This window comes from Roseibium sp. ROS1 (genome assembly GCF_054658215.1).
In genome coordinates this window covers 502,598-714,279 of the sequence record NZ_BAAGIG010000004.1, presented here as the reverse complement: position 1 = coordinate 714,279, position 211,682 = coordinate 502,598, and the positions used below count along the sequence as shown (strand labels likewise).

Here is a 211,682-nt window from a genome sequence, read left to right as displayed (position 1 = left end):
TCAGACCCAATCGGCTTCCTTGTTTGAAAGATCAGCGTACCTGCGTAACTCCTTAAAACCATCAGACATCAAAAACATCCGATGATCGCAAGGCCAACGCCGCCTACGCTTCCCTTCCTTCAATAATCAAATTGTCAAAGAACCATTCGCCAGTCAGCAAATGCGGCCTAAAAGCCTTCAACCAAAGACGCCGAACCACTTCCCTGTTGCCAGGTCGATGCGGCAAAGTTGTTTGGTAGAACCAACAGCGAGGAGCGCCGTGTTGGCGGCGCCGCCGTCGATGGAGGGCGTTATACGCATGGCCTGAAGATGAGTCAACACTCTTTGTCAAAAAAGATTCACACAAGCCAAAACGTACGGATTCCCTTATCTAAATCATCGATTTAGTCCCGGAGCCTTGTCTTCTCCCGCGATTTTTTTCGATTTCTTTTTGTCTTTTTTGCTCCGGGAATACGGGAATGCCCACAGCCTCCCGTATGAGCCCCCTTATAAAGAAGACACGTAGCCCTATTGCGACCACAGAACCGACAAATTCTGCTCGTAACCCACCACCTCGAAGCGGTTCCCCTGGTGGGCATCCGTGCAGAAACAATTGACGATTTAAATCAAACACTGCATGTAGCAGGATCTGTTATGTTTAGCACCGCTGAAACATACTGGCCGTGGCCCAGGGCTGCGGGCTTCGGATTCACGCGATAGCTTAAAAGGACCGGACAGGTATTAATGCATTTGGGGCCCTTCCATAGCGCGCAGACCCTACGTATAGAGTTAGGTGAAGAGCCGCCGCTGCGCGGCTACGAAGGCCGCAGTGGCATGTCCGACCGTCGGCAGGTGTCTTTGCGCTGGTTTGCAGGTACCGTCCTGACAGGCGTGACATCACTTGTATTGATGGGTGGAGCCCTCATGGCGGCACTCGACGGTCAATATAGTGTGGAAGCCGCACCCTCGTCCGGTGCATTTCTGAACGGCTTTGCCCTGTCCAGCGGTGGCGCCAAGGGCGATCGCGTCCTGCGCACCGCAGCCGAATACTCCAGCAAGCATGTCATCGACGTTAATGTGGTCACCCGCGAAGGTGACAGGGATCATATTCGGGTCCAGCCGCATGTCTTCGTCAGCGCAACGCTTGCAACCCGCAAGGATCCGGAACTCGCGGAGCGCATTCCCCCGTTCAATCCGTTGAACATGTTCGCTGACAATAACGACGATGATGGCGGCATCAGTGTTGCCGAAACCGGCACTCCGCTTCCAGCCGATTCCATCTATGGCGCAAAGCTGGAAAGCGAAGTCAGCATTTCGCTTGCCCCCTTCCCGACTTCCAGCGGGGACATAGACCTCGACCGGACGCCGTCCGAAACCGAAGTTGAGCTTGCCGTTCGCGAAACCGCGCGCACTCTTTCTATTGACGCTGTCGAAATGGCGGCAAAATCCCTGGTTGATCCGGGCCGCTTCGATTTCAATCTGGCCCTGCAGCCTGATCTGGAACGCTACGCCGTGCGCATCACGCCGGAGAATGTTTCCTTCGTGTCCAAACAGGATGAGGACATCCGCTTTGCCGGAATGGACGAAAGCATCGTTCCCGTAACCAAGGACCAGGATCTGGTCGACGTCATGATGGATTATGACGCGACCGAAGATGAAGCACTTGCAATCTCGACCGCCTTCTCAAGCCTGTTCGGCATTTCGGACCTGACTGAAGGACAAAGATTGCGGATCGCCTACGCACCGTCGCCGGACGATCTGGAGCGGATGCGTCCTGAACGCGTCAGCCTTTATGAGAATACGGAGCACCGCGCTACGGTCGCCCGCTCGGACAGCGGCGCCTATATTGAGGCCAAGGAACCCAGCACGTTCCTTGCTGATGCCTTTGAAGAAGCCGACCGTGTTTCCTACGGTGGCCCGACCCCCGCAATCTACGACAGCCTCTACCAGACGGCTCTCGAACAGGACATGCCTGAAGAGATCATCAACGATCTGGTGCGGATGTTCTCCTTTGACGTCGACTTCAATGCGCGGGTTCAGCCGGGCGATGCCCTTGAGCTGTTCTTCACCGACGGCGACGACAACAGCCCGCCGAAGATCCTGTATGCCGCGCTCAACACCGGCAACACCACACGGGAATTCTACCGGTTCCGCACGCCAGACGACGGCGTGACCGATTTTTATGATGACACCGGTCAGAGCGCCAAGAAGTTTCTTATCCGCAAACCGCTCAATGGCGGCAAGTTCCGCTCCGGTTTCGGCATGCGCCGCCACCCGATCCATGGCTACACCAAGATGCACCGCGGTGTGGACTGGTCTGCGTCGCGCGGAACGCCGATCATGGCGGCCGGGAACGGCACAATCGTCAAGGCCGGCTGGAGCTCCGGCTATGGCCGCCGTATCGAGCTGCAGCACACGAACGGCTACACCACGACCTATAACCACATGAGTGGTTTTGGCAGCGGCATCCGTGAAGGATCCAAGGTCACGCAGGGCCAGATCATCGGATATGTCGGCTCCACCGGCCTGTCGACAGGCCCGCACCTGCACTATGAAGTGCTCGTCAACGGCCGTTACATGGATCCGATGCGTATCAAGCTGCCGAAGGGCCGTACGCTGGATGGTGAAATGCGCACAGCGTTCGAAACCGAGCGCTACCGCGTCGACACCTTGCTGGACCGTGTCCGCAAGCCGTCGCGGATCGCTGCCATCAACTGACACTCCTGAAAAACAAAGTTCGGCCGGGGCCTTGGTGCCCCGGCCGAACTTGTTCATGCCTGCACTCCAGACAGGCTTCGATCATTCAGTCACCGCCTGAGGGACCGGCACCAGCTTGACGCCGGCGACAATCAACCTGCCGCTCATCCAGCTTCCGAAACTTCCTTCTGTCGTGCCTGGTCGCGGCGCAGAGCCATGTAGATCGCCGGGATCACCAGAACCGTCAGGATCGTCGATGATGCCAGACCGAACAGCAGCGAGATCGCCAGCCCCTGAAAAATCGGATCGGTCAGGATAACTGCAGCGCCGATCATGGCGGCAAGCGCTGTCAACAGGATCGGCTTGAAGCGGATTGCCCCGGCTTCCAGCAGAACGTCCAGAAGCGGTTTGTCGGGCGTGCGCGAATGCTGGATAAAATCGACCAGCAATATGGAGTTGCGCACGATGATGCCGGCAAGCGCAATGAAGCCGATCATCGATGTCGCCGTGAATGGCGCAGCAAACAGCCAGTGCCCCAGCATGATGCCGATCAGCGTCAGCGGAATTGGCGTCAGGATCACGAGCGGCAGTTTGAAGGAACCGAACTGGGCCACCACCAGGAAGTAGATGCCCAGGATCGCCACCATGAAGGCACCTCCCATGTCCCGAAAAGTGACCCAGGTGACTTCCCACTCGCCATCCCAGAGCAGGGTTGGCCGCGTTTCGTCTTCGGGCTGACCATGGAACGAGATCACCGGTTCCCCGTCAGGTCCCCAATCCATGTCCTGGATCTTTTGTCCAACAGCCAGCATCCCGTAAACCGGTGCTTCGAACGCACCAGCCAGTTCGCCGGTTACCATTTCAACCGCACGCCCGTTGTGACGGAACACCGGAAAGGATGTCTTTTCCCTGCGAACCGTCACCACGTCGCCAAGCTCGATCACGCCCCGGCCTCCGGGCAATGCATTGGCCGGCACCGGCGTTGCAAGCACCGCTTCACCGATCACCATGTCGCCCTTTGCTAGATGGATCCGGATCGGGATTGGATAACGCGCCCGGCCCCGGTGCGAATAACCGACCTCCGTTCCACCATAGAGGCGCCGGACGGTGTCGAAGACATCGCCCTGCTCGACCCGGTGATATTCAAGCCGGTCCTGATCGATGGCGATGCGCACCCGGTCGGCCTGGGTTCCAAAGGAATCGTCGACATCCACGATGAACGGCACGTCCTCGAAGGCCTGGCGAACCTTGCTTGCAACCGCGCGCCTGGTTTCGGCATCGGGCCCATAGATTTCCGCAAGCAGCGTCGCCAGAACCGGCGGCCCCGGGGGCGGCTCCACCACCTTCAACACAGTACCGGCGGGTAGGTCGAGACCTGCCAGCATCTCGCGGATATCCAGCGCGATGTCATGACTGGTCCGGTCCCGCTCCCCCTTCTCGGTGAGATTGATCTGCACGTCACCCTGTTCAGGCAGTGCCCGCAGATAGTAGTGGCGAACCAGTCCGTTGAAATTGAAAGGCGATGCAGTGCCGGCATAAGTCTGGAACGACAGGATTTCAGGCACCTCTCCCAAACGGGCGACAATTTCCTGAAGAACCCTGTCCGTGTCCTCGACCGAAGACCCTTCCGGCAGATCGGCAAGCACCTGCAGCTCCGCCTTGTTGTCGAATGGAAGCAGTTTCACCGTAACGTCGGTGGTATAGAACAGCGCAAGCGAACCGATTGTGCAGACGCCGACAATCAGCAGAAAGCCCCAGGCGCGCAGACGCGAACCGATCAACGGTCTGGCGACCTTCGCGTAAATACGACCCAGAGCCCCGCCATGTGCCGCAGGCGCATGGGAATGGCCTCCGCCGCGGCCAGCGAATTTCATCATCAGCCAGGGTGTCAGCATCACGGCAACAAAGAACGAAAACAGCATCGCTGCCGAAGCATTGGCGGGAATCGGCGCCATATAGGGGCCCATCAAGCCTGAAACGAACAGCATCGGCAAAAGGGCGACGATGACCGTCAGCGTTGCGATGATGGTCGGATTGCCGACTTCCGCCACCGCTTCCACCGCGGCTTGCGTCCGGCTGCGATCATCCGACATGCCCCAGTGCCGGGCGATGTTCTCGATCACCACGATGGCGTCGTCCACCAGGATGCCGATGGAAAAGATCAGGGCAAACAGGCTGACACGGTTGATGGTGTAGCCCATCAGATAGGCTGCAAAGAGCGTGAGCAGGATCGTCGTCGGGATCACCACCAGCGTCACCAGCGCTTCGCGCCAGCCGATCGCCAGTGCGATCAGGACGACAATGGAGACTGTCGCAAGCCCAAGATGGAACAGCAGTTCATTGGCTTTTTCATTGGCGGTCTCACCGTAGTTCCGGGTGATCTCCATATCCACGCCTTCGGGAAAGAGATCTCCGCGAATTGCTTCAAGCCTTGAAACGATTTCATCGGAAATCACCACCGCATTGGTGCCCGGTCGTTTGCCAATGGCCAGCGACACCGCCGGGGCCACGGTCAATGCTCCATCTTGCTTGCGAATATGGGCGACCCTGTGCTCTGCCGGTTGAGTGGCAAGGTCGATGCGGGCGACATCACGCACATAAACGGGCCGGGCATCACGAGCGGTCAGGAAGAGATTTCCGATCTCTTCGGCCGATTGCAACGTCTCCCCTGCGACCAGAACGCGCTGCTCTCCGGCTTCGCGAACATAGCCTGCGCGGAAGGACTTGTTGGCGCCCTCGATCTTGGCAGCCAGCTGCTGCAGAGTGATGCCGTAAAGCGACAGTTTTTCCGGGTCAGGTTCAACGCGAATGGCTTCCGGCTGCTCCCCGACGATGAACGTGAGACCGATGTCCGAGAGTTTGGCGATTTCGGTCTGAAGTTCACGCGCAATCCGGGTCAACCCGTTTGCCGTCCACCGTTCGGCGCCCCCTGGTGTCGGTGTCAGCGTAACGACGACAATGGCGACATCATCAATACCCCGGCCAACAATCAACGGCTCCGGAATGCCGACGGGGATCCGGTCCATGTTGGCGCGGATCTTTTCGTGCACGCGCAAGATGGCAGCGTCCGCGTCGGTCCCGACGAGAAACCGTGCCGTTACCAGCACACGGTCGTCCTGGGTCTGGGAATAGATATGCTCGACACCATCGATCGCCTTGACGATCGTCTCCAGCGGTTCCGTCACCAGTTTGACCGCATCATCCGCATTGAGGCCGTTGGCTTCCACATGAATATCGACCATCGGCACGGAGATTTGCGGTTCTTCTTCACGTGGCAGGGCAACAAGAGCAATCAGCCCGAGGGCAAGGGAAGCCATCAGGAACAGCGGGGTGAGCGGTGACCCGATGAAGGATCGGGTCAGCCATCCGGCAAGACCGAGTTTCATGGCACCAACACCCGATCACCGGCACGCAGTCCTGTCAGGATTTCGACCAGAACCGTCCCGTCGTGAAGAACATTTGCGCCTGGAACCACGGCGACATCCTGGGTCCCAGCCGCAACGGCAATCTGCACGTAATCGACACCATGCCGGATCGAAAGAGCAGCTTCCGGCACCGCAATAACCTGACGCTCGCCGACGGGCACATGAACAAGGGTTCGTTCGTTGACGAAATAGTCTCCCAGGCCATCGACATCGACATCCGCCGTCACCCGGCCTTCGGTAATTTCGGGATAGACCTTCACGATCGTTCCGAAGGTTTGCCGGGTTGCGGTGCTCCCGGTCTCCGCAGCCTCTGGCTTGGGGTCAAGACCACGTCCACCCAGCAGGACTTTCGCCCCTGAGGTTATTTGGGCGGCATGACGCTCCGGAATGGAGAGACGCAGGAAGTATCGGCCGCTGGCAATCCGGGCGACCTCCTCTCCCGGCAGAATGACCGAGCCTTCCGTGACCGGCACTGTCAGAACGCGTCCGGCATTGGGGGCCAGGATCTCGCCTTCGCTGGCACGCTGGCGTACGACCGCCATCTCCGATTCCGCCGCGACGGTCTGGTTGGTGACCACATCGAATTGTGTGCGCACCTGGTCCAGCCGGCTTTGTGCCGCGCTGCCACGGGCAACCAGTTGCTCCACACGCTCCAACTCGGTGCGGGCATTGTGAAGCTGGGAGCGCAGAACCTCGATCCGGGCCTCCGCAGCCCCCAGCTCGAGTGCAATTTTCTCGTCAACGACCAGGGCAATGACCTGGTCAGCTGACACGACATCGCCCTCGCGCACGGAAATTGTCTTGATGGTTCCGCCAATGCGGGCGCGGGCTGGAACAACCGTTCGGCTTTTGACCTCGGCAAATACCGCCTTGGTTTCCGGTACGGTGATCGGCTCGGCCAGAAATTCACCGGCACGAGCCACCGGCGCGGCACCCGACGCTGCAGCCAGCGTCAAAAGAAAGAAAATGAAGATACCGCGTCTCATATTGTCCTCCACCTTACGAGAAGGCCACTCCCGGTTTCATGCCGAGCTTCTTGAAAATGATTGCTGCCGGACAAAAGCCGGTGACGGATGCCTGCATCAGGTTCAAGCCGACAAAGGCGTTGAGCAGATACCAGTAGGGCGAAACGTAAAACCCCAGCGCCAGGGACAAGAGCACCATGGCACCTGCAAACATCATGACTGCACGATCGACTGTCATCTGAGTCTCCTTGATCGGATCAGCCGCCCTGGGGTTTCACCAAAGCGCGGCTCTTGTTTCACATTTATGAATATATGAATACCACAGCTTTTCGCAGGCCCGTTTGACAAAACGCAAATGCCCGGGCCAATCGAGTCACAAAACGAAAAACCCGCGGAAGTGTCCTTCCGCGGGTTTCCTTTTCATTTCTTTCAGCTTGCCTCAGTTCAGGCGGCTGCGCTTTCGGAGCCTTCCACCTGGAACATCAGGCGGTCTGACCCAGCCGTGACATCCACCGTCTGGCCGTCGAGGATTTCGCCGGCAAGCAGCTTTTCGGCGAGAGGATCCTGAACGTCCTTCTGGATCACCCGTTTCAGCGGCCTCGCTCCATAGGCTGGGTCGTAGCCCTTCTGAGCCAGCCAACCGAGAGCGCCGTCGTCCAATTTCAGCGTGATCTTGCGATCGCTGAGGAGAGCCCGCAGGCGCTCCAGCTGGATCTTGACAATATCGGCCATCTGCGCCCGCTGCAGGCGATGGAACAGCACGATCTCATCGAGACGGTTCAGGAACTCCGGACGGAAATGACCCCGCACGGCGCTCATCACCTCGTCGCGAACCGCATCCGTATCCTGACCTTCCGGCTGGTTGACCAGATACTCGGCCCCCAGGTTCGAGGTCATGATGATCAGCGTGTTGCGGAAGTCGACCGTCCGGCCCTGACCATCGGTCAGCCGACCGTCGTCCAGAACCTGCAACAGCACGTTGAACACGTCGCTATGCGCCTTTTCGATTTCGTCGAAAAGCACGACCTGATACGGGCGCCGCCGAACGGCTTCCGTCAACGCACCACCTTCCTCGTATCCGACATAGCCGGGGGGCGCGCCGATCAGACGGGAAACGGAGTGCTTCTCCATGTATTCCGACATGTCGATCCGCACCATTGCGCTGTCGTCATCGAAGAGGAACGACGCAAGTGCCTTGGTCAGCTCGGTCTTGCCGACACCGGTCGGTCCGAGGAACATGAACGAGCCAATCGGCCTGTTCGGATCCTGCAGACCGGCACGCGCCCGGCGCACCGCAGTGGAAACCGCATGAATGGCTTCTGCCTGGCCAATGACCCGGTTCGCCAGCATGTCTTCCATCTGAAGCAGCTTTTCGCGCTCGCCTTCCAGCATCTTGTCGACCGGAATTCCGGTCCACTTCGAAACGACCTGGGCAATATGAGCCGGCGTCACGGCCTCATCGACCATGGCATCGGCATCCTCTGAAGCTTCCGCTTCGGCGAGTTTGCGCTCCAGCTCCGGAACCACGCCGTAGGCAAGCTCACCAGCCTTGGCCAGATCACCGCGACGCTGCGCGATCTCCAGGTCGATGCGGGCCTGTTCCAGCTGTTCCTTGATCTTCTGTTCAAGGTTCAGCTTTTCCTTCTCGCCCTGCCAGCGGTTGCTGAGTGCCTGCGACTTTTCTTCCAGATCCGTCAGCTCCTTCTCGAGCCTGGACAGGCGATCCTTTGAAGCTTCGTCGCTTTCTGCCTTCAGCGCCTCGCGCTCGATCTTGAGCTGGATGATCCGGCGATCCAGTTCGTCCAGTTCCTCCGGCTTGCTGTCGACCTGCATCCGCAGCCGGCTGGCGGCTTCGTCCACAAGATCGATCGCCTTGTCCGGCAGGAACCGGTCGGTGATGTAGCGGTTGGAAAGAGACGCTGCCGACACGATGGCACTGTCGGTGATACGGACCCCGTGATGGAGTTCGTACTTCTCCTTGATCCCGCGAAGGATCGAAACCGTGTCCTCGACCGTCGGCTCGCTCACGAACACCGGCTGGAACCGGCGCGCCAGAGCGGCGTCCTTTTCAACGTGCTTGCGGTATTCGTCCAGCGTTGTCGCACCGACACAGTGCAGCTCACCGCGCGCCAGAGCAGGTTTCAAGAGGTTCGAGGCATCCATGGCCCCATCCGCCTTGCCGGCTCCAACCAGCGTGTGCATCTCATCGATGAACAGGATTACCTTGCCCGCGGCCGCCTGGACTTCGGACAGAACACCCTTCAGGCGTTCCTCGAACTCACCCCGGTATTTCGCGCCGGCAATCAGCGAGCCCATGTCGAGCGCAAGAAGCTGCTTGTCCTTGAGCGATTCCGGCACATCGCCATTGACGATGCGCAGCGCAAGGCCCTCGGCAATCGCGGTCTTGCCGACCCCTGGCTCACCAATCAGAACCGGGTTGTTCTTGGTACGGCGCGACAGGACCTGAATGGTCCGGCGGATTTCCTCGTCACGGCCGATCACCGGGTCGAGTTTGCCTTCCCGGGCAACCTGGGTCAGATCCCGAGCGAATTTCTTCAGCGCGTCATACTGGTTTTCGGCAGTCGCGGTATCGGCCGTCCGGCCCTGGCGAAGCTGGTTGATTGCCTCGTTCAGTCCGTTTGGCGTAATGCCGTGCCGCTTCATCAGCTTGCCGGTTTCGCTGTCGCTGTCCATGGCAAGGGCGAGCAGAAGCCGCTCCACGGTGACGAAACTGTCTCCGGCCTTGTCGGCGATCTTCTCGGCCTGCTCGAACAGACGTGCGGTTGCCTGGCCCATGTAAAGCTGTCCGGACCCACCGGAAACTTTCGGCATCTTGTCCAGAAGGCCCTCAAGATCGCCCTTCAATGCCTTGGCGTTGCCGCCGGCACGGTCGATCAGGCCACTGGCCATGCCTTCGGGATCATCCAGAAGAACCTTCAGGATGTGTTCAGGTGCGAATTGCTGATGGCCCCGCCCCAAGGCAAAGGTCTGAGCGGACTGAACAAAACCGCGCGCACGCTCAGTGTATTTTTCAAAGTTCATAAGTTACCTCCTACCCGTCCGCACCACCCGAAGCGTGGGGAACGATCTGGAATACGGACCCCTGATACGGGCATCCGCACAGCCTTTTGCAGTGCTGCTCCTCTAATATAGTGTTGCATATTCACCACAAAAGCCCCTGCGGCATCTTATTCTGTGCCGTCCGGAACGGATGTCTGCAAGCCAAACAAAAAACGGCGCCCATCATGGACGCCGTTTTATCTGTTTCAGCTTTATCGAGGCTGACCATCTACCGGATCATTCTCCGGCAGGTGCCTCGGCCGGAGCCTCTTCAGCCGCCTTGGCACGACGCGGGCGTGCAACCCGGCGGCGCGGTTTCGGCTGATCCTCTTCGTCGGAACCGCCAGAAGCTTCAGCACCGTCCGCGGCTTCCGCCGTGGCCTGGCCTGCGTCAGCCTGATCACCGGAGGCCCGGCGCGGCGTGCGCGCACGAGGTGTCCGGGGGCGGCGGCGCGGCTTTTCGTCCGCTTCGTCGTCGCCGGCTTCGGCTTTCTCTGCCTTCTGGGAAGCGCCGTTGACCTTACCTTCCTGATCGATGACAGGCATGTCGTCGATGAAAGGCTGCGGGCTGTCGGCATCCATCAGGTCGTTGTCCGAGGAGGACACGTCCTGGGAAGACCGTTCTGCGCCATTGGAGTGGCCTGAGCCATTCGTTGCCGCGGCTTCGAAACCGTCTTCGGCTTCGTTGCGGGAAGAGGCATGCGCCATCGGCTGCTGTTGCGGCTGCGCGGCAGCCACAATGCGCAGATAGTGCTCCGCATGCTGGTTATAGTTCTCGGACATCACCCGGTCGCCGGATGCCTGGGCATCCCGTGCAAGCTGCTGGTACTTCTCTGCAACGTGCATCGCAGTACCGCGGATTTTCACATCAGGACCGTTTGATTCGTAAGTCCGGGTTAACGGATTTGGGCCCTTGCGGCCCCGTCCGCGCATACGCTTATTGCTTTGATTACCTGGTCTCATCCTGCCGTTTTCTCTTAAGGAACGGCGGTCAGCTTGACGCTGACCCAACATCGGAATTGCCTAAAACCGACACGAAATACCTGCCGAAACCAACAATGCTGGTTAGCGGCTGTCATTGAAAACATACGCAGCGCGCTAAAGGCCGATGGCCAACGCGATTGTCTTTTTCTTCGACAGTCCGAAACACCGGATAGTCCGATTTGCAACGGTTTCCAAAACGCTGAAGTTGCGCCGGTTCCCAGCTGCCGGATGCGCATGCCCCGCTAAACGCTGATAACATTTCCGGTCTCGGCAAGAGGAACGTACCCGTTTCCGTTGCGATTTCCAAGTGCTTTTTCGCCTTTGGATCAAATCCGCAAAATTAGAGCCTGCGCCCCACCACAACACGGTCGTTTCCGGAAAGATCTTTAATGATTTCAATCTCTACAAAGCCATGATGACGCAGCTGTTTTTCCAGATCCTCTCCTTGATCGAAGCCGATTTCGAGAGCGATCCAACCGCCCGGGCGCAGCAGCTTCACAGCATCCGCGACGATACGAACATAGGCTGTCAGGCCGTCCTCACCGCCATCAAGAGCAAGCTTCGGGTCATGCTGAATCACTTCGCGCGACAGTTCGGCGAGGACAGCGCTGCGGATATAGGGCGGGTTGCTGACAACCCAGTCGAAGCCGCTTTCCGGCCGCAGCGCAGAGGTATAGTCCGCCCGCACGGGAAGAAACCGGTCTTCCACGCCGTGCAGAGAGGCGTTGCCTGCAGCACATTCAAGCGCCTGTTCCGACAGGTCCACCGCGATCATCCGGCTTCGGGGCAACTCGGCCAGCAACGTGACGGCGATCGCTCCCGTACCCGTGCCGATATCGCAGATAAACGGCGCTTCTTCAGGAGCACATCTTTCAAGCACGGCATCGATCAGGGTTTCAGTGTCCGGCCGGGGCTCCAGCGTTGCCTCGTTCAAATGAAATCGCCGGCCGTAGAAATCCCGTTCTCCAAGTATCCGGCCGACGGGCATCCCATCCAGGCGTTTTTGCGCATGGGCCTCTGCAAGTTCGGCCGCACCAGGTGCTGCCTCTTCCTGTTCTCGAAAGACAAGATCCGACAGGGGCAGCTCGAGCGCCGCGCTGACCAGAAGCCTTGCATCCAGTTCCGGTGTCGGCAAACCGGCCACCCGAAACCGGTCGCGCACGGACCGGTAAAGCTGGCCGATGGTCACCTCAGGCCTCTTCGGTTGCCAGAAGATTGGCCTGGTGGTCCAGGATCAACGGCTCGATGACTTCGCCGAGCGCTTCCCCCGAAAGGATCTGCTCCAGCTTGTAGAGCGTCAAACCGATACGATGATCTGTTACGCGACCCTGCGGGTAGTTGTAGGTGCGGATCCGCTCGGACCGATCGCCGGACCCGACCTGCAACCGCCGGGCTTCGGTCCGCTCGCTCGCAGCCCGCTCGCGCTCCTCGTCATAGATGCGCGCCCGCAGAAGCTGCATGGCTCGCGCCTTGTTCTTGTGCTGCGAGCGTTCGTCCTGAACGGCAACGACGATACCCGTCGGCAAGTGCGTGATGCGCACTGCAGAATCGGTCGTGTTGACGTGCTGCCCACCTGCGCCGGATGCGCGATAGGTGTCGATCCTCAAGTCGCTCTCCTGAACGTCGATATCGACGTCCTCCGCCTGAGGCAGCACGGCAACGGTTGCCGCCGACGTATGAATACGTCCGCCCGACTCGGTTGCGGGCACCCGTTGCACCCGGTGAACACCGGACTCGAATTTCATCTTGGCAAAAACGTTGTCGCCGGAAACGGACGCGATCACTTCCTTGTAGCCGCCGACTTCACCTTCGCTGGCAGACAGGATTTCCACCTTCCAGCCCTGAAGTTCGGCATAACGCTGGTACATGCGGAAGAGATCACCGGCAAAGAGAGCCGCCTCGTCGCCGCCGGTCCCTGCCCGCACTTCCAGGATGGCATCGTTGGAGTCCGCCTCGTCCTTCGGCAACAGCCCGATGCGTACATCCTGGGCCAGTTCTTCGACGCGCTCTTCCAGCTCGTCGCGCTCCATTTCGGCAAGTTCGCGCATTTCCGCGTCGGAGGACGGATCCTGCAACAGTGACTTTGCACCGGCCAGATCCTGTTCCGCCTTGATCAACGCACGGATTTTGCCGACCAACGGCTCCAGTCCGGCATATTCCCGCGACAGCTTTACATAAGCGCCCGGATCCGGATTGGCGGACATCATGTGTTCGAGTTCAGCGAACCGGTCCAGCAGGGTATCAAGTTTGTGACGCGCCAGCATACGCGCTGATTCTCCAGAAATTATCGCTTTGACGGTGAGTTACGCCCGTTAGCGCTAAAGGGCAACATCGGTTTCGGCGGCAAAGCGCTTCAACACTTCCCGTATGTTGCTGTCATCGTGTCCCGGCTCCAGTCGCGGCAGCAACCTGGCGGACAGGCGGCCTGCATCAAGGGTCCGAAGCATGGCTTTCACCGGCCCAAGAGACGCGGGCGACATGGAAAGGTCCCTGAAGCCCAGGCCTATCAACGCCATGCCTTCAAGTGGACGGCCAGCGAGCTCTCCGCAAAGGGTCACGGGCACATGAGCCTTATTTGCGGCATCCACGATGGATTTCAAGGCCCGGAGGAAGCCGACACCCAATGTGTCGAACCTGTCGGCAACACGCGTGTTGCCCCGGTCGACGGCGCAGAAGAACTGGAACAGATCGTTGGAACCGACAGACACGAAGTCGACATGGCTCATCAACTCTTCCAGTTGGAACAGCAGCGAAGGCACTTCCACCATCACGCCCAGACGGATGTTTTCCGGCGTGGCGTGACCATGGCGGCGCAGGTGTTTGACTTCCTTGTCCACCAGCGATTTGGCCTGCAGGAATTCATCGACCACGGCAACCATCGGGAACATCAATTTCAGGTCCCGCCCGGCGGCCGCATGCAGCAAGGCCCGGATCTGGGTTCTGAGCAGGCCCGGCCGATCAAGGCCGAGGCGCAGTGCGCGCCAGCCCATCGCCGGGTTTTCCTCCTGGATCGAGCGCAGGTACGGCAGCACCTTGTCACCGCCGATATCGAGCGACCGGAACGTTACCGGCCGGCCCGCCGCCGCATCGAGAACCTGGCTGTACTGGGACTGCTGCTCCCGCATGCGCGGGAAAGAAGACGCCACCATGAACTGCAGTTCGGTGCGGAACAGGCCTACCCCGGCCGCACCAGCCTCATCCAGGTGCGGCAGGTCGACCAGAAGACCCGCATTCATCTGAAGCGAGATGTCGACACCGTCCCGCGTGACGGACGGCTTGTTGCGCAGGCGCCGGTACTGGGCCTGTCGCCGCGCACGGAAGCGGACTTTTTCCGCATAGGCGTTTTCCAGATCGACGGCCGGGCGCAAGTGCACTTCGCCGGTGTCGCCATCCACGATGATCGCGTCGCCGCCATCGGCCAGGCTGACGATATCATCCACGAGTCCGACCGTCGGGATGCCGAGCGCCCTGGCAACGATGGTCACGTGGCTTGTCGGGCCGCCTTCTTCCAGCACAAGGCCGCGAATGCGGTCGCGGCCGTAGTCCAGCAGTTCTGCGGCACCCATGTTGCGGCCAACGACGATCGCATCCTGGGGCAGTTCATCCAGACCCGGGCCGTGTTCGCGGCCCATGAGTTCGCGGATAAGCCTGTGGGCAAGGTCGTCGAGGTCGTGCAGGCGCTCACGCAGATACGGATCGGTCTGGCGCAGCATCCGGGCGCGCGTGTCGCTCTGGACCTTTTCGACGGCAGCCTCGGCGGTCAGGCCGTTGCGGATCGCTTCCTCGATCTTCCGGATCCAGCCGCGGTCGTAAGCGAACATGCGGTAGGCTTCCAGCACCTCGCGGTGCTCGCCGATGGCCGCTATTTCTCCGCTGGCCAGCAGATCGTCGATCGAAAGCCGCAGCCGGTTGATGGCAGCTTCCAGACGCCCCTTTTCCCGGTCCGTATCTTCCGCGATCAGGTTCGTGACGACGACACGCGGTTCATGCAGCACTACATGACCGAGGCCGACACCTTCGGCAAGACCAACACCGTTGGAGGTGATCGGCCGGGAAAGATCCAGACCGGTGGCTTTCTGGGAAATGGCTTCCAGTTCGCCGGCGGCCACCATTTCGGCGATCACCATGGCCGTCGTCTGCAGCGCTTCGACTTCGTCTTCCAGATAGGTCCGGTGAGACTTGTTCTGGACGACAAGAACGCCAAGCGTGCGGCCGGCTCTCAGGATCGGCACACCGAGGAAGGAATTATAGGCCTCTTCACCCGTTTCCGGCAGATAGGCAAAGCCCGGGTGGGCACTGGCGTTGGGCAGGTTCAGCGGCCGGGCTTCGGCCGCGATCAGGCCGACAAGACCCTGGCCGACGCGCAGCGAGGCATTGTGGACCGCTTCGCTCTTCAGACCTTCGGTCGCATAGAGTTCGAGAACACCATCGGCGCGCAGGATATAAACGGAACAGACTTCCGCGACGACGTTCGAGGCGATCAACACCACGATCTTGTCGAGTCGCTCCTGCGCCGTGATCGGCTCCGCCATGACTTCGCGAAGCCGGCGGAGCAGAAGGCGCGGTCCGGCTAGGTTGCTGCGCATAGCGCCCCCGTTGATCCCGCTTCAAACAGGCCCCTTTTCTACAGGGGCCTGCCTCCCGGATGAACTATCCGTCCAACCCGTATAGCGAATGCAGAGTCCGCACCGCAAGTTCTGCATATGCTGAATCAATAAGCACAGAGATCTTGATCTCGGATGTGGTGATGGCCCGGATGTTGATACCCTTGGACGCGAGGCCGCGGAAACACTGGGCCGCGATGCCTGCATGCGAGCGCATGCCGATGCCGATGACGGAGACTTTCACCACGTCACGGGCGCCTTCAAGGTTCTGGAAACCGATGACGCCGCGATTGTCTTCCAGCACCTTGTTGGCGCGTTCGAAATCGCCTTCGGGAACCGTAAAGGTGATGTCGGTGGTCTTGCCATCCGGCGAAATGTTCTGGACGATCATGTCGACGTTGATGTTGGCATCCGCCAGCGGACCGAACACGGATTCGGCGACACCCGGCTTGTCGGCAACGTCACGAAGAGAGATCTGGGCTTCGTCCTTGGCATAGGCAATGCCGGTGACAACCTGCTGTTCCACGAGTTCATCCTCGTCGCAAATAAGAGTTCCAATCGGAAGGCCGTTCTCGCCGACCTGGGGCGCATCCGGATCGTCAAAGCTGGAGCGCACGAATGTTCTGACGCCATGGACCATGGCCATTTCCACGGAGCGCACCTGGAGCACCTTGGCGCCGAGCGAGGCCATTTCGAGCATTTCCTCGAAAGACACCCGGTCAAGACGCCGCGCCTTGGGTACGATGCGCGGATCGGTGGTGTAGACGCCGTCGACATCGGTATAGATATCACAGCGGTCGGCCTTGATGGCAGCGGCGATGGCAACGGCGCTGGTGTCGGACCCGCCGCGACCCAGGGTCGCGATCCGGTTGTCCGGCGCCACACCCTGGAAGCCCGCGAGCACAGCCACCTGGCCCTGCTCGAGACGCTCGCTCAGGAAGCTGCCCTCGATATCGCGGATGCGGGCCGCACCGTGGTTCTCGTCGGTCTTGATCGGCACCTGCCAGCCTTGCCACGACCGGGCGTTGACGCCCATGTCCTGCAGCACGATGGCCAGGAGACCGGACGTCACCTGCTCGCCGGAAGCAACCACGGCATCATATTCGCGGGCATCGTGGAGCGGTGATGCCTCACGGCAAAACTCCACCAGCTTGTTGGTCTGTCCGGCCATGGCCGAAACTACCACCGCGACCTGATGGCCGGCGTCCACTTCCCGTTTGACATGGCGGGCGACGTTACGGATGCGATCGAGATCGGCAACCGAAGTCCCGCCAAATTTTAAAACCAGTCGGGCCATACCACTCGTATTCTTTATAGTCGTGTCTGGAAGCGCTGTTGCGCCTCTGGGATCGGCGCACATGCATACAGGCTGCGTTCCTTTGCTGCAACTGGGTGTCTTGACAAATAGTCTCAGACCTTGGAACGACTTCGAACCGTTGAATGACCAGGCGAAGCGCCAAACCGCTTCACGCTCTTGAAAGGACCGTCCGATGACTGGCAGGGCTCAGGAAACCAGAAGCACGATCGACAGCGAGGAAGTCGCGCGCTTTTCCGCCATGGCAGAAGAGTGGTGGGACCCGACGGGCAAGTTCAAGCCCTTGCACAAGTTCAGCCCGGTGCGGCTGGGTTACATCAAGGAACATGTCTGCCGGCATTTCGGCCGCGACCCGAAGACCACGGACGCGTTCAAGGGGCTGCGCTGCCTCGATATCGGCTGTGGCGGCGGCCTGTTGAGCGAACCGATGGCACGTCTCGGTGCCGATGTGGTCGGCGCGGACCCGTCCGAAACCAACATCGAGATCGCCCGCCTTCACATGAAGACCTCCGGCCTCGAAATCGACTACAGGGCAGAAACAGCGGAAGCATTGGCAGCGGCGGGGGAGACCTTCGACGTTGTGTTCAACATGGAAGTGGTCGAGCACGTCGCCGACGTACCTCTGTTCCTGGAGGCCACCGCGCAAATGGTCCGTCCGGGTGGGCTGATGTTCGTCGCGACCATCAATCGCACGCTGAAAGCCTATGCACTTGCCATCGTCGGCGCCGAATACGTCCTGCGCTGGTTGCCGAAGGGCACACATTCCTACGAAAAGCTGGTCCGCCCTTCCGAAATCGAAGGCCCGCTTCAGACCGCCGGGCTCACCATGATCGACCGTTGCGGCGTCACCTACAATCCGCTGACAGACACCTGGGCCAGATCGCGCGACATGGACGTGAACTACATGCTGCTGGCGGAACGGACGAAAGACAGCTGATGAGCGATCCGATCCTGTTCGTACCGGGCCTTCTGTGTACCGAAGCGCTCTACGCCCCGCAGATAGTTGCCTTTGCCGACCGCCCGATCATGGTGGCAAACCACCGCGAACACGACAGCATCAAGGCGATCGCCGCCAGCATCCTGGAAAAAGCACCGGAGCGGTTTTCCCTTATCGCGTTGTCCATGGGCGGCTATGTCGCCATGGAAATCATGCGCGAAGCGCCGGAGCGGGTCGGCAAGCTTGCCCTTCTGGACACCAACTCCCGGCCGGATACGCCCGACCAGTCGGAGCGCCGGCAGTTCCTCATCGACCTGACCCGCAAGAAGGCCTTTTCCAAGGTTCCCCACCTCCTTTACCCCGGGTTCGTTCATGAAAAGCGCGAGGAAGACGAAGAGCTGAAGGCAATCGTCGTCGAGATGGCGCAGGAAACCGGGCCCGAGGCCTTCATCCGCCAGCAGACCGCGCTTATCAACCGCATCGATTCCCGCCCCCGTCTCGGCGAAATCGCATGCCCCACGCTTGTGCTGGTCGGTGATGGCGACCGGCTCACACCGGTTGAAATCTCGCAGGAAATCCACGACCACATCCCCCAAAGCGAATTGGCGGTGATCCAAGGCAGCGGCCACCTGTCGCCTCTCGAAGCCCCTGAAAAGGTAACGGCGACACTGCGCGATTTTCTCAATCGCCCTTAATCCCGCAAATCGGCTGCACAAACCTGCGGCACAAATGCCTTTTACGTAAGAATCGGTATGCGATTTGATCCGTGTCAAAGCTTGGCCTTGATGCAAAGGTACAGTTACGTCACCTTTGGAGCGGGGTCCTGCGCTGGCAATGACAGAATGCGCAGGTCCGGGGACGGCAAGCCGGCGAAGAACGCCATGGCCAGCCGCAGGACGTCACACGAACAACCGGAGGATCTTTCATGCCGACGAAAAGCAATACAGGTGCCTTCGACTTCAGCGCCATGATGGCCGAATGGCCCAAGCTGCCGGAATGGCCGGCACCAACCGAATGGCCAATGCCTGCCTTTTCCAACTGGGCGTTTGCCGAGCGCGAAGACCGAATTGAAGCCAAGGCCATCGCAAGTTTCCAGAAAGTGGGCAAGACCATGTGGTCCCATGCCGAAAAGGCGTTTGATGACCACATGAATTTCGTCAGCCACCGGCTGCACCAGGACATGGAATGCGCCAAGTCCCTCAGCCAGTGCGCCGCGCCGGAAGAAACCATGGCAACCCTGCAGGATTTCTATTCCAGAATGGCGAGCGAATATCAGGACCATTTCGAAAAGCAGGCTGCCCTCTTCCGCGACAGCTTTTCAGAAAGCGCTGCCGTGGTTGAAGAGCTCAATGAAACGGCGATGGAAAGCGTCAACGAGATGAGCAAGGCTGCAGAAGAAAGCCTGGAAGAAACCAAGGCTGCGCTGAAACCGGCGCAGGCGCGGCGCAAGCCGGCTTCAGCGAAACCCTGACATCCTCGCCAGACCGGCCCTACACCGTTTAACCTGCTTCATCCACCCGGGCTGAAGCAGGTTTTCATTTTGGCTGTCACGAAAAAATTCCAGGCGCCTGGCTCCACCGGCACCCGGTTAATCCGCGGCGAAACTGCACAATTCGGAAGCCAGGAAGACGCCTGCGCCCCAAACAGATCAGCAAAGCGCGCTTTGAAGGGCCCGCTTACGTCCGTTTGAGCAGCGTCCGGGCCGTTTCCACGGCAATCTGCAACCGCTTGGGGTTGGACGGCTTCGGAATGACTTCAGCCCCTCCGTAGCGATTCTTCAGGTCCACCTTGTCCGTATTACCGGTATGAAAGATGATCGGCACTTGCTGAGCATGCAGCGTGTCGGCCAGCGGATAGACAACGCCATCGGCCAGATCGACATCCAGAAGTGCCAACTCTGGCGGCTCGGAAGACACGCAGGAACGTGCCTCGGCAACGGTCGCGAATGGCCCGACAACCTGCAAGCCCATGCCAGACAGGATATCTTCCAGCATCCAGGCGATCAGCGGCTCATCTTCCGCCACCATTACACGTATCGTATCGGGCATGTTCATCTCAGTCATCGACATCGGGAACCTCGGCACAGCATCATGATTATAAATGTTTGTTTCAATATTCAACACCGACAACCCGAAAAAGTTCCCAAGTCGATGTAAATTTTAAATATCCAAAATAATTAACAATGATTAACACTACGTAAGAAATTTCTTGGAACAATCCCACTACATAAACGCAATATATCTTCTTTTACGTTATCTTCATCTGAGACTACCGAAAGAGAAACGCCTCTTTCCCGGCAAACTAAACTTCCAGTGAAACGGCTGAGAAATCGCAACAGCAGGGAAATTGCAGAGGCCGGCAACCCGGGCGCGAAGCTCCCGCCCCTTTCCTGGGTACGCTCCGAACTTCACGCTGAAAGCCGCCTGAACTCAGTTCTTGTCGTCAGGCAGTTCAGGAAGTGCGAACACCTGGATGCCCTCGTCAAGCAATGCCTCGACATCCTTGGGCGTTGTCTCGCCATAGATGCTGCGTTCTTCAGCTTCGCCATAGTGGATCTTGCGGGCTTCCGCCGCAAAATTCTGACCGACGTTTTCCGAACTTTCGACGATACGCGCACGCACCAGCCGAAGAGCTTCGAGGATTTCCTTCTGCTGCACATCCTGCGGCAACAGGGCGGACGGGCGCATTTCGGTCGAGGCAGCTGCCGTCGGCGCATCGGCCTTGTTGGCAGCGGCTGCGGCCACCGACTGCATTTCCGCCTGCGCGGCACCGACAAGCGCTTCCCGCTTGCGTGCGGTTGAAACTGCCGGCGCCATCAAACCTTTCTGAACGCTGGTTGCTCCGCAGATCGGGCAGACAACCAGTTTTCGCGCACACTGCGCGTCGAAATCATCGGAATTGCGGAACCAGCCTTCGAAGGAATGTGCACTGTCGCAAACGAGCGTGTATTTGATCACGCCGAAATCTCCTTCAGGCCATCCGCGTGACAGCAGACGAAATCCCGCTCGTTGGCGATCGCAGGGATGCGCGCCCGCGCATCGGCAACCTTCTGGGTGTCGATCTCGGCGAGAGCGTAGCCGGGATCATCATTGTCTATCTCGGCGATCACGGCACCCCAGGGGTCGACAATCAGGCTGTGACCATAGGTTTCACGCCCGTCTTCATGCGTGCCACCCTGTGCAGCCGAAATCACGTAGGCACCATTTTCAATGGCGCGGGAGCGCTGCAGTACGTGCCAATGCGCCTGCCCGGTCTGGCGGGTAAAGGCTGCCGGCCCCGTCAGAACCTGTGCACCCTGACGAGCCTGGGTCCGGAAAATTGCCGGAAATCTTATATCGTAACAGACAGCCATGCCGACCTTGGCAAAGGGCAGATCCGCGATGACCGTCTGTGTTCCAGGTTCATAGGTTGCGGACTCGCGCCAGCTTTCGCCATTTGGCAGGTCCACGTCGAACATGTGGATCTTGTCGTAGGTCGCAAGGATCTTGCCGTCAGGCCCGATCAGAAAGGCACGGTTGGCGACCTTGCCGTTGCCGGCAAGCACGGCCAGAGACCCCAGATGCAGATAGATGCCCAACTCGGCTGCAAGCGCACGCGCTCTTTTCAGGAACAGGTCGTCTTCGGCATCGGAAATCCGCTCCAGCAGTTCTTCGCGGCTGCGTACCAGAACATTGGACATTTCAGGCGTTTGAACGAATTGCGCGCCATCCTTTGCCGCTGCCCGGATCAGGCTTTCCGCAGCATCGGCGTTGTCCGAAATCGTCTTGCCGCTGCGCAGCTGAATGCATGCTGCCGTGAATGAGGTCATCCGACCGCTGTCTCCGTCCTGGTAGGTAAGGTTGTTCGTTCAGTAAATCAGGACGCGAGCAGTGCGTCCAGTTTACCCGCACGTTCCAGATCGTGAAGATCGTCGCAGCCGCCCACATGGGTTTTGCCGACGAAGACCTGCGGGAAGGTTGAATGACCATTGGCCTTCTGCACCATTTCCTTGCGCAGGCCTGGATCGAACGTGGCATCGTGTTCCGTGTAGGCGACGCCTTTCTTGTCCAGCAGCCGCTTGGCCGCCGTGCAGAAGCCGCAGAGCTGGCGCGTATAGATCACCACTTCAGCCATCAGGTTTTTTCCTTGCTTTTTGGCAGCTGCACGCTTTTTCCCGCACCGCCGCACACCAAATCCGGGCGTTATATGCGAGCGCGCGGCGAAAACTCAAGAGGAAGCCTGTCGGGATCAGGTCGTGTTGCCCGAGCGCAAAGCAGGGTCGACTTGCGCGAATGTGAGCACGTCGACGGAAGCTGCCCCTGAAGAAAGCAGGCATTTACAGCAGGCCGACACCGTTGAGCCGGTCGTCAGCACATCATCGATCAACACAACGTGACGCCCCTGAACCAGATCGGCCCGGCCACCATCGACCTTGAAAGCCGAGTGGACATTCTTGTGGCGGTCCTTGGCTGACAGGCCAACTTGCCGGCGTGTACGCTTTTGCCGCCTGAGGACCTGCGGTTCGAACTGACCACCGCATTCGCGGGCAACTTCCTTCGCCAGATCTGCCGCCTGGTTGAACCGGCGCTGCAGCAGTCGCATCCAGTGCAGCGGCACCGGCACCAGCAGGCTGTCGCTGCTCAGAAGTTCGCTGCCGGAACGCGCCATCCAGCGTGCCATCGGACGGGCAAGTTCCCGCCGCCCGGAAAACTTCAGTGCATGCACCATCTGCCGGGCAGGACCATCATAAAAGGCCACCGCCCGCAACCTGTCGAAGACAGGTGGCGAGGCGATCGCCTGCGGACTCCAGGCACCGTCACCGACATCATAGGAGAAAGGAATACCGAGCCGCTGACACCAGGGCCGCTCCAGGAACGGCATCCGGGACCAGCATTCCGCGCACAATCCTGTCTGCTCGGACACCCGCGCATCGCAGCTGAAGCAGCGCTGCGGCAGCACGAAATCGAGCGCAAATCGCGCCGCGACTTCCGGCAGGCCGGCAATGTTCATCGCAAGGCTTCGCAAAACCGCTCCCCAATGGCACCCGACAGGAATAATTCTTCAAACTGAGGAATACCTTGGCACTGAAAACACAAATCTGGCCAGCCCAAACAAGCAGGAACCGGCCTGAACTTTCTGGAAGCCTGCTCCGCAAGCCGCCTGGCGCGACCCTTGCGCCTTTGACCTTGGCGGGCGGATACCATATGTGACCGCGATAAGTTCGATGACAACCGGGATTGCCGTGACCGCACAACCAGATCTCTTCGACCGCTCCTTCTTCCGCACCTGCCGCCTGCGGGCGCTGATGGCTGCAAAACCGGGTGCGGACTTTCTGCTGAAAGCCGTCAGCGAAGATCTGCAGGACCGCCTTCTGCTGGTCAATCGGCGGTTTCCGGTTGCTGTCGATCTCGGTGGGCACTGCGCTCACGTGAGCGAAGCAATCCGGCAGTCCGGCAAGGCTGACCTCGTGTTGCGCGCAGATCTGTTTGCTGCCGACCCGAGCCTTGCTGCACCCGACCTTGTCTTCGATGACGCCCTGATCCCCTTTGGCGACCAGTCGGTGGATCTGATCGTCTCCGCTCTCAACCTCCAATTCGTCAACGACCTGCCGGGCACACTGGTACAGCTCCGCCGTGCCTTGAAACCGGACGGCCTTTTTCTGGCAACCTTGCCCGGAGCCGGCACCTTGAGCGAACTGCGCGACAGCCTCACGCGGGCTGAGCTGGAAGTAAAAGGCGGTGCGGCTGCAAGGGTGTTGCCGTTTGCCGACACGCGCGACCTCGGCAGCCTGCTTCAAAGGGCAGGCTTTGCGCTGCCGGTCACCGATCTGGACACTCTGACGGTGCGCTACGACACGATGTTCGCACTGTTGGCGGATCTCAGGGCCATGGGTGCAACATCCGTGTTGAAAGACCGCAGCAGAAAGCCGCTGTCTCGACAGGTACTGCTGCGTGCGGCCGAACTTTATGCGCAGAACCACGCCGATGCGGACGGCAGGATCCGGGCGACATTTTCACTGGTAACCCTGTCGGGCTGGGCGCCGCATGAAAGCCAGCAGAAACCATTGCGCCCAGGCTCGGCCAAGACACGGCTCGCAGACGCGCTTGGCGTTCAGGAACGGAAAATAGGCGACTAGGCGTAGCCTAACGGCCCGGATCAGCTGGAACCGAGCACACCTTGCAGAGCAGTCGAAATTGTTCCGAAGATATCGGTGCGCATGGCAGTACCGATAGCGGTCATGGCGACCAGGACGACAATGCTTATGAAACCGACAATCAGGCCGTATTCAATCATGGTCGCGCCGTGCTCGTCATCTCCGAAAGCTCTTCCCCGGCGAAAGGCGTGCAACATGCGGTCTGCGACGGTTTGAAATCGAAACGGCATGTGCCCCCCGGGGGTTTGAACAAACGGGCTTAGACGGCATCCAGGAGATGGGGTATCAGAGGTTCATCAGCGGCAGGCATCGGATAATCCCTCAGCCTGACAGCCCGCACCCATTTCAACGCCTGGCCTTCCTTGCCGAGTGGAGTTCCATTCCACCTGCGGCAAATGAACAATGGCATAAGTAGGTGAAAATCTTCGTAAGAGTGGCTGGCAAAAGTAAGTGGCGCCAGACACGCTTCGTTAACTTCAATGCCGAGCTCTTCCTCCAGCTCGCGTATCAGCGTCTCCTCGGGACGCTCGCCTTGCTCGACCTTGCCGCCGGGGAATTCCCACAGTCCGGCCATGGATTTGCCTTCGGGCCGTTGCGCCAGAAGAATGCGGCCATCCGCATCCACAAGGGCGCAAGCGGCGACGAGCACGATCTTGGTCATTGGCAAATTGTCCAATCCTGAAACGCTGAATTAACGCGCGGTTAAGCACGTTTGCGGGCAGTACCGTCAGAACTGCTAGGGATACTCAGCTCCGGTAGTCGCCATTAATGGCGACATATTCCTTGGTGAGATCACAGGTCCACACCGCCGCCTGGCCACTGCCGAGACCGAGATCGACCCGGATGACAATGTCTTCCTGCTCCATAACGGCAGAAGCCGCCGCTTCGCTGTAGTCTGGATCGCGTTCACCTTCCACGGCCACCCGCACATCACCGAACCAGATGGCCAGCTTGTCGCGGTCGGCCGGCTCACCAGCCTTGCCGACAGCCATGACGACGCGGCCCCAATTGGCGTCTTCGCCGGCGATTGCCGTCTTGACCAGCGGCGAATTGGCAATCGACAGCGCGATCCGCTTTGCGGACCCATCGCTTTCGGCACCTTCAACCCGCACTTCCACGAATTTGCGTGCGCCTTCGCCGTCGCGGACGATCTGATGGGAAAGGTCCAGCATGACGTCGCCAAGAGCGGCCCTCAGCACATCGACGCGCGGATCATCGAGCGAGGCAACGCTCTCCACGCCCTTTTTGCCGGCTGCACCGGTCGCGAACAGAAGAACCGTATCGGAGGTGGACGTATCGCTGTCGACGGTCACCGCGTTAAAGCTGCCGTCGACTTCCCCGCTGAGCAGAGCCTGGAGAACTGACGGCGCGATCGGAGCGTCGGTATAGATGAACGACAGCATGGTGGCCATGTCCGGCGCAATCATCCCTGCGCCCTTGGCAATGCCGTTGATCGTCACGGTAACACCATCCAGTTCAACGCTTGCAGTGGAGACCTTCGGATAGGTGTCAGTGGTCATGATCGCCTTGGCGGCATCCAGCCAGCTCGCGCTGCCCTGGTTGGCCTTCAATTCTCCGATGACACCGGAAAACTTGTCCGCCGGAAGCGGTTCGCCGATCACGCCGGTTGATGCCAGGAAGATTTCACCTTCGCTGCAGCCAAGCTCCCTGGAGACGATTTCGGCAGACAGTTCAACAGCTGCCTTGCCCTTCTTGCCGGTAAAGGCATTGGCATTGCCGGAATTGACCAGGAGCGCGCGGGCCTTGCCGCCACCGACCCGAGCCTTGCACCAGTCAACCGGCGCGGAAGAACACTTGGAACGGGTGAAAACCCCTGCGACGGCCGTTCCCTCGGCAACCGTTGCCAGCAGGACGTCGGTCCGGCCCTTGTACTTGATCCCGGCAGAGGCGGTCGCGAACTGAACACCCTCGATCTCCGGCATCTCGGGATAGGACTTGGGTGCAAGGGGAGATACGGTGGTCGACATCAAGGCGGTCCCGGTCAGATGATACAAAGTTCCGGATCAACGGGCGCTCAATCGAGATCGTTTGACCGTCCGGACATTGATCCATTCAAATGCGTGCGAACACCTTGTCAGCGCTCGCCTGAACACTGGATGCTCTTGCCGTAAGCATGGGACAAAGGCAAGCCTTTTCAAGCCCTTTCGGGCGTGGTGCACAAGGGCTGCAAAAAAGCCCGGCAGTCAGACTGCCGGGCTTTCTGGTTTCAGGCAGCGTTTGCCTTATTCGGTCTTGGCCGCACCGTCTTCGGCTGCAGCACCTTCTTCTTCGGACTTGGCCAGGGCTTCATCGAGGATTTCGACTGCAACCTGATCCTTCAGCTCGGCCATGCGGGCGTCATAGCGCTCGCGCATCAGCTGCTGGCGCAGACCATTTGCGACTTCCTCGAACGCCGGCTTTTCCTGACGACGCTTGTCTTCAAGCTTGATCACGTGCCAGCCGAACTGGGTTTCGACAGGCTCCTTGGTATAGGTGCCCGGCTCCAGCGCAAAAGCCGCGGCCTCGAACGGCGGAACCATCTGACCCTTGACGAAGTATCCCAGGCTGCCGCCATTGGGACCGGACGGACCAGTAGATTTTTCACGAGCCAGTTCAGCGAAGTCCGCGCCACCGTCCAGTTCGGCAATAAGGGCTTCAGCTTCAGCCTTTTCCTTCACCAGGATGTGACGGGCGTTGATTTCTTCCGGACCTTCGAAGTCGGCGAATTCCTTGTCGTATGCCGCCTGAACCTCTTCGTCGGTCACTGCACCGTCGATTTTCTGGGCAAGGTAAGCGTTCCGCAAGGCACGCAGTTTCAGGAAGTCGAGCTGGCGCTCGAAGTCCGGATCCTTGTCCAGGCCATCTTCACGAGCGGCATGCGCCATCAGTTCCATGTCGACCATGACGTCCAGAAGAAGCTTGCGCCACTGTGCCGGCGGGAACCGCTGCAATTCCTTGCCGAGGTCCTGCGCAGCAAAGGCGAGATCGGCTTCGGTGATTTCCGTGTCGCCAACTTTCGCGACCACATCGTCCGGTTCTGCAGCGGACAGAACGGTGGATCCGAGCGACAGCGCCAGGAGAGAAACGGCAAGCGCCTGAGCCGGCCTGCGCATCGAAATTCGGAACATGAGTAGTCCTTTACGTATCGGAACAGTAATCTTTCTTTCCCCTGTCTTGCAGGGGCGTGGCTACATTGCGCATTCCTGCGGCGTTGACAAGCATTCAGCCCCCTCTTATCTGTCGGGCGTCCTGGCCGTAGCGCCGGGAAGGCATCTTTTCGGCCGCGAATGCCGGCCAGCGCTCTGCGCCAGGCGGCAACGTGGACAGCAATTGAGACGATTTCATGGGCAGGCGCCTCTTTGCCAGTTGGCGCCGCCCGGTAGGGAAGGACCGCCACATGGCTGGCCTTGGCGCTTTAGCACGTAAGATTTTCGGTTCGGCGAACGACCGGAAGGTGAAGACATTTCGGGCAAAGGTCGAACAGATCAACGCCCTGGAGTCTGAGATCCAGGCTCTTTCGGACGACGCTCTCAGAGCCAAGACCGACGAGTTCCGAAACCAGCTGAAAAACGGCGCAAGCGTCGATGACCTCTTGGTTCCCGCGTTCGCCACCGTCCGCGAAGCGGCCCGCAGGGCACTCGGTCAGCGACACTACGACGTGCAGCTCATCGGCGGCATGGTCCTCAATTCCGGACAGATTGCAGAAATGCGCACCGGTGAGGGCAAGACACTTGTGGCAACCGCCCCGGTCTATCTCAACGCCCTGACCGGAAACGGCGTTCACGTCGTTACCGTCAACGACTACCTGGCACAGCGCGACAGCGACTGGATGGGTCAGGTCTACAAATTCCTCGGCCTCAGCGTCGGCTGTATCACCCACGGCCTGAGCGACGAAGAACGCCGGGCAGCCTACGCCGCTGACGTCACCTACGGCACGAACAACGAATTCGGCTTCGATTATCTCCGCGACAACATGAAGCATGACCGCCAGTCCATGGTTCAGCGCGGACATGCCTATGCCATCGTCGATGAAGTGGATTCGATCCTGATCGACGAAGCCCGTACGCCTCTGATCATTTCCGGTCCGCTGGAAGACCGTTCCGAATTCTACAATTCGGTCGACGCCTTCATTCCGCACCTGACTGAAGAAGATTACGAGCTCGACGAAAAGCAGCGTTCAACGACCTTCACCGAAGCTGGTAACGAGAAGCTGGAAAAGCTGCTCGGCGAAGCCGGCCTGCTGAAAGGCGATTCGCTCTATGACGTCGAGAACGTCGCCATCGTGCACCATCTGCAGCAGGCGCTGAAGGCGCACAAGCTGTTCCAGCGCGACAAGGATTACATCGTCCGCAACGACGAAGTGGTCATCATCGACGAGTTCACCGGCCGCATGATGCCGGGCCGCCGTTTCTCCGAAGGCCTGCACCAGGCCCTGGAAGCCCGCGAGAAAGTGCGCATCCAGCCGGAAAACCAGACGCTGGCCTCCATCACGTTCCAGAACTACTTCCGCATGTACGGCAAGCTGGCCGGCATGACCGGTACCGCGTCAACCGAAGCCGACGAATTCGCCGACATCTACAAGCTGGAAGTGGTCGAGATTCCGACCAACGTTTCCGTGAAACGTATCGATGATGACGACGAGGTCTACCGGACCGTTCAGGAAAAATTCCAAGCCATCGTCAAGCTGATCGACGACTGCAAGCAACGTGCCCAGCCTATCCTGGTCGGCACCACGTCGATCGAGAAGTCCGAATATCTTGCCGAGATGCTCAAGAAGCATGGCTACAAGCAGATCGATCTCAGCGATCCGGCTGCCTTTGCCGCCGCGCAGAAGAACGAAGGCGGCAAGACCAAGGTCTTCGCGGTTCTCAACGCGCGCTACCACGAGCAGGAAGCTTTCATCGTTGCCCAGGCTGGTCTGCCGGGCGCCGTGACCATTGCCACCAACATGGCCGGCCGCGGTACGGACATTCAGCTCGGCGGCAACGCCGACATGCAGATCGCCATGGAACTGGGCGACATGCCGGAAGGTGAAGAGCGCAGCGCCAAGGAAGCGCAGATCCGCGCCGAAGTCGAGGACATGAAGCAGAAGGCGCTTGCGGCCGGCGGTCTTTATGTCATCGGCACCGAGCGTCACGAGAGCCGCCGCATCGACAACCAGCTTCGTGGCCGTTCCGGCCGCCAGGGCGACCCGGGCCATTCCAAGTTTTTCCTGTCCCTGCAGGATGACCTGATGCGCATCTTCGGGTCCGAGCGCATGGATTCCATGCTGCAGAAACTCGGACTGGAAGAAGGCGAAGCCATCATCCACCCATGGATCAACAAGGCGCTTGAAAAAGCTCAGCAGAAGGTCGAGGCACGCAACTTCGACATCCGCAAGAACCTGCTGAAATTCGATGACGTGATGAACGACCAGCGCAAGGTGGTCTTCGATCAGCGTATCGAGCTGATGGACAGCGAAGCGATCCAGGACGCGGTTTCCGACATGCGTCACGACGTGATCGACGATCTTGTATCCGCGCACATTCCCGAGCGCGCCTATCCGGAGCAGTGGGATACCGAGGGCCTTCAGGAAGAAGTCCGCAAGTATCTGAACCTGGATCTGCCGATCAAGGATTGGGCGGCCGAGGAAGGTATTGCCGACGAAGAGGTCAAGGACCGCCTGCGCAAGGCGGCCGACGCCGGCATGGCGCAAAAGGTTGCCAAATACAGCCCGGACATCATGCGTCAGGTCGAAAAGGCCGTGCTGCTGCAGACGCTCGACAACCTGTGGCGCGAGCACCTGGCCAATCTCGATCACCTGCGGTCTGTCGTCGGCTTCCGTGGTTACGCCCAGCGCGACCCGCTGCAGGAATACAAGACCGAAGCGTTCACGCTGTTTGAATCCATGCTGACCCAGCTGCGCCAGATGACGACCGCGCAGCTGATGCGGGTCGAACTGGTAACGGAACAGGCACCGCAGATGCCGGCCGAGCCGGAAATGCATGCTCATCACATCAATCCCTTGACCGGGGAAGACGAGATGGCCATGGCGGACGCCCAGCTTCCGGTACCTCCGGCGCAGCGTGATCCGGAAGACCCTTCGACCTGGGGCAAGGTCGGCCGCAACGAGGCCTGCCCTTGCGGCTCCGGCAAGAAGTTCAAGCACTGCCACGGCGTGCTTGTCTGACGGCAGTCGGAACAATTGACCATCAAGAAGGCCAGCCTCGTCAAAGGGCTGGCCTTTTTCGTGAAATTCCGGCAGGTTGCCGCCGACTTCAACCGGCTAACGAATGTTCATGCACACCAAAGCGGCTAACACTGTCTATGTCACCCGGCGGGAAAACGCCCGCCCGCAGGCACCGCTGCTCAGCGTCATCGTACCGGTCTTTAACGAAGAGGAGGTCATCCTCCACTTCCTGCGGGCAACCCGGCCGGTGCTCGAGCGAAGTGGCCTTCGTTACGAATATGTTTTCATTGATGACGGCAGCCGGGACCGGACCGCGGACATCCTGTCGGAGGAGCTTGCAAACGGCCTGCCGGGACGGCTTCTGGGCCTTTCCCGCAATTTCGGCAAGGAAGCCGCACTTTCCGCAGGGCTCGAGGCGGCGAAAGGAGACATCGGTGTCATCATCGACGCTGACCTGCAGGACCCGCCGGAGCTCATTTTGCAGATGCTGGACGGATGGCGCGCGGGCTATGATGTCGTCTACGGCCTCAGGGTCGACCGGTCTTCCGACACGCTCATGAAGCGGTCCACGGCGGGCATGTTCTACAGCCTGTTCAACCGCCTGGCCAATATCGACATGCCCGCGAACGCCGGCGACTTCCGTCTGATCGACCGCTGCGTTATCGATGCATTGCTGCGCCTGCCGGAACGCAATCGCTTCATGAAGGGGTTGTTTGCCTGGGTCGGGTTTCCGGCCATGGCACTGCCCTATGAGCGCCCTCCTCGCCTGGCGGGGGCTGGCAAGTTCAATTACTGGAAGCTCTGGAACTTTGCGCTGGACGGCCTCACGGGCTTCACAACGCTCCCGCTACGGGTCTGGTTCTATGGCGGCGCCCTGATCTCTGTCGGCGCCTTCACCTATGCGCTTTATCTGACGTTACGCGTCCTCATCGAAGGCATCGATCTCCCGGGCTACGCATCGCTGATGGTCGCGCTTCTGTTCTTCTCGGGTGTACAACTGCTGTCGATCGGCATGATCGGCGAATATGTGGCGCGGCTGTTCAACGAAGCGAAACAGCGGCCGGTCTTCATCGTTCAGGATGTCATCGAAGGCGGCAACACACCTCAATCCGCAAAGCAAACGGACGACGCCGCCAATGGCGCCTGAAATTCGCCATGGCAAGTTGAAGACGGAAACCGCTGCCGCCGGCAAATTCGCCGTGATCGGCGTGCTGGCGACGCTGACCCATGCCATTGTGGCGGGCAGCTTGCTGCAATCTGGAATGCTTCCGGCCTATCCGGCCAATGTCTGCGGCTTCCTGGTCGCCTTCTGCGTCTCTTTCACCGGTCACTATTTCTGGAGCTTCTCGCACCTGCGCCGGAAGGGCTCCGCAATCAGAAGCATGGTGCGGTTCCTGGTGATTGCAGTCTCCGGCTTCCTGCTGAACACCACCGTTCTGGCCCTGTGGCTGACCCTGACCCCCTGGCCTGATCTCATCGGCCTCCTGTTTTCCATCGCGATCGTGCCAGCCCTTTCCTTTGCCGGAGCCCGGCTCTGGGCCTTCTCGCACCATCCAGCCGAGACCTGACCCTTGATACGTCTGATCGAAAACGCTCCTTCAAGGGCGGCCCTCTATTACGCTGGCGGCCTCTGCCTGCTTTATGCCCTGATACCGACCCTGACTTTTCCCAACCCGCCACTTGACGTGGTTGAAGGCTTTGCCTGGGGCCGGGAACTTCAGCTCGGCTATACCAAACATCCACCGATGCACGCCTGGCTTCTGGAGCTCACCTATCGTCTCACGGGAGGCCTCAGTGGCGGGTACTGGCTGAGCGCGCTTTCGGTTGCCCTTGGCTATCTGTTCATCTGGCGGCTCGCTCGCCGTCTCGGACTTTCCGGCCAGCAGTCCTTCTGGTCTCTCGTGCTGACCAGCGTAACCTTCTACTTCACGCTGCCCCTGCCGGAATTCAACCCGAACATCCTGCAGATCCCCATCTGGGCAGGCATGATGCTGCTGTTTCACCGGGCAGTGGACAAAGGCCGCCTGCTCGACTGGGTCCTGCTTGGCATCCTCGCCGCCTTCGGCCTTTACACGAAATATTTCGTGCTGCTCCTGATCGGTGCAATCGGACTTTACGCGCTGGTCTTCGCCGATGCCCGGCGGCATATCCTGCGCCCGGGCCCCTGGGTGACGATAGCCGTCTGCCTTGCCCTGCTGGTGCCACACGCGGCATGGCTTCTGGAAACGGATTTCCTGACGTTGCGCTACGCCGCCAGCCGCAGCAATCCGGCAGACGGTTTTGTCGACCATCTGTTCAATCCGCTGAACTTCCTGGCAGCTCAGATCGGCAATCACGCCGGCTTGTTTCTTGTGGTTCTGGCCGGTCTTGGCTGGCACGGCCTGAAACAGGTTCGACTGCTCAGGCACGAAGTTGCAACGCCCCTTGCCACACCTTCCGACCGCTTTCTGCTCTGGTTTGCCGTTCTGCCGCTTGCAGTTGTTCTGATTGCATCAGCCGTTACCGGCAACGAGTTCGAACACATGTGGGGCACGCCCATGTTTGTGCTGTCCGGCATCCTGGCGGTGCGGTTTCTGGCGCTACCGCAACTCTGGCCCTTTCCCGCCCGCGCCCTCGTTGCCGCCGTTGCGATCCAGGCGATTTTCCTGGGCATCCTGTTCGGGCAGGCGGTTCTGGAGCCGCACTGGAAACATAAGCAGACCCGGCTCCACTATCCCGGCAAGGCGATCGCCGAAGACATGGCACACGTCTGGAAGGAGCACATGGGCACCGATCTCGCCTATGTGGCCGGCGATATGTGGTCGGCAGCCAACGTCACCACACAGGCCGCCAGCCGCCCGTCGATGTTCTATCTGCATGACCGGACCCTCAGCCCCTGGATCGACCCGAAAGATGTCCAGGAAAAAGGTCTGATGATCGTCTGGCGAGGCGACCAGGAAACACCGATTGAGGAAATCCGTCGCTATTATCCGGATGCTGTCCGCGAAGGGTCCCGAACGTTCGCCTACCAGACCTCCGGCAGCATTCCCGGCGTCACGGTCAACTGGGTCATCGTCCCGCCTGGCAAGGTGGTTTTCGAACCGGCGAATTAATCGCAAACGCTGGCACAAGCCGTCTGGAAACCGGACGAAAACAACACTAACTTGGCGCCATGATCAGTATGGCGGAAATCGACGGCGTGGAAGACTGGTTGATCGACCAGTCTCTTGGCTCGCCCGATCTGGGGTCGATGTTCGGAGAGATGTGCGAGCGCCTGCGCGCATGCGAGGTTCCTGTGGACCGCGCCATGATCGGCTGGTCGACCCTTCATCCCCTGATCGAGGCGGAAGCCGCCATCTGGGAAAACGGCACCGAAATCCAGCGCGAGCAGATTGCCCACAATGCCGAAGAAACAGACGAGTGGCTGCAAAGCCCCGTCCGTGCCGTGCTGGTCAATCAGGAGTCCGTCCTGCGACGGCGCCTCACGAATGCCAATGCACCGCTCGAGTTTCCCTTGCTCGTTCGGCTGAAGGAAAGCGGGTACTCCGATTACATCGTCATCGCGACCGAATTCGACCTGCCGACCATCAAGGACCAGATTGCTACCTCCGGCATCGTGATCAGCTGGGCAACGCGGGAAACCGACGGCTTTTCCGACGATGCACTGACCGCAATCCGCTACATTCAAAAACGATTTGCCCTGGCCGCGCGCGCCACCATTCAGGGGCAAATCAACCAGACGATCGCAGAAACGTATCTCGGCAAGATCGCCGGCAACAAGGTGCTCAGCGGCCAGATCCGCCATGGCGACGGCCAGACCGTCGATGCGGTGATCTATTTCAGCGACATGCGCAATTCGACCGCGATTGCGGAACTGCTTGGTCCCGATGGCTACCTGTCGTTTCTGAACACCTATTTCGACGCGACAGCCGGTGCGATTCTGGCAAAAGGCGGCGAAGTGCTCGATTTTATCGGCGATGCCGTTCTGGGCGTCTTTCCCATAGGCGCACAAAGCCTGGACAAGGCGGTCGCACAGGCACTTTCGGCCGCGGATGAAAGCCGGAAGCGTCTGAAAACGATCAACGCCGACCCGGCGCTGCCACACGTTCTAAAGGCCGGCATCGCCCTGTCCGTCGGCTCCGTCATGTTCGGCAATATTGGCGTCCCGCACCGGCTCACCTTTTCGGTGATCGGCCAGACGGTCCATGCGGCTGCACGGATCGAAAGCCTCACCAAGACCGTCGGCGCCGACGTTCTGATGACCGAAGACGTCGCCCGCTTCGCCAGCGAACGATCAAAACCGGCCGGGTCGTTCGAACTGAACGGCTTCACCGACCCCCAGCCCCTGTTTACCCTGGACCGGCTTTTCTGAAAGCCGCCCGTCCGGCAGGTAGTTCCTCATCCCACCGACAAGCAAAGACCGACATGACCGATCTACGTCCCGACGCCCCTTCCCATCTGCCTTTCAGAGACCAGGAAGCCACCGGCCCTGACAACGGTGCTCCGGTCGTGCTGCTGCACGGCTTCGGCGGCGACCGGCAAACCTGGCTCAACATACAGACGGCACTGGCTTCGAAGAAACGCTCCATAGCGTTCGATCTGCCGGGGCACGGCGAGGCGTTGGACTGGCCGCGGATCGGCAATGCGGGGGTTTCCGCAAAAGCTGTCGGGCAGTCTCTGGAGGCGCTCGAGCTGACGAGGGTCCATCTGGTCGGCCATTCCATGGGCGGCGCAGTGGCCGCGCTGATTGCCCTGCGCAATCCTGATCTGGTGGCCAGCCTTACCCTGCTGGCGCCGGGCGGCTTCGGCTCCGAAATCAATCACCGCCTGTTGCGTCGCTATGCGGCTGCAACGGATGCCGACACCATGGAAACTCTGCTGGAGCAGTTCTTCGGCTGGGAGTTCAAACTGCCGAAATTCCTCGCCAGAACGGCCACCGAAAGTCGTGCGCGCCCGGGCGCGGCCGCGACACTGGAGGCAATCGCGGACGAGATCATCGACGGCAGCGTTCAAAAGACCCTGCCGCGCGACGAACTGGCAGCCCTGCCCATGCCGATCAAGGTCCTCTGGGGCACACAGGACCGTGTCCTGCCGACGCGCCAGGCCCACAAGTTGCCGGGTGTCGTTGCCACGCACATTTTCGAACGAACCGGTCACATGCTGCATCTGGAACTGCCCAAGGAAGTGACCCGGCTCATCCTTCAGAACGCTGGCTGCTGACGCGGACCAACATCTGGAACTCCAGAAAGTTTCCCCGCGATCTGGCCCCCCGGCGCGGTTTGGGATAGGTAGCAGGCCGAAACCCGGCCGGTCGGACGGCGGGGCCTGTATGAACCGAGCCGGAGCGCGCATGTCAGCCGAAATGTCAGCAGCCAACGATGTCATCGTCACGGCGGTGTCGGGCTATGAGCCGAAACACATGGCTGCCTGGTACAATTCCCTGAAGGCAACGGGGTATCGCGGCCGGACGGTCGCGGTTGCTTACAATGTCAGCGAAGCCCTTGTTGATTACATGAAGCACATGGGCTCGCTCGTCATCACCTTCGATCATGACGCCGGCAAGAAGCGCTACTCCTACTCGCAGCTTCGGGAAGAAATCGCCGACCATACCGATGGTGGCAAGCTTTACACCGACAGGCGCTGGACCTGGAACAAGCGCGTCCTGCGCTTCAAGGACAAGATCTACGACCGGCGCTTCTTCCATGCCAGTCACCTGGTGAAACAGCATCTCGATGCGCTTGGCGAGCCTGTGCGCTTCGTCGCGTTCTCGGATGCCCGGGACGTCATCTTCCAGTCGGACCCGTTCGCCTGGATGGAAGAGAACCTTGCTCCGGGCAAGGATCTCCTCATCGGTGAGGAAAGCATCACCCATGAAGACCCCTGGAACCGCCGGAACGTCCTGAAAACCTACGGCCGCCACGCCTATGACCGTGTGGCCAGGGTCCCCGTGTGCTGCGCTGGCTATTTCGCCGGCCGCTACGAGGCGATGATGGATTTCATGCTGGCGGTCTATTACTTCGACCAGACCAAACGGAGCGGTGATCAGGCCGCCTTCAACCAGCTGCTGACCTTTTGCGGCTGGAAGGAAAAGGCCGAGAAGGTGAACTGGCAGGTTCCCTGGCTGCTGCACGCGGTCAGTGCGAATGTCGGTCCGGACGCGCCGGGGTTCTGCATGCCTCGGGAAACCGTGCCGGTGTTCGAGGACGGGCTGGTCAAAACCTTCGACAAGCAGCCCTACGCCATCGTGCACCAGTACGACCGCAACAAGGAAATGACTGCCTATTTCATGGAGAAATTCGGCAAGGTCGAATAACAGCAGGCGCTAACCGCGGACAATGGAAGCGCTTCGCCCTCCTGTTACCCGCCGGCACCTATCCTTTCGGAACCTGTTGTTCAGGCTTCCGGCAGCAGATCATCACGCCACGGCTCACCGATCACCCGGCGGGCCATCATGTGCGAGCGCGGTGAATTGATGCTGTCGACGGCGATTAGCCGGCCATCGTGCAGGTAGGCGACATAGAACTTGTTGTCCTGGGTCGAACCCACGACCTTTGTGTCGTCATACCCCTCCGACAGACCGGCGATCTGCAGCTTGATGTCGTACTGATCGGACCAGAACCACGGCAACGGGTCGTAATCGACTTCCTGACCCAGCAGCGCCTGGGCAACCGCCTTTGCCTGGTCGATGGCGTTCTGGACGCTTTCCATGCGCACGGACCGCTGGTAGCGGTTGGAATAGAAACGCGTACAGTCACCCGCAGCGAAGATGTCAGGATCGCTGGTCTGGCCGCATCCATCCACCAGGATCCCGTTGTCGACCTCCAGGCCCGCCTCTGCGGCCAGGTGATCATTGGGCTCTGCGCCGACGGCAACCAGAACCAGTTCCGCCGGAACCGTCTCGCCTGTCGACAACCGGACACCGGTGACACTGTCACCACCCTCGATTGCCTCGATGCCCGTGTTCAGGCGCAATTCGATGCCGCGGGCCTTGTGCAGGCCGGAGAAATAGTCGGAGACCGCCTGGCTGACCACGCGCTTCATCGGACGATCCTGCGCCTCGATGACGGTGACCGACTTGCCCAGGCTTTTGGCGACGGCAGCGACTTCAAGACCGATGTACCCGGCCCCGATGATGGCGACACTGCTGGTCTTTTGCAGAATGTCCCGGATCACGTTGACATCGGCAATCGAGCGCAGCGTGACCACGCCCTTCTTGTCGGCACCCTCCAGCGTCAGCAGCCGGGCATTGGTGCCGGTTGCCAGAACAAGCTTGCCATACGGCAGCGTATCGCCGTTTGCCAGTGTCAGGCGCTTCGCGCCACGGTCGATCGCAACCACTCTGGTATTGGGAATGTGGTCGATATTGTTGGTGGTGAAGAAAGCCGGCGGGCGCAGCCACAAGCCTTCGGCGCCGATCTCGCCGGCCAGGAACTTCTTGGAAAGCGGCGGTCTTTGATAAGGCGGATGCGGTTCGTCGCCGATCAGCCGCAGCGGGCCTTCAAATCCGCCCTGCCGCAGGGATTGGGCGACCTGGGCTCCGGCTTGTCCTGCTCCGATGATGACGATGTCTTCCTGCATTCCGCTTCGCCCTCTTTGCGCTTGGCCGGTCCGGCGGATGGTGTGCCGGCCGATCGTTTGAGTGCATGGCTAGCACGAAGAAACGCAGGCCGCCAGAATGGCGAAACGCCGCGTCGGTGCGGACACGGCGTTTTTTCGATTTTCTTTGTTTCAAGCGTTCCGGTTCGGGATCAGGCGCTGCGCACGCCTTGCAGGAATTCGGCAACTTCCTGCCGGATCAACGCGCCCTGCTCGCCAAGCGATTCTGCGAGGTGCTCCACTTCGGAACCGTTGGACCGTGCAAGCTCGGCAGCCGAACCGACGGCCTCCATGCTCGACACCCCTTGTTCGGACCGCGCCGAGGCACTGGAAACGTTGTGCGAGATCGCCTGGACGGCTTCGTCCTGCTGCTGCACGGCCGATGCCACAGCCGAGGCAAGGCCCTCCATGTCGGAGATGATCCGGTTGACGTCCTCGATCGCCTGGACCGCCTGACCGGAAGACCCCTGGATGGCCTCGATCTGGGTCGCAATATCCTCGGTGGCTTTCGAGGTCTGGTCGGCAAGCTGCTTCACTTCGGCAGCAACCACCGCAAACCCCTTGCCTGCTTCGCCCGCGCGGGCAGCCTCGATGGTCGCGTTCAGCGCCAGCAGATTGGTCTGGTTGGCAATGTCGCGGATCAGCCCCATGACTTCGCCGATCCGGTCTGCCGCGCTGGAAAGTTCCTGCATGGTGGCAACCGTTGAAGATGCACTCCGCACCGCCTGCTGGGCCACTTCCGTCGACTTGTTGGCCTGGCCGGCGATCTCGGCGATGGACGCGGCAAGCTCTTCCGCGGAATGAGCTGCGGAAGTGACGTTTTCCGCCGCCGTGCGCACCGCTTCGGCTGCTTCCCCGGACTGGTTGGCAACATCGTCGGCCGACTGTTCCATCGACTGGGACGTCTGCCGCAGCTCGCCGTTGGCTCGGTCAAGACTGTCGAGTGCCGCGGACACGGTCCCCTCGAACCGGCCGATCAGTGTATCGAGACGGGCAACGCGTTCTTCGCGCCGCCGGTTTTCCTGATCCTGCGAGGCCGCAAGTTCAGCCCGCTCGACCGCATTGTCACGGAAGACCTGAACCGTGCGGCTCATGGAAGCAAGCTCGGTGCTGCCACTGTCGTCCGGCAGGTCGAGGTCGGTCTGGCCGCTGGCAAGGGCTTCCATGGCCGACTGCAAACGCGCCAGCGGGCGCGCCACCGATTGGCCGATCACAAGCGCGATGGCCGGAAGCAGCAGAAGCAGAACCACGATAGCCCCGCCGATTGCATAGGTTGCGATCGACCGGGCCATCTCAAGCTGACCGGCGGCTTCACCTTGAGTGGTGTTGGCGGCTTCGCTGAGGGACGCGATGTGCGGTGGAACAAGTTCAAACAGGTTTTCCAGCAGTTCCGAATGCTCGCCCCGCTCTGTCTTGGCGACTGTGTAATCGTCGAAAGTCGTCTTGTATTTGGCCATGTTGTCGGCCAGCTCCGCCTTGATGGCGTCGGAGATATAGACTTTCTTCAAGAGCTTTTCGAAATCGTTGAACTCGCCCTGGAAAACCTCCAGCGCCGCCTCGGTATTGTTGAGCGTGAACTCCCGTTCCGCCAGCTGAACGGCCAGGATCGCGCGGGCCAGCTTTTCGAAATCCGGCCCGCCGCCGAATTTCATCTCTTCCGACAGGCGATGCTTGACCGCCCCTGCATATTCGTTGAGCCCCGCCAGATAGCCCTGCGTAGTGTCATACCCGATCTTCTGCTGGGCAGTGTCCAGCATCTCGAAGGCACCTCTTGTGCCTTCCAGCGTATCCTTGACGTCGGCGATTTCCGAAGCGTAGGCCGCTGCGGCCGGGTTGGTTGCGATCGTCTCCAGAACTGCGCTGGCTTCTTCAAGCTTGGCGTTGAAACTCTGGAATGTCTCGACGGATGGCGTGCTGTGGTAACGCTCTTCAATCGAGCGCAGCGCTGCGGCGCTTTCCGACAATGTGCTGACCTGTCCGGCCAGTGTCGAACTGCTGCTCATGCGCGCGAAGGCCGAATTGAGCTCACCCTGGCTCCAGAAGAAGACACCGCCGATCGCAAGGAGCCCCACAATGGTGAAAAGGCTTAAGGCCAGAATTCTGGCTTTGACTGACAAATTCGCGAAGATCCGAAAAGGTGATTGAGATCTGAAGGCCACCAGCGTATGTCCCCTGGATCAACGGATGTGCCATCGGGGTCGATGTTTACATCCATGAGTTGATCGATCTGGAAGTGTTCGTGCTTCTGGCCTGCGTTTCTTTCACGACAGAACGTTCGAACACTCATGTTTGCGCCGTATATTTGACTATAAATGCCAACTTACGGTTAACATGCGTGTAACCCCACCGACTCGACGCAATCTAACCTTGCGTCATCTTCGACTTTGTCATTGAGGCTGCAATTGAATCTCCTCGCCAGAGCCGCACCGGCCATTTTTGTTTTGCTGTGGTCTACGGGCTTCGTCGGTTCTAAACTCGGCGCACCCTACATCGATCCGATGGTGTTTTTGACGGTCCGCTTCGTTGCGGTTTTGCCGGTGCTGATTCTGCTGGCGATGTTCTTGTCGAAGTCCTGGCCGAAAGATCCCGCTGCCATTGCCCATTGCATCTTCACCGGCATGCTGGTCCACGGCATCTATCTCGGTGGTGTGTTCTGGGCAATCAAACAGGGCATGCCGGCTGGAGCGTCCTCGATCATTGTCGGTCTTCAGCCCGTGCTGACCGCGCTCATCGCGGTGGCTTTGCTTGGCGAAACCATTTCCCGCAGACACTGGCTCGCCATGGCCATCGGAGCGATTGGTCTTGCATTCGTTCTTGGTCCGAAACTCGACCTTGCCGGATCGGGCATCACGCCGGTGACGATATTCGTGGTCCTCATCTCCGTTGCGGCCATCAGCCTGGGAACAGTCTACCAGAAGCGTTTCGTACAGCAGACCGACCTCATGGCGGCAACTGTCTGGCAGTACGTCGGCGCTTTGCTTGTCACAATTCCGCTGAGCCTGACCGAAAGCTGGCAGATCACCTGGTCAGGTGAGCTGATCTTTGCGATGGCCTGGCTCGTGCTGGTCTTGTCCGTCGGCGCGATCCTGCTCCTGATGCTGCTGATCCGCGAGGGCGCGGTCTCCCAGGTCGCCAGCCTATTTTATCTGGTGCCGGTGGCAACAGCGGTGGAAAGCTATTTCCTGTTCGGTGAATCCCTGACGCCGGTTCAGATCGGTGGAATGGTTCTGGTCATCAGCGCGGTATTGACCATCCGCAAGAAGCCAGCAAGGAGCTAGGGGTGGTCCCCGGAAGCCGTCTTGCGGAAAATCCGGTCAGGCTTCTGTATCCAGCGCCAGCGCAAGCTGTTCCTGACGGCGGCGCCAGTAGCGCCGTTGACGGGAGATTGCCGCGTTGAGTTCACCGCCCAGAATGAACACGAGCGCGCAGATATAGAGAAAGATCAGCGCGGTCATGATCCCGGCCAGACCGCCATAAGTGGAGACGTAATTGGCGAAGCTGGCGAGATAGGCGCCGAAGGCACTGCCGGCAATGATCCACATGAACAGTGTGGCGAGCACTCCGGGCCACAGGTCGCGGAAAGTGCGATGCCCCGCCGGAAGCAGCCAGTGGGTGATGAAAAGGCCGATGATCAGCAGCGATCCGGCCAGTGTGTATCGGGCAACGTTGATTGACAACAGGAAAGTCTCGACCTGCGGCACGAAGACCTTCAGCCCCTCGAGGGCGAGCGGCGCCAGAACCACCAGAAACGTATAGGCAAGCAGAATGCCGGCACCCAGCAGCACAAGCCCGATCGATTGCAGCCGCAACAGCACGATGGAGCGGTTTTCATGCTGCCGGTAGGCCCGGTTGAGCGCGGTACGCAGCGCCTCCACCCCGTTGGAGGAAAACCACAAAGCGGCAACGGCGCCGAAGGTCACAAGGTCGCCGCGGCGAATGGTCAGGACATTCTGGATCTCCCGCACGACAGGCGATGCAACGCTTGCCGGCCAGGCATCGAACAGCAGTTCCGACACCGTGTCGGCAGCACCGGTCATGCCGAGAAAGGCCGCGAGCGAGGCGATGAAGATCAGCAGGGGAAATATCGCCAGCAACCCCGACAGTGCCACGTGACTGGCCATTGCAAAGCCGTCATCCCGGGCGAAGTGACCGATGGCGTCTTTCAGGACGGCGTAGATCACGAGAACTGTCTGTCTGGCGCTCATGACCCAAGATGTGGCCTGCGCTGACACAATTCGTCAAGCCTGGGTAGTGAAAACCGCATCCGCCAAAAGGTCTATAAATTCACGCTCGACAAATGAGGGTGTGCAACGCAACATAGCTTCAACAAGAAGCGCTGCTGCGCAACAAATGAAAACGGAGATCGCCATGTCCACCGCAGCCCTGCCGGCCGCAGAAACACCCGCAAGCCTTACCGAGCGAACGGAAGCTGCCGTCGCCACGCTCGATCATCTGCTCAATCTTGCAGCGCAGCGGGTGCGCGACCGCGTGAGCGAGGATGGGCGCATCTCCTCCCGCCTGATGGAAGAAGAGCAAAGGGCAACCCACGGACTGGCCTGGTTCGCAACCTATGTGGAATCTCTGCGCCAATTGGATGCCTACCCGAAACGTCTGACCGCGGAAGGCCGCTACGGCGCTCTTGAGGACTACATCGTCCAGCTCGGATTTGCGGAGTACCTTGCGCAGATCTTTGGTGGCATTCCGATGAACCAGGGTGAAATCGTTCGCCTGGCGGATCTTGGCGTTTCTTCCGAAGAAGCTCTTGGCTTCCAGACAGCCGAAATCCTGTCGCTGATCGATACCGGAAGCCGTCCGGAAATCCGCAGCGAGATCACCCGCCTGATCCGCGACCAGGCGGGCCATTCCACCTTCGGCGACCCAGGTCTGGACGAGACCATGGAGCAGATCCGCAACGAGATGCGCCGCTTTGCCGAAGACAACGTTGTGCCCAACGCGCACGAGTGGCATCTGAAAAACGAATATATTCCGCTTGAGATTATCGAGCAGATGTCCGAGCTCGGCGTCTTTGGCCTCACCATACCGGAAGAATATGGTGGCCTCGGACTTGGCAAGGAGGCCATGTGCGTCGTCTCCGAAGAACTGTCCCGCGCCTATATCGGTGTCGGCTCGCTCGGCACCCGGTCCGAAATAGCGGCGGAACTCATTCTGTGCGGCGGAACGGAAGAGCAGAAGCAGCACTGGCTACCGAAAATCGCATCCGGCGAGATCCTGCCGACTGCCGTCTTTACCGAACCCAATACCGGCTCGGACCTTGCCTCGCTGAAGACCCGCGCCGTGAAGGACGGCGACGTCTGGAAGGTGTCCGGCAACAAGACCTGGATTACCCATCCGGTCCGTGCCGATATCATGACCCTGCTGGCCCGCACCAACCCGGATGAACCCGGCTACAAGGGCTTGTCCATGTTTATCGCGGAAAAGCCGCGCGGCACCGATGAGGAGCCCTTCCCGGCAGACGGCATGAGCGGCGGCGAGATCGAAGTTCTCGGCTACCGGGGCATGAAGGAATATGAAATCGCTTTCGACGGCTTCGAGGTGAAGGGCGAGAACCTTCTCGGCCAGGTCGAGGGCGAAGGTTTCAAGCAACTGATGCAGACCTTTGAAGGCGCCCGCATCCAGACTGCTGCCCGCGCATTGGGCGTCGCCCAGTCTGCACTGGACCTGGGCCTGAGATACGCCGAAGAACGCGTCCAGTTCGGCAAGGAACTGGTCAACTTCCCGCGTGTTGCCGACAAGCTGGCCATGATGACTGCCGAACTGATGATCGCCCGCCAGCTGACCTATTTCTCGTCCTGGCAGAAGGATTCCGGCAAGCGCTGCGATCTGGAAGCAGGCATGGCGAAACTGCTTGGTGCCCGCGTTGCATGGGCCGCGGCGGACAATGCGTTGCAGATCCACGGCGGCAATGGCTTTGCTCTGGAATATGCAATTTCCCGAGTCCTGTGCGACGCCCGCATCCTGAACATCTTCGAAGGTGCGGCGGAAATTCAGGCTCAGGTCATCGCGCGCCGCTTGCTTGAGACGCGCGGCAACGCCTGATCGTCATCAGATCGCCCTTTGTCGCGATGGCCGTGTGCCTGCGCGTGGCGAAGCTTGTCAGATCCCTCGCTCATTCCCTCGTCCGGGGCGCTGTCCCGGGCCTGGGCCCAAGCTTGCTTTGCAGGCGGCCGATGACGGCCAAGACAATCACCACCATGAGTGTTGCAAGACCCGCCAATCCGATCTGACCGACGCCGCAGGCCGTGCCGATGGCACCTGCCAGCCACATTGATGCACCTGTGGTGACGTTCTGCACCGAGCCGTTGCGGGAGAAGATCAGACCGGCGGAGAGGAACGCCACGCCCGCCGTCACGGCTTCGACCAGACGGAGCGGATCCACATTGACGTTGCTCGCCCCGGAAAAGGGAAGATCGGCAAGCGCCTGACTGATCAGGAGAAACAGACACGAGGCGAATGCGATAAGCATATGCGTCCTGAGCCCGGCATCCTTGCCACGCTCTTCCCGCTCGAACCCGATGATACCGCCCAGAACGATGGCCGCAATCATCCGCAGAACCAGAACGTCCAGCGGAACCGCACCGAAGCCGAGGTCCATCTCTGCGGCAAGCCGGTCTACCATGGTCGTTCCTTGTTGCGGGTCGGTCAGCATAAGAGAGCAACGCCGCAACAAGTCTTTCGTTCCGGAAGGTGACCGGTGCTGGCTGCCGCCTACTCCACGGTAACCGTGATCTTTTCCGACATGACCGGCGGATTGTGCGGAATGTGCGACCAGTCACCCAGCACCAGTTGCAGCGTGTGTGAACCGGCTGGCAGTTCAATCGTGGTTTCGGTTTGCCCACCACCGAAATGCTTGTGATTGTCATCCGCCGGAATAGCTTCGTTCAGCTCCTCGCCCTCGATACTCTCATCGATGATCAGATGATGGTGGCCGGTGTTTTCCTTTTCCGTGCCGGCGGGGGCAACGCCCATTCCGGAGAGGCCGAACTGGATGGTCACCGGACTTTTGACGGTGTCGCCATCCTTCAGGTTTACGAAGTAGAGCTTCACGCCGTCCGGTGCCGGAGTTTCTCCAGCCTGGGCGACGGCACCTGTGAGGGCAAGCACGGCAGCACCGAGCCCGATTGCAAGTTTCTTCATGATCTTCTCCCTTTCAAGGACGGAATTCTGCATTGTTCCTCACGACCACTCTTCACTTAGGGCGCCGCGCTCTCTTCCGGTAGGCCCTGCAATCCGTTTCCCGTACCGGTAGGCTTGCGAACTGTCGAAATTGTCACAGATATCCTCAGGAACGCTTCCGGTGGTCCGGCGTTCACTCCAGACGGACCCAAAACTGCAGGAGTGCGACATGAAGGATGCGATCCGACTGAAACATGATGGTTGGGTAGTCGTTGCCGACGGAACCAAGGCTTTGTTCCTGACCAACGCGGGCACGGAACACGTGCCGGACCTCAAGGTCTTTCGGAAAGAAACCCAGGACAACCCTCCCAACCGCGAGCAGACCGCTGACCGTCCCGGTCGTTTGAGCGACGGACCGCAGGGGCATCGAAGCGCAGTTCAGGAAGCCGACTGGCATGCCCTGGCTGAAGACGATTTCGCCGCGGACCTTGCCCAGATGCTTTACAAGCGCGCCCACAAGGGCAAGTTCGACGAAATCGTACTGGTCGCAGCCCCGTCAGTTCTCGGCCAGGTCCGCAAGCGCCTGCACAAGGAAGTCAGTGACCGTGTCGTCGCGGAGATCGACAAGGATCTCACCAATCATCCTGTCGATCGCATCGAGAAACTTGTCTTCGGAAGATAATCATCTTCTTGCGCAGACGCTCAGGGCGTTAGGCCGCCACCGTCCGAACGTCCCTGCCACGATGCGCCTTGCAAGACCAGGCTCGGAATTTTTTCACCCTAGAGAACAGTGGCCGCCAATTGCGGCCGCTGGAACAGGCAGGACCATGACCGCTGATCCGGACTTGGACCGGCCCCTGACGTCCATTGTCGACAGGGTCGGAGACATCACGAAAGAAGGGCAGGTTTCGCTTGACCGCGTGGTCGGCGCTTTCGAGAAAACCGGATTTGCGACGATGCTGATCGTGCCCGCGGCCGCCGTCGTGACACCGCTGAGCGGCATTCCCCTGTTTTCAAGCCTGTGCGGAGTGACCATTTGCCTGATCGCGGCACAATGGCTGATGAAACGCGACCGGGTCTGGCTTCCCCACTGGCTGGGTCAGCAAAGTCTTGAGGGCGACAAGGTGCGGGTGGCGATGAACAAGCTGCGGCCCGCCGCACGCTGGCTCGACAAACATTCCCGCGCGAGAGCACGGTTCCTCTTCCGGCAACCTCTTCGGGCCTTGTTGCCGCTCTCCTGCCTCCTGTTCGGCGCCTTGATGCCCTTTCTCGAACTGGTACCATTCTCGTCATCGCTTCTTGGCGCATCTGTTTGCCTGATTGCCTTCTCTCTCCTCACCCGGGACGGGTTGTTTGCCCTTGCCGCGCTTTTGCCCCTGGCCATCGTTGTCTGGGCACTGACGGCCTTGTTCTGAGGAAGGCCTCCCGAACAGGTTCGCAGGATCAACCGAGCGCCTGAAGCGCGATGGCACCGCCATAGATGCCAAGCAGACTGACACTTTCAAAACCGATCCCGCCGGGGCCTGACTTCTGCCGTACCAGCAACCCCAGAAGCAGAACCGCCGTCATCACCAGCCCGATCGCCAGCCAGAAATAGTCCTGAGGGGAGACGGCTTGATACAGCGAGCCGTCGCGATAGGCGACATCGGAAAGCGTCAGGAACAGAGTGTCGAAGGTGTTGCCGCCAACAATGCCGCCGATGGCGAGCTGCAGGGCACCACGATGCACGGCTGCCAGCGTCGTCACCAGTTCGGGCAGCGAGGTGACAACGGCTGTCATCAGCGCACCGACAAGCGAGGCGTTGAGATTGAAACGGTCCGTCAGCGCGCCAGCCACCTCCGCCAGCACCCAGCCCATCGAGGCGAGGATAAGCATCAGCGCTGAAAACCCTGCGATAAGCCGCAAGTTACCGCGCAGGTCGTGCTGTTCCTCATCCGGGCTGTCCTCGTGGGTTTCGGACGTATTCACGACACGCCACATGGGCCGCTCCCGCACGTGCCGCTGAGCCAGCAAACCGCTGCCATAAACGATAACCAGGGCGTAGGAGGCTGGATGAACGCCCAGCAACGTGATTTCCGGGGTGGTGTAGGCGACCAGGGGAATGGCCAGCAAAAGCATCAGCAGGGCACATTGAAAAAGGCTGGAAACGTCAGCGGCCACATGCTCCAGGTTGCCGCGCCGGTAAACGATGTCAGCGATGGCCAGAAAGGCAGTCTGCGCGGCGATACCGCCAACGCCATTTGAAAAGGCCAGCGACGCACGGCCGTCCAGCGCAGCAGTTACAGACACCACGGTGCCCGAGAGCGACGTGGCCGCCCCCAGCAGGACACCGCCAACCAAGGCCTCGCCCAGCCCTGTCCGGTCGGCGATACGGTCAGCTTGACCGGTCAGATGAATGCCGCAAACCAGTATAACTCCACCGGCACCTGCAAAAAGCGCAAGCAAGACCCACAGCGGCAGGCTGTCGAAACCCATAGTGACCTTGTCCCCTCTTGGCATTTGCGGAAGTTGTCCGGACTTCAAAGGGAAAACGGCCACCCCACCAGGAAGTTCCCACCTGAACGTTCTCCCTTGGAACCCCCGGAGGGGAACGAATAAGGGTCTTGCGCGTTAACCGCTGAAGAGCAGTCGAGCCTGGCTGCCAAGTGGCAACATCGCGAGGTAGTGAAGATGATCTATCACGGCTTTAACGACGATGCAGACCGGCACCTTGCCATCCTGCGTGAAAGGATTAGAGACAAGGAAGCCTCCAGCTGGAAGCACCTTGCTCTTGGCTTCGGATTCAGCGGCATCATTTTTTCGCTGATCGCCCTGATATTCCTGCTCAGCTATTGACCGCACGCCCAAGGCAGCCTGGACGTTTTCAGGAACACTACTGCCGCTCGAACGTTGTTCTGAAGAGTGATGAGGCCGAACCGCCCTCAGCGCTTGCAACGACGTACAATCCAGCGAGGTAGAGATGACTTATCAAAGGCAGACCAACGCACAGGACAAGGAAGTCGTTCTGGGAGAAAAGGAAGCCAAGCAGGGCCTCGAACTTCACGAGATGCGTTACGTCCTGGCGATCGGCACCGCAGGCGCGGTAATCGCACTGGCGGTTGTCGGTTACATCCTGCTTTGAGTTCACCAGTCCGGAAGGGTAGAGCCCTTCGAAGGACCAAACAAAAGGGACGAACCTCGAAAAGGTCGTCCCTTTTGTTTTTCAGGCGAGAGGATCAACTCCCGCTCACAGAAGGTGACCCGGCAGATCGCCGGGCAGACCGATTAACGGCAAGCCGCCACATATTCGCGGCCATAGGAATCGCGGTAGATACACTTGCCCGGTTCCGTTGCCCTTCCGACAAGCGCACCGGCAGCCGCGCCGACGGCGCCACCAACAAGCGCTCCGCCTGCCTTACCGGTCGTTGCAGCACCGATCGCCGCGCCTGAGGCACCACCGATCACCGCGCCCTTTTGCGTGTTGTTGCAAGCGGTCAGACCAGTCAAAGCGACCGCAACCAGCATGATTTTCCACATGATCAACTCCCTTCGTGTTGCATTAGGCAGAACGGGAGAGCAGCGGAAATGTTCCAGAAAAAGATGGGAAACTGCCGCCAAGACCAACGCAGAGATCCGTCGTGCGGAGGAACTTCTGTCACCCTCGAACGTTTGCCCGGTATCGGGCAGCCGGCGATCCAGCAGAGGATTTCCCGGCTGCCACTTACAGGAGGATCCGACATGACTGACAGGACCAGGGACGAGATCGCCCGTATTCTGAAAGACAACACGCGCAGCAAGGCTGATCGCGTAGACGAGCTTCTGCGGATGCGAGAGGACGCACGTGCCCTGCAACGGGCGGCGACGGAAAGCCCGATGGGTAATGAGACCCCGGATTCGTCGGGCCTTCGGGACATCGACAGGGCATTGGAGCGCCTCGGCCATAGCGACCTGACCGAGGCTGAGGAAAACAGCGCCGCAACCCTTTGACCGGCGACCCTGCGCGGCCCTTCCAGCCCGGCCTGGAAGGGCGAAACGTTGAAGCTGCCGGCAAGAAAACCTATCTCTAAAGGCGAACACAAGCACAGGCGGCCCCATGAACACCACCTTTGAAGACCTTGGCTTTGACCCCGAGATCCTCGGTCCGGAGGAAGAGCAGAAGAAGACAATCCGTCAGAAATTGATGACGACGGTCCGCAAGGCCGCGCGTCAGGTGCCGTTCATGGAAGATGTCGTCGCCGGCTATTTCTGCGCGCTCGATCCCTCGACACCCAGCAAGGTGCGGGCCACCGTGCTCGCATCGCTGGCGTATTTCGTGCTGCCTTTGGATGTAATTCCAGACTTTCTGATCGGCATCGGCTTCGGCGATGACGCGACCGTGCTTCTGGCCGCCCTCGCGATGATACGCAGCCACATGCGACCGGATCACTACCAGGCTGCAAAGGATGCCTTGAAGGACGGCGAAATCTGACCGCCTTTCTAGAGGTGGTCGCGTCCGGGCTGATCGTCTTTTGCCGGCTTGTACGTCACTTGACCGGCCGCTTTGGTTCCGTGCCAGCAGCCTGACGTTCTCCCGGCAATCAGCCAGTAAATTCCACCGCCGATAAATCCGGCCGCCAGCGCAACCGCACTTCCCGGCCGGAAAGCACTGTCCGCGGCTTCGGCTCCAAGTGTCCAGACTGCAAAGGCGATCACCCCGGCGGCACCGACGTGAAACAGGAAACTGCGCAGCCGTGCAGCTTCGGCCAGAACGATTGCAACGGCAGCCGGGGCCAGGGCCGTGGCACCGACCACACTTGCACCCACGAGACCGCTTCCGACCATTGTTGCAAAGGCAATCGGATCGGCTTCGGGATGCCCGGCCCGGAAAAAGCCCCAGGCAAGGAACAGGCCGCACGCCAGTACCGCGAAGATGAAACCGAACGCGATCCTGAGAAGCTGCAACATGAATTTCCCGCCGTCCAAACCGCTGTCCCTCCTTGATATGCGCGAGCTGACTGCTTACTTGACCATCTGCCGGTCGGATTGCAACCTTCCAGAACCGGCAGTTGCCCGACTGGCCATGATCAGACCAGCCGGAGCCTTAGCCCCTGAAAATGTGACCCGGCATGTCGAAAACGGTGTTTTCGCTTGACTTTTTGCCGGTTTCGCAAGACGTTGGGGGATGGCGTTAGGCCATATCCATCTCAGCACCTTGGTACCAGCGTTCCGAGGATTTTTGTGCATGGAGCATATCAAAGCCCTAGCGCCACGTTGAAACGAAAGAGGAGTTTGCGACCATTCGCCGTCCGTTCCGCGCCCCGCCTCCTACGAAGGAAGGCCCGCGCACAAACCACGAAATTCGCGTTCGCGAAGTCCAGTTGATTGATCATGAAGGCGCCAACCGTGGCGTCATCCCGACAGAAGAGGCGATGGGCATCGCCATGGATGCCGGGTTGGATCTTGTTGAAATCCAGCCGAACGCAAATCCGCCTGTCTGCAAGATCCTGGACTATGGCCGGTACAAGTACCAGGCTCAGAAGAAAGCAGCAGAAGCCCGCAAGAAACAGAAGACCGTCGAGATCAAGGAGATCAAGATGCGTCCGAACATCGACACCCACGACTACGAGGTGAAGATGAAGAGCATGTTGCGGTTCTTTGGCGAAGGCGACAAGGTGAAGGTCACACTCCGTTTCCGGGGCCGCGAAATGGCCCACCAGGACCTGGGCATGAACTTGCTCAACAAGGTCCGTGAGGAAACCAACGAAATCGCCAAGGTTGAATCCGCGCCGAAGCTTGAAGGCCGCCAGATGGTTATGGTTCTGGCTCCGATCAAGTAAGCTTCATCGCGTTTTGAATGTCCGAAAACCCCGCTCCGGCGGGGTTTTCTCGTTTTCGGGCGGCAGAACAGCTCATTTCCTCAAAAATCCCGTCCGGCATGTCACATCCAGCGCCGCTGCCTTGTCATTACCTGCGAACACCACGTGTGCGCAGGAGACGAAAATGATGATGGACAATGGGAATGCAGCAGCAGGGCTTCAGACCAAGCTTGCGAATGACCGGCAATTGATTGACGTCGCCGTCGTTTTTCACAGCGGATACGGTCACACAGAACGTCAGGCAGCGGCTGTCAGGCAGGGCATAGAGGATGTCGACGGTGCACGCGCATTGCTTCTGACTGCCGATGAAGCCAGCACGCGCTGGAACGAACTCAATGCGGCCAGCGCAATCATCTTCGGCACGCCAACCTACGTCGGCGCAGCCTCCGCCGCCTTCAAGACCTTTCAGGAAGCCAGCTCGCAGGAAATCATGTCGAAGGGCTATCTCTGGCGGGACAAGATTGCGGCCGGCTTCACCAATTCCGGTTCGCGTTCCGGCGACAAGCTGGCGGTGCTCATCCAGTTGGCCCTGTTTGCAGCCCAGCACGGCATGCACTGGGTCAGCCTGGACCTGCCGCCAGCCAATTGTTCCTCGCAAGGATCGGAAGACGATCTCAACCGGCTCGGCTTCTGGCTCGGGGCCGCGGCACAGTCGAACACCGACGAAGAGCCGCAGACGGCTCCCCCGGCCGCGGATCTGGCAACCGCCCGCCATCTGGGCAGGCGTGTGGCGAAAACGGCCTTGCAGTTTGCAGCCGGACGGGTGCAAGCACGGCCCGAACCGGCGTTGACGTGATAGGCTGTCGTGATCATGACGGATACACCGGCCCTTGAAGACGACACCGCTTTGCGCAGGCGACTGACCCGCATCGCCTACCGCATGCTGGGATCAGTCTCCGACGCGGAAGACGTGGTTCAGGAAGCCTGGCTGCGCTGGCTTGCCGCCGACCGGGAAAAGGTGCGCGAGCCTGTCGCCTTCCTGAAGACCATCGTCACACGGCTTTGCCTCAATGAATTGAAATCCGCACGCCGTCGCCGCATGTCTTACGTTGGCCCCTGGCTTCCAGAGCCTCTGCTGACGACATCAGATGCCGAAGTCGCCGACGACATCACATTGCCCGTGATGGTGGCTCTGGAGCGGCTGTCACCGCTCGAAAGGGCCGCCTTTCTGCTGCATGACGTTTTCAGCATGGGTTTCGAGGAAATTTCGACCGCCATCAACCGGGAACCGGCAGCCTGCCGCAAGCTCGCCAGTCGCGCCAGGGCAAGGCTCCAGGAAGCAAGACCACGCTTTTCCGCCACGCCGGAACAGGGCCGAAAGCTGGCGACCGCCTTCTACGAAGCATCGCGCAGCGGCGACATGGAGAAACTCCAATCCCTGCTGGCCGAAGACATCGTCGTCTACGCCGACGGTGGCGGCAAGGTGCCTGCAACGTCAGCTCCGACATTCGGGCACGAACGATCCATGAGCCTCTTTGCGGCACTCGCCCGCTATTTCAGAAAGGCTCCGTCACGCCTGATCCGGTTTGCTAACATTGACGGACTGCCCGGTTTTGTAACCGAGGAAGATGGCGGCATTGTCCAGACAACCGCATTACAGATCCGGGACGGCAGGATCATCGCCGTCTATGTGACCCGCAACCCGGAAAAGCTCAGGCATCTTGGCGCAGATCAGGAGGACACGATACGTCCGCCAATTGACCTGAACTGATCAGCACAAGTGGAAATCAGCTTCGCGGCGTTATCCGATCAGCCGGTTCACATCAACAACCGGCATTCCTGCGTTGTGCGCTGCCTCAAGCCCCTGATGACTGTCCTCGAACACGAGGCATTGTTCGGCTGCGACACCGAGCCGGGAAGCGGCCTCCAGGAAGAGATCCGGCGCCGGTTTGGCATGGGCAACGTCATCAATCGTGACAACCGTATCGAACAACGGCAGCAGTCCCGTCTCCTTCAAGGACGCCAGCACCACTTCCTGCGGTCCACCAGAGGCGACCGCCATCGGCAACTTGCCGTGAAACCTGCGTGCAATGGCGCTTATTACCTCGATCTCGCCGACTTCACCGATCCGGGCCAATACTGCCGTGCGCATCTCCCGAACGGCCAGCGGGCGATCCACCGTAACTCCGTGCTCGGCTTCGTAGTCATCAAGCAGCACATGTTCCGACATTCCCGCCCGGGCGTGGTACCAGTCCGGTTCCATATGATGACCGGCGGCCCTGAACGCGTCCTGCCAGGCACCGGCATAGAGCGTTGGTGTTTGCACCAGCGTGCCATCACAATCGAAAATCAGGGCCTGCGCCCGTTGGAGAAGCGTCTCCAGTTCATTCATGTCATTGGGCTTTCGATGAGAATTGCACGGAAGTCGTTGACGTTGGTGAGGGTTGGCCCCGGCACCACCTGATCGCCAAGAGCCGCGAAGAAACTGTGGCTGTCATTGTCGCCAAGCATGGCGACCGGGTCGAGGCCAAGCCCCCCTGCACGCTCAAGAGTGCTTGGGCCAACAACCGCCCCTGCAACATCCGCCGCCCCGTCGACACCGTCTGTGTCACAGGCAATCCCGTAAAGACCGTTTGCCCCCTTGAGTGCGACCGCGAGAGCAAGGGCAAATTCCGCATTCGGACCACCACAACCCTTGCCGCGCCGCGTCACCGTGCATTCACCGCCGGACAGAAGCAGGACGGGCCGCCCACCCGGTTTCATCGCCTGCTGGCGTTCGATCGCGAGTCTTGCCTGCTGTTCAGCCACTTCGCGCGCCTCGCCTTCAATGGCGTCCCCCAGGATCTCGACTTCCATACCTTCGTCGGCTGCCAGGCTTGCCGCTGCTTCCAGCGAAAGCGATGGTGCCGCGATGATGCGGTTTTCCACCCTCGACACTCTTTCATCTTCCGGCGGCAGCACTCCGGTGGCGCTGTCCAGCACAGCGAGAACAGATGCCGGCACAGATATGCCAAAGCGTTCGATAACCGCACGCGCGTCCGCTGGCGTTGTCCGATCACCGACCGTCGGGCCTGAGGCAATAAAGGCCGGATCGTCACCGGCAACATCGGAAATAATCAACGCCGTCATCCGGGCAGGATAGGCTGCCGCTGCAAGCTGGCCACCCTTGACCAAGCTGACGTGCTTGCGGACCGTGTTCATGTCGGTGATTGGCGCGCCTGATGCCAGCAGGGCTTCATTCAAGGCCTGCAGGTCAGCCAGCGAAATATCTCCGGCCGGCGCCTCCAGCAGCGCCGACGCCCCGCCTGAAATCAGCGCGATCACGCGATCCGCTTCTTCAAGCGAAGACAACAGACCGAGAAGGCGCTGTGTTGCCTGAAGCCCACGCCCGTCCGGCACCGGATGTGATGCCTCGACGATTTCGATCCCCCGGCAAGGCCTGGAGTAGCCGTAGCGAGTGATGACCAGTCCCTCTGAAGCCCCCCAGGCTGCTTCAACCGCTTCGGCCATGCGTGCCGACGCCTTGCCGGCACCGATCACGACCGTCCGGCCGTCAACCCTTTCCGGCAGGAATGCGGGAACGCACTTCATCGGGTCGGCCGCTGCAACGGCCGTCTCGAACAGACGCCGCAACAGGGCCTCACGCGAACAATCTGTCATGCATCGAGCCCCAGGGTCGATTGCCGTTTGATCAGCTCGACCGGATAATGTTTCGTGTCGGGTGGCCTGACGCCGTCGACAATCCAGGCCAGCATCGCTTCGGCAGCATTGCGGCCGAACAGCGCAGTATCGCAGCGCACCGAGCTGAGCCTGGGAAAGGCCAGTGAGCATTCCTCGATATCGTCGAAGCCGATGATCCTGAAATCCTGACCAACCTTGATGCCAAGCTCGGCAAAGCCGCTCAGCATGCCAAGCGCAACCAGGTCACTGAAACAGATCGCCGCTTCCAGGCCTTCGTGTTCCTGAAGGATCTTCAGCGCGATTTCACGGCCGAACTGCCTCGATGGCCGTCCGTGAAAAATGGTCGGCGCAAGGCCGTTCGCCTGCATCACGCTTCGATAGCCGGACATGCGCTCCAAGGTGATCGGACGATCCGCCAGACCACCGGCAAAGGCGATCTTCTGACATCCCGTATCGATCAGGTGCCGTGTCGCAGCTTCGCCTCCAAAGGCGTAGTCATGCGAAGCGAAGGGAAACAGGTCCGTGCGCTCGTCCAGCTGACGCAGCACCTGCATGGTGGGAATTCCGGCCCGCTCGATCCGCTCGAACGGGCTTTCGTCGCCGCCATAGGTCGGCGAGATGACGAAGGCCGACACGCCATGCTCGATCATGCTGTCGATCACCTGGGCCTGGATTTCCGGGTCCTCATCCGTGTTGGCGATGACGGTCGAGTATCCCTTGCTGGCAAAGGTCATCTGCGCACTGGCGGCAAATTCGGTGAAGAAGGGGTTGCGCAGGTCGTTGATGATCAGGCCGATGAGGCCGGATGCAGCGCCCCGCAAGCCGGCAGCAGACCGGTTGTAGACATAACCAAGCTCATCAATGGCCTTTGTCACCTCTTCCCGGGTTGACTGTTTCACCAGCGACGAATTCTGGAGCACCAGCGAGACGGTCGATTTGGAAACGCCCGCCTGCCTTGCAACATCCAGAATTGTCGGCCGCTTCTTCATGAAAGGTCTATCCGATCCCGTGCAGTTTCAGGAGCAGCCCCATGCGCTCCTCGGCGATCTCCGGCTTTGACAACAAACGCGCCTGATCCGCAAGCCGGAAGACTTCCGCATAGTGGGCAATCTCACGCGAAGACTGAAAACCGGCCGGCATGATGAAGTGGCTCTGGGCATCGTTCAGCCAGGCAAGAAACGCGATTCCGGCCTTGTAGAAGCGGGTCGGTGCCTTGAATATTTCCCGGCTCAGCGGAACGGTTGGCGCGAAGAGCTGGTGATAGGTATCCATATCCCCTTCCGCCAATGCCTCAAGCGCCTGGCTCGCCACGGGGGCAATCGCCGCAAAGGCCCCTAGCAGAGCATGCGAATAGTGCTTGCCATCGCCGGCGATCAGATCTGCATAGTTGAAGTCATCGCCGGTATAAAGCCGCACACCGTCGGGCAAGCGTGCACGGAAGGATTCTTCGTGTGCCTGATCGAGCAAGGAGATCTTGATGCCGTCGACCTTCGCTGCATGGCTTTCGATGATGGCGAGGACGGCGTCGGACGCTGCCGAGACATCCTTAGACCCCCAATAGCCGGTCAATTCCGGATCGAACATATCGCCCAGCCAGTGCAGGATGATCGGCTCCCGCGCCTGACGGATCAGCCGGCCATAGACGTCGGCGTAATCGTCCGACCCGGCCCCGATGGCGGGAAACGCCCGCGATGCCATCAGGATCGCCTGACCGCCTGCCGCCTCGATGGCCTCCAGCTGGACCGTATAGGCCGCAACGATGTCGTCCTTCGTCTTGAGATTTTCCAGCGGCACCTGATCGGTGCCTGCCCCGCAGGCAACACGCGGCTTCAGCGGATGCGCCTTCGCCTCTTTCATGGTGCGTTCGATCAGTTCCTTTGCCGTTGCCCAGTCAACGCCCATGCCGCGCTGCGCGGTGTCCATCGCCTCGGCCAATCCCAGCCCCTGATCCCACAGCCAGTGCCGGAATTTCAGCGTATTTTCCCAATCGACAGCCGGAGAACCAACCCAGGGATCGCGCTCGCGCAGCGGATCGGACACCACATGCGCTGCGGCAAAAGCGGTGCGGGTTAGCGGCACGCGCGGGGCACGCGGGGTCAGGGCTTCTCCGATGAGGCTGTAGGGTTCCAGACGGTTTTCGTAGGTGGGCAGGGTCAGCATGATACGCTCCGGAAACTTGGCGGCCTGTCAGGCCGAGACGGGAATATCGAGGACAAGAATGCCGTCGATCCCGCCGATGGCATTGGCGACCAGCTTGGCGCCGAGCGCCTTGTGGTCCGGATGGGTCTGGTAGGCTTCCAGTGCCTCCCAGCTTTCGAAATCGACGGTGAAACCGTGCATGTAGCCCCGTTCGATCTGTTCCGGGCTTTCGCTGCGGCCCGAAACGATCTCGCCGATGCCGGACACCTGATCGCGGATGCTTCTGAGTTCCTGAAACAGGCTTTCGATCAACTCTTCGGCAACGTCCGGCTGAAACTTGATGAGAACGATATGGCGGATCATGACAGCGCCCCGTGATCTTGGCGGATCATGTCGGAGGCTTTCTCGCCGATCATGATGGCCGCGGCATTGGTGTTGGATGAGATGACCGTCGGCATGATCGAGGCATCGACCACACGTAACCCCTCGATACCGTTGAACCTCAGGCGCGGATCGACCACGGCCTTGTCGTCGGAGCCCATGCGGCAGGTACCTGCCGGGTGATGGGAGGTCTTGGAGTGTTCGCAGATGAAGCGGAAGTAGTCTTCGTCGGTCTTCACTCCTGGCCCCGGCAAGTGCTCGGCCTTGATGAAGGGCTTCAGCGGTGCCTGCGCCAGAATTTCCTGCGTCAGCTTCAGGCCCCGGATCGACATTTCCCGGTCCTGGCTGTCCTGCAGGTAATTCGGGTCGATTAACGGAGCATCTGCGGGATTGGAGCTCTTCAGGCGCACGCTGCCCCTTGAGCGCGGACGAAGATAACAGGAGTTGAGCGTCACGCCGCCGTCCGGCATGGCGGCAACGCCGGATTCGATCCCCGTCCCCAGACCCAGATGGAACTGAAGGTCCGGCGAACGCGCATCGGGGTTCGCGTACCAGAACCCGCCCGTCTCGAACAGGCTGGAGGACACCGGCCCACGCCGGGTGAGCAGATATTGAAGGCCGGCCAGCACAGAGAAATGCGGCTTGGCATAGCGGTCGTAGGTATGCGGGCCACTGACTTCGCAAATGCAGTAGAGATCCAGATGGTCCTGCAGGTTGGAACCGACCTCAGGCTGGTCATAAGTGATACCGATGCCGAGCTTTCTGAGCTCGTCCGCGGGACCGATGCCGGAAAGCTGAAGCAGACGGGGCGAGCCGATGGAGCCGGACGACAGAATGACTTCAGAGCCCGCCGTCAGCCGGGTGCCGTCAATGAGTTCGACACCGGTCGCCCTGCCGCCTTCCACCACGATACGGCGCACCTGGGCACCGGTCTTGATGTGGAGATTGGGCCTGCCCTTGTTGGGCGCCAGATACGCCATGGCGGAGGAAGACCGGCGGGCATTGCGCTGTGTCAGCTGGTAGTAGGCAACACCGTCCTGCTTCTCGCCGGTCACATCCTCGTTTTTCGGAATGCCAAGCGCAGCAGCGGCTTCGAAATAGGCTTCGCAGATCGGCAGCGGGGCACAGGGCCTGGAAACGCCGAGCGGGCCGCCCTTGCCATGGTAGCGGTTGTCGTAGGTGTCGTTGTCCTCGGCCTTGCGGTAGTAGGGCAGAACATCTTCATAGCCCCAGCCCTCGCAGCCCATCTGACGCCACTCGTCATAATCGAGCGCATTGCCGCGGGTATAGATCTGCGCATTGATGGCCGAACCGCCACCAATCACCTTGGCCTGGGTATAGCGGAACACGCGGTTCTGCATGTGTTTTTGCGGCACCGTGTGCCAGCCCCAGGAGCCGATCCCCTTGGTCATTTTCGCAAAGCCGGCAGGCAGGTGATAGAACGGATGCCAGTCGCGCCCGCCTGCTTCCAGCAGCAGCACGGAAACGTCCGGGTTCTCGGTTAAACGCGCGGCAACAACCGAGCCGGCGCTGCCACCACCGATGATGATGAAGTCGTAGCCTGTATTCATCTGAAGTCTCTCAGAACAACTCGCTCTAAAGCCGGGGGATCGACAGTCCGCCGTCCACCGCGAAGGTCGAACCGGTTGCAAAGGCCATTTGGCCATCGACAATCGGCACGATGATTGAGCCGATATCGGCGGGCTGCCCCCACCTGGCAGCAGGCACCAGACCGCCTTCGATCCGGGCCGTGTATTTGTCTTTCACTCCGGCGGTCATGCCGGTTTCGATAATGCCTGGCCTTAGCTCGAAGACACCGATGCCATGCGGCGCAAGCCGGACGGCGAAAAGCTCCGCCATCATGGCGGCGCCTGCTTTCGACAGGCAGTATTCCGCCCTTTCGATCGACACCATCTCCGCACTGACGGAGGTGATGAAGCTCATCGAGCGATAGCTGTCTGACGACTGATCCAGCATGCGTCTCGCCACTTCCTGCGCCAGGAAGAAGGCCCCACGCAGGTTGACACCCATGACGAAGTCGAAACTGTCGGGCGCCAGATCCAGCATGTCGCCCCGGATCCTGGCCGGAACGCCCGCGTTGGAAACAAAAGCCGTCACCGGCCCGAGATCCGCCTCCACCCGGTCGAGCAGCGTCTTGCAATGGTCGATGTCCAGAAGGTCATGCCGGAAATAGCGGCCCTTGCCACCCAGGCTGTTCAGGGCTTCGACCACCTCCGGCGCGTTGGCTTCTTCCTGAGCGGCGATGGCAACCGTGTGACCGGCCTCCGCGAGAGCCCTCGAAATGCCGAGACCGATGCCGCGCTGGCCGCCGGTGACAAGTGCGATCCTGTTCATGCCGCCAGGTCCTTCTTGATCGTTTCGGCGGCGCGCAGTGCCAATGCCGCGACCGTGAGGGCCGGATTGACGGCAGCCGAGGTTGGCAGCGCTCCCGCATCGGCCACAAACAGGTTCGGATGATCCCAGGACCGGCAGTCCGGATTGAGCACGGAGTTAGCCGGATCATCGCCCATGCGCACCGTGCCGCACTGATGCGAGGGCACCCTGCCGTCGAACAGGCGCGACAGCACCAGCGGGAAACCAGCCTCGCGCAGGGTCTTGCGGGTCTTCTCGACCAGCTTCCTGTGCGCCGTCATGTTGGACCGCTGCCAGATGAGCTGGATCTTGCCGTCTTTCAGGACAACCCGGCTTTCAGGATCGGGCAGATCCTCGGAAATCAGATAGAGATCAAGGGCATGCCCGGAAATCCAGCGCGCAGCGAATTTCGGCAACTGCGGCACCTGGATCTTCAGGATATCCGGCGTTACCCGCCCCAGCAGCTGGACGTTGCCCAATGGCTTGCCGTCTTCGCCGTCATCGAGATACCAGTCATTCAGGCCGAAGGTCTTCTGATAGACGGAAGTATTCCGGAACCGCGGATCAATGGCGATCATCGCCGTCGCATTGTGGTTCATGAAACAACGGCCGACATAGTCCGAGAGGTTGGCAACGCCGGACCGCAACAAGAGCGCCGCGGACTGGACCGCCCCCGCACACAGGGCAACGACCCCCGGCGTCAGGCAGATCTCTTCACCGTCCTTGCGGTAGTGGACTTCATCGATACGGCCGGACTTGTAGCCCGTCCGGAGCGCGGTGACTTCGGCACCGGTGACAAGGGTGACGTTGTCATGAGCCATTGCGGCTTCCAGCGCACAGGTTTCCGCATCCATCTTGCCGCATCTGAGGTCGGGGTAACCGTCCCAGCCGGTATGCCCGGCATCCAGCCAGCGGTCGATATCAACCCCCAGGGGCAGGCTGAACGGGCGAACGCCCGCCTGCTCAAGGCGCCGCCGGGCAATCCGGATGGCTTCCTCGTCCGGGATGGGCGGAAACGGATAAGGCCTGCCATGCGGCGGTTCAGTCGGATCGGAAGCGGTATCGCCCCGAACCTGGAAAAGCTGTTCGGCGGCGTCATACCAGGGCGACAGCTCGTCATAGGCAATCGGCCAGGCAGGTGAAACACCGTCATAATGCTCCAGCGCGCTGAAGTCCTCTTCCCGGTAACGGATCAGCACCGCGCCGTAGAGCTTCGAGTTGCCACCGACATTGTAGTAGTTGCCGGGCTCGAACGGATTACCCTGTCCGTCGAGCCAGGTTTCCGGTGCCCGGAAGGCGCTGTTGGTATAGATGCGCCAGGGGTCCCGGGCCGGAGCATCGTCCGGGATCCGGTATCCCCGTTCCAGAATCGTGATCTTGGCCCCGGTCGGAGCAAGGCCCGCGGCAAGGGAAGCTCCTCCCATGCCGCTGCCGATGATCACAATGTCGGGCGCCGTATTCATGGGTCAGGCGATCCGCTTTTCGGTCTTCGGGTCGAAAGCGACCGCCTTTTCCATGTTGAAGGCAAACGGGAACACTTCTCCCGCCTTCACGGCAACGTCGGCACGGAAGCGGCCGGTCACGTCCTTGCCGCCGATCTGGCTGACGACGAACGTGTCGGAACCTGCCGGCTCGGTGACTTCCACCGGAGCATCGACGATGTGAACCGCCTTTGAATTGCGGTCGGCACCATCCTTGTCGGTAATGGCTTCCGGCCGAATGCCGAGGATGATGTCCTTGCCGATGCTGGAAGAGAGCGCGTCGGAGGCAAACGGAATGGCCGCCGTCTTGCCGTCTGCCAGCGAGACTTCCGCAGCCGGCCTGCCGTCCGCCGAGACCACCTTGGCCGGGAACAGGTTCATGGAAGGCGATCCCATGAAGCCCGCCACGAACATGTTGGCCGGATTGTCGTAGATCTCTTTCGGCGTGCCCAGCTGCTGGACATAGCCACCGAACATGACAGCAATCCGGGTCGACAGCGTCAGTGCCTCGATCTGGTCATGGGTCACATAGACAATTGTCGTGCCGAGCTTCTGGTGCAGCTTCTTGATTTCCGTGCGCATGTCGACGCGCAGCTTTGCATCCAGGTTGGACAGCGGCTCGTCGAACAGGAACACGTCCGGCTCGCGCACCAGTGCACGCCCCATGGCGACACGCTGGCGCTGACCACCGGAAAGCTGGCCCGGCTTGCGGTCGAGCAGATGGCTGATCTGAAGGAGATCGGCCACCTGGCCGATCCGCTTTTCGCGTTCCGGCTTCGCAATGCCGTGCATTTCCATGCCGAAGGAGATGTTCCCGGCAACGGTCATGTTCGGGTAAAGCGCGTAGGACTGGAACACCATTGCGATGTTGCGGTCCGCCGGCTTGACGCCGTTCATGCTCTTGCCCTTGATCGCGATCTCGCCGGAGGTGATGTCCTCCAGGCCGGCAATCATGTTGAGCAAGGTGGACTTGCCGCAGCCGGACGGGCCGACGAGCACGAGGAACTCGCCCTCTTCGATGGAGATGTCGGTTTCATGCAGGACCCTCAAGGATCCATAAGACTTGGTCGCCTGCTTGATGTCGAGAAAGCCCATTGTCTTATCCTTTTACTGAGCCTGCCATCAGACCACGCACGAAGTAGCGGCCCGCGACGATGTAGACGAGAAGGGTTGGCAGCGCGGCCATGATCGCGCCGGCGAAATGCACGTTGTATTCCTTCACCCCGGTGGAGGATTGCACCAGGTTGTTGAGGGCAACGGTCATCGGCTGGCTGTCGAAATCGGAGAAGGACGCACCGAACAGGAAGTCGTTCCAGATGTTGGTGAACTGCCAGATGATGCAGACCACCGCGATCGGACCGGACGATGGCAGCAGGATGCGCCAGAAGATCCGGAAGAAACCGGCACCGTCGATCTGCGCCGCCCGGACAAGCTCTGTCGGAAAGGCCGCATAGTAGTTGCGGAAATAGAGCGTCGAGAAGCCGATGCCGTAGACGAAGTGTACGAAGATCAGACCCGGCACCGTGCCGGCGATGCCCATCAGACCCAGCATGCGAGCCATCGGGATCAGCACCATCTGGAACGGAATGAAGCAACCAAACAGCAGCAAGCCGAACAGGATGGTCGCACCGCGGAACGTCCATTTGGTGAGAACGTAACCGTTCAGCGCGCCGACCAGCGTCGACAGGGCGACCGCCGGAACGACCATGATGATGGAGTTGAGGAAATAGGGCCGCAGACCCGTTGCCTCAACGCCCACCTGGGCACTCGACCAGGCGCTTTGCCAGGGAGCGATGGTCCACTCCTGCGGCAACGCCATCATCCCGCCCGAAGTGATTTCGGTCAGCGGCTTCAGCGAGTTGACCACCATCACGTACAGCGGCAGCAGGTAGTAGATGCAGAACAGCGCGAGCAGCAGGTACAGGATCACCCGGGCCGGACGCAGGGAGGAAGACTTGGACATCGTCGACATCACTTTTTCTCCCTGAGTTCTGACCAGAGGTAGGGCACGATGATCGCTGCGATCGTCATCAGCATGATCACAGCGGAAGACGCACCGATGCCCATCTGGTTTCGGGTGAATGTGTAGGAATACATGAAGGTTGCCGGCACTTCGGTTGCGGTGCCCGGTCCGCCGCCTGTCAGGGCGATCACCAGGTCGTAGGACTTGATCGCCATATGGGCGAGCACCACGAAGGCCGACATGAAGGCAGGACGAAGCTGTGGGATCACGATCCGGCGATAAAGCGCGAACGTGGAAGCGCCGTCGATCTGGGCAGCTTTCATCATCTCGCTGTCGATACCGCGCAGGCCCGCAAGGAACATCGCCATGACGAAGCCCGACGTCTGCCAGACCGCAGCGATCACGATGGTGTAGATCGCGAAATCCCGGTCCTTGATCCAGTTGAAGGTGAAGGTTTCCCAGCCCCAGCCGCGCACGACGGCCTCGATACCGATGCCCGGGTCGAGGAACCATTTCCAGGCAATTCCGGTCACGATGAAGCTGAGCGCCATCGGATAGAGGTAGATCGTGCGGATGAAGCCTTCTGCGCGGATCTTCTGATCGAGAAGGATCGCCAGCAGCAGACCCAGGACGCAGCAGATGGTGATGTAGAGAACGCCGAAAACCACAAGGTTCCAAACGGCCGTATCCCACGCACGGATCTTGAAGAGGTTTTCATAATTCTGCCAGCCGACCCAGCCGAAGGTGGGCAGAATACGGCTGTCCGTGAAAGACAGGTAAAGCGTGAAGGCGATGAAGCCGTAAACGAAGATTGCCACGATGGCGATCGTCGGGCTGAGCACGAGTTTGGGCAAAGCATCACGCAGTCTGTCAACAACGGAACCGCGCGGGTTCGCCGTTTCAGAGAGAGACATCTTGAGTTCCCCGACCTAGAGCACTTTTGCCGGCGTTCCAGCGAACGCGCGCGGCAGCTCTGAGACTTTGGTTCCGGCCGGCTTCGGGCGGTTGCTTGCAACCGCGAGACGGTCCGCCGAACCGGTGGGAGAGCGGTGACGGATCACCGCTCTCCGCGCGGTCGTTACTTGTTGATCTGAACGGCGGTAACGAGTTCTGCAACAGCGGTTTCGCTGTCGTATTCCCCGTTGAAATGCGCCGTGATCACGTCATACATGGCGTTCTTGACGGCAGCCGGGTTGGCGTGACCATGCGCCATGGAGCCGTAGAGGTTGCCGCTGTCGGCAGCCTTTTTCAGATCCACCATGCCCTTCTTGCCGCAGGCGTCAAAGTCATCGTTCGGCACGTCGGTCCGGGCCGGAACGGAGCCTTTGACGACGTTGAACGCGGACTGGAAGCTCGGTGACAGGATAGCGGTTGCCAGGGCAGCCTGCTCCTTGCCGACTTCCGGACCCTGCGCGAACATCGCGAACTGGTCGGCGTTGAAGGTCACCTGGTCCTGGGTGCCCGGGAAGCGGAAGCAGAGGAAGTCTTCATCCGGCTTCTTGCCGGCATTCAGGAATTCACCCTTCGCCCAGTCGCCCATCATCTGGAAGGCTGCATCGCCATTGATGACCATGGCGGTCGCAAGGTTCCAGTCACGGCCGGAGAAGTTGTCATCCACATAGGAGCGGATCACGGCCATGCGGTCGAACGATTCCTTCATGGTGTCGGAGCCGAGCGCTTCCTCGTCCAGGTCGATGAAGGCCTTCTGGTAGAACTCGGGACCACCGGTCGCCATCACGACTGCGTCGAAGATGGTCGCGTCCTGCCAGGCCTGACCGCCGTGCGCGATCGCGGTCTTGCCGGATGCCTTGACCTTTTCCAGAGCGGCAACGAATTCGTCCCAGTTCTGCGGCGGCTCGATACCAAGCTCGTCGAGGATGGCCTTGTTCGCCCAGACCCAGTTGGTGGAGTGGACGTTCACCGGAGCGGAGACCCACTTGCCGTCATACTTGGAGAATTTCTGCAGGGCTTCCGGAACCACGTCGTCCCAACCTTCCATGCCGGCCAAGATGTTCAGGTCGGCAAGGGCGCCTTCCTTGGCCCAGTCGGTGATGTCGAAGCCGAGCATCTGTACGGCGGTGGGCGGGTTGCCGGAGGTAACGCGTGCGCGCAGCACGGTCATGGCCTGGGTACCGCCGCCACCTGCAACCGGCATGTCCTGCCAGCCGATGCCCTGGCTTTCCAGGTCCTGCTTCAGAACGTTCAGAGCGGCAGCTTCACCGCCGGAAGTCCACCAGTGCAGAACTTCAACATCGGCGGCGGACGCCAGGCTTGTGCTCATTGCAAGGGCGGCGAGGCCCAGCTTCAGAGATTTCAAAGACATCGATATTCCTCCCATAAGGTGCCTAAAGGCGTTTCGAGTGCCGGAGCCCGGCAATCGAGTGTCACGCAACGTTTATTGTAACGTTGCAAACCGGAGTGGTGTCAACGATTTTCATCACTCCCGAAAAACAAAGAGTTTCGTTTGTCTTACATACTATTAAGGCGGATGTTTCGGTGCTGCAGTGCAGCACATTATTGTGTTGTAACGTTACAAAAGCCCTGATTAGACTTGGCTTGCTTTTTGAGCTAGAAGGCTTCGGCTGAAGTGAACGGGCATGACGCGAAAAACCTTTGAACCCAACAGCGGTCGCGCCGCCGAAAAGCTGCCGCGTCCCACTTTGCGCACGGTGGCGCAGGAGGCAGGCTTCGCGGTGACCACGGTTTCCCGCGCCCTTGCCGGAGACCCCAGGATCGCGGAGACGACGCGCGAACGCGTTTCCGAAGTTGCCCGCCGTCTCGGCTACGTTCCCAATCGCGCGGCACAGCGCCTGCGCACCGGCCGTACCAAGGTCATCAGCCTTCTCCTGAACACACGGCACGAGTTTCTCAGCTTCACATCCGAGTTTCTCGGCGGCATGTCCGAAGGCCTTGCCGGAACCGGCTACGCGATCACCATTACAGCAGACGGTCTTGCCGACGACCGGCTTGAGGCAATCCGCAACATCCGCAGGCACTCGCTGGCAGACGCCATTGTCTTTACCCGCACCGAATGCTTTGACGAGCGGGTCCGCTACCTGCTGGAGCACGACTTCCCCTTTGCCACCCATGGCCGGACGGACTTCACCACGCCCCACCCTTACGTCGACTTCGACAACGAGGTTTTCGCTCGCATGGCCGTGGAGCGACTGGTTGCAAAGGGGCGCAAACACATTTGCATGGTCATGCCGAACGAACGCTACACCTTCGGTCAGCACCTTCGGTTCGGCGCCCGCCAGGCAGCCATTTCCCATGGCGTTCAATTGACGGTTCCCGATCGCGTTGACCTCGACAGCGAGCCCGACGAGATCGCAGCGACCCTGCGCTCCCTCCATGCCGGCCCCAACGCGCCCGACGGTTATGTCTGTGTCGGTGAGGTCATGGCCCTGGTCACCCTGGCCTATCTCAACGACATCGGTCTGACACCCGGTATGGAAATCGACGTCGTCGCCAAGCGCGCCTCGCCCATTTCCAATCATTTCCGCCCGAGAATCGAGACCATCGACGAGGACCTGCGCGCCACTGGCAGAGCCATGGCCAAGGTTCTTCTCGCGAGGATCGACGGCGCCCCCATGGAGGATATGCAGATCCTCCTGAAGCCCGAAGGCGCCTTCTCGATTTCGGACTAGCCTGCTCATCACGCCACCCAGGGTGCCCGGGTCTTGCCGATGCGCATGGTCACGGTCTTGGCTTCCAGGAACTCGTCCAGTCCGTATTTGCCAAGTTCCCTGCCCTGGCCGCTTTCCTTCACGCCGCCGAAGGGCAATTCCGCAAAACCATCCATCCAGGTGTTGGTCCACACCGTGCCCGCATGCGCCCGGCGGGCGAATTCCAGACAGGTGTGAACATTCTCGCTCCACACACCGGCGGACAGACCGTAGTCGGCATCGTTGACGAGATCGATCGCCTCATCCAGCGTCTTGAAAGTCAGCACCGAAAGCACCGGCCCGAATACTTCTTCGCGGGCGATCGGCATATCGCTTTTTACATCCGCAACGATCGTCGGCTGGTAGAACTGTCCGGCAAGGCCGGGAACCGTCAGGGCTTCCCCACCCAGGTGGACAGTCGCTCCGGCGTCCGCGGCATCGCGCACATATTTGTCGATTTTGCTCTGGTGGTCGGGCGTGATGATCGCGCCGACCTTGGTCGATGGGTCCAGAGGATCGCCGAAGGGCACCTTCCGCGACAGATCCACTGTCGCCTTCAGGAACGCCTCGGCGATGTCTTCGTGCACAATGATCCGGGATCCGGAGTTGCAGCATTCGCCGGCATTGAAATAGACGCCGAAGACAACCGCGTCGACGGCGCTTTCGAGGTCGGCATCCGGAAAGATGACCTGCGGGTTCTTGCCACCAAGTTCCAGCGAGACCTTCTTCAAGGTTCCGGCCGCCGCCTTGACGATGGCCTTGCCGACGCCGGTCGAGCCGGTGAAGGTGACCATGTCGACACGCTTGTCGGCGGTCATCGCCGTGCCAACCGGATCGCCATAGCCAAGGACGATGTTGACGACCCCGGCCGGAATACCGGCTTCGATGCACAGTTCACCCAGAATGACCGTCGTTGCCGGGGTCATTTCGGAAGGTTTGATAACCGCGGTGCAGCCGGCAGCAAGCGCGAAAGGCAGTTTTTGCGACACGATCAGGAACGGAAAGTTCCACGGCGTGATGATGGAGACGACACCGACCGGCTCCTTGAGAACCAGGCCGAGCATGTCGCTGCCGAGTGAATTGTAGCTTTCGCCGTGCATGGTGCGCGCCAGCGAAGCGGCAAAGCGCCAGATATCGGACGCGCCTTCGATTTCCGCCATGGCCTGGCTGATCGGCTTGCCGGATTCCAGCGTTTCCCAATAAGCGATCCGCTCCCGGTCCCGGTCGATCAGATCGGCGATCTTCAAGAGAAGCGTTGCCCGCTCCTTGCCGCTGGTGCGCGACCAGCGTCCCTTGTCGAAAGCAAGCCGCGCGGCGGAAACCGCCGCATCAACATCACGGGCACCGCCCTTCGCCGCCTTCGTGACAACGCTGCCATGGGACGGAGACACACGATCGAAGGTGGACCCGTCAGCACTCTGACGCCAGTCGCCATCGATCAGGTGACGGGCGACGAAGGGTTCGGCCGGGAGTTTTGCTTCGCTGATGGAAACGACGTTCAGGTCACTCATGACTTAACTTCCAGGAAATTCGGTTTGCGCTTTTCACGGAAGGCGGTAACGCCCTCGTTGCGATCTTCTGTCGGACTGATCATGCCGGAGCCGAGCGCCTCGATCATGGCACTGCGATCTTCGCCGACGGCTGCATGGATCATGTATTTGGCCACTTCCACGGCCCGGGACGATTTGTCGGCCAGCTTCTCGGCCATCTCGAACGCAGCAGAAGCCGGATCGACGGATATCTCGACTGCAAAGCCCGCCGCATAGGCACGCTCTGCGGAAATGCGCCGGCCGAACAGGGCCATTTCCTTCACCATCGGCTCACCCAGCAAACGGATCAACCGCTGCGTGCCGGACCAGCCCGGTACGATGCCGACGGATGCTTCCGGCAGCGCCAGCGTCGCCCTTGGCGCCATCACGCGGATATCGGCGGTCGCTGCAAACTCCAGTCCGCCACCAAAGGCGTGCGCGCCAAGTGCAGCCACCGTCGGCTTGGAAAGCCGCGCCAACCGATCAAAAACCCGGTGGCCTTCGCGCACCCAGTGGCGGGCAAAGTCGTAAGGCGACAGCTCGGACCATTCGAGAATGTCCGCACCGGCACAAAAGGCCTTGCTCTCCTCCGCTGTAATCACCACCGCAAGGATCGACGCATCGCGCTCCAGCTCATCGCAAAAGGGCTCAACCGCCTTCAGCATGTCGAGCGTGAACGCATTCAGCTTGGCCGGATTGTCCAGCTTCAGCTCGGCGATTGCCCCATGACGGATGAGATGCAGCGCGCTCACAGGCTCAGCTCCATCGCACCCCTGGACAGAAGCGCTTTCGGCATCTCGACCAGATCGTTTGCGAGCCGCACCCGGCCCTTGGAAGCATCGACGATGTCACGTGCCGGATCGATACCCGGCATGATCTCCGTCGCCACCAGGCCTGCATCGGTCAGGTGGATAACGCAGCGCTCGGTCACATAGATGACGTCCTGGCCGAGTTCCTTTGCCCTGCGGCCGGAGAAAGTGACATGCTCGACCTCGTCCACCATCTTGGTGAACTTGCCCGGCGTCCGCACCTTCAGCGCGTCCTCCGTCAACTCCAGATCGGCACCCGCCTCGAAAAGACCCGAGAACACGATCTTGCGCGCATTCGCAGTGATGTCGACAAACCCGCCGCAACCTGCGGTCAGATAGGGCTTCTTGCCGAGCTTGGAGACATTGACGTTGCCATCCAGATCGATCTCCAGGAAGGACAGGAAGGAGACATCGAAACCGCCGCCCTGGAAGTAGGTAAACTGCTGCGGCGACGGCATGTAAGCATCGGCGTTGGAAGCGCAGCCGAAGGCAAAACCCGTCAGCGGCATGCCGCCGGTCGCACCTTGCTCGATCGCCCAGGTGACGGCCTGTTCCTGACCGGCTTCCAGCAGCACGCGTGGCACCATCGCCGAAATGCCGAAGCCGAGGTTTGCCGTCTGGCCGGACTTGAGTTCCATTGCTGCCCGGCGGGCGACAACCTTCTCGATGCCGTGCTCGGCAAGCGAGAAGCTGGACCACGGCCGCATGATCTCGCCCGAGATCGCCGGGTCGTAACCGGTTTCAGTGGTCTGGCGCTGGTCCGGATCGACAACGATGAGATCGACCAGATGACCGGGCACACGTACATCGTGCGGACGCAGCGAGCCCGAGGCCGTCACGCGCTTCACCTGCGCGATCACCAGGCCGCCATGATTCCGCACGGCAATCGCCTGCTCCAGGCCGCCGAGATAGGCGCCTTCGTGTTCGTAGGTGAGGTTGCCGCGTTCATCCGCAGTCGTTGCCCGAATGATCGCGACATCCGGCACGATGTTCGGAAAATGCAGCCAGGTTTCGCCGCCAAGCTCCAGCCGGGACACGATGGGCCGGTCTGCCGCGACATCGTTCATGGCACAGCCCTGACGGATCGGGTCGACGAAGGTGTCCAGCCCAACCTTGGTCATGACGCCCGGGCGGCGGGCCGCAACATCTCTGTGCATGTCGAACAGGATGCCGGAAGGCACGTTGTAGGCAGCTACCCGGTTCTCCACCAGCATCTGCCAGATCGCCGGCATCGGCAGGTTGGACGGACCGGAGGGGTAGGACCCTGCAATGATGGTCGACAGCAGACCATCCTTGGCAAGGTGGTCGATCCCCTTGATGCCGTACATGTCGCCGGCGGCAATGGGATGGAGCGTCGTGAGGTTTCTCGGGTGCCCTTCACTATCGAACCTTGTGCCAATGGCCTCAAGGATCTTGTCCGGGCACCCGAGACCGGAGGAAGAGGAAACGGTGATGACCGCGCCGTCCTGAATGCGGGCGGCGGCATCCGCCATGGAAACGATCTTGGAGGTCATGTTCAGAAGCCTCCATAATTGACGGCAACAGCCTTGCCGGACTGCGCGGCCTCGCGCACGGCAAGGGCGACCGCCAGCGACTTGACTCCGTCGACACCATCGGCCGAAGGACGCCCCTTGCCGTTGACCGCATCGGCAAAGAGGCCGAGCGCGCGGTGGTAGAGGTTATGCTTGTCGTAGGAGATCTCGTGTTCGCCATCCGCATCGACCAGACGAACTGCTCCGACAGGTTCCTGAGTCATGACGTTGCGGGCGAAGATCGACCCATCCGTGCCGTGAAACTCGATGCCGGTTCCCGCGAATTTATGCGTGAAGCTTTCATGCGACTGCACCATGGCACCCGACGGCATCGACCAGACGGACATCACGCTGTCCTCGACCCCTTCTCCGAGGCCTGAGGCTGCTGCCTTGGCAACGACTTCCTGCGGATCTTCACCCAGGTGGAAGCGGATGGTGTCCGCGTCATGCACGGTTATATCGGGAATGACGCCACCACCGGCAGCCGCATCGTTGATGCGCCAGCCGCGCAACGCGTCCGGCAGGTTGACCGCGTGGAAGACGCGTGCGCTCAACACCTTGCCGATGCGGCCGGAAGCGATCAGCTCGCGGATGGCCAGATGAGACCCGGCATTGCGCAAATGATGATTGGTCGCAAAGACCACACCCTTGCCGGCGGCAGTGCGAACCATTTCACCGGCCTCATCCAAGGTCATGGCCAGCGGTTTTTCGCACAGCACATGCTTTCCGGCAGCGATCGCGGCCAGCGCCTGCGCATGGTGCTTTTCGTTGGTGGTGGAAATATAGACCGCGTCGACACTGTCATCCGCAAGGAGCGCATCCAGATCCGTGAAGCTGTCGGCAATACCATGCTCACGGGCATACGCCTCGCCGCGGGCCGCATCCGAACTCAGGACGGACTGGATGTCGGCATTCTGCGAGCGGATGGCATCGATCATGTAACTCGACGCAATTCGGCTTGCACCGATAAGGGCCCAACGCATCCATTCCTCCCGAATAACTCTTAATTTTGGAACGTTCCAATTTCTTGATCGGAACAATTACTGGAACGTTCCAAATGAGTCAAGAGTGGAATTTTGCAAGGACGTGAAATTGGAGAGACAGACGAGATCGATGATCGAGTTAGACAACAATCAGCAACACGTTCGCATTGCTCAAAGTCTCCAGACATCTCCGCCTTATCAACGGCTTAAGGCAGCTAGGCTCTCGCCGGCTCAGCACTGCATCAGAAATTGCCCCCACTTCCCCCCTGCGTCACCCCGGGCGAGCATCGCGAGACCCGGGGCCCACTCATTTCCAGAGCGTTCGCAAGGTGCAGCAACCATCAAGACGATGACATCGGCTTCAGCAAGCGGCTTCGCGAGTAGGCCCCGGATCTGCGCTTCGCTTGTCCGGGGTGACTCAGGTGGTGAGGTGGTTCCGAATATGATGAACTTGGAAACGTTCCGCAGGTGGATGGTCAGCACCTCAGGAAACGACCTCGATGCGCGGAGTGACTTCCCCGGCTTCTTCCACGTTTTGCGGAAACCGCAATTCGACGGTCGTGCCCTTGCCCGGCTCGGAGAAGATATTTGCCGTGCCGCCGCTTTGGCGAACGAAGCCATAGACGACAGCAAGGCCCAGCCCCGCGCCGCCCTCGCTGGTCTTGGTGGTGAAATAGGGCTCGAAGGCCTTGTCGACCTCTTCCCGGCTCATGCCGATGCCCGTGTCCCGGACGGCAACCACGACCGCGTCCCCGTTTGAAAATGTGGCAACCTGCACTTCGCCGCCGTCGGGCATCGCCGCTGCCGAATTCAGGCAGAGATTGAGTACCGATTGCTCGAACAGTTCCGGATCCAGCACCAGCGGTGGCAAGCTGTCGTCCAGATCCAGTTTCAGACTGCATTTCTCGCCAATGGCGATTTCCAGAATGTCCGCCATGCCGCGCAGCAACGAGGACATACCAATGCGGCTGAGGTTGGCAGGTTGCTGACGGCCAATTGTCAACATGCTGCTGGCAAGCGACCGACCTCGATCCGCCGCCTTGCGAATGCGGGCAATGTTGCGGGCCTGACGATCACTGAAGCCGCCGTCCCGCTCCAGCAGTCCGAGGCTTCCGGTAATGATGCCGATGGTGTTGCCGACCTCGTGGCTGAGCTGGTGCGTCAGGCGCATGATGCCATCAAGCCTTTGAGCCTTGGCTGCCTCCGCCTCCTGCCGGTCCAGCAAAGTCACATCCCGGGCGAGCAGCACGACACCATCATCGCTTTGCCGCGACAGCGAGATTTCCGTCACCGACCCGTTCTCGGAACGATGACGCACGGAAAAGGGTGCGCTCAGCGGCCTGCCGTCGGGCGCACCCGGAAGCAGCTCGGTCCGGATTTCCGGGACCGGCTCCAGAAACTGGACAAGAGGCAGCTTGCGGGCAGCACCCTTGTGACCCAGCAATTCGATGACCCGCCGGTTCATGGTGACCGGTTTGCCGGCAGCGTCGAAGATGGCAATGCCCTCATTCATGCTGCGGAAGGTGGAACGGATCGTCCTGGCAGCGGCCTCCGCCGTGCGCCGCAGACGTGTGACCCGGTCAACGCTTTCCTTGAAGGCGAGAAAGGCCTGCTGCAGGTTCAGAAGCTCGGTTTCATCCCCCTGATAGACGGGCGGGCCGACATCCTTCTGCCCCTTGGCAAGGGCGTTCATGCCGCTGGACAGCGAAACGATGCCTTTCGAGACCCGGATGACCGAACGGATCGACATCACCGCCATGGTCAACACCAGCAGTGAAGCCACGGCAACGATCACCAGAAGCTGCTGCAGGGTGGCCGAGGTCGACTGGAAATCCCGGTTGAGGGTTTCCGTCACGATGCCCGACTGGGTTTCCGTCGCAAGGGACAGCTCCCGCGCCACCGTGTGCAGTCTGGCAATTGCGCTGCGCACGGCGAACATTTCCAACAGATAGCTGGTCTGCGCCTCGAAAACCCGCTCATAGGGCCTGAGGTCCGACGGCGGCAATGAAGCCGCGGTAGGCTCCGCCACGTAGCGCCGCTTCAACTCGCCCAGCTGAAACAGGCTTCCCGCACTCGACACGGAATGCACGATGGCATTGAGGCGCTGACGAGGTTCCTTCTGGCTGGCCGTGTCGGCAACGGCGATCATGCCGAGCGCGGAAGAGACTTCTTCCTTGTAGTGCTGGGCGGTTTCGGCCTTGGCAGACAGCGCGAGCGTCTGCGCACGGATCTGCCCGAGCAGTTCGAAGATCCGCGTGTTGGCGGCCCGGTAGGTCTCCTTGCCCGGCGGATAGTCAGGAAGTGAACTCAACAACTGGTCGACCTGCTCCACCAGCAGCCGGCTCTTGCCAGAAACGGTGTAGGGCGAGGTCGCATTCATCAGGAAAGGCGCACTGGAGACGAGGTCAGACACCTGCCTGGAGACCAGCGCGGCATCAGCCAGACTGGTGAAGGCCTGCAGCCCGTAAGCGGCGGTTTCCTCACGCGCCTTCAAAAGCCCGTAGATCGCGATGGCCGACAGCGTGAAGGCGACAGCGCAGATCAGCGCGATGGCGGCAGGCAGCCTGAAGGCAATGGATGAAAGAACCGGCCGGCTGATCATTTAAGGTGCATGGGCTGGATCCTGATGCAGGATGTAGCCCTTCCCCCGGCGGGTCTTGATATGTTGCGGCAGGTCCGGGTTTCGCTCGATCTTGCGGCGAAGCCGCAGGACCAGAACATCGACGTTGCGATCGATCAGCCTGTCCGTTTCCGCGCCCAGCTGTTCCAGGATCTTGGTCCGGCTCACCGGTTCGTTCGGCGTCGATGCCAGGATCTCCAGCAGGGAAAATTCCGACGACGTCAGCGTCCGGGTCGGGTGAGACGTGCAAACGGCCTTGCGATTGACGAGATCGATCACCCAGTCGCCCAGAAGCAGCGCGGTCGGCTCGTGCTGAACGCTGATGGTGTCCTTGTCGCTGCCGCGCAGGGACGGATGCATCCGCCGGAGCACCGCCTTGATCCGGGCGGTGAGTTCAATCGGCTCGAACGGCTTGACCACATAATCGTCCGCGGCGGTTTCAAGGCCAAGCACACGCTCTGCGGCGCTACCGGCGGCCGTCACCATGACAATGCCGATATCGGTCTGCGACCGCAGCTTCTGCGCAAACACCCGGCCGGACATGCCCGGCAGGTTATGATCGACCAGAACCAGATGAAAGGCATGCTCCGGCAGGATCCGCGCAGCCTCTTCCGCCGAGCGCGCGGCAACCGGCGACCAGCCTTCGGCTTCCAGAAGATCCGATATCAGTTCCGCCATATCCTGATCGTCCTCCACGATCAGGATCTTGATGCCTTCGTTCAGCAAACCTATGTCCTCCCGAGTGACATCATAGGCATAGAGCCGTATTATGCAAAGCCTTGGTTTTTCAATTGCTTGTCACATTTGTAAGGCTTGTAATATTTGTAACTCTTTTCTTTTACCAGCGAAACAACAGTAACCAATCTCCTGTTGCGAACACTGCCTCTTCTGCCATGGTAATAGCTGTCCGGGGCCTGGTTCCGGACTGGGAGGAAACATGAAATTCATCGCGTCACTCGGAGCGGGTGCGGCCGTATGGCTGTCGCTGTCGCTCAACGCTGCTTCGGCGCAGGACCTGAATGTCCTGTGTGCCGTGCAGGTCGAGTGGTGCCAGATGATGGAGGCTGTCTTCGAGGAAAAGACCGGCCTTGATGTTTCCATGGAACGCAGAAGCACCGGCGAGATCCTCGACAGGGTCCGGGCCGAGCGCGCCGCACCAAAGATCGACGTTTGGTGGGGCGGCACCGGTGACACCCACTTGCAAGCAGCAGGCGAAGACCTGCTTGAACCCTACCAGCCGAAAAACTTCGAGGACACGCTGCCCTGGGCGCAGAATTTCTTTCTGATGTCAGGCGGCAAGGCGGCAGGCATTTATGCAGGCGCACTCGGGTTTGGCTACAATTCCGACTTTCTGGCTGAGCATGGCGTTGCCGCTCCGTCCTGCTGGAAAGACCTGACCGCACCGCGGTACAAGGGCCTTGTTCAGATGCCCAATCCGAATTCCTCGGGAACCGCCTATACGATGCTGGCAACGCTCGTTCAGCTGCTGGGGGAAGACGAGGCTTTCGAATATCTGGCGGCGCTTGCGAAAAACATCGACAGGTTCACCACTTCGGGCGCAGCACCGGTTCAGGCAGCCGCCCGTGGTGAGACAGGCATCGGCATCTCCTTCATCCACGACGCGGTGACGCAGAAACTTGCCGGCGCGCCCATGGTCATCGTCGCTCCTTGCGAAGGCACCGGCTACGAGATCGGCGCCGTCAGCATCGTCAAGGGCGCCAGGAACCCCGAGGCTGCCCGCCTGTTCGTCGATTTTGCGCTGAGCCCGGAAGGACAGGAAACCTGCGCGGCCTCAGGACAGAATCAGATACCCGCAAACGCGAAAGCGTCGCTGCCACCGGCAGCCCCCGATATTTCACTCATTCGCATGGTCGACTACGACTTCGCCACCTTCGGTTCACCTGACCAGAGGCGAAGACTGCTCGACCGTTTCGACAAGGAGGTGCTGCAGACGGCAACCCCTGTAGCCATCCAGTAAAGGACGAGATTGCCCCTTCGCCAGCGAAGGAAAATCCGGAGTTCGTCATTTGAAATTCGACCGGCAACGGACCCGTGGAGGCGGATCCGAACGGGCAAGCTTTGCCTCATGCCGGTCAACACATCAGCCCCCGGGCTGAAACAAACGCCTGCCCGTCCGGGCAGGTAACAGGCTGAAAGCCAAAAGTGGAGGAAACCATGTCTTTGAAATCACTTTCCGTCGCACTGCTTGCAACGGCAGCAACCTACTCGGTTGCTCCGGCCATGGCAGCGGGCGACCTCAATGTCATTTGTTCGGCGGATGTCGTGATCTGTGAACAGCTGCAGGGCGACTTCGAAGCCAAGCATGACATCAAGGTCAACATGGTGCGCCTGTCGTCAGGCGAAAGCTACGCAAAGATCCGAGCCGAATCCCGCAATCCGAAGACCGATATCTGGTGGGGCGGCACCGGCGACCCGCATCTTCAGGCAGCTTCTGAAAACCTGACCCAGGAATACAAGTCGGAAAAGCTCGCAGACCTTCATGAGTGGGCTCAGAAGCAGGCGGAAAGCTCCGGCTTCAAGACCGTTGGCGTTTATGCCGGTGCTCTCGGCTGGGGTTACAACACCGAAATCTTCAAGGACAAGGGCCTTGCCGAACCCGCCTGCTGGGCAGACCTCCTGAAACCTGAGCTGAAAGCTGAAATCCAGGTCGCCAACCCGAATTCTTCCGGCACCGCCTATACAGCGCTTGCTTCCCTGGTTCAGATCATGGGCGAAGACGAGGCCTTCGACTATCTGAAGGAACTCAACAACAACGTGTCCCAGTACACCAAGTCGGGTTCTGCACCGGTGAAGGCCGCTGCCCGCGGCGAAACCGGCCTCGGTATCGTCTTCATGCATGACGCCATTGCACAGGCTGCTTCCGGCTTCCCGGTCAAGGCAATCGCACCGTGCGAAGGTACCGGTTATGAAATCGGCTCCATGTCCATCGTCAAGGGTGCCCGCAACCTCGACAATGCGAAGGTCTGGTACGACTGGGCCCTGTCCCCGGAAGTTCAGTCCCGCATGAAAGAGGCAAAGTCCTTCCAGCTGCCGTCCAACAAGGCTGCCGAAGTTCCGCCGGAAGCACCGAAGTTCGAAGACATCAAGCTGATCGACTACGACTTCACCACCTACGGCAACCCGGATACCCGCAAGAGCCTCCTGGAGCGTTGGGACCGTGAGATTGGCGCCATCGCCAACTGACCCCAACACCCGAAGAAGTCCGCACACGGCTGCCTAAAAGCCGGGTGCGGGCTTCGCCCGGACAGACTGCGCAGCAAGGCGGACGTACGTTCGCTGAAAGCTGCCGCCACAAGCATCTGACACTTCAACGGCAGTGCCGCGGCACGTCCGCACTTCCGGCCGGCTTCGCCAGCGCATCGCAATAGGCATGAGGCGGGGCACGACCATTATTGAAAAACCATAAATACAGGGGTGGCCATGCTGAGTGGCAACAAACGGCTGAACGCTCTACTCGGGCTGGGGATCGGCGCCTTTCTGATCGTACCCTGGTACAGGGTCGAACGCGGCTTCTTTTCCTTTGAGTGGCCATCGGACTTTCCGTTCTCATCCGATCTCGCGCCCGGTCTTCTGCAGATCTTCGCGGAAGGTCGCGTGTGGCTTGTGCTGGCACTGGCCCTCTTCCTGATCGGCGGCAGCGCGCGCTTCATGGCGGACGCCAACAAGCGCGGCCGATTGCTCGTCGTCACCGGCACCATCGGCATTCTGTACATGGCGCTTCAGGGCCTTGCGATCAGCTTCACCGGCTGGGCCTGGACCTTTCCCGAAACCGCCTTCGGAGCCTTGCCGCTTGGCCAGCCCGCCATGGGGGCAGGTGCCATCCTCACCTCGCTGATCTTCGTCCTTTTCATCGCCTTCGGCCTTGCAGAACGGGGCTTCATGAAGGGCGATGCCTTTGTCGTCGGATCGATCTCCATCCTGATCTTCCTGGTGACGGTGTTCATCTTCTATCCCATTGGCTCGATGTTCGCCGGTTCGGTGCAGGATTTCGACGGCTCCTTCAAGCCGGACGGCTTCATCCGCAACATGCAGGATCCCGCGATCTGGAGCCTTGATTGTGTCATCGGCGGCAATCGCTGCGGCGTCGCATGGCGCACGCTGTTCCTCGCGGTGATGACCGGCCTCGGCTCGACCATTCTCGGCCTCGCCTTCGCACTGGTCGCCACACGCACGCGCTTTCCCTTCAAGAAGGGCCTGCGGCTTCTGACCGTCCTGCCGATCATCACCCCGCCCTTCGTGATCGGCCTGGCGCTCACCTTGTTGTTCGGCCGCTCCGGCGTCGTTACCGAAGCACTCGACACGCTGTTCGGCATCGAACCAAGCCGTTGGCTCTACGGGCTGACAGGCATCTGGATTGCTCAGGTCCTGTCCTTCACGCCAATCTCATTCCTCGTCCTGATCGGTGTTGTCGAAGGTGTCAGCCCATCGATGGAAGAAGCCTCGCAAACGCTGCGGGCCGACCGCTGGCGCACGTTCTGGCGCGTCTCTCTGCCGTTGATGAAACCCGGCCTTGCCAACGCTTTCCTGATCGGCTTCATCGAAAGCATGGCCGATTTCGGCAATCCGCTGGTGCTCGGCGGCAGTCATGGCGTGCTCTCGACCGAGATCTTCTTTGCCGTCGTCGGCTCGCAGGTCGACCCGTCCCGTGCCGCCGTGCTCGCGATCATCCTGCTCAGCTTCACACTGACCGCCTTCCTTGCACAGCGTCTGTGGCTGTCAGGCAAGAACTTCGCAACCGTCACCGGCAAGGGCGACAGCGGTGCCCATGCGGGCCTGCCGAAGAGCCTCTCCGTCACCGTCTATGGCATTGTTCTTCCCTGGATGGGCTTCACCATCGTCGTCTACGGCATGATCCTGTTCGGCGGCTTCGTGAAGACCTGGGGTCTCGACAATTCCCTGACGCTGGAACACTACGCCAGGGCTTTCTCGGTCTCCTTCCAGGATGGTGCTCTCGTGTGGACCGGCGTTGCCTGGAACTCCTTCTGGACGACCATGGAAATCGCCCTGATCTCCGCGCCCCTGACGGCGGCAGTCGGCCTGCTGACGGCCTATATCATCGTGCGGCAGAAATTCGCCGGCAAGAACGCCTTCGAATTTGCCCTCATGATGAGCTTCGCCATTCCCGGCACCGTCATCGGCATCAGCTACATCATGGCCTTCAACCTGCCGCCCATCGAGATGACCGGCTCTGCCCTGATCCTGGTTGCCTGCTTCGTCTTCCGGAACATGCCCGTTGGCGTGCGCGGCGGCATTGCCGCCATGAGCCAGCTCGACAAGAGCCTGGACGAAGCTTCGCTGACGCTTCGGGCCAACAGCGCCCGGACCCTGCGCAAGGTGATCCTGCCGCTGTTGCGGCCGGCCATCACCGCCGCGCTGGTCTATTCCTTCGTCCGGGCAATCACATCCATCAGTGCGGTCATCTTCCTGGTCAGCGCGGAATACAACATGGCGACCTCCTACATCGTCGGCCTCGTCGAAAACGGCGAATACGGCATCGCCATCGCCTATTCCTCCATGCTGATCTTCGTGATGATCACGGTCATTGCGGGCTTCCAGCTGCTGGTCGGCGAACGCCGCCTGCGCCGGGAAAACCGCGTCTCCGGCATGGCCAAATCCAATAAAATCCGTATCGCGCAGGAGAAAACTGCATGACTGACCTCAAACCCGGCTCCGTCGTTTTTGAAAACGTCCGCAAGGACTTCGGCACCTTCACCGCCATTCCGGACCTGTCGATCACCATCGAACCCGGCACTCTGGTGACCCTGCTCGGCCCCTCAGGCTGCGGCAAGACGACCACCTTGCGCATGCTGGCAGGTCTCGAACACCCGAGCGCGGGCAGGATCCTGATCGGCGGACGGGACGTCACCATGGTTCCGGCACATGAACGCGACGTCTCCATGGTGTTCCAGTCCTATGCGCTCTTCCCGCACATGAACGCGCTCGACAATGTTGCCTACGGCCTGGAATCCTCCGGATACAAAAAACGCGAGGCGCGCGAGCGGGCGGAAGAAGGCCTTGCCCAGGTCGGTCTTGGCGGCATGGGTCACCGCCTGCCGGCAGAGCTTTCCGGTGGTCAGCAGCAGCGCGTCGCGGTCGCTCGTGCTCTGGTGCTGAACCCACAGGTGCTTCTGCTGGACGAACCCCTGTCCAACCTTGATGCCCGGCTGCGCCGGCGCGTCAGGACGGAAATCCGCGAGCTGCAGCAGCGGCTCGGTTTCACCGCCGTCTACGTCACCCACGACCAGGACGAAGCCCTTGCGGTGTCCGACCGGATCGTGGTCATGAAAGACGGCAAGATCGCCCAGGAGGGCGCTCCGCGCGAACTCTACGAAGAACCTGTTTCAGAGTTCATCGCAGACTTCATGGGCGAGGCGAATGTCGTCACCTGCGAAGTCGTCGGGCGTGAAGGCGACGAAACACTGATTGATGTCGGTGGCCTGCAGCACCGACTGCGCGCCCGCCAGACCGCCAACGGCAAGGCCAAGCTGGCGGTACGGCCCGGCTCGGTCGTCCTGAACCCGGAAGGCGCTTCCGGCCTTGGCGGAGAGATCCTGACCGCGGCCTATCTCGGCGATCATGTCGAATACGAGATCGAGACCCAGGTCGGAAACTTCTTCGTCATCGATCATTCGGTCGAAAGGTCATTTGCCCCCCACACAGCCGTTTCCCTCGGCTTCCGCAACCGCGGCCTCGCCCTGATCGAGGCATGAGATGACACTGGTTACTGAAGACATGTCCCCATCGACCGATGCGCTGACAGCAAGGTTCGCCGCAGCTCGGGAAATCGCCGAAGAAGCCGGTTCCCTGGCACTGGACTATTTTCGGCGGCGCAAGGACCTCACCATAGAGATCAAGGGCGGCCTGCAGGATGTCGTTTCGATCGCTGACAAGAACGTTGAAACCCTCATCCGCGACAGGCTGCACACCTCGTTTCCCGAAGACGGCATCCTGGGTGAGGAACACGGCGTCGAACAGGGCAGCAGCGGGTTCACCTGGGTGGTTGATCCGATCGACGGCACCTCCGCCTTCGTTCACGGTCTGCCGAGCTGGTGTGTTTCCATCGCCCTTCTCAACGGCACGGATCTGGTCATGGGTGTTATCCGCGTGCCTTGCGACGACGAGAGCTTCGCAGCCGTCAAGGGCGGCGGCGCAACACTTAACGGCGAACCCCTCCGGCTTGATTCATCCAGAACCCTGCAAAACAGCCTGACCGGGATCGGCGCCAACCACGCCGTGCCAGCGGAAATGATTGGCGCGCTTATCGCCGGTCTGATGGCGCGTGGCGGCAACTACATCCGCACCGGATCGGGCGCGCAGATGCTGGCCTCCGTGGCCGCGGGCAGGCTCGCCGGTTTCTACGAACCGTCCATGCATGCCTGGGATTGCCTTGCCGGCTATTGCCTGGTCGCCGAAGCCGGCGGCAGCTACCGCCCCTTCCCGGTGGCGGGGGATGCCATCCTGGACGGTGGTCCGGTTCTCGCGGCCGGTCCGGGAACGTTTGACGATCTGTCGGCTCTGGCAACGGAGTGCGAGCGTTTCCTGAAAAGCTGACGTTTCAGGGAAATCCTGCAAACATCTCCAAAGGCGTGTCTCGGAAGAGGTACGCCTTCTTTTCATTCAGGACCTTTTGAACGACCTCAAAACATCACGCGCCGCAATTTTCCGGTCGATTTTTCAAACTCGAGCCATTCCGGGCGAACCTCTGTTAGAACTTCGATTTCCGCCCAACCACAGCCTGAAAGCGGAACGCAGATGGCCCGGCGCCCGGGGCTGTCCGTTTGCTCGTCCGCATTCAGCAGCAAGAACTTCAGGCCGAGTGCATCCGTCGCCGCAGCCGTCTTGTCCGCAGACAGGTAAAGCGGCGCAGCGGGGTTTGCAGCTATCATGTAATCAGGCTTCGCCTCTACTTCCGGCGGCCCGAAGCCGACAAGATAGCGAGTGGCGTTTTCGAAGATACGGACATCCTTGCGTTCCAGGTCTTCTGAAATACGCTCGATAGCGTTGAGCGCGGCCCAATCGCAATTGCCGCCACACTCTTCTCCGCTGGCGCGGGCAAACTCCGGCACATCCCGGTTTATTGCCGCCAGCAGTTCTGCAGACGTCCGAGGCAGACCAAAGGCAGCAAGATGCTGCGCAGCGTCTTCACGTGTCTGGTTTGCACCTATTGCGGAAAAGCTCTCCAGAACGGCCATCCGCTGCAGCAATTCAGAAGAAATCCGACCGTCATGAAGAAAACTGCCGGCGGTGTTTCCCTCTGCATCAAAGACCAGGACCCGATCGACAGCCAGAACGATGTTGCCACCTTTCGGAAAAGGCAGACGGTCACCGTTTGCCAAGATCAAACGTCTTTGACCGTCGCCGTCTGACAGCTTCATCTGGAGACCGCCGAACTCGACCGCACCCGTGACGGGAGAAGGCAACGTGTCCGCAGCGGCGCCTCCCGCGAGAAGGCAGGGGCTCACCACGGCCAGAAGTCTCAAAGTTCTTGCGTAGATACCTATCGCGTGGCCCTCTCTCATATTCGTATGCGCTCGCCGGCAGCGGGAAAGGTCGCACCAACAAGAGGGTCGATCAAGCCGATTGCCCTGCCATATCTGACTGCCGTCGATACTGTTCGCGGAACGCGCCCGGTGTCAGACCGGAAAGGCGTGAAAACAGGCGAACGAAGGATGGCGGGTCGTTGTAGCCGACGGCAAAGCAGATATCCGAGACGGGCCGATCCGTTTCGATCAGGAGATCCCTCGCACGTTCAATGCGAAGCTCCTGGAGATACTGTTTCGGGGCAAGTCCCGTTGCCAGCTTGAAGCGCCTTTGAAAGGTCCGCGCCGGCAGCCCGCTGGTGCGCACCATATCGGCAACGCTCACGTCGTCACCCGACCGGGTTTCCAGGAAATGCTGCACTTTCAAGATGGAAGCATCGCCGTGCCGAAGTTCAGGCAGGAAGCGCCTGAACCGGCGCTGGTCGCGGCGGCGAAAGTCGACAATGAAATGCCGCGCCGTGGCAACGGCCACCGGGTACCCCAGAAACCGCTCGATGAGCGCCAGCGCAAGATCGACCCAGGCCATGAGGCCTCCGGCCGTGATCAGATCGGAATATTCGATCAGCAGCCTGTCCGTATCGAGCCTGAGGTCCGGATAGGTTGCTGACAAACGCTGTTCCAGTCCCCAATGGGTCGTAACCTTGCGCCCCTCCGCCAGACCGGCCGCCGCAACGAATGTCAGCCCGGTACAGGCCGAACAGACAACAGCGCCGCGACCGTGCAAATGCTGGAGAAAAGCAGGAAGAGCCGGAACCTCTTCCAGACGGACAGTTCCTGCCGAGGGCGGCAGGACTACCGCGTCATATCGGTCCACTGCCGCAGAAAAATCTTCCAACAGATCCAGTTTCATCCCGGTATCGCTGATCCGCGCCGCATGGCCCAGAATATCCTGGAGCCCGTAGACAGCGGATTTCAAGGAACCCGGATAAGCGAGAATGGCGATCGACAGCGATTGATCCATTTGGCTGATTTAGCACATTCTTTGTCATTTGCGCCAATCGCCCCGAAAGATGCTCGAAGCTAGGTTTCTCCAAAGTACAAACACATGGAGACCCCTATGCTCGGCACTCTCGATAAATCTGCATCCCGTCTTGCACGAGGCAACCTGACCGTCACGGCCCTGTCGGACGGCTATCTCGACATTCCCGCAGCCTATTTTTCCAACGTGACACAGACCGAACAGGACGCCGTCAGCCCGAGCACACGCTTTGGCGCCAATACCTGGTTGATTGAGACCGGCACCCGCAAGATCCTGGTCGACACCGGATCGGGCGAATATCTGAAGGAACGATTTCCGGCCAGCGGCACGCTGACATGGCAGGCTCCGGAAAAGACCGAAGAGCGCGCAGCGGTGACCGATATCGTCATTACCCACATGCATGCCGATCATATCGGCGGACTGTCACTGAACGGCAGCAGTCTCTTCCCGAATGCAGAGATCCACGTTCAGGCCGCCGAGTGGGACTTCTGGACCGACGCAGCCCTGCTGACCTCCGTGCCGGAAGACAAACGGCCACTGGTGGGTCTCATTCAGGCGCTTGCGAAACCGGTCGGCAATCAGCTGCGGCTTCATCGTGGCGATGCCGACATTGGCGATGGCATCACCCTGCTCTCAGCGCCCGGCCACACCCCTGGCCATCAGGCCTTGCACCTTTCTTCAGGCAACAAGGAAGCCATTCTGCTCGCGGATGTCGTGGTGTCGGATGCGCTGCAATTTACCAATCCGGACGTCCGCTATGCGCTCGACAGTGACCCGGATCTGGCCGTGAAAACAAGAAGGGCTCTGTTCGACAGGCTGTCGGCAGACAGGATTCCCTTTGCCGCGACCCACCTGTCTACCGACAGGTTCGGATATCTGGAAACACGCGACAACGGTTTCGCTTTTGTGGAGATTTGAACACAAGGCGACTTTTCAACCACGCCAAGTCCTTTCGTGGTTGCGCAGGCCTTTCCGCCGCGGTCTTCTCAAAAAACAAGTCCCGGCTCGAGGCCGGGACCTGGCACTGCGGGAGGCAGGGTGTGCGAACGGCTTAACCGATGCTGACCCAGCCATCCTTTTCGGCCGACGCGAAGATAGCGTCGAGGATCTTCATGTTCTGGACGGCATCTTCCGCGCCATAAGGCAGTGGCGCTTCACCGGTGATCGCCCGGCCAAACACGTCCGCCAGTTCGGCATATTGATCGCAAGGCGCGATGATATCCGACTGCATCGCCGCATCGCCGAGCAGCGAACCGTCGTCAAGCCGGATCTGAACAGCTTCGCCCTGCGGCGCGTTGAACGGGATGACGATTTCCAGCCGCTTCTTCGTACCGACCAGATGAATGCGCTGATAAGGCGTCAGCTGGGTCGAGACGGTGAAGTTGAGATGCCGGTTATCGCCGAAGTCGAGCAGGGCACTGGTCATGCGGTCGGTGCCGAAGGCGGGATCCCGGTCGATCAGCGAAACGACCCGCTGAGGTTCGGCATCGAAGAAATACCGGCCGGCCAGCATCGTGTAGCAACCGATGTCGAGCAGCGCACCCCCGCCGATATCCGCCTTGTTGCGGATGTTGCCCGGGTCATCGTTGTAGTAGCTGAAGAAGGTCTGGATCGCTTTCAGCTCCCCCAGATCGCCGGACCGCACAATCTCGCGCGCCTTGATCCACTGCGGGTGGGCCCGAACCATGAAGCCTTCGGCAACCAGCTTGTCCTTCGGCAGGTCCAGAAGCTGCTTTGCCTCTTCGGCATTCAGCGCGACCGGCTTTTCGCAAAGCACGTGCTTGCCCGCGTTCACCGCCTGGATCGTCACGGGCACATGCATGTGGTTGGGCAGCGGATTGTAGATCGCGTCGATCTCCGGATCTGCGAGCAGCTCCTCGTATGATCCGTAGGCCTTCTCGATGCCGAGACCCTTCGCTGCTTCCTTTGCCCGGTCGAGATTTCGCGAAGCAATCGCATAGGCGGTGCCGGTCTTCGACCGCTGGATGCCCGGAATGACCTTATCAAGACCGATTTTCGCGGTCGAAACGATCCCCCACCTGATAGTCTTTTCCGTCATGCCGGCATCCTTCCCATGATTTTGAGGTACGCACGCCAGATGACATAAAACGATTTAACTCCGCAAGGGCAGAAAGGCCGGAGAAAGGCCTGCTCGCTAGTGAAAAGCTGATTTGAAACCGGCCTCATCGGCTGGACGCGGACAGCATTCACACAAACTCGCCCCCCGGACAAGCGTAGCGGAGATCCGGGGAGACTATCGAAGGTCTTTCACCGCGATTTCACACAGCAGCGCCGCGCCCGTGAAGGGAGCATTGTCCCCGCTCAGAATTTTTCCGGCACGTAGAGATGTTCCGGCAGGACCTTGCGCTCATAATCGGAATTGTAGACCCGTTCCGGCAGCTTGATCGGGTCGTGCGGGATATCTTCGTAAGGGATCATCGACAGGAGGTGGCTGATGCAGTTGAGGCGCGCCTGCTTCTTGTCGTTGCCTTCCACGATGAACCAGGGTGCTTCGGGAATATTGGTCCGCTCGAAGGTTTCTTCCTTGGCCTTGGTGTAATCCTCCCAGCGCACGCGGGATTCCAGGTCCATCGGTGACAGTTTCCACTGCTTCAGCGGATCGTGGATGCGCATCAGGAAGCGCAGCTGCTGTTCTTCATCCGTAATGGAGAACCAGTATTTGATCAGCCGCACGCCGGAGCGCACGATCATGCGTTCGAATTCCGGCACATCGTGGAAGAACTCCTCCACCTGGCTATCACTGGCAAAGCCCATGACGCGCTCGACGCCGGAGCGGTTGTACCAGGAGCGGTCGAACAGCACCATTTCTCCGGCGGCTGGCAGATGCGGCACGTAGCGCTGGAAGTACCACTGGGTCTTTTCACGGTCGGTTGGTGCCGGCAGCGCAACCACACGGGCGACACGCGGATTGAGCCTTTGCGCGATGCGCTTGATGACCCCGCCCTTGCCGGCAGCGTCGCGCCCCTCGAAGATGATCACGATCTTCTCACCGGTATGCTGCACCCAGTCCTGCAGCTTCACCAGTTCGGCCTGCAGACGCAGCAACTCATGGAAATAGGTGTTCCGGTCGATGGTCGACTTGTGCTTCTTCGCGGAGATGAAGGCGAGATCCTTGGCGACGAGAAAATCGTCGATCTCCATCTCCAGCTCTTCGTCCAGGCTGTCTGCCCATTCCGCTTCAACCCAGGTTTTTGCACTTTCTTCGGTCATCAATCGGTTCCTTTGAAATACATCCCGGAGGTACGCCCAGGTTCGTCAGCGCATTCAACCGGACGCAGAATGCCCAAGGACTGTGAACAGGTTATCCATGAAAGTTTTTTGACAGTCGCGCCTGTTCCCCTGTCATTCTTTCTAGCAGCAACGCTTTCGCACTCAAATTACCCTTGCAAATGAACGAACGTTCATTTATTTTTTGCAATAGGGAGAAACAAGATGGCAAGTGCAGCCGCAAGACCGCAAAGCCGATCCAGGACGGGCGCGAAAGGCCAGGAGACTGCCGCACGTGTGCGCACGGCAGCCCTGAAACGCTTTGCCGCCAACGGTTATGCCGCTGTCTCCATGCGCGAAATCGCCGCCGATGTCGGCGTTCAGCCAGGCGCGCTCTACAACCATTTTCCGACCAAGCAGGACATCCTGAAGGACCTGATGCTCGCCCACATGGGCGAACTCCTTGCTGCCTGGGACGAAGCGGCTTTTCCGGCTGACATGGACCCGCTGGAGCGTTTTGTCCGCTTTCACATCCGCTATCACCTGGAACGGGCGGACGAGGTGTTCATTTCCTACATGGAACTGCGCAATCTCGAACCGGACAACTTCGACATCGTCGAAGCGGAGCGCCGTCGCTACGAGGGCATCCTGACGGGTATTCTGGAAACCGGCTCCGCGGCAGGCCGCTACAGCGTCCGCGAACCGAGGGTCGCCACCCGCGCGATCATCGCCATGCTGACTGGCATTCCGAGCTGGTACCGCCAAGGCGGCCGCCTGTCGAAACTGGATATCGAAGAGATTTACCTGGACCTGGCGCGCAAGGCCGTTGCGCCGGAGAACCGGGACATTCCGGCCCCTCAGGCGTGAAACCGGACGCGTGGGGAGCAAGCAACTGAACTCAATCGACCGTCCACAAGGTTGATCCAAGGGAGACCGGGTGACATGAGCATCCTGAAATCGAGCCTATCGCCGAGAAGCGAACAGTTTGCAGCAAACCGCGCTGCCCACGAAGCGGCCATGGACACCGTCAAGGCAGCAGCCCAGACAGCCCTGGACGGTGGTGGCGAGACCGCCCGACAGCGTCATGTGTCCCGCGGCAAGATCCTGCCGCGCGAACGAGTCTCCCGCCTGCTCGATCCCGGCTCCCCCTTCCTGGAAGTCGGCATGCTGGCCGCCCACGAGATGTATGAGGGCGCGGCTCCCGCAGCCGGCATGATCGCGGGCATCGGCCGGGTTGAAGGCCGCGAGGTGATGATCCTCGCCAATGACGCGACCGTCAAAGGTGGCACCTATTATCCGATGTCGGTCAAGAAACACCTGCGCGCCCAGGAAATTGCCTCGGAAAACAATCTACCCTGTATCTATCTGGTCGACAGCGGCGGCGCCAACCTGCCCAACCAGGACGAGGTCTTCCCGGACCGCGACCACTTTGGCCGCATCTTCTTCAACCAGGCCAACATGTCGGCAAAAGGCATCGCCCAGATCGCGGTCGTCATGGGCTCCTGCACCGCGGGCGGCGCTTATGTGCCGGCCATGTCGGACGAAACCATCATCGTCAAGAACCAGGGCACCATCTTCCTGGCCGGCCCGCCGCTGGTAAAGGCCGCCACCGGCGAGGAAGTCACGGCGGAAGATCTCGGCGGCGGCGATGTTCACACGCGCCTGTCCGGCGTTGCCGATCATCTTGCCCGCGACGATGCCCACGCACTGGCGCTCGCCCGCCGCGCCATCGCCAGCCTCAACCGCACCAAGACCCCATCCGTCGCGCTGCAGACCCCGGAAGACCCGCTCTACGATCCGGACGAAATCCTCGGTGTCGTTCCGGCCGATCTGAAAACGCCCTACGACATCCGCGAAGTGATCGCCCGCACCGTCGACGGATCGCGCTTCGATGAATTCAAGGCCCGGTACGGCACCACACTGGTCTGCGGCTTCGCCCATATCCATGGCATGCCGGTCGGCATTATCGCCAACAACGGCGTTCTGTTTTCCGAAAGTGCGGTGAAAGGGGCCCACTTCGTCGAGCTCTGCTCCCAGCGCAAGGTTCCGCTGGTGTTCCTGCAGAACATCACCGGCTTCATGGTCGGCCGCAAATATGAAAGCGGCGGCATTGCCAAGGACGGTGCCAAGCTGGTGACGGCGGTCGCCACCACCTCGGTCCCGAAGATCACCATGCTGGTGGGCGGCTCCTTCGGTGCCGGCAACTACGGCATGTGCGGCCGGGCCTATTCGCCGCGCTTCCTGTGGACCTGGCCCAATTCCCGCATTTCGGTCATGGGCGGCGAACAGGCCGCCGGCGTGCTTGCCACCGTCCGCCGCGACGGTATCGAGCGCAAGGGTGGCAGCTGGTCGGCGGATGAGGAAAAAACCTTCAAGCAACCGATCATCGATCAGTTCGAACAGCAGGGTCACCCGCTTTACGCGACTGCCCGGCTCTGGGACGATGGCATTGTCGACCCGCGCAAGACCCGGGACATTCTGGGCCTTTCCCTGTCGGCAGCCCTCAACGCCCCGATCGAAGACACCCGCTTCGGTCTCTTCAGGATGTGATCCGATGTCCATCGACGAGCTGAAAGCAAGATACCCCGGCGCCGAAACCTTCAAGTTCGGCGACAATGCGGACCTGTGTGCCCAGCTCATCGCCCTTGTCCGCGCCGGCAGGAAAACCGCCACATGCGGTGCCTTGCAGAGCTATGAGGACGGTGGTGAGGTCCTGCCCGTTCATGGACGGCGGGACATTGCACTGAACTGGGACGACACCCCCGCGCTGGTGATCGAAACACTGGAAGTGTCCGTCGTGCGCTTCTGCGATGTCGGGGAAGACTTCGCCCTGGCGGAAGGCGAGAACGATGACCTCGCCGGCTGGCGCAGGGACCATCAGGTCTTCTTTGAACGCAACGGCGGATTTGACCCGGAAATGGACCTTGTCTGCGAACGCTTCAAGGTTGTTGAAGATCTGCAGCCGGAGCTCAAGCCGTGAGCAGGATCGAGACACACATCGGCGACATCACCCGGCTCGACGTGGATGCCATCGTCAACGCGGCCAACTCATCGCTGCTCGGCGGCGGTGGTGTCGACGGGGCGATCCACCGTGCGGCAGGTCCGGAGCTCCTGGCCGAATGCAGGACGCTTAACGGCTGTGAAACAGGCAACGCAAAGATCACCAGTGGCTACCGCCTGCCCGCCCGCCACGTCATCCACACGGTCGGCCCCGTCTGGAAAGGCGGCACGTTGGGCGAAGCGGACCTTCTTGCCTCCTGTTATGAAACCAGCCTGCGTCTTGCGGCAGAAACCGGCTGCAGAAGCATAGCCTTCCCGGCCATTTCCACCGGCATTTACGGCTATCCGGCCGGCAGCGCCGCGTCGGTCGCGGTGGAAACTGTCAAACGGGTTCTGGAGGACCTGCCGGAAATCGAAACCGTCACACTGGTTGCCTTCGACGAGGCAAGCCATGCCCATCTTCTGGCAGCACTCGGGAGGAAACCTCATGAAGGGTGAAGTCCGCTCGATGGTGGAATGCGGCCCGGATATCGAAGCAGCGTTCCGTGACCAGCATCCCGACATACTGCTGACGCAGCCCCTGACGGCCATCCTGGTTGCGCTCGACGAAGGCAATATCGACAAGGGCGACACCCTCTCCGTCGGCGGCCTGAAGGTGAGCGTGCTGGCAACCGGACGAAGCGCGCTCCTTGCCGACGGGAGCCGGAACTCCATCACGGTGTTCAGCGAGCTGCCCATACAACATATGCCGGATCTTGCTCCGGACCGAACTGCCGATACCCCCGGCGCACTAGTCACTCCCTGGGAGGAGAACTGAGAAATGTTCAAGAAGATCCTCATTGCCAACCGCGGCGAGATTGCCTGCCGGGTGATGGCAACGGCCAAGAAGCTCGGCATCAAGACCGTTGCGGTCTATTCCGATGCGGACGCCAGGGCCAAACACGTTGCCATGGCCGACGAGGCTTTCCGCATTGGACCGGCACCGGTCTCGGAAAGCTATCTGAAGGCTGACAAGATCATCGAAGCCTGCAAGCTGAGTGGCGCCGAAGCCGTGCATCCGGGCTACGGCTTCCTGTCGGAAAATCCGGATTTCGTCGACGCCCTCGACAGGGCCGGCATAGCCTTCATCGGCCCGAGCGCCTCTTCCATCCGCGCCATGGGCCTGAAGGATGCCGCCAAGGCACTGATGGAAAAGGCCGGTGTGCCGGTGGTGCCCGGATATCATGGCGAGAACCAGGACGCGGACTTCCTGAAGGAGCAGGCCGACCGCATCGGCTATCCGGTGCTGATCAAGGCCCGTGCCGGCGGTGGTGGCAAAGGCATGCGCCGGGTCGATGACCCGAAGGATTTTGCAGACGCCCTGAAAGGCGCGCAGCGCGAAGGCGAAGCGAGTTTTGGCGATGGCCGGGTGCTGATCGAGAAATACCTGACCAAGCCGCGCCATATCGAGATTCAGGTTTTCGGCGACAGCCACGGCAATGCCGTGCATCTGTTCGAGCGCGACTGCTCGCTGCAACGTCGCCACCAGAAGGTAATCGAGGAAGCCCCTGCCCCCGGCATGCCGGTAGAAATGCGCCGCGCCATGGGGGAGGCCGCCGTGACCGCGGCCAAGGCCATCGACTATTCCGGCGCCGGCACTATCGAGTTCATCGCCGACGTTTCCGAAGGCCTCAGATCCGACCGGTTCTATTTCATGGAAATGAATACCCGGCTGCAGGTCGAGCACCCGGTTACCGAGCTCATCACCGGCGAAGACCTGGTCGAGTGGCAGCTTCGCGTGGCCTCCGGCGAAACCTTGCCAAAGCGCCAGGAAGATCTTTCCTTCAACGGCTGGGCCTTCGAAGCCCGGCTGTATGCGGAAGATGCGCCGAAGGGCTTCCTGCCGGCCATCGGCACGCTGGAGCATCTGGCCCTTCCGGAAGACAGCGCGCGGGTCGACAGCGGCGTGCGCTCCGGAGATGAAATCACCCCCTATTACGATCCGATGATCGCCAAGGTGATCGTCCACGGCCCGACCCGCCAGGCGGCACTCGGCAAGCTGCTGGCAAGCCTTGAGGCAACGGAAGTTGCCGGCTGCGTCACCAACGCCGGCTTTCTGGCGGCCCTGTGTCGCCATGAAGGTTTTGCCGCGGGCGATGTCGACACCGGCCTCATCGACCGGGATCTGACCCAGCTGATAGAAGAACCCTGCATCCCGGTGGACGCGATTGCCCTTGCCGCTCTCACGGCGCTCGGCCTGACCAGGCCGGCAAGTGGCAACGATCCGTTCGACACGCTGGCCGGATGGCGGATCTGGAGTGCATCGCGCCAGTACGCACTACTTGAAATTGCAGGCGAGCGCCGGGATGTCGAGGTCCATGCCCTCGGCCATCAGCGGTTCGCGGTCCAGCTGGAGGAAGGCTCACGCGAATATGCTCTGGTGAAGGTTGAAGGCGGTGCGATCACCTACGACTGTGACGGCCACCGTGCCCGGGCGGTCGTGGTGGAGGACCGCAAGGGACTGACGGTCTTCCTCGGCGGCCATGCCTTCCCGGTTGCCTTGCCGGACACGCTCAGCGCAGACGAGGAAGCCGGTGGCGCGGACGACAAACTCGTTGCACCGATGCCGGGCCTTGTGAAGGTGCTGAACGCCAGGGCAGGCGAAGCGGTGACCAAGGACCAGCCGCTGGTGATCCTGGAAGCCATGAAGATGGAACACACGCTGAAAGCCCCGAGGGACGGCGTCATCGGCGAGGTTCTGGTGGCAGAAGGTGAACAGGTGACCGACGGCACCGTTCTGCTGGCGCTCGCGGAGGAAGCCGATGCTGCCGCATGACGCCTCAAGCTATGACGACCTTTCCGGCAAGTTCAAATGGGAGATCCCGGACCGGTTCAACATCGGCGTTGCCATATGCGACGACTGGGCGGCACGCGAGCCGAACCGCGAGGCGCTGGTCTATACGGACGAGGACGGCAGCGCCACCAGCTACACCTATGATGACCTTCGGCGGCTTTCCAATCAGCTTGCCAACCTCCTGACCGCCCGAGGCGTCCAGCCAGGTGACCGGATCGGCGTCCTGATGCCTCAAAGGCCCGAAACCGCCTTTGCCCATATTGCGGCCCTGAAACTCGGCGCGATCACCATTCCGCTTTTCACCCTGTTCGGGGAAGAAGCACTTGAGTATCGGCTGAAGGATTCCGGCGCGAAGGCGGTGATCACGGATGCAAGTGGCGCTGCCAAACTGGCGACCATCCGTGACCGGTTGCCGGAACTGACGACCGTCCTTTGTGCAGATGAAGACGTCCCGGGGGCAGAAAGCCTCCATCATCACATGGCCGGACACGAAGGCACATTCCACCCCTTCGACACAGGCCCCGATGACCCGGCAATCATCATCTACACCTCCGGCACCACCGGACAACCCAAGGGCGCCCTGCACGGCCACCGGGTGCTGCTCGGCCATCTGCCGGGCGTCGAGATGAGCCATGATCTTCTGGGCCAGCCGGGTGACAGGATCTGGACCCCGGCGGACTGGGCCTGGATCGGCGGCCTGCTCGACGTTCTGATGCCCGCGCTCTTCCTGGGTGTGCCCGTGGTAGCGTGCCGGTTCAGAAAGTTCACCGCTGAAGCAGCCTTCCAGCTGCTGCAGGACCAGAAGATCCGCAACACCTTCCTGCCGCCAACCGCGCTGAAGATGATGCGTCAGGTGGAAGCCCCGGAAAACCGCTGGCAATTCACCCTGCGGTCCGTTGCCTCCGGTGGCGAGACACTTGGCGCGGAGCTGATCGACTGGGGCCGCCGCACATTCGGTCTGACGATCAATGAATTCTACGGCCAGACCGAGTGCAACATGATCGTTTCCAGTTGCGCCAGACTGATGGAAGCGCGCCCCGGCATCATGGGCCGCCCTGTTCCGGGTCATGATGTCAGCGTCGTCAGCGACACGGGCGAGGAACTGCCTGCCGGATCACTCGGCAACATTGCCGTCAAACGTCCTGATCCTGTGATGTTCCTGAACTACTGGAACAACATGGAAGCGACGGAGAAGAAATTTGCGGGCGACTGGCTTTTGACCGGCGACACGGGCATCAAGGACGACACCGGGTGGATCCGCTTCGTCGGACGGGATGACGACGTCATCACGTCATCAGGATACCGCATCGGCCCGGGAGAGATCGAGGATTGCCTGATCAAGCACCCGGCGGTCGCCATGGCCGGTGTCGTCGGCAAACCCGACAGCCAGCGCACGGAGATCGTCAAGGCGTATATCGTCTTGAAAAGCGGCATTGAACCGACCGACAAACTTGCCGGGGAGATCGCCGACTTCGTCAAGACGCGCCTTGCAGCCCACGAGTATCCGCGCGAAGTCGCTTTTGTCGACGCCCTGCCCCTGACCACCACCGGCAAGGTCATCCGCCGTGAACTGCGCGCCCGTGCCGAGCAGGAAGAGTGATCGTGTCAAACACCGTTTAACGAATGCATCCGCGATTTGCCTGGTGCCGTCCCCGGACGAAGCGCAGCGAAGAACCGGCCTCACCTTTAGGCCTCACGAGAAGCTAGAGAAGAAAACATGTCTGAATTCGTCACCCTGTTTGAAATGGGCCCGCGCGACGGTCTGCAGAACGAGAAAACCTTTGTGCCGACGGCCCAGAAGATCGACCTCGTGGACCGGCTTTCTGCCTGCGGCTTCCGCAAGATCGAGGTGACCAGTTTCGTCAGTCCGAAATGGGTACCGCAGATGGCCGACGCCCAGGAGGTTATGGAAGGCATCTACCGGCACCCGTCCGTGACCTATGCGGTGCTGACACCCAATGTGAAGGGTTATACGGCCGCCAAGAAAGTGTCGGCGGATGAAGTCGCCATTTTCGGTTCGGCCTCGGAAGGCTTTTCCAGAAAGAACATCAATTGCTCGGTTGCCGAAAGCATCGAACGCTTCAAGCCGCTTCTGGAAAAGGCACATGAGGACGGCATCCCGGTTCGCGGCTATGTCTCTTGCGTAACCGACTGCCCCTACGACGGTGCAACGCCACCGGAGAAGGTTGCGGAGGTCGCCAAAACGCTGTTCGATCTCGGCTGCTACGAGATTTCCCTCGGCGATACCATCGGCGCCGGAACGCCGGAGACCATCGGCCGGATGCTGGACGCCGTGCTGACCGCGATCCCTGCGGACAAGCTTGCCGGCCATTTTCATGATACCAAAGGCCGGGCGATCGAGAACATCGAGGTCAGCCTCGAAAAGGGCTTGCGCACCTTCGACAGTGCGGTCGGCGGTCTGGGCGGTTGCCCCTATGCACCGGGTGCCAAAGGCAATGTCGCAACCGAAGCCGTGCTAGACCTGATGACCCGCAAGGGCTTCGAGACCGGCATCGACCGGGCAAAGCTTGCTGAAATCGCCGACTTTGCCCGCACCCTCAGGAGTGTTGACGCATGAGCTTCGAGACAATCTCCCTTGCCGTTGACGACCGGGGCGTCGCAACGCTGACACTCAACCGCCCGGACAAGCACAATTCGCTTTCCGCCACGATGATCTCCGAACTGACGGAAGTTGCCGCACAATTGGCGGAGGACGACACTGTCCGTGTCGTTGTCCTGACGGGTGCTGGCGCCAGCTTCTGCGCGGGTGGCGACCTTGGATGGATGCGCGAGCAGTTCGAAGCTGACCGCGAAACCCGCATGACTGAAGCGCGCAAGCTTGCCATGATGCTGCAGAGCCTCAACGAATTGCCGAAGCCACTGATAGGCCGTGTGCAGGGCCAGGCCTTTGGCGGCGGCATCGGCATGATGAGCGTCTGCGACACCGTGATTGCCGTCGACAGCGCCAAATTCGGCCTGACGGAAGTACGTCTCGGCCTCATCCCGGCAACCATCAGCCCCTATGTGCTGGCCCGCATGGGCGAAGGCAAGGCACGCCGGGTATTCATGTCCGCCCGCCTGTTCGGCGCGGAAGAAGCCCGGGATCTCGATCTTGTGGCGAAGGTCGTGAGCGAGGCGGACCTCGATGCGGCGATCGAAAAGGAAATCAAACCGTATCTTTCCGCTGCCCCTGCTGCGGTAGCCGCCTCCAAGGCGCTGGCCCGCAGCCTTGGCCCGGAAATTACCGAAGAAATCATCGACGACACCATTCGCCGTCTCGCCGAGACCTGGGAAACCCCCGAAGCCCGGGAAGGCATCTCCGCATTCTTCGAAAAGCGAAAGGCGAACTGGGTCGGTTCATAGTTTGCAGCGGCTGATGCCAGTACCGGGTCTTCAGACAATCAAACTCCCCACTCCCTCATCCTGAGGAGCGCGCTGGCGCGCGTCTCGAAGGATGGACCACACAGAACAAGCAGCCCATGCTTCGAGACGGACCTGACAGTCCTCCTCAGCATGAGGATGAATTTGTGGTGAGCTTCAACAAAGCGCTGGAAACAGAAAAACCGCCCTCAATGGCCGGCACTCCGCCTGGCGTGTTCGATCAGGGCCGCGATACGCGCCACTTCCTTCTGTTCCGACTGCGGCGGTTCCTGCGGCGGGCCGCCGTACATGCGTTCACGCCGCTGGCGGATCTTCTTGCGCTGATATTCACTGATCCCGTCAGGAAGCTCCATACCGGCCCTGTCGATGTTGATCAGCACCCGCTGCAGGTCCGGCACCAGTTCGGATGAAATGGTGAAGGTTGCTCCGTCCGGGCGCTTGAAGACCAGTGTCGTGGTGGTTTCAGCCCCATTCAGCAGAACCGCTGATCTCGGCCCCAGCGAGCCGATCGTCGACTGGAACCAGGCAGCCCAGCCGGAAGCGTGCCACAGGCGGATGTCGATCTTTTTCAGATCCTCATACATCACCCGGACGCGCCGGCCGAACTGGGTGAATTCGAAACCGTTGCTGAAGAAACGGACCCAGGATGTCTCCTGTCGTGCGGACACGGTGAACAGCACCGGTGCAATCGAGGCAGGACCCAGGCAAAGCAGCGCCATCAGGGCTGCGCCTCCGCTCCAGTCTGCCATCCCGATGAAAGCTATGGAAAAGAAAGCGGCACCAATCACAAACCCGATCATGTCGAGTACCAGAACCGGCGGATGACATACCGGCTTTACGGCACCGGACGGTACGTTCGGCCGCGGCAAGGCGGCATAGATCCCGGCGGCCGCGATAATGCAGAGCAGGCTGCTGAGCACCGACATGAAAAAATATCCGCCGACTATACCCAGCACGCAGAGGCCGAGAGGCAATATCCGGCGAAGTAATTCAAGTTTTGCTGTTTTGCCCACACCGCTCTCCATGCATTCAGACAGTGGAACCGATACGAACTAGGGGGAGACTTCTGATTCTTGCATTGAATCAACTGAAGCGTTTTAAATCAAGAATGCTGACAAACAATCCAGAAACAATGTAAGCGTTCGGCAAATGGTTCCCGCGAAATGCCCAGAAGAACCAAGAGGAACGATCAGCACTCGCCAGTCCGGCGAGCCTCACGATGCCTTGCGTTCTCGTTCCATGAAGCTGAACATGTTGCGCACCTTGCCGAATTTTGGCGTATCCAGCTCCAGGAACTGATGCATGAGCGTATCTATGTCCTGAGGCGTGAACGGCTTTTTCAGGAAACCGGATATCCCGACGAAGGCCGCGGACCGCTCCAGATAGCTCGTGTCGTTGGTGGACATCATGTAGATGCCGATCTTGCTAGACAGGTCCCGGATCGAACCGGCAAGCTCGATACCGTCGACATCCGGCATGTGAAAATCCGTCAGCACCATCCGGAACTTGCCCGATGCTAGTGTACGAAGTGCCGCCTGCGCGCTGTCGGCTTCCGAGATTTCGAAGTCGAACCGGCTGGCCTCCAGAACCTTGCGCGTCAGTTTGCGCATCGTACCGCTGTCGTCGACGATCAGGATCGGATAGGTCGTCGTCATCGTCATGTAAGTGGCGACGATCTCCGACACATCCTCCTGGGTGAAAGGCTTTTTCAGGAAATGATAGGCCCCCAGCTGCTGAAGCATGTTGGCATTGCGCTCATCAAGGCCGCTTGAAATCGCGACCGTCAGACAATCTGCAGACTTCGTCTCGCTCATCGCGGCGATTACGTCCGGACCATTCAGCCCCGGCATGTTGATGTCGATGAAGGCGATGTCGATCTGTTTCTTCTTCAGAACCTCGACAGCAGAACGACCGTTATCGACATCATCAACCTCGATGTACCGCTTGGAACGATGAACGGCGATGCCGTTGTTGATGACTTCACGAGCGATGCCGCTGTCGTCAGCGACAAGAATGCGGATCATTTTATGCAGCAATTCTCATCACCTTGTGTGCGGCTCTCGCATCGTCACTTGAGGCCATGTCTAAATTAACAAGTACAATAAGGAAACAATTGTATATTTTCTGTTACTGAAGCTCGTCAGGCATTTTACAACCTTTGATATACATAGACTTACATGAATATTCATTCACTCGAATCCAAAATTCTTACAAATAGGATGTAAAGACCGAAACCACATCTGGGAAAACCCCACAAAATATGAGGAAACAGGCTCAACCCGGCGTCACAGGATTCCCGCAGTCGCATTATGGTTCAGTGATTTCCGTCGAATTGGAGCAACCTGTGGCCAGCTTTTTCAAAACACGGGATCCAACCAGCCTGTTTCTGAAAATCAGACGAGGCCAAAACAAGCACCTGCTGGACGATACGATTGTCTCGTGAGGACAAGGGCGCCCACAACCTGCCAAACCAACTCTACGTCAATTTGTAGCGTCAGAATTGGACAATCACCCCGCCTTTTGCAAGGACTGCCGACGAGCCATCAATGTGGCACTTCCCGTCCGACAAACAGAAACCGGATCAGCAGCAGGGCAACACAAGTTCGCCAGCATCAAAGCTGTCACTGCGACCTGTGCAGCCCGTGAATCTGGTGGCAGGGCCAACGATCGCAAAGCTGTTTCTGAAGTCTCGTGACAGCTTGCTCAATTCAGAGGAAAGCATCAGAGAAGGGATAGCCCTGTCGGGCGCACCTGAAGAAAGGAACCTGGGCCTGGAAAGTGGTGCCGCTGAAGGGACTCGAACCCCCGACCCCATCATTACGAATGACGTGCTCTACCATCTGAGCTACAGCGGCGTTCTCCGGCAGATGCCGGGCATCGCGCGATTTGGCGCGGACACTCAGGTCAAGCCCGAGTGCGCCGCTAATTACCGGAGCTTGGCGTCAGATGCAAGAGCCTAAAACCGGTTCTTTCAGGAAGATCACATCTTCCCTTTTCCGGAAGCCAGGCAAACACATGCTCGTCAGCACATTCCGACTATCGCCGCAGCAGCGCTTCAGTTGAAAAAGCGCGGCCGTGGCGTCTTGGCGCTCTCGTCCTCGTCGTCCTCATCCGGGCCCGGATCGTCCGGCATCCGCGACAGGGGAAATTCGATTGGCCGGTTGAGATCCTCTTTGGAACTTCCGGACTTTGTTTCGCCTGTCTTGGCCTCCCCGGCTTTGGCAGCCGATGGCTTTGCATCCGCCGATTTCGGAGTTTCCTCAACCTTGGCCTCAGATGTTGCCTCTGGCTTGGAAGGCGTCTCGGAACCGTTCCGGGTGTCGGTCTTGCCGGTCACACCAGCTTTCGCTGTCCCGGCGTCTTTGCTTGTCACCACGGCAGGTTTGTCGTCTGCCCCGGCTTCGGCTTTTACCGCGCTTTCCTTGGCTGCCGTCTTCTCAACGGTCGCAGCCTTGTCCGAAGGCGCCTTGGTAGCTTCGGCGTCGGGCAGGTCCTTCAGCGCAGGGCTGTATTTGACATCGTCCGTCGTCCCTTCGTAGCCCTGCTTTTCCAGTGGCACAGAGGCAGCGGAAGGTTCCGCGGCGGCTGACTTGGCGCTGCCGGATGTGGCGTCAACCGTCTCGGGTCCCGCAGGCTTGGCAGTGGCAGGCCTGGTGACGGGTTCGGCTTCCAGCACCACCGCGTCGTCATCCACATCTGCAACCGGCCGAACCGGCTCGGCTGGAGTGGCGGACGGCAGGGCCGGCGCCTCGAACAGGCTGTCCTCAAGCAGCGGACCGTCCTCGTCGGACAGACTGCCCGGCGTTGCCCACTGGAACGCATCGAGCTTGCCGGTGACCGGTGACACCGGCTGCCATTCGGCGGAAATGATGCCGTCGGCCATCCAGACCTTGTCGAGCGGCGCACTGACAGCACGGGCCAGCCAGTCGCGTGTGCGGCCCCGGTCACCGTGTTCGGCTTCCTCCACTTCCGCCATCAGCAGAAACGCCTGACGGGTAGGTTCGGACTGCAGGACCTTTTTCAGCTGCTTACGCGCTTCTTCGAACTCGCGCGCCTCCATGGCTGCGCGGGCGATGGCCAGTGCACCTTCGGGAGTGTTTGCCCGCTGTGCGGAAAGCGATTTCACCCGCTTCAAACGATCGACAGCCGAATCGCCGGTACGCACATGGGCATAGGTTTCAGCCAACTCCGGATGCGGGAACAAACGCCAGGTCGCCTCCAACACTTTGGAGGCCTTGCGAATATCGCCCCGGCGCGTTGCCAGACGAGACGTCAGCACGGCGGCCGGCACAAGGTCGAGTGCCAGGCCATGAGCTTCCTTGGCCAGCGAATAGGCCCGTTCCGGCTCGCCATCCTCCAGCTTTGTCGCAAGGGCCGTCAGGATGACGGCGCGCTGACGCCGATAGGTTTTCTTGTCCAGCATCTTTGCGGCGTAGTTGCGCTCCAGGGTCTTGAGCGCTTCGTCCCAATGGTGGGCAACCGCCTGGTAGCCGAGCACGGCCTTGCCGGCCCACTCCAGACCCGGCGATGTCTTGGCAGCTTCCTCCGCGTAGTGGCGTGCTGCCACCGGCTCCCTGTGTCGCTCGGCCTCGATGAAGAGGCCGTGCAGACCAAGCGCCTTGGTGGCCGGATCTTCCAGCATTGCCTCGAAACGCTGACGCGCTTCGTCGTCCTTGCCGGCAAGCTGGGCCGTCTGTGCAAGCAGCAGCTTTGCCGCGGGTTCATCATCCAGCAGCTTGTCGGCGTCCAGCGCGTAGCGGCGCGCCAATTTGGCGTTGCCCGTGCCCAAAGCGATCAAGCCTTGTGACAGCGCATTGTAGCCCTTGTCTTTCCGGCGGCGCCGAAAGAAGCGGCTGGCAATCTGCGGTGATTTCAGGACGACGCGGATCACCCAGACAATCGCCAGGAAGATCGCCAGGAAAATGGCTGCGGCAAGGGCAACAATCGCAGGCGACTGCTCCCAGATGTCCGTCCCGACCTGCTGGCCGCCTTCATAAACCGGCCAGGAAATCTGGATCGTTCCAGGCAGGTCCGCCATCCAGGCAAAGCCCATGGCAACGGCAAACAACAGCGCGAAAAAGAACAGAACGCGGATCATTCAGTTCGCTCCCTGCGACGGCCGGCTCCTGCCGGCACATAGTTCCATTGACGGGCGGGCGAGTGGCCGGCCTGCATTCAGCTATCCTTCGCAGCAAGCGCGTTGAGCACTTCCTGCGAGGCCTTGTCCGTCAGGTCATCAACCTCGACGCGGGCTTCGGCGCGCGTTGCCCAGTCGGCAGCAGCAGCCTGTCCCTGTTCTGGCAGATCCTTGTAGGCGGCAAGTGCCGACTTGAGGTCTCCCTTCCGGACGGCGTTTTCCATGCGCTGCAGGGCAGCTGCCGGCCCATCGCCTTCACCTGAGCCCGAACGACGAACGGTGAACAGCGACTGTGCACTGGTCATCAGGCTGTCGAGTACATCACCGGACCGGTCCGGTTCGGAAAACGTCTGGTAGACAGAGCGCGCAACCGGTGGGAACTGGGCGATCAGCACGGGCACCGGTTCGACACCGGTCTTGGCGTTGGCCTCCAGTGCAGACAGGTCGAGCCCGCCCGGCAGCCCCGCCTTGACGGCGGCCAGCTCGGTTTCATAAGGGCGGCCGGAATCCACGGCTGACTTCAGCGCGGAAACGGACAGAGCCCTGGCAGCAACTTCACGCGCCGTCGCATCGCCCATCGTTGCCTCAACCGCGGCAAGGCGCGTTGAAAGCGCGTCCAGTTCAGAGCGCAAACCTTCCAGCGCTGCCGTGTTGGCCGCGCCGACAGACTTGATGTCGGCAGCCAGCGAAGACAGGGTCTCGGTTGCCCGTGCCTGGCTGTCGGCAAGGGTCTTCAGGGAAACGTCCGACGTCGATACGGCTGTCTGCGCTGCCTTCGCGGTCGCTTCGGTATTGGAAAGTCGGGTTTCCACCTCGGAAAGGGTCGTCTTCAGGTCCGAAAGCTGGCCCTCGAGCCCGGTTACGGAACCCGAAAGCTTGTCGGCTTCGGAAGATGTCGACGTGGTGTCGGTTTCCAGCTTGGCAAGGCGGCTTTCAAGCGGCGCCAGATCCACCTGGCTATCGCCCTTCACTTCCTCTTCCAGCGCGGCCAGACGGCTTTCAAGCGGCTGGAGATCGGCTGGGGTTCCTTCGCCGGTGCCAGCCCCTGCCGAAGCGACGGTGCTGCGCAGTCCTTCGACATCCTGCTTCAGGGCATCGACCGCGGCGCTCAGATCGGACGACGATGCATCCTGCAGTTTGGCTTCAAGCGCGCTGACTTTGCTTTCCAGAGCAGAAACAGCACCGGAGCTGCCCTGGCTGGAGACCGAAGACGTCACGTCGCCGAGTTTTTTCTCCAGATCGGAGATCTTGCGTTCGGCGGCACTGAGCGCGCTGGTGAGCTGCTGGTTCGGCTCGGGCGACAGTTTGACGAGCCCGGCCTGGTAAAGGCCGAAGCCGCCGCCAAGCACCAGGATACCGCCGATAACGGCCGCAATCAGAACACCGAATGCCCCGACACCGCCGCGGTCTTCAGCGGCTGGCGGATTGGAAAAGCTGGTTGATCCCCCTGGACGGGAGCTGCTGCTTGTCGAGGAAGTTCCAGGCTGGCTGGTGGCAGACGTCGATGAGCTTGCCGGAGACGGCGGTTTGCCGGTCGCAGATGACGACCCAGTTGCGCTGGCTCCTGTGGGCTTTCCGGCTGTGGAAGACCCGGCAGTGGTAGACGACGAAGAAGAATAGCCTGATCCGGTCGAGGACGAGGTCGATGCAGACGAAGAGGGCGACGATGTGCTGCCCGAACTGCCGGTGCTGCCGGATGACGTTGTATTTCCGGCTGACGTTGAGCTGCCGGACGCAGTCGTGCTGCCGATACCGCCTGTCTTGGTTGCACCCGCAGTCGTGCCGCCAGACCCCGTCGTGGCGCTCGTCGTTGAGCTCGTACCAGAGGCTGGCTTCGTGTCTGTCGGCTTGGCACCGACCTTCTCTGCGGTCAGATCAATCGTTACCGGCCGCTTGCTGCTGCCGGAGGAAGACGCAGTGCTGCTGCCCGGCTTGTCCTTGCCGCCGGTGCCGCTGCCGCCCGATGAAGATGTCCCGCCCGGGGATTTCTTGTCCGTCGTCATCTCATCTCCTCCTGAACCCTGCCGGTCCCAAGACCTTCACTATACACACCTCTTTGCGAAGCGGTACCGCCGCAGCAAAGACTTTTGCGCGCTGCAAAAGAACGACTCCCCCGGATCTGGTTAACACTGTGTTAAAGCCAGATCCATCAAGGCGCTTTCGTTCGGCGCAGCTGCAATACGCACCTGGCTTACCTCAAATAGGGGCTCGGCCGACTGCCGCGAAAGGGCATAAACAGGCAACCTGGAAAAAATATGTTCGAGACCGTGCCTGCGAACCAGCGCCAGAAAAGCTTCGGCCGTGCGTTTGGAATAAATGAAGACACCATCAAAGGCATTCTGGCGAAGGCCGTCAACCACGGCAGAAGGCAGGCATTCCGCCGGCTCCATGCGGTAAAGCACGACGGTGCGACAGGAAATGCCCCCTGCGGCGAGAAGTCCCTCCAGATCCCCCGCCCGATCCTCGGCAGCAGGATAAAGGACGACCCCTGAGGGCAACCCGCTCCGATTATCGAGAATCAGCTGAGCCAGCGCAGCGATATCACCGCTGGCCGAAAGTACACTTGAAAAGCCCGCTTCCCGGCAGGCGAGTGCGGTTGCGTCGCCCACCGTGAAAACCGGCAAGCTCCGCAAGGCATCGATCCGGCCCTGCGCTAACAGGACGGCAACCGACCGCCGGCTGGAAAACGCCAGCGCCGACACGCCATCCAGCCCGAATTGTGCCGACCGCACCTCAACGGTTTTCAGAACGGGAGCTTCATCGGCAACATGCCCCAACGCCCGCAGTTTTTCAGCGGTCCGCCGGCAATCCGGCTGGGGGCGTGTCACCAGAAAGCGCATGACCGGGTCAGGCTCCTGCCAGAAAGTCCGGTCCCATCCGGGTTTTCAGATCTTCCCCGACAGACCGGCCGATCCGCGCGGCCTCTGCCGCAGGCCCACTGCCCGATGCCTCATGCGCGGCCGATCCGTCCGGCTTCAGCACAATCCCTCGGAAGTGCATCGTATCGCCTTCGAGCGTCGCCAGCCCGCCGATGGGCGTGCGGCAAGACCCGTCCAGAACAGCTAGGAAGGCGCGCTCCGCATCAAGGCGGATCTGCGTTGCCGCGTCGTGAATTGCCGCCAGCATTTCAAGGGTAGCCTTGTCGTCCGCCCGGCTTTCGATGCAGATCGCACCTTGGCCGACAGCCGGCAGAAACTGGTCGGTTTCCAGAAGGCTGGTGATTTCCGCTTCCAGGCCCAACCGGCGTAGACCGGCCGCCGCCAGAAGTGTTGCGTCCACCTCGCCCTCTGCCAGCTTGCGCAGGCGTGTCTGCAGGTTGCCGCGGTACATCACCACTTCGATATCCGGGCGCAGCCGCTTGATCATTGCCTGGCGCCGCAGCGAACTGGACCCGACGACGGCGCCCTGCGGCAGATCGGTCAGGGTCTTTGCCTTGGGCGACAGGAACGCATCGCGCACATCTTCCCGCGGCAGGAAGGCCGTCAAAGCCAGACCATCCGGCAGGACCGTCGGCATGTCCTTGGACGAATGAACGGCAAGATCGATCCGCCCGTCCAGAAGCGCTTCCTCGATTTCCTTCGTGAACAGCCCCTTGCCACCGACTTCCGACAGCGGCCTGTCCTGGATCCTGTCGCCGGAGGTCTTGATGACCACGATCTCGAACGCGTCTTCGGCCAGATCATGGGCCGCCATCAGCCGGTCGCGGGTTTCGTGGGCCTGTGCCAGCGCCAGCGCGCTGCCCCTTGTTCCGATACGCAAAGGATTTGATTGCAAGGTTTACCGTCCAGATGCTACGCCCGGCAGAAATGACGGGCACCGATTTATGTCTTTTCGGATGTCCTAACACAGGCCACCGCACTTAGACCAATGACCTCAGTCAAAACAGATGACAATGCGACCAATCTGACGGTCCTGGGCATTGAAACCAGCTGCGACGAAACCGCAGCAGCGGTGGTGTGCGGCCCTGCGCACAAGCAGATCCTCTCCAATACGATCCGTTCGCAGATCGACGAGCATACAGAATTCGGTGGCGTGGTGCCGGAAATTGCCGCCCGTGCCCACATCGAGATCCTCGACCGGATCGTTGCCGAAGCCATGAACGAGGCCGGTTGCGGCTGGGACGATATCGACGCGATTGCCGCAACTGCCGGTCCCGGCCTCATCGGCGGTGTCATCGTCGGCTTCATGACTGCCAAGGCGATCGCCATGGCAGCGGGCAAGCCGATCGTCGGCGTCAATCACCTGGAAGGCCACGCCCTGACCGCGCGCCTGACCGACGATCTCGAGTTCCCGTTCCTCTTGCTGCTCGTCTCCGGCGGCCACAGCCAGTTCCTGCTGGTGCGCGGCGTCGGGGACTATGAACGTCTCGGCACGACCATCGACGATGCCATTGGCGAAGCTTTCGACAAGACAGCCAAACTGCTGGGCCTGCCCTATCCCGGCGGCCCGCATGTTGAAAAAATGGCTGCCAAGGGCGACGTCACCCGCTTCCGCTTGCCGCGTCCGCTTCTGGATCGCCCGGGCCTCGACATGTCCTTCGCCGGACTGAAGACGGCCCTTCGCACCCAGGCGAAAAAGCTTGAACCTGTCGATGAACAGACGATTGCCGACCTCTGCGCGGCGTTTCAGCGATCTGTGTCCGACGTTTTGGCAGCCCGCACCCGTTCCGCACTCAATCTCTTCCGGACACGCCACCCGGGTGTCAAACCGGCAATCGTTGTGGCTGGTGGCGTCGCGGCGAACCAGGAAATCCGCAACAGTCTTCTGGCTGCGGCAGAAGAGGCAGATGCCCGTTTCATCGCGCCGCCCATGCGCCTTTGCACCGACAATGCAGCAATGATCGCCTGGGCCGGTATCGAGCGGCTTCGACTTGGCCCCGTGGACGACATGAGCCTGTCACCCAGGCCTCGCTGGCCGCTGGATTCAGCCAATGCCGGTGTGCTCGGCGCGGGTAAAAAGGGTGCCAAGGTCTAGGGTGTGGACCTGTAAATCATCACTCAATTTCCCACCGACCCTTTTGCGCGATCAAAGACCCTGTTAGGAAACTTCAGCCTTCCAACAAGGACTGTTCTGAGAAATGCGCGTCTACCACAAGGCCTATGTCTACCTGACCTGCGGCACGGACCTTCTGGTCTTCGACGAACCGGATACGCCTCATCTGGGCCTGCAGGTTCCGGGTGGCACCATCGATCCGGGCGAAAGCTTTCTGCATGGCGCCATGCGGGAATTTGCCGAGGAAACCGGCCTCGAACTGGACGTGGCCTTTGATCATTTTTCCAGTCAGGATATCCCGTTCGAAACGATCCCTCCCGTCGGACAGTACCGGCCCGCACCCAACCGTCCGCTGCTTGGCCGACACATCCGCCGCAACTACCATGTCCGCCTTGGTGCCCGGCCGAAGAGCGAGTGGGAGCATTACGAAATGCATCCCAGCAGCGGCGGCGAACCGATTCGCTATCGTTTCTTCTGGGTTGACCTCTTTGGCGAACGGGCAAGCGTTGAGGAAAACTTCTTCGCAGCCTTCGGCGCGCCCCTCGATGCCCTGCGCAAACGTGTGACACGCCTCGCCAACGCGGCATAAACAACAGTTCTTTCAAGGACCTGCCCGTGCTGATCTACCAAAAGGCCTATGTCTACCTGACCTGTGGAACAGAGCTTCTCGTGTTTGTGGAACCCGATTTCCCGAATGCCGGCCTCCAGGTTCCCGGAGGCACGGTCGACCCCGGCGAAAGCTATCTGCAGGCTGCCAGGAGAGAATTTGCCGAGGAGACCGGACTTTCGTTGGATATCGCGCTCGAATCGTTCGCCGACCAGGACCATATCTTCAAAGATGTTCCCCGTTGTCTCGACGGCTTGCATCGCCGGCGGCATTTTCATGGCCGAATTCGTGAAAAGCCCGCGACAGAATGGGAACATTTCGAAATGTCACCGAACGCAGGCGGTCCCCCGATAAGGTTCCGTCTGTTCTGGATTGACCTGTTCACCATGGATGCGCCGACCGAGGCCCGCTTTTTTGAAGGGTTTGGAGCGCAACTTGAAACATTACGGACGCGCGTGGAAAGGCAGAGCAATGGGCGCCATTAGGTCTATCGGCGTCGTTGGCGGCGGCGCCTGGGGCACGGCCCTGGCCCTGACCGCGGCCCGTGCCGGCCGGGAAGTGCGCCTTTGGGCGCGTGATCCCGGTACGGTCTCCGATATCAGGTCCCGTCGACAGAACCCGAGGTATCTGCCGGGAATCACCTTTGACGAGGAACTGGAAGCGACATCTTCGCTGGAAGAGGTTGCCGACGCCGATGCCATCTTGCTGGTGACACCCGCCCAGACAACCCGTGCGATGCTGGCTGCCCTGAAACAGACGGGCAAGGTGCGCGGCCCCGTCGTGCTGTGCGCCAAGGGCATCGAACAATCCTCCGGCAAGCTCTTGTCGAAGGTCATGAGCGAGGAACTGCCCGGCGTCGAACCCGGCGTCCTGTCCGGCCCGAGCTTTGCCGACGACGTCGCCAAGGGCCTGCCGACTGCCGTCACCGTTGCCGCCAATTCGGCCAAGACCGCGCTCAGCCTGTGCGAAGCGATGCAATCGCCCTGTTTCCGGCCCTATGCCTCGATCGACATTCTCGGTGCCCAGATCGGCGGCGCCCTCAAGAATGTGCTCGCGATCGCCTGCGGGGCCGTGGTTGGCCGCAAGCTCGGCGCCAGTGCCCAGGCGGCGCTGACCGCCCGCGGCTTTGCCGAACTGTCTCGCCTCGGCACCGCCATGGGCGCACAGGGTGAAACCCTGACAGGCCTTTCCGGTCTGGGAGACCTTGTGCTCACCTGTTCGTCCAGCCAGTCGCGCAACTTTTCCTTCGGGCTGCGGCTCGGCGAAGGCTTCATGGCTTCCGAACTGATTTCGGCAGGCGGCAAGCTCGCGGAAGGCGCCTATTCCGCCCGCGTCGCAGTCAAGCTGGCCCGCAAATACGATGTCGAAGTGCCGATCTGCGAGACCGTCGCCAGAATGATCGACGAGGACCTGACCATCGACGACGCCCTCAACACCCTGATGGCACGCCCGCTGAAATCGGAAACGGCAGGGCTTTAAGCCTCTCGCAAGGAAACCGGCCTTTGGCGTAGACGTATGCCGGCACCTGGTTCTCTTTCCGCTTGTGATAGGGGATTGGCATATGAGCGATATCCTCATCCCCTCGGCGTCACCCCGGACAAGCGAAGCGCAGATCCGGGGCCCACTCGCCGCGCCGCTTGCCGAAGCAGACAAGGTGCCCTGAAGAGGCACAACCCATTCCGGCTCTCTGGAAACGAGTAGCCCCGGGTCTCGCGTTGCTCGCCCGGGGTGACACTTGTGCTTGCTGCCTGTCTTTAGTCCAAAGTCAGTTGCCCTGCCACGAAGGGGAGAACAGCTCCCCCACTCCCTCATCCTGAGGAGCCGGGCAACGCCAGGCGTCTCGAAGGATGGGCCGCTTGCACAGGGTGTGATGCACCTCTCCTTTCTTTCCCCCATTGAGTTTCCCCCGCCCCGGCCCTAGGTTCGACGCAGATTCGACCAACCCGGGGAATTCTTCATGCTTTATGCCCTGATCTGCACCGACAAGCCCGGTGCCCTGCAGACGCGCCTCGACAACCGCGCCGCCCATCTCGACTTCCTGAAAGGCCTCGGCGACAGCCTCAAGGCAGCCGGCCCGTTCCTTGACGACGACGGCAACATGACCGGCTCGCTGGTGGTGATCGAAGCCTCCAACCGCGACGAGATCCTGGCGATCTCCCAGGAAGATCCCTACGCCCGTGCCGGTTTGTTCGAAAGCGTCGAGATCCGCCCCTGGAACTGGGCAATCAAGAACCCGGAGGCAAACTGAGTGCAGTACTGGCTGATCAAGTCCGAGCCCGACAAATGGTCATGGGAACAGCAGAAGGCCCGTGGCGACAAGGGTGAGCAGTGGGACGGTATCCGGAACTACCAGGCACGCAACAACATGCGGGCCATGGAAATCGGCGACAAGGCGTTCTTCTACCATTCCAACATCGGCAAGGAAGTCGTCGGCATCGTTGAGGTCTGCAGCGACATCCATCCGGACACCACCATCGATGATCCCCGCTGGGAATGCGTGGACTTCAAGGCCGTCCGTGACATGCCCAAGCCAGTGACCCTGGCCGACGTCAAGGCCGAACCGCGCCTTGCCAAGATGTCGCTGGTCACCTCCATGCGCCTGTCGGTTCAGCCGGTCACGGAAGAGGAATGGAAAATCGTCTGTGAAATGGGCGGCCTGAAAGAGCCTGCCTAACGTCCTCTCCTGAGAGATCCGCCCTGAATGGCCCTTATCAAGGATCCGGCAGCCTTCATCCGGAAGGAGACCAAGGTCAAACCTGTGCCGCATGCAGAGGAAATCCTTCTGCATGTGGCCGATGAGGCCATGGATCTGTGGCAAAAGACCGAAGACGAACTGGGCGAGCTTGGCCTGCCGCCGCCATTCTGGGCCTTTGCCTGGGCAGGTGGCCAGGGACTTGCCCGCTACGTGCTCGACACGCCGGAACTGGTCGCGGGAAAACGCGTTGTCGACTTTGCCTGCGGCTCCGGTCTGGTCGGCATAGCCGCCATGAAGGCCGGCGCAGCGTCCTGCCACGCGGTCGACATCGACCCCTACGCCCTGACCGCAACACGCCTCAACGCTGCGCTCAACGAGGTGGAGATCACCACCGAGACCGCGGACATCACCACCGGAGAACCGCCGCAAGCGGACCTTGTCTTCTGTGGTGACGTTTTCTACGACAAGCCCATGGCCGACAAGGTGCTGGCATTTCTCGACAGGTTGCTGGCGAACAACATCGAGGTCTATGTCGGCGATCCTGGCCGGTCCTATCTGCCCTCGTCACGCCTGATTGAAATGGCGGCCTACAGCGTTCCGGTGGTCGGTGCGCTGGAAGACAACGAGATCAAACGCACGCGCGTTTTCCGTTTGCAGGAAAAATCATCCGGAGAATGACCTGGAGGCGGATCAGCCTTGCAGACCATCGCCTTGCACATAACTTTTTCCGCAATCCCACTTCCTCTTTTTGCAGCTTGCGATAGGTTAGCCGTTCAAGCTTAAAGCGCTTTCCTGTTCCGATGTGTTTCTAGGAGTCCTTCATGCCCATCGTTAATCGCCTCGCGGATCTGGCCGACGAGATCACCGCCTGGCGCCGCGACATTCACGAAAATCCCGAAATTCTCTACGAAACGGTGCGGACTGCCGAGAAGGTGTCCGAGCTGCTGCAGAGCTTCGGTGTCGATGAAATCGCAACGGGCGTCGGCAAGACGGGCGTCGTCGGCGTGATCAAGGGCCGCAACGGCGGTGCCGGCAAGACCATCGGCCTGCGCGCCGACATGGACGCGCTGCCGATCGAGGAAATCACCGGCAAGGACTATGCCTCCAAGATCCCGGGCAAGATGCACGCCTGCGGCCATGACGGCCACACCGCCATGTTGCTGGGCGCTGCAAAGTATCTCGCCGAGACCCGCAACTTCGACGGCACGGTCGTCGTCATCTTCCAGCCGGCCGAAGAAGGTGGCGCAGGCGCGAAGGCGATGATCGACGATGGTCTTCTGACCCGCTGGCCTATCGAGGAAGTCTACGGCATGCACAACTTCCCGGGCATGCCGGTGGGCGAATTCGCCATCCGCAAGGGCCCGATCATGGCCGCGACCGACGAATTCCGCATCACCATCACCGGCCGGGGCGGCCATGCCGCCAAGCCGCATGAGACCATCGATCCGATCGTGATCGGCTCGCAACTGGTGTCCGCGCTGCAGACCATCGCCAGCCGCAATGCCAATCCGCTCGATTCGGTTGTTGTGTCGGTGACCGTTTTCCAGGGCGGCAACGCCTTCAACGTCATTCCGCAGGAAGTGCTGCTGCGCGGTACCGTGCGCACGCTGAGCCCGGAAATGCGGGATCTCGCCCAGGCACGGATGGAATCCATCGTCAGCTCTGTTGGCGATGCGTTCGGCGCAAAGGCAGTTCTGCAGTTCACGCGCGGGTATCCGGTCACGGCGAACCACGACGAGCAGACGGATTTCGCGGCAGCCGTCGCCGAAGGCATTGCCGGGGTCGGCAAGGTCAATCGCGAGATCGAGCCGATGATGGGCGGTGAGGATTTCTCCTACATGCTGGAAGAACGCCCGGGCGCGTTCATCTTCGCCGGCAACGGCGACAGCGCGGGCCTGCACCATCCGGCCTATGACTTCAACGACGACCTGATCCCTGTCGGCTGTTCCTACTGGGTGAAACTGGTCGAAACGGCCCTGCCCGCGGCGGCCTGACCGCCTGTGAAATCCTTCATCGCCATCCCGGTTCGCACGATGCCGACCCGGGATGACGGGCCGGGATGACGGCGGGAAGGTTTTGGATTAAGAGTGACGCCGGTTCCGACCGGCGTTTTCATTTGGATTTTCGAATATGGCTCTTTCCCCGTTCAAGCTTCCCTTTCTGGCAGCCTATGTCGTGGTCGGGGCCATTGTCGGTGTCCTGGTGATCCACCCGCTGAACCTTGTGGTGGTCTGGTGGGAACTGGCCCGTTTTTCGGAAACGGCTCCGAACCTCCTTGAATTTCTGACGGCGCGCCTGTGGCTGGTGCTGCTTCCCCGGCATCTGGATGTTGCGGTTGCCTATACCGGTCTCGGCGCAGTTGTCGGCCTCGCCTTCGGTATCTTCACCCGCAACTACATGCGAACGTCCGAAGCCTACCGGTCGCTGCGCGAAGAGCAGACCGCGCTCATTCCCGATCTTCTGAAACAGGGCGAAAACCGGCGCGTGGAGTTCAAGTCGTCGCTGCGCTGGGACCTGAAGGAAAACCGGACCAACCGGTCCCTGGAAAAGGTCATCGCCAAGACCCTTGCCGGCTTCTTCAATGCCGATGGCGGCCATCTTCTGATTGGTGTTGATGACAACGGCACACCGCTTGGTCTCGACAAGGACCTGGCAACGCTGAAAAGCCCGGACCTCGATTCGTTCGAGCGCACCGTCAACGACATCGTTTCCAAGACACTCGGCGGAGATCTCTGTCCTTACATCCACACGGTCTTTTCCAGGGTGGACGGCAAGGACGTGGCGATGGTCATCGTCAGCCCGGCACCCCGCGCCGTCTATCTGGAAGAAAACAAGGCCTCGGTCTTCTATCTGCGCAGCGGCAATTCCACCCGCGCACTGGATGTCCGCGAAGCGGTCAACTACGCCAACAAGAGATGGTCGTGACATGTCGGGCATCGCCGGCTTCTTCTTTCCCGATCAGCTGCACCTTGCTGCATCGCTGACACTGATCGTCACGAGTTTCTTCACCTCGGCCCTGACGGCGGCCGTCGGCCTTGGCGGCGGGGTCGCGCTGATCGCGATCATGGCAACCGTCATGCCCGCCAGTGCCCTGGTGCCGGTCCACGGTGTCGTTCAGCTCGGATCGAACGCCGGGCGTGCGCTTGTACAACTGAAACATGTCGACTGGCTGATTGCGCTTTGGTTCGCAGTCGGGGCGGCAATTGGCGCGGCCGTGGGCGGCGCCATCGCGGTGGAATTGCCGCCGGCGGTTCTGAAGGCGGGCATCGGCCTGTTCGTGCTGTGGGTCGTCTGGGGCAAGGCACCGCATTTCGGCAAGGCGCCGAAACGGGTCATGGCAGCAGCGGGTTTTGCCTCCACGTTCCTGTCCATGTTCTTCGGTGCGGCCGGCCCCATCGGTGGTGCCGTCTTGTCGACCCTCGGTCTGCCGCGCCACGGGTTCGTCGCCAACCAGGCAATCACCGCGCTGATCATGCACGTCTTCAAGATCATTGCGTTCGGCGCACTCGGCTTTGCCTTCGCACCCTGGCTGGGACTGATTGTCCTGATGATCGCCAGCGGCTTTCTCGGCACACTCGCCGGCAGCCGCCTGCTCGGCCGAATGGACGAGAAGAGCTTCAAGACCGGCTTCAGATGGGTGATGACCGCGCTGGCGCTGAACCTCCTGTTCCAGGCAGTGCGGGGCTGGCTCGGCTGATCCTTGCAGGAGCTGTCCTGATACCGGCTTCAATCCCGCTGCTCTCCGGGCCTTTCAGCTGTTCTTGACCTTTCCCCACGGCTTGCTTGAGTTCTTCGCAACTGGCTTCATCTTGAAAGACAACGGCCGACGCGCTAACCCATCGCCATCAGATTTCTCAAAATGCGGGATGGAACATCCATGGCTTCACAAAACCTTCTGCTTCTGCCGGGTGACGGCATTGGCCCGGAAATCATGCAGGAAGTGAAAAAGGTCATTGCCTGGTTCAATGAAAAGGGCGGCATGTCCTTTGAAACCGACGAAGGCCTGGTGGGTGGTTCCGCCTATGACGCGCATGGCCAGTCGATCTCCGAAGAAGACATGGCCAAGGCCATGGCTGCCGACGCGGTCATCTTCGGCGCCGTCGGCGGACCCAAGTGGGACGACGTTCCTTACGAAGTTCGCCCGGAAGCCGGCCTTTTGCGTCTGCGCAAGGACATGCAGCTGTTCGCCAACCTGCGCCCGGCCATCTGCTACCCGGCGCTTGCCGATGCATCCTCGCTGAAGAAGGACGTGATCGAAGGTCTCGACATCCTGATCGTGCGCGAGCTGACCGGCGGCGTCTACTTCGGCGAACCGAAGGAAATCATCGACCTCGGCAACGGCCAGAAACGCGGTATCGACACGCAAGTTTACGACACCTACGAAATCGAGCGCATTTCCGGCGTCGCCTTTGAGCTGGCACGCACGCGCGGCAACAAGGTCACGTCCATGGAAAAGCGGAACGTGATGAAGTCCGGCGTACTGTGGAACGAAGTCGTTACCCAGACGCACAAGAACGGCTACGAGGATGTTCAGCTGGAGCACATGCTGGCTGACGCCGGCGGCATGCAGCTTGTGCGCTGGCCCAAGCAGTTCGACGTCATCGTGACGGACAACCTCTTCGGCGACATGCTGTCCGACGTTGCCGCGATGCTGACCGGTTCGCTCGGCATGCTCCCGTCCGCATCGCTCGGCGCACCGGATGGCGTTACCGGCAAGCGCAAGGCGCTTTATGAGCCCGTCCACGGCTCGGCTCCGGACATTGCCGGCACAGGCGCTGCCAACCCGATCGCCATGATTGCCAGCTTCGGCATGGCGCTGCGTTACTCCTTCGAGGAAGTTGCAGCCGCCGACAAACTGGACAAGGCCATCGCCAACGCTCTCGACAAGGGCCTGCGGACGAAAGATATCGCAGCGCCTGGCCAGGCCACCGTTTCCACCGTGGAAATGGGCGACGCCATCATTGCCGAACTGGACGCCTTGAGCGCCTGATAGGCAATCGCCATTTGCAAGCAGAGCCGTCACCGGTTATCCCGGTGGCGGCTTTCCCTTTTCAAGATACCGCTGGTCCCATGATCGAAGACAAACTCGCCCCCTTTCTCGGCACCTGGATCCTCGACACGGAGGAAAGCGACTTCGAACAAGGCGAACCGCCACGCAGCGCCACGCTCAAGATCGACGAGAACTTCGGCGTTGCCGTGTTCACGATGAACCAGGTGGCCTCCGACGGTGAAGTCACCAACGACACTTTCGAGGCAATGCCGGACGGTCCGGAAGTGCGTCTTGGCAAAAGCGGCCTGGTCGACGCCATGCGTCTCGTGTTCCAGGGAGATCGCAACCTCATTTCGGAAGCCCGCCGCGGCGGGCTGACGATCATGAAAGCCGACCGGGAACTGTCCGACGACGGCAGAACGCTGACCGTAACGCAAACCGTCCACCTGGTCGACGTTGCAAGCTACACGAACGTATCCGTCTACCGGCGCGCGCAGTAGGAAACGGCCTGCCATGAAACAGATGATTGGAGCGATTGCCCTCATCGTGCCCGAGTATGACCAGGGTATCGACTTTTATGTCGGCAGGCTTGGCTTCGACCTGGTCGAAGACACTCACCTTGGCGACGGCAAGCGCTGGGTACTGGTCGCGCCCAAGGGCAGCTCCGAGACACATCTCCTGCTGGCGCAAGCCGACGGTGACGATCAGCACGCCGCCATCGGCAACCAGACCGGCGGCCGTGTGTTCCTGTTCCTGCACACCGACAACTTCGATCGCGATCATCAGGCGATGCTCACGGCCGGCGTCACCTTTCTGGAGACACCACGCCATGAGGCTTATGGCAAAGTAGCCGTCTTCCAGGACCCCTTCGGCAACAAGTGGGATCTGATCGAGCGTTTTGAAGGTTAAGCGTCCCGCGCAGCGAGGGTTTCGCATTCCCCCGGCTGGCCCGCAGTCTCAGATAACCTGCAACGTGATCAACGCGACTGCGACATAGCGAGCTGTCTTTGCAATCGCGACCAGCAGGGTGAAGCTCCAGAAGGGTTCCTTGAGCACACCTGCCGCCAATGTCAGGGGATCGCCGATAATCGGCGCCCAGCTGAGCAGCAGGCTCCATCGTCCATAGCGGTGATACCAGCCCGTTGCCTTGGCGAGCTTGTCAGGCTTGACCGGAAACCAGGAAGCGGTCGACCAGGCGGTTGCTGCCCTGCCGAGACCCCAGTTGACCATTGATCCGAGCGTGTTGCCAAGGCTTGCCGCCGCAACCAGCAGAACGACGGGTTCCGTTCCAAGCGCAATCAGGCCGGAAAGGCCAAGTTCGGATTGGGCGGGCAGCAGGGTGGCAGCCAGAAAGGAGACGCCGAACAGGCCCAGCAAGCTGGCACTCATCGGGAACTGCCGGTCTGGGCTTTCTGCATGGCTGAAATGGCTCTGTGCATGAAATCCAGGAACTGCGCCTTTTCCTGTTCCGAAAACCCCTCCAGCGCCTCTCCGTTCTGGGCAATCGCAGACGCGATGGCTTCCTTTTCCAAAACCTTGGCCTTGTCGGTCAGGAATATTTCCTGAACCCGGCCGTCTTCTTCACTCGACCGACGGGTGATCAAGCCGTCCCGTTCCATCCGGGCCAGGGTGTTTGCCAGCGTTGCCTGTTCGATATCTAGCAACTGCACGAGTTCCTTTTGCGTGCGTCCTTCCTTTGCCCAAAGAGCGACCAGTGCCGGAAATTGGCCCGGCGAAAGGCCTAGCGGCCGGATGCGGCGATGGAGACCGGCAGCAAACAGCCGTGCCATGTGGTTTGCCAGATACCCGGCGGAGGAATCTTTTTCGAAGGTCATCCCTTGCATATACGATAGATAGCACCCTATATAAATAAACATAGCTTGCTATATAATTAGGAGTTCGAAATGACATCACTCTGGACACGTCGTGCCATTCATCTGGCAGCACTTTCCTTCCTGACCGCCAACCTGGGAGTCTCCGCCATGGCGAGTGAAATTAACACCAACGCCCCGGTAACGCTGATCAATTCCTTCGAAGTTCCCGAAGACCGTCTTGCCGACGCTGTTCGCAGCTGGGAACAGGCGCGCGACTTCCTGAAAGAGCAGCCCGGCTACATCACCACGCGCCTGCACCAGTCCCTGTCTCCGCAGGCGAAGTTCCAGCTGGTCAACGTCGCGCTTTGGGAAAGTCCCGATGCCTATCAGGCCGCCATTCAGAAGCTCGGCAAAAGCGGCATCGTCGCGGAATTCAAGGGCATCAGCTTTCATGCCGCGCTCTACAACGTCATCCGGGAGGATGAATGATGGCGGCCTTGCCCGTAACCGGAAACAGGTTGCTGCACTGGACGATTGCCGCTCTTACCATCAGCGCCCTGGCTACCGGCTATGCCCTGACGAACAACGAACCGTTTTCGCCAAACCTTTTGAGGACCCATCTGGGACTTGGCTTGTCTGCGGGCCTGCTCGCTCTTGTCCGCACAATCTTTTGGCTGGCAAAGGGTGCCCCTCAACCGGTCTTCGCCGTTCATTCCGGGTTGCAGCAAGCTATCGGCAAGGGCGTCCACGCCGCCTTGCGCCTCGTACCGCTGCTGCTCCTGGTCAGCGGTATCGGCATGATCGTCATATCCGGTAGCCTTGAAAAGATTGCGAATGGCACATTGCCGGGACTTGCGGCTTTCGCCGGATTGCCACCGGCAGGCCTGCACCATGCCGCGGCGCTTTTGCTTGCAGCACTCATCGGACTGCACAGCCTTGCAGCCCTGTGGCACTGGAAAAGACGAAGTTTCACGGCTTGAGACTGGCAATGCAGAAAAGGAAAGGCCCGGCTGCATAATGCGGCCGGACCTTCGCTCAGGTCTTGGGAGGACCTTTGTCTGAAGTGCCTTAGTTCAGGCGGCTTGCCGGGCCGAGGTCGATCAACCGGGTTTCACCCGGTGCATCGTCGACACCGTCATTGTCGGTGACCAGGATCAGACGGCCGTCGGCGGTGATCGTCAGGCCTTCCGGCTTGTCGAGAACCCAGCCCTTGCCTTCGGCCAGAGCCGGCAGGAGATCCATGGCGTAACGCTTCTGGACCACCGGGAGCTCAGATCCGTAGGCAGCCGGGGTCACACCCTCCAGGGAGATCGTGGTGATCTGCTTGATGGCTGCGTCTTCACCACCCTTGTTATCGCGCTCCAGAATGGCGAACTTGCCGTCGCCCATGGAGACGATTTCCGACAGGCCGACCCAGCCGCCGGCTGCGCTCTTCGGCTTGTCGAGCGGATAGTGAACGAAGCCCCAGGACTTGTCGGCCGGGTTGTAGATGGCCAGCTTCACCATGCCCTTCGGGTCGTCTTTCCATTCACGCTGAACGGCGACGGCCACCAGCGTCTTGCCGTCCATTTCGAACTCGGCGACGCCTTCAAAGGAGAAACGTGCGGACTGGGCGTTCAGCTCTTCCGGAAGCGTGATTTCTTCCTGAACCTGACCGTCGGTGCCGACCTTCAGCAGCAGGTGCTGCAGTTCCTTGTCCGGATTGCCCTCGGAAGCCAGCCAGAAGCCGCCATCCTTGGAAACAGAGATGCCTTCCAGGTCCAGTTTTGCCTGCTTGCCACCCTGAACGGTTGCATAGGCAACGATTTTTGCCGGTTTGGAAGAGATGTCCAGCGTGTAGATGCGGGCGTCGTCATAGAAGCTGTCGCTGACGGCGTAGAGCTTGTTGCCGTCTTCCGGGTCTGCAGCCAGTGCGGACAGTGCGCCCCAGCCGATCGGCGCGCCTTTTTCCGGGTCGGTTTCGGACACGACCATCGGGTAGGACGGAGCTTCCGCACCAAACTTGTAGAGGGAGACCTGCGCGCGAACGTTGTCTTCCGCACTGTCGACCTCGTTGGCAACCACAAACAGGTCACGGCTCGGGATCGCAAGTGAGCCTTCCGGACCGACGTGGGTCGGCAGGAACTGGACGAATTCCGGCTCGGCACCGGTGTCCTTGTAGACAGCGACGAAGTTGCCGCGTTCGGAATTGACGAAGATCAGCTTTTCACCGCCGAATTCACCAACCGTCACACCTTCCGGCTCGGTGCCCTTCTTGGACGCGCGCTTGGCCGGATAGTGGCCGTTGGCCATGCCAAGATGTTCCATCTGGTTGCCGCTGTCGAACAGGATCTCGCCCTTGGTGTTCCAGATGGTGAAGCCGCGCGAACCGCCTTCGTAGTCGCCTTCGTTGGCGGTCACGAAACGCTCGTCGTCGATCCAGGCAACCGCATCCGGCTCACGCTTGACGTTTTCGGTCGAACCGGAAGCATCGCTCATGCGCGCCTTGGAAACCGGAATGTTTTCAGCCGAAGCCGTACCGGCGGAGAAATGGCTGACAACTTCACCGGAGGCCAGATCGACCACGGCGATATGGTTGTTTTCCTGCAGCGTGACGACAACCTGGTTCTGGGAGTTGATCGAAACGAACTCCGGCTCCGGATCGGTCGGCGCAATTTCGGCAAGACCCGTCAGGTCGACAATGCGGACCGCGTCGCAGTTGGTCGGCGTGCCGGTTTCGTCCAGATCGAAGATCGCCAGATGGCCGGCCGGCATTTGCGGGATCACGCCGTCGTTCAGATCTTCGTCGCGCTCGTTCTCGATGGCGATCGCAACGAACTTGCCGTCCGGAGAGATGGCAACGCTGTCCGGCTGACCCTTGGCATCGCACTTCGCGGTGATGCCAAGACCATCGAGAGCGATCACGGCCAGATGGCCGGACGCATTGACGTAGTCTTCGGACGTGTTGACGCCGGCATAGGCGAATGTTTCGCCGACGGCGACCGAAGTAGGCTCACCACCAAGGGCGGTGCGGCCCATCGGCTGCAGGTTCAGCGGGTTGGCCGCATTGACGAAAACAATGGCTTCGCCCGGGCTGTCGGTGAAGACGAGCGTGCGGCCGTCCTTCGTGGCGTAGATGATTTCGGCAACGGTTTCGGTGGCCTGATCCACGCCTTCCGGCAGGGTCTTGTAGACCGGGAATGTGTTGATACGCTCGAAATACTCTGCCTGTGCTGCCGACACGGCGCCAAGGCCGAACAGGACTGAAAGGCTGACACCTTTTAAAAAGCGCCCACGAAGGTCCGCCATTGCACTCGCTCCCACAAAATATCGGGTTGATGGTGCGCGCAAGCTAGTGGCCCTGATTACAATATCGGTGACAGTTGCATGAAGCTTTCATGACAACACCCAGCAAGCCTTGAATTTGCATTTCGAACACTTACATCATATCAAGGCTGGGCGGTGATCTCCGCCACCTCCATCTTCCAAACTTTCCCGCATTTGTGCCTCCGGCGCATTTTTCATCGGATTTTCCAATGCAGATCGGTTTTGTCCGCTCCGCCATTGTGCTGGGGCTTCTCGCTGCTGTCGGTCCATTTGCCATCGACCTCTATCTGCCCGCCATGCCGGAAATCGTGCAGGCATTGCAGACGGACGACGCTGCGGTTCATATGACCTTCACGGTCTATTTCATCGCTTTCGGGTTAGCCCAGTTGATCTACGGTCCGCTGGCAGACCGGTTTGGACGCAAGCTGCCCGCCTTCCTGGGCCTGATCGTCTTCCTCATCGGATCGGTCATGTGCGCGACTGCGGTCGACGTTTCAGCCCTGACATTCGGCCGTTTCGTGCAGGCGCTTGGTGCCGGCGCGCCGATGGTCATCGTGCGGGCCGTGGTCCGCGACCTCCACACCGGACCAAAGGCGACCAGGCTGATGGCTCTGGTGATGCTGGTCTTCAGCGTTTCGCCGATGCTGGCACCGCTCGCCGGCAGCCTGATCATCCAGTTCGGCAGTTGGCGCCTGATCTTTGTGGCCCTGGGCGTGATTTCCCTTCTCGCCATGCTGCAAATGGCCTTCCTGCTGCCCGAAACGCTACCGGCCGAGCGCCGAGGCAAGATCGACCCGACAGCAATGCTGCGCAGCGCCATCTACCTGATGCGTGACAGCAGGTTCATGGGTCTGACGCTGATCGGTGGCTTCTCGCTGGCGAGTTTCTTCGTCTTCATCGCCGCAGCGCCGCTGGTCTACATGACCCAGTACCAGTTGACGCCGACAGCCTTCAGCCTTGTTTTCGCGCTGAACGCGATCGGCTTCTTTGCGTCTTCCCAGTTTGCCGCCTCGCTTGGTGAGCGCTTCGGCATGGGCAGAGTGGCATTGAGGGCCGTCAGCGGATTTGCGGCAGCCAACGTCCTGCTGGTCATTCTTGTGTGGAGCGGCATCGACGACCTGCCGGTTCTGATGGCGCTCTTCTTCATCGGCAACACCTGCCTCGGCCAGGTCATTGCTCCGGTGATGGTCATGGCGCTGGAAGAACATGGCGAACATGCCGGCATGGCATCCTCCCTTGGGGGCACCTTCCAGATGGTTGCCGGTGGCGTGATGATCCTCGTCTGCAGCCCGTTCTTCGACCGGACAGCTTTGCCATTGGTTGGCGCGGTTGCCGCCTGTGCGCTCATCGCCCTGGTCATCGCACTGCTGACCCTGCGCACGTCGCGCGAAGGCCAGGCAGTCGCCTGACGCGACAACCTTGAAACCAGTCCGCCGGAGAAACGTTACACGCGCTCTTCGGCGGACTGCCCGATTTGATCGAGTTTCTTCTGCAGGGACAAACGGTCAAGCGAAGACATCGGCAGACTCACGAAAACCGAGATCCGGTTGCTGAGCATCCGGAAGGCATCGTTGAATGCGACAGCCCTTTCGCTATCGCTTCCGGAAACGGCTGCGGGATCCGGCAGGCCCCAATGGGCTGACATCGGCTGGCCAGGCCAGACAGGGCAGGTTTCCTGCGCCGCATTGTCACAAACGGTAAAGACGAAATCCATGACCGGGGCATCCGGCGCAGCGAATTCGGCCCAGTCCTTCGAGCGCAGCTCATCCGTCTTGAAATTGAGTTTGCTGAGCAAGGCAAGTGCTTCCGGACGCACCGCTCCAGCCGGTTGTGACCCGGCAGAAAACGCCCTGAAGCGGCCCTGCCCCTCCCGGCTCAGGATCGCCTCCGCCATGATCGACCGGGCGGAATTGCCAGTGCACAGGAAAAGCACGTTGTAGACATCGCCGGACATTTGATCCCCCTCAACCTCAACAGGTCTCTCCGCAGGCGATCGTCTCGATGACCTGCGCACAAAGTTCCGGATGACCACCACAGCAATCGGCCATCAGAAACGTCAGCAACTCGCTTATGCCGTCAAGATCGGCGAAGTAGCGGATCGACCGCCCCTCGCGTTCATTTCGGACCAACCCGGACTGAAGCAGAACAGCAAGGTTCGCCGACATGGTGTTCTGCCGAACGTCCAGAGCCTCGCCGATCTCTCCGGCAGTCATTCCTGCGTCACCAGCCCGGATCAGCAACCGGAAGACTTCCAGTCTGGTTTTCTGGCTGAGCGCCCCAAAGGCGCTCAGCGCATCTTTCATATCCATAATTCATGATATTTCGATTCGTCAGAAACAGGCAAGTCTTTTTCGCAACCAGGCGCAACATCTCGGACACGGCCCGATCTGGCTCGTAACCGTCATTTTCAGCAAGTCGCTTGCAACCGGCCTTCAGAGCTGCTGACCTGCCTGGGAAACCGCGCGGGGCAGATAATGAAAACACTGAAAAATCCTTTCCTCGGCAAAGGCCTTCCCGAGCAAAGCGGGCTTGCGGATGGATCCGTGTCGCAGGACGTCGCCGGAGCAGAGAACCTTTTTCGGAAATGCCCGCGTGCGGATGAAACCCCGCTGCTGATTGCGAATGACCTCGCGGCCGGTCTTGCTATCGGCAACCTTGCCCTCAAGGACGAACGGCAGCGCATGGGCCTTGGCAGCTTCAAGGCACTTGGCGCGGCCTATGCGATTGCCAAACTGGCGGACAGCCGCGTTCGGGGCGGACTTGCCCAGTCTCACGCTTCCGCGCTGACCGGCAGGACCTTTGTCTGTGCGAGCGCCGGGAACCACGGCATGTCCCTTGCGGCAGGCGCTCCGCTGTTTGGGGCCAAGGCTGTCGTCTTCGTTGCCGAAACTGTTCCAAGCGCCTTTGAGGCCCGACTCAAGGCCCGGGGCGCTGATGTTGCCCGGGCCGGAGCCACCTATGAAGACAGCATGGCGGAAGCCCAGAGACGCGCCGACGCCGAAGGCTGGACCTTGCTGCCGGACAGCACCTGGCCGGGCATGACCGCCGCCGGACACGACGTCATGGAGGGCTATCTTGTGATGGCCGCGGAAATTACCCGGCAGATCAAGACACCGCCCACGCATGTCTTCCTGCAGGCGGGTGTCGGCGGACTTGCCGCCGCCTGTGCCGTCGGCGCTCGCCTGACTTGGGGCCGCGATGTAACCATCGTCGTGGTGGAGCCGGAATACGCACCCGCCCTCATGGCCAGCATCGAAGCCGGAAAACCCGTCACGGCGCCCGGCCCGGTGTCGAACATGGGCCGGTTAGACTGCAAGGAACCCTCGCATCTGGCGCTGAAGCACCTGGCCAGCGAAGCCGATTTCTTCGTGACCGTTTCCGACAGCGAGGCGGCGGAAACGGTCGACTGGCTGGGCAACAACGGCATTGCGACGACGCCATCCGGTGCGGGCGGTATCACAGCCGTTCGACATGCAGGTGGAGGGGCATCAACCCTCGGCCTCGGACCGGAAGCCCGGGTGCTCTGCTATCTTTCCGAAGGACCGGAAGATGTCTGAACAGGATTTTCCGGAAGACGAATTTGCCGCGCGCACGCAAGCAGCCCAAAAAGCCATGCATTCCCAGGGCATCGACGCGCTGCTTTTCACGACCGAAGCCGAAATGCGCTATTTCACCGGGTTCCGGACCCTGTTCTGGCAGAGCCCCACGCGGCCCTGGTTCCTCGTCGTGCCGGCAAACGGCAAGCCGATTGCGGTCATTCCGCAGATCGGCGCGCACCTGATGGCGAGCACCTGGATTGACGATATCCGGGTATTTTCCGCCCCGCATCCCGTCGATGACGGCATCGCCCTGCTCGCGGACACCCTCAAGGGCTTCACGAAAATCGCCATGCCGATGGGGCGGGAAAGCGTGCTTCGCATGCCGCTTCGCGACTTTCAGCGCCTTCGAGATCTCACAAACGACGTAGAATATCTGGATGGAACCGGCCTGATCCAGAGCCTCAGGATGGTGAAATCTGAACGTGAAATTGCTCTCCTGCGCGAGATTTGCGGTATCGGTTCGGAAGCATTTGCCAGGGCACCGGAGCTTTTCCACACCGGCCAACCGCTCAACGAGGTTTTCCGGTCCTTCCGTATCGAGCTTCTGAAGCAAGGTGCGGACGATGTGCCTTATCTGGTCGGCGGAGCCGGGCAGGACGGCTACGGCGATGTCATTTCTCCCCCCTCGGCCCGGCCCCTACAGGAAGGGGACGTCCTGATGCTTGATACGGGCGCAACCAAAAGCGGATATTTCTGCGATTTTGACCGCAATTTTGCGATCGGCCAGGCCAGTGATGCTGTCAGGTCCGCCCATGAAACACTTGTCCGGGCCGTTGAGGCAGCTGCCGAAATTGCCCGCCCGGGCCGTACCTGTGCCGATCTATTCCAGGCCATGGCCAAGGTGCTGGACCAGGGCGAAGGTGACGTCGGCCGGCTCGGCCACGGGCTTGGCATGCAACTTACCGAAGCGCCCAGCCTGACCGGCTTCGACGAGACCCCACTTCGAGAAAACATGGTGCTGACACTGGAGCCGAGCCTTGCTCTCGGCCCCGGCAGGATGATGGTTCACGAGGAAAACATCGTCATTCGAGACGGCGCGCCCGAATTCCTGACCGTGCCGGCAGGACCGGACATTCCGGTTATCACCCGCTAGAACACCTGGAACCGCGGCATGAAACTTTCCTTCGACTGCGACAGGGGATCAGCAACCAAAGCGGCTTTCGGTCTGATCTTGCTGTCGGTTGACGAAACCATAGAGAGCGAGTTTCGGCCCCTCTTTGATCAGGAAGGTGTGTCGCTGCTTCACGCCAGAATCGAGAGCGCTTCCGAAGTCACCTCCGAAAAACTCATGCAGATGAAGGCCCGGCTGACGGACACCGCAGCCCTCTTGCCGGGAACGCGCCCACTCGACGTCATTGCCTATGCCTGTACGTCCGGCGCAACGGTGATCGGATCGGATCAGGTCGCCGGTGCGATCCAGGCAACTCATCCTGGCGCACGCGTGACCGACCCCGCCCGCGCAGTCGTTGCAGCCCTTGCACACCTTGGTGTCTCACGGATCGCCATCGTCTCGCCCTATGTGGAGGAAGTCTCCGACGCACTCTGCCGTCTCCTGGAAGAAAACGGCATAACGCCCTTGAGTGTCGGTTCTTTCGGGCAAGCGGAAGAAGCCGTGGTTGCAAGGATCAGCCTGCAGTCCGTGGAAGAGGCAATCTGCGAGGTCGGGAAGGATCCGGAGATAGAAGCCGTCTTTGCCTCCTGCACAAACTTGCGCACGCTGCCTGTCATTGAAGCCTGCGAGAAACGTCTTTCCAAACCCGTCATCAGCTCCAACCTGGCGCTCGCATGGCACATGATGCATCTGGCGGACCTGCCGACGACGGACCGTGGACCGGGACGGCTCTTTGCCACCCGACCTGCAAAAAACGAACACATCCACGCCAGAACACAAGGCTGCCGAAGGTCTTCTTTCGGTGAAATTGCCGAGGCTGCTGCTATTCGACTGTTCCCGAACGGCATCAATTCGTTCACTTAGCTGGCAACACCCGCCTATTCCTTGTTGACTCGCGGGGATTTCCGGGCAAAAACACCGCCGTCTCAAGTTTTGACGATTGCGAGCCCCGATGACCCGGCTGAAAGCCGACATTCTGGATATGATGTCCCAGGCCCTTGCCAGCGCTACCTTCATGCGCGGCGAGCCCCGGACGGCTGCCGCAACCGCTCTTAAACGCACTACCAAGACCACCAAGACCACCGCTTGACGGTGCCGCTCATCCCGCCTCCCCGGGGATGGGAGGCGCCGGGAGCCGGCCACGCCCATCCAGAACCGGGCGGCTGGCGAAGCGGGGAGACGGACAAGGACTAGTCAAAGATGGGTTTCAAGATCGCAATTGCAGGCGCTACCGGCAATGTCGGACGCGAGATGCTGGACATTCTCGCTGAGCGCGGCTTTCCGGCAGACGAAGTCGTCGCCCTCGCTTCCCGCCGTTCCCAGGGCACCGAAGTCTCCTTCGGCGACAAGACGCTGAAGGTTCAGGCCATGGAGAACTACGATTTCTCCGACACCGACATCTGCCTGATGTCCGCCGGTGGCACCGTTTCCAAAGAATGGTCGCCGAAGATCGCTGCCAAGGGCTGCATTGTCATCGATAACTCTTCCGCATGGCGCTACGACGCGGATGTGCCGCTGATCGTGCCGGAAGTGAATGCCGATGCCGTTGCCGGTTTCACGAAAAAGAACATCATTGCCAATCCGAACTGCTCCACCGCACAGCTGGTCGTGGCGCTGAAGCCGCTGCATGATCACGCAAAGATCAAGCGCGTCGTCGTTTCCACCTACCAGTCGGTTTCCGGCGGCGGCAAGGAGGCGATGGAAGAGCTGTTCAACCAGACCCGTGCGGTTTTCGTGAACGATCCGATCGAGCCGAGCAAGTTCACCAAGCGCATCGCTTTCAACGTGATCCCGCACATCGACAGCTTCATGGAAGACGGCTACACCAAGGAAGAATGGAAGGTGCTGGCGGAAACCAAGAAGATGCTCGATCCGGCCATCAAGGTGACCTGCACCGCCGTTCGCGTACCGGTGTTCATCGGCCATTCGGAAAGCGTCAACATCGAGTTCGAAAACGAGATCACCGCTGAAGAAGCCCGCAACATCCTGCGCGAAGCTCCGGGATGCCTCGTCATCGACAAGCAGGAAGATGGCGGCTACATCACGCCATACGAAAGTGCCGGCGAAGATGCGACCTACATCTCCCGCATCCGCGAGGACGCGACCGTTGAAAACGGCCTCAACATCTGGGTCGTTTCCGACAACCTGCGCAAGGGTGCGGCGCTCAACGCCGTCCAGATCGCCGAGGTTCTCGTGAACCGCGGCCTGATCACGCCGAAAAAGGCAGCAGCCTGATCGACAGTTCAAACGGGCGCCTCGGGCGCCCGTTTTCTTGTGGCCTGCCGGCTGCCATCCGGTCGACCGCACTGCGAAGGTCCTGAAGCGGGAACCGCGTTCCCGACACCCTACCGGGCAGCCCCCCGAGCCATCGATCCAGTCCCCGGATTTCCTCTTTGCGGGGAAGCTCGACGCGCTATGTCGAGCGTTGAAGCGACAACACCCAGCTCAGCGCCACAAACCCGAACATTGCCGGCGACCGACAGGTTTTGATGTTGACAGGCCGTAAAAACAGCATCACCTCTGTCATCCCCTATTCCCGGCGTTCGCAAAGGTCGCCAACGAGTTTTCTCTCATGCCCTCTGAATTTGACGGGTCGTTCACCGACTTCCTTGAAAGCACTCCCGGCGGACGCTTCACCGACTGGCTGGCAGCTTGCGCCGAGCCCTACTGGAGCGATGCGTGCAGCCACCCCTTCACCGTTGCGATCGGCGATGGCACCATGCCGGAGGAAGCCTATGCGCGTTATCTGATCGAGGATTACACCTTCGTCACGGATCTCGCTTCCACTCTGGGATATCTCGTCGCCAAAGCCCCCGGAATGCCCGCCAAGTCGCGGCTCTCCGGTTTCCTGGCTCTGCTGACCTCGGAGGAAAACGACTACTTTCTGCGTTCGTTCGAGGCGCTCGGCGTGGAACCGCAAGTTTACGAGACCGCAGCACAGGGCCCTGTGACCCGCGCTTTCTCGCAGCTCCTGCTAAAATCGTCCGGACAAGGCAGTTACGCCGAAGGGCTTGCATGCCTTCTCTGCGCGGAATGGTGTTATCTCACCTGGGGCCAGCGCGAAGCGGGAAAACCGCGCCCGGATGCGTTTTATCTCGCCGAATGGATTGACCTGCATGCCGTGCCTGGCTTCGAGGCCTTCGTGACCTGGATCCGGGCGGAAATGGACCGGATCGGCCCCACTCTGCCGGAACCCGAGCAAGCCCGCGTTGCGGGCCTTTTCCGCCAGATGAGCAAACTGGAAGTCGCCTTCTTCGAAGCCGCCTGGACCGGCAAAGTGCCCGGTCCGGAGGACGATCTGTTACGGACCTGACCCGATGTTTCTCTATGAAGCCGCAGCCCTCGGCGCGGCTGCCCTGTGGGCACTGACGGGCCTGCTGTCCACCGGCCCCGCTCAGCATCTCGGCGCGATTGCCTTCAACTGTACCCGCATGGTGCTTGTGGCATTGATGCTGTGTGCCTGGGTGTTCCTGACCACGGGGTGGAGCTCCATCGGCGACGCGCAGATGCTGCCTCTTGTCCTGTCCGGTTTCGTCGGCATCTTTCTTGGCGACACCGCGCTTTTCCTGACGTTGAACCGCATGGGTCCACGCCGGACCGCAATGCTGTTCTCTCTGAATGCCCCCATGTCGGCGATCCTCGGCTGGCTGCTCTTGAACGAAGACCTCAGCCCCACGCAGATGGTCGGTATCGGCCTTACCTTTCTGGGGGTCCTGCTGGCCATCCGTTTCGGCAAGCGCAAATCCCAGCTTCACAAATGGGAAAACATCAAGGGTCCGGTGTGGATTGGCGTGCTTCTCGGCCTTGCCGCGGCACTGTCCCAGTCAGTCGGCTCCCTCATTGCCCGTCCGATCATGGAAACCGGCGCTGACCCGGTCGCAGCCTCCAGCATACGCGTCGGCGTTGCAGCTGTGGGGCTGCTGCTTCTGACACGCCTTCCGGTCAGCTGGGTCAAGCCGGCAGGAAACTTTACGCTTCCTGTCGTCGGCCTGATCGCCATTTCCGGCTTGCTCGGCATGGGTCTCGGCATGACGCTGATCCTGTTCGCGCTGTCCGGCGGAGAAGTCGGTATCATCGCAACCCTGTCGGCAACGACACCCGTCCTCATGCTACCGATGATGTGGTGGCGAACCGGGGAAGCACCGGCACTAGGCGCCTGGGTAGGCGCGGCAGGCGTTGTGGCAGGCAGTGCGCTGCTCTTTGCCAGCTAGGCAAAAGGAAGTTGGCAGATCGGAACAATGGATCTACAAGTGTGAGAGGAATATGGGAGCCGGATTCGAACCGGTACTTTGCAGCGGGCTGCAAGCGGGTAGTTCCGACCTCACCCGGCTCCCTAACGCCAGTATCGATAGTTTAAAAAACACCCGAAACGAATTTCGAGGACCGACCGCCCCTCGAGTAAGCAACCGGCAAAAACACAGCTGACACCAAACAAGACGTTCCAGCTTAAACAGCCATACCGCCCCGACGCAGCCAGGAAGATCTTATGCCCCTACGGCATATCTCCTATTCCCCATCTGGGGAATATATCGGTACTTTTTTCGAAAAATTTACTTAAACCCGTTTCTCAACCTCGCCTGAATTACTACTACTGGGTGTATTTTTGCAACAAACACCTCAATGACAGGAACAGGCGTCAGCATCGATTTACAGCCAAGCAGCGCCATTCGGCCGCCAAAACCGAACGGTAATGAGCGCAAATCAACGCAAACTGGCTGCCTGTTCGTCGGGGCGCGAACCATCCGAAATCACATTTATGCCATCTGCGGGACATCCATCTTGCGCTACGTCCATGTCCGGCATGTCGCTTAGACTTTGGCGCAGGATCGGCGCCAGGTGATCGACAAAGCGGCGCACCTTCGCCGTCACCAGTCGGTTTGAAGGATAGACGGCATAGATGCCGCTTTCAGGTAGCGTCCAGTCCCGCATCACCCTGACCAAGGCCCCCTCATTCAGCTCAGTGGCAACCGCCCAACGGGGGAGTGCCGCCAGGCCGATACCCGACACGACCGCTGCCCGTAGCGATGCCGTGCTGTTGCAAATCATCACGGGAGACAGTGAAACGGTGTGTTTCTGAGGCGACAAGAACGGCCATTCCCGTGCCCAGTAGAGCGCAGCGAACCCGATGCACTTGTGGTCCGGAATGTCGACGGGATGTTGCGGCACCCCATGCCTTGCGATGTAGTCCGGTGCGGCACAGACGAGGATCTCAGACATGCCGAGTTTACGGACAATCGTCGCAGGCTCCGGTTCACGCACGATCCTTATCGACAGGTCGAGACGCTGCTCAACGAGGTTGACCATGCGCATGTCTTCGACGATTTCTGCTGTCACTTGCGGATTCTCTGCAAGAAAAGACCCGAGTGCCGGAATGATAAACCGGTCAGCAAAAGCTTCAGGCGCACCGATCCGCATATGGCCAACTGGAGTTTCCTGATACGCCATCACTTCAGTTACGCCTGCGTGTGCCTCTTCCAGTGCACGGGTACAGCGCTGGTAGAAAATCACACCGGCTTCGGTTGGAGAAACGTGACGGGTGGTCCGGTCGAGAAGGCGTACCCCCAGACGTTTTTCCAGGGCAATGACACATTCGCTGACACGGGATTTGGACAAGCCGAGCTGCTCGGCGGCCCGGGTGATGTTTCCGGCTTCAACCACCCGGGCGAAGATCTCGATTGCATCAAAGAGTGCCATGCGAACGTCCTGTGAAACCGGACAAACTGTCCGGAGTATCGCCACTTCCGCAATTTCGGGAAAGTCGTATTTTTTGGCCTCGCCGCAGTTTGCGGCTTGAGGAAACCCATTATGACAGCAATTTTTAATGCAGCCGCAGTCGCGGCGCACCGGGACGCTTGCGAAAACGAAATACTCGGCTTCCGCCGCTTAAGGGTGCGGAGTGCCGATACCGGCGGACGGCTTGGATTTTTTGAGGAAATCGTTCCGCCCGGAGAAGGTGTTCCCCTGCACATCCATCACAAGGAAGACGAGATGTTCAATGTCCGCGAAGGTCATTTCCGCATCTGGTGCGCCGATGAAGTCTTCGACGTCCATCCAGGTGATGTCGTCGTCCTGCCGCGTGGTGTCCCGCATGCGTTTCGCAACGTCGGCGATGTCGAGGGTTGGCTCGATGTGACCGTTACGCCCGGCGGGTTCGAAACAATGTTCGCACGCGCTGCCGAAGCTGGCACGCAAGGTGCAGAACGTTTCATGGAACTTGCTCCCGACTACGGCCTGGAAATGCTTCCAGGTCAGGCTGCGGCTTAGGAGGCGGCAATGATCTGCTTAGTCTTCCAGAGAACCATTCTGGCTTTCGCCGTGCTCGCGGCCTTTTCAGGATCCGTGTCCGCGGATGAGAACAAGGCTGCACGTGGAGCCTACCTTTCCCGGATCATGGCTTGCGCCGATTGTCACAGTCCGCGCGGACCGAACGGCGCGCCAATGCCCGAAGCCGGGCTCATCGGCGGCAATGTAGGCTTTGAAGTTCCGCAGGCAGGTATTGTCTGGGGCCCGAACCTCACGCCCGCCAATGGCGGTGCGGGATCCTGGAGTACGGAAGAAATCGTAACGGCCCTGACGACCGGCGTTCGACCAGACGGACGGTTGCTCATTCCCGTTATGCCCTGGCCTGCCTACGCCGGACTGACCACACAGGACGCCGAAGCTCTTGCGAGCTACCTGCAGTCCCTGACACCGGATGACAATCCCGTTCCAGGGTTGATTGCGCCGGGGGAAAACGCCCCTGCCCCCTATTTCACGATAAAGTTTCCAGGATAGGGCACACCAATGCCGTTGGCCTGACGGCCAACGGCGCCTGGAAGCCGAATTCGGGCTATCCTCCGATCGACTGCCCGTTACCGTGCCTGCCGACGCCACCTTTCGGCATAAGGCAGGGCAAAAAGGTAAAGTCCCGATACCAGCAAGAAGATCAATGGCACCAACGCAAGTAAACCGACCCAGAGTGCCGGCTCGGACTGCCCCATGGCAGCCAGATTGACAACCACGGCCAGCGTAAAGGCTATGGACAGCCAGCGGTGCAGCTGACGGATGATCTTGTTCCAATTCATGTTTGCTCCTGATGATCACGACGCAAGATCCCGTCTGCCGGAAAGATCCGTCAGCAAAGGGTTCTTGAGAGTTGGGGTGGGGCGCTCAGGTCGCCGCGCGGCGGACTGTCAGACCTGGGCTGATTTCCTGCGCGTTTTCCTGGCGGCCGAGGCAGCGGCATTCTGCTCGGCGGCTGCACAAACGAGGGCTTTCAGCGCCGCTTCATCGATGTCTGCATCCTCGAACAGGTCGATTGCCCGGCGCACGTTGCCGTCCAGGCTGGAATTGAAGAGACCAGCCGGATCATCAAGTGACGCGCCTTTTGCGAACGTCAGCTTCACGGCTTTCTTGTAAGTCTCGCCGGTACAGATGATGCCGTCCTTTTCCCAGACGGGAACACCGCGCCATTTCCAGGCTTCCTCGACTTCGGGAACCGCTTCGTGAATGAGGGCGCGCATCCGCGCCAGTGTGCGTCCACGCCAGTCGTCAAGTTCTGCGATCCTGGCGTCGATCTGCTGCGCGGGGGACATTTGATTGTCCATGGTCGTCTTCCTTGCGGTTATCAGGCGTCTTTGCCGGCATCGTCCAGCCGCGCAACAACGCTTTCCAGCGCCTCCATGAAGCGGGGCCAGGCGGCGCTTGCACCGCGATAGTAGGGCAGCTGTTCCTGCGTGAAGCCGATTTGCTCCATACGCAGAAGGGTGCCGTTATCCGTCGGGGTCAATGTCCAGGTCACGGTGCTTCGAAGATCCTTGGTGTTCCAGCTGTAGGCCAGCGCTTTATGCGGCTCGATCGACTGGACTTCGCAATCGACCATTCCCCAGTCGGCACTCAGGTCGAAGCGGTGGCCGACAACCGGTTTGAAGGCATTTTTCATGAGCCATTCCTCGATCAGGTGGGGCTGGGTCAACGCGCGCCAGATCTTTTCCGCGGGAAAGGGAATTTCCCGTTCCACGACAACAGCAAGGGTATCTTCGTCCGAGAAACTCATTGGTCCATTCTTCTCAAAAGGTCTTCCAGATCGTCGAACCGGCGTTCCCAGAACACGTTCATGCGCTGAGTCCAGTCGACCAGCGGTGCGAGCGCTCCGGGCCTGGCGCTATAGTGCGACTGCCTGCCCTCCTGGCGGTCCGTGACAAGCCCGGCCTCCTTCAGGACGCCAAGATGTTTGGAAACTGCGGGCTGGGAGACACCGGCCTGGTCGGTCAACACCCGCACCGTCAGCTCGCCTTCGCGGCAAAGCCGCTCGAACAACGCCCGCCGGGTCGGGTCGGCCAGCGTCCGAAACAGAAAGTCAGGTGTTGGCTCACTCAAATTCATAACTCCGCGGTTATTGATTGAATTGATAACCTCGGAGTTATGAATGAGTCAAGGCACAATTCAGACCTGCACCGCTTCCCGCTTGCGCGCAAGTGACGGCAGGCAGACGGTGCGGCCATCGGCGAGCTGTTCGATCCGCACATCGACACCATAGACTTTGCAAAGAGCAACGCTTGTCAGCACTTCCCTTGGGGGGCCATCCGTCTTGATGCGACCATCGTGAAGCAAGGCTACCCTGGTTCCGATTGCAAAGGCGTGATCAGGGTCGTGGGTCGACAGGACAACGGTCAGGCCGTCCGCCGCAAGACCTGCAACTTCGGAAAGCACCAGCGCCTGATTCCCGAAATCGAGACTGGCTGTCGGCTCATCCATCACGAGGACACGTGTTTCCTGCGCAAGTGCCCTGGCGATCAGCACCAGTTGCCTCTGTCCACCGGAAAGCCGCGTATAGTCTGCACCGGCGAGTTCTCCGATACCGAGCCTTTCCAGCGCCGCCAACGCTACGTCCCTGTCACGCGGGCCGGGCTGCTGAAAGGCACGCAGTTTTGCGGTTCGGCCCATCAACACGACTTCCAGAACCGGAAAGGCAAAAGGCGCGGCGTGTGCCTGTGGAACGTAGGCGATCCGCGTCGCGATATCTGCACGGGACAGCGACTTGAGCGGTCGTCCTTCCACGAGCACCGTGCCTCCACGCGCCGGCAACAGCCCTAGAAGCGTCTTGAAAAGAGTGGTCTTGCCGGACCCGTTGGGCCCCAGCAGGCAATAGACGTCGCCAGAGGAAGCGGTCAGGTTCAACTCGCTCCCGACATCGTGGCCCGGATAGCCGATGGACAGGTTTTCAGCCCTGAGCTTCATGCCCATGCCCGCCTCCCCCTGGCAAGCAGCCACAGGAAAAATGGCGCACCGACAACAGCGGTCAGAATGCCGAGCGGGACTTCGGTTCCCGAAAGCGTGCGTGCCAGCGTGTCGACTGCAAGAAGGTATCCCGCACCAAGCAAGGCTGCTGCCGGCAACAGGCGCCCGAAACCAGGGCCAACGATCATCCGGGCGATATGCGGTATCACCAGCCCCACCCAGCCCACGACACCAGCAATTGCGACGACGCTTGCGGTGATCAAGGTCGCGCAGAAAATGACGACAAGCCGCAGCCGACCGGCCTCCACACCAAGCGCCTTCGCTTCTTCATCTCCCAGAGACAGGACGTTGATCCGCCAGCGCAACAGGAACAGCGGGACAAGCCCGAACAGAACTGCAGGTACCGCCGGCAGGATATCGCCGGCCTTCACGCCTGCCAGACTTCCCAGCAACCAGAAAGTGATCGCCGGAAGCTGGTCATAAGGATCTGCCAGCACTTTGAGCAAGGATGTCGCCGCCCCCGCCAGAGCGCCGACGACGACGCCTGCAAGCACAAGGACAAGCGTGCTGTCTCCACCGCGCACCGTCGCGGCAACAAAACCGACGAGAACAACAGCGGCAAGACCGCCGGCAAAACCCATCAGCTGGATTGCCGCGACAGGAAGCGACAGGAAGATGCCGAGCACGGCCCCGAGCCCCGCGCCGGCAGAAACACCGAGAATATCCGGTGACACCAGCGGATTGCGGAAAAGGGTCTGGTAACATGCACCGGCGGCGGCAAGCGAAGCGCCGACCAGCAGCGCGGCAACCACCCTTGGCAGACGGATCGACAGCAGCACCGTGTCCTGCGTTCCCGAAGGCTGTGCGCCGGACACGACGCGCGCCAGCACACCGACGGCCTCGGACGGCGTAAGCGGAAACGGACCGATCAGAAGAGCCGCGAAACTGCCAAGAACAAGCGCGAGGCCGAGCCATACGAACAAGCCGGTACGCGCGAAAGAAGTAGATTTGCCGGTCAGGGAGCCCGCCCCTTTGCCCATTCCAGCAGAGTGTCGAGCTCTGCTTCACTCAGGTCCACATGATACCACAACTTATAGAAGTCGGCGGTTTCCTGACGCAGCTCTCCATCCCAGAGTTCGGGATAGAATAGGCCCGCAAGCCATTTCAGACCCATCATACGATTGACGGACGGCGGCCTGTCAATCCAGCCGAAAGGGGCCGTTGGCGACAGGAAAACCCGGCCTTCACGTACCGCGGCAATGCCTTGCCACAGGGGATCCTGCCAGACAGCTTCATAGAAGCTTCGATCCCACGTCACGATTGTGTCCGGGTTGGCAACGATAATCTGCTCGGGACTTGCCTGCACCAGTCCGTATTGCCCAGGCACATCGGCAACGTTGCGTCCACCGGCCTTTTCGATGATTTCGGTGTTGATCGAGCCTTTCAGGCCTGTTTCAAGTCCATCCGCCCCACGGGCGAGGTAGACACGCGGCCTGTCCCCCTCGGGCACGGCACCAAGTGCCGACGTCAGCGCGGTGAAGGTTGCCTCGACATCTGCGGCCAGAAGATCTCCACGCTCCGGAACGCCAAGCGCCTCGCCCACAAGACGCAACGCGTCGGCGGTTTCATCGAACCGGCCGTTGACCAGGAGATAGGGAATCCCTGTCTGTTCCTGCACACGGTCGGCAAGATCGATATAGGTATCGCGGACGGACCCGAAATCGATGATCAGATCGGGTTTCAGGGCAAGAACCCGCTCCAGGTTTGCCTCCCCGCCACGTCCGGTCAGCCGGCCGGTCTCGGGCAGGTCCCGAAAGGATTCGGCGATGAATGGCTTCTCGTAGTCCCGAAGCGCTCTCGGCCAGCCGAGCAGCGCTTCCGGTTTGAGCGCATAGACGAGAATGGACGCCGGAGGCCCGGCAGCAAACACCCGGGTCACCGTATCCGGGATCTCGACCGTACGACCCGCGGAATCGGTAACGCTTCGCGCCAGGACGGACGTCCCCGAAATGCAAAGCAGGAAAAGGCAAATAGCGGCCAGGCGCGTCATGTTTCCTCCAGCATTCTTTTAACTGACCGAGGGTTTCTGCCTATTTCAGTTCAGCTTCAGGAAAGCGACAAGGCAGAAACTCCATCAGTACAGTGATGGATCATGCGGAGAAAATACACAAAAACAACATAAACTGCAGCCCTTTCACGGAACTATGAAACGCTCACTAAACTGTGATTATCACTGCTATTTTGACGCGAATTTTCTTTCATTCTTAATTTACGCAAATCGACAAAGATGATCCCAATTATGACCTTGGGGGAAATGATGAAGAAGTTCTTGTCCCGATTAAGCGTGACTTCGACGCTCGCAATTATTTCTGCCAGCGTGCTTGGAATATCGATGATTGTTGTGGGCTTTATCCTGTATCAGGTCGCCCTTGGCCAGGCTGAGGACCGTGCCCTCGTCAAACAGGATATCAACCTTCGCGTGGCAGCAACGCTGTTTCAGGACCGCATCGACGGTGCAAAGGTCAGCTGGGACGCGAACAACAACGTCAAGCGGATCGAACTGGCCGAAATGCCGGTGTTCGAAAACCATGACATGATCGACGCCGTCGGGCGCATGACAGGTGAAACCGCGACTGTTTTTGCCTGGGATCCGGAAACGAAGGATTTCTGGCGCAAGACCACCAACATCATCAAGGGTGACGGCAAGCGTGCCGTCGGAACCCAGCTCGGTCAGAACGGCGCGGTTTATCCTGTCGTTACCCAGGGCAAGACCTTCCACGGGCAGGCCACCATTCTCGGCAAGGACTACTTCACGGTTTACCAGCCGATCTTCTCATCCAAGGGCGATATTCTCGGCATCCTTTATGCCGGCGTGGAAAAGGCCGCAGTCGAAGCCAACGCGTGGGAATTGACCCGCCGCTACGCGATGCTGGTGCTGCCGGTTGTCGCCGTTTCGGTGGTCCTCCTGATCCTCGCAATTCGCCGCCAGCTGCGTCCGATTACACGCCTTGCGGAAATCACGGACCAGATTGCGCAGGACAATCTCGCAGACGAAGTCCCCTTCAAGGAACGCTCCGACCAGATCGGCACGCTTGCCCAGGCCGTCAGCACCCTGCGTGACAGGGCTGTCGAGCGGATCGAACTGACCGAGCACCAGCGCACGTCCGAAGCCGCTGCGATCGACCGCCAGAACCGTGTTCAGGGTCTGATCGAAACCTTCCGGACCAATGTCTCCAACGTGCTCAACTCGGTCAACGAAACCGTTCATGGCCTGGAAGGCACCGCGGGACACCTCTCCGACCTGTCCGGCCAGAGCGCCTCAAGCGCGACGGAAACCCTGAACTCTGCCGATGAAGCAACATCGAGCGTTCAGACCGTGGCCAGTGCCGCGGAAGAACTCTCTGCGTCCATCAGCGAAATTTCCCGCCAGGTGGCCCAGACGACGGAAGTTGTTGGCCGGGCAACCGAAGGCACCCGCATGACCAACGAAAAGGTGGAAGGCCTTGCAGCCTCCGCCTCCAAGATCGGCGAAGTGGTAACCCTTATCCAGGCGATTGCCGAGCAGACAAACCTGCTGGCCCTCAATGCCACCATCGAAGCGGCACGCGCCGGGGAAGCCGGCAAGGGCTTCGCTGTCGTCGCGGCGGAAGTGAAGGAACTGGCCACCCAGACCTCCAAGGCAACCGAGGAAATCAGCGCCCAGATCACCGCCATTCAGGATGCGACCAAGGACTCGGTCGGTGCGATCGCGGAAATCACCAAGATCATGGAAGAGGTGAATTCCTACACCAGCACCATCGCGGCAGCCGTGAGCCAGCAGGGCTCGGCCACCGGCGAGATTTCGCAGAACGCCCAGAATGCCGCCGAAGGCACCACCTTCGTGTCGTCCTGCATGTCCGACCTTTCCAGTGCGGTCAATCAGACGTCGCAGGCTTCCCAATCGGTTCTGGACGCATCGGAAATGCTGTCTTCGCGCACGGAAGAGCTGAAACAGGAAGTGGAAACATTCCTGAACGGTGTGGCAGCCGCCTGAGGCAACCAACCATCGACAATTTATCTTGTCAGGAAGGCGCGGACATCGTCCGCGCCTTTTTCGTTTTCGACATCCGGTTTTCGCTCAGAATACACCCGGCATCAGAGCCCTGCTTTGCGGCAGTCAGCCTCCAACCACGTTCATCCAGAGACTGGACGGGCCAGCCCGCCCGGCACGTTAGTGAGCGCAGGAAACGTCGAGCACCTGAAAAGGCGAGACTTTCAGCCCCGCAACCGTCACGCAGCACTTTTCGCGTAGCCAAAACTTTGCTGCACTGCACATGATTATTCACCAAGTGCCTTTAACGTTTACAGGCAGGCCAATTCACACAGGCGGTTAAAGGGAAGTGTCCGAAGCAAAAATTACTCAGCATCCTGCGTATTTTTACTTGGCAGATTTACTAAGCTTTTTTTAGGCTTTTTCTACAATCCTTGATTTCAACCAAAATTGCTTCAGATGCCAATTAATCATGGTTCAAATTTTAGTTGCGGCAGTGGATTTCGGAAATTTTCCATCGCGTTTCGCCAGAATCGCGACCCTCTACCCGACAAAACGAATTGCCTTCTCCCGCGCCAACCTGAGGGACATCAAGCCCCGCTCGCTGCTTCTTGTCGACTTTCTGGACCTTGGCACTGACCACATCAAAATACTTCGAGATTTTTCGAGAAGCGGCCAATCCGTGCCGGTGCTCGGCATCGTTGACACAAAAAGCAGACAGAGCGTGCTGCAGGCGCGCGAGCTCGGCTTCTACAATCTGATAGATCGCGAGGAAAAATTCGCGACACTGTTCGAAAAAATACGCGAAGTGGTGGGCGACTATTCCAAACCGACCCTGCCCAGCCGGTATTCGGAGAAAATCGTCAAGTCGGTTGAAACCACCAGCATGGGCTTGAACCTGATGTCGGCCGCCGCCCTTTCCGGCGCTCCCCTGCCTATGCAGCTTCTGGCAACCAACGCCCAGGACATCACCTCGGTCATCATGACGGACGGTCTCGACAGTTGGTTGAGTGCGGTTCAATGCCACCACAGCCACACCTTCTGCCACACGATGATGGTCGCTGGGCACACGGTTTCGTTTTCGCGTGCACTCGGCCATTCCGAAGCGGAGCAGACAATTCTCGGCCTGGGCGCACTGGTGCACGACCTGGGCAAGGTAAAGATCCCGCTTTCCATCCTGGATAAGCCTGGCAGGCTGACCCTGGAAGAACGTGAACTTGTCAACAAACATCCGCTCTTTAGCCGGGAGATGCTGGCAACGCGCCAGGAAGTTCCAAAGCAAGTTGTCGAGATGGCACTGTGTCACCATGAGTTTCTGGACGGAACCGGGTATCCGGATGGCCTCAAGGGAAATCAGATCTCGCAAAGGGTCAGGCTTCTGACGATCAGCGACATCTATTCCGCCCTCACCGAAAAACGAGCCTACAAGGACAGCCTCAGTCCGCGCCAAGCCTTTGCGATCATGTTCGAGATGAAGGGCAAGCTCGACATGGACCTGTTGCGAAAATTTAGAACCCAGGTGCTGAGCTCGGAATTCGGCCGTGTCCGGCGGCAGGCCAGGGCCTGAGACCTAGGAAAACACCCCAAGGCTGCAGCGCTAAATTCGACACCGCCCCAGGATTGCGCGATCACCTATTTGTGTTGTCAAAAATAGCTATATCGTCCGACTAGAAAGGGTCATTGAAACTCTTTCTTCAGTTTCCCCTACGACAATATCTCCCCCTACAGAGGCAAAAACCGGGAGTAAACAAGGTGCTGTTTTCAGGGTCGAACATGTGGAAAGCCGCCTTTGATGCGCTAAACCGCTCGCAGGCCATCATCGAGTTTACACCCGAAGGCACGATCCTGACTGCCAATCCCAATTTCCTGAAAGCGATGGGCTACGCCCTCAATGAAGTTCAGGGAAAACCTCACAGCATGTTTGTCGACCCCGCCTACGCGGCATCGGCAGAATACAAGGCCTTCTGGAAAAAGCTGGCGCAAGGCGAATTTCAGACCGCCGAATATCTGCGCTACGGCAAGGGTGGCCGGGAAGTCTGGATCCAGGCCTCGTACAACCCGATCCTCAACACCGCCGGCAAGGTGGTCAAGGTAGTCAAGATCGCCTCGGACATCACCGAGCGCAAGCAGAAGAGCGCCGATTTTGAAGGTCAGGTTGAAGCGATGAACCGGTCGCAGGCAGTGATCCATTTCGACCTCGACGGCACGATCCTCGACGCAAACGAAAATTTCCTGTCCGCGATGGGTTACTCCCTCGATGAAATCAAGGGCCGTAAACACAGCATGTTCGTCGAAAAGGACCATGCGGCGAGCACGGAGTACCGGCAGTTCTGGAAGAATCTCGCCGAAGGCAAATTTCAGGCGGGTGAGTTCAAGCGCATCGGCAAGGGTGGGCGCGAAGTCTGGATCCAGGCAACCTACAATCCGATATTCGATTCCGCCGGTCGTCCCTTCAAGGTCGTGAAGTTCGCGACTGACCGCACGCCACAGGTTGTCGAAAGACGTCGCCGCGCCACCGTTCAACAGGGCATCGACCAGGATCTGTCCGAAATCGCCACGGCCATTTCCAACACGACGGAACAGGCAACAACTTCCGCATCAGCGTCCGAACAGACCTATTCCAGCGTGCAGACTGTCGCGGCGGCCGCAGAAGAACTCGTTGCCTCGATTCAGGAAATCAGCCGCCAGGTCCAGACCGCGCTTGAAGTTTCGCAAAGCGCTGCGACCGAGGCCGAGCGGTCAAGTGACATAATGAGCGGGCTGTCTGAGGATGCAAAGACGATCGGTTCGGTAATCGAACTGATCGACGGCATTGCCGACCAGACCAATCTCCTGGCCCTGAACGCGACCATCGAGGCCGCAAGAGCTGGGGAAGCCGGCAAGGGCTTTGCCGTTGTTGCTTCCGAAGTGAAGAGCCTCGCCGCGCAGACAAGCAAGGCAACCGAAGAGATCTCCAACCAGATCGGCTCCATGCAGGAGACGACCGGTCAGGCAGTCGCCGCAATCGAGTCGATCCTTGCGGTCATCAAGAATGTCGGAGACATCGCCGCAAGCATCGCATCCTCGGTCGAGGAGCAGTCGGCGGTTACGAACGACATATCCTCCAACATGCATTCGGCCGCCCAGGGCGTGGAACGGATCACCTCCAACATGCAGTCGATCTCCTCGGCAACTGCCCAGATAGACGCCGCGACCAAGAACGTTAAGCAGGCCTCGCAATCCCTGATGTGAACACGGGACGCGTAATCTGACATCACGCCCCGTCCCTGCCAGACAAAAAAACCCGGTGCCAAGGCACCGGGTTTTCTTTTGACGGGTTATTGAACCTGGCCTTAGCGCGCCGGAAGCGGGATCCACTCGGCAACAGAAACATCGGCATGCTGGAACTGCGGCATCTTCTGGCCCAGCTCTTCCATGTTCTTGACGTCCTGCTCGTTCAGGAAGTCCTGGGTGATCAGGGTCGGCGGCACGACAACCTGCTTGCCCGGGTCTTCACCTGCCAGCATCAGCGCCAGCGTGCGCACACTGACTTCACCGACAACCGCCGGGTTGGTCGCGACCGTTGCCGCCCAGGCGGAATCCGGCTCGCGCATGGCGGAGATATCGGCCGTGGAAACGTCCGCGGAATAAATGGCGATGTCCTGGTTGAGACCGGCTTCATCGACCGCGATCTTCACGCCTTTGGCAAATTCATCGTAAGGGGCAAAGACGACATTGATGTTCGGGTTGGCCTGCAGCACCGAACGGGCTTGGTTGGCAACGGAGTTGGCAATCGGGTTATCAAGCGTGCCGAACATGGCCGCTTCCGTGATCCCCGGATTGGCTTCCTTGACTTCCTTCCAGGCGACGTCGCGGCGGTCCAGCGGCGCGATGCCCGGCACATAGACATAGCCGGCGGTAAAGCTGTCGCCATTGTCCTTGATCGCCTGCTCCAGAGCCAGCTTGCCGAGCAGGTAGTCGGACTGTTCGATCTGCGGGATCGCATCGTTTTCAACGTTGACGTCGAAGGCGACAACCTTGATGCCCGCATCAACGGCGCGCTGTGCAGCGGCCTTCATGGATTCGGTCAGGCCGTGCTGGATGATGATGCCGTCGACACCAAGCGCGATGGCCTGATCGACCATGTCGGCCTGAAGGGCGGCATCCTGACGGCTGTCGAGAACACGCAGATCAACGCCAAGGGCAGCTGACTGCTTTTCAACACCCGAAAGATAGGACTGGAAGAAGTCACCGGTGGACAGATAACGCACCAGCGCGATCTTGACCTCTTCCGGCTTGTCGAACGGCGCCGGCATGTCGGCTGCAAAAGCCGCTCCGCCGGAAAGCCCGATCCCGGCGGCAACCGCCAGCTTCATGAATTCACGTCTCAGCATTTGTTTTCCTCCCAATGGAAACGGCGCCATTCAGGGCGTCACGCTGTTCTCCGGCCCCCACGTCGCGAGGACAGGTAGAATGTGAAGACAAGGGCGGCGACCAACACGGCGCCCTTGACGAAATCCTGCATGTAGTAAGGAGCGTTCATCATCGTCAGCCCCTGAAGAAGAATGCCGACGAACAGTGCCCCTGCCGCCGTGCCGAAGGCGTTCGGGCGGGCAGCGCCCAGTACCGCGAAGCCGATGAGGGCTGCGGCCACGCTGTCGAGCAGAAGGTTGTTGCCGGAGGCGATGTCACCGCGGCCAAGGCGGGCAGCCAGCAAAATGCCGCCAACCGATGCCAGCATGCCGGAAATCATGTAGGCCACGATCTTGTAGCGCTGCACGTTTGTGCCGACCAGTTCGGCAGCCCGTTCGTTGGAGCCGATGGCATACATCAGGCGGCCATGCCGGGTGTACCCCAGAAACAGCCAGATCAGCAGCGCGATCAACAGGAACACCACCACCGGCACCGGCAGCAACCGGTCCAGGAACAGGTCGAACCGATGCCGGCCGAGCCACAGGAAGGCCGCGGAGAACGTTCCCTCCGCAACGACGCCCTCGCCCAGGCTCATCCCGGTCGCAATCGAATTGCCCTGGGTCGGAATGCGCTGCAAACCGATGAGAAGGAACATCATGCCGAGCGTTGCCAAAAGGTCCGGCACCCGCATCTTCACGATCAGGAACCCGTTGATCAGCCCGACGACCGCACCCATCACCAGGCAGAGTGCAACCGCGACAAAGGCGGATTGCTCCAGCACCACCATGGAATAGGCGGACAGCATCAGCGCCGAGGTTGCGACCGAGCCGATTGACAGGTCGAACCCGCCCACCACCAGCGTACAGGTGACACCGAGCGCGAGAATGCCGGTAATGGCCACTGATTGCAGGATGAAGACTGCCGAACGCGGGCTGGCAAAGCCGCTGGCATAGAGGCTGAAGAAAAGGGCCAGTCCGCCGAGTAGGACGAGGAAGCCGTAGCGGATGGCAAGTTCGAGCGGGTTCTTGTTCATTGTTCCGGTATTCATCCTGCCATTGCCTGCGTTGCTGGCTCGCTCTGCCCCTGCCCGCCTGCGGGCCCGGAGACATCCGCGACCAGACGGTTCAGGTCGACGTTCTTGTTGATGTATTCACCGACGATAGCGGCCTCGTGCATGACGACGATGCGGTCGGCGATTTCCAGGGCCTCGTCGATTTCCGCCACGAAGACGAGCGTCGTGCGCCCTTTTGCGGTCTGCCGGATGTAGTGGCCGATGTCCCGCCGGGCGCCGATGTCGACACCCTGGAAAGGTTCGTCCAGCAACAGCACGCGGCTTGCCTGCAACAGCCAGCGGCCGATCATGACCTTCTGCTGGTTGCCACCCGACAGGGTGTTGATGCCGTCGCCGTTGCCCTGACAGACGATCCCGATCTTGCCGATCATGTCGTCAGCAGCCCGGCGCTGACCGCGTTCGCTCAGGAAAGAGAACCGGCTGAATGCCCCCAGGAACGGCAGTGTCATGTTGTTGGCGATGTCGAAGTCCGGCACCACGGCGTTCACGCTGCGGTCCTTGGGCGACATGAACACACCCTTGGCGACGGCATCTTCCGCACTCTTCGGAGTGTAGGCCTTGCCGTCCAGGCGCAAGGTGCCACCGGCCGGTTTCGCAAGGCCAAACAGCACTTCCGCCAGTTCCGTGGTGCCGCTGCCGAGCAGACCCGTCAGGGCAACCACTTCGCCTTCGCGAGCAGTCAGATCGATCTGCGGGCCATTTTCGTGTAGGCGCACGCCATCGACTTCCAGGATCGGATCGCCGCCGGCAACCGGATCGATATCAACCTCGGTCATCTGGTGGCCAAGCATGGCGTTGACCGCGCCGACATAGTCCAGCGGCTCTGTCTCGAACAGGCCGGAAATCGCCCCGTCTCGCATGGAAACGATCCGGTCGGCCACGCGGCGGATGTCCGACATACGGTGAGAAATATAGAGAATGGCGACACCTTCCGCGCGCAGCCGGTCAATCAGCGCGAACAGGCGGTCGGCTTCGGAAGCGGACAGTGATGAGGTCGGCTCGTCCAGAATGAGCAACTTCGGCGCGCGGGCCATGGCACGTGCGATCGCGATCATCTGGCGGTCGGCAACCTCCAGATCCGCAACACGGGTGCGCACGTCCATCGTCAGACCCATGCTCTCGGCAACCTTGCGGGCCTGCCGGCGAAGTTTCCTGTCGTTGACGAAGAAATCGGCGCCCGGTTCGGTCAGAAGGTCCAGCGTCAGGTTGGTGGCAACATCGAGATCCGGAATGACACCGTCATCAATGGACTGGTGAACGGTCACGACACCCTTTGAGATGGCATCGGCCGCATCAAGCGGCTTGAAGGGTGCACCGGCCAGCTCGATCTCGCCGGCATCGGCAAAATGATAGCCGCACAGGACCTTCACCAGCGTCGACTTGCCGGCACCGTTGGCTCCCATCAGCGCCGTGACTTGGCCGGCACGCAGCTCCAGATCGATCCCCCGAAGCACGTGGTTGCGCCCGAAGGACTTTTCCAAGCCGCTCAATTTACAGGTGACGTCTGGCACCTTTCCTCCCGATATTTTTGCGAGTTCCTCCCCCGCTTCTCATCGTTACAACACGCCAAATAGGCATTTGTCAACTGTGTTGACTTTTGAATAATCTTGACCATTATCGGGGCAAAATAGGGAGGAACAAGACCCAAGATGGACACGCCAGACCTCTATCGGCCCCTCACGCCGGAAACGCTCGGCGAAAGACTTTCCGGCATTTCCGCCGTTGCGGACAGGATCGGAGCAGACCCGTCTGACTGGACCGTTCGCGAAGTTGGCGACGGCAACCTGAACCTCGTCTTCATTGTCGAGGGCCCCAAAGGCACGATCATCGTCAAGCAGGCACTGCCCTATGTGCGCCTGGTCGGCGACAGCTGGCCGCTGCCGCTTTATCGCGCGCTTTACGAGAACCATGCGCTTGTGCGACAGGCCGCCCGTGATCCGGTCGCAGTGCCGGAGGTCTACCACTTCGATGAGGACCAGGCGCTGATCGTCATGGAATTCCTCTCGCCGCACAAGATCCTGCGGCGCAAGCTGATCGATGGTGAAAAGGTTGCAGGACTTGGTGCTTTCCTTGGCACCTTCTGCGCCCGCACCGCGTTTCGCGGCTCGGAACTGTCCATGAAGAGCGCGGACAAGAAGGCCGATGTCAGCCTGTTCGCCGGCAACGTGGAAATCCCAGCAATCACCGAAGCGCTGGTTTTCACCGATCCTTATTTTGCTGCTGAAATGAACCACCACACGGAAGGTCTCGACCCCGTTGTGGCAGACCTGCGCGCCAATGCCGAACTGAAGGCAAAGGTGCAGCGGTTCCTGATGAAATTTGCCTCCAACACCGAAACAATGGTGCACGGCGACCTGCACAGCGGCTCCATCATGTCCACGGACAGCGATAGCCGCGTCATCGATCCCGAATTCGTGCAATACGGCCCGCTCGGCTTCGACATCGGCATGCTGACGGCCAACTTCCTGATGGCCTATTTCAGCCAGCCGGCCCATCGCAGCGCGGAAACACTCGACGATTTCCAGGAATGGGTTCTGTCGGTCATCGCCGAAACCTTCTCATCCTTCGAGGCCGAGTTCACCCGCCTCTGGAACACCGAGCGCACCGGCATGCTTTACCCGGCTTCCCTATTCGAGGATCAGGGGCAGGCATCGGACTTCGCATGTGCGGGCCTCCTGCAGGAAATCCGCAACGAGGCCATGGGCTATTGCGGTATCGAGATGCACCGCCGCACCCTGTCGCTCGCCCACAATGCCGACTTCGAGGAAATCGAGGACAAGCAGCTGAAGCGCCGTCTGGAAACGCGCAACCTGCTGATGGGGGCCGACCTCATCCTGTCGCCAGAAAGTTACGGCTCGACCGATGCGCTCGTGAAGCTTGCGCGCCAATTCAACAAGAAGGACATCCCATGAAGGTCAACGGCACTCATTACCGCTCGCTCTGGTGGGATGACGACAAGGCTGCCCTGCAGATCATCGACCAGCGCTGGCTGCCGCACGAATTCCGCATCCAGCAGGTCGACACACTTCAGGACTTCGCCGACGCCATCGTTGAGATGCGCGTGCGCGGCGCGCCGCTCATTGGTGCAACCGCTGCCTACGGCATGGCACTGGCCGCAAAGATCGACCCGTCCAATGCGCATCTGGACACGGCCTGGGAGTTTCTCGACAAGACCCGGCCGACGGCCATCAACCTGCGTTGGGCGCTTAACCGCTGCCGTGCGCACCTGCTCCCGCTGCCGGAAGCCGACCGTCCCGCCGCAGCGCTGAAGCTCGCGCACGAGATTTCCGACGAAGATGTCGGCATCAACCACAGCATCGGCCAGAATGGTCTTGAGATCATCCGCAAGATCGCAGCCGGCAAGAAGGACGGAGAGCCTGTCCGCATTCTGACCCATTGCAACGCCGGCTGGATTGCGACCGTGGACTGGGGCACGGCGACGAGCCCGATGTACCAGGCCCATGACGCCGGCATTCCGATCCATGTCTGGGTGGATGAAACCCGCCCGCGCAACCAGGGCGCCCTCACCTCCTGGGAATTGGGCAGCCACGGCATTCCCCACACCTACATCACCGACAATGCCGGCGGCCACCTGATGCAGCACGGCCTTGTCGACATGGTCATCGTCGGAACCGACCGCACCACACGCCGCGGCGACGTCTGCAACAAGATCGGCACCTATCTGAAGGCACTCGCCGCCAAGGCCAACAACGTGCCGTTCTACGTTGCCCTGCCTTCACCGACCATCGACTGGACGGTAGATGACGGCGTTGCCGAAATACCGATCGAGGAACGCCAGGAACGCGAAGTCACGCACATCCAGGGCCTGACGGACGACGGCAAGATCGGCGTCGTGCAGGTGACACCGGTCGGCACGCCCGGCGGCAATCCTGCCTTCGATGTCACGCCGAACCACCTCGTCACCGGCTTGATTACCGAACGCGGTATCTGCGAGGCCAGCGCCGAAGGCCTTGCCGCTCTCTTCCCGGATCTCAGCAGGATCGCCAAGAGCGCATGAGCCCTGGCCCGACCAGTTCCCGGCCAACCGGCACCAAGGCCGCGGCACCCCCTGCGGCCACCAGGGCGCGCAGCCAGGACGATGCCATCATCGAGGTCACCTGGTGCTACTACCAGGAAGGCATGAACCAGAACGAGATCGCCGAACGCCTCGGCATTTCGCGGGCGACGGTCGTCAACTATCTGTCCGAAGCGCGAAAGCGCGACTATGTCCGCATCACACTGGACACGGACATCTTCCGCGACCACGATCTGGCGCGCCGTCTCGTCGACCGGTTCGGTCTGCAGGACGCCATCGTCGTTCCGACATCGCCCGCCGGGGCCGATCAGTCCCTTGACCGGGTCACCCGGGTGGTCGCCGACTGGCTGCCAGGCCTGCTGGAACCGGGCGACCGGCTTGGCGTTGCCTGGGGCGAAACGGTCTACCGGGTGGCGGAGGCCGCGCCGCGGGTAACTGTGCCGGACCTTACTCTGGTTCAGCTGGTCGGCTCGCGTCCGGCAGCTCTCGGCTTTGCCGCGGAAACCTGCTCGGCAACGCTCGCCCGCCGCTATGGCGCGCACTGCGTCAACCTTCATGTGCCGCTGCTCTTGTCCAACCGGGCGCTGGTGGAAGAACTGAAGCGGGAGCCGGTGATCCGCATGCAGCTTGATGCGGTGGCGGACTGCAACAAGACCTTATTCGCCTGCGGCACCTGCACGGCAGACAGCCACGTCGTCCATACCGGCCTGCTTGACCCCGCCGACGTTGACCCATGTGCGGAACGCGGTGCCATCGGCGTGATATGCGGCCGCCTGATCGACCACGACGGCAACGGTCTCAACCGGGAAATCGAGGACCGGATGATTGCCGTGACGCTGGACCAGATGCGCGGCAAGGACATGGGCCTGCTGGTCGGCTCCGGCCCGGACCGTGCCAGACCGATGCTGGCCGCCCTGCGCGGCGGCTACGCCACCCACATCGCCACCTGCTCGGAAACGGCGACGGAAATGCTCAATCTGACGGAAAACAATGCTTAAGACGCCTTATCAGGATACACCCGAACTTCGCCAGGCCATCATCGATTCCTGCAAGGAGATGAACAGCCGCGGTATCAACCAGGGCACATCGGGCAATATTTCCGCGCGCGCAGGCGACCGGATGATCATCACGCCCTCCGGCGTGCCCTATGACCGCATGACCCCGGAGATGCTGGCCTCCATCCCGCTGGACGGCGACAGCGCTTTTGAAGGGCCCCTGCCACCTTCAACCGAATGGCAGTTCCACCTTGCGCTGCTGCGGGCAAAGCCGGACATGCACGCAGTCGTGCACGCCCACCCGGTCCACTGCACCGCGCTGGCGATCAACCGGATGGAGATCCCCTCCTGCCACTACATGATCGCGCTCTTCGGTGGTGACACGGTTCCCCTGGCAGGCTACGCCCTTTTCGGCAGCGACGAACTTGCGCGGGAAGTGACAGATGTCATGAAAGACCGGCAAGGCTGCCTGATGGCCAACCACGGTGCCGTGGTTGTCGGCGAGACCCTTGAAAAGGGCCTCTGGCGTCTTGAGGAACTGGAAGTCCTGGCCAAGGCCTATATCCTCAGCCGAACGATCGGCTCGCCGCACATTCTCTCGAAATCCGAGATCGACGCGGTGCTTGGCGCGGTGAAGAACTACGGAATGAAGACGGAAGTCTGAACAGGCTTCCCCGTCACACCAGATCAGGCATGAACGGCAGATCGGTGACCCCGATGTCATGCCCGGCCTGTGTCAGCAGTGTCGACACCTGGCCGCGATGATGGGTCTGGTGATTGAACATGTGGGTGACAAGCATCCAGCGTGGCCGGGACCGGGGAATACCGTCCTGGCCGCTTGTCCATTCCAGATCCTCCGCCAGCCAGTCGATGGTCAGCCACTCGGCAAAGTCGGAAATCTGCAGGCACATGTCGAAATGGGCGGCTTTCAACTCATCGAAATTCTCGAAGAGATCAACGCCCATGCCCTTGATTTCGTATTTGCGGCCGGTAAAGCGGCTCATCCATGCCCTGTCGGCAAACAGGATGTGGTTAAGCGTGGAATGCACGGACCGGAAGAAGGCACCCCGGTCGGCCTTGCGGTCTTCATCGCTCATGAGATCCGCTGCCGCATAGACCTTTTCGGTCATCCAGCTGTTGTATTTGGCCATTCGGCGATAGAGCACCGGATCGACGAGCATGACGTCCCTTTCCTTGCAGCGCTTATCCCGCCGTAGCGAGAGCCTCAGGGGCTGTCGTGGAGAATCTCTGTGTTTCGGCGTCCATGACCCGCAATTCGCCGGACCCGATGTCGAACCAGGACCCGTGCAGGCTGAGTGATCCCGCCGAAACGGCCGCCTCGATGAACGGGAAGGTCATCAGGTTCTTCAGCGACTGGCGGATACCGGCATATTCCATGGCAAGCTGAGGATCGTCAGCCTTGTCCACCGGCATGCAGGCCATCGCGATTGCCGCCGGCTCCAGCAGCTTGATCCACCGGCCGATGAACTGACCTGTCGCCATCGGCGCATTCGCGTTTTCCCGGAACGCCTTCACGCCGCCGCACTGGCCGTGTCCCATGATCACAATGTGCTTGACCTTGAGCCCGTTGACCGCGAATTCGATCGCAGCGCTGGTGCCGTGCTGGCCTTCCGTATCCTCGTAAGGCGGCACCAGGTTGGCAACGTTGCGCACCACGAACAATTCGCCCGGACCGACATTGAAGATGCCTTCCGGCGTGACCCGGCTGTCGCAGCAGGAAATCACCATCACATCCGGCGTCTGACCATAGACCGCCAGGCGTTCATGGGTTTCCTTGTATCTGACGAACCCCTTGTTGAGGTAACGGCCGTAGCCTTCGAGAAGATGTGCGGGGAAAGTCAAACTCAAATCTCCAGCTCTTGTCACCCGGGATCAGCCACCTGCGCCAGATATGGGCAGGCTTGCCAACCGGAATGGCGGCACCTGGTACTGCATCCCGAAGGACGCGCACCTGTGCACGAACGATAGGGGATCTCCCCTGCCGGCCATAGATACGGGTTAATACGTAACGAGCCAAGTGACTTCAACCTTTTGGACGACTTCGCCCGTCAGGTCGCGACATTCACCTCATGGGGCGGCTCACCGTCCTCGTGATCCTCATAGGCATGACGGACGTTGTCCGCGGGCATCCTGTCCACAGGTCCCCGCAAGGGGTGTACCGGCCCGTGATCGATGCCCGGTTCCATGACCTGCAACGCGACAGCCCGATAGGCGGCAACGCCATCCAGCACATGATTTACGGTGTGATGATCGTCAACAAGAACTGCCGGAGTGTCCTCGGACATCCCGGTTTCATTTTCATGGCGCTCTGCGGTGTCACGCTTCTTTCTGCGGTCGTAACCGGTGCCGTCACCGTCACGGTCCGCGGGGTACTCTGTCGCATGCGCCACGACCTGGGCCGATTGCGGCCTTTCGATCGTCGCCATTCCGGCCTCCTGGCCCTCAGAGAATTGCCGCCTTCTGGCGGAACCCGCCAATTGTTTCAACAAAGGGTTAACAAAACTTTACGTTAAGTTAACCCTCGGTTTCATCAATAGCAACGGCGTCAGGCCGACTGGGACCGAGGGGTCGGATAGTCGACACAGACCCGGTTGCGGCCCGACGATTTGGCGATGTAAAGCGCCTGATCCGCCCGGGCGATCGTGTCTTCGACATCACGATCATCAGCCGTGACTTCCGCCAGACCAATGCTGACCGTGACGGAGATATTGCCAACGCCGGCATCCACGGTGAGGGCTGCTATTCTCAGCCTGATGCGCTCGGCCAGGACCCAGGCCCCGTTTGCGTCATTCTCCCTCAGCAGGAGAACGAATTCTTCCCCGCCGAACCGGGCAGCCTTGTCGGTCGAACGGATTTCTTCAACGATGGCATCACCGATGGCCCGGATGACGTCGTCACCGGCCCGGTGCCCGAATTGATCATTGACGGTCTTGAAGTGGTCCGCATCGATCATCAGCACGCTGAACAGCCGGTCGTGACGCTGGAAGGTCGCAAAGGCATCTTCCGCAAATGGCTGGAACGCACGCCGGTTCAGGAGGCCCGACAGGGAATCGTGTTCAGCCAGCGTTCTCAAGGAGCGGATGTCGGCTCCCAGTTGCCGGTTCCGTTCCTCACTGGACCGTATGTTGCGGCTGTATTCGTCCTTCAGAACCGCCAGCATGTCCCGGGCTGTTCTTGCGCTTTCTTCCACGGTACCGAGCCGGCGCAGCAGCGACCTGACGGAGGCAGACACCTGCGAAAGCTCCCGGAACCCGTGCAGGCGCGGAACTGTCGTTTCCTTTTCGTCACGCCCGATCCTGTCCAGAGCTGTGACCAGGCCGAGAAGCGGCTGCGAGATGGTGCGAGACGCAAGCCATGCCAGCAGCGCGGAAAGACAGGCAACCGCAAATCCGATCAGAAAGATATTGCGAACCAGAGCCGCCACCCGAGCCGACACGACGCTGACCGGCTGCTGCACGGCAACTTTCCAGCCCAGCCCCGGATAATCGCCAAGGCCCGAGGTTTCGACTTCCGCGACCACCATGTCGGGATTGCCGGGATCGTAGGCAGCATTTTCCCGGGAGAGGCTTGTGCCCTCGGCGTCTTCCCCCACAAGCACCGAGCCATCGCGCGCAAGCACGAAGAGGTCGAGCCCTTCCTTGCCGAGATTGTTTTCCAGAACATCGCGCCGGGTTTCTTCCGCCCAGCTCCAGCTCATGTGCGCGCCAAGCACGCCCGCCAGTTTTCCGTTTTCGTCTTTTACCGGCATTGCCACGTCAACGAAACGAAACGGCGCTTCGTCGGGGCTTGTCCGCAACAGGTGGTCAAGCAACTTGGCAAGATGCACATCCTCGACCGCGGGCCCTTTCAGGCCACTGATGAACCAGGGTCGCTCGGCGACGGATGCGCCCTCCAGCATGCCCTTGGTTGCCGCCACGACCGTGCCGTCGACAGATGCAAAGCCGATCCAGGCATATTGCGGCAGGCTGCGCTGCAGCTGGTCAAGCGTTTCACGGATGATGTCGGGATTGCGGGTCCAGACGGGCTTCAGCAGTTCCATGTCTGCGACGTTGCGCACTTCGCGGTAACGGTCGAACATCGTCTGGTCCAGCCGCTGCGCCATGCTACGTGCAATCAGGGTCAGGTCCCACCGGTTTTCCCGGATGGCTTCGCCGCGTGCAATCAGGGCCGCACCGAATGCGGCCACCGCGATCGAAAGGATGCAAAGCGAAGCCGCCAGAAGGGCAATCTGCTGGCGCAGACTGGTCCCGTCCCGCAATCCGATGAGGACTGAAGTTATTCTGGAGATTGGCTTACGTATCATCGGATCGTTTCCTGCTTAGACCCGCGCTAAGGGAAACTACTAATGGCCAAGTATAAATAAATCTTGAACCCGCCAGCGAAACCGACGCAGCCACGACTGCGCCAGTTGCAACTGAAAGTTTATCCGAGACTAGAAGAGCGAATAATTTTCGCCAATAAATACTTCAATCGGCATTATTGTCACTTTCGACGAAGGCCGGTTCAAGCAGCTTGTTCTGCACGGTTGCCGACAATCTTCACCACATCGGCCATGATATCGGTGAGCTGGAAATCCTTGGGCGTATAGACCGCCGCAATGCCTTGCGCCTTGAGCTGTGCGGCATCTTCGTCAGGGATAATCCCACCGACCACGACCGGGATATCGTCCGCACCGGCTGCTCGCAGGCGGTCCATCACGTCACGCACCAGGGCCAGGTGCGAGCCGGACAGGATCGACAGACCGATCACGTGAACGTCTTCTTCCACCGCGGCGTTGACGATCTGCGCCGGCGTCAAACGGATTCCCTCATAGACCACTTCCATGCCGCAGTCGCGCGCCCTGACGGCAATTTGCTCCGCACCGTTCGAATGCCCGTCGAGACCCGGTTTGCCGACCAGGAACTTCAGTCGGCGACCGAGTTTCTTTGATACCGCCTCCACGTCAGAGCGGATGTCTGCCAAAGTGCCGACATTGTCCCGCACGGCCTGGCCGACACCGGTCGGTGCACGGTACTCGCCAAAGACCTCGCGCAATGTCCGGCCCCATTCGCCTGTGGTCGCTCCGGCTTTGGCCGCGGCAATGGAAGGCTCCATGATGTTGCGGCCTTCCTGGGCGGCGGCTTTCAGGTCCGCCAGCGCGGTTTCGACCGCGGCTTGATCGCGTGCATCGCGCCAGGCCTTGACCTTCTCGACCGCTTCTTCCTCGACATGCTCGGAAACGGTGAGAATGCCGCCGTCTTCCCCGGCGGCCAGAGGTGAAGGCTCGCTGTCCGTCCAGCGGTTGACGCCGACCACCACCTGGTCGCCGCCTTCGATCGCGGCAAGGCGTGCGGAATTGGCTTCCACAAGCTGGCGCTTCATGTAGCTGCTATCGACCGCGGCGACCGCACCACCCATGGCATCGATCCGGGCAAGTTCCTCGCGGGCTTGCGCCTTCAGCTCTTCCACCTTGCGGGTAATTTCGGCGGAGCCGTCAAAAATGTCCGCATAGTCCAGAAGGTCGGTCTCATAGGCGACTATCTGCTGCATCCGTAGCGACCACTGCTGGTCGAACGGTCGCGGCAGGCCCAGCGCTTCGTTCCATGCCGGCAGCTGCACAGCGCGGGCGCGCGCATTCTTGGACAAGACCACCGCCAGCATCTCGATGAGGATACGGTAGACGTTGTTTTCCGGCTGCGGCTCGGTCAGCCCGAGGCTGTTCACCTGAACCCCATAGCGGAAGCGGCGATAGCGCTCGTCCTCAACGCCATAGCGCTCCAGGCAGATCTCGTCCCACAATTCGGTGAAGGCGCGCATCTTGCACATCTCGGTAATGAACCGCATGCCCGCATTGACGAAGAAGGAAATCCGGCCGACAGCCTTGGGGAAATCGTCCTCGGGAATGGCACCGCTCGCCTTGATGGAATCCAGAATGGCCACCGCCGTTGCCAGCGCGAAGGACAGCTCCTGAACCGGTGTCGCGCCTGCTTCCTGCAAATGATAGGAGCAGACGTTCATCGGGTTCCATTTGGGCATGTTGGAATAGGTCCAGGCGATGACATCGGTCGTCAGCCTGAGCGATGGCGCCGGCGGAAACACATAGGTGCCCCGGGACAGATATTCCTTGATGATGTCGTTCTGGGTCGTGCCCGACAGCAGTTTGCGGTCAGCGCCCTGTTCGTCGGCAGCCGCTATATAGAGCGACAGCAGCCAGGGTGCGGTGGCGTTGATCGTCATGGAGGTGTTCATCCGCTCCAGCGGTATGTCCTGGAACAGGGTGCGCATGTCGCCGAGATGTGCCACCGGAACACCGACCTTGCCCACTTCGCCGCGCGCCAGGGCGTCATCCGGATCGTAGCCGGTCTGAGTCGGCAGATCGAACGCAACGGACAGGCCGGTCTGACCCTTGGCAAGATTGCCACGGTAGAGCTTGTTCGATTCGGCCGCCGTCGAGTGGCCCGCGTAGGTCCGGAAAATCCACGGACGATCTTTCTCCGGCCGGCTCTCACCCGATGCACTCATGCCACTCATCCTCCTAAGGCGTTCTGCTGCCTGTTTTTTCTTGATTTGGCAGCACCGCGTCAGCCTGTTTCTCCCGGACAGTCAGCAGTGTGCCGGAGTTTACGCGACTGCGAAACCCCAATGTGCAATGCAAAATATGGTTGGCATCAAAACGCAAGTTAAGCAATAGTCGTATAGAACGGTGATCGTTTTTGAACAATAGTTGCGCAAAATTGGGTATTTGCCCGATTACGACTTGTGCAAATGCGAAATTCTGAGGCCCAAAAGAAGCCCTGGGAGGGGAGAATGACAGCGACCGCGGAAGCCAATGACAACCAAACGCGAGAGGGCGCGCCGGTGAAAGATCTTTATGAAATCGGAGAGATCCCGCCGCTCGGACACGTTCCCAAAAACATGTATGCCTGGACCATCCGCCGTGAACGCCACGGGCCGCCGGAAGACGCCATGAAACTGGAAGTCGTGCCGACCTGGGAACTCGACAGCCACGAGGTTCTGGTTCTGGTGATGGCCGCCGGCGTCAACTACAACGGCATCTGGGCAGGCCTCGGCCAGCCGATCAGCCCGTTCGACGGTCACGGCGCCGCCTATCACATTGCCGGCTCCGATGCCTCGGGCATCGTCTGGGCCGTCGGTGACAAGGTCAAGCGCTGGAAAGTGGGCGACGAGGTCGTGGTTCATTGTAACCAGGACGACGGCGACGACGAGGAGTGCAACGGCGGCGACCCGATGTTCTCCACCTCCCAGCGGATCTGGGGCTACGAGACACCGGACGGGTCGTTCTCGCAGTTCACCCGCGTGCAGGCCCAGCAGCTTATGCCCCGGCCGCGCCACCTGACCTGGGAAGAAAGCGCCTGCTACACGCTGACGCTCGCGACCGCCTATCGCATGCTGTTCGGCCATCACCCGCATGAGCTGAAGCCGGGTCAGAACGTGCTTGTCTGGGGCGCCTCGGGTGGCCTTGGCTCCTACGCCATCCAGTTGATTACGGCAGCAGGCGCCAATGCCATTGGCGTCATCTCTGACGAGGACAAGCGCCAGTTCGTGCTGGATCTCGGTGCCAAGGGTGTGATCAACCGCAAGGACTTCAAGTGCTGGGGTCAATTGCCGACGGTCGGCTCGCCCGAATATGCGGAATGGTTCGCGGAAGCGCGCAAGTTCGGCAAGGCGATCTGGGACATCACCGGCAAGGGCAACAACGTCGATATCGTCTTCGAACACCCGGGCGAGGCAACCTTCCCGGTCTCCACCCTGGTCTGCAAGAAGGGCGGCATGGTCGTCATTTGCGCAGGCACGTCAGGCTTCAACTGCACCTTCGACGTCCGCTACATGTGGATGCACCAGAAGCGCCTTCAAGGGTCACACTTCGCCCATCTGAAGCAGGCCTCGGCCGCCAACAAGCTGATGATCGAACGGCGCATCGACCCTTACATGTCCGAGGTCTTCCCCTGGGATCAGATCCCGAAAGCCCATACCAAGATGTGGAAGAACCAGCACGCACCGGGCAACATGTCCGTCCTGGTCTGCGCGCCGACCACCGGTCTTCGGACCTATGAGGACGTTCTGGAAGCCTCCACCCGCTGATCCGGCACGTCGCCTTCAGGGCAACCACCTGCAGGCGGCGGGCTCAACAAGCTCCCTGAAAGGCTGGGGGCCTCAAGCCCCGTTAGCCTCATGCAGCCTGACCAGCCCGTGTCTCACGGGCTGGTCTTTTCTTTTTGATTACCCGGCGGTGGCGACCCAGCCTCTGAAGGTGAAGGCCGTGTAAAAGGTCTCGACGTCGACAAATCCGGCCTGCCTCAACAGATCCGCATCCTGTTCGGGCGTCAGCACCGGCAATCGCTCCTTCATCGCGGCCATGCCGTTTTCGGTAAGCGAGCGGGAAGTGCCGGATAGGGTGGAAAACGCCGCATATCTTGCCAGCCACCTGTCCTTGCCCGCACGGTCGGTCGGAAAGCTGTGATGAACCGAAACGAAGGCTGCTCCAGGCTTCAACCGTTGCCGCAGTCCGGAAAGCGTCTTCAACCTCTCCTCCCGATCCAGAAAATGAAGCGTCAGCAGGCAGGCAGCGCCATCAAATTGTCTCTCGGGGGCATCATGGATGTATCCCTCCAGCAGGCTCACTCTTGCCCCGAGAGGACCAAGGTGCTCTTGCGCCTTTTCCAGCATGTTTGCGGACGGGTCGACACCAAGGAAACGCCAGTCCGGCTGCATGCGGGCAAAGGCCTTCAGTTCAACACCGCCACCGGCACCAAGCACCAGGATTGTTCCGTCCGATGGCGCCCGCTCCGCCAGCAGCAGGCCGGTCATCTTGTGCATGTCTGCAAGCCCGGGAACGAGCCTCGCCGTTCTTTCCGCATATCCGGTGGTTGATGCGGCTCCGGAAAACAGGGACATGGAAAAGGTCCTCAAGCAATGCGTGGCCTGGTGCTCCGATCCATACCAAGACGTTCGGCACCATCATGTTACTTTATATGTAACTTGAAAATTGCCATTCAAGAAACCTGCTCCATTTTTTCCAACCCATTTCGCGCACACCCTAGCTGAAAGGCTTGTGCACCGGTTTCAGGAGCCTTGCGCCGCAATTCTGCTCAACTGTCGTCCCATCACCTTCCAAAGTGAGGCGAATCATGTGCCTCACTAAATCTCATTGATCCTGAGCGGGAGCTTCAACAGCGTGGCTGACAATCCGATGGTCCATCGATCCCTGAAACTCGCCCTCGCCGGAGCGCTGCTGCTCTCGGTTGCCGCCTGCATGGGCGACCGCATGCAGACGCCGCCCTTCTACGAGGACATGGCGCGTGTCGACGGTGTGGTGGATGCTGCAACGGCCGCTCAGATGATCTCGCAATACCGGATCAACAACGGACTTTCGCCCGTGATTGCCGATCCGCAGCTGACGTCCATTGCAAAATCGCAGGCCGACGCGATGGCCGCGGCCGGAAACGTTCAGGCATCGCTCGCCCCGAACCAGCAGCTGGCAACCCGCATGGCCTCCATCGGCGAGCCGAAGACGGCTGCCGCCGAAAACGTCAGCGCCGGATACAGAACCTTTGCCGAAGCTTTTTCAGGCTGGCGGGAAAGCCCGAAGCATAACCAGGTGTTGCTGACGAAAGACGCCACCCGGCTTGGCATCGCGACGGCTTACGCGCCCAATGCCAAGCACAAGGTTTTCTGGTCGCTGGTCATGGCCGGACCGAAACCGGCCCGGTAACAGCCCGCGTCAATAGATACGCGGCTCGAAATACCTTTGCGGATAGCCGGGAAATGAATCCCAATAGGGCCGGATAATGATCGGCTGCGGCGGCGCGACCACGACAGGCGGTGCTTCGTAAAGCGGTTCCGGTGCATAGACTGGGCCCGGTTCAACCGGCGGCGGATCATAGGGAGGATCGCCCTTGTAGACCGGCCCGCCGCGATAGGCAGGCGCAGGCGCCTCCGCATAGATCGGGTAATCCCGGTAGTAGCGCTGCACACCCAGGTTGATGCCCGCGCTGGGGATTGGCCGGCCATAATAGATGCCTTCACCGCCATAGCTGAGATATTGGCCGGAAACCCATCCCTTCACATTGGTGAAGGCGGCATCGCACCAGCCGAAGTCGGCCGTACACCCGAAAATGGTTACCCCGCCCCCGCGCGGAACGGTGGCCATCACGGGATAATTGGTTCCCGGTCCGGCGCGCATGTTGAGATTGGCCGTCGTGAAGGCAATGGCCGGCCGTGATTGTGCGCTTGCTGGCAGCACCATCATCACGATCGCGGCAAATGCCAGCGAAAAGCGGATCAACATGTTCAAAACTCCAAAGTTCTGCGCCCTGACGCCTTCAAGAAGCGGCTAGCATCATGGCAAAAGTATAGCGCTGCAGGCGTCTCTATTCCTTCTCACGCCAAATGCTGCCCGCCCCAGCTTGCGCCCAGCTTGCGTCCGATTTGCGTTCGGCCTGCATTTCGGGCTTGATAGGCGCACGAACAGCCGGGGGGCTTTGTGAAGTGAAACGAATTCAATCTGTTGCGTCTGCCATGGCGCTGGCGGCGCTCTGGTTTGCTGCATCCATTGCACCGGTGTCGGCCTTCGATGCGCATGCGGGCTATTATTACCCGGAGGTGCAGACCCAGGAGGTTTATGTCTCAGAACTGGGCCTTGCACCTGACACGGGCAAGCGGTCGCGGGCAGCCTTCGTCAGCGGCCTTGCATCCCAGAACGCAAAACTGGGGTATCCGCCCGGATATCACCTGTTCGCCAAGGGCACCGAACTGGAAAAACTGATTGTGGTGGCAACCGGCGACGGGCGCTATGACACGCTGTTCCGGCTGCGGGCCCTGCTTGCCTCGCTGACCTCGATGGCCCGCACGACGGAACTCTTCGCGCGGTCAAACCAGCCGCAGGACCTGAACTTCCTCGATCTTTGCAAGATGATCGGCTTCACCCAGGTCACAGTCAGCAACGGCAAGGACGTCACGCACCAGATCAAGGTGCGCTAGCGGTATTGGCCTGGGGAACGGTCAGCGCCTCAGCTTGCCGTTCAGCCAGTCGCGGTACTGCGACTTGGTTCCGAAGAACGCATTCCGGTCGACGTCGCCTTTGACGCCCGGCACCCGGCCCTCGGCCGTATACTGCCAGAACACCCAGTCGTCGCGTTGCTCATAGATGTTGTTCGGGAAGCTGGCGACCGAGCGCAGCCAGAATTGCTCGTTCTTGAGCGCACCGACCAGCCTGTCTCGGTGAAAATCGACCGAGGAATAGATCACCGGGCGCTTGCCGTAGTGCTTTTCCATTTCGTCGAGGAAGATCTTCATGTCCCGCAGGATCTGCGGTCGTTCCGGCCGTTCCCTGCAGGTTTTGGAATGCGCATTCCATTCCATGTCGAGAACAAGTGGCAGGGCTTGCGGGTCAACGGGAACGATTTCCTTTACCCACGAAATCTGTTCTTCAACCGGACGGCAGAAATAATAGAAGTGATAGGCCCCGCGCGGCATGCCCGCCTGGCGCGCTGCTACCCAGTTCTCGACAAAGCGCGGGTCGACGTGGTCGCCGCCTTCGGTCGCCTTGATCCAGGCAAAGGCGACACCGCCCTGTTTTGCGGCCGCCCAATCGATATCGCCCTGCCATCGGGACACGTCGATGCCGTGTACCGCGTAGTCTTCTGGCGTTGGATCCGGAAAGTCGTAAGCCGCGCACGAGCTTAAAAAGATGAACCCGAAAATGGAACAAAACGATTTTACGATTGCCAGCACAGCGTCCTCGGCAGGGTTAAGAAAGGCTTTCACTCACCGCACAAAATGCGCGGGATTTCCTAACGGAGCGTAGACGAAATCACGATTTCTCCGCATAAACACGTATCTGTTATCGTGCGGGCAATCGAATAGGGCGGGATTGCGGCGGATCAAAGACGTCTGGTCTCTTTCCCTCAATGTATGAGCATGGAAATCGCGACCACCCTGATCGCCATTGGCGCCCTGCTGCTGCTCGGCATGCTGGCCGACGAAATCGGCCACAGGACGCAGATGCCCCGCGTGACGCTGCTGATCCTGTGCGGACTGGCCGCGGGCCCCGCCTTTCTGGATCTTCTGCCTGAAAACCTGACCCAGCTTTACGAAACCCTCGCCGTTCTGGCCCTGTCGATGGTCGCCTTCGTTCTGGGCGGCAAACTCTCCAGGGTCCATCTGCAGAACAGCGGCAAGGCCGTAACGGTCGTTTCGGCTTCAGCGGTCTTGTCAACCGCGATCGTCGTCTTTGCAGGTCTCGCCCTGCTCGGCTTTCCGCTGGAACTGGCACTGATTCTGGCAGCCCTGGCCACCGCCACCGACCCGGCAGCCACCAGCGATGTCATCCGCCAGTACCGCGCAAAGGGACCCTTCACAACCATCCTGTCCGGCATCGTTGCACTGGACGATATCTGGGGCATTCTGGTTTTCGCATTCTGTCTCATGGGAGCACAGGCGCTCATGGGCGGCGATGGCTCGGGCGCCCTGCTGCATGCGGTTTGGGAGATTGCCGGATCGCTCCTGCTTGGCGCGATTGTCGGCCTCCCGGCGGGCTACCTGTCAGGCCGCCTCCAACCCGGCGACCCGACCCTTGCCGAGGCGCTTGGCATCGTGTTCCTGACGGCGGGTCTGGCCATCTGGCTCGACCTCTCGTTCCTGCTTGCCGGCATTGCCTGTGGGGCCATGGTGGTCAACACCGGGCGTCACCATACCCGGCCGTTCTATGAGATCGAACATATCGAATGGCCATTCATGATCTTCTTTTTCGTGCTGGCCGGCGCAGCGCTGCAGCCGGACCTGCTTTTGAAGCTTGGTCTCCTTGGCGCGGCATATGTTCTGCTGCGGCTCGCCGGGCGTCTGGCTGGAGGCTGGCTGGGCGGCAAGCTCAGCGGCGGGGCCGGAACCGACCGAAGCTATCTCTTCGGCCTCTCGCTTCTGCCCCAGGCGGGCGTCGCGCTTGGCATGGCCCTGGTTGCTGCCGAAGTGCTGCCGCAGTTCCGGGACGAAATTCTGACCGTCGCCATCGGATCAACCATCGTCTTCGAACTGCTCGGCCCCGCGGCCACTCAGCTCGCCCTGAAACGGGTCGGCGAAACCGGCAAGGCCGGGGAAGACGATCCCGAGACCTGAATTCGTTTGCACTCGGTGGCCGAATCCGTATGACTTGGCTATTCCCGCAACAAGCCTTGGCAAATTTCCCATGACAGACCGGATCAAACTCGTCACCTGGAACATCAATTCCGTGCGCCTGCGCATGCCGATTGTGGAACAGTTGATCGAGGAAGTCGCACCGGACGTGATCTGCCTGCAGGAAACCAAGTGCCCGGACGCCAATTTCCCGGAAAACGCCTTCCGCAAGGCGGGATACGAACACATGGCCATCCACGGCCAGAAGGGCTACCACGGCGTCGCAACGCTTTCCAAGCTGCCGCTGAGCAACATCGAGAAACGCGATTTCTGCCAGGTGGGGGACAGCCGTCACGTGGCGGCGGACGTGCCGTTCAACGGCTCCAGCATCCGGCTGCACAATTTCTATGTGCCGGCAGGTGGTGACGAGCCGGATCGCACGATCAACCCGAAATTCGGCCACAAGCTCGACTTCATGGCAGAGATGCTGGGTTGGCTGAAAGGCGAGGAAACCTCGAAACCCGCCATTCTGGTCGGCGACCTCAACGTCGCGCCTTACGAGCACGACGTCTGGTCCCACAAGAAGCTCCTGAAGGTGGTCTCACATACCCCGGTCGAAACGGAACTGTTCGAGCAGGTCCGCGAGGCAGGCGGCTGGCTGGACGCCATGCGCCAGTTCACCCCGCTGGATGAAAAGCTCTACACCTGGTGGAGCTACCGCGCCAAAGACTGGTCTGCCGCCGACAAGGGCCGCCGTCTTGACCACGTCTGGGTGTCTCAGCCGCTCGCCCCGTATGTGAAGGGCACCACGGTCCTGCGCGACGCACGCGGCTGGGAAAAGCCGTCCGACCACGCCCCGGTGATCGCCGAATTCGCGATCTGAGGTCAGTCTGAGCAAGCGGCCCATCCTTCGAGACAGCGCTTCGCGCTTCCTCAGGATGAGGTCATCCTTGTTGCATGTTCCCGGATTTGCCAAAACCAGAGCCTCATCCTGAGGAGGACCGCCAGGTCCGTCTCGAAGGATGGGCCACATACCCGAAAGCCGAACCTGAACTGCCTAAACCTGGAAAGACCCCGCGCCATCAATCAGGCGCAACGCAGACCTCAAGGCGTCACAATTACCTTGCCCTGCACCCGGCGCGCAGCGATTTCCTCAAGCGCGGTTGCCGTTTCTGCCAACTTGTAAACGCCGTGGATGTGCGGCTTCAGCTTGCCTTCAGACACCCAGGACAAAAGTTCCTTCATGTTGCGGCGATGGCCTTCCGGATCCCGGTCGAGTGCTGCGCCCCAGAAGACACCGCGAATGTCGCAACCTTTCAGCATCACGATATTCAGCGGAATTTTCGGAATGTCGCCCGCGGCAAACCCGATCACCAGGAACCGCCCCTCCCAGGCCGTTGCCCGGATGGCCTGTTCCGACAGCTCTCCGCCAACCGGGTCGTAGACCACATCCACACCCTTTCCACCGGTCAGCTCCTTCAGGGTTTCCTTGAGCGGCTCAACCGAATAATCGACCGTCATGTCAGCGCCGAGCGAGCGGGCAAAAGCGAGTTTTTCCTCAGATGAGGCGCAGGCAATCACCTTTGCTCCCATGATCGCGGCAATTTCCACTGCAGCCTGGCCGACACCGCCCGATGCGCCCAGAACGGCAACAGTCTCGCCGGGCTTCAACCCGGCCCGGTCGCGATAGGCATGCAGCGTGGTGCCGTAGGTCACGGTCAAACCTGCCGCGACTTCAAAGGGAATATCGTCCGGCAGCGAGACAAGATCGCCAGCTGCGACCACCACTTTTTCCCGCGCAGCACCCCAGCGCATGTAGCCCATGACCCTGTCGCCGGGCGAAACCCCTTCGACGCCGGAGCCCACCTGATCGACCACACCGGCGAATTCGGCACTCGGCGAAAACGGCATTTCCGGCTTGTACTGGTACTTGCCCCTGATGATCAGCGTATCGAAGAAATTGAGCGCACAGGCCTTCACCCGCACCACGACCTCCCCCGGCCCGGCAACCGGATCGGCAATCTCCTCGACAACCAGGCTGGAAGGCGAACCGAAGGTTTTGCAGAGACAGGCTTTCACGGCATCCTCATGACATTCTACGCGTAAAGCGCCGCTCGCGCTGCGCCGGGTGAGACGTTAGCAAGCCCTGTTCGAGGCGGGAATTGGCTTTCCGGATAAGCTGAAAACTTTCGGCCATGGCGAAAGTCGGCTATGAGGCAGCCAAATCGAAAACGGACAAACTGATGCGCGGATATTTTGCAATCGGGGCCGAAGGCCTCTCGAAACGGATGAACCTGGGCACCTTGATGCGCTCTGCCCATGCCTTCGGCGCCAACTTCTTCTTCACGGTGGATGCCGACCAGAAGCTGCGCAAGGCGCCCCCCTCCGACACCTCCAAGAGCCCCGGCCACCTGCCTGTCTTCACCTGGGACAGCGTAGACACGATGGACCTGCCCAGAGGTTGCCAGCTTGTGGGCATCGAGCTCACGGACGAATCGATCGAGCTGCCGAGCTTCGGACATCCCCTTCAAGCGGCCTACGTTCTTGGTCCTGAAAGAGGCTCGCTTTCACCGCAGATGCTCGCGCGCTGCGACCACGTGGTGAAGATCCCGACAAAGTTCTGCATCAATGTCGCCATGGCCGGCGCGATCGTCATGTACGACCGTCACAGGGCGCTGGGTCGCTACGCGGACCGCTCCACTACCGCCGGCGCTCCCAGGATCGAACGTCCGAAACATGTCAGCGGCGGTCCGGTAATGCGCACGGGACGGAAAGTGCCGGGAACCTGAATGAGTTGTGCCTGAACTTCAGGCCACCAGAATTTTGGGTGTCTCTTGCACGGGGTCCCAATTAGTCCACATCCACGGACGTGTCGGTTTCCAGAAGCTGGCGCAACCGTCCGAAGGCAAGCCGGATACGGGATTTGACCGTGCCAAGCGGCAAGCCCGTGTGTTCAGCGATCTCGCTGTGCGACTGTCCTGCAAAAAAAGCCAGCCGAACCACATTCCGCTGCTCTTCAGGCAACTGCGACAAAGCAGCACGCACGCGTTTTTCCCGCAGCTTCGCATCCATCTCTTCGGCAATGTCCGGCAGAGGCGTCGGGTGCAGGGACGGATCTTCGGGATCCAGCGCGGCAGACTTCTGGCGGCGGATCCTGTCGATACGCCGGTTACGGGCAACCCGGAACAGCCAGGTGCTGGCGTTGGATTTTTTCGGATCGAACAGATCGGCCTTGCGCCACAGCGTCATCATGACGTCCTGCGCGACTTCTTCGGCAAGGGCCTCATCGGCGCCCTGCTTCATCAGGTAGCCCTTCAGGCGCGGCGCAAAGTGATCGAACAGCTCGATGAAAGCCGCCTTGTCCCGGTCTTCCGCCACTTTGACAATGAGATCGGAAAAATACTGCACCTGCGTCAAAGACAATCAATCCCCCTGCCGATCCATCTTCTTTATCAGGTTCGGCATAATTCGAAAGGGGGGTCAAGCAGGTCTGCCACACTGTTGCCGCGTTTAACCGCAAAGCGATTAGGTTGGTGCACGCACCGAAAAACAGAAAATACAATTGTCGGGCTTCAACCCTTTCGTAACCCGCTTTAAGTTATCATTAAAGCAAGGTTTATATGTCAGACGGCAGTTGAACTAAATTTGACGGAAACTCAAATCCAACGGTGTGGAGATGATGAAAGCAAAATCGCTGGTTCTGGCCATAGCAGGTCTTGCCGTTTCGAGTGCAGCGGCTTTCGCACAAACCCCGACACTTCTGAAGCAGCACAAGGACTGGGCGGCCTATGCGCTGACCAGTGGCGGCGGCAAGGTTTGCTACGCGCTTACCAAACCGACGACGTTGCTTCCGGGAGATCGAAATCACGGGGACGTATTCTTTTTCGTGACCACCCGCCCGGCGGAAGGCGTCTCGTCCGAGCCGAGCCTGCTGGTCGGTTATCCTTTCAAGGACAAATCCTCGGTCAGCGTAGACATTGACGGCAAGGGCTTCACGCTCTTCACCAACAATGACGGTGCCTGGGTCGAAAATGCTGCAACCGAAGCGCAACTCGTTTCTGCCATGAGGGCAGGCCGGGAAATGACGGTGACCGGCGAATCCAGCCGCGGCACCCGCACCACCTACAAGTTCTCGCTGTCCGGCGTCACAGCCGCGATCGACGACTCCAACGCTGCCTGCCGCTAACGCGTTCAGGCAGCAGCTTCTCCGGCTTTCCCCTGCAACCGCAGGGCGAAAAGCCGAAGTCGACCGGTGGTTTCCTTTCAGTCTCGACGTCACCCTGGACGGGCCAAACGGCCTATCCGGGTCGTTGTCGTTGCGTAAAAACAGCTCTGCATAGCTCCCCTGCACGTCAGCAAACTTGATTTTCGGCGCTTTTTGTGGTTTTGGGAGCGCTTGAAATCAGACCTGCAAGTCAGGTGCCCGGCGACCGCGTAGTCTTGTTCCAAGACGCCTGAAGGCCCTGCCGGAAGAGATTACGGATCACGACATGGCAATTACGCTCGACATCGCGCGGGACAATCCGAACGCGCACACCGTTTCAGCCGAAGCTGTCCTGCCCGGCGAAGACAAGCCGACGCTGATCGGCCTGTCGCGCGAAGAGCTGGGCGAAGCACTCGGCACCATCGGCGTGCCGCAGAAGCAGTGGCGCATGCGTGCCTCCCAGCTCTGGCACTGGCTTTATGTGCGCGGCGTGTCCGACTTTGCGCATATGACGAATATCGCCAAGGACCTGCGTCAGAAGCTGGACGAAGCCTTCACGATCGCCCGTCCGGAAATTGTGTCCGAGCAGATCTCCGTCGACGGTACCCGCAAGTGGCTGTTCCGCTTTCCCGCGCGCGGCGCCGGCCGCCCGGTCGAGGTTGAAACCGTCTATATTCCTGAAGAAGGCCGCGGCACGCTCTGCGTTTCTTCCCAGGTCGGCTGCACCCTCACCTGCACTTTCTGCCACACAGGCACCCAGAAGATGGTCCGCAATCTGACGGCCGAAGAAATTCTGTCGCAGATCCTGATTGCGCGCGACCGGCTGGGCGATTTCCCGCATGCGGACACCCCGCAGGGCGCCATCGTGCCGTCCGAGGGCCGTCTGGTGACCAACATCGTCATGATGGGCATGGGTGAGCCCCTCTACAATTTCGACAACGTCAAGAAGGCGCTGCTGATCGCGTCCGATGGTGACGGCCTGTCCCTCTCCAAGCGCCGCATCACCCTGTCGACCTCCGGTGTCGTGCCGGAAATCTTCCGCACCGGTGAAGAAATCGGCTGCATGCTGGCCATTTCGCTGCACGCGGTTCGTGACGAGCTGCGCGATGTGCTGGTGCCGATCAACAAGAAATGGAACATCAAGGAACTGCTGGACGCTTGCCGGCAGTATCCGGGCCTGTCCAACGCCAAGCGCATCACCTTCGAATATGTGATGCTGAAGGGCGTCAACGACAGCAATCAGGACGCGCTTGAACTGGTCCGCCTGCTGAAGGGCATTCCGGCCAAGATCAACCTGATTCCCTTCAACCCGTGGCCGGGCACCGATTACGAATGCTCCGACTGGGAGCGGATCGAGGAATTTGCCGACATCGTCAACCGCGCCGGTTATGCCTCTCCCATCCGCACACCACGCGGCCGCGACATCTTCGCCGCCTGCGGACAGCTGAAATCCGCGTCCGAGCGCATGCGAAAGAAGGACCGTGAGGCCCTGGCAGCCTCCTGAGGCAACATCATCTGCTGAACGAAAAACGGCGGCCCACTGGAGCCGCCGTTTTTGTCTGAGCAGAAAACGTCAAACCAATCTGGAAAAAGGCCGCCCGGAGGCGGCCTTTTTGTATTCTTCGGCGAGGCTCAGACGAGACCGGACTTTGCCAGCGGCAGGCTGGTTGACCACTCGCCCTTGGCAGCGGCAATCGCGTTGGCGACAGCCGGACCGATTGGCGGAGTACCGGGCTCACCGATGCCGGTCGGTGCTTCGTTCGAGGGAACGATATGCACCTCGATTTCCGGCATGTCGGACATCCGGATCGGCTCGTAGGTGTCGAAGTTGGTTTCCTCGACAACCCCATCCGCAAGCGTCACCTGGTTCCGCAGGATCGCACCAAGGCCGTAGCCGATGCCGCCTTCGACCTGTGCCCGGATATTGTCCGGGTTGATCGGCGTGCCGCAGTCGACCGCTGCCGTCACCTTTTCCACCTTCACAGTGCCGTCGTCGCGGAAGGAGATTTCCGCCACTTCCGCCACAAAGGAGCCGAAGGACTTGTGCACGGCAACACCGCGGTGGCGCCCTTCAGGCAAGGGCGTGTCCCAGCCCGCCTTTTCAGCCGCCAGCTTCAACACGCCCACCTTGCGCGGATCGTCCTTGATCATCTCGAGGCGATAGGCAACCGGATCCTTGCCGGCTTCCTTGGCCAGACGATCGATCATGGTTTCCATGACGTAGGCCGTGTGGGTGTGACCGACCGAACGCCACCACAGAACCGGCACCTTCGTTTCCTGGAAGGACTGGTCCATGTTCATCAGCGGAAACGCATAAGTGGTGTCATGCGCGCCTTCGGTCATGTTGTGGTCGACACCGTCCTTCATCAGCATGGCTTCGAAAGGCGTGCCCTTGACGATGGACTTGGCGGCGATGTTGTACTTGAACGCCGTCACGTTGCCCTGGTCATCAAGCCCGACCCGCAGCCGGTGAGCCGACATCGGACGGTAGTACCCTCCGGCCATGTCGTCCTCACGGGTCCAGACGATCTTCACCGGAGCCGGTGGCATGCCGGCGGCCTGCATCGCCTTGGCCAGCGTGGTGATTTCCACGACCGGATGCGCATCGGCCTGGGCGCGGCGCCCGAAGGACCCGCCAGCCCACAGGGTGTTGATCTTGACGTTCTCGAACGGAATGCCGAGTACGGTGGCCGCCACGTTGTGATCGATGGTCGGGATCTGGGAAGCGAACCAGAATTCCGCTGTTTCACCGTCGAACATCATGGCGATGTCCAGCGGTTCCATGGCGCCATGGGCCAGGAACGGGAAGTCATAGTCGGCTTCGATGACCTTGGCCGAAGCTTCCAGCGCCGCGTCGACATCACCGTCTTCGCGAACCTTCACACCCGGCTTGGTGGTCATGTCCTTCAGTTCGGCGATCATCGCATCGCTTGACCGGGTTTCGGCCTCGGCATCATCCCACTCGATTTCGAGCAGGGACCGGCCGTTGATTGCCGGCCAGGTGGACTTGGCGATCACCGCAACCCCGTTCGGGATCTGCAGCACGTTGACGACGCCCGGCACCTTCTTGGCTTCGGTGGCGTCAAACGACTTCACCTTGCCGCCAAAACGGGGAGAGCGGGCAACGACGGCAACCAGCAGATCGTCGCGCTGGAAGTCCATCGTGTAGGTTCTGGGCGCGCCGACGGTCTTGTTCTTGACGTCGAGACGCGGGAAGGACTTGCCGATGTAGACCCACTGATCCGGTGTCTTCAGTGTCGGCTCTGCCGGAACGTCCTCGTTGGCGGCAAGACCGGCAAGCTCACCCAGGGTCGCAGACTTGTCCGCACCATGAGAAACGACGCCACCCGACACGGTGATTTCACCCGCCGGCACGCCCCATTCCTTTGCCGCGGCGGCAATAATCATTGCCTTTGCCGCGGCACCGGCCTGACGGTACTGCATGAAGGAGTTCGCCATGGCCGTGGACCCGCCGGTGCCCTGCACGCCGAACAGCGAGTTGGCATAGACCTGCGGATTGGACGGTGCGAATTCGACAGTGACCTGCTCCCAGGAAGCGTCGAGCTCGTCGGCGACCAGACTGCACAGACCACTGGCCGTGCCCTGTCCCATGTCGAAGTGCTTGGACAGGACCACGACCGTGTTGTCCGGACGGATGTGAACGAACGGCTGGATGAACTCGCCTTCGGCGGCCGAGGCAGTCGAGCGCGGCAGGTTCATGGCAAGCACCAGGCCACCAACGGTACCGGCGGACATCTTCAGGAAGGTGCGCCGCGTCGGCATTGCGGCTGCCAGCGGTTGTTTCAGGAGATGCAGCATGGCTCAGGCCTCCATCTTGTCTGAAGCAAGGTGGATGGCCTTGCGGATCCGGGCATAGGTGGCGCAGCGGCAGACATTGCCGTCCATGGCTGCGTCGATGTCCTCGTCGGTCGGCTTGGGCGTTTCGGCAAGCAAGGCAGTCGCGGCCATGATCTGGCCTGACTGGCAATACCCGCATTGCGGCACGTCCAGCTCGTTCCAGGCGGCCTGGACAGCGGCAGCCGCCTTGCCATCGATACCTTCGATCGTTGTGATTTCAGCGCCTTCAAGGTCGCCGACGAACGTCTGGCAGGACCGGACCGGAATACCGTCCATGTGAACCGTGCAGGCACCGCAGGAAGCGATGCCGCAACCGAACTTTGTCCCCGTCATTCCCAGCTCGTCGCGCAGAGCCCACAGCAGGGGGCTCTCGGGATCCGCGTCGAGCGTACGCGTTTCCCCGTTGATTTTTAATGTCACTGACATGAGGAGGCGTCTCCTTTGGCTGGCCAATTCTGGCTAAAGGATGTAAACTACACCGTGCAGTTTAGTTCGTAACTGCACATCTGTAAACGCCAGAGTTTACATAGGGCGCGATTTTTGGGATTAAAGAGGCGGGGGTCCTGTCGTCTGACAGATAATGCAACGGGGTATATATGAGTAGGTAATGTCCGTATCGGATCAGAAAAAGAAGCAGATCGTCGAGGCTGCAATCGCGGAGTTTCAGGAAAAGGGTTATGCCGGAGCCAGCATGGACCGGATTTCCGAGCGAGCCCAGGTTTCCAAGCGCACGGTCTACAATCACTTTGAAAGCAAGGACGTGCTTTTCAAGGAGATAAACCAGTGCCTTGCCGATCAGATCAACTCGGCGCTTGAAGTCGCCTACGACCCGGCGACGCCCATTCGCGATGCCCTGGTGCGTCTCGGCTGGGCCGAAGGCGAGCTCATGATCAACCCGTGCTTCATGAGCCTTGCTCGCATGGTGATGAGCGAAACGATCCGCGACCCGGCCCTTGCAGCCGATATGGACAGCCGCATGACCAAGATCTCCGTCTTTACCGAGTTCATGGATCGCGCCACGCGTGAAGGCAAGCTCACGGCCGACGACCCGTCCCTGGCGGCCACGCAATTTCTCGGCCTGATCAAGGCCCGATCCTTCTACCCGAACATCCACAGCGGCCGCGTGACGACCCGCCCCGAGATGGAACGGATCATCGAGGAAAGCGTCGACATGTTCCTGGCCCGATACGGCACCAGGGCAACCGCGCAAACAGTGGCGGCGCAGTAACAGGCGCCCGCCAAAATTTCCCGACATGGCAGATCGACCCGTGTAGAGCGAAACGCGACGAAATGAGTGCATCGCGGGGCTTGCGCCATGCATAGAACCGGCTAAATTGCCGCAAATTTTCATCGGCGGGAAACCGCCAGGAACATCGAACTGGATTTTTCCCAAAATGGCGCATGGTGACATCAAAAAAGTCGTGCTGGCCTATTCCGGCGGCCTCGACACCTCCATCATCCTGAAATGGCTGCAGACCGAACTGGGCTGCGAAGTGGTGACCTTCACCGCCGATCTCGGCCAGGGCGAGGAACTGGAGCCGGCGCGCAAGAAAGCCGAAATGCTCGGCATCAAGGAAATCTACATCGACGACCTGCGCGAGGAGTTCATCCGCGATTTCGTCTTCCCGATGTTCCGCGCCAACGCTGTCTATGAAGGCGTCTACCTGCTCGGCACTTCCATCGCCCGGCCGCTGATTTCCAAGCGCCTGATCGAGATTGCCGAGGAAACCGGCGCCGACGCGATTGCCCACGGCGCAACCGGCAAGGGCAACGACCAGGTGCGTTTCGAACTGTCCGCCTACGCGCTCAACCCGGACATCAAGGTGATCGCGCCGTGGCGCGACTGGACGTTCAAGTCCCGGACCGACCTTCTGGAATTCGCCGAACAGCACCAGATCCCGGTTCCGAAGGACAAGCGCGGCGAAGCTCCGTTCTCCGTCGACGCCAACATGCTGCACTCCTCATCGGAAGGCAAAGTGCTGGAAGACCCGGCCGAGGAAGCACCGAACTACGTGTTCCAGCGCACGGTCGACCCGACCGAGGCACCGGACGAAGTCACCTATATCGAAATCGGCTTCGAAAAGGGCGACGCCGTCTCCCTCAATGGCGAGAAGATGTCGCCGGCAACGCTCTTTGCCAAACTCAACGACTATGGCCGCGACAACGGCATCGGCCGTCTCGACATGGTCGAGAACCGCTTCGTCGGCATGAAGAGCCGCGGCATCTACGAAACGCCGGGCGGCACCATCCTCCTGACGGCCCACCGCGCCATGGAATCCATCACGCTCGACCGCGGTGCCTCGCACCTGAAGGACGAACTGATGCCGCGTTATGCCGAGCTGATCTACAACGGGTTCTGGTTCTCGCCGGAGCGCGAGATGCTGCAGGCCCTGATCGACAAGAGCCAGGAGCATGTCACCGGCTCCGTCAGGCTGAAGCTCTACAAGGGCAACGTCATCCTCGTCGGCCGGTCCTCGCCCTATTCGCTCTATTCCGAAGAGCTGGTCACCTTCGAGGACGACCAGGGTGCTTACGACCAGAAGGACGCCGCCGGCTTCATCAAGCTGAACGCCCTGCGCCTGCGCACCCTGGCCAAGCGCGACCGGATCGGCTGAGATCTCTGACATGACAAGACCGGCGGCAGCAAAGCTCGAACAGGACCTTGCTGCCGCCGGTTTTTTGTTGCTCGGCGGCTTTGCTCCTGATGGCACCGTTGCCGTTCCACCTCTTGCCGGCGGCAAGCAGGCCCGAAGCCTTCTCCTGATCGGCAGCACAGGTCCGTCGATCTGGCCGCACCTGACGGCAAGTCCGGAATACAAAAACGGCCACCCGGATCCTCTCGACCGCTACACGCGGCGCAGCCTTTTGGATCTTGCCGAGACATCCGGCTACGAACCGGTGTTTCCCTTCGAAGGCCCGCCCTATCACCCGTTCCAGCAATGGGCGATGAAATGCGGCGGCTTCTCCCAAAGCCCGCTCGGCGTTCTGGCCCACCGCACCTTCGGCCCCTGGGCCGGCTTCCGCGCAGCATTTCTGAGTGCGGAACCCTTTGACGGACCGACGCCGGACACGATGGACGGCCCCTGCCCGACCTGCACCGATGCACCTTGCCTAACGGTTTGCCCGGTCGGTGCCGTCACGGTGCACGAAGGCTACAAGGTCACTGACTGCCGAAACCATCTGGCGACCAGCCGCGACCTGGATTGCTGGTCCGGCTGCCTGGCAAGACGGGCCTGCCCCTTTGGCCAGGAACACCGGCAAAGCCAGGAAACGGCCGGGTTTCACATGGAGAGTTTCCTGGGGCTGTAGATACAGCAAAGACCCGCTTAGGATCAAAACCTGCGCTAGGAACTCAGTAGCGGTTGGGGTCTTTGCCGAAGAGCCCGGCGTAACAGGAACGCCGCGCATTGAGAACTGAAACAGTCGTAGCCAGGAGGATGCCTACAATCGCATCAATTAAAAAATGCCCGCCAAAAACAGGCACGGAAGCAATCATCACCAAAGCGAATGCATTAACGGCAATCGAAAGCCGGGTCCGGAAGAAACCCGCGATCAAGAGGACTCCACCAGCGGCATGAAAAGACGGAAATGTTGCTAACCCCGTAGCGGTCATTAGATCAATGGAAGGAATTTCTGCTTCTCTGAGCGCCATAAACTGTTCAAGGTGGTAGATACCAGGGGCCGAGTTGAACCCTTCAATTTGGTCAATTGGGCCAAAATTGTACACGACAGCTGCAACAGCTGGAAAAAACAGAGCAATGGTTGTTGAAATTGCAGCGGTAATTAAAAAGATCTCACAAAAATAGCGTGCACGGCGAAAGTAACCCATAGCAACAAGCACGACGAAGCCAAATAGACTTGCACCGTCAAATCCAACATAGGCTACTTCGAGAATAGTACTTACTAGGCCATGATTCTGGACGAAAGTGAAATACGTCATCCAGTCAAGACCTAGCGCTTTATCCCAGCTGTCCAGAAGTGGATCAGCGAGCGGCAAAGCAAGACTCATCGTCAGATGATTAAATATGCGCAAACTTGCCAGAGCAACGAAAATGAACACAACACCGTTGAGCAGTAACTGCATTCTTTGACGAAATATTTCACCGAAAGACGTTCTACGCATCACATAATACTTCAGAAGAACGCAGGTCGAAATAATCAAAACGTAAGGAACAAACGAATACGGCTCAATTCTGGGATTGATAAAGACATAAAGGCAAAGGGTAGCGCCTATCACTAACACCATGAGAAAGGCATTCAAGCGCCCCGGAAACGCCAGCTCCTCCTCAAAAGCGCTCGATGCAGCAGTGGGCGTCCCTCCCTGCTCGGCAACGCGAAGCTTGTATTCGCTATCGGCTTTGATCTCCATGACGGAAGACATGTCGAAGGGGCTCCGCTTGGTGAAATAACAAACAGCCCACTTGTACAATCGATAAATTTAAGATCTGGTTTCGGGTAAGATGCTAGTCACCCGTCCAGCTTCACCACGCCATCCTGGTCCGGGCAGGTTTCCAAAGCCTCCATCGCGGTCCGGCCATCGCCCAGTGGGGCGTCGGGCCAGATTTCGGCGAGCGGGATCAGAACGAAGGCCCGGTCGCCCATGCGCGGGTGCGGGATTTCGAGGTCGTTTTCAGCAACCTTTTGCAGGCCGTAGATCAGAACATCGATGTCCAGCGTCCTTGGGCCCCAGCGCACGTCGCGCACACGTCCGAGTTCGGTCTCGATTTCAAGACAGCGCTTCAACAGCGCCTGCGGGCTCATGGTGGTATCGATCACCACGCAGCAATTGCGGAAATCGTCCTGCGGCACCGGTCCCCAGGGCGGCGTCCGGTAATCGGAGGACCGGGACACCAGCATGACGCCGGGCGTTTCCTCCAGCCGGCGGATCGCCTCATCCAGATTGGCCTTCGGGTCACCAAGGTTGGATCCGAGCCCGAGCGCACAGCGGGTCGGGGCGTCAGCCATCGCATTTTCGGCATTCATTCGACAGGGTTCCGTTCCAGGCGGGTTGCCTCGATCATACGCACGCAATCGGCATGTGGACTTACGTCATGCGCCCGCACAATCGCGGCCCCTTTCAGCATGGCCGTCATGTGAACGGCAACGGATCCGAACAGCCGGTCTTCCGTTTCCGCTTCCAGCACGGCACCGATCATGCGCTTGCGCGACGCACCCGCCAACAGCGGAAGGCCGTGTTTCTTCAGCGTTTCGAAACGGTTCAGAACGATGAAATTCTGGTTGATGGTCTTGCCGAAGCCAAAGCCCGGATCAAGGATCTGCTTTTCCCTGGCGATCCCTGCCTTTTCCGCCAGTTCCATCGAGATTTCGAAGAACCGGTCGATGTCCGAAAGAATGTCCAGTCCGGCATCGGCGGCAAGACGGTTATGCATCATAACTACATGCACGCCGGCCTCGGCAACAACCTCAGCCATGGCTGGATCCTTTTGCAGACCCCACACATCATTGACGATGACCGCCCCTGCCGCGCAGGCGCGACGCGCGATCTCCGCCTTGTAGGTATCGATCGATACGGGCGTTCCCATGTCGATCACCTGATCGAGGATCGGATCGAGCCGCGACCATTCCAGGTCCAGCGGCACCGGTTCGGAGCCCGGCCGCGTGCTTTCGCCGCCGACATCCAGAATATCGGCCCCTTCCAGAATCATTTCCTGTGCACGCCGCAAGGCGGCATCCGCATTGGCGTGGCGCCCGCCATCGGAAAAGGAATCCGGGGTCACGTTCAGGATCCCCATCACGTGGGGGCGTTGGTGTCCGGCGTCGAAACGCGGCGGCTCGTAGGCTGTCGGGGTCGGCATCATTGCGTCCTTTTGACGGTCAGGCACGTGTTTGGCCCGTCTGACACCGACGGTCAAGCGGCACCAATGCGACTTCACCCTGCTTGACCCCGCTCCAAGGCTGTGGACGATCACGATTTGGAAGCAATTTGGAGGTTCAATCGTTCCGCGGCGGTTTTCCGGCAATCCGCACACGCCGTCATCAAAAATTCGGGAAACGGTCTTGGAACAGACATCCGTCTGTCACGGAGCTTCAGCACCTGATGTTTTTGCCAAGGGACTCGCCCCTGCGGTCCCCAGCCACGGAGCTTGAAAATGTCTTCAAACGTTTCTCGACGCAATTTTCTGAAATCATCGGTTGCGACCGGTTTGGTACTGGCCTCACCGCTGGCCATGCCGGGCCTGTCGCGTGCGGCCTCGCGCCCGCAGATCACGCACGGCCTTCAATCCGGCGACGTCGATGCCAATTCCGGCATGATCTGGGCCCGCTCGGACCGCCCGGCGCAAATGCTGGTGGAAGTCGACACCACCGGCACGTTCGAAACGCCGCGGCGCCTTGCCCCGATCAATGCGCTTCCCGACTCGGATTTTGCCGTCAAGCGACTGCTTGAGAACCTGCCGTCCGATCAGGACATCTTCTACCGCGTCGCCTTTGCCGACCTGAACGACGTCAATGCGGTGTCCGAGCCGATGACCGGCCGCTTCCGCACGGCTCCCGCCTCCCGCCGCAACATCCGCTTCGCCTGGTCGGGCGACACCGCCGGCCAGGGCTGGGGGATCGATACCGACCGCGGCGGCATGAAAACCTATGCCACCATGGCAAAGCATCAGCCGGACTTCTTCATCCATTCCGGCGACACGATTTATGCTGATGGCCCGATGAAGGAGACCGTCGAGCTGAAGGACGGCACCGTCTGGAAGAACATCGTCACGGCAGAAAAATCCAAGGTTGCCGAAACGCTGGACGAATACCGCGGCCAGTGGAAATACAACCTCATGGACGAGAACCTCAAGGCATTCAACGCGGAAGTCCCGACCTTCTTCCAGTGGGACGATCATGAAGTCGTCAACAACTGGTCGTCGTCAAAGGACCTCGTATCCGACGATCGCTACAGCGAGAAGAACATCCACCTTCTGGCCGCTCGCGCCGGCCGGGCTTTCCACGAGCTGGCTCCCATCCGCTACACCCCGGCCGAGCCGGGCCGCGTCTACCGCAAGATCGCCTATGGTCCGCTGCTGGACGTATTCTTCCTGGACCTGCGCTCCTATCGCGGGCCGAACGGCGCATCGATGGAAGACACCATGACACCGGCTTCGCGCATCCTCGGCGCCGAGCAGCTTGCCTGGCTGAAGCGTGAACTTCTGAATTCCAACGCCACCTGGAAGGTCATCGCCTGCGACATGCCGATCGGCCTGATCGTCTGGGACAACTGGAAAGACCAGGCCGGCGCCGAAGCGGTTGCCAACGGCGATCACGGCGCACCAAAGGGCCGAGAACTGGAATTTGCCGATCTGCTGCGCTTCATCAAGACGGCAGACATCGACAACATCGTCTGGCTGACCGCCGATGTGCACTACACCGCCGCGCATTACTACAATCCGGACAAGGCCCAGTTCCAGGACTTCAAGCCGTTCTGGGAATTCGTCTCCGGCCCGATCCATGCCGGCACCTTCGGCCCGAACGATCTCGACATGACCTTCGGCCCGGAGCTTAAGTACATCAAGGCCCCGACCGCCGAACAGGGAGCCAACCTGCCCCCGTCCATGGGGTTGCAGTTCTTCGGCCTGGTCGACATCGACGGCCAGAGCGAACAGCTCACCGTCCGCCTGATGGACCGTGACGACGTCGAACTGCACTCCGTCACGCTGGATCCGATTCGCAAGGCCTGATCAGAGTTTCCAGAAAAAAGAGCGGGCCGGGAAACCGGCCCGTTTGTTTTAAAAAAACCTACCTTCGTCATCCCGGACGCAGCGAAGCGGAGATCCGGGACCGGAGAGCCGAGGTGTTTCCGATGGAGAATTATCAGTCGGCGCTGTGCCTCCCCGGTCCCGGCTCGCGCTGCGCTTGGCCGGGATGACGACGGAGAGGCGGATAATGTGCGCCTACTCCGCCGCCGCCGGCTGACGGATCTGGCTGCGCAGGATCAGGAACAGAATGATGCCGGCGATGGGCATACCCGGCAGAATGAAAGCGAGACCGAGGATCGGCTCTCCGAGTGCAGCGATCGCGAGGCTGGCGACAATGCCGCCACCGAACTGCAGAAAGCCGAGCATGGAACTTGCCGAACCGGCGATGTGCGGGAACGGTGCCATGGATTCAGTGAAGCTCGCCGGCAGAACCAGCGCCAGCGCGAATGTGAACAGCGCCACCGGCCCCATCACCGTCAGGATCGTCGGTTCATGGGTGAGCGTGACATAGCACATCAGCGTTGACGCAACGACCCAGAGGCTGAGCCCGTAGGGCACCAGCTTGCGGGCTTCGAAGAAGCGAAGCAGACGACCCGTCAGGATGGTTCCAGAAATGAAGGAGCCCGACTGGATGATCATGGTCAGCCCGAAGGCGGACGGCGTGAGACCGACCTCATAGATCAGGATGAAAGGCAGGACGGTCGCCAGGGCATAAAGGTTGCCGAGCCCGAAACCGATGAGAAGGCTTGGCGCCAGAAACCTCGGGTCCTTCAGCAAGGTGCCGTAGTTGATCGCCAGTTGCCGCGGATTGAGGTGATGCTTGCCAGGCTGCGGGTTGGTTTCAACCTGAAACACGAGCACCGCAATCATCAGCAACGCACCGTAGATCACCATGCACCAGAACACTTCCTGCCAGCCGAACAGTTCCAGCACGATCCCGCCTATGGTCGGCGAAATCGCCGGACCAAGTGCCAGCATCATCGCGATCGTATTCATGATCCTGGCAGAGGCCTGGCCGGTAAACTGGTCACGGACGATGGCGCGCGACACCGCGATTCCGACCGCGGCCCCCACACCTTGAAGGGCTCGGGCAAAGACCATGAACTCGACAGTCGGCGCGAAGGTCGCCAGCACGCTTGAGACGAGATAGAGGACCAGGAAGGCGATCGTGACCGGCTTGCGCCCAAAGGCGTCCGTCAGAGGGCCGCAAACCAGCTGCGTGACGGCAAAACCGGCGAAATACGCCGTCAGCGTAAGCTTGACCGCTGAATCGGTGGTCCCGAAGGCTTCGACCAGGGCCGGCATGGCCGGGGTATAAAGCGCCATCGAAATGGGGCCGATAGCGACAAGCCCGGCCCCGAGAAGCGATGTACGTCTTGCGCTCATGATTGAGCTGTCGGCGGTCATTTCTGTTTCCCTTTGGAAACCTCCTGCAGCAGGCTGTCCTTCATGGTCTGCAGAAGCGATTCCAGTATCTGCCGTTGGTCGGCGGGAATGTCCTCAAGCGCCCTGGAGCGCACCTCTTGCAGGGCAGTCCCAATTTTCTCAAGCAATGGATCGGCCGACGGCGTCAGCTCGATTATCTTGGCCCGGCGGTCGTTCGGGTCCTGGCAGCGGCGGATCAATCCGGCCTTTTCGAGCGTGTCGAGGTACCCGACCAGGGTCATAGGCTCGACATACATCGCATCTGCCAGAACGGCCTGCCGTTGACCCGGAAGTCGCCAGACATAAAACAGCGTACGCGCTTCTCCGGCAGTCAGACCAGTGTCGACCTTGGATAACTCCGCCTCGAAGTTTCGCCGCAGCAACCGTGCCAGATCAACGACCAGCATGGTGACACCGACATTCGGAGTTGGAACTCCCATCGCCACCCCATTTTAGTAAGGTTACCTTACGAATACGGCGCTTCAGGAAGCACTGTCAATGCGTAGATGTGACATTGCGTTGCACAATTCCCTCGCGCCACGTATAAAGGCGCCAAATTCGGCGCGGATGCCGATCCATAGCATAATCAACTTCCAGACAAGCTGCGGGTCCCCAAGGGCCCGTTCTGTCTTTTGGAGCCACTCATGAACCTTCGTAATATTGCCATCATCGCGCACGTTGACCATGGCAAAACCACACTCATCGACGTTCTTCTGAAGCAATCCGGTGCCTTCCGCGACAACCAGCGTACCGAAGAACGGATGATGGACTCCAACGATATCGAGCGTGAGCGCGGCATCACCATTCTGGCCAAGGTCACCTCGCTGGTCTGGAAAGACACCCGCATCAACATCGTGGACACACCGGGCCACGCCGACTTCGGCGGCGAAGTCGAGCGTATCCTGCACATGGTCGACGGCGTGATCCTACTGGTGGACGCTGCTGAAGGCCCGATGCCGCAGACCAAGTTCGTGCTCGGCAAGGCCCTCAAGCTCGGCCTGAAGCCGATCGTCGCCATCAACAAGATCGACAAGCCGGAACAGCGTGCCGATGAAGTGCTGGACGAGGTCTTCGACCTGTTCGCAGCCCTCGACGCCAATGAAGACCAGCTCGACTTCCCGGTGCTCTACGGTTCGGCCAAGCAGGAATGGATGGCTCTGGAGCCGAACGGCCCGCAGGACAGCATGGACCCGCTCTTCGACATGGTCCTCGACAAGGTGTCACCGCCGGAAGCCCAGCCGGGCGATTTCCGCATCCTGGCAACCACCATCGAATCCGACCCGTTCCTGGGCCGTATCCTGACCGGCCGTATCGTGTCGGGCACCGCTCTGCCGAACATGCCGATCAAGGCGCTCTCCCGTGACGGCAGCGTGGTTGAAAACGGCCGTATCTCCAAGATCCTTGCTTTCCGTGGCCTGGAACGTCAGCCGATCGAAAAGGGTGAAGCGGGCGACATCGTCGCCATCGCGGGCCTGACCAAGGCAACCGTTGCCGACACGCTGTGCGCCCCGTCGGTCAATGAATCCCTGCAGGCTCAGCCGATCGATCCGCCGACGCTGTCCATGACCTTCCGCGTCAACGACAGCCCGCTGGCCGGCACCGAAGGCTCCAAGGTTCAGTCCCGCGTCATTCGCGACCGCCTGAAGAAGGAAGCAGAAGGCAACGTCGCCCTGAAGGTGGAAGACACCGACGAGCCGGACGCATTTGTCGTCTCCGGTCGCGGCGAACTTCTTCTGGCGATCCTGATCGAGAACATGCGCCGTGAAGGCTTCGAGCTTGGCGTTGGCCGTCCGCGCGTCGTCTATCAGTATGACGATGCCGGCAACCGCCTGGAGCCGATCGAGGAAGTCATCATCGACGTTGATGAAGAACATTCCGGCGTCGTGGTTCAGAAGCTGCAGGAACGCAAGGCCGACCTTCTGGAAATGAAGCCGTCCGGCGGTGGCCGCACCCGTCTGGTGTTCCACGCTCCGACCCGTGGCCTCATCGGTTACCAGTCCGAACTGCTGTCCGACACCCGCGGCACGGCGATCTTCAACCGTCTGTTCCATGGCTATGAGCCGCACCGGGGTCCGATCCAGGGCCGTCACACCGGCGTACTGCTGTCCAACGGCACCGGTGAGGCAGTTGCCTATGCCCTGTTCAACCTGGAAGACCGCGGCCCAATGATGATCGATCCGGGCACCAAGGTTTATCCGGGCATGATCATCGGCGAACACACCCGCGGCAACGACCTGGAAGTGAACGTGCTGAAAGGCAAGCAGCTCACCAACATCCGCTCCGCCGGCAAGGACGACGCTGTCAAGCTGACCACGCCGAAGAAGCTGACGCTGGAAGCAGCGCTTTCCTACATCGCAGACGACGAACTGGTGGAAGTCACGCCAGACTCCATCCGCCTGCGCAAGGCCGTCCTCGACCCGCATGAGCGCAAGCGCGCGGAACGTGCGGCGAACAAGGAATCGGCATAAGCCCGATTGAACGAACCAGAAAAGCCCGGGCAATGTCCCGGGCTTTTTTTCAGCCAGTTCGATTTTCCCCTCATGCTGAGGAGGACCGCAGGTCCGTCTCGAAGCATGGGCGGCATTTTCGGAGCAAGTGGCCCATCCTTCGAGACAGCGCTTCGCGCTTCCTCAGGATGAGGTTTGCCTATGCGCGCCCTCTTTCACTCGTCCGGATCTTTCCCCGGCAAACCAGAAGACTTGAGACAGCCTGCATGCCTCACCGCAACCAATTGCCACGGCGCATGTCCGCCTTGGTTTAAAATGTCAGTCCGGTGACGGAAATTGAAACGCCATCCCACGCCTCCCGACCGGGAACTCCTTACACTTCGGCCTAAGAATAGAAGCGCCTGGCCTCAGGTCAACCGCGCACAAGGAAGGCTGAACCAATGAAACATTTCGCTCTCGCACTGGCGATGACCGCAAGCCTCGCCACATCCGCCACCGCCGCAAGCTTCGGCCCACTGGTGGAGGCTGCCGAGCTGTCCGCGTCGCTGGACACCGTGGAGCCGGTGCTTCTGGACATCCGCAACGAGGGATACGAGAAAGGCCATGCAGACGGCGCGCTGTTTGCGCCCTATCGCATGTTCCGCGGACCGGCGGAAAACCCCGGTGGCCTTGTGGATGTTGAAAAGCTGGAAGCCGAACTGGAAGAACTCGGCCTGGAGCAGGATACGCCAATCGTAATCCTGTCCGAAGGCAAGACCGATACGGACTTCGGCTCTGCCGCGCGTGTCTACTGGACCTTGAAATCCACCGGCTTCACCGACCTGTCGATCCTGAACGGTGGCCTGGAGTCCTGGAAAGCCGCCGGCCTTCCGGTCAACGCCACGGCCGAATCCGCCTTTCCGAGCGAGCTGGAACTGACCTTTGACGACACCTGGCTGGCCACCACGGCAGACGTTTCCGCCGTCGCTGCAGGCGAGTCGAACGCGCTTCTGGTAGATGCTCGCCCGGCAGACTTCTTCAATGGCAAGAAGGCGCATGAAGCTGCCTCGCGTCCGGGAACCCTGCCGACCGCCATCAACCACACCTACACAGCGTTCTTCAAGGAAGGCTCGCCGGCAATGTCCACCGCCATCGATCCTGCCGCGCTGAAAGCATCGCTTGGTGTCGAAGACGGCAAGGATACGGTTTCCTTCTGCAACACCGGCCACTGGGCCGCAGCTCACTGGTTTGCGGTGTCCGAAGTCGCCGGAGTGGAAAACGCAAAGCTTTACGCGGGCTCCATGGTCGAATATTCCCAGTCCGGAAACGAGATGGCCAACACACCGGGTCTCGTACAGAACCTGATAAACCAGATACTGAACTGACGTGACCACAGCCGCAGACATTCATACCGCCGCTGCGACGCCAATCTGGCGCCGCGGCGGTCTTGTTTTGGCCGCCCTTGCAGCCGTTCTGGCCACCGCCCTTCTGGTTGGTGGCCGGTATGGCCTGTTGCTTGCCGTCGGCCTTGGCTTCGGCATCGTGCTGGAAGGCCTGCGCTTCGGTTTTGCCGGCCCCTGGCGTGCGATGATCCTGCGCCGGGACCCGGGCGGCCTTTGGGCGCAGCTTCTGTCGATCGCCCTTGTCTCACTGGTGGCCTTTCCCCTGCTTGCCGCAAACCAGGGCGAGCTGAGCGGCGCACAGGGCCCAATCGGCTTTGCCATGATCGCGGGAGCCTTCGTCTTCGGCGCTGCCATGCAGGTCGTGCTCGGATGCGGGTCCGGCACCCTGGTCAATGCCGGGTCCGGCAACGCGGTTTCCCTTGTCGCCCTGCCTTTCTTTGCCATCGGCAGCTTTGCCGGGGCCTATCACCTGATCTGGTGGACAGAACTTGGGGCATTGCCCGTTCTGACCCTGTCCGGCTGGCAAGGCGCGGCGATTACCCTCCTCGGACTTTCGGCAATCGCCGCAGTGCTCTGGAAACTGGCTGCTCCCGAGAACCGGCGCCTGCCTCGCCGGCTGATAGTTGCAGCCGTGCTGCTGGCCGCCCTTGCCATCCTGAACCTGATCGTGGCCGGCCAACCCTGGGGCGTTGTCTATGGCCTTGGCCTTTGGGCTGCAAAGGCGGCATCTGCAGCAGGGGCGGATCTTTCCGGATCCGTTTTCTGGAGTGCACCTGCCTCCGTCGAGCGCCTGACCCATAGCCTGCTGACGGATTACACATCCCTCACCAATATCGGCATCATCCTGGGTGCCTTTCTGGTCGCCAGCTGGCGCACCGGCGGCCTGTCGCAGAAAATCCAGTCGCTGCCGGCGCAGGCCTGGCTCGCGGCAATGGTGGCGGGCTTTCTGCTGGGCTATTCCTCGCGGCTTGCCTTCGGCTGCAATGTCGGCGCGTTCTTTTCCGGCATCTCGACCGGCAGCCTGCACGGCTGGGTCTGGTTCGCGGCCGCCTTTGCCGGATCGATCTACGGCGTGAAACTGCGCCCGCTCCTGAAGCTGGAGGCGAGATCATGACCCGTTTGGTAACAGCTGCCATCGCCCTTGTCGGACTTGCGGCGATGATTGCTCTCGATGCATCTGCGACACCGCCCAATCCCTACAAGGCCCCGAAACTTCTGGCTCTGGGCTCCGGCACCGCCCCGAGCGGCGGCTTTTGCGGTGCGCTGCCCGACCCGGCCGGCAAATAGCCGAACGACCACTGCCAACTGGCAACCGCTCCCGGGTTGGCAGGAGATGCCAAAGCCTCGACTTGCTTTCACAAGGTCATCGGCAAAACGTCTGACTTGCTTGTGTGCACCGCAGCGGGCTTAATCCTCTCCGACAAATCAGAACCGGGAGGCACAGGTGAGCAAGACCAATCGCGGCAATTTCTTCGAAGACTTCAAGGTGGGACAGGTCATCCGCCACGCAACGCCGCGCACCGTCACCAGCGGTGACCAGGCGCTTTACACCGCGCTTTACGGCTCTCGCTTTGCGGTTCAGTCGTCAGACACTTTCGCAAAATCCCTGGGCTATTCCCACGCCCCGGTCGACGACCTGCTGACCTTTCATATCGTCTTCGGCAAGACAGTGCCGGACATCTCGCTGAATGCCGTCGCCAATCTGGGCTACGCGGGCGGCCGGTTCCTGGCACCGGTTTTCCCGGGTGATACCATTTCCACCGTCTCCGAGGTGATCGGCAAGAAAGAGAACTCCAACGGCAAGACCGGCGTCGTCTATGTGCGTTCGACCGGCTACACCGAAAACGGCACCGAGGTGCTGGATTATGTCCGCTGGGTGATGGTCAACAAGCGTGTTGCCGCCAATCCGGCACCGGAACCGGTGGTGCCGGAACTTCCCTCAGCGCTCGACCCGCAGTCACTCGGCACCGCCGTGCCATTGCTCGACACCGCCAATTGGGACAATGACCTGGCCGGATCCGAGTACCGCTTCGACGATTACGAGATTGGCGAGAAGATCGACCATGTCGACGGCATGACGGTGGAGGAAGCCGAGCATCAACTGGCGACCCGTCTTTACCAGAACACCGCCAAGGTGCATTTCAACCAGCACACGGAAGCTCACAACCGTTTCGGCCACCGCCTGGTGTATGGCGGCCACGTGATCTCCATTGCCCGTGCGCTGTCGTTCAACGGGCTGGCCAACGCGTTTCATATTGCCGGCATCAACGGCGGCCGCCACGTCGGCCCGCTGGCGGCAGGCGACACGGTTTATGCCTGGTCGGAAGTTCTGGACAAGGCGGACATCGACGGCCGCTCGGACGTCGGCGCGCTGCGTCTGCGGCTTGTCGCCACCAAGAACCGGACCTGCCATGACTTCCCCGGACAGGACCATGAGGACAACTACCTGCCCGAAGTGGTTCTCGATTTCGACTACTGGGCCCTGATGCCGAAATAGGCATGACACCCGGCCCGATCCTTTTGGATGACGGATCTCCTCTTCCTCGCTACCATGACGCAAGAGGAGGTCTGGCATGCTGACAACGCTTTCGGGCCGGGAAACAAATCTGATCTTCGCGATCATGCAGGACATGATCGCCATCCAGGACGCACGGCAACTCAGGCTGCAGCTTGGCACCCGCTTGCTGGACCTTCTGGAGGCGGACTACTTTGCCTCCTACGTCTGGACAAGGACCGACGGCGACACGGACGGCGTGTTCCTGAACATGGACGAGACCAATCTCGCCGCCTACCAGCACCATTTCCAGCACTGCGATCCGATCACACCCAGGTTCCGCATGTGCCGGCGCGCCACCCACCTCGACCAGGTCATTTCCCGGGAAGACTTCCTGCGCACCGAATTCTACAACGACTTTCTGGCACGGGACGGCCTGCATCAGGGCATGAACTTCCATGCCTATGCGGCGACCGGCCATCTGGGCGACCTGCGCATCTGGCGCGGCGCCGGCAAGGAAACCTTCCAGCAGCGCGATCTGGAAATACTGAACGCGATCGGCACGTCCTTCGGACATGCCCTTGCGAACATGCAGGCACAAGAACGCAAACAGCGCGATGCCGACCCCCGATTGCGCTTGACGGCCTGGGCGGGCCACCACGGGCTCACCAGCCGGGAACAGGACGTGCTTTGCCTGGTGAGCGAAGGCAAGCGCGACCGCGAGATTGCGGCGGAACTTGAAATCTCCGTCACGACCGTTCGCACCCACCTCAAAGCGATGTTTCAAAAATCGGGGGTGACCAGCCGGGCGGAACTGCTCGCCAGCGTCAACACGCGACTTTCTCTCCAATAAACGAAGCGCCTCCTCATTTTCGAGGATGCGCCGGAAAAGGCACAGGCGTTTGCTGTTTCCCTCATGCACAAGAAGGGGAACAAACATGAAAGTGCATCTCACAGCAGGACTGACTGCGATCGCAGCCGTCTTTGCCGGTCCGGCTCTTGCCGCCGACGACATCACCACCATGAGTGCGGCGGAAACGGCGAGCGCCATAGCCGGGCAGACGCTGACAGCCACGGATCTCGTCAACGCCCTCATCGCCAGAACCGGCGATGACCCGGGCAATGTCTACATAACGTTCGACAGCGAAGGCGCGCTTGCAGCCGCTGCAGCCGCCGATGAAAGCGTGAAGGCAGGTGAACCCCTCGGACCGCTGCACGGCGTGCCGATTGTCGTGAAGGACAACATTGCCTCCGCTGGCCTGCCAACCACCGGTGGGACGCCTGCCCTGAAAGGATGGGTGCCCGCAGAAGACGCGCCTGTCTTGAAGAAACTGCGCGATGCGGGCGCGATCCTGCTCGGCAAGACAAATCTTCACGAACTTGCTTTCGGCATCACCTCGAACAACGCCGCCTTCGGCGCGGTTGCCAACGCCTATGATCCGGACCGCTTTGCCGGCGGCTCGAGTGGCGGCACCGGCGCTGCGATCGGTGCCAGGCTGGCGCCCGCCGGCCTTGGAACCGATACGGGCGGCTCGGTGCGCATTCCCTCGGCACTCAACGGTGTTTCCGGTCTGCGCCCGACCACAGGCCGCTACCCGGCAGAAGGTATCGTGCCGATTTCCGCGACACGCGACACACCTGGTCCGATTGCAAGAACGGTTTCCGACCTGGTCCTCCTCGATGCGGTGATCACGGGTAGCACTGCGACACTCGACCCTGCAGACCTCGGCACCGTCCGTCTGGGTGTTCCAGGCGTGCTGACGGACAACCTCTCACCGGAAACGGATCGTCTCTTCAAGGAAGCCCTGGACAAGCTGCAGGCCGCCGGCGTGACCCTTGTTCCCGTCGATATCAGCACGGAGCTTGAACTTGCCGGAAAAGCCGGTTTCCCGATCGCCCTGTGGGAAGTGAAACGGGATCTTGCCGCCTTTCTGGAGATGCATGAAACCGGGCTCGGGCTGCAGGACATAGCCGATGAAGTCGCCAGCCCCGACGTCAAATTCGTCTTCGACAATCTGGTGCTGGGCAACCAGGCGATCCCGGATGCAGTTTACCGGGAGGCAATGGACGACATGCGGCCATTGATCCAGGCCGGATATGCTGAAGTCTTTGCCGCCAACAAGCTGGATGCGCTGGTTTTCCCGACAACCCCGCTGCCGGCACAGCCCATCACCGGATCCGACGAAACCGTGTCGCTGAACGGAGAAGACGTACCGACCTTCCCGACGTTCATCCGCAACACCGACCCGGGTTCCGTCGCCGGTATTCCGGGCCTGTCCTTGCCCGCGGGGCTGACATCCGACGGCCTGCCCGTCGGCCTGGAGCTTGATGGCCCCGCCTATTCCGACCGGCATCTGCTGTCGCTCGGCCTGGCAATCGAAGCAGTTCTGCCGCACCTTCCGGCGCCAGCGTCAAACTAGGCAGAGGGCCTTCACAGAAGCAGGGTGTTTCCTGTCTGGACTTTATCGGAAGTCCTGGCGCACACTCCCGCAAAACAGGAGTGTGCGCCATGAAAACAGTGTCCTTCACCCAGATGAAAGACGGCACCAAGGAAGACTACGATCTGCTGGCGGAAGCGGAGCGGCCCTATCACGCCCTGACACCGGAACGGATCCTGTCCGAGCTGAAGCGCCAGAACGAGGACACGCTGTCCGGCTACAAGATCACCCGTATGCAGCATGGCCTGCAGGCGGCCACAAGGGCGCGTCGGGAAGGTGCGGACATCGACTGGATCGTCGGCGCGCTTCTGCATGATATCGGCGACGGGCTGGCCCCGCAGAACCACGACCGATTCTCTGCCGAGGTCATCCGCCCCTTCGTGCGGGACGAGGTTGCCTGGGTGGTGGAACATCACGGCATCTTCCAGATGCTCTATTACGGCCGTCACTATGGCTGGGACGAAAACGCCCGGGATCAGTTCAAGGATCACATGCACTTCCAGGCCTGCGCCGACTTCTGCGAACGCTGGGACCAGTCCTCCTTCGATCCCGATTATGAAATGGACACGCTGGAAAGCTTCGAGCCTCTGGTGCGCGAAGTTTTCGCGCGAAAGGCCTACGATCCGGCCGTGCTGCAGGAAGGCGTTTCAAGGGGATTGCCGCCGCTGCAGTAAAAGACAAGCACGTGATCGACGCGATAGCTTTTGTCTTTCAAAACACCGATCGACACTCCATCGCAAACAACCCGTCTATTGCTCCCTCAACCTTTAAAGGGTTCGGGAGACTGCCCCCCTGTTGCGACGAATGCCGCCATTGCCGCAGATCGTAGCCGGACTTTTCCTCGTAAAATCAGTTAGATCGAGAAAGACATGCGTCAGAGAATTATTGTTTGCCCTTTGATCGAAAACCAAGGTGCGTACCTTCTGTGCAAGATGCCAAGCAACCGGGGTGTCTTTCCCGGACAATGGGCACTTTCGGGTGGCGGTCTGGAACAGGGTGAACGGATGACAGAAGGGCTGCTTCGAGAAATCTCGGAAGAACTGGGATCCGACCTGACGATTGAGGCCGTCCAACCCTGGACGTTTCGCGACGATGTCCGGACAAAGACCTACCCGCACGGCACCTCCGAGCAGATTTACATGATTTATCTCATATTTGACTGCAAGGCCGCGAACCGCAACGTTTCCATCAACGAAGAATTCGAGGACTTCGCATGGGTTCTTCCCGAAGATCTCGGCAAATATGATCTCAACGAAGCCACAAGAATGACGCTTGAGGCAAAGGGCCTGCTGCCGTCCTGACAGGTGTCGAGGATCCCGAGATCTGCCCACCTTCTCCACCAGAGCAAGCGCACCCGCCAGGAATGCTCCGCTCAAATCCCGGCACGATAAGGCTCCCTCCTCAACAACGGCCTTCCAGGCCAACTTTGCGCCGCAAACAGCCGCCACAACTTCAAGTTATGCGAATTTGAAATTGAACCTGATGGGGAGGGGGGAGCGTCATCAATGACCAGCGAAACAGTGAATTTTTACAACACCACTGCCAAGGAATATGTTGCCGACAAGGAGACGCCTAATCCCAGATTGCCTGCCTTCCTGGAACGATGCAAAGCAAAGGGGAGAATTCTGGAACTGGGAACCGGAGGCGGTGTGGACGCCGAGGCCATGCTCAAGTCCGGCTTCGTTCTGGATGCCACGGATGGCTCGTCCGAACTCGCTGCGATAGCTGCGCAACGGTTAGGCCAGCCGGTTCGGACCATGTTGTTTAACGAGCTTGATGCGGTTGAGCTTTATGACGGCGTCTATGCCTGCGCTGCACTAACCCACGCTCCAAGAGGTGACCTCGGCGATGTGGTTGAGAGAATTCATCGGTCGCTGCACGACAACGGGGTCGTTTGGGCCAGTTTCAAGGTTGGCACCAACGAAGGCACAGACGCGTTTGGTCGCTACTACAATCTTCTGCCTCAGGACGAACTGACTGCGATCTGGCGAGAAGCGGCAACCTGGCGCATCCTGGAAACAGAAACCTGGTTGGGAAGTGGTTACGACCGCAAACCAACCCAATGGGCCGCCATCACCGCGATCAAATAACGTCCGTTGAGGCAGGCTGTGCCGGCGGGCTTGCGCCGCGAGCTTCCTACATCACGCAAGATCTGCTCAATCCACCGTCACGCAGTTCGGATCGCATCCCCTCCACATCCTGAGGACTTTTCTGTCCTCTGGATGTGGACATCATCCGGGGGGCGAAATCTCCATGGGGCTGAAGACCGGGTATGAGGCTGAAGCCGGGACCGATCAGTTCGGCTTGGTATCCGGAACCACTTCGGTTTCGATCGGGCCAACACCAGCGCCTTCTTCCGAGGCTTTCGGACCGAAGGGTACCCAGCGCTTGAAGAAGCTTCCGACAGAGCTGCCGCCAGACTGGTCCTGCGGGGCAAAGGCGGTCTCGACCGCCGAACCCGGCCGCCGCTGTGCCGCCGGAGCCGCTTCTGCAGGAACTGCAGCCGTCGCCGTTTCGGCGGCGGGCTGTACGTCAGGCGCAGCCGTCTCGGCCGTGGCAACAGCCGGATTGGTGTCGTCCTCACCACCGCCAAGCGCTTCGGCAAGCCGGTTGGAGCGCTCTTCCCAGCGCTTCTGGCGCTCGTCACGAGCATCGAAGCGGGCAGCAAGCTGCTGGTATTTCTCGTTGTCGCGGCGCTGCTTGGAGGCAACTGCCGTGGCGATGCTCGGGCTCACCTGATAGTCGGGGCATTTGGCGCTGGCCCGGAAGGGCACGCCTTCCACCAGTGTGGTGGCATCGAACACGTATTTCTTCTCGCAGACGGAAATCTGCGGCGGGGTCTGCGTGATCTCGAAATGGTCGTAGCCGGTCTTCAGCATTTTCCAGAATTCCATGTGCTCGCTGTCGCGGTGGCGAGCCATGTTTTCCGGCGTCATGCGGAAGGGAAAGGCCTGAACCTGGAAGGAGCGCTGACCACCCTTGAAGCTGTCGCGGGCAAGCGCGTAGATGTCCTGGACCTGCTCGTCCGTCATCGCGTAGCAGCCACGGGACGAACAGGCTCCATGCACCATCAGATGCGAGCCGGTGCGGCCGTGGGAGCGGTCATAGGAATTCGGGTAGCCGAGGTTGAAAGCCAGGTGATAACTGGAATTCGGGTTCATCAGGGCAGGCGTGATCTCGTAGAAGCCTTCCGGGGCCTGACGGTCGCCTTCCTTGAACTTCGGACCGAGCTTGCCGGACCATTTGCAGATCTCGAACTCGTCCAGAAGCTGGTATTTGCCCGTGCGGGTCTGTTTCCAGACTTCCAGCGCACTTTCTTCCTTGAAGATCCGGATCATGATCGGCGAGGTCGAGCTCATGTTGAGATCGTTCATCTTGCGCTTGATCGACGCGCTGACGGGCTGCTGCGCCTTGTTGGGGCCTGCTGTGAATTCGTCTGCCTGGCAAGCCGCCAGCACACCGGCAATCATCAGCGCCGCACCAAGACGGGCTGCCTTGCGGCCACTCAGGCCGCTGTTGCCAAGAAGAAGGCCGGCTGGCGTGTTCATAAGGCGCCGAAAGACCATGATACTGTCCCAAACTAAGCGGAAACCGACAAAGGCGAACGAACTGCCTTGCCGCACTTCCTGCGTCCTCGCCCCCGCGCAAAGGCTAGGGAATGATGGTTGACGATAAGTTACTGAAACCGGATTGTGCCTGCGACCAAAATTATGGTGATAGGAACAAAAACTTGCCCACGCGTCATCTTGTGCGTCCCAACTTCGCCTGAATGACGGCAAATTCTGGCCACAGGATGGCAAAAAGGCCGCTTTTACGGCGGCCTTGCATCGTTTTTCCCGAAATACAGCAGTTTGGTGAACAGCGCGGTTACCAGCGTGGCGATATCGCCGAAGCCGGCAACCGGACGACCTAGCTCAGGGTTCTGCCGATAGCGATGAATTTTTCGCGCCGCTGCTTGCGTATTTCATCCGGCGACAGGCCTGCCAGCTCTTTCAGCGCAGTTTCGATCGCCTTGCCCGCGTTGTCGATAACGATTTCGCGTGCACGGTGCGCACCGCCGACAGGCTCCTTGATGATGTCGTCGATGACACCGAGCTGCTTGAGATCCTGTGCGGTGATCTTCAGTGCTGTCGCAGCGTCCTGCGCCTTGGCGCTGTCGCGCCACAGGATGGAGGCGGCGCCTTCCGGTGAAATCACCGAATAGATCGCGTGTTCCATCATGAGAACCTTGTTGGCGGTCGCGATCGCGATCGCGCCACCGGAGCCGCCTTCGCCAATGACGACGGAAACGGACGGCGTTCCAAGGCCGAGACCGACATCCGTCGAGCGGGCGATGGCTTCGGACTGGCCGCGCTCTTCAGCCCCGCGTCCCGGATAGGCGCCGGAGGTGTCGACAAAGGTGATCAGCGGCAGGCCGAAACGTTCGGCCATTTCCATGACCCGGACCGCCTTGCGGTAACCTTCCGGACGGACCATGCCGAAGTTGTGCTTCAGGCGCGTTTCGGTGTCGTGGCCTTTTTCCTGAGCCAGTACAGCCACCGACTGACCGCGAAAACGACCGATACCGGCGATCAGCGCTGCATCTTCGGCAAACTTCCTGTCACCGGCAAGCGGCGTGAAATCTTCGATCAGACCGGCGATATAGGCAACGGCATGCGGGCGATCGGGATGGCGGGCAACGAGCGTTTTCTGCCAGGGCGTCAGTTTGGCGTAGAGGTCCTGCAGCGTTTGCGAGGATTTCGTTTTCAGCCGGTCGATTTCACTGTCGACATTGACGGCTTCGCCATCTTCCCCGGCCAGAGCGCGCAGCTCCTGGATCTTGCCTTCAATGTCTGCAACGGGCTTTTCGAATTCCAAATAGCTGTGCATTTACTCGGTTACCTGAAACAAGCCGGCACCGCCTTACGTCCGGCGGCCGCTCCGGAAATTCTGTCACAAGATCGAAGGATTACCAGCCGAAAGCGACCAGCCACCCGAATGTCGATCATTTCAAAGACGTTCAAGCATCTTTGCCGCGTCTGAACAACGCAAAATGCTCCAGGCAACGCAAGCGTGCCTGAACGCATAGTTGGAGGGCTGTATCAAGAGACGCAAGTGGGCGCAAGTCTCGGTGTGCCAGCAAACAGGGATTGAAAGCCTCTCGCGCCCGGCAAACCCTTCCCGGATTTTTGCCGGAAAGGGCCGAAGAAGGGTCGGTGATCAGTCGACGGATGCCTGATCGCTGCCGGCACCGTCGATCTTGAGCTTGTCAGCTTCCACTATCAGGCGACCGTTCTTGGTGTCGATGGAAATCCGGTAGGGGACGAGCACGTTGTCACGGCCCATCGGCGCAACCCACACTTCCATGTTGGCCTGGGCCATGTATTTGACCGAATCCTTGGACGGGCGGTGCCCGGCCACAGGTACCCAACGGGCCTTGCAGACAACGACCTGGCCGTCATAGCCGTGGCCCGAGACTTCCTTCGTGCCGGAATAGCTCAGCTTGATATCGAACCGTGTCCAGCCGTCGAACACCGGCAGACGACGCGAACAGGCCTTCGGGCCGAGGCTGTCCTTGGCACGGCCCACCGGCATCAGAGCGGCGCTCAGCGGATCGATCGCATTGCGCGTATGCCGGTCCGTCACCTTGATCCGCTCCGGATTGGGCTTGAACTGCGGCGCGACTTCCATTGAGCGGATGGACCCGGAACCCTGGCTCAGGTTGACGTAGAAATCGAGATTGGAGGCGTGCGACGCCATCCTGTATTTCGACGGTACGACGCGCGATCCGACCATCCAGCCGGATGCTTCCGCCCCACCCTTGCCGGTGGTGAACAGCGTGCCGATACCTGCCGGCTCCAGGCTGACCTTTGCCGAATAGGCATTGCCCTGCATGACGAGCGACAGCGTTCCGCGCCCGACCTTGAAGCCGGCAATCGAAATATTGTAAAGGCCGCCGACGCTGTTTTTCTTGGCTTCCGCCGGTGTCGTCAGCAGCGCCGCAGCAAGCATTGGCAGGGCGACCAGCCGCCCGAGAGACATCAAACCAAACACTTCAAAACCTCCGGACTGCCGTCTGGCAGCGAATTGCGCCCCCGCGCCATGAGTGTTCCGCGACGGAAAGATACCATAAATCCCGCTCGATGAACGACCCCAATCATTCTAAATTATGGTAACTCACTGGTTAACAGCCGGGCGTCCTGCAAATAAAAGCAGTGAATCTCCGCAAAGCGGCGGAGATGTCTTGACGTTGGCCTTCACTCCCATTATAGCGGGGCAACTTTTTCCGAGAAATGCCGGAGACGATGTCGCCGGGCCTCAGGTCCGCGCCGGTTCCGGTTGGACTTGCTGGGTTCAAAGTAACGGCCCAGCCACGAAAACAAAAGGTGATATCATGGCACGCCGTTGCGAACTCTCCGGCAAAGATGTGATGACGGGCAACAACGTCTCCCACGCTAACAACAAGTCCCGCCGCCGGTTCCTGCCGAACCTGTGCAACGTGTCCCTCATCAGCGACACGCTCGGCGAAACCTTCAAGCTGAAGGTCTGCGCACACGCACTGCGCTCCGTCGAACACCGCGGTGGCCTGGACGCATACCTGATGAAGGCAAGCGACGCGGACCTGTCCGATGCTGCTCGCAAGATCAAGGTCGACATCAAGCGCAAGCAGGCTGAAGCCGCTGCCGCTTAAGGCCTGAAGCGCCTGCACGGCTTGTTCCGGCAGCAGGCAGCTCGCATACTTGCAAAGAACCTTTTCAGGACGCCCAATCGATATCGGTTGGGCGTCTGTCGTTATGAGGTGAACACATGACCGAAACCCGGACCTTCTCCGCGAGCCATCACGTAGTCGCCATTCTGGCGATGGCGGCCGTTGTCGTTGCATCCAACTTTCTGGTCCAGTTCCCGGTCGAGCATTTCATCGGCGGTGTCAATCTTGCCGATACGCTCACGTGGGGTGCGTTCACCTACCCCGTCGCCTTCCTGGTGACCGATCTCACCAACCGCCGCTTCGGCCCGACCGCCGCTCGCAAGGTTGTGATTGCCGGCTTCCTGATTGCCGTGGTCCTGTCGATCTGGCTGGCGACGCCCCGCATTGCCATCGCCTCCGGCACGGCGTTCCTGGTCGCGCAATTGCTGGACGTGACGATATTCGACCGCATGCGAAAGCTGGCCTGGTGGAAAGCGCCGATCACCTCTTCCTTCATCGGCTCGGTAATCGACACGCTCCTGTTCTTCGGCATCGCCTTTTCCGCCAGCTTCGCCTTCATCGACGGCCTGTTCGGGATGGACGACAGCTCGCTCGCCTTCCCGGTGCCCTTCCTGGGCATCAGCGACGATACTCAGGCGCTGCTGTGGGTGTCGCTGGCCGTGGGAGACTTCCTGGTCAAGATGCTGGTTGCCGTCGCCCTGCTCGCCCCTTACCGCATCGTGCTCGGCCTGTTTCAGGCCATGCCGAAGGGAACTGCCGCCTAGGCACCAGGCGCGAAAAAGGCGGAGTTGGTCGTCCGGGGATGGACTTGCCGGGCAGAAGTGCTCCCGCGCCTCAATCTTCCAGTCGAAACCTCAGGAACAAGGTCCTCTGCAGGATCGAACGGTTGTTGTCGGAGACAAGCGTCAGGATTGTTTCACCGTTTTCATTGGTGTGAATACCCAGAGCTTCCATGTTGTCGATCTGGGAGTTGAAGTCGGCCTCCAGCAGCAACTCGCCTTCCAGAACGGCTCCGGCAGCAATGTCGGCTCCTTTGAACCGCCGCAGCCGCAGGCCGATCAGATCACGCAGGCTGAAGCGGCGCTCCACCAGAATCATGTCGCCACCGGGCAGAAACGCCGCATCCGTCGCATCGAAGCGCTCATACCGGCGGATGGTGAAGCGTTCCGTGCCGTCCGGACCAATGATGAAGCCAGACAGATCATGCAGGTCGCTTGGCGCTGATTCCGCGACAGCCACGAGCTTGCCGGCCAACGGGCCGTCCTCCGGCCCGGCCGCCAGAGCTTCCAGACCGGTGTTACGCGGCAGATCACGAATATCCTGCGGCAGCGCGACTTCACCGATCATCCTTTCCTTGCCGGTCGAAATCGGCCACGGATACCGGTAGATGGCGTTGCGGGTTTCAGCAGTGACATAAAGACCGGAGCCCGACAGCGTCAGTGCCTCGGTATCATGACCCCAGCGTGCATCGAGCGTTTTGCCATCGGCCCCTAAAAGCGGCGCGAACCGCAAGTCTTCGATCTCAGTCGGCTTGCCATCCGCTGTCTGCCCGATTCGGCCACTGACCCAATGTCCGTTGTCGGTGACCGCCAGAAACGCACTTCCCCCGTCCAGACTGATCAGACCGGAAAGCCCGCCGACCTTGCGGTCCGCGGCTATCAGCTCCAGACCGCCAAGAAAAGTCAGCTTGCCGAAAGCCGTATCGGCAAGCCCTATGCGGAATGTGTCGATGGACCGGGTACGGGCCTTGACCGGCTGTCCATCCGAAAGCAGCTCCGGCGCCCCGGCGGCGGCGGGCGCAGCAAGCCAGAAAGTGGAGAGAAAGACGGCAGCCAGCGCGAAGCTGCCTGCCGAAAGACGCCTTTCTGCTCCCATGTTTTCCAGATCCTGCCGACTAACGATGACCCGCGCGGCAACGGCGGCCACGCGTGTTGAAGGAGGTGTCCACCTCGTCGTCGAAAAGGTTGGCAAGCTGGTCGGTCATGGCACCCGCCAGTTCTTCGGCATCGACAATGGTGACCGCCCGTCGGTAGTAGCGCGTGACGTCATGTCCGATACCAATGGCGATCAACTCGACCGGTGACCGGGTCTCGATTTCCTCGATGACGTAGCGCAGGTGGCGCTCCAGATAGTTACCCGGGTTGACCGAGAGCGTGGTGTCGTCCACCGGCGCGCCGTCGGAAATCATCATCAGGATGCGACGTTGTTCGGGCCGCGCCATCAGCCGGTCATGAGCCCACAGCAGGGCTTCGCCGTCGATGTTTTCCTTCAAAAGGCCCTCGCGCATCATCAGGCCGAGATTGCGCCGGGCCCGGCGCCAGGGCGCATCCGCGGACTTGTAGATGATGTGGCGCAGGTCGTTGAGCCGGCCAGGTGTCGGTGGCTTGCCCGCACCGATCCAGCTCTCCCGCGACTGGCCGCCTTTCCAGGCCTTGGTGGTGAAGCCGAGGATCTCGACCTTCACGCCGCAACGCTCCAGCGTGCGCGCCAGAATGTCGGCACAAGTGGCGGCAACGGTGATCGGACGCCCGCGCATGGATCCCGAGTTGTCCAGAAGCAGAGTCACGACCGTGTCGCGGAAATTGGTGTCCCGCTCCTGCTTGAAGGCAAGCGGGGCCATCGGATCGGTTACGGCACGGGTCAGCCTGGCGGTGTCCAGAAGCCCTTCTTCAAGGTCGAAGTCCCAGGCCCGGTTCTGCTGCGCCATCAGCTTGCGCTGCAACCGGTTGGCAAGGCGCGCCACGGCCCCTTGCAGGTGGGTCAACTGCTTGTCCAGGAACCCGCGCAGACGATCAAGCTCCGCCATGTCGCAAAGTTCTTCAGCGGTAATCGTCTCGTCAAACTGAGTGGTGAACACGCGGTAGTCGGATTCCGGCCGGTTGGAAAACGGCGTATCTGGCCGGTCGCTTTCGCCCGGTTCCTCGGTATCCTCCGACATGTCCTGATCGGCGAAGTCTTCCATATCGGCTTCGGCGGCTTCCGTATCGCCGCTTTCCTGCTCTTCGCCGGAAAGTTCCATCTCCTGCGGAGAGGCTTCCTGTTCGCCGGAATCTTCTTCGCTGTCGTCGCCCGATTCAGCTTCGTCGTTGTTGCCCTGGTCCTCGTTTTCTTCCGGGTCCATGTCCTGGTCGTGATCGCCAAGCTCATCGCCCATGTCGAGCGATTTCAGGACGTCGCGAAGACGGGCCGCGAAGGAATTCTGGTCCTCGACTTCGGCTTCCAGCCTGTCGAGGTCGGCACCGGCCTTGTCCTCGATCCAGCCACGCCACATGTCGACGAGCTTTGTCGCGCTTTCCGGCGGCTTCGCGCCGGTCAGGCGTTCACGCACCAGCAGGGACAGGGCATCCTGCAGCGGTGCTTCTTCCCGGCTGGAGATATCCGGCGCACCGGACTTGCGGAACCGGTCGTCAAGCATCACCGACAGGTTATCGGCAACCCCTTGCATCCGGCGTGCGCCAACGGCTTCGCAGCGGGCCTGTTCGACTGCTTCGAAGATCGCCCGCGCGTCCGGGCCCTGCGGCATGTTCTTGGAATGAACAGCCTTGTCGTGGCAGGCAATGCGCAGGGCGATGCTGTCCGACAGGCCACGGGTGATCGCGATCTCGCGCGGGTTAATCTTGCGCGAAGGCTCGGGCAAGCGCGCGGACATGCCGCTGAGACCGGGCCGGTCACCGGAAAAGATGACTTCCAGTTCCGGTTCTCCGGAAATCGCCCGCATGGTACCGGACACCGATTGCTTGAATGGCTCGGTGCTCGGTGCGGGCTTGTTGCCCGGAAGGGAATTGTGACCCGGCCGCGGTGCCATCGGGACCTCAGCTCATGACTACGTTGACGGAGGATTCCGGCAGATCTTCACCGAAGCAGCGCTGATAGAACTCTGCCACCAGGGACTGTTCCATGTCGTCGCACTTGTTGAGGAAGGTCAGGCGGAAGGAAAAGCCGACATCGCCGAAAATCTGGGCATTTTCCGCCCAGGTAATGACCGTACGCGGGCTCATGACCGTGGACAGGTCGCCGTTGATGAAGGCGTTCCGGGTCATGTCCGCCAGGCGCACCATCTTGGAAACGGTGTTGCGGCCTTCGTCCGACTGGAAGTGCTTGGCCTTCGACAGAACGATATCCACCTCGTTGTCATGCGGCAGGTAGTTCAGCGTGGTGACGATCGACCAGCGGTCCATCTGCGCCTGGTTGATCTGCTGCGTGCCGTGATAAAGACCGGAGGTATCGCCGAGACCGACCGTGTTGGCGGTGGCGAACAGCCGGAAGGCGGCATGCGGACGGATGACCCGGCTCTGGTCGAGCAGCGTCAGGCGGCCGGAAGATTCCAGAATACGCTGGATCACGAACATTACGTCCGGACGGCCGGCGTCGTATTCGTCGAAGACCAACGCGACATTGTGCTGATAGGCCCAGGGCAGGATCCCGTCGCGAAACTCGGTAACCTGCTTGCCGTCCTTGATCACGATCGCGTCCTTGCCGACCAGATCGATACGGGAAATATGGCTGTCCAGGTTGACGCGGATACACGGCCAATTGAGACGCGACGCCACCTGCTCGATGTGGGTCGATTTACCGGTACCGTGATACCCGGTCACCATCACGCGCCGGTTATGAGCAAAACCCGCCAGGATCGCCAACGTGGTCGCGCGGTCGAACAGGTAGTCTTCGTCACGCTCGGGCACATGTTCTGACGGCGCGGAAAATGCAGGTACCTTGAGGTCGGACTTGAAACCGAAAACCTCTTCTACGGAAATTTCAGTGTCCGGCATGGCCATGGCCGCAGTCGTCGTCTCAGTCATCAGTCCTCCGCAGTCCCGGAAGTTCGGGAAGGGTCGTTTGGGAAAAGCCGGCAGGACCCTGCAGGCTCTAAAGGAAACCGGCTTTTTTCAGAACGTTATACGCCTGAATGATTTCCCGCAGGCGGTCTTCGGAAGACCTGTCACCGCCATTGGCATCCGGATGGTTCAATTTAACAAGCTCCTTATAGCGCGCTTTGATTTCGGCGCCACGGGCTGTGTAAGGCAGATTGAGCACATCCAGGGAACGTTTTTCAAGCGTTAGTAGCTTTCTTTCGCGCGGGCGCCGAACTTGCTCGGTGCGCCGCTGCGCATTGGAGCGCATGCTGGAGCGGGCGTCGAACCCGTCCGGCCCCTCGGCTGCCTGCCGGTTTACGCCCATTTTCCAGGTCGGCCGGTGCCCCGTCAGACTGTCCTTCTGATAGGTGCGCACGTCGTCGTCGCCCATACCTGTAAAATAGTTGTAGGACTTGTTGTATTCGCGCACATGGTCAACGCAGAAATTGAAATACTGCCCCTCCCGGTCACGCCCTTTCGGCGCCCGGTGCGTGCCTGGCCGCTTGCAACCCGGATGGTCGCACGAAGGATGGCGGTCCTGCTCGGCCCGTTCCTTGTCCGGTTTCACGCGGATGCTGTCAAAGAGTTTTGAGTCCAGTTTCATACGCCAGAATATTGAAGTGTGAGGGCCGACGGGCAAGCCGCAGGCCGTTGCATTGTCCCGGTATCCAAAGCTAATTTCCCCGCACCGGATTTCGGAAGTCGAAGAGCCCGGCACTGTATCAGGCAGGGCCGGACCACGAAAGACTTGAACTTCGAAAACAGCTACGCCAAGTGAGACACATGAGCACAAAGCAGACGATCACCGACAAACTCTCCGCAGCCTTCTCGCCGTCTTTTCTGAACGTCATCGACGAGTCGGAAAAGCACAGGGGCCACGGAGGCTGGCGCGAGGGCGGCGAAACCCACTTCCGGGTACAGATCGCCGCAGCCGCCTTCGAAGGCATGAACCGGGTTGCACAACATCGAGCGATCAACGAGACGCTCTCCCATGAACTGGCGACCACCGTGCACGCTTTAGCGATCGAAGTTCAACGCCCAGAATGAGATTCGCTTAATTACCCCGATGGATGAACTAAGACAAACAGCAAATTACATAAGCTGCCTCACGGTAGTTATATGTTTATTTTTAGTATATTCGGCATCAATGCTGATCTACGATCTACCGTTCTCATTTAACGAAATACTTTTACACTACGGATGCTTATCACTCGCCGCAACTTTCAGCCTGTTTCTGATTTTCGGAAACGTGAAAAGATATTTCATTGTCAAAACAACCCTTAGCGCGATTTCAACGAAATATCTCTTGCGCTGCTGCGTGTTGTTTCTATCTACCCTGATCGTATTGGCAGCAATAACAGAGCTCCTTACTCTTTTCGAGGTCACCAATATCGCTCTAGCCAGCATATTTTTTTCTTCAGTTCTACTTGTATACGCCGTACTTAGCAGAGCAATCCTGAGATTTGTTTTCTTACGCACTCTATAAGTTAACAGATGCAAGCATCCACAAGCACAGCTGAAGACAACACGCGCCCCTTAACTCGCTCAACGATCAAGCGCCTTGCTCAACCGCCCGCTTTCGCAGCCGCGCCCGCAACGGCCTGGGCAGCTCCGGCCGGCATCTTGACGCCGGGTATCTGGCCAAGCGGCATGATGCGCAGCCGCGTGATGCGGTTCTTCTCCCGCCGCAGCACCGTGAAGCGGAAGCCGTGGAAGGTGAAGATCTGGCGCTCGTCCGGAATCATCCGCGCTTCGTGAATGACCAGACCGGCGATTGTGGTCGCCTCGTCGTCCGGCAGGCTCCAGTCGGCAGCGCGGTTGAGGTCGCGAATCGGCACCGAGCCGTCGACAATCACCGAGCCATCAGCTTGCGGCCGCAGGCCTTCCAGCTCCACGTCGTGCTCATCGGCGATCTCGCCGACGATTTCTTCCAGAATGTCTTCCAGCGTGACCAGGCCCATCACCTCGCCATACTCGTCAACCACGAGCGCGAAATGGGACTTGTGCCGCAGGAATGCATTGAGCTGATCCTGAAGCGAGGTCGTGTCGGGAACGAACCAGGCCGGGGCAGCGATATCCAGAACGTTGATCTTCGCAGCATCCCCACCGGCCGCCTGCAACGCACGCAGCAGATCCTTGGCATGCAGCACGCCGACGAAATTATCGCTCTCCCCGCGCCAGAGCGGCAGGCGGGTATAGGGCGATGCCAATGCGGCGTTCACCAGCTTGTCCGGCGCATCGTCCGCATTCAGCGCCACCATGTTGGTGCGGTGAACCATCACGTCCGAGACTTCCAGTTCTGCCAGGTCGAGCAAACCGCCGAGGCGGTCGCGCTCACCCTTTTCCAGGCCACCTTCGATATGCTGCAGATCGACGGCGCCGCGCAGTTCCTCATGCGGCGACAGGATCGAGGTGTCGTCGCCGATATTGACGCCAACCAGCTTCAGGATGTTGCGGACAATCCACTCCACCCCGACCACGATCGGACCGAACACGGCCACCACGAACCGCACGATCGGCGCCACCGCCAGCGCAAACCGCTCCGGATTCGAAATGGCCCAGGTCTTCGGCAGCACTTCGGCAAAAACCAGAACGAGGGCGGTCATCACCAGGGTGGCAAGCGCAACGCCAGCGTCGCCGAACAGGGACAGGAACACACTGGTTGCCAGCGCAGACGCCAGAATGTTGACCAGGTTGTTACCCAGGAGCAGCGCGCCGATCAGACGTTCCCGGTTGGCGATCAGCAGGCTGACCACCCGGGCGCGCCAGTCGCCGGTTTTTTCCATCTGGTGCATGCGCGCGCGCGATGCGGCGGTGAGTGCCGTTTCCGAACCGGAAAAGAAGCCGGACAGGAACAGGAGAACGAAGATGGCGACAATCGCCAGCCAGAGAGCCGTTTCCGTCATGCCTCGAGTTTCTCCTTCAGGAAGTCAGAGACCAGTGCGGGATCGACGCCTTTTTCGACAAAGGCTTCGCCGATACCGCGCGTCAGAATGAAGGTCAGCGCCCCCCGGCTGACCTTCTTGTCCTGCGCGATGATATCCATGAGCGTTTCAGCCGGCGGCAGCTGACCGGGGATGTCCTGCACCCGCACGGGCAGGCCGACATCGCTCAGATGCTTGTGGACACGTTCGACGGTGTCCTCGCCAATCAGGCCGAGGCGCTGAGAGAATTCGTGTGCCAGCATCATGCCGATGGAAACGCCTTCGCCATGGACCAGACGCTCGGTCTCGTAGGCGACCGCCGATTCCAGGGCGTGGCCGAACGTGTGACCCAGATTGAGGAGCGCCCTGCGGCCGGATTCCAGCTCGTCGGCAGCAACCACATCCGCCTTTGCCTGACAGGACCTTGCGACGGCCTCGTCCCGTTCCGCGCCACCTGCAAAAACCGCCTGCCAGTTGGTCTCCAGCCAGGCGAAGAAATCCGCATCACCCAGGAGCCCGTATTTGGCGACTTCCGCATAACCGGCGCGGAAGTCGCGCAGCGGCAACGTGTCCAGTATGGCGGTATCGGCCAGCACCAGGGCGGGCTGGTGGAAAGCGCCGATCAGGTTCTTGCCATGACGTGAATTGATGCCGGTCTTGCCGCCGACGGAACTGTCGACCTGGGCAAGAAGCGTGGTCGGCACCTGAATGAAGGCCATGCCACGGCGCACGGCCGAGGCGACAAAGCCCGTCAGGTCACCGACGACACCACCGCCAAGGGCGACGACCGCATCGCCGCGCTCCAGCCGGGCGGCCAGAACCTCGTCGCACAGGCGCTCGAATTCACGGAAGCATTTGGTGCTTTCGCCTGCCGGCACCGTGATGGCGGTGTGCTCCAGACCGGCGGCCTTGAGGCTCTGCGAAAAAGCCTTCAGATGAAGACCCGCAACGGTTTCATCGGCAACGACCGCAAGACGTGCGCCGGGCATAACGGCGGCGATTTCAGCTCCCGCTCCTTCAAGCAGCCCCCGACCGATCTTGATGTCGTAACTGCGCGCGCCAAGATCGACCCGGACGATTTTCTCGTCCCGGCCCAACAATGCTTTTGCCACTACCGTGTCTACCATGCCGTCACGCTTCTAAATTCAGGTCATTGATGTTTGCGCGGCGCTGGTGGCCTCGCGTTCGAACAGGTGATCCGCAAGGGTGGCGACGATCTGATCGACCACCGCCTCATGCGGAACGTCCTTGGAGGTGACCGTCAGCGCCGCCTTGGCATAGACGGGCTCGCGGTCAGCCATCAGCTTGCGCATCGTTCCCTCGGGATCGGGGTTCTGCAGCAGCGGACGCGTGGATCTGCGCCGGACCCGTGCCATGACCGTGTCGAAATCGACTTTCAGCCAGATGGACAGGCCAAGCTCGGCGATTTCCGCCCGCGTTGCCTCGCTCATGAAAGCGCCGCCGCCCGTTGCCAGCACCTGCGGCCCTTCACGCAGAAGACGGGCGATCACCCGTTCTTCACCGCTGCGAAAATAAGGCTCGCCGTGTTCGGCGAAAATTTCCGCCACGCTCATGTTGGCCGCGCGCTCGATTTCGGTATCGGCGTCGACAAATTCAAGGCCCAGCCGGTGCGCCAGCCGCTTGCCGACGGTCGACTTGCCACAGCCCATGATTCCCACCAGAACGATGGACCGATGCCCCAGGGCAGCTACCAGGCGGGCCAGATCAACGGGTTTTACGTCTGTCTCCGCGGATCCTCCTTCGGAAGACCGCGCCTTGTCGTGTTCTGTCATGGCGGCGTTTTAGCATATTCGTCAAAAAAGACACGGGGGAACTCCGCCTGCCGGACTGCTGCTTTGCCTTGCATGCGCCCCCGCCTTGTTGAAACAATCGCCTATCCGATTCGCTTGCCCGTGAGCGGACCGACGCCCTGACCTGGAGACAGCCGACGTGCCGACCCTGACCCGCCTGTTGCTCGTGCTGCTGCTGCTCGGCGCGCTCGGTTATGGCGCGATCTACTCCCTGGCCAACCTTGTCGATCCGCGTGAACGGGAAATCGAGGTAAGGGTGAAGAAAGACGGCTTTGGCCGCTAGCACACGCTTTCAAATGGCGGGTCATCAACGGGACAAGTTTCAGGTCCTTTGCGAAGGCATACGCAATGGCAACCGGGTTCGATCTTGAAAACTTCCTCGAAATGCTGGCCGCCGAACGCGGCGCGGCAGAAAACACGCTGGCCGGATACCGCCGCGACCTGGAGGATTTTTCAGGCTTCCTCGGCCGAAAGACCCTTGCATCAGCGCAATCCGAAGACATTTCGGATTACCTGGGCGATCTCAACCGGCGCGGATTTGCCGAGACCTCGCAGGCAAGACGCCTGTCCGCGCTGAAGCAGTTCTACAAGTTCCTTTACGCGGAGGGCTCCCGGGAAGACGACCCGACCCGCACATTGTCCGCCCCGAAAAAGCGCGCGAGCCTGCCCAAGGTGCTGTCGATGGAAGACGTCGACAGGTTGATCGAAACCGCCAGGGCGGAAACCGAAAAGCCCCAGAAAAGCGCGGCGGCACGCTTGCGTACGCAGCGCATGTACACACTTATCGAAGTGCTTTATGCGACCGGCCTGCGCGTTTCGGAACTGGTTGCCCTGCCGGTTACCGCTGCGCTCCGGGACGCCCGCCTGATCGAAATCAGGGGCAAGGGCGGCAAGGAGCGGCTGGTGCCGCTGTCCCGCGCTGCCCAGGCTGCCATGAAGGACTACGTCGGTCTGCGTGCTGCCGAAGGGGCATACGAAAAAAGCCCGTGGCTGTTTCCCTCCCATGGCGACAGCGGACACCTGACGCGCCAGCATTTTGCACGAGACCTGAAGGACCTTGCCGTCGCCGCCGGTCTCGATGCCGGCAAGATTTCCCCGCACGTGCTGCGCCACGCATTCGCTTCCCACCTGTTGCAGAACGGTGCCGACCTCAGAGTGGTGCAGCAGTTGCTGGGCCATGCCGACATTTCCACGACGCAGATCTACACCCACGTCCTGGACGAGCGCCTGCGCGAACTGGTGGAAAGTGCACATCCCCTTGCGAAGAAGTAATTCTTTCCGCAGCCACAACTTCGCGAAACACAAAAATACCAGCCTTCCTGGCGGAAGGCTGGCCTTGTTCGTCGTGATGTCTCACGGTCAGGCCGCGCGAACACCGGAAAGGAAGTTGGAGATCTCGCTGCGGATAAGGGCCGCCTGTTCGGACAGCGACGTTGCCAGTTGCTCGACCTCGCCACCGGTTGCCCGGGCGTGTTCGGTGGCGGAACCAACCGCGGTCATGCATTCGGCCCCTTCATGCGAGCGGGTCGAGGCATCGACCACGTTCTTGGCGATGGACTGAACCGCGGCATCCTGCTGGATGACGGCCGATGCCACGGCCGAGGCCAGGCCTTCCATTTCGGAGATGATACCGGTCACCTCATCGATCGCTTCAAGCGCATGGCTGGACGACATCTGGATTGCTTCCACCTGGCTGGCGATATCTTCCGTCGCACGCGAGGTCTGGTCCGCAAGCTGCTTCACTTCGGCGGCCACGACCGCAAAGCCCTTGCCGGCCTCGCCTGCCCGTGCAGCCTCGATGGTAGCGTTGAGCGCCAGGAGGTTGGTCTGATTGGCGATATCGCGGATCAGCCCCATGACTTCGCCGATCCGGTCGGCCGCGCGGGACAGTTGCCCCATGGTCTGGGATGTGCCTTCCGCGCTGGCAACCGCCTTCTTGGCCACCGTCGTGGAGTTTGACGCCTGGTTGGAGATCTCGTTGATAGACGCTGCCAGTTCCTCGCTGGCCGATGCGGCCGAGTTGACGTTTTCAGCAGCCACCCGTACGGCGTTGCCGGCCCGGTCTGCCTGCTGGGCAACATCGTCCGCTGCGGCTTCGACGGCGGCAGAGGTCTGCGTCAGGTCAGAGGTAGACCGGTCGAGACTTTCCAGAGCCTGCCCGACCGTTGCCTCGAAATTGGCGATCAGTGATTCAAGACGGGCCACACGGGCGTCGCGCTGCGCGTTTTCTTCTTCCGATGCGGCCGCGAGGCGCTGCCGTTCGACAGCGTTTTCCTGGAAAACGGAAACGGTGCGTGCCATGGCGGCGATTTCGACACTGCCTTTGGCGGCAGGCAGATTGACGTCCACATGCCCGGACGCCAGTTCTTCCATGGCGTTCTGGAGACGCGAAAGCGGATTGGCGATCGACCGGCCGATGAGCATTCCGGCCAGGACGCCGGACACCAGGAAAGCGGCGATCACGCTGACGACGGCGAGGGTCGAGTAGGCCCGGACGGTTTCAAGATCCTGCTCGGCTGCCAGTTCGGCTTCGCGCGCGGCGTTGTTGAGCGCTTCCAGGCGTGGCGGCACCAGATCGAACAGCGTTTCCAGAAGTTCGATCGACTTGTCCTTTTGGGCGACAGCCGCCGTGTAGGCGTCGAACGCTTCCCGGTAGATCGCCATCTTGGTGCCGACGTCTTCCTTGATCTCGTTCGGCAGATAAGCCTTCTTCAACAGGCGCTCATACCGACCGAATGCCACCTCGAAGTTGCCGAGGGCAACGTCGTTGCGGTCGAGAATGAATTTCTTTTCCGACAACTGAACATCGAGCATGGTGGTGACCATCTTCTCGAAGTCCGGACCGCCACCGAAGCGCATTTCCTTCTTCAGGCGCTTCAGCACCTCGTCGGCGTTTTCGCTGAGAGTTGCTCGAAGGCCTGTTTCGGAATTGAAGCCGATTTCCCGCTGAACGGTATTGAGCGACGAAAAAGCACCCGACGCCCCGTCAAGCGTGTCACGAACGTCTGCGATCTCCGCATTGAAGGCTGCGGCAACAGGCTTGGCGGAGATGTCATCCAGAACCCCATGCGCCTCACTGAGCTTGGCCTCGAAAAGCTCGTGATCCTTTTCCTCCGGCCGCGCCAGGTACCCCTTGCCGATGTTGCGCATGCCGTTCGCAATATCTGAAAGATCGGCGACGCTGCGCGCCAGTCCCGCGCTTTGATCAAGCTTGTTGAAGGCTCCGGCCACCTCGTTCTGGCTCCACCAGAACACCCCGCCGATCGACAACATGCCGATTGCGGTCAGAAGGCTCAGAGAAAGGATTTTCAGTTTCACGGAAAGCGCGCCGACACGAGCGAGCGCGGACTGCCCAAACATCTTCATGGATCTACAGGTCCCCAGCCGGACTATTTTTTATCCTGGCGGGATTTTGATCCTCATAAGTTAAGGAAATCTCGCATTTATTAGTGAATACGTTGCTACCGGATGCTGATTTTCTCACCACAAAATCGCAGTCGCAGGCCAACCGGAATGGTGGCGTTATGCCCCTGTTTCACGCAGCGGGCGTTAACGATTTCAGGACCATCGCGCATGACTGACCCACTCGGACAATCGATAATTTATAAGGAATAATGACAGTATAAGATATTATTCCAACCACACTTGCCAGCGTGTTTCAGAAGTCCGGTTAAGGATTTCATCGCTGCTTTCAAAGGATGGATTTCGGCTCTATTGCGCTGCAGCAATGACCGCCCTACACTCCGCTGCTCAAAATTGAAGCACCGGACGCTCTGAAATGCTGCAGCCTACTGGCAACTACGACGCGCTGAGAGAGACATTCCGCTGGCCTCGGCCCGCAACCTACAACATGGCCACAGCCGTCAGCGATGAATGGGCTGCAAGAGACCCGGAGCGCCTCGCGATCCGTCAGGTTCTCGAGAACGGTTCCTGCCGGGACTGGAGCCATCTTGCGCTGAACCGGGCGGCCAATCGCCTTGCCAACGCCCTTGAAGGCCTCGGGCTCAACCGCGGCGACCGGGTTGCCCTGCTTCTGCCGCAGATCCCACAAACTGCCATCGCACATCTGGCGGCCTACAAGACCGGCGCAATTGCAGTGCCTCTGGCAGCCCTGTTCGGGCTGGAGGCGCTGCGCTACCGGCTCTCAGATTCCGGCGCCCGCGTTCTGGTGACAGACACGGCCGGCCTGGCAAAGCTTGCGGAAATCCGGGCTGACCTGCCCGGCCTCGATCTGGTGATCTCGGTCGACGGATCGGAAACCGGCGTGTTCGGGTTTGACGATCTGCTGGACAAGGCGTCCGACACCTACCGGACCCTTGCGACCACACCCGACGATCCGGCTTTGATGATCTACACATCCGGCACCACGGGGCAGCCCAAGGGCGTGTTGCATGGCCACCGGGTGCTGCTCGGCCATATGCCCGGCATCGAGCTTTCGCAGAATTTACTCGGCCGTGAAGGCGACTTGCTCTGGACGCCCGCAGACTGGGCCTGGGCAGGCGGCTTGCTGAATGCGCTGTTTCCGGCTCTGTCTCTCGGTGTGCCGGTGGTCTGCCACGCGTCTCGCAAGTTCGACCCGGAATTCGCCTTCCATCTTCTTGAAAGACAGAAGATCCGCAATGCCTTCATTCCGCCGACGGCTTTGAAGATGCTGCGCGCTGTGGAGCGCCCGGCCGAGCACTTCGACCTCACCTGGCGCAGCGTCGGCTCTGCCGGAGAATCCCTCGGTAGGGAAACCTATGACTGGTTCGCTGCGGAATTCAGCTTCAACGTCAATGAATTCTATGGCCAGACGGAATGTAACGCGGTGCTCGGTTCTGCGGCCGCACTTGGCGTCAGCCGCTCTGGCGCCATCGGCAAGGCAACGCCTGGCCATCAGGTTGCGATCATCGATGATGAAGGCAATGAGCTGCCGGCAGAAACCCTCGGCCAGATCGCCATCCGTCGGCCGGATCCGGTAATGTTTCTGGAATACTGGAACAAGCCGGAGGCGACGCGGGAGAAGTTCATCGGAGACTGGATGATCACCGGCGACCAGGGCCTGATGGACGAGGACGGCTATGTCCATTTCGTTGGCCGCGACGACGACATCATCACCTCGGCAAGCTACCGGATCGGCCCCGGCGAGATCGAGGATTGCCTGCTGAAGCATCCGTCGATCGCGCTTGCCGCGGCTGTCGGCAAACCGGATCCGCTGCGCACGGAAATCGTCAAGGCCTTCATCGTCCTGAAGCCGGGCACGGAAAAAAGTACGGATCTGGAAAACGATATCCGCACTTTCGTCCGCGAACGTCTTTCGGCCCATGAATATCCGCGGGAAATCGAATTCGTCACCTCGTTGCCGATGACCACCACCGGCAAGATCATTCGCAGGAAATTGCGGGACCTGGAGAGCGTTGAAGGCTAGCTTCGCCTGTTTCAGGCGCGCAGGCGCTTTCTCAGCGTCCGAGCAGCTCGGCGCAGGGCTTGTTCAAACTTCAGGTCCGTCTTGCACAACGACCGCTTCAGGCCATCGGCAAAAAGCATCGTGCCGGTTTCCAGCCGGCCTCGCCACAAGGGCTCGATCATCGAATGCCCGGGAATGGCCAGGGAATCCGCTCCCCTGAAGCCAGGAATGGCCAGATTGATCTTCAAGGCCTGCAGCGCGATCTGGGCTCCGGGAGAATAGCGGGCATACTCCTCGTCAAAGGCGATCTTCCAAGAATACACCTTGCCGGACTGCTGAAACAGCACCAGGGCGGCAACCAGTGTCTGTCCCGACCAGAGCTGGTCGATCCGGACCCCGTTGCGACTTGCCAGATTGGCGACGGCCGTGCGGGCGAAGTCCGCCGTCCCGGACTGGCTGCCCAGCGCGGTTCCGGACCGGCCCTTCCAGCCGGAGGCCTCGAGCTCCAGAAAGGCTTCGAACCCGGCAATGGCATCAGATCCGGACAGACTGCGGAAGCTGGTCTTGCCGTGGTCACCGAGCCGGCGCATCAGCCGGCGCATTTCCTTGTGCCTCTTGCCGCTGTCGGCCTCGGCAAGTTGTGACTTGCCTGTCGCTCCGGCGCCGTGGCTCGCCCGGAAGGACTTCGCCAGAACCGACTTCTTTCCCGCGCCCACCGCCCTCAAGCGCGTTGCCGACTGGGAATGAAGCGGCAGATAGGGGATGGCGAGCGCATTCCCGGGCTCTCTGCCGGCATTGATGAATGCGGCGATTGCCTCGGCACTTGCGTCCGGGTGGATCAGCGGTGTTCCGAGCGGCGCGTATTCGCTTGCCCAGGTGGTATTGACCGCAACGGCCAATCCAAAACGACGTCGGCCGACGGGGGCCGCCACCAGCCAGCGGCCACCCGGCTGCTCCCGGACCACGACAAGTCGCACCGCCTGTTTGCTCATCTTTTCCAGAAACGGACGGAGGAAATCCGGACCAAAGAAAGGGTTCGGACTGAGGGCAGCCGCACAAAGCGTCTGCCAGTCCTCAAGCGGTATGGCGGCGCTCAACGGATCGAGGGACAAGACCTTGAGCTGCACGGAAGAGAGCGTATCATTGGTCAACCGGACGGTTCCTGGCGAAAAGCAAGGGCAAAACGAACGTCGTGATATTGAGCTTCCGTTTTGCCACAACCGCAAGGGCAGTGGCCTCAAAAAGGATCGCAAGACTTGTGGCAATGGCCGCTCCGGCAAGGCCGAGCAGCGGGATCAGAACAAGATTGAGGACGACATTGAGAACAAATGTCCCGGCATAAATGCCGGCGCAGGTGTTCTGGTGCCCTGTCATCGTCAGAAGCGCGTCGGCCGGACCGACGGATGCGCGCGCAAGCACGCCGATCATCAGGAGGGCGATCAGCTCGTAGCCGCTTTCAAAGTCGCTGCCGAAAAGAGCAAGCAGAAGCGGCGCGATCAGAAGCAACCCAACGCCCGCGGCCACAGACGGCCAGAAGGTCCAGAGAGTTGCCTGCCGCATGTAACCGGCAAGCCCCGAAAGATCCTGATTGTGAGTGTAGCTGGAGAAGCGATGCGCCGAGGCGGCCCTTACGGCGAAATAGACAAAATGCACCAGCGCCAGGGTTCTAGATGCAGCGAAATAGACCGCAACCTCGTCCGGATCCTGAAAGAAACTCACCATGATCACGTCAGCACTGGTGATCAGCTGCAGAAAACCGTCGACCATCAGCATCGGCATGGACACCGCCAGCCAGGATCTGAACTCGACCTTGTACGGCCCCTTCGGAACGCGTGGGCCCAGCCGCCTGCGAAGATGCACAAACTGGTAAAGCGCGACCAGCGCCGTTGCCACGACGGCCACGATGGCAGCTGTCAGTGCATCGGGCCGAAACCCGGCCAGAACGGCACCGACCAGCAGGAACAGGATCGCCAGCGGCCGCCAGATATAGGTTGGCAGCATTGCCAGCGACGACCAGTCGTAGCTGCGTGCGATACCGTCCTGCACCAATCCGAAAGCAAAGAAGGGCAGCGCCAGCAGGACGACCGACAAGGGCTGGAAATAGGACGTATCAATAAGCGGGCGAAACAGGGCGAGACAGCCGATGCCTATGACCGCCGCAGCTCCCCCGAGAAAAAACGCCATTTGCCGGCTCGTTCGCAAGAACCCGCGCAGGCGCGCCATATCCCGGTTCTGCAGATACTGCGGGATGAACCTGCTGGCAGAGGTGGAAAAGCCGCCGCAGGCCATGACACCCAGAACGATCACGAAAGTCCAGGCAACCGAATAGAGGCCATAGTCATGCGCCCCCAACAGGCGCGCGAGCACGATTTGCGACAGATAGGCGAGCGCTGCACCGGCGATCCGCACCGCAAAGGTCGATACCGCCATCCGGCCCGCAGCGTGCCGTTCGCTTCCACTTCCCTTGAGGAACTCCAGGATCTGATCAGCACCCTTCCCCAATCCCAGAGGCGAGGCGATGCCTTGCAAACGCTTGGTCCAGGAGTTGGCGGAAAAACGCACGTAGGGGTCCCTTATGAGTACTCTTCCGTATTTGTGACATGAGTGACTTAATATTCTATGGCGATCAGTCAAACGCAGCCAGCAACGTTTCACAGATGTGTGAGGACGATGGAAAGTTGGTCAAGACGTTGATTTTACCTTCTATCCTGCCAATTCCGTTCTCAGCGTTCGGACATCCATGAAGACAGCTTCCCTGCTTGACACCGGCACCGGGAATCATGCTAATGAGAACAAATCGAGAACGAGATTCGATTCGACCCTGTCGACCACCCTCGGCTGACCCTGCCGCGGGCTTTCCCGATCTCCTTGTTGCGGATGTTGAGGGCTGCCTCCCCTTCTATCTGCAAATTGGTCCGGTCCCTGCTCCCGCCGCCAATCGCAGGGACCGGACGATTTTTTTCAAAGTCAAAAATGAAGACAGCCAGCCGACCTATTCCGGCACGGCTTCCACGTAATACCAGCGACCGCTTTTCTTGCGAAAACGGCTCAGTT

200 protein-coding genes and 1 tRNA gene (1 of these 201 cut by a window edge) are annotated in these 211,682 nt (G+C 60.4%); 99 read left to right on the top strand and 102 right to left on the bottom strand.

Annotated features, from left to right (window positions below; genetic code table 11):
- Positions 1–723 precede the first annotated feature (723 nt).
- On the top strand, positions 724–2,697 hold the full coding sequence (locus ACYQ6M_RS26155) for a M23 family metallopeptidase (RefSeq protein ID WP_075284182.1): 1,974 nt from the start codon (positions 724–726) through the stop codon (positions 2,695–2,697).
- 143 nt (positions 2,698–2,840) lie between these two features.
- Here ACYQ6M_RS26155 and ACYQ6M_RS26150 read toward each other — a convergent pair whose 3' ends face one another.
- From ACYQ6M_RS26150 to ACYQ6M_RS26110, 9 genes are all read right to left on the bottom strand, one after another.
- The gene (locus ACYQ6M_RS26150; protein WP_460076444.1) at positions 2,841–6,062 is read right to left on the bottom strand and encodes an efflux RND transporter permease subunit; all 3,222 of its coding nucleotides are present in this window, start codon (positions 6,060–6,062) and stop codon (positions 2,841–2,843) included.
- Positions 6,059–7,087, bottom strand: coding sequence for an efflux RND transporter periplasmic adaptor subunit (locus ACYQ6M_RS26145; protein ID WP_460076442.1), 1,029 nt, complete (start codon positions 7,085–7,087; stop codon positions 6,059–6,061). Before ACYQ6M_RS26145 ends, ACYQ6M_RS26150 begins: the two co-directional genes overlap by 4 nt.
- 13 nt (positions 7,088–7,100) lie before the next feature.
- Entirely contained in the window at positions 7,101–7,304 is a 204-nt protein-coding gene (locus ACYQ6M_RS26140) for a YgaP family membrane protein (RefSeq protein ID WP_152505406.1), read from the bottom strand.
- Positions 7,305–7,510: 206 nt separating this feature from the next.
- Positions 7,511–10,108 (bottom strand): ATP-dependent chaperone ClpB, encoded by a 2,598-nt coding sequence (gene clpB / locus ACYQ6M_RS26135; RefSeq protein WP_023002993.1) that lies wholly within the window; start codon positions 10,106–10,108, stop codon positions 7,511–7,513.
- A 255-nt stretch (positions 10,109–10,363) separates the two neighbouring features.
- Positions 10,364–11,059 (bottom strand): DUF4167 domain-containing protein, encoded by a 696-nt coding sequence (locus ACYQ6M_RS26130; RefSeq protein ID WP_139314266.1) that lies wholly within the window; start codon positions 11,057–11,059, stop codon positions 10,364–10,366.
- Between the two features lie 391 nt (positions 11,060–11,450).
- Complete coding sequence (gene prmC, locus ACYQ6M_RS26125) at positions 11,451–12,299, bottom strand: peptide chain release factor N(5)-glutamine methyltransferase (RefSeq protein ID WP_447239056.1); 849 nt, start codon at positions 12,297–12,299, stop codon at positions 11,451–11,453.
- A 1-nt stretch (position 12,300) separates the two neighbouring features.
- Positions 12,301–13,374, bottom strand: coding sequence for a peptide chain release factor 1 (gene prfA, locus ACYQ6M_RS26120; RefSeq protein ID WP_055659594.1), 1,074 nt, complete (start codon positions 13,372–13,374; stop codon positions 12,301–12,303).
- 54 nt (positions 13,375–13,428) lie between these two features.
- Positions 13,429–15,696, bottom strand: coding sequence for a phosphoenolpyruvate--protein phosphotransferase (gene ptsP / locus ACYQ6M_RS26115; RefSeq protein ID WP_460076438.1), 2,268 nt, complete (start codon positions 15,694–15,696; stop codon positions 13,429–13,431).
- Between the two features lie 64 nt (positions 15,697–15,760).
- Complete coding sequence (locus tag ACYQ6M_RS26110) at positions 15,761–17,011, bottom strand: aspartate kinase (RefSeq protein ID WP_460076436.1); 1,251 nt, start codon at positions 17,009–17,011, stop codon at positions 15,761–15,763.
- Positions 17,012–17,204: 193 nt separating this feature from the next.
- Here ACYQ6M_RS26110 and ubiG point away from each other — a divergent pair, with 193 nt between their 5' ends.
- The 3 genes from ubiG to ACYQ6M_RS26095 all read left to right on the top strand — a co-directional run bounded on the left by ubiG (position 17,205) and on the right by ACYQ6M_RS26095 (position 19,437).
- On the top strand, positions 17,205–17,966 hold the full coding sequence (ubiG, locus tag ACYQ6M_RS26105; protein WP_460076433.1) for a bifunctional 2-polyprenyl-6-hydroxyphenol methylase/3-demethylubiquinol 3-O-methyltransferase UbiG: 762 nt from the start codon (positions 17,205–17,207) through the stop codon (positions 17,964–17,966).
- Positions 17,966–18,661 carry an alpha/beta fold hydrolase gene (locus ACYQ6M_RS26100; RefSeq protein WP_460076430.1) on the top strand — a complete coding sequence of 232 codons (696 nt, stop codon included), beginning with the start codon at positions 17,966–17,968 and terminating at the stop codon, positions 18,659–18,661. Before ubiG ends, ACYQ6M_RS26100 begins: the two co-directional genes overlap by 1 nt.
- Before the next feature lie 230 nt (positions 18,662–18,891).
- Positions 18,892–19,437: a hypothetical protein gene (locus ACYQ6M_RS26095; RefSeq protein WP_023002985.1), complete on the top strand. Its 546-nt coding sequence runs from the start codon at positions 18,892–18,894 to the stop codon at positions 19,435–19,437.
- 205 nt (positions 19,438–19,642) lie between these two features.
- On the opposite strand, the gene ACYQ6M_RS26090 is transcribed toward ACYQ6M_RS26095, so the two are convergent.
- The 5 genes from ACYQ6M_RS26090 to ACYQ6M_RS26070 form a co-directional block, all read right to left on the bottom strand.
- Positions 19,643–20,014 carry a response regulator gene (locus ACYQ6M_RS26090; RefSeq protein ID WP_460076427.1) on the bottom strand — a complete coding sequence of 124 codons (372 nt, stop codon included), beginning with the start codon at positions 20,012–20,014 and terminating at the stop codon, positions 19,643–19,645.
- Between the two features lie 381 nt (positions 20,015–20,395).
- The gene (locus ACYQ6M_RS26085; RefSeq protein WP_023002983.1) at positions 20,396–20,923 is read right to left on the bottom strand and encodes a DUF1178 family protein; all 528 of its coding nucleotides are present in this window, start codon (positions 20,921–20,923) and stop codon (positions 20,396–20,398) included.
- Positions 20,920–21,774, bottom strand: a complete 855-nt coding sequence (locus ACYQ6M_RS26080; protein WP_460076424.1) for a carbon-nitrogen hydrolase family protein — start codon at positions 21,772–21,774, stop codon at positions 20,920–20,922. The genes ACYQ6M_RS26085 and ACYQ6M_RS26080 overlap by 4 nt, the downstream gene beginning before the upstream one ends.
- Positions 21,775–21,821: 47 nt before the next feature.
- Positions 21,822–22,079 (bottom strand): glutaredoxin 3, encoded by a 258-nt coding sequence (gene grxC, locus ACYQ6M_RS26075; protein WP_006932400.1) that lies wholly within the window; start codon positions 22,077–22,079, stop codon positions 21,822–21,824.
- A gap of 114 nt (positions 22,080–22,193) precedes the next feature.
- The gene (locus ACYQ6M_RS26070) at positions 22,194–22,955 is read right to left on the bottom strand and encodes a ComF family protein (RefSeq protein WP_460076422.1); all 762 of its coding nucleotides are present in this window, start codon (positions 22,953–22,955) and stop codon (positions 22,194–22,196) included.
- Between the two features lie 214 nt (positions 22,956–23,169).
- Between ACYQ6M_RS26070 and ACYQ6M_RS26065 the strand changes: the two genes are divergently transcribed.
- Positions 23,170–24,081 carry a methyltransferase domain-containing protein gene (locus tag ACYQ6M_RS26065; RefSeq protein ID WP_460076460.1) on the top strand — a complete coding sequence of 304 codons (912 nt, stop codon included), beginning with the start codon at positions 23,170–23,172 and terminating at the stop codon, positions 24,079–24,081.
- 20 nt (positions 24,082–24,101) lie between these two features.
- Here the strand turns inward: ACYQ6M_RS26065 and ACYQ6M_RS26060 are convergent, their stop codons facing one another.
- From ACYQ6M_RS26060 to ACYQ6M_RS26045, 4 genes are all read right to left on the bottom strand, one after another.
- The gene (locus ACYQ6M_RS26060) at positions 24,102–24,296 is read right to left on the bottom strand and encodes a Flp family type IVb pilin (protein ID WP_460076419.1); all 195 of its coding nucleotides are present in this window, start codon (positions 24,294–24,296) and stop codon (positions 24,102–24,104) included.
- Between the two features lie 62 nt (positions 24,297–24,358).
- A complete protein-coding gene (gene mutT / locus ACYQ6M_RS26055) occupies positions 24,359–24,760 on the bottom strand; it encodes an 8-oxo-dGTP diphosphatase MutT (protein ID WP_055659610.1) in 402 nt (133 codons plus the stop codon).
- A gap of 85 nt (positions 24,761–24,845) precedes the next feature.
- Positions 24,846–26,087, bottom strand: a complete 1,242-nt coding sequence (argJ, locus tag ACYQ6M_RS26050; protein ID WP_075284199.1) for a bifunctional glutamate N-acetyltransferase/amino-acid acetyltransferase ArgJ — start codon at positions 26,085–26,087, stop codon at positions 24,846–24,848.
- Positions 26,088–26,342: 255 nt separating this feature from the next.
- The gene (locus ACYQ6M_RS26045) at positions 26,343–27,227 is read right to left on the bottom strand and encodes a peptidylprolyl isomerase (RefSeq protein ID WP_051990069.1); all 885 of its coding nucleotides are present in this window, start codon (positions 27,225–27,227) and stop codon (positions 26,343–26,345) included.
- A 269-nt stretch (positions 27,228–27,496) separates the two neighbouring features.
- Here ACYQ6M_RS26045 and secA point away from each other — a divergent pair, with 269 nt between their 5' ends.
- From secA to ACYQ6M_RS26010, 7 genes are all read left to right on the top strand, one after another.
- Positions 27,497–30,268, top strand: coding sequence for a preprotein translocase subunit SecA (gene secA, locus ACYQ6M_RS26040; RefSeq protein WP_460076416.1), 2,772 nt, complete (start codon positions 27,497–27,499; stop codon positions 30,266–30,268).
- Positions 30,269–30,377: 109 nt separating this feature from the next.
- On the top strand, positions 30,378–31,415 hold the full coding sequence (locus ACYQ6M_RS26035) for a glycosyltransferase family 2 protein (protein ID WP_208984602.1): 1,038 nt from the start codon (positions 30,378–30,380) through the stop codon (positions 31,413–31,415).
- Positions 31,405–31,836: a GtrA family protein gene (locus ACYQ6M_RS26030; RefSeq protein WP_460076413.1), complete on the top strand. Its 432-nt coding sequence runs from the start codon at positions 31,405–31,407 to the stop codon at positions 31,834–31,836. The genes ACYQ6M_RS26035 and ACYQ6M_RS26030 overlap by 11 nt, the downstream gene beginning before the upstream one ends.
- A 3-nt stretch (positions 31,837–31,839) precedes the next feature.
- A complete protein-coding gene (locus ACYQ6M_RS26025) occupies positions 31,840–33,360 on the top strand; it encodes a glycosyltransferase family 39 protein (protein WP_460076412.1) in 1,521 nt (506 codons plus the stop codon).
- A gap of 68 nt (positions 33,361–33,428) precedes the next feature.
- Positions 33,429–34,619 (top strand): adenylate/guanylate cyclase domain-containing protein, encoded by a 1,191-nt coding sequence (locus tag ACYQ6M_RS26020; protein ID WP_460076411.1) that lies wholly within the window; start codon positions 33,429–33,431, stop codon positions 34,617–34,619.
- Positions 34,620–34,672: 53 nt separating this feature from the next.
- A complete protein-coding gene (locus ACYQ6M_RS26015; protein ID WP_460076409.1) occupies positions 34,673–35,467 on the top strand; it encodes an alpha/beta fold hydrolase in 795 nt (264 codons plus the stop codon).
- A gap of 130 nt (positions 35,468–35,597) precedes the next feature.
- On the top strand, positions 35,598–36,560 hold the full coding sequence (locus ACYQ6M_RS26010) for a hypothetical protein (RefSeq protein ID WP_055659616.1): 963 nt from the start codon (positions 35,598–35,600) through the stop codon (positions 36,558–36,560).
- A gap of 80 nt (positions 36,561–36,640) precedes the next feature.
- Here ACYQ6M_RS26010 and ACYQ6M_RS26005 read toward each other — a convergent pair whose 3' ends face one another.
- Complete coding sequence (locus tag ACYQ6M_RS26005; protein ID WP_460076407.1) at positions 36,641–37,825, bottom strand: NAD(P)/FAD-dependent oxidoreductase; 1,185 nt, start codon at positions 37,823–37,825, stop codon at positions 36,641–36,643.
- Positions 37,826–37,995: 170 nt separating this feature from the next.
- The gene (locus ACYQ6M_RS26000) at positions 37,996–39,960 is read right to left on the bottom strand and encodes a methyl-accepting chemotaxis protein (protein WP_460076405.1); all 1,965 of its coding nucleotides are present in this window, start codon (positions 39,958–39,960) and stop codon (positions 37,996–37,998) included.
- Between the two features lie 285 nt (positions 39,961–40,245).
- Between ACYQ6M_RS26000 and ACYQ6M_RS25995 the strand changes: the two genes are divergently transcribed.
- Positions 40,246–41,121 (top strand): DMT family transporter, encoded by an 876-nt coding sequence (locus tag ACYQ6M_RS25995; RefSeq protein WP_023002965.1) that lies wholly within the window; start codon positions 40,246–40,248, stop codon positions 41,119–41,121.
- Between the two features lie 36 nt (positions 41,122–41,157).
- Here the strand turns inward: ACYQ6M_RS25995 and ACYQ6M_RS25990 are convergent, their stop codons facing one another.
- On the bottom strand, positions 41,158–42,048 hold the full coding sequence (locus tag ACYQ6M_RS25990; protein WP_023002964.1) for a YihY/virulence factor BrkB family protein: 891 nt from the start codon (positions 42,046–42,048) through the stop codon (positions 41,158–41,160).
- Positions 42,049–42,211: 163 nt separating this feature from the next.
- On the opposite strand from ACYQ6M_RS25990, the gene ACYQ6M_RS25985 reads away from it, so the two are divergent.
- Complete coding sequence (locus ACYQ6M_RS25985) at positions 42,212–43,900, top strand: acyl-CoA dehydrogenase family protein (RefSeq protein WP_460076402.1); 1,689 nt, start codon at positions 42,212–42,214, stop codon at positions 43,898–43,900.
- A gap of 70 nt (positions 43,901–43,970) precedes the next feature.
- On the opposite strand, the gene ACYQ6M_RS25980 is transcribed toward ACYQ6M_RS25985, so the two are convergent.
- On the bottom strand, positions 43,971–44,480 hold the full coding sequence (locus ACYQ6M_RS25980; protein WP_460076401.1) for an MgtC/SapB family protein: 510 nt from the start codon (positions 44,478–44,480) through the stop codon (positions 43,971–43,973).
- A gap of 89 nt (positions 44,481–44,569) precedes the next feature.
- Entirely contained in the window at positions 44,570–44,998 is a 429-nt protein-coding gene (locus ACYQ6M_RS25975; RefSeq protein WP_460076399.1) for a DUF4399 domain-containing protein, read from the bottom strand.
- A gap of 208 nt (positions 44,999–45,206) precedes the next feature.
- Between ACYQ6M_RS25975 and ACYQ6M_RS25970 the strand changes: the two genes are divergently transcribed.
- Both ACYQ6M_RS25970 and ACYQ6M_RS25965 read left to right on the top strand, forming a co-directional pair.
- Positions 45,207–45,659, top strand: a complete 453-nt coding sequence (locus ACYQ6M_RS25970) for a host attachment family protein (protein ID WP_023002960.1) — start codon at positions 45,207–45,209, stop codon at positions 45,657–45,659.
- A 145-nt stretch (positions 45,660–45,804) separates the two neighbouring features.
- Complete coding sequence (locus ACYQ6M_RS25965; RefSeq protein WP_023002959.1) at positions 45,805–46,392, top strand: exopolysaccharide biosynthesis protein; 588 nt, start codon at positions 45,805–45,807, stop codon at positions 46,390–46,392.
- Between the two features lie 28 nt (positions 46,393–46,420).
- On the opposite strand, the gene ACYQ6M_RS25960 is transcribed toward ACYQ6M_RS25965, so the two are convergent.
- Entirely contained in the window at positions 46,421–47,452 is a 1,032-nt protein-coding gene (locus tag ACYQ6M_RS25960) for a sodium:calcium antiporter (protein ID WP_460076397.1), read from the bottom strand.
- Positions 47,453–47,647: 195 nt separating this feature from the next.
- Here ACYQ6M_RS25960 and ACYQ6M_RS25955 point away from each other — a divergent pair, with 195 nt between their 5' ends.
- Positions 47,648–47,812: a hypothetical protein gene (locus ACYQ6M_RS25955; RefSeq protein WP_023002957.1), complete on the top strand. Its 165-nt coding sequence runs from the start codon at positions 47,648–47,650 to the stop codon at positions 47,810–47,812.
- 124 nt (positions 47,813–47,936) lie between these two features.
- Entirely contained in the window at positions 47,937–48,098 is a 162-nt protein-coding gene (locus ACYQ6M_RS25950) for a hypothetical protein (protein ID WP_156912406.1), read from the top strand.
- A gap of 143 nt (positions 48,099–48,241) precedes the next feature.
- Here ACYQ6M_RS25950 and ACYQ6M_RS25945 read toward each other — a convergent pair whose 3' ends face one another.
- On the bottom strand, positions 48,242–48,493 hold the full coding sequence (locus ACYQ6M_RS25945; RefSeq protein ID WP_023002955.1) for a YMGG-like glycine zipper-containing protein: 252 nt from the start codon (positions 48,491–48,493) through the stop codon (positions 48,242–48,244).
- A 201-nt stretch (positions 48,494–48,694) separates the two neighbouring features.
- Here ACYQ6M_RS25945 and ACYQ6M_RS25940 point away from each other — a divergent pair, with 201 nt between their 5' ends.
- Entirely contained in the window at positions 48,695–48,943 is a 249-nt protein-coding gene (locus ACYQ6M_RS25940) for a hypothetical protein (RefSeq protein ID WP_075283357.1), read from the top strand.
- 106 nt (positions 48,944–49,049) lie between these two features.
- Positions 49,050–49,424, top strand: a complete 375-nt coding sequence (locus ACYQ6M_RS25935) for a YkvA family protein (protein WP_023002953.1) — start codon at positions 49,050–49,052, stop codon at positions 49,422–49,424.
- A gap of 8 nt (positions 49,425–49,432) precedes the next feature.
- Here ACYQ6M_RS25935 and ACYQ6M_RS25930 read toward each other — a convergent pair whose 3' ends face one another.
- The gene (locus ACYQ6M_RS25930; RefSeq protein WP_460076393.1) at positions 49,433–49,900 is read right to left on the bottom strand and encodes a translation initiation factor IF-3; all 468 of its coding nucleotides are present in this window, start codon (positions 49,898–49,900) and stop codon (positions 49,433–49,435) included.
- 332 nt (positions 49,901–50,232) lie between these two features.
- Here ACYQ6M_RS25930 and infC point away from each other — a divergent pair, with 332 nt between their 5' ends.
- The 3 genes from infC (at position 50,233) to ACYQ6M_RS25915 (ending at position 52,522) form a co-directional block, all read left to right on the top strand.
- A complete protein-coding gene (infC, locus tag ACYQ6M_RS25925) occupies positions 50,233–50,772 on the top strand; it encodes a translation initiation factor IF-3 (RefSeq protein ID WP_075283347.1) in 540 nt (179 codons plus the stop codon).
- A 169-nt stretch (positions 50,773–50,941) separates the two neighbouring features.
- Complete coding sequence (locus ACYQ6M_RS25920) at positions 50,942–51,607, top strand: flavodoxin family protein (protein ID WP_460076457.1); 666 nt, start codon at positions 50,942–50,944, stop codon at positions 51,605–51,607.
- A gap of 15 nt (positions 51,608–51,622) precedes the next feature.
- Positions 51,623–52,522, top strand: a complete 900-nt coding sequence (locus ACYQ6M_RS25915) for a sigma-70 family RNA polymerase sigma factor (RefSeq protein ID WP_460076390.1) — start codon at positions 51,623–51,625, stop codon at positions 52,520–52,522.
- A 30-nt stretch (positions 52,523–52,552) separates the two neighbouring features.
- Here ACYQ6M_RS25915 and ACYQ6M_RS25910 read toward each other — a convergent pair whose 3' ends face one another.
- The 12 genes from ACYQ6M_RS25910 to ACYQ6M_RS25855 all read right to left on the bottom strand — a co-directional run bounded on the left by ACYQ6M_RS25910 (position 52,553) and on the right by ACYQ6M_RS25855 (position 65,098).
- Entirely contained in the window at positions 52,553–53,143 is a 591-nt protein-coding gene (locus ACYQ6M_RS25910) for an HAD family hydrolase (RefSeq protein ID WP_023002947.1), read from the bottom strand.
- Positions 53,140–54,411 carry a glycerate kinase type-2 family protein gene (locus tag ACYQ6M_RS25905; protein ID WP_460076388.1) on the bottom strand — a complete coding sequence of 424 codons (1,272 nt, stop codon included), beginning with the start codon at positions 54,409–54,411 and terminating at the stop codon, positions 53,140–53,142. Before ACYQ6M_RS25905 ends, ACYQ6M_RS25910 begins: the two co-directional genes overlap by 4 nt.
- Complete coding sequence (locus tag ACYQ6M_RS25900; protein ID WP_206909606.1) at positions 54,408–55,421, bottom strand: LacI family DNA-binding transcriptional regulator; 1,014 nt, start codon at positions 55,419–55,421, stop codon at positions 54,408–54,410. The genes ACYQ6M_RS25905 and ACYQ6M_RS25900 overlap by 4 nt, the downstream gene beginning before the upstream one ends.
- A gap of 7 nt (positions 55,422–55,428) precedes the next feature.
- On the bottom strand, positions 55,429–56,592 hold the full coding sequence (locus ACYQ6M_RS25895) for a dihydrodipicolinate synthase family protein (RefSeq protein ID WP_209171075.1): 1,164 nt from the start codon (positions 56,590–56,592) through the stop codon (positions 55,429–55,431).
- A gap of 27 nt (positions 56,593–56,619) precedes the next feature.
- Complete coding sequence (locus ACYQ6M_RS25890) at positions 56,620–56,934, bottom strand: Dabb family protein (protein WP_023002943.1); 315 nt, start codon at positions 56,932–56,934, stop codon at positions 56,620–56,622.
- The gene (locus tag ACYQ6M_RS25885) at positions 56,931–58,523 is read right to left on the bottom strand and encodes a GMC family oxidoreductase (protein WP_460076385.1); all 1,593 of its coding nucleotides are present in this window, start codon (positions 58,521–58,523) and stop codon (positions 56,931–56,933) included. Before ACYQ6M_RS25885 ends, ACYQ6M_RS25890 begins: the two co-directional genes overlap by 4 nt.
- 25 nt (positions 58,524–58,548) lie before the next feature.
- Positions 58,549–59,307, bottom strand: coding sequence for a 3-ketoacyl-ACP reductase (locus ACYQ6M_RS25880; protein ID WP_023002941.1), 759 nt, complete (start codon positions 59,305–59,307; stop codon positions 58,549–58,551).
- Positions 59,304–60,788, bottom strand: coding sequence for a GMC oxidoreductase (locus tag ACYQ6M_RS25875; RefSeq protein ID WP_460076383.1), 1,485 nt, complete (start codon positions 60,786–60,788; stop codon positions 59,304–59,306). Before ACYQ6M_RS25875 ends, ACYQ6M_RS25880 begins: the two co-directional genes overlap by 4 nt.
- A 3-nt stretch (positions 60,789–60,791) precedes the next feature.
- On the bottom strand, positions 60,792–61,901 hold the full coding sequence (locus ACYQ6M_RS25870; RefSeq protein ID WP_055659653.1) for an ABC transporter ATP-binding protein: 1,110 nt from the start codon (positions 61,899–61,901) through the stop codon (positions 60,792–60,794).
- 4 nt (positions 61,902–61,905) lie between these two features.
- Positions 61,906–62,769 carry a carbohydrate ABC transporter permease gene (locus ACYQ6M_RS25865; protein WP_370198002.1) on the bottom strand — a complete coding sequence of 288 codons (864 nt, stop codon included), beginning with the start codon at positions 62,767–62,769 and terminating at the stop codon, positions 61,906–61,908.
- Positions 62,770–62,777: 8 nt separating this feature from the next.
- Entirely contained in the window at positions 62,778–63,683 is a 906-nt protein-coding gene (locus ACYQ6M_RS25860; protein WP_023002937.1) for a carbohydrate ABC transporter permease, read from the bottom strand.
- Between the two features lie 164 nt (positions 63,684–63,847).
- Positions 63,848–65,098 (bottom strand): ABC transporter substrate-binding protein, encoded by a 1,251-nt coding sequence (locus ACYQ6M_RS25855; RefSeq protein WP_370198003.1) that lies wholly within the window; start codon positions 65,096–65,098, stop codon positions 63,848–63,850.
- Between the two features lie 268 nt (positions 65,099–65,366).
- Between ACYQ6M_RS25855 and ACYQ6M_RS25850 the strand changes: the two genes are divergently transcribed.
- Complete coding sequence (locus ACYQ6M_RS25850) at positions 65,367–66,416, top strand: substrate-binding domain-containing protein (RefSeq protein WP_152505377.1); 1,050 nt, start codon at positions 65,367–65,369, stop codon at positions 66,414–66,416.
- 8 nt (positions 66,417–66,424) lie between these two features.
- Here the strand turns inward: ACYQ6M_RS25850 and ACYQ6M_RS25845 are convergent, their stop codons facing one another.
- The 6 genes from ACYQ6M_RS25845 to ACYQ6M_RS25820 form a co-directional block, all read right to left on the bottom strand.
- Positions 66,425–67,945, bottom strand: coding sequence for an aldehyde dehydrogenase family protein (locus ACYQ6M_RS25845; protein WP_460076381.1), 1,521 nt, complete (start codon positions 67,943–67,945; stop codon positions 66,425–66,427).
- Positions 67,942–68,715, bottom strand: a complete 774-nt coding sequence (locus ACYQ6M_RS25840; protein ID WP_460076380.1) for an enoyl-CoA hydratase/isomerase family protein — start codon at positions 68,713–68,715, stop codon at positions 67,942–67,944. The genes ACYQ6M_RS25845 and ACYQ6M_RS25840 overlap by 4 nt, the downstream gene beginning before the upstream one ends.
- The gene (locus ACYQ6M_RS25835; protein ID WP_023002932.1) at positions 68,712–70,286 is read right to left on the bottom strand and encodes an acyl CoA:acetate/3-ketoacid CoA transferase; all 1,575 of its coding nucleotides are present in this window, start codon (positions 70,284–70,286) and stop codon (positions 68,712–68,714) included. The genes ACYQ6M_RS25840 and ACYQ6M_RS25835 overlap by 4 nt, the downstream gene beginning before the upstream one ends.
- Before the next feature lie 2 nt (positions 70,287–70,288).
- A complete protein-coding gene (locus tag ACYQ6M_RS25830; RefSeq protein ID WP_031270236.1) occupies positions 70,289–71,287 on the bottom strand; it encodes a Gfo/Idh/MocA family protein in 999 nt (332 codons plus the stop codon).
- Positions 71,288–71,771: 484 nt separating this feature from the next.
- Positions 71,772–73,889, bottom strand: a complete 2,118-nt coding sequence (locus ACYQ6M_RS25825) for a sensor histidine kinase (protein WP_460076377.1) — start codon at positions 73,887–73,889, stop codon at positions 71,772–71,774.
- Positions 73,890–74,633, bottom strand: a complete 744-nt coding sequence (locus tag ACYQ6M_RS25820) for a response regulator transcription factor (RefSeq protein ID WP_023002928.1) — start codon at positions 74,631–74,633, stop codon at positions 73,890–73,892.
- Between the two features lie 211 nt (positions 74,634–74,844).
- Here ACYQ6M_RS25820 and ACYQ6M_RS25815 point away from each other — a divergent pair, with 211 nt between their 5' ends.
- From ACYQ6M_RS25815 to ACYQ6M_RS25795, 5 genes are all read left to right on the top strand, one after another.
- A complete protein-coding gene (locus ACYQ6M_RS25815; protein ID WP_460076375.1) occupies positions 74,845–75,885 on the top strand; it encodes an ABC transporter substrate-binding protein in 1,041 nt (346 codons plus the stop codon).
- A 197-nt stretch (positions 75,886–76,082) separates the two neighbouring features.
- Complete coding sequence (locus ACYQ6M_RS25810) at positions 76,083–77,111, top strand: ABC transporter substrate-binding protein (RefSeq protein ID WP_031270233.1); 1,029 nt, start codon at positions 76,083–76,085, stop codon at positions 77,109–77,111.
- Positions 77,112–77,348: 237 nt separating this feature from the next.
- Positions 77,349–79,580 (top strand): ABC transporter permease, encoded by a 2,232-nt coding sequence (locus ACYQ6M_RS25805; RefSeq protein ID WP_297845067.1) that lies wholly within the window; start codon positions 77,349–77,351, stop codon positions 79,578–79,580.
- On the top strand, positions 79,577–80,638 hold the full coding sequence (locus ACYQ6M_RS25800; RefSeq protein ID WP_152505372.1) for an ABC transporter ATP-binding protein: 1,062 nt from the start codon (positions 79,577–79,579) through the stop codon (positions 80,636–80,638). The genes ACYQ6M_RS25805 and ACYQ6M_RS25800 overlap by 4 nt, the downstream gene beginning before the upstream one ends.
- A 1-nt stretch (position 80,639) precedes the next feature.
- The gene (locus ACYQ6M_RS25795) at positions 80,640–81,479 is read left to right on the top strand and encodes an inositol monophosphatase family protein (protein ID WP_082809655.1); all 840 of its coding nucleotides are present in this window, start codon (positions 80,640–80,642) and stop codon (positions 81,477–81,479) included.
- An 86-nt stretch (positions 81,480–81,565) separates the two neighbouring features.
- Here ACYQ6M_RS25795 and ACYQ6M_RS25790 read toward each other — a convergent pair whose 3' ends face one another.
- Together ACYQ6M_RS25790 and ACYQ6M_RS25785 are read right to left on the bottom strand one after the other, a co-directional pair.
- A complete protein-coding gene (locus tag ACYQ6M_RS25790; RefSeq protein ID WP_460076372.1) occupies positions 81,566–82,390 on the bottom strand; it encodes a hypothetical protein in 825 nt (274 codons plus the stop codon).
- A gap of 109 nt (positions 82,391–82,499) precedes the next feature.
- Positions 82,500–83,429 (bottom strand): GlxA family transcriptional regulator, encoded by a 930-nt coding sequence (locus ACYQ6M_RS25785; protein ID WP_209171066.1) that lies wholly within the window; start codon positions 83,427–83,429, stop codon positions 82,500–82,502.
- A gap of 96 nt (positions 83,430–83,525) precedes the next feature.
- Here ACYQ6M_RS25785 and ACYQ6M_RS25780 point away from each other — a divergent pair, with 96 nt between their 5' ends.
- Entirely contained in the window at positions 83,526–84,365 is an 840-nt protein-coding gene (locus ACYQ6M_RS25780; protein ID WP_460076370.1) for an MBL fold metallo-hydrolase, read from the top strand.
- A gap of 133 nt (positions 84,366–84,498) precedes the next feature.
- Here the strand turns inward: ACYQ6M_RS25780 and ACYQ6M_RS25775 are convergent, their stop codons facing one another.
- Positions 84,499–85,506 (bottom strand): Gfo/Idh/MocA family protein, encoded by a 1,008-nt coding sequence (locus ACYQ6M_RS25775; RefSeq protein WP_460076369.1) that lies wholly within the window; start codon positions 85,504–85,506, stop codon positions 84,499–84,501.
- A gap of 263 nt (positions 85,507–85,769) precedes the next feature.
- Complete coding sequence (gene ppk2 / locus ACYQ6M_RS25770) at positions 85,770–86,678, bottom strand: polyphosphate kinase 2 (protein ID WP_055659675.1); 909 nt, start codon at positions 86,676–86,678, stop codon at positions 85,770–85,772.
- A 222-nt stretch (positions 86,679–86,900) separates the two neighbouring features.
- On the opposite strand from ppk2, the gene ACYQ6M_RS25765 reads away from it, so the two are divergent.
- The 9 genes from ACYQ6M_RS25765 (at position 86,901) to ACYQ6M_RS25725 (ending at position 95,871) form a co-directional block, all read left to right on the top strand.
- On the top strand, positions 86,901–87,542 hold the full coding sequence (locus tag ACYQ6M_RS25765) for a TetR/AcrR family transcriptional regulator (RefSeq protein ID WP_460076367.1): 642 nt from the start codon (positions 86,901–86,903) through the stop codon (positions 87,540–87,542).
- A 75-nt stretch (positions 87,543–87,617) separates the two neighbouring features.
- On the top strand, positions 87,618–89,225 hold the full coding sequence (locus tag ACYQ6M_RS25760) for a carboxyl transferase domain-containing protein (protein WP_460076365.1): 1,608 nt from the start codon (positions 87,618–87,620) through the stop codon (positions 89,223–89,225).
- A gap of 4 nt (positions 89,226–89,229) precedes the next feature.
- Positions 89,230–89,655, top strand: coding sequence for an ASCH domain-containing protein (locus ACYQ6M_RS25755; protein ID WP_023002915.1), 426 nt, complete (start codon positions 89,230–89,232; stop codon positions 89,653–89,655).
- Positions 89,652–90,173, top strand: a complete 522-nt coding sequence (locus ACYQ6M_RS25750) for an O-acetyl-ADP-ribose deacetylase (RefSeq protein WP_460076363.1) — start codon at positions 89,652–89,654, stop codon at positions 90,171–90,173. Before ACYQ6M_RS25755 ends, ACYQ6M_RS25750 begins: the two co-directional genes overlap by 4 nt.
- Positions 90,163–90,492, top strand: coding sequence for a hypothetical protein (locus ACYQ6M_RS25745; protein ID WP_460076361.1), 330 nt, complete (start codon positions 90,163–90,165; stop codon positions 90,490–90,492). Before ACYQ6M_RS25750 ends, ACYQ6M_RS25745 begins: the two co-directional genes overlap by 11 nt.
- 3 nt (positions 90,493–90,495) lie before the next feature.
- Positions 90,496–92,490, top strand: coding sequence for an ATP-binding protein (locus tag ACYQ6M_RS25740; protein WP_460076359.1), 1,995 nt, complete (start codon positions 90,496–90,498; stop codon positions 92,488–92,490).
- Positions 92,477–94,108, top strand: coding sequence for an acyl-CoA synthetase (locus ACYQ6M_RS25735; RefSeq protein WP_460076357.1), 1,632 nt, complete (start codon positions 92,477–92,479; stop codon positions 94,106–94,108). Before ACYQ6M_RS25740 ends, ACYQ6M_RS25735 begins: the two co-directional genes overlap by 14 nt.
- Before the next feature lie 117 nt (positions 94,109–94,225).
- The gene (locus ACYQ6M_RS25730) at positions 94,226–95,086 is read left to right on the top strand and encodes a hydroxymethylglutaryl-CoA lyase (RefSeq protein ID WP_023002910.1); all 861 of its coding nucleotides are present in this window, start codon (positions 94,226–94,228) and stop codon (positions 95,084–95,086) included.
- Entirely contained in the window at positions 95,083–95,871 is a 789-nt protein-coding gene (locus tag ACYQ6M_RS25725; protein ID WP_447239091.1) for a crotonase/enoyl-CoA hydratase family protein, read from the top strand. The genes ACYQ6M_RS25730 and ACYQ6M_RS25725 overlap by 4 nt, the downstream gene beginning before the upstream one ends.
- Positions 95,872–96,077: 206 nt before the next feature.
- Here ACYQ6M_RS25725 and ACYQ6M_RS25720 read toward each other — a convergent pair whose 3' ends face one another.
- From ACYQ6M_RS25720 to hemC, 7 genes are all read right to left on the bottom strand, one after another.
- On the bottom strand, positions 96,078–96,815 hold the full coding sequence (locus tag ACYQ6M_RS25720; protein ID WP_035907952.1) for a hypothetical protein: 738 nt from the start codon (positions 96,813–96,815) through the stop codon (positions 96,078–96,080).
- Between the two features lie 288 nt (positions 96,816–97,103).
- Entirely contained in the window at positions 97,104–97,925 is an 822-nt protein-coding gene (locus ACYQ6M_RS25715) for a response regulator (protein WP_460076353.1), read from the bottom strand.
- A gap of 743 nt (positions 97,926–98,668) precedes the next feature.
- A tRNA-Thr gene (locus ACYQ6M_RS25710) sits at positions 98,669–98,744 on the bottom strand.
- A gap of 200 nt (positions 98,745–98,944) precedes the next feature.
- The gene (locus ACYQ6M_RS25705; RefSeq protein WP_460076350.1) at positions 98,945–100,987 is read right to left on the bottom strand and encodes a heme biosynthesis HemY N-terminal domain-containing protein; all 2,043 of its coding nucleotides are present in this window, start codon (positions 100,985–100,987) and stop codon (positions 98,945–98,947) included.
- Between the two features lie 77 nt (positions 100,988–101,064).
- Positions 101,065–103,029: a COG4223 family protein gene (locus ACYQ6M_RS25700; protein WP_460076348.1), complete on the bottom strand. Its 1,965-nt coding sequence runs from the start codon at positions 103,027–103,029 to the stop codon at positions 101,065–101,067.
- Positions 103,030–103,149: 120 nt separating this feature from the next.
- Complete coding sequence (locus ACYQ6M_RS25695) at positions 103,150–103,866, bottom strand: uroporphyrinogen-III synthase (RefSeq protein ID WP_460076346.1); 717 nt, start codon at positions 103,864–103,866, stop codon at positions 103,150–103,152.
- 7 nt (positions 103,867–103,873) lie between these two features.
- Positions 103,874–104,800 carry a hydroxymethylbilane synthase gene (gene hemC, locus ACYQ6M_RS25690; RefSeq protein WP_031270219.1) on the bottom strand — a complete coding sequence of 309 codons (927 nt, stop codon included), beginning with the start codon at positions 104,798–104,800 and terminating at the stop codon, positions 103,874–103,876.
- Between the two features lie 93 nt (positions 104,801–104,893).
- Between hemC and tsaD the strand changes: the two genes are divergently transcribed.
- The 13 genes from tsaD (at position 104,894) to ACYQ6M_RS25625 (ending at position 115,219) form a co-directional block, all read left to right on the top strand.
- The gene (tsaD, locus tag ACYQ6M_RS25685) at positions 104,894–106,000 is read left to right on the top strand and encodes a tRNA (adenosine(37)-N6)-threonylcarbamoyltransferase complex transferase subunit TsaD (protein WP_460076345.1); all 1,107 of its coding nucleotides are present in this window, start codon (positions 104,894–104,896) and stop codon (positions 105,998–106,000) included.
- Between the two features lie 103 nt (positions 106,001–106,103).
- On the top strand, positions 106,104–106,607 hold the full coding sequence (locus tag ACYQ6M_RS25680) for an NUDIX hydrolase (RefSeq protein WP_228871018.1): 504 nt from the start codon (positions 106,104–106,106) through the stop codon (positions 106,605–106,607).
- A 26-nt stretch (positions 106,608–106,633) separates the two neighbouring features.
- Positions 106,634–107,110: an NUDIX hydrolase gene (locus ACYQ6M_RS25675; RefSeq protein WP_055659702.1), complete on the top strand. Its 477-nt coding sequence runs from the start codon at positions 106,634–106,636 to the stop codon at positions 107,108–107,110.
- The gene (locus tag ACYQ6M_RS25670) at positions 107,097–108,104 is read left to right on the top strand and encodes an NAD(P)H-dependent glycerol-3-phosphate dehydrogenase (protein ID WP_023002899.1); all 1,008 of its coding nucleotides are present in this window, start codon (positions 107,097–107,099) and stop codon (positions 108,102–108,104) included. Before ACYQ6M_RS25675 ends, ACYQ6M_RS25670 begins: the two co-directional genes overlap by 14 nt.
- Before the next feature lie 478 nt (positions 108,105–108,582).
- Positions 108,583–108,873: a YciI-like protein gene (locus ACYQ6M_RS25665; RefSeq protein ID WP_055659704.1), complete on the top strand. Its 291-nt coding sequence runs from the start codon at positions 108,583–108,585 to the stop codon at positions 108,871–108,873.
- A complete protein-coding gene (locus ACYQ6M_RS25660) occupies positions 108,874–109,299 on the top strand; it encodes an EVE domain-containing protein (protein ID WP_023002897.1) in 426 nt (141 codons plus the stop codon).
- Positions 109,300–109,326: 27 nt separating this feature from the next.
- Positions 109,327–109,998 carry a class I SAM-dependent methyltransferase gene (locus ACYQ6M_RS25655; protein ID WP_168691970.1) on the top strand — a complete coding sequence of 224 codons (672 nt, stop codon included), beginning with the start codon at positions 109,327–109,329 and terminating at the stop codon, positions 109,996–109,998.
- Positions 109,999–110,141: 143 nt separating this feature from the next.
- A complete protein-coding gene (locus tag ACYQ6M_RS25650; protein ID WP_055659708.1) occupies positions 110,142–111,314 on the top strand; it encodes a M20 aminoacylase family protein in 1,173 nt (390 codons plus the stop codon).
- 136 nt (positions 111,315–111,450) lie between these two features.
- Entirely contained in the window at positions 111,451–112,245 is a 795-nt protein-coding gene (locus tag ACYQ6M_RS25645; RefSeq protein WP_023002894.1) for an AlbA family DNA-binding domain-containing protein, read from the top strand.
- A gap of 1 nt (position 112,246) precedes the next feature.
- Positions 112,247–113,017: a sulfite exporter TauE/SafE family protein gene (locus ACYQ6M_RS25640; protein WP_152505352.1), complete on the top strand. Its 771-nt coding sequence runs from the start codon at positions 112,247–112,249 to the stop codon at positions 113,015–113,017.
- A gap of 180 nt (positions 113,018–113,197) precedes the next feature.
- The gene (gene leuB, locus ACYQ6M_RS25635) at positions 113,198–114,310 is read left to right on the top strand and encodes a 3-isopropylmalate dehydrogenase (protein WP_062486691.1); all 1,113 of its coding nucleotides are present in this window, start codon (positions 113,198–113,200) and stop codon (positions 114,308–114,310) included.
- 80 nt (positions 114,311–114,390) lie between these two features.
- On the top strand, positions 114,391–114,810 hold the full coding sequence (locus ACYQ6M_RS25630) for a hypothetical protein (protein ID WP_023002891.1): 420 nt from the start codon (positions 114,391–114,393) through the stop codon (positions 114,808–114,810).
- 13 nt (positions 114,811–114,823) lie between these two features.
- Entirely contained in the window at positions 114,824–115,219 is a 396-nt protein-coding gene (locus tag ACYQ6M_RS25625) for a VOC family protein (protein ID WP_460076341.1), read from the top strand.
- Between the two features lie 48 nt (positions 115,220–115,267).
- Here ACYQ6M_RS25625 and ACYQ6M_RS25620 read toward each other — a convergent pair whose 3' ends face one another.
- Both ACYQ6M_RS25620 and ACYQ6M_RS25615 read right to left on the bottom strand, forming a co-directional pair.
- Positions 115,268–115,699 (bottom strand): YqaA family protein, encoded by a 432-nt coding sequence (locus ACYQ6M_RS25620; RefSeq protein WP_206909690.1) that lies wholly within the window; start codon positions 115,697–115,699, stop codon positions 115,268–115,270.
- Positions 115,696–116,145, bottom strand: a complete 450-nt coding sequence (locus ACYQ6M_RS25615) for a MarR family winged helix-turn-helix transcriptional regulator (RefSeq protein ID WP_460076339.1) — start codon at positions 116,143–116,145, stop codon at positions 115,696–115,698. The genes ACYQ6M_RS25620 and ACYQ6M_RS25615 overlap by 4 nt, the downstream gene beginning before the upstream one ends.
- A 69-nt stretch (positions 116,146–116,214) precedes the next feature.
- On the opposite strand from ACYQ6M_RS25615, the gene ACYQ6M_RS25610 reads away from it, so the two are divergent.
- A complete protein-coding gene (locus tag ACYQ6M_RS25610; protein WP_023002887.1) occupies positions 116,215–116,613 on the top strand; it encodes an antibiotic biosynthesis monooxygenase family protein in 399 nt (132 codons plus the stop codon).
- Complete coding sequence (locus ACYQ6M_RS25605; protein ID WP_460076337.1) at positions 116,610–117,104, top strand: cytochrome b/b6 domain-containing protein; 495 nt, start codon at positions 116,610–116,612, stop codon at positions 117,102–117,104. Before ACYQ6M_RS25610 ends, ACYQ6M_RS25605 begins: the two co-directional genes overlap by 4 nt.
- An 88-nt stretch (positions 117,105–117,192) precedes the next feature.
- Here the strand turns inward: ACYQ6M_RS25605 and ACYQ6M_RS25600 are convergent, their stop codons facing one another.
- Entirely contained in the window at positions 117,193–119,412 is a 2,220-nt protein-coding gene (locus ACYQ6M_RS25600) for an esterase-like activity of phytase family protein (RefSeq protein ID WP_460076334.1), read from the bottom strand.
- Between the two features lie 227 nt (positions 119,413–119,639).
- On the opposite strand from ACYQ6M_RS25600, the gene ACYQ6M_RS25595 reads away from it, so the two are divergent.
- Positions 119,640–120,839 (top strand): multidrug effflux MFS transporter, encoded by a 1,200-nt coding sequence (locus ACYQ6M_RS25595; RefSeq protein WP_055659725.1) that lies wholly within the window; start codon positions 119,640–119,642, stop codon positions 120,837–120,839.
- 35 nt (positions 120,840–120,874) lie between these two features.
- On the opposite strand, the gene ACYQ6M_RS25590 is transcribed toward ACYQ6M_RS25595, so the two are convergent.
- Together ACYQ6M_RS25590 and ACYQ6M_RS25585 are read right to left on the bottom strand one after the other, a co-directional pair.
- Positions 120,875–121,384 carry an arsenate reductase ArsC gene (locus tag ACYQ6M_RS25590; RefSeq protein ID WP_460076332.1) on the bottom strand — a complete coding sequence of 170 codons (510 nt, stop codon included), beginning with the start codon at positions 121,382–121,384 and terminating at the stop codon, positions 120,875–120,877.
- 16 nt (positions 121,385–121,400) lie between these two features.
- The gene (locus ACYQ6M_RS25585) at positions 121,401–121,739 is read right to left on the bottom strand and encodes an ArsR/SmtB family transcription factor (protein ID WP_055659730.1); all 339 of its coding nucleotides are present in this window, start codon (positions 121,737–121,739) and stop codon (positions 121,401–121,403) included.
- Positions 121,740–121,904: 165 nt separating this feature from the next.
- Between ACYQ6M_RS25585 and ACYQ6M_RS25580 the strand changes: the two genes are divergently transcribed.
- From ACYQ6M_RS25580 to ACYQ6M_RS25550, 7 genes are all read left to right on the top strand, one after another.
- The gene (locus ACYQ6M_RS25580) at positions 121,905–122,987 is read left to right on the top strand and encodes a pyridoxal-phosphate dependent enzyme (RefSeq protein ID WP_460076330.1); all 1,083 of its coding nucleotides are present in this window, start codon (positions 121,905–121,907) and stop codon (positions 122,985–122,987) included.
- Entirely contained in the window at positions 122,980–124,122 is a 1,143-nt protein-coding gene (locus tag ACYQ6M_RS25575) for a M24 family metallopeptidase (protein ID WP_460076328.1), read from the top strand. The genes ACYQ6M_RS25580 and ACYQ6M_RS25575 overlap by 8 nt, the downstream gene beginning before the upstream one ends.
- 18 nt (positions 124,123–124,140) lie before the next feature.
- A complete protein-coding gene (locus ACYQ6M_RS25570; RefSeq protein ID WP_460076326.1) occupies positions 124,141–125,004 on the top strand; it encodes a maleate cis-trans isomerase family protein in 864 nt (287 codons plus the stop codon).
- Positions 125,005–125,092: 88 nt separating this feature from the next.
- Entirely contained in the window at positions 125,093–125,230 is a 138-nt protein-coding gene (locus ACYQ6M_RS25565; RefSeq protein ID WP_006937785.1) for a hypothetical protein, read from the top strand.
- Between the two features lie 110 nt (positions 125,231–125,340).
- Entirely contained in the window at positions 125,341–126,375 is a 1,035-nt protein-coding gene (locus tag ACYQ6M_RS25560; RefSeq protein ID WP_023002877.1) for an aspartate-semialdehyde dehydrogenase, read from the top strand.
- 337 nt (positions 126,376–126,712) lie between these two features.
- The gene (locus ACYQ6M_RS25555) at positions 126,713–127,453 is read left to right on the top strand and encodes a TenA family protein (protein WP_460076324.1); all 741 of its coding nucleotides are present in this window, start codon (positions 126,713–126,715) and stop codon (positions 127,451–127,453) included.
- Positions 127,454–127,457: 4 nt separating this feature from the next.
- Complete coding sequence (locus ACYQ6M_RS25550; protein ID WP_023002874.1) at positions 127,458–128,351, top strand: DMT family transporter; 894 nt, start codon at positions 127,458–127,460, stop codon at positions 128,349–128,351.
- A gap of 490 nt (positions 128,352–128,841) precedes the next feature.
- Here the strand turns inward: ACYQ6M_RS25550 and ACYQ6M_RS25545 are convergent, their stop codons facing one another.
- Complete coding sequence (locus ACYQ6M_RS25545) at positions 128,842–129,834, bottom strand: LysR family transcriptional regulator (RefSeq protein ID WP_062486673.1); 993 nt, start codon at positions 129,832–129,834, stop codon at positions 128,842–128,844.
- A gap of 111 nt (positions 129,835–129,945) precedes the next feature.
- Here ACYQ6M_RS25545 and ACYQ6M_RS25540 point away from each other — a divergent pair, with 111 nt between their 5' ends.
- Both ACYQ6M_RS25540 and ACYQ6M_RS25535 read left to right on the top strand, forming a co-directional pair.
- A complete protein-coding gene (locus ACYQ6M_RS25540) occupies positions 129,946–130,404 on the top strand; it encodes a cupin domain-containing protein (protein WP_460076322.1) in 459 nt (152 codons plus the stop codon).
- Positions 130,405–130,413: 9 nt separating this feature from the next.
- Positions 130,414–130,914: a c-type cytochrome gene (locus tag ACYQ6M_RS25535; RefSeq protein WP_460076320.1), complete on the top strand. Its 501-nt coding sequence runs from the start codon at positions 130,414–130,416 to the stop codon at positions 130,912–130,914.
- A gap of 77 nt (positions 130,915–130,991) precedes the next feature.
- On the opposite strand, the gene ACYQ6M_RS25530 is transcribed toward ACYQ6M_RS25535, so the two are convergent.
- The 7 genes from ACYQ6M_RS25530 to ACYQ6M_RS25500 form a co-directional block, all read right to left on the bottom strand.
- Complete coding sequence (locus ACYQ6M_RS25530; RefSeq protein ID WP_055659743.1) at positions 130,992–131,204, bottom strand: hypothetical protein; 213 nt, start codon at positions 131,202–131,204, stop codon at positions 130,992–130,994.
- A 108-nt stretch (positions 131,205–131,312) separates the two neighbouring features.
- Positions 131,313–131,726: a DUF1801 domain-containing protein gene (locus ACYQ6M_RS25525; protein ID WP_460076318.1), complete on the bottom strand. Its 414-nt coding sequence runs from the start codon at positions 131,724–131,726 to the stop codon at positions 131,313–131,315.
- A 20-nt stretch (positions 131,727–131,746) separates the two neighbouring features.
- On the bottom strand, positions 131,747–132,175 hold the full coding sequence (locus tag ACYQ6M_RS25520) for an SRPBCC family protein (protein ID WP_023002868.1): 429 nt from the start codon (positions 132,173–132,175) through the stop codon (positions 131,747–131,749).
- Positions 132,172–132,498 carry an ArsR/SmtB family transcription factor gene (locus tag ACYQ6M_RS25515; RefSeq protein WP_460076316.1) on the bottom strand — a complete coding sequence of 109 codons (327 nt, stop codon included), beginning with the start codon at positions 132,496–132,498 and terminating at the stop codon, positions 132,172–132,174. The genes ACYQ6M_RS25520 and ACYQ6M_RS25515 overlap by 4 nt, the downstream gene beginning before the upstream one ends.
- A gap of 66 nt (positions 132,499–132,564) precedes the next feature.
- Complete coding sequence (locus tag ACYQ6M_RS25510) at positions 132,565–133,359, bottom strand: ABC transporter ATP-binding protein (protein ID WP_289808855.1); 795 nt, start codon at positions 133,357–133,359, stop codon at positions 132,565–132,567.
- On the bottom strand, positions 133,356–134,399 hold the full coding sequence (locus tag ACYQ6M_RS25505) for a FecCD family ABC transporter permease (protein WP_460076314.1): 1,044 nt from the start codon (positions 134,397–134,399) through the stop codon (positions 133,356–133,358). Before ACYQ6M_RS25505 ends, ACYQ6M_RS25510 begins: the two co-directional genes overlap by 4 nt.
- On the bottom strand, positions 134,375–135,409 hold the full coding sequence (locus ACYQ6M_RS25500) for an iron ABC transporter substrate-binding protein (RefSeq protein ID WP_460076313.1): 1,035 nt from the start codon (positions 135,407–135,409) through the stop codon (positions 134,375–134,377). Before ACYQ6M_RS25500 ends, ACYQ6M_RS25505 begins: the two co-directional genes overlap by 25 nt.
- A 342-nt stretch (positions 135,410–135,751) precedes the next feature.
- On the opposite strand from ACYQ6M_RS25500, the gene ACYQ6M_RS25495 reads away from it, so the two are divergent.
- The 3 genes from ACYQ6M_RS25495 to ACYQ6M_RS25485 all read left to right on the top strand — a co-directional run bounded on the left by ACYQ6M_RS25495 (position 135,752) and on the right by ACYQ6M_RS25485 (position 140,620).
- Positions 135,752–137,392 carry a methyl-accepting chemotaxis protein gene (locus tag ACYQ6M_RS25495; protein ID WP_460076311.1) on the top strand — a complete coding sequence of 547 codons (1,641 nt, stop codon included), beginning with the start codon at positions 135,752–135,754 and terminating at the stop codon, positions 137,390–137,392.
- A gap of 469 nt (positions 137,393–137,861) precedes the next feature.
- Positions 137,862–138,956 carry an HD-GYP domain-containing protein gene (locus tag ACYQ6M_RS25490; protein ID WP_460076309.1) on the top strand — a complete coding sequence of 365 codons (1,095 nt, stop codon included), beginning with the start codon at positions 137,862–137,864 and terminating at the stop codon, positions 138,954–138,956.
- 206 nt (positions 138,957–139,162) lie between these two features.
- Positions 139,163–140,620, top strand: coding sequence for a methyl-accepting chemotaxis protein (locus ACYQ6M_RS25485; RefSeq protein WP_152507539.1), 1,458 nt, complete (start codon positions 139,163–139,165; stop codon positions 140,618–140,620).
- 101 nt (positions 140,621–140,721) lie between these two features.
- On the opposite strand, the gene ACYQ6M_RS25480 is transcribed toward ACYQ6M_RS25485, so the two are convergent.
- From ACYQ6M_RS25480 to ACYQ6M_RS25470, 3 genes are read right to left on the bottom strand one after another with little or no spacing between them, the layout of a single operon-like run.
- Positions 140,722–141,744, bottom strand: a complete 1,023-nt coding sequence (locus ACYQ6M_RS25480; protein WP_228872690.1) for a substrate-binding domain-containing protein — start codon at positions 141,742–141,744, stop codon at positions 140,722–140,724.
- 56 nt (positions 141,745–141,800) lie between these two features.
- Positions 141,801–142,829, bottom strand: coding sequence for an ABC transporter permease (locus ACYQ6M_RS25475; protein WP_023002859.1), 1,029 nt, complete (start codon positions 142,827–142,829; stop codon positions 141,801–141,803).
- Positions 142,826–144,364, bottom strand: coding sequence for a sugar ABC transporter ATP-binding protein (locus ACYQ6M_RS25470; protein ID WP_460076307.1), 1,539 nt, complete (start codon positions 144,362–144,364; stop codon positions 142,826–142,828). Before ACYQ6M_RS25470 ends, ACYQ6M_RS25475 begins: the two co-directional genes overlap by 4 nt.
- Before the next feature lie 138 nt (positions 144,365–144,502).
- Between ACYQ6M_RS25470 and mtnK the strand changes: the two genes are divergently transcribed.
- The 4 genes from mtnK to ACYQ6M_RS25450 are packed head-to-tail and all read left to right on the top strand — an operon-like array spanning position 144,503 to position 148,548.
- Positions 144,503–145,765 carry an S-methyl-5-thioribose kinase gene (gene mtnK / locus ACYQ6M_RS25465; RefSeq protein WP_460076306.1) on the top strand — a complete coding sequence of 421 codons (1,263 nt, stop codon included), beginning with the start codon at positions 144,503–144,505 and terminating at the stop codon, positions 145,763–145,765.
- Complete coding sequence (gene mtnA / locus ACYQ6M_RS25460) at positions 145,762–146,871, top strand: S-methyl-5-thioribose-1-phosphate isomerase (protein WP_152505334.1); 1,110 nt, start codon at positions 145,762–145,764, stop codon at positions 146,869–146,871. Before mtnK ends, mtnA begins: the two co-directional genes overlap by 4 nt.
- Entirely contained in the window at positions 146,868–147,887 is a 1,020-nt protein-coding gene (locus ACYQ6M_RS25455) for a sugar-binding transcriptional regulator (RefSeq protein WP_460076304.1), read from the top strand. The genes mtnA and ACYQ6M_RS25455 overlap by 4 nt, the downstream gene beginning before the upstream one ends.
- Entirely contained in the window at positions 147,880–148,548 is a 669-nt protein-coding gene (locus tag ACYQ6M_RS25450) for a class II aldolase/adducin family protein (protein ID WP_075283982.1), read from the top strand. Before ACYQ6M_RS25455 ends, ACYQ6M_RS25450 begins: the two co-directional genes overlap by 8 nt.
- A gap of 13 nt (positions 148,549–148,561) precedes the next feature.
- Here ACYQ6M_RS25450 and ACYQ6M_RS25445 read toward each other — a convergent pair whose 3' ends face one another.
- From ACYQ6M_RS25445 to ACYQ6M_RS25425, 5 genes are all read right to left on the bottom strand, one after another.
- The gene (locus ACYQ6M_RS25445; RefSeq protein ID WP_023002853.1) at positions 148,562–149,065 is read right to left on the bottom strand and encodes a DinB family protein; all 504 of its coding nucleotides are present in this window, start codon (positions 149,063–149,065) and stop codon (positions 148,562–148,564) included.
- Positions 149,066–149,087: 22 nt separating this feature from the next.
- Positions 149,088–149,747: a carbonic anhydrase gene (locus tag ACYQ6M_RS25440; protein WP_139314252.1), complete on the bottom strand. Its 660-nt coding sequence runs from the start codon at positions 149,745–149,747 to the stop codon at positions 149,088–149,090.
- A gap of 206 nt (positions 149,748–149,953) precedes the next feature.
- Positions 149,954–150,331, bottom strand: coding sequence for a hypothetical protein (locus tag ACYQ6M_RS25435; RefSeq protein ID WP_023002851.1), 378 nt, complete (start codon positions 150,329–150,331; stop codon positions 149,954–149,956).
- 119 nt (positions 150,332–150,450) lie between these two features.
- A complete protein-coding gene (locus ACYQ6M_RS25430) occupies positions 150,451–152,208 on the bottom strand; it encodes a sensor domain-containing diguanylate cyclase (protein ID WP_460076301.1) in 1,758 nt (585 codons plus the stop codon).
- 200 nt (positions 152,209–152,408) lie between these two features.
- The gene (locus tag ACYQ6M_RS25425) at positions 152,409–154,415 is read right to left on the bottom strand and encodes a methylmalonyl-CoA mutase family protein (RefSeq protein ID WP_460076299.1); all 2,007 of its coding nucleotides are present in this window, start codon (positions 154,413–154,415) and stop codon (positions 152,409–152,411) included.
- Between the two features lie 276 nt (positions 154,416–154,691).
- Here ACYQ6M_RS25425 and ccrA point away from each other — a divergent pair, with 276 nt between their 5' ends.
- Positions 154,692–155,987 carry a crotonyl-CoA carboxylase/reductase gene (gene ccrA / locus ACYQ6M_RS25420; RefSeq protein WP_023002848.1) on the top strand — a complete coding sequence of 432 codons (1,296 nt, stop codon included), beginning with the start codon at positions 154,692–154,694 and terminating at the stop codon, positions 155,985–155,987.
- A gap of 138 nt (positions 155,988–156,125) precedes the next feature.
- Here ccrA and ACYQ6M_RS25415 read toward each other — a convergent pair whose 3' ends face one another.
- A complete protein-coding gene (locus tag ACYQ6M_RS25415) occupies positions 156,126–156,800 on the bottom strand; it encodes a class I SAM-dependent methyltransferase (RefSeq protein WP_460076297.1) in 675 nt (224 codons plus the stop codon).
- Between the two features lie 280 nt (positions 156,801–157,080).
- On the opposite strand from ACYQ6M_RS25415, the gene ACYQ6M_RS25410 reads away from it, so the two are divergent.
- Positions 157,081–157,617: a CAP domain-containing protein gene (locus tag ACYQ6M_RS25410; RefSeq protein ID WP_306355459.1), complete on the top strand. Its 537-nt coding sequence runs from the start codon at positions 157,081–157,083 to the stop codon at positions 157,615–157,617.
- Positions 157,618–157,626: 9 nt separating this feature from the next.
- On the opposite strand, the gene ACYQ6M_RS25405 is transcribed toward ACYQ6M_RS25410, so the two are convergent.
- Positions 157,627–158,193 (bottom strand): SH3 domain-containing protein, encoded by a 567-nt coding sequence (locus tag ACYQ6M_RS25405; protein WP_023002845.1) that lies wholly within the window; start codon positions 158,191–158,193, stop codon positions 157,627–157,629.
- Between the two features lie 200 nt (positions 158,194–158,393).
- Here ACYQ6M_RS25405 and ACYQ6M_RS25400 point away from each other — a divergent pair, with 200 nt between their 5' ends.
- Positions 158,394–158,885, top strand: a complete 492-nt coding sequence (locus ACYQ6M_RS25400; protein WP_208984621.1) for a hypothetical protein — start codon at positions 158,394–158,396, stop codon at positions 158,883–158,885.
- 21 nt (positions 158,886–158,906) lie between these two features.
- On the opposite strand, the gene ACYQ6M_RS25395 is transcribed toward ACYQ6M_RS25400, so the two are convergent.
- Positions 158,907–159,638 carry a glycoside hydrolase family 25 protein gene (locus ACYQ6M_RS25395; RefSeq protein ID WP_031270181.1) on the bottom strand — a complete coding sequence of 244 codons (732 nt, stop codon included), beginning with the start codon at positions 159,636–159,638 and terminating at the stop codon, positions 158,907–158,909.
- A gap of 186 nt (positions 159,639–159,824) precedes the next feature.
- Between ACYQ6M_RS25395 and ACYQ6M_RS25390 the strand changes: the two genes are divergently transcribed.
- Both ACYQ6M_RS25390 and xth read left to right on the top strand, forming a co-directional pair.
- A complete protein-coding gene (locus tag ACYQ6M_RS25390; RefSeq protein ID WP_460076296.1) occupies positions 159,825–161,018 on the top strand; it encodes a cation:proton antiporter in 1,194 nt (397 codons plus the stop codon).
- A 70-nt stretch (positions 161,019–161,088) separates the two neighbouring features.
- Positions 161,089–161,898 carry an exodeoxyribonuclease III gene (xth, locus tag ACYQ6M_RS25385; protein WP_023002841.1) on the top strand — a complete coding sequence of 270 codons (810 nt, stop codon included), beginning with the start codon at positions 161,089–161,091 and terminating at the stop codon, positions 161,896–161,898.
- A gap of 221 nt (positions 161,899–162,119) precedes the next feature.
- Here the strand turns inward: xth and ACYQ6M_RS25380 are convergent, their stop codons facing one another.
- Positions 162,120–163,094 carry an NADPH:quinone oxidoreductase family protein gene (locus ACYQ6M_RS25380; protein WP_460076295.1) on the bottom strand — a complete coding sequence of 325 codons (975 nt, stop codon included), beginning with the start codon at positions 163,092–163,094 and terminating at the stop codon, positions 162,120–162,122.
- 164 nt (positions 163,095–163,258) lie between these two features.
- Here ACYQ6M_RS25380 and ACYQ6M_RS25375 point away from each other — a divergent pair, with 164 nt between their 5' ends.
- Entirely contained in the window at positions 163,259–163,804 is a 546-nt protein-coding gene (locus tag ACYQ6M_RS25375) for an RNA methyltransferase (protein WP_031270178.1), read from the top strand.
- A 61-nt stretch (positions 163,805–163,865) separates the two neighbouring features.
- Here ACYQ6M_RS25375 and ACYQ6M_RS25370 read toward each other — a convergent pair whose 3' ends face one another.
- Entirely contained in the window at positions 163,866–164,438 is a 573-nt protein-coding gene (locus tag ACYQ6M_RS25370; RefSeq protein ID WP_035907892.1) for a sigma-70 family RNA polymerase sigma factor, read from the bottom strand.
- 253 nt (positions 164,439–164,691) lie between these two features.
- Between ACYQ6M_RS25370 and ACYQ6M_RS25365 the strand changes: the two genes are divergently transcribed.
- Positions 164,692–165,201: an invasion associated locus B family protein gene (locus tag ACYQ6M_RS25365; RefSeq protein WP_023002837.1), complete on the top strand. Its 510-nt coding sequence runs from the start codon at positions 164,692–164,694 to the stop codon at positions 165,199–165,201.
- A 304-nt stretch (positions 165,202–165,505) separates the two neighbouring features.
- Positions 165,506–166,723, top strand: coding sequence for a dual-specificity RNA methyltransferase RlmN (gene rlmN / locus ACYQ6M_RS25360; RefSeq protein WP_077291540.1), 1,218 nt, complete (start codon positions 165,506–165,508; stop codon positions 166,721–166,723).
- 128 nt (positions 166,724–166,851) lie between these two features.
- Here the strand turns inward: rlmN and ACYQ6M_RS25355 are convergent, their stop codons facing one another.
- Together ACYQ6M_RS25355 and ACYQ6M_RS25350 are read right to left on the bottom strand one after the other, a co-directional pair.
- Positions 166,852–169,038: a xanthine dehydrogenase family protein molybdopterin-binding subunit gene (locus ACYQ6M_RS25355; RefSeq protein WP_460076293.1), complete on the bottom strand. Its 2,187-nt coding sequence runs from the start codon at positions 169,036–169,038 to the stop codon at positions 166,852–166,854.
- Positions 169,039–169,041: 3 nt separating this feature from the next.
- Positions 169,042–169,503, bottom strand: a complete 462-nt coding sequence (locus ACYQ6M_RS25350) for a (2Fe-2S)-binding protein (RefSeq protein WP_023002833.1) — start codon at positions 169,501–169,503, stop codon at positions 169,042–169,044.
- 181 nt (positions 169,504–169,684) lie between these two features.
- Here ACYQ6M_RS25350 and ACYQ6M_RS25345 point away from each other — a divergent pair, with 181 nt between their 5' ends.
- The 3 genes from ACYQ6M_RS25345 to ACYQ6M_RS25335 all read left to right on the top strand — a co-directional run bounded on the left by ACYQ6M_RS25345 (position 169,685) and on the right by ACYQ6M_RS25335 (position 172,386).
- On the top strand, positions 169,685–170,305 hold the full coding sequence (locus ACYQ6M_RS25345; RefSeq protein WP_460076292.1) for a TetR/AcrR family transcriptional regulator: 621 nt from the start codon (positions 169,685–169,687) through the stop codon (positions 170,303–170,305).
- Positions 170,306–170,471: 166 nt separating this feature from the next.
- On the top strand, positions 170,472–171,692 hold the full coding sequence (locus tag ACYQ6M_RS25340) for an argininosuccinate synthase (RefSeq protein ID WP_055659793.1): 1,221 nt from the start codon (positions 170,472–170,474) through the stop codon (positions 171,690–171,692).
- Positions 171,693–171,702: 10 nt separating this feature from the next.
- Entirely contained in the window at positions 171,703–172,386 is a 684-nt protein-coding gene (locus ACYQ6M_RS25335; protein WP_460076290.1) for a hypothetical protein, read from the top strand.
- Between the two features lie 43 nt (positions 172,387–172,429).
- Here ACYQ6M_RS25335 and ACYQ6M_RS25330 read toward each other — a convergent pair whose 3' ends face one another.
- From ACYQ6M_RS25330 to folP, 3 genes are all read right to left on the bottom strand, one after another.
- Positions 172,430–173,458 (bottom strand): phosphatase PAP2 family protein, encoded by a 1,029-nt coding sequence (locus ACYQ6M_RS25330; RefSeq protein ID WP_460076289.1) that lies wholly within the window; start codon positions 173,456–173,458, stop codon positions 172,430–172,432.
- A gap of 86 nt (positions 173,459–173,544) precedes the next feature.
- On the bottom strand, positions 173,545–174,060 hold the full coding sequence (gene folK / locus ACYQ6M_RS25325) for a 2-amino-4-hydroxy-6-hydroxymethyldihydropteridine diphosphokinase (RefSeq protein WP_077291535.1): 516 nt from the start codon (positions 174,058–174,060) through the stop codon (positions 173,545–173,547).
- On the bottom strand, positions 174,057–174,893 hold the full coding sequence (gene folP / locus ACYQ6M_RS25320) for a dihydropteroate synthase (RefSeq protein WP_168691940.1): 837 nt from the start codon (positions 174,891–174,893) through the stop codon (positions 174,057–174,059). Before folP ends, folK begins: the two co-directional genes overlap by 4 nt.
- 294 nt (positions 174,894–175,187) lie before the next feature.
- On the opposite strand from folP, the gene ACYQ6M_RS25315 reads away from it, so the two are divergent.
- Positions 175,188–176,762: an alkaline phosphatase D family protein gene (locus ACYQ6M_RS25315; protein ID WP_460076287.1), complete on the top strand. Its 1,575-nt coding sequence runs from the start codon at positions 175,188–175,190 to the stop codon at positions 176,760–176,762.
- A gap of 213 nt (positions 176,763–176,975) precedes the next feature.
- Here ACYQ6M_RS25315 and ACYQ6M_RS25310 read toward each other — a convergent pair whose 3' ends face one another.
- The gene (locus ACYQ6M_RS25310; RefSeq protein WP_075284834.1) at positions 176,976–178,187 is read right to left on the bottom strand and encodes a multidrug effflux MFS transporter; all 1,212 of its coding nucleotides are present in this window, start codon (positions 178,185–178,187) and stop codon (positions 176,976–176,978) included.
- On the bottom strand, positions 178,184–178,645 hold the full coding sequence (locus tag ACYQ6M_RS25305) for a MarR family winged helix-turn-helix transcriptional regulator (protein ID WP_023002823.1): 462 nt from the start codon (positions 178,643–178,645) through the stop codon (positions 178,184–178,186). Before ACYQ6M_RS25305 ends, ACYQ6M_RS25310 begins: the two co-directional genes overlap by 4 nt.
- A gap of 204 nt (positions 178,646–178,849) precedes the next feature.
- On the opposite strand from ACYQ6M_RS25305, the gene typA reads away from it, so the two are divergent.
- From typA to ACYQ6M_RS25255, 10 genes are all read left to right on the top strand, one after another.
- Complete coding sequence (gene typA / locus ACYQ6M_RS25300; RefSeq protein WP_023002822.1) at positions 178,850–180,673, top strand: translational GTPase TypA; 1,824 nt, start codon at positions 178,850–178,852, stop codon at positions 180,671–180,673.
- 419 nt (positions 180,674–181,092) lie between these two features.
- Positions 181,093–182,016 (top strand): sulfurtransferase, encoded by a 924-nt coding sequence (locus tag ACYQ6M_RS25295; protein ID WP_055659805.1) that lies wholly within the window; start codon positions 181,093–181,095, stop codon positions 182,014–182,016.
- A gap of 1 nt (position 182,017) precedes the next feature.
- Entirely contained in the window at positions 182,018–183,148 is a 1,131-nt protein-coding gene (locus ACYQ6M_RS25290) for a YeeE/YedE family protein (RefSeq protein WP_460076284.1), read from the top strand.
- Positions 183,145–183,321, top strand: coding sequence for a hypothetical protein (locus ACYQ6M_RS25285; protein WP_228870946.1), 177 nt, complete (start codon positions 183,145–183,147; stop codon positions 183,319–183,321). The genes ACYQ6M_RS25290 and ACYQ6M_RS25285 overlap by 4 nt, the downstream gene beginning before the upstream one ends.
- Positions 183,322–183,478: 157 nt before the next feature.
- Entirely contained in the window at positions 183,479–184,531 is a 1,053-nt protein-coding gene (locus tag ACYQ6M_RS25280; RefSeq protein WP_460076282.1) for a MaoC family dehydratase, read from the top strand.
- A gap of 76 nt (positions 184,532–184,607) precedes the next feature.
- Positions 184,608–185,381 carry a helix-turn-helix transcriptional regulator gene (locus ACYQ6M_RS25275; protein WP_460076279.1) on the top strand — a complete coding sequence of 258 codons (774 nt, stop codon included), beginning with the start codon at positions 184,608–184,610 and terminating at the stop codon, positions 185,379–185,381.
- Between the two features lie 85 nt (positions 185,382–185,466).
- On the top strand, positions 185,467–186,948 hold the full coding sequence (iaaH, locus tag ACYQ6M_RS25270) for an indoleacetamide hydrolase (protein WP_460076277.1): 1,482 nt from the start codon (positions 185,467–185,469) through the stop codon (positions 186,946–186,948).
- Between the two features lie 89 nt (positions 186,949–187,037).
- Positions 187,038–187,640 carry an HD domain-containing protein gene (locus ACYQ6M_RS25265; protein ID WP_152505318.1) on the top strand — a complete coding sequence of 201 codons (603 nt, stop codon included), beginning with the start codon at positions 187,038–187,040 and terminating at the stop codon, positions 187,638–187,640.
- Positions 187,641–187,835: 195 nt separating this feature from the next.
- Positions 187,836–188,267, top strand: a complete 432-nt coding sequence (nudI, locus tag ACYQ6M_RS25260) for a nucleoside triphosphatase NudI (protein WP_460076274.1) — start codon at positions 187,836–187,838, stop codon at positions 188,265–188,267.
- 204 nt (positions 188,268–188,471) lie between these two features.
- The gene (locus ACYQ6M_RS25255) at positions 188,472–189,056 is read left to right on the top strand and encodes a class I SAM-dependent methyltransferase (RefSeq protein WP_460076271.1); all 585 of its coding nucleotides are present in this window, start codon (positions 188,472–188,474) and stop codon (positions 189,054–189,056) included.
- 204 nt (positions 189,057–189,260) lie between these two features.
- On the opposite strand, the gene ACYQ6M_RS25250 is transcribed toward ACYQ6M_RS25255, so the two are convergent.
- The 3 genes from ACYQ6M_RS25250 to ACYQ6M_RS25240 form a co-directional block, all read right to left on the bottom strand.
- The gene (locus ACYQ6M_RS25250) at positions 189,261–190,532 is read right to left on the bottom strand and encodes a L,D-transpeptidase family protein (RefSeq protein ID WP_209171014.1); all 1,272 of its coding nucleotides are present in this window, start codon (positions 190,530–190,532) and stop codon (positions 189,261–189,263) included.
- 343 nt (positions 190,533–190,875) lie between these two features.
- Positions 190,876–191,835 carry an acetyl-CoA carboxylase carboxyltransferase subunit alpha gene (locus ACYQ6M_RS25245; protein ID WP_460076267.1) on the bottom strand — a complete coding sequence of 320 codons (960 nt, stop codon included), beginning with the start codon at positions 191,833–191,835 and terminating at the stop codon, positions 190,876–190,878.
- A 330-nt stretch (positions 191,836–192,165) separates the two neighbouring features.
- A complete protein-coding gene (locus ACYQ6M_RS25240; protein ID WP_208984624.1) occupies positions 192,166–192,999 on the bottom strand; it encodes a DUF3108 domain-containing protein in 834 nt (277 codons plus the stop codon).
- 340 nt (positions 193,000–193,339) lie between these two features.
- On the opposite strand from ACYQ6M_RS25240, the gene rpmB reads away from it, so the two are divergent.
- Together rpmB and ACYQ6M_RS25230 are read left to right on the top strand one after the other, a co-directional pair.
- Positions 193,340–193,636, top strand: a complete 297-nt coding sequence (gene rpmB / locus ACYQ6M_RS25235) for a 50S ribosomal protein L28 (protein ID WP_023002809.1) — start codon at positions 193,340–193,342, stop codon at positions 193,634–193,636.
- Positions 193,637–193,752: 116 nt separating this feature from the next.
- On the top strand, positions 193,753–194,418 hold the full coding sequence (locus tag ACYQ6M_RS25230) for a VUT family protein (RefSeq protein ID WP_023002808.1): 666 nt from the start codon (positions 193,753–193,755) through the stop codon (positions 194,416–194,418).
- 70 nt (positions 194,419–194,488) lie between these two features.
- Here the strand turns inward: ACYQ6M_RS25230 and ACYQ6M_RS25225 are convergent, their stop codons facing one another.
- The 4 genes from ACYQ6M_RS25225 to ACYQ6M_RS25210 form a co-directional block, all read right to left on the bottom strand.
- Positions 194,489–195,529, bottom strand: coding sequence for an esterase-like activity of phytase family protein (locus ACYQ6M_RS25225; protein WP_460076264.1), 1,041 nt, complete (start codon positions 195,527–195,529; stop codon positions 194,489–194,491).
- A gap of 19 nt (positions 195,530–195,548) precedes the next feature.
- Positions 195,549–197,459: a cobaltochelatase subunit CobT gene (cobT, locus tag ACYQ6M_RS25220; protein WP_460076262.1), complete on the bottom strand. Its 1,911-nt coding sequence runs from the start codon at positions 197,457–197,459 to the stop codon at positions 195,549–195,551.
- 7 nt (positions 197,460–197,466) lie between these two features.
- Complete coding sequence (gene cobS / locus ACYQ6M_RS25215; protein ID WP_023002805.1) at positions 197,467–198,453, bottom strand: cobaltochelatase subunit CobS; 987 nt, start codon at positions 198,451–198,453, stop codon at positions 197,467–197,469.
- Between the two features lie 67 nt (positions 198,454–198,520).
- The gene (locus ACYQ6M_RS25210; RefSeq protein ID WP_460076260.1) at positions 198,521–199,111 is read right to left on the bottom strand and encodes a DnaJ domain-containing protein; all 591 of its coding nucleotides are present in this window, start codon (positions 199,109–199,111) and stop codon (positions 198,521–198,523) included.
- A 179-nt stretch (positions 199,112–199,290) separates the two neighbouring features.
- On the opposite strand from ACYQ6M_RS25210, the gene ACYQ6M_RS25205 reads away from it, so the two are divergent.
- Positions 199,291–199,554: a BolA family protein gene (locus ACYQ6M_RS25205; RefSeq protein ID WP_023002803.1), complete on the top strand. Its 264-nt coding sequence runs from the start codon at positions 199,291–199,293 to the stop codon at positions 199,552–199,554.
- 518 nt (positions 199,555–200,072) lie between these two features.
- Here the strand turns inward: ACYQ6M_RS25205 and ACYQ6M_RS25200 are convergent.
- Genes ACYQ6M_RS25200 through ACYQ6M_RS25190 form a run of 3 tightly spaced genes read right to left on the bottom strand, consistent with a single transcriptional unit; the run spans position 200,073 to position 203,224 of the window.
- Positions 200,073–201,413, bottom strand: coding sequence for an HlyC/CorC family transporter (locus ACYQ6M_RS25200; protein WP_055659829.1), 1,341 nt, complete (start codon positions 201,411–201,413; stop codon positions 200,073–200,075).
- The gene (gene aroB, locus ACYQ6M_RS25195; protein WP_023002800.1) at positions 201,410–202,558 is read right to left on the bottom strand and encodes a 3-dehydroquinate synthase; all 1,149 of its coding nucleotides are present in this window, start codon (positions 202,556–202,558) and stop codon (positions 201,410–201,412) included. The genes ACYQ6M_RS25200 and aroB overlap by 4 nt, the downstream gene beginning before the upstream one ends.
- An 18-nt stretch (positions 202,559–202,576) precedes the next feature.
- Positions 202,577–203,224 (bottom strand): shikimate kinase, encoded by a 648-nt coding sequence (locus tag ACYQ6M_RS25190; RefSeq protein WP_023002799.1) that lies wholly within the window; start codon positions 203,222–203,224, stop codon positions 202,577–202,579.
- Positions 203,225–203,381: 157 nt separating this feature from the next.
- On the opposite strand from ACYQ6M_RS25190, the gene ACYQ6M_RS25185 reads away from it, so the two are divergent.
- Together ACYQ6M_RS25185 and xerD are read left to right on the top strand one after the other, a co-directional pair.
- Positions 203,382–203,525, top strand: coding sequence for a hypothetical protein (locus tag ACYQ6M_RS25185; RefSeq protein ID WP_167579543.1), 144 nt, complete (start codon positions 203,382–203,384; stop codon positions 203,523–203,525).
- A 65-nt stretch (positions 203,526–203,590) separates the two neighbouring features.
- Entirely contained in the window at positions 203,591–204,514 is a 924-nt protein-coding gene (gene xerD / locus ACYQ6M_RS25180; protein WP_460076257.1) for a site-specific tyrosine recombinase XerD, read from the top strand.
- Between the two features lie 87 nt (positions 204,515–204,601).
- Here xerD and ACYQ6M_RS25175 read toward each other — a convergent pair whose 3' ends face one another.
- Positions 204,602–206,608, bottom strand: a complete 2,007-nt coding sequence (locus ACYQ6M_RS25175; protein WP_460076255.1) for a methyl-accepting chemotaxis protein — start codon at positions 206,606–206,608, stop codon at positions 204,602–204,604.
- A gap of 412 nt (positions 206,609–207,020) precedes the next feature.
- Here ACYQ6M_RS25175 and ACYQ6M_RS25170 point away from each other — a divergent pair, with 412 nt between their 5' ends.
- Positions 207,021–208,649: an AMP-binding protein gene (locus ACYQ6M_RS25170; protein ID WP_460076253.1), complete on the top strand. Its 1,629-nt coding sequence runs from the start codon at positions 207,021–207,023 to the stop codon at positions 208,647–208,649.
- Between the two features lie 11 nt (positions 208,650–208,660).
- Here the strand turns inward: ACYQ6M_RS25170 and ACYQ6M_RS25165 are convergent, their stop codons facing one another.
- The 3 genes from ACYQ6M_RS25165 to ACYQ6M_RS25155 all read right to left on the bottom strand — a co-directional run.
- Positions 208,661–209,779: a GNAT family N-acetyltransferase gene (locus ACYQ6M_RS25165; protein ID WP_460076251.1), complete on the bottom strand. Its 1,119-nt coding sequence runs from the start codon at positions 209,777–209,779 to the stop codon at positions 208,661–208,663.
- Complete coding sequence (locus ACYQ6M_RS25160) at positions 209,769–211,190, bottom strand: lipopolysaccharide biosynthesis protein (protein WP_209171008.1); 1,422 nt, start codon at positions 211,188–211,190, stop codon at positions 209,769–209,771. Before ACYQ6M_RS25160 ends, ACYQ6M_RS25165 begins: the two co-directional genes overlap by 11 nt.
- 430 nt (positions 211,191–211,620) lie before the next feature.
- A protein-coding gene (locus tag ACYQ6M_RS25155; protein ID WP_023002792.1) for a YchJ family protein crosses the window boundary here: on the bottom strand, positions 211,621–211,682 show its 3' portion. The gene runs 337 nt beyond the window's last position; 62 of the gene's 399 nt are visible here — the last part of the coding sequence; the start codon falls outside the window, past its right edge; its stop codon occupies positions 211,621–211,623.

Coding starts and splice junctions, on each gene's coding strand:
- ACYQ6M_RS25390 (WP_460076296.1), top strand. CDS start 159,825: ATGGAAATCGCGACCACCCTGATCGCCATTGGCGCCCTGCTGCTGCTC.
- ACYQ6M_RS25425 (WP_460076299.1), bottom strand. CDS start 154,415: ATGAGTGGCATGAGTGCATCGGGTGAGAGCCGGCCGGAGAAAGATCGT.
- ACYQ6M_RS25225 (WP_460076264.1), bottom strand. CDS start 195,529: ATGGGAGCAGAAAGGCGTCTTTCGGCAGGCAGCTTCGCGCTGGCTGCC.
- ACYQ6M_RS25620 (WP_206909690.1), bottom strand. CDS start 115,699: ATGAGTGCCAGCTTGCTGGGCCTGTTCGGCGTCTCCTTTCTGGCTGCC.
- ACYQ6M_RS25495 (WP_460076311.1), top strand. CDS start 135,752: ATGATTGTTGTGGGCTTTATCCTGTATCAGGTCGCCCTTGGCCAGGCT.
- ACYQ6M_RS25430 (WP_460076301.1), bottom strand. CDS start 152,208: ATGATACGTAAGCCAATCTCCAGAATAACTTCAGTCCTCATCGGATTG.
- ACYQ6M_RS25655 (WP_168691970.1), top strand. CDS start 109,327: ATGGCCCTTATCAAGGATCCGGCAGCCTTCATCCGGAAGGAGACCAAG.
- ppk2 (WP_055659675.1), bottom strand. CDS start 86,678: ATGACCGAAGAAAGTGCAAAAACCTGGGTTGAAGCGGAATGGGCAGAC.
- ACYQ6M_RS25725 (WP_447239091.1), top strand. CDS start 95,083: ATGAGCTTCGAGACAATCTCCCTTGCCGTTGACGACCGGGGCGTCGCA.
- ACYQ6M_RS25345 (WP_460076292.1), top strand. CDS start 169,685: ATGTCCGTATCGGATCAGAAAAAGAAGCAGATCGTCGAGGCTGCAATC.
- leuB (WP_062486691.1), top strand. CDS start 113,198: ATGGCTTCACAAAACCTTCTGCTTCTGCCGGGTGACGGCATTGGCCCG.
- ACYQ6M_RS25975 (WP_460076399.1), bottom strand. CDS start 44,998: ATGAAGAAACTTGCAATCGGGCTCGGTGCTGCCGTGCTTGCCCTCACA.
- xerD (WP_460076257.1), top strand. CDS start 203,591: ATGGCAACCGGGTTCGATCTTGAAAACTTCCTCGAAATGCTGGCCGCC.
- ACYQ6M_RS25740 (WP_460076359.1), top strand. CDS start 90,496: ATGTTCAAGAAGATCCTCATTGCCAACCGCGGCGAGATTGCCTGCCGG.
- ACYQ6M_RS25485 (WP_152507539.1), top strand. CDS start 139,163: ATGTGGAAAGCCGCCTTTGATGCGCTAAACCGCTCGCAGGCCATCATC.
- ACYQ6M_RS26110 (WP_460076436.1), bottom strand. CDS start 17,011: ATGGCCCGACTGGTTTTAAAATTTGGCGGGACTTCGGTTGCCGATCTC.
- ptsP (WP_460076438.1), bottom strand. CDS start 15,696: ATGCGCAGCAACCTAGCCGGACCGCGCCTTCTGCTCCGCCGGCTTCGC.
- ACYQ6M_RS25735 (WP_460076357.1), top strand. CDS start 92,477: ATGCTGCCGCATGACGCCTCAAGCTATGACGACCTTTCCGGCAAGTTC.
- ACYQ6M_RS25700 (WP_460076348.1), bottom strand. CDS start 103,029: ATGACGACGGACAAGAAATCCCCGGGCGGGACATCTTCATCGGGCGGC.
- ACYQ6M_RS25875 (WP_460076383.1), bottom strand. CDS start 60,788: ATGAATACGGCGCCCGACATTGTGATCATCGGCAGCGGCATGGGAGGA.
- ACYQ6M_RS26020 (WP_460076411.1), top strand. CDS start 33,429: ATGGCGGAAATCGACGGCGTGGAAGACTGGTTGATCGACCAGTCTCTT.
- ACYQ6M_RS25375 (WP_031270178.1), top strand. CDS start 163,259: ATGCGCGGATATTTTGCAATCGGGGCCGAAGGCCTCTCGAAACGGATG.
- ACYQ6M_RS25435 (WP_023002851.1), bottom strand. CDS start 150,331: ATGGCGACGATCGAAAGGCCGCAATCGGCCCAGGTCGTGGCGCATGCG.
- ACYQ6M_RS25945 (WP_023002955.1), bottom strand. CDS start 48,493: ATGTGGAAAATCATGCTGGTTGCGGTCGCTTTGACTGGTCTGACCGCT.
- ACYQ6M_RS25500 (WP_460076313.1), bottom strand. CDS start 135,409: ATGACGCGCCTGGCCGCTATTTGCCTTTTCCTGCTTTGCATTTCGGGG.
- ACYQ6M_RS25570 (WP_460076326.1), top strand. CDS start 124,141: ATGAAACTTTCCTTCGACTGCGACAGGGGATCAGCAACCAAAGCGGCT.
- ACYQ6M_RS25275 (WP_460076279.1), top strand. CDS start 184,608: ATGCTGACAACGCTTTCGGGCCGGGAAACAAATCTGATCTTCGCGATC.
- ACYQ6M_RS25330 (WP_460076289.1), bottom strand. CDS start 173,458: ATGTCTTCCGTCATGGAGATCAAAGCCGATAGCGAATACAAGCTTCGC.
- secA (WP_460076416.1), top strand. CDS start 27,497: ATGGCTGGCCTTGGCGCTTTAGCACGTAAGATTTTCGGTTCGGCGAAC.
- ACYQ6M_RS26070 (WP_460076422.1), bottom strand. CDS start 22,955: ATGAACATTGCCGGCCTGCCGGAAGTCGCGGCGCGATTTGCGCTCGAT.
- ACYQ6M_RS25920 (WP_460076457.1), top strand. CDS start 50,942: ATGGACAATGGGAATGCAGCAGCAGGGCTTCAGACCAAGCTTGCGAAT.
- ACYQ6M_RS25910 (WP_023002947.1), bottom strand. CDS start 53,143: ATGAATGAACTGGAGACGCTTCTCCAACGGGCGCAGGCCCTGATTTTC.
- ACYQ6M_RS25555 (WP_460076324.1), top strand. CDS start 126,713: ATGCCCTCTGAATTTGACGGGTCGTTCACCGACTTCCTTGAAAGCACT.
- ACYQ6M_RS25785 (WP_209171066.1), bottom strand. CDS start 83,429: ATGGATCAATCGCTGTCGATCGCCATTCTCGCTTATCCGGGTTCCTTG.
- ACYQ6M_RS25745 (WP_460076361.1), top strand. CDS start 90,163: ATGAAGGGTGAAGTCCGCTCGATGGTGGAATGCGGCCCGGATATCGAA.
- ACYQ6M_RS25815 (WP_460076375.1), top strand. CDS start 74,845: ATGAAATTCATCGCGTCACTCGGAGCGGGTGCGGCCGTATGGCTGTCG.
- ACYQ6M_RS26155 (WP_075284182.1), top strand. CDS start 724: ATGCATTTGGGGCCCTTCCATAGCGCGCAGACCCTACGTATAGAGTTA.
- rlmN (WP_077291540.1), top strand. CDS start 165,506: ATGGCAATTACGCTCGACATCGCGCGGGACAATCCGAACGCGCACACC.
- ACYQ6M_RS25880 (WP_023002941.1), bottom strand. CDS start 59,307: ATGAACAGGATCGCACTTGTCACCGGCGGCCAGCGCGGCATCGGTCTC.
- ubiG (WP_460076433.1), top strand. CDS start 17,205: ATGACTGGCAGGGCTCAGGAAACCAGAAGCACGATCGACAGCGAGGAA.
- ACYQ6M_RS25455 (WP_460076304.1), top strand. CDS start 146,868: ATGAGCCCTGGCCCGACCAGTTCCCGGCCAACCGGCACCAAGGCCGCG.
- ACYQ6M_RS25905 (WP_460076388.1), bottom strand. CDS start 54,411: ATGACAGATTGTTCGCGTGAGGCCCTGTTGCGGCGTCTGTTCGAGACG.
- nudI (WP_460076274.1), top strand. CDS start 187,836: ATGCGTCAGAGAATTATTGTTTGCCCTTTGATCGAAAACCAAGGTGCG.
- mutT (WP_055659610.1), bottom strand. CDS start 24,760: ATGACCAAGATCGTGCTCGTCGCCGCTTGCGCCCTTGTGGATGCGGAT.
- ACYQ6M_RS25190 (WP_023002799.1), bottom strand. CDS start 203,224: ATGACAGAACACGACAAGGCGCGGTCTTCCGAAGGAGGATCCGCGGAG.
- ACYQ6M_RS25850 (WP_152505377.1), top strand. CDS start 65,367: ATGACGCGAAAAACCTTTGAACCCAACAGCGGTCGCGCCGCCGAAAAG.
- rpmB (WP_023002809.1), top strand. CDS start 193,340: ATGGCACGCCGTTGCGAACTCTCCGGCAAAGATGTGATGACGGGCAAC.
- ACYQ6M_RS25295 (WP_055659805.1), top strand. CDS start 181,093: ATGAAACATTTCGCTCTCGCACTGGCGATGACCGCAAGCCTCGCCACA.
- ACYQ6M_RS25545 (WP_062486673.1), bottom strand. CDS start 129,834: ATGGCACTCTTTGATGCAATCGAGATCTTCGCCCGGGTGGTTGAAGCC.
- ccrA (WP_023002848.1), top strand. CDS start 154,692: ATGACAGCGACCGCGGAAGCCAATGACAACCAAACGCGAGAGGGCGCG.
- ACYQ6M_RS25960 (WP_460076397.1), bottom strand. CDS start 47,452: ATGGGTTTCGACAGCCTGCCGCTGTGGGTCTTGCTTGCGCTTTTTGCA.
- cobS (WP_023002805.1), bottom strand. CDS start 198,453: ATGACTGAGACGACGACTGCGGCCATGGCCATGCCGGACACTGAAATT.
- ACYQ6M_RS26095 (WP_023002985.1), top strand. CDS start 18,892: ATGCCGACGAAAAGCAATACAGGTGCCTTCGACTTCAGCGCCATGATG.
- ACYQ6M_RS26090 (WP_460076427.1), bottom strand. CDS start 20,014: ATGCCCGATACGATACGTGTAATGGTGGCGGAAGATGAGCCGCTGATC.
- ACYQ6M_RS26150 (WP_460076444.1), bottom strand. CDS start 6,062: ATGAAACTCGGTCTTGCCGGATGGCTGACCCGATCCTTCATCGGGTCA.
- ACYQ6M_RS25230 (WP_023002808.1), top strand. CDS start 193,753: ATGACCGAAACCCGGACCTTCTCCGCGAGCCATCACGTAGTCGCCATT.
- iaaH (WP_460076277.1), top strand. CDS start 185,467: ATGAAAGTGCATCTCACAGCAGGACTGACTGCGATCGCAGCCGTCTTT.
- ACYQ6M_RS25575 (WP_460076328.1), top strand. CDS start 122,980: ATGTCTGAACAGGATTTTCCGGAAGACGAATTTGCCGCGCGCACGCAA.
- ACYQ6M_RS25625 (WP_460076341.1), top strand. CDS start 114,824: ATGAAACAGATGATTGGAGCGATTGCCCTCATCGTGCCCGAGTATGAC.
- ACYQ6M_RS25670 (WP_023002899.1), top strand. CDS start 107,097: ATGGGCGCCATTAGGTCTATCGGCGTCGTTGGCGGCGGCGCCTGGGGC.
- ACYQ6M_RS25590 (WP_460076332.1), bottom strand. CDS start 121,384: ATGTCCGGCGATGTCTACAACGTGCTTTTCCTGTGCACTGGCAATTCC.
- ACYQ6M_RS25505 (WP_460076314.1), bottom strand. CDS start 134,399: ATGGGCAAAGGGGCGGGCTCCCTGACCGGCAAATCTACTTCTTTCGCG.
- ACYQ6M_RS25780 (WP_460076370.1), top strand. CDS start 83,526: ATGCTCGGCACTCTCGATAAATCTGCATCCCGTCTTGCACGAGGCAAC.
- ACYQ6M_RS25695 (WP_460076346.1), bottom strand. CDS start 103,866: ATGCGCTTTCTGGTGACACGCCCCCAGCCGGATTGCCGGCGGACCGCT.
- ACYQ6M_RS25530 (WP_055659743.1), bottom strand. CDS start 131,204: ATGAATTGGAACAAGATCATCCGTCAGCTGCACCGCTGGCTGTCCATA.
- mtnK (WP_460076306.1), top strand. CDS start 144,503: ATGGACACGCCAGACCTCTATCGGCCCCTCACGCCGGAAACGCTCGGC.
- grxC (WP_006932400.1), bottom strand. CDS start 22,079: ATGGCTGAAGTGGTGATCTATACGCGCCAGCTCTGCGGCTTCTGCACG.
- cobT (WP_460076262.1), bottom strand. CDS start 197,459: ATGGCACCGCGGCCGGGTCACAATTCCCTTCCGGGCAACAAGCCCGCA.
- ACYQ6M_RS25650 (WP_055659708.1), top strand. CDS start 110,142: ATGCCCATCGTTAATCGCCTCGCGGATCTGGCCGACGAGATCACCGCC.
- ACYQ6M_RS25935 (WP_023002953.1), top strand. CDS start 49,050: ATGAACACCACCTTTGAAGACCTTGGCTTTGACCCCGAGATCCTCGGT.
- ACYQ6M_RS25585 (WP_055659730.1), bottom strand. CDS start 121,739: ATGGATATGAAAGATGCGCTGAGCGCCTTTGGGGCGCTCAGCCAGAAA.
- xth (WP_023002841.1), top strand. CDS start 161,089: ATGACAGACCGGATCAAACTCGTCACCTGGAACATCAATTCCGTGCGC.
- clpB (WP_023002993.1), bottom strand. CDS start 10,108: ATGAACTTTGAAAAATACACTGAGCGTGCGCGCGGTTTTGTTCAGTCC.
- ACYQ6M_RS26015 (WP_460076409.1), top strand. CDS start 34,673: ATGACCGATCTACGTCCCGACGCCCCTTCCCATCTGCCTTTCAGAGAC.
- ACYQ6M_RS25175 (WP_460076255.1), bottom strand. CDS start 206,608: ATGAAGATGTTTGGGCAGTCCGCGCTCGCTCGTGTCGGCGCGCTTTCC.
- ACYQ6M_RS25640 (WP_152505352.1), top strand. CDS start 112,247: ATGTCGGGCATCGCCGGCTTCTTCTTTCCCGATCAGCTGCACCTTGCT.
- ACYQ6M_RS26140 (WP_152505406.1), bottom strand. CDS start 7,304: ATGACAGTCGATCGTGCAGTCATGATGTTTGCAGGTGCCATGGTGCTC.
- ACYQ6M_RS25705 (WP_460076350.1), bottom strand. CDS start 100,987: ATGATCCGCGTTCTGTTCTTTTTCGCGCTGTTGTTTGCCGTTGCCATG.
- ACYQ6M_RS26130 (WP_139314266.1), bottom strand. CDS start 11,059: ATGCGCGGACGGGGCCGCAAGGGCCCAAATCCGTTAACCCGGACTTAC.
- typA (WP_023002822.1), top strand. CDS start 178,850: ATGAACCTTCGTAATATTGCCATCATCGCGCACGTTGACCATGGCAAA.
- ACYQ6M_RS25955 (WP_023002957.1), top strand. CDS start 47,648: ATGATCTATCACGGCTTTAACGACGATGCAGACCGGCACCTTGCCATC.
- ACYQ6M_RS25565 (WP_006937785.1), top strand. CDS start 125,093: ATGACCCGGCTGAAAGCCGACATTCTGGATATGATGTCCCAGGCCCTT.
- ACYQ6M_RS25800 (WP_152505372.1), top strand. CDS start 79,577: ATGACTGACCTCAAACCCGGCTCCGTCGTTTTTGAAAACGTCCGCAAG.
- ACYQ6M_RS25615 (WP_460076339.1), bottom strand. CDS start 116,145: ATGACCTTCGAAAAAGATTCCTCCGCCGGGTATCTGGCAAACCACATG.
- ACYQ6M_RS25335 (WP_460076290.1), top strand. CDS start 171,703: ATGACAAGACCGGCGGCAGCAAAGCTCGAACAGGACCTTGCTGCCGCC.
- ACYQ6M_RS25305 (WP_023002823.1), bottom strand. CDS start 178,645: ATGGGAGTTCCAACTCCGAATGTCGGTGTCACCATGCTGGTCGTTGAT.
- ACYQ6M_RS25610 (WP_023002887.1), top strand. CDS start 116,215: ATGACATCACTCTGGACACGTCGTGCCATTCATCTGGCAGCACTTTCC.
- ACYQ6M_RS25365 (WP_023002837.1), top strand. CDS start 164,692: ATGATGAAAGCAAAATCGCTGGTTCTGGCCATAGCAGGTCTTGCCGTT.
- ACYQ6M_RS26010 (WP_055659616.1), top strand. CDS start 35,598: ATGTCAGCCGAAATGTCAGCAGCCAACGATGTCATCGTCACGGCGGTG.
- ACYQ6M_RS25810 (WP_031270233.1), top strand. CDS start 76,083: ATGTCTTTGAAATCACTTTCCGTCGCACTGCTTGCAACGGCAGCAACC.
- folP (WP_168691940.1), bottom strand. CDS start 174,893: ATGCCGACCCCGACAGCCTACGAGCCGCCGCGTTTCGACGCCGGACAC.
- ACYQ6M_RS26005 (WP_460076407.1), bottom strand. CDS start 37,825: ATGCAGGAAGACATCGTCATCATCGGAGCAGGACAAGCCGGAGCCCAG.
- ACYQ6M_RS25535 (WP_460076320.1), top strand. CDS start 130,414: ATGATCTGCTTAGTCTTCCAGAGAACCATTCTGGCTTTCGCCGTGCTC.
- ACYQ6M_RS25405 (WP_023002845.1), bottom strand. CDS start 158,193: ATGTTGATCCGCTTTTCGCTGGCATTTGCCGCGATCGTGATGATGGTG.
- ACYQ6M_RS25510 (WP_289808855.1), bottom strand. CDS start 133,359: ATGAAGCTCAGGGCTGAAAACCTGTCCATCGGCTATCCGGGCCACGAT.
- ACYQ6M_RS25830 (WP_031270236.1), bottom strand. CDS start 71,287: ATGCGTTGGGCCCTTATCGGTGCAAGCCGAATTGCGTCGAGTTACATG.
- ACYQ6M_RS25795 (WP_082809655.1), top strand. CDS start 80,640: ATGACACTGGTTACTGAAGACATGTCCCCATCGACCGATGCGCTGACA.
- ACYQ6M_RS25865 (WP_370198002.1), bottom strand. CDS start 62,769: ATGTCCAAGTCTTCCTCCCTGCGTCCGGCCCGGGTGATCCTGTACCTG.
- ACYQ6M_RS25915 (WP_460076390.1), top strand. CDS start 51,623: ATGACGGATACACCGGCCCTTGAAGACGACACCGCTTTGCGCAGGCGA.
- argJ (WP_075284199.1), bottom strand. CDS start 26,087: ATGTCGACCACCGTATCTCCCCTTGCACCCAAGTCCTATCCCGAGATG.
- ACYQ6M_RS25805 (WP_297845067.1), top strand. CDS start 77,349: ATGCTGAGTGGCAACAAACGGCTGAACGCTCTACTCGGGCTGGGGATC.
- ACYQ6M_RS25845 (WP_460076381.1), bottom strand. CDS start 67,945: ATGAGTGACCTGAACGTCGTTTCCATCAGCGAAGCAAAACTCCCGGCC.
- ACYQ6M_RS26080 (WP_460076424.1), bottom strand. CDS start 21,774: ATGACCTCATTCACGGCAGCATGCATTCAGCTGCGCAGCGGCAAGACG.
- ACYQ6M_RS25760 (WP_460076365.1), top strand. CDS start 87,618: ATGAGCATCCTGAAATCGAGCCTATCGCCGAGAAGCGAACAGTTTGCA.
- ACYQ6M_RS25265 (WP_152505318.1), top strand. CDS start 187,038: ATGAAAACAGTGTCCTTCACCCAGATGAAAGACGGCACCAAGGAAGAC.
- ACYQ6M_RS25765 (WP_460076367.1), top strand. CDS start 86,901: ATGGCAAGTGCAGCCGCAAGACCGCAAAGCCGATCCAGGACGGGCGCG.
- ACYQ6M_RS25720 (WP_035907952.1), bottom strand. CDS start 96,815: ATGTCGGTGCTCAGCAGCCTGCTCTGCATTATCGCGGCCGCCGGGATC.
- ACYQ6M_RS25940 (WP_075283357.1), top strand. CDS start 48,695: ATGACTGACAGGACCAGGGACGAGATCGCCCGTATTCTGAAAGACAAC.
- ACYQ6M_RS25730 (WP_023002910.1), top strand. CDS start 94,226: ATGTCTGAATTCGTCACCCTGTTTGAAATGGGCCCGCGCGACGGTCTG.
- ACYQ6M_RS25860 (WP_023002937.1), bottom strand. CDS start 63,683: ATGTCTCTCTCTGAAACGGCGAACCCGCGCGGTTCCGTTGTTGACAGA.
- ACYQ6M_RS25970 (WP_023002960.1), top strand. CDS start 45,207: ATGAAGGATGCGATCCGACTGAAACATGATGGTTGGGTAGTCGTTGCC.
- tsaD (WP_460076345.1), top strand. CDS start 104,894: ATGACCTCAGTCAAAACAGATGACAATGCGACCAATCTGACGGTCCTG.
- ACYQ6M_RS25950 (WP_156912406.1), top strand. CDS start 47,937: ATGACTTATCAAAGGCAGACCAACGCACAGGACAAGGAAGTCGTTCTG.
- ACYQ6M_RS25450 (WP_075283982.1), top strand. CDS start 147,880: ATGCTTAAGACGCCTTATCAGGATACACCCGAACTTCGCCAGGCCATC.
- ACYQ6M_RS25645 (WP_023002894.1), top strand. CDS start 111,451: ATGGCTCTTTCCCCGTTCAAGCTTCCCTTTCTGGCAGCCTATGTCGTG.
- ACYQ6M_RS25415 (WP_460076297.1), bottom strand. CDS start 156,800: ATGTCCCTGTTTTCCGGAGCCGCATCAACCACCGGATATGCGGAAAGA.
- ACYQ6M_RS25170 (WP_460076253.1), top strand. CDS start 207,021: ATGCTGCAGCCTACTGGCAACTACGACGCGCTGAGAGAGACATTCCGC.
- ACYQ6M_RS26100 (WP_460076430.1), top strand. CDS start 17,966: ATGAGCGATCCGATCCTGTTCGTACCGGGCCTTCTGTGTACCGAAGCG.
- ACYQ6M_RS25245 (WP_460076267.1), bottom strand. CDS start 191,835: ATGCACAGCTATTTGGAATTCGAAAAGCCCGTTGCAGACATTGAAGGC.
- ACYQ6M_RS25250 (WP_209171014.1), bottom strand. CDS start 190,532: ATGGTCTTTCGGCGCCTTATGAACACGCCAGCCGGCCTTCTTCTTGGC.
- ACYQ6M_RS25355 (WP_460076293.1), bottom strand. CDS start 169,038: ATGCTGCATCTCCTGAAACAACCGCTGGCAGCCGCAATGCCGACGCGG.
- aroB (WP_023002800.1), bottom strand. CDS start 202,558: ATGGTAGACACGGTAGTGGCAAAAGCATTGTTGGGCCGGGACGAGAAA.
- ACYQ6M_RS25525 (WP_460076318.1), bottom strand. CDS start 131,726: ATGGACAATCAAATGTCCCCCGCGCAGCAGATCGACGCCAGGATCGCA.
- ACYQ6M_RS25665 (WP_055659704.1), top strand. CDS start 108,583: ATGCTTTATGCCCTGATCTGCACCGACAAGCCCGGTGCCCTGCAGACG.
- ACYQ6M_RS25870 (WP_055659653.1), bottom strand. CDS start 61,901: ATGGGCTTTCTCGACATCAAGCAGGCGACCAAGTCTTATGGATCCTTG.
- ACYQ6M_RS25990 (WP_023002964.1), bottom strand. CDS start 42,048: ATGAGCGCCAGACAGACAGTTCTCGTGATCTACGCCGTCCTGAAAGAC.
- ACYQ6M_RS25315 (WP_460076287.1), top strand. CDS start 175,188: ATGTCTTCAAACGTTTCTCGACGCAATTTTCTGAAATCATCGGTTGCG.
- prfA (WP_055659594.1), bottom strand. CDS start 13,374: ATGCTGGCGCGTCACAAACTTGATACCCTGCTGGACCGGTTCGCTGAA.
- ACYQ6M_RS26145 (WP_460076442.1), bottom strand. CDS start 7,087: ATGAGACGCGGTATCTTCATTTTCTTTCTTTTGACGCTGGCTGCAGCG.
- ACYQ6M_RS25550 (WP_023002874.1), top strand. CDS start 127,458: ATGTTTCTCTATGAAGCCGCAGCCCTCGGCGCGGCTGCCCTGTGGGCA.
- ACYQ6M_RS26045 (WP_051990069.1), bottom strand. CDS start 27,227: ATGTTCCGAATTTCGATGCGCAGGCCGGCTCAGGCGCTTGCCGTTTCT.
- ACYQ6M_RS25600 (WP_460076334.1), bottom strand. CDS start 119,412: ATGGCGGACCTTCGTGGGCGCTTTTTAAAAGGTGTCAGCCTTTCAGTC.
- ACYQ6M_RS25895 (WP_209171075.1), bottom strand. CDS start 56,592: ATGCTGACCCTGCCCACCTACGAAAACCGTCTGGAACCCTACAGCCTC.
- ACYQ6M_RS25900 (WP_206909606.1), bottom strand. CDS start 55,421: ATGAAGAAGCGGCCGACAATTCTGGATGTTGCAAGGCAGGCGGGCGTT.
- ACYQ6M_RS25930 (WP_460076393.1), bottom strand. CDS start 49,900: ATGTTGCAGCTTCTCAGGATCGCGTTCGGTTTCATCTTCGCGGTACTG.
- ACYQ6M_RS26060 (WP_460076419.1), bottom strand. CDS start 24,296: ATGTTGCACGCCTTTCGCCGGGGAAGAGCTTTCGGAGATGACGAGCAC.
- ACYQ6M_RS25310 (WP_075284834.1), bottom strand. CDS start 178,187: ATGACCGCCGACAGCTCAATCATGAGCGCAAGACGTACATCGCTTCTC.
- ACYQ6M_RS26065 (WP_460076460.1), top strand. CDS start 23,170: ATGACAACCGGGATTGCCGTGACCGCACAACCAGATCTCTTCGACCGC.
- ACYQ6M_RS25340 (WP_055659793.1), top strand. CDS start 170,472: ATGGCGCATGGTGACATCAAAAAAGTCGTGCTGGCCTATTCCGGCGGC.
- ACYQ6M_RS25475 (WP_023002859.1), bottom strand. CDS start 142,829: ATGAATACCGGAACAATGAACAAGAACCCGCTCGAACTTGCCATCCGC.
- ACYQ6M_RS25755 (WP_023002915.1), top strand. CDS start 89,230: ATGTCCATCGACGAGCTGAAAGCAAGATACCCCGGCGCCGAAACCTTC.
- ACYQ6M_RS25560 (WP_023002877.1), top strand. CDS start 125,341: ATGGGTTTCAAGATCGCAATTGCAGGCGCTACCGGCAATGTCGGACGC.
- ACYQ6M_RS25255 (WP_460076271.1), top strand. CDS start 188,472: ATGACCAGCGAAACAGTGAATTTTTACAACACCACTGCCAAGGAATAT.
- ACYQ6M_RS26035 (WP_208984602.1), top strand. CDS start 30,378: ATGCACACCAAAGCGGCTAACACTGTCTATGTCACCCGGCGGGAAAAC.
- ACYQ6M_RS25445 (WP_023002853.1), bottom strand. CDS start 149,065: ATGCTCGTCGATCCGGTGCTCTATCGCCGAATGGCCAAATACAACAGC.
- ACYQ6M_RS25965 (WP_023002959.1), top strand. CDS start 45,805: ATGACCGCTGATCCGGACTTGGACCGGCCCCTGACGTCCATTGTCGAC.
- ACYQ6M_RS25540 (WP_460076322.1), top strand. CDS start 129,946: ATGACAGCAATTTTTAATGCAGCCGCAGTCGCGGCGCACCGGGACGCT.
- ACYQ6M_RS25210 (WP_460076260.1), bottom strand. CDS start 199,111: ATGAAACTGGACTCAAAACTCTTTGACAGCATCCGCGTGAAACCGGAC.
- ACYQ6M_RS25520 (WP_023002868.1), bottom strand. CDS start 132,175: ATGAGTTTCTCGGACGAAGATACCCTTGCTGTTGTCGTGGAACGGGAA.
- ACYQ6M_RS25985 (WP_460076402.1), top strand. CDS start 42,212: ATGTCCACCGCAGCCCTGCCGGCCGCAGAAACACCCGCAAGCCTTACC.
- mtnA (WP_152505334.1), top strand. CDS start 145,762: ATGAAGGTCAACGGCACTCATTACCGCTCGCTCTGGTGGGATGACGAC.
- ACYQ6M_RS25595 (WP_055659725.1), top strand. CDS start 119,640: ATGCAGATCGGTTTTGTCCGCTCCGCCATTGTGCTGGGGCTTCTCGCT.
- ACYQ6M_RS25835 (WP_023002932.1), bottom strand. CDS start 70,286: ATGACCTCCAAGATCGTTTCCATGGCGGATGCCGCCGCCCGCATTCAG.
- ACYQ6M_RS25200 (WP_055659829.1), bottom strand. CDS start 201,413: ATGACGGAAACGGCTCTCTGGCTGGCGATTGTCGCCATCTTCGTTCTC.
- ACYQ6M_RS25285 (WP_228870946.1), top strand. CDS start 183,145: ATGACCCGTTTGGTAACAGCTGCCATCGCCCTTGTCGGACTTGCGGCG.
- ACYQ6M_RS25605 (WP_460076337.1), top strand. CDS start 116,610: ATGATGGCGGCCTTGCCCGTAACCGGAAACAGGTTGCTGCACTGGACG.
- ACYQ6M_RS25680 (WP_228871018.1), top strand. CDS start 106,104: ATGCGCGTCTACCACAAGGCCTATGTCTACCTGACCTGCGGCACGGAC.
- ACYQ6M_RS25825 (WP_460076377.1), bottom strand. CDS start 73,889: ATGATCAGCCGGCCGGTTCTTTCATCCATTGCCTTCAGGCTGCCTGCC.
- ACYQ6M_RS25890 (WP_023002943.1), bottom strand. CDS start 56,934: ATGATCCGCCATATCGTTCTCATCAAGTTTCAGCCGGACGTTGCCGAA.
- ACYQ6M_RS25885 (WP_460076385.1), bottom strand. CDS start 58,523: ATGAATACAGGCTACGACTTCATCATCATCGGTGGTGGCAGCGCCGGC.
- ACYQ6M_RS25580 (WP_460076330.1), top strand. CDS start 121,905: ATGAAAACACTGAAAAATCCTTTCCTCGGCAAAGGCCTTCCCGAGCAA.
- ACYQ6M_RS25350 (WP_023002833.1), bottom strand. CDS start 169,503: ATGTCAGTGACATTAAAAATCAACGGGGAAACGCGTACGCTCGACGCG.
- ACYQ6M_RS25980 (WP_460076401.1), bottom strand. CDS start 44,480: ATGGTAGACCGGCTTGCCGCAGAGATGGACCTCGGCTTCGGTGCGGTT.
- ACYQ6M_RS25490 (WP_460076309.1), top strand. CDS start 137,862: ATGGTTCAAATTTTAGTTGCGGCAGTGGATTTCGGAAATTTTCCATCG.
- ACYQ6M_RS26030 (WP_460076413.1), top strand. CDS start 31,405: ATGGCGCCTGAAATTCGCCATGGCAAGTTGAAGACGGAAACCGCTGCC.
- ACYQ6M_RS25205 (WP_023002803.1), top strand. CDS start 199,291: ATGAGCACAAAGCAGACGATCACCGACAAACTCTCCGCAGCCTTCTCG.
- ACYQ6M_RS25775 (WP_460076369.1), bottom strand. CDS start 85,506: ATGACGGAAAAGACTATCAGGTGGGGGATCGTTTCGACCGCGAAAATC.
- ACYQ6M_RS25630 (WP_023002891.1), top strand. CDS start 114,391: ATGATCGAAGACAAACTCGCCCCCTTTCTCGGCACCTGGATCCTCGAC.
- ACYQ6M_RS25480 (WP_228872690.1), bottom strand. CDS start 141,744: ATGAAGCTGGCGGTTGCCGCCGGGATCGGGCTTTCCGGCGGAGCGGCT.
- folK (WP_077291535.1), bottom strand. CDS start 174,060: ATGAATGCCGAAAATGCGATGGCTGACGCCCCGACCCGCTGTGCGCTC.